213 protein-coding genes and 5 pseudogenes (1 of these 218 running past the window's edge) are annotated in these 226,652 nt (G+C 67.5%); 135 read left to right on the plus strand and 83 right to left on the minus strand.

The features are described from left to right. Positions 1–248, minus strand: a 248-nt coding sequence (locus CFB34_RS34065; RefSeq protein WP_242808814.1) for a hypothetical protein, incomplete at its 3' end; no start/stop codon positions are given. A 119-nt stretch (positions 249–367) separates the two neighbouring features. Beyond that, positions 368–1,257: pseudogene (locus tag CFB34_RS34070) on the minus strand (LysR family transcriptional regulator); the annotation flags it as partial. Positions 1,258–1,359: 102 nt separating this feature from the next. On the opposite strand from CFB34_RS34070, the gene CFB34_RS34075 reads away from it, so the two are divergent. Both CFB34_RS34075 and CFB34_RS34080 read left to right on the plus strand, forming a co-directional pair. Next, a complete protein-coding gene (locus tag CFB34_RS34075) occupies positions 1,360–1,785 on the plus strand; it encodes a hypothetical protein (protein WP_242808745.1) in 426 nt (141 codons plus the stop codon). A gap of 116 nt (positions 1,786–1,901) precedes the next feature. Beyond that, positions 1,902–2,279: an AraC family transcriptional regulator gene (locus CFB34_RS34080; protein ID WP_242808746.1), complete on the plus strand. Its 378-nt coding sequence runs from the start codon at positions 1,902–1,904 to the stop codon at positions 2,277–2,279. 119 nt (positions 2,280–2,398) lie between these two features. Here the strand turns inward: CFB34_RS34080 and CFB34_RS34085 are convergent, their stop codons facing one another. Further along, the gene (locus CFB34_RS34085; RefSeq protein WP_089444094.1) at positions 2,399–3,076 is read right to left on the minus strand and encodes a hypothetical protein; all 678 of its coding nucleotides are present in this window, start codon (positions 3,074–3,076) and stop codon (positions 2,399–2,401) included. Between the two features lie 106 nt (positions 3,077–3,182). Between CFB34_RS34085 and CFB34_RS34090 the strand changes: the two genes are divergently transcribed. Continuing rightward, on the plus strand, positions 3,183–4,346 hold the full coding sequence (locus CFB34_RS34090; RefSeq protein ID WP_089444095.1) for an aldose epimerase family protein: 1,164 nt from the start codon (positions 3,183–3,185) through the stop codon (positions 4,344–4,346). A 26-nt stretch (positions 4,347–4,372) separates the two neighbouring features. Here the strand turns inward: CFB34_RS34090 and CFB34_RS34095 are convergent, their stop codons facing one another. Continuing rightward, positions 4,373–5,230, minus strand: coding sequence for a PhzF family phenazine biosynthesis protein (locus CFB34_RS34095; protein ID WP_089444096.1), 858 nt, complete (start codon positions 5,228–5,230; stop codon positions 4,373–4,375). Between the two features lie 244 nt (positions 5,231–5,474). Here CFB34_RS34095 and CFB34_RS34100 point away from each other — a divergent pair, with 244 nt between their 5' ends. Further along, positions 5,475–6,131, plus strand: a complete 657-nt coding sequence (locus tag CFB34_RS34100) for a CoA pyrophosphatase (RefSeq protein WP_089444097.1) — start codon at positions 5,475–5,477, stop codon at positions 6,129–6,131. Positions 6,132–6,163: 32 nt separating this feature from the next. On the opposite strand, the gene CFB34_RS34105 is transcribed toward CFB34_RS34100, so the two are convergent. Next, on the minus strand, positions 6,164–7,135 hold the full coding sequence (locus CFB34_RS34105) for an AraC family transcriptional regulator (RefSeq protein WP_089444098.1): 972 nt from the start codon (positions 7,133–7,135) through the stop codon (positions 6,164–6,166). A 94-nt stretch (positions 7,136–7,229) separates the two neighbouring features. Between CFB34_RS34105 and CFB34_RS34110 the strand changes: the two genes are divergently transcribed. Together CFB34_RS34110 and CFB34_RS34115 are read left to right on the plus strand one after the other, a co-directional pair. Continuing rightward, positions 7,230–8,060 (plus strand): oxidoreductase, encoded by an 831-nt coding sequence (locus tag CFB34_RS34110; protein ID WP_089444099.1) that lies wholly within the window; start codon positions 7,230–7,232, stop codon positions 8,058–8,060. A 156-nt stretch (positions 8,061–8,216) separates the two neighbouring features. Continuing rightward, complete coding sequence (locus CFB34_RS34115) at positions 8,217–9,053, plus strand: alpha/beta hydrolase (RefSeq protein WP_089444100.1); 837 nt, start codon at positions 8,217–8,219, stop codon at positions 9,051–9,053. 95 nt (positions 9,054–9,148) lie between these two features. On the opposite strand, the gene CFB34_RS34120 is transcribed toward CFB34_RS34115, so the two are convergent. After that, positions 9,149–10,078, minus strand: coding sequence for a LysR substrate-binding domain-containing protein (locus CFB34_RS34120; protein ID WP_089444101.1), 930 nt, complete (start codon positions 10,076–10,078; stop codon positions 9,149–9,151). 165 nt (positions 10,079–10,243) lie between these two features. On the opposite strand from CFB34_RS34120, the gene CFB34_RS34125 reads away from it, so the two are divergent. Further along, positions 10,244–10,894 (plus strand): LysE family translocator, encoded by a 651-nt coding sequence (locus CFB34_RS34125; RefSeq protein WP_089444102.1) that lies wholly within the window; start codon positions 10,244–10,246, stop codon positions 10,892–10,894. 28 nt (positions 10,895–10,922) lie between these two features. Here CFB34_RS34125 and CFB34_RS34130 read toward each other — a convergent pair whose 3' ends face one another. From CFB34_RS34130 to CFB34_RS34145, 4 genes are all read right to left on the minus strand, one after another. Then, on the minus strand, positions 10,923–11,630 hold the full coding sequence (locus CFB34_RS34130; RefSeq protein WP_089444213.1) for a DUF3142 domain-containing protein: 708 nt from the start codon (positions 11,628–11,630) through the stop codon (positions 10,923–10,925). A 16-nt stretch (positions 11,631–11,646) separates the two neighbouring features. After that, positions 11,647–13,815 (minus strand): hypothetical protein, encoded by a 2,169-nt coding sequence (locus CFB34_RS34135; protein ID WP_089444103.1) that lies wholly within the window; start codon positions 13,813–13,815, stop codon positions 11,647–11,649. A gap of 186 nt (positions 13,816–14,001) precedes the next feature. Continuing rightward, complete coding sequence (locus tag CFB34_RS34140) at positions 14,002–15,414, minus strand: 3-deoxy-D-arabino-heptulosonate 7-phosphate synthase (protein ID WP_089444104.1); 1,413 nt, start codon at positions 15,412–15,414, stop codon at positions 14,002–14,004. Positions 15,415–15,577: 163 nt separating this feature from the next. Further along, on the minus strand, positions 15,578–16,339 hold the full coding sequence (locus CFB34_RS34145) for a fumarylacetoacetate hydrolase family protein (RefSeq protein WP_089444105.1): 762 nt from the start codon (positions 16,337–16,339) through the stop codon (positions 15,578–15,580). 295 nt (positions 16,340–16,634) lie between these two features. Here CFB34_RS34145 and CFB34_RS34150 point away from each other — a divergent pair, with 295 nt between their 5' ends. Both CFB34_RS34150 and CFB34_RS34155 read left to right on the plus strand, forming a co-directional pair. Beyond that, the gene (locus CFB34_RS34150; RefSeq protein ID WP_089444106.1) at positions 16,635–17,114 is read left to right on the plus strand and encodes a universal stress protein; all 480 of its coding nucleotides are present in this window, start codon (positions 16,635–16,637) and stop codon (positions 17,112–17,114) included. Between the two features lie 13 nt (positions 17,115–17,127). After that, positions 17,128–17,319: a DUF2964 family protein gene (locus CFB34_RS34155; RefSeq protein WP_071336349.1), complete on the plus strand. Its 192-nt coding sequence runs from the start codon at positions 17,128–17,130 to the stop codon at positions 17,317–17,319. A 126-nt stretch (positions 17,320–17,445) separates the two neighbouring features. On the opposite strand, the gene CFB34_RS34160 is transcribed toward CFB34_RS34155, so the two are convergent. Next, positions 17,446–18,933 carry a tetratricopeptide repeat protein gene (locus tag CFB34_RS34160; RefSeq protein WP_242808747.1) on the minus strand — a complete coding sequence of 496 codons (1,488 nt, stop codon included), beginning with the start codon at positions 18,931–18,933 and terminating at the stop codon, positions 17,446–17,448. Here CFB34_RS34160 and CFB34_RS34165 point away from each other — a divergent pair. Then, the gene (locus tag CFB34_RS34165; protein ID WP_089444108.1) at positions 18,932–20,665 is read left to right on the plus strand and encodes a site-specific integrase; all 1,734 of its coding nucleotides are present in this window, start codon (positions 18,932–18,934) and stop codon (positions 20,663–20,665) included. The two genes, CFB34_RS34160 and CFB34_RS34165, sit on opposite strands and share 2 nt — an antisense overlap. Before the next feature lie 39 nt (positions 20,666–20,704). On the opposite strand, the gene CFB34_RS34170 is transcribed toward CFB34_RS34165, so the two are convergent. Further along, positions 20,705–21,421 carry a DJ-1/PfpI family protein gene (locus tag CFB34_RS34170; RefSeq protein ID WP_089444109.1) on the minus strand — a complete coding sequence of 239 codons (717 nt, stop codon included), beginning with the start codon at positions 21,419–21,421 and terminating at the stop codon, positions 20,705–20,707. 84 nt (positions 21,422–21,505) lie between these two features. Here CFB34_RS34170 and CFB34_RS34175 point away from each other — a divergent pair, with 84 nt between their 5' ends. After that, positions 21,506–22,438: a GlxA family transcriptional regulator gene (locus CFB34_RS34175; RefSeq protein ID WP_089444110.1), complete on the plus strand. Its 933-nt coding sequence runs from the start codon at positions 21,506–21,508 to the stop codon at positions 22,436–22,438. A gap of 59 nt (positions 22,439–22,497) precedes the next feature. On the opposite strand, the gene CFB34_RS34180 is transcribed toward CFB34_RS34175, so the two are convergent. Beyond that, on the minus strand, positions 22,498–24,561 hold the full coding sequence (locus CFB34_RS34180) for an SMI1/KNR4 family protein (RefSeq protein ID WP_089444111.1): 2,064 nt from the start codon (positions 24,559–24,561) through the stop codon (positions 22,498–22,500). A gap of 287 nt (positions 24,562–24,848) precedes the next feature. Here CFB34_RS34180 and CFB34_RS34185 point away from each other — a divergent pair, with 287 nt between their 5' ends. Next, positions 24,849–25,172: a TfoX/Sxy family protein gene (locus CFB34_RS34185; RefSeq protein ID WP_089444112.1), complete on the plus strand. Its 324-nt coding sequence runs from the start codon at positions 24,849–24,851 to the stop codon at positions 25,170–25,172. A gap of 89 nt (positions 25,173–25,261) precedes the next feature. Continuing rightward, positions 25,262–26,173 (plus strand): hypothetical protein, encoded by a 912-nt coding sequence (locus CFB34_RS34190; RefSeq protein WP_089444113.1) that lies wholly within the window; start codon positions 25,262–25,264, stop codon positions 26,171–26,173. A 26-nt stretch (positions 26,174–26,199) separates the two neighbouring features. Here CFB34_RS34190 and CFB34_RS34195 read toward each other — a convergent pair whose 3' ends face one another. The 3 genes from CFB34_RS34195 to CFB34_RS34205 are packed head-to-tail and all read right to left on the minus strand — an operon-like array spanning position 26,200 to position 30,329. Continuing rightward, on the minus strand, positions 26,200–28,377 hold the full coding sequence (locus tag CFB34_RS34195) for a DUF4132 domain-containing protein (RefSeq protein ID WP_089444114.1): 2,178 nt from the start codon (positions 28,375–28,377) through the stop codon (positions 26,200–26,202). A 55-nt stretch (positions 28,378–28,432) separates the two neighbouring features. Further along, the gene (locus CFB34_RS34200; RefSeq protein WP_089444115.1) at positions 28,433–29,755 is read right to left on the minus strand and encodes a HipA domain-containing protein; all 1,323 of its coding nucleotides are present in this window, start codon (positions 29,753–29,755) and stop codon (positions 28,433–28,435) included. Further along, positions 29,748–30,329, minus strand: a complete 582-nt coding sequence (locus tag CFB34_RS34205; protein WP_089444116.1) for a helix-turn-helix domain-containing protein — start codon at positions 30,327–30,329, stop codon at positions 29,748–29,750. The genes CFB34_RS34200 and CFB34_RS34205 overlap by 8 nt, the downstream gene beginning before the upstream one ends. Before the next feature lie 609 nt (positions 30,330–30,938). Here CFB34_RS34205 and CFB34_RS34210 point away from each other — a divergent pair. Next, a complete protein-coding gene (locus tag CFB34_RS34210; RefSeq protein ID WP_089429568.1) occupies positions 30,939–32,363 on the plus strand; it encodes a PLP-dependent aminotransferase family protein in 1,425 nt (474 codons plus the stop codon). Positions 32,364–32,505: 142 nt separating this feature from the next. On the opposite strand, the gene moaD is transcribed toward CFB34_RS34210, so the two are convergent. The 5 genes from moaD to fdhD form a co-directional block, all read right to left on the minus strand. Further along, on the minus strand, positions 32,506–32,763 hold the full coding sequence (gene moaD, locus CFB34_RS34215) for a molybdopterin converting factor subunit 1 (RefSeq protein ID WP_039342384.1): 258 nt from the start codon (positions 32,761–32,763) through the stop codon (positions 32,506–32,508). A gap of 52 nt (positions 32,764–32,815) precedes the next feature. Continuing rightward, complete coding sequence (locus CFB34_RS34220; protein WP_089444117.1) at positions 32,816–33,385, minus strand: molybdenum cofactor biosynthesis protein MoaE; 570 nt, start codon at positions 33,383–33,385, stop codon at positions 32,816–32,818. Positions 33,386–33,431: 46 nt separating this feature from the next. Continuing rightward, positions 33,432–34,556 (minus strand): GTP 3',8-cyclase MoaA, encoded by a 1,125-nt coding sequence (gene moaA, locus CFB34_RS34225; RefSeq protein ID WP_089444118.1) that lies wholly within the window; start codon positions 34,554–34,556, stop codon positions 33,432–33,434. A 202-nt stretch (positions 34,557–34,758) separates the two neighbouring features. Then, on the minus strand, positions 34,759–35,973 hold the full coding sequence (glp, locus tag CFB34_RS34230) for a gephyrin-like molybdotransferase Glp (RefSeq protein ID WP_089444119.1): 1,215 nt from the start codon (positions 35,971–35,973) through the stop codon (positions 34,759–34,761). Beyond that, the gene (gene fdhD, locus CFB34_RS34235) at positions 35,973–36,851 is read right to left on the minus strand and encodes a formate dehydrogenase accessory sulfurtransferase FdhD (RefSeq protein ID WP_089444120.1); all 879 of its coding nucleotides are present in this window, start codon (positions 36,849–36,851) and stop codon (positions 35,973–35,975) included. The genes glp and fdhD overlap by 1 nt, the downstream gene beginning before the upstream one ends. A gap of 428 nt (positions 36,852–37,279) precedes the next feature. Between fdhD and CFB34_RS34240 the strand changes: the two genes are divergently transcribed. The 6 genes from CFB34_RS34240 (at position 37,280) to CFB34_RS34265 (ending at position 42,100) form a co-directional block, all read left to right on the plus strand. Continuing rightward, positions 37,280–38,680: a cytochrome ubiquinol oxidase subunit I gene (locus tag CFB34_RS34240; RefSeq protein WP_089444121.1), complete on the plus strand. Its 1,401-nt coding sequence runs from the start codon at positions 37,280–37,282 to the stop codon at positions 38,678–38,680. 3 nt (positions 38,681–38,683) lie between these two features. Further along, positions 38,684–39,691: a cytochrome d ubiquinol oxidase subunit II gene (gene cydB, locus CFB34_RS34245; RefSeq protein WP_089444122.1), complete on the plus strand. Its 1,008-nt coding sequence runs from the start codon at positions 38,684–38,686 to the stop codon at positions 39,689–39,691. 190 nt (positions 39,692–39,881) lie between these two features. Next, complete coding sequence (locus CFB34_RS34250; RefSeq protein WP_089444123.1) at positions 39,882–40,802, plus strand: bestrophin family ion channel; 921 nt, start codon at positions 39,882–39,884, stop codon at positions 40,800–40,802. Continuing rightward, positions 40,799–40,942, plus strand: coding sequence for a hypothetical protein (locus CFB34_RS34255; RefSeq protein ID WP_179243780.1), 144 nt, complete (start codon positions 40,799–40,801; stop codon positions 40,940–40,942). Before CFB34_RS34250 ends, CFB34_RS34255 begins: the two co-directional genes overlap by 4 nt. An 81-nt stretch (positions 40,943–41,023) precedes the next feature. Beyond that, entirely contained in the window at positions 41,024–41,410 is a 387-nt protein-coding gene (locus CFB34_RS34260; RefSeq protein ID WP_089444124.1) for a VOC family protein, read from the plus strand. A 279-nt stretch (positions 41,411–41,689) separates the two neighbouring features. Continuing rightward, a complete protein-coding gene (locus CFB34_RS34265) occupies positions 41,690–42,100 on the plus strand; it encodes a VOC family protein (protein ID WP_089444125.1) in 411 nt (136 codons plus the stop codon). 122 nt (positions 42,101–42,222) lie between these two features. Here CFB34_RS34265 and trpS read toward each other — a convergent pair whose 3' ends face one another. Next, entirely contained in the window at positions 42,223–43,236 is a 1,014-nt protein-coding gene (gene trpS / locus CFB34_RS34270) for a tryptophan--tRNA ligase (protein ID WP_089444126.1), read from the minus strand. Between the two features lie 212 nt (positions 43,237–43,448). After that, positions 43,449–43,604, minus strand: a complete 156-nt coding sequence (locus CFB34_RS34275; protein ID WP_179243781.1) for a hypothetical protein — start codon at positions 43,602–43,604, stop codon at positions 43,449–43,451. 695 nt (positions 43,605–44,299) lie between these two features. Between CFB34_RS34275 and CFB34_RS34280 the strand changes: the two genes are divergently transcribed. The 4 genes from CFB34_RS34280 to argE all read left to right on the plus strand — a co-directional run bounded on the left by CFB34_RS34280 (position 44,300) and on the right by argE (position 47,995). Further along, positions 44,300–45,640 (plus strand): NAD(P)/FAD-dependent oxidoreductase, encoded by a 1,341-nt coding sequence (locus CFB34_RS34280; protein WP_089444127.1) that lies wholly within the window; start codon positions 44,300–44,302, stop codon positions 45,638–45,640. A gap of 75 nt (positions 45,641–45,715) precedes the next feature. Further along, positions 45,716–46,153, plus strand: coding sequence for a RidA family protein (locus tag CFB34_RS34285; RefSeq protein WP_069249465.1), 438 nt, complete (start codon positions 45,716–45,718; stop codon positions 46,151–46,153). Between the two features lie 8 nt (positions 46,154–46,161). Next, positions 46,162–46,839 carry a DUF1028 domain-containing protein gene (locus CFB34_RS34290; RefSeq protein ID WP_089444128.1) on the plus strand — a complete coding sequence of 226 codons (678 nt, stop codon included), beginning with the start codon at positions 46,162–46,164 and terminating at the stop codon, positions 46,837–46,839. Next, positions 46,832–47,995, plus strand: coding sequence for an acetylornithine deacetylase (argE, locus tag CFB34_RS34295; protein ID WP_089444129.1), 1,164 nt, complete (start codon positions 46,832–46,834; stop codon positions 47,993–47,995). The genes CFB34_RS34290 and argE overlap by 8 nt, the downstream gene beginning before the upstream one ends. 83 nt (positions 47,996–48,078) lie before the next feature. Here the strand turns inward: argE and CFB34_RS34300 are convergent, their stop codons facing one another. Next, positions 48,079–49,002: a LysR substrate-binding domain-containing protein gene (locus tag CFB34_RS34300; RefSeq protein ID WP_089444130.1), complete on the minus strand. Its 924-nt coding sequence runs from the start codon at positions 49,000–49,002 to the stop codon at positions 48,079–48,081. Between the two features lie 393 nt (positions 49,003–49,395). Here CFB34_RS34300 and CFB34_RS34305 point away from each other — a divergent pair, with 393 nt between their 5' ends. Beyond that, on the plus strand, positions 49,396–50,817 hold the full coding sequence (locus CFB34_RS34305; protein ID WP_089444131.1) for a cytosine permease: 1,422 nt from the start codon (positions 49,396–49,398) through the stop codon (positions 50,815–50,817). Between the two features lie 108 nt (positions 50,818–50,925). On the opposite strand, the gene CFB34_RS34310 is transcribed toward CFB34_RS34305, so the two are convergent. From CFB34_RS34310 to CFB34_RS34330, 5 genes are all read right to left on the minus strand, one after another. Continuing rightward, the gene (locus CFB34_RS34310; RefSeq protein WP_089444132.1) at positions 50,926–53,205 is read right to left on the minus strand and encodes an FdhF/YdeP family oxidoreductase; all 2,280 of its coding nucleotides are present in this window, start codon (positions 53,203–53,205) and stop codon (positions 50,926–50,928) included. 126 nt (positions 53,206–53,331) lie between these two features. Further along, positions 53,332–56,181, minus strand: coding sequence for an AAA family ATPase (locus CFB34_RS34315; RefSeq protein WP_089444133.1), 2,850 nt, complete (start codon positions 56,179–56,181; stop codon positions 53,332–53,334). 620 nt (positions 56,182–56,801) lie between these two features. Beyond that, positions 56,802–57,071, minus strand: a complete 270-nt coding sequence (locus CFB34_RS34320; protein ID WP_089444134.1) for a hypothetical protein — start codon at positions 57,069–57,071, stop codon at positions 56,802–56,804. Positions 57,072–57,175: 104 nt separating this feature from the next. Beyond that, positions 57,176–57,991, minus strand: coding sequence for a family 1 encapsulin nanocompartment shell protein (locus CFB34_RS34325; protein WP_089444135.1), 816 nt, complete (start codon positions 57,989–57,991; stop codon positions 57,176–57,178). A 515-nt stretch (positions 57,992–58,506) separates the two neighbouring features. Then, positions 58,507–59,547 (minus strand): Dyp-type peroxidase, encoded by a 1,041-nt coding sequence (locus CFB34_RS34330; protein WP_089444136.1) that lies wholly within the window; start codon positions 59,545–59,547, stop codon positions 58,507–58,509. Between the two features lie 385 nt (positions 59,548–59,932). Here CFB34_RS34330 and CFB34_RS34335 point away from each other — a divergent pair, with 385 nt between their 5' ends. The 6 genes from CFB34_RS34335 to CFB34_RS34360 all read left to right on the plus strand — a co-directional run bounded on the left by CFB34_RS34335 (position 59,933) and on the right by CFB34_RS34360 (position 63,640). Beyond that, positions 59,933–60,322 carry a LysR family transcriptional regulator gene (locus tag CFB34_RS34335; RefSeq protein WP_089444137.1) on the plus strand — a complete coding sequence of 130 codons (390 nt, stop codon included), beginning with the start codon at positions 59,933–59,935 and terminating at the stop codon, positions 60,320–60,322. Next, complete coding sequence (locus CFB34_RS34340) at positions 60,319–60,768, plus strand: phosphate-starvation-inducible PsiE family protein (protein WP_089444138.1); 450 nt, start codon at positions 60,319–60,321, stop codon at positions 60,766–60,768. The genes CFB34_RS34335 and CFB34_RS34340 overlap by 4 nt, the downstream gene beginning before the upstream one ends. Before the next feature lie 12 nt (positions 60,769–60,780). Continuing rightward, entirely contained in the window at positions 60,781–61,008 is a 228-nt protein-coding gene (locus CFB34_RS34345; RefSeq protein ID WP_242808748.1) for a hypothetical protein, read from the plus strand. A 69-nt stretch (positions 61,009–61,077) separates the two neighbouring features. Then, positions 61,078–61,533, plus strand: coding sequence for a DUF1269 domain-containing protein (locus CFB34_RS34350; RefSeq protein WP_089444140.1), 456 nt, complete (start codon positions 61,078–61,080; stop codon positions 61,531–61,533). Between the two features lie 34 nt (positions 61,534–61,567). After that, positions 61,568–61,822 (plus strand): hypothetical protein, encoded by a 255-nt coding sequence (locus tag CFB34_RS34355; protein ID WP_089444141.1) that lies wholly within the window; start codon positions 61,568–61,570, stop codon positions 61,820–61,822. Positions 61,823–62,215: 393 nt separating this feature from the next. Further along, on the plus strand, positions 62,216–63,640 hold the full coding sequence (locus tag CFB34_RS34360; protein ID WP_069249479.1) for a PLP-dependent aminotransferase family protein: 1,425 nt from the start codon (positions 62,216–62,218) through the stop codon (positions 63,638–63,640). Positions 63,641–63,670: 30 nt separating this feature from the next. On the opposite strand, the gene CFB34_RS34365 is transcribed toward CFB34_RS34360, so the two are convergent. Further along, complete coding sequence (locus CFB34_RS34365; RefSeq protein WP_089444143.1) at positions 63,671–64,831, minus strand: NAD-dependent formate dehydrogenase; 1,161 nt, start codon at positions 64,829–64,831, stop codon at positions 63,671–63,673. 238 nt (positions 64,832–65,069) lie between these two features. Here CFB34_RS34365 and CFB34_RS34370 point away from each other — a divergent pair, with 238 nt between their 5' ends. Beyond that, positions 65,070–66,602 carry an FAD-dependent oxidoreductase gene (locus CFB34_RS34370; protein ID WP_089444144.1) on the plus strand — a complete coding sequence of 511 codons (1,533 nt, stop codon included), beginning with the start codon at positions 65,070–65,072 and terminating at the stop codon, positions 66,600–66,602. 38 nt (positions 66,603–66,640) lie between these two features. Beyond that, a complete protein-coding gene (locus CFB34_RS34375; RefSeq protein ID WP_089444145.1) occupies positions 66,641–67,018 on the plus strand; it encodes a DUF5594 family protein in 378 nt (125 codons plus the stop codon). A gap of 38 nt (positions 67,019–67,056) precedes the next feature. Here CFB34_RS34375 and CFB34_RS34380 read toward each other — a convergent pair whose 3' ends face one another. Both CFB34_RS34380 and CFB34_RS34385 read right to left on the minus strand, forming a co-directional pair. After that, positions 67,057–67,275, minus strand: coding sequence for a DUF6566 family protein (locus CFB34_RS34380; protein ID WP_089444146.1), 219 nt, complete (start codon positions 67,273–67,275; stop codon positions 67,057–67,059). A gap of 218 nt (positions 67,276–67,493) precedes the next feature. After that, positions 67,494–67,607 (minus strand): annotated as a pseudogene (locus CFB34_RS34385) (transposase); the annotation flags it as partial. Between the two features lie 180 nt (positions 67,608–67,787). Between CFB34_RS34385 and CFB34_RS34390 the strand changes: the two are divergent. From CFB34_RS34390 to CFB34_RS34405, 4 genes are all read left to right on the plus strand, one after another. Beyond that, positions 67,788–68,990 carry an RNA-guided endonuclease TnpB family protein gene (locus CFB34_RS34390; RefSeq protein WP_089444147.1) on the plus strand — a complete coding sequence of 401 codons (1,203 nt, stop codon included), beginning with the start codon at positions 67,788–67,790 and terminating at the stop codon, positions 68,988–68,990. 183 nt (positions 68,991–69,173) lie between these two features. After that, a complete protein-coding gene (locus CFB34_RS34395) occupies positions 69,174–69,638 on the plus strand; it encodes a DUF1269 domain-containing protein (RefSeq protein ID WP_089444148.1) in 465 nt (154 codons plus the stop codon). A gap of 461 nt (positions 69,639–70,099) precedes the next feature. Beyond that, positions 70,100–71,467, plus strand: a complete 1,368-nt coding sequence (locus tag CFB34_RS34400) for a sigma-54 dependent transcriptional regulator (protein WP_089444149.1) — start codon at positions 70,100–70,102, stop codon at positions 71,465–71,467. 37 nt (positions 71,468–71,504) lie between these two features. Continuing rightward, positions 71,505–73,808, plus strand: coding sequence for an ATP-binding protein (locus tag CFB34_RS34405; RefSeq protein ID WP_089444150.1), 2,304 nt, complete (start codon positions 71,505–71,507; stop codon positions 73,806–73,808). 109 nt (positions 73,809–73,917) lie between these two features. Here the strand turns inward: CFB34_RS34405 and CFB34_RS34410 are convergent. Continuing rightward, positions 73,918–74,103, minus strand: a pseudogene (locus CFB34_RS34410) (CBS domain-containing protein); the annotation flags it as partial. 153 nt (positions 74,104–74,256) lie between these two features. On the opposite strand from CFB34_RS34410, the gene CFB34_RS34415 reads away from it, so the two are divergent. The 6 genes from CFB34_RS34415 to CFB34_RS34440 all read left to right on the plus strand — a co-directional run bounded on the left by CFB34_RS34415 (position 74,257) and on the right by CFB34_RS34440 (position 77,571). Further along, positions 74,257–74,562, plus strand: coding sequence for a hypothetical protein (locus CFB34_RS34415; protein WP_089444151.1), 306 nt, complete (start codon positions 74,257–74,259; stop codon positions 74,560–74,562). A gap of 157 nt (positions 74,563–74,719) precedes the next feature. Continuing rightward, positions 74,720–75,037 (plus strand): hypothetical protein, encoded by a 318-nt coding sequence (locus tag CFB34_RS34420; protein WP_089444152.1) that lies wholly within the window; start codon positions 74,720–74,722, stop codon positions 75,035–75,037. 213 nt (positions 75,038–75,250) lie between these two features. Next, entirely contained in the window at positions 75,251–76,711 is a 1,461-nt protein-coding gene (locus CFB34_RS34425; RefSeq protein ID WP_089444153.1) for an RNA polymerase factor sigma-54, read from the plus strand. Next, entirely contained in the window at positions 76,708–76,980 is a 273-nt protein-coding gene (locus CFB34_RS34430) for a DUF3008 family protein (protein WP_242808749.1), read from the plus strand. The genes CFB34_RS34425 and CFB34_RS34430 overlap by 4 nt, the downstream gene beginning before the upstream one ends. A gap of 46 nt (positions 76,981–77,026) precedes the next feature. Continuing rightward, positions 77,027–77,188: a DUF1328 domain-containing protein gene (locus CFB34_RS34435; protein ID WP_011349711.1), complete on the plus strand. Its 162-nt coding sequence runs from the start codon at positions 77,027–77,029 to the stop codon at positions 77,186–77,188. Continuing rightward, a complete protein-coding gene (locus CFB34_RS34440; RefSeq protein WP_089444155.1) occupies positions 77,185–77,571 on the plus strand; it encodes a DUF3022 domain-containing protein in 387 nt (128 codons plus the stop codon). Before CFB34_RS34435 ends, CFB34_RS34440 begins: the two co-directional genes overlap by 4 nt. Before the next feature lie 155 nt (positions 77,572–77,726). Here the strand turns inward: CFB34_RS34440 and CFB34_RS34445 are convergent, their stop codons facing one another. Both CFB34_RS34445 and CFB34_RS34450 read right to left on the minus strand, forming a co-directional pair. Then, entirely contained in the window at positions 77,727–79,046 is a 1,320-nt protein-coding gene (locus tag CFB34_RS34445) for a cation:proton antiporter (RefSeq protein ID WP_089444156.1), read from the minus strand. Between the two features lie 36 nt (positions 79,047–79,082). Beyond that, positions 79,083–79,439 carry a DUF3175 domain-containing protein gene (locus tag CFB34_RS34450; RefSeq protein WP_089444157.1) on the minus strand — a complete coding sequence of 119 codons (357 nt, stop codon included), beginning with the start codon at positions 79,437–79,439 and terminating at the stop codon, positions 79,083–79,085. Between the two features lie 178 nt (positions 79,440–79,617). Here CFB34_RS34450 and CFB34_RS34455 point away from each other — a divergent pair, with 178 nt between their 5' ends. The 3 genes from CFB34_RS34455 (at position 79,618) to CFB34_RS34465 (ending at position 81,001) form a co-directional block, all read left to right on the plus strand. Further along, positions 79,618–79,989, plus strand: coding sequence for a DUF3022 domain-containing protein (locus CFB34_RS34455; RefSeq protein ID WP_089444158.1), 372 nt, complete (start codon positions 79,618–79,620; stop codon positions 79,987–79,989). A 207-nt stretch (positions 79,990–80,196) separates the two neighbouring features. Continuing rightward, a complete protein-coding gene (locus tag CFB34_RS34460; protein ID WP_089444159.1) occupies positions 80,197–80,544 on the plus strand; it encodes a DUF1488 domain-containing protein in 348 nt (115 codons plus the stop codon). A gap of 229 nt (positions 80,545–80,773) precedes the next feature. Then, positions 80,774–81,001, plus strand: a complete 228-nt coding sequence (locus tag CFB34_RS34465) for a hypothetical protein (RefSeq protein WP_089444160.1) — start codon at positions 80,774–80,776, stop codon at positions 80,999–81,001. 372 nt (positions 81,002–81,373) lie between these two features. On the opposite strand, the gene treY is transcribed toward CFB34_RS34465, so the two are convergent. The 9 genes from treY to CFB34_RS34510 form a co-directional block, all read right to left on the minus strand. Then, complete coding sequence (treY, locus tag CFB34_RS34470; RefSeq protein WP_089444161.1) at positions 81,374–84,145, minus strand: malto-oligosyltrehalose synthase; 2,772 nt, start codon at positions 84,143–84,145, stop codon at positions 81,374–81,376. After that, on the minus strand, positions 84,142–86,361 hold the full coding sequence (gene malQ, locus CFB34_RS34475) for a 4-alpha-glucanotransferase (RefSeq protein ID WP_089444162.1): 2,220 nt from the start codon (positions 86,359–86,361) through the stop codon (positions 84,142–84,144). The genes treY and malQ overlap by 4 nt, the downstream gene beginning before the upstream one ends. Beyond that, positions 86,358–88,229 (minus strand): malto-oligosyltrehalose trehalohydrolase, encoded by a 1,872-nt coding sequence (treZ, locus tag CFB34_RS34480; RefSeq protein ID WP_089444163.1) that lies wholly within the window; start codon positions 88,227–88,229, stop codon positions 86,358–86,360. The genes malQ and treZ overlap by 4 nt, the downstream gene beginning before the upstream one ends. After that, on the minus strand, positions 88,226–90,352 hold the full coding sequence (glgX, locus tag CFB34_RS34485) for a glycogen debranching protein GlgX (protein WP_089444164.1): 2,127 nt from the start codon (positions 90,350–90,352) through the stop codon (positions 88,226–88,228). Before glgX ends, treZ begins: the two co-directional genes overlap by 4 nt. Positions 90,353–90,384: 32 nt before the next feature. Beyond that, positions 90,385–92,592: a 1,4-alpha-glucan branching protein GlgB gene (gene glgB / locus CFB34_RS34490; protein WP_089444165.1), complete on the minus strand. Its 2,208-nt coding sequence runs from the start codon at positions 92,590–92,592 to the stop codon at positions 90,385–90,387. Beyond that, positions 92,589–96,002 carry a maltose alpha-D-glucosyltransferase gene (treS, locus tag CFB34_RS34495; RefSeq protein WP_089444166.1) on the minus strand — a complete coding sequence of 1,138 codons (3,414 nt, stop codon included), beginning with the start codon at positions 96,000–96,002 and terminating at the stop codon, positions 92,589–92,591. The genes glgB and treS overlap by 4 nt, the downstream gene beginning before the upstream one ends. Next, complete coding sequence (locus CFB34_RS34500; RefSeq protein WP_089444167.1) at positions 96,002–99,394, minus strand: maltotransferase domain-containing protein; 3,393 nt, start codon at positions 99,392–99,394, stop codon at positions 96,002–96,004. Before CFB34_RS34500 ends, treS begins: the two co-directional genes overlap by 1 nt. A gap of 147 nt (positions 99,395–99,541) precedes the next feature. Then, positions 99,542–100,030: a phage protein NinX family protein gene (locus CFB34_RS34505; RefSeq protein WP_089444168.1), complete on the minus strand. Its 489-nt coding sequence runs from the start codon at positions 100,028–100,030 to the stop codon at positions 99,542–99,544. Positions 100,031–100,107: 77 nt separating this feature from the next. Then, entirely contained in the window at positions 100,108–100,392 is a 285-nt protein-coding gene (locus tag CFB34_RS34510) for a hypothetical protein (protein ID WP_089444215.1), read from the minus strand. Between the two features lie 338 nt (positions 100,393–100,730). On the opposite strand from CFB34_RS34510, the gene CFB34_RS34515 reads away from it, so the two are divergent. Further along, positions 100,731–100,976 carry a DUF6566 family protein gene (locus CFB34_RS34515; protein ID WP_089444216.1) on the plus strand — a complete coding sequence of 82 codons (246 nt, stop codon included), beginning with the start codon at positions 100,731–100,733 and terminating at the stop codon, positions 100,974–100,976. Between the two features lie 109 nt (positions 100,977–101,085). Here the strand turns inward: CFB34_RS34515 and CFB34_RS34520 are convergent, their stop codons facing one another. Continuing rightward, positions 101,086–101,760 (minus strand): HAD family hydrolase, encoded by a 675-nt coding sequence (locus CFB34_RS34520; protein ID WP_089444169.1) that lies wholly within the window; start codon positions 101,758–101,760, stop codon positions 101,086–101,088. A gap of 225 nt (positions 101,761–101,985) precedes the next feature. Between CFB34_RS34520 and CFB34_RS34525 the strand changes: the two genes are divergently transcribed. Beyond that, on the plus strand, positions 101,986–103,170 hold the full coding sequence (locus CFB34_RS34525) for a sugar transporter (protein ID WP_089444170.1): 1,185 nt from the start codon (positions 101,986–101,988) through the stop codon (positions 103,168–103,170). A 74-nt stretch (positions 103,171–103,244) separates the two neighbouring features. Here the strand turns inward: CFB34_RS34525 and CFB34_RS34530 are convergent, their stop codons facing one another. Continuing rightward, complete coding sequence (locus CFB34_RS34530; protein ID WP_089444171.1) at positions 103,245–104,021, minus strand: glucose 1-dehydrogenase; 777 nt, start codon at positions 104,019–104,021, stop codon at positions 103,245–103,247. Positions 104,022–104,205: 184 nt separating this feature from the next. Here CFB34_RS34530 and CFB34_RS34535 point away from each other — a divergent pair, with 184 nt between their 5' ends. Both CFB34_RS34535 and CFB34_RS34540 read left to right on the plus strand, forming a co-directional pair. Then, positions 104,206–105,108, plus strand: a complete 903-nt coding sequence (locus tag CFB34_RS34535; RefSeq protein WP_089444172.1) for a LysR family transcriptional regulator — start codon at positions 104,206–104,208, stop codon at positions 105,106–105,108. Between the two features lie 234 nt (positions 105,109–105,342). Then, positions 105,343–105,780, plus strand: coding sequence for a hypothetical protein (locus CFB34_RS34540; protein WP_143329556.1), 438 nt, complete (start codon positions 105,343–105,345; stop codon positions 105,778–105,780). A 254-nt stretch (positions 105,781–106,034) separates the two neighbouring features. Here CFB34_RS34540 and CFB34_RS34545 read toward each other — a convergent pair whose 3' ends face one another. Continuing rightward, positions 106,035–106,298, minus strand: a complete 264-nt coding sequence (locus CFB34_RS34545) for a hypothetical protein (RefSeq protein ID WP_143329557.1) — start codon at positions 106,296–106,298, stop codon at positions 106,035–106,037. A 373-nt stretch (positions 106,299–106,671) separates the two neighbouring features. Between CFB34_RS34545 and CFB34_RS34550 the strand changes: the two genes are divergently transcribed. The 12 genes from CFB34_RS34550 to CFB34_RS34605 all read left to right on the plus strand — a co-directional run bounded on the left by CFB34_RS34550 (position 106,672) and on the right by CFB34_RS34605 (position 118,931). Further along, on the plus strand, positions 106,672–107,385 hold the full coding sequence (locus CFB34_RS34550; protein WP_089444217.1) for a helix-turn-helix transcriptional regulator: 714 nt from the start codon (positions 106,672–106,674) through the stop codon (positions 107,383–107,385). A gap of 103 nt (positions 107,386–107,488) precedes the next feature. After that, positions 107,489–108,967: an indoleacetamide hydrolase gene (iaaH, locus tag CFB34_RS34555; RefSeq protein ID WP_089444174.1), complete on the plus strand. Its 1,479-nt coding sequence runs from the start codon at positions 107,489–107,491 to the stop codon at positions 108,965–108,967. A gap of 542 nt (positions 108,968–109,509) precedes the next feature. Beyond that, the gene (locus tag CFB34_RS34560) at positions 109,510–110,646 is read left to right on the plus strand and encodes a muconate/chloromuconate family cycloisomerase (RefSeq protein WP_089444175.1); all 1,137 of its coding nucleotides are present in this window, start codon (positions 109,510–109,512) and stop codon (positions 110,644–110,646) included. Between the two features lie 56 nt (positions 110,647–110,702). After that, the gene (catA, locus tag CFB34_RS34565) at positions 110,703–111,647 is read left to right on the plus strand and encodes a catechol 1,2-dioxygenase (RefSeq protein ID WP_089444176.1); all 945 of its coding nucleotides are present in this window, start codon (positions 110,703–110,705) and stop codon (positions 111,645–111,647) included. 121 nt (positions 111,648–111,768) lie between these two features. Then, a complete protein-coding gene (locus CFB34_RS34570; protein WP_089444177.1) occupies positions 111,769–113,127 on the plus strand; it encodes a Rieske 2Fe-2S domain-containing protein in 1,359 nt (452 codons plus the stop codon). Further along, positions 113,124–113,612 carry a benzoate 1,2-dioxygenase small subunit gene (benB, locus tag CFB34_RS34575; protein WP_089444178.1) on the plus strand — a complete coding sequence of 163 codons (489 nt, stop codon included), beginning with the start codon at positions 113,124–113,126 and terminating at the stop codon, positions 113,610–113,612. The genes CFB34_RS34570 and benB overlap by 4 nt, the downstream gene beginning before the upstream one ends. 45 nt (positions 113,613–113,657) lie before the next feature. Then, the gene (gene benC / locus CFB34_RS34580) at positions 113,658–114,680 is read left to right on the plus strand and encodes a benzoate 1,2-dioxygenase electron transfer component BenC (RefSeq protein ID WP_089444179.1); all 1,023 of its coding nucleotides are present in this window, start codon (positions 113,658–113,660) and stop codon (positions 114,678–114,680) included. A gap of 2 nt (positions 114,681–114,682) precedes the next feature. Continuing rightward, positions 114,683–115,453, plus strand: coding sequence for a benzoate diol dehydrogenase BenD (gene benD / locus CFB34_RS34585; RefSeq protein ID WP_089444180.1), 771 nt, complete (start codon positions 114,683–114,685; stop codon positions 115,451–115,453). 95 nt (positions 115,454–115,548) lie between these two features. Next, entirely contained in the window at positions 115,549–115,947 is a 399-nt protein-coding gene (locus CFB34_RS34590) for a RidA family protein (protein WP_089444181.1), read from the plus strand. 231 nt (positions 115,948–116,178) lie between these two features. Continuing rightward, the gene (locus tag CFB34_RS34595; protein WP_179243782.1) at positions 116,179–116,991 is read left to right on the plus strand and encodes a creatininase family protein; all 813 of its coding nucleotides are present in this window, start codon (positions 116,179–116,181) and stop codon (positions 116,989–116,991) included. Between the two features lie 61 nt (positions 116,992–117,052). Beyond that, a complete protein-coding gene (locus tag CFB34_RS34600; RefSeq protein ID WP_089444183.1) occupies positions 117,053–118,228 on the plus strand; it encodes a YncE family protein in 1,176 nt (391 codons plus the stop codon). Positions 118,229–118,448: 220 nt separating this feature from the next. Beyond that, complete coding sequence (locus CFB34_RS34605; RefSeq protein ID WP_089444218.1) at positions 118,449–118,931, plus strand: DUF1641 domain-containing protein; 483 nt, start codon at positions 118,449–118,451, stop codon at positions 118,929–118,931. Positions 118,932–118,941: 10 nt separating this feature from the next. Here CFB34_RS34605 and CFB34_RS34610 read toward each other — a convergent pair whose 3' ends face one another. Then, entirely contained in the window at positions 118,942–119,652 is a 711-nt protein-coding gene (locus CFB34_RS34610) for a response regulator (protein WP_089444184.1), read from the minus strand. 633 nt (positions 119,653–120,285) lie between these two features. On the opposite strand from CFB34_RS34610, the gene CFB34_RS34615 reads away from it, so the two are divergent. After that, the gene (locus CFB34_RS34615; RefSeq protein ID WP_242808750.1) at positions 120,286–120,651 is read left to right on the plus strand and encodes a hypothetical protein; all 366 of its coding nucleotides are present in this window, start codon (positions 120,286–120,288) and stop codon (positions 120,649–120,651) included. 19 nt (positions 120,652–120,670) lie between these two features. Continuing rightward, the gene (locus tag CFB34_RS34620) at positions 120,671–120,925 is read left to right on the plus strand and encodes a hypothetical protein (RefSeq protein ID WP_242808801.1); all 255 of its coding nucleotides are present in this window, start codon (positions 120,671–120,673) and stop codon (positions 120,923–120,925) included. Positions 120,926–120,986: 61 nt separating this feature from the next. Here CFB34_RS34620 and CFB34_RS34625 read toward each other — a convergent pair whose 3' ends face one another. The 3 genes from CFB34_RS34625 to CFB34_RS34635 form a co-directional block, all read right to left on the minus strand. After that, on the minus strand, positions 120,987–121,526 hold the full coding sequence (locus CFB34_RS34625; protein WP_089444186.1) for a GNAT family N-acetyltransferase: 540 nt from the start codon (positions 121,524–121,526) through the stop codon (positions 120,987–120,989). A 408-nt stretch (positions 121,527–121,934) separates the two neighbouring features. Beyond that, the gene (locus CFB34_RS34630) at positions 121,935–122,156 is read right to left on the minus strand and encodes a hypothetical protein (RefSeq protein ID WP_089444187.1); all 222 of its coding nucleotides are present in this window, start codon (positions 122,154–122,156) and stop codon (positions 121,935–121,937) included. Between the two features lie 63 nt (positions 122,157–122,219). After that, positions 122,220–122,483: an HPr family phosphocarrier protein gene (locus CFB34_RS34635; protein ID WP_179243783.1), complete on the minus strand. Its 264-nt coding sequence runs from the start codon at positions 122,481–122,483 to the stop codon at positions 122,220–122,222. Between the two features lie 91 nt (positions 122,484–122,574). On the opposite strand from CFB34_RS34635, the gene CFB34_RS34640 reads away from it, so the two are divergent. Genes CFB34_RS34640 through CFB34_RS34650 form a run of 3 tightly spaced genes read left to right on the plus strand, consistent with a single transcriptional unit; the run spans position 122,575 to position 124,071 of the window. After that, positions 122,575–122,850, plus strand: a complete 276-nt coding sequence (locus tag CFB34_RS34640) for a hypothetical protein (RefSeq protein ID WP_143329558.1) — start codon at positions 122,575–122,577, stop codon at positions 122,848–122,850. Next, complete coding sequence (locus CFB34_RS34645; protein ID WP_021158207.1) at positions 122,847–123,191, plus strand: zinc ribbon domain-containing protein YjdM; 345 nt, start codon at positions 122,847–122,849, stop codon at positions 123,189–123,191. Before CFB34_RS34640 ends, CFB34_RS34645 begins: the two co-directional genes overlap by 4 nt. A 43-nt stretch (positions 123,192–123,234) precedes the next feature. After that, a complete protein-coding gene (locus CFB34_RS34650; protein WP_089444188.1) occupies positions 123,235–124,071 on the plus strand; it encodes a spermidine synthase in 837 nt (278 codons plus the stop codon). A gap of 33 nt (positions 124,072–124,104) precedes the next feature. Here CFB34_RS34650 and CFB34_RS34655 read toward each other — a convergent pair whose 3' ends face one another. Both CFB34_RS34655 and CFB34_RS34660 read right to left on the minus strand, forming a co-directional pair. Next, a complete protein-coding gene (locus CFB34_RS34655; protein ID WP_021158209.1) occupies positions 124,105–124,290 on the minus strand; it encodes a ribbon-helix-helix protein, CopG family in 186 nt (61 codons plus the stop codon). 87 nt (positions 124,291–124,377) lie between these two features. Further along, on the minus strand, positions 124,378–125,136 hold the full coding sequence (locus tag CFB34_RS34660; RefSeq protein ID WP_089444189.1) for a YoaK family protein: 759 nt from the start codon (positions 125,134–125,136) through the stop codon (positions 124,378–124,380). A gap of 270 nt (positions 125,137–125,406) precedes the next feature. Between CFB34_RS34660 and CFB34_RS34665 the strand changes: the two genes are divergently transcribed. The 3 genes from CFB34_RS34665 (at position 125,407) to CFB34_RS34675 (ending at position 127,901) form a co-directional block, all read left to right on the plus strand. Then, the gene (locus tag CFB34_RS34665) at positions 125,407–125,757 is read left to right on the plus strand and encodes a hypothetical protein (protein WP_089444220.1); all 351 of its coding nucleotides are present in this window, start codon (positions 125,407–125,409) and stop codon (positions 125,755–125,757) included. Then, a complete protein-coding gene (locus CFB34_RS34670) occupies positions 125,754–125,966 on the plus strand; it encodes a twin transmembrane helix small protein (RefSeq protein ID WP_006489184.1) in 213 nt (70 codons plus the stop codon). The genes CFB34_RS34665 and CFB34_RS34670 overlap by 4 nt, the downstream gene beginning before the upstream one ends. Before the next feature lie 492 nt (positions 125,967–126,458). Continuing rightward, positions 126,459–127,901: a sensor histidine kinase gene (locus tag CFB34_RS34675; protein WP_089444190.1), complete on the plus strand. Its 1,443-nt coding sequence runs from the start codon at positions 126,459–126,461 to the stop codon at positions 127,899–127,901. Positions 127,902–127,914: 13 nt separating this feature from the next. Here CFB34_RS34675 and CFB34_RS34680 read toward each other — a convergent pair whose 3' ends face one another. Then, positions 127,915–128,388 (minus strand): thioesterase family protein, encoded by a 474-nt coding sequence (locus tag CFB34_RS34680; RefSeq protein WP_089444191.1) that lies wholly within the window; start codon positions 128,386–128,388, stop codon positions 127,915–127,917. A gap of 232 nt (positions 128,389–128,620) precedes the next feature. Between CFB34_RS34680 and CFB34_RS34685 the strand changes: the two genes are divergently transcribed. The 8 genes from CFB34_RS34685 to CFB34_RS34720 all read left to right on the plus strand — a co-directional run bounded on the left by CFB34_RS34685 (position 128,621) and on the right by CFB34_RS34720 (position 137,132). After that, on the plus strand, positions 128,621–129,559 hold the full coding sequence (locus tag CFB34_RS34685; RefSeq protein ID WP_089444192.1) for a response regulator: 939 nt from the start codon (positions 128,621–128,623) through the stop codon (positions 129,557–129,559). A gap of 503 nt (positions 129,560–130,062) precedes the next feature. Then, positions 130,063–130,224 (plus strand): hypothetical protein, encoded by a 162-nt coding sequence (locus CFB34_RS34690; RefSeq protein WP_179243784.1) that lies wholly within the window; start codon positions 130,063–130,065, stop codon positions 130,222–130,224. Positions 130,225–130,396: 172 nt separating this feature from the next. After that, entirely contained in the window at positions 130,397–131,326 is a 930-nt protein-coding gene (locus tag CFB34_RS34695; protein ID WP_089444193.1) for a TauD/TfdA family dioxygenase, read from the plus strand. Between the two features lie 49 nt (positions 131,327–131,375). Beyond that, the gene (locus CFB34_RS34700; RefSeq protein ID WP_089444194.1) at positions 131,376–132,407 is read left to right on the plus strand and encodes an ABC transporter substrate-binding protein; all 1,032 of its coding nucleotides are present in this window, start codon (positions 131,376–131,378) and stop codon (positions 132,405–132,407) included. Positions 132,408–132,471: 64 nt separating this feature from the next. Continuing rightward, the gene (locus tag CFB34_RS34705) at positions 132,472–133,461 is read left to right on the plus strand and encodes an ABC transporter ATP-binding protein (RefSeq protein ID WP_089444221.1); all 990 of its coding nucleotides are present in this window, start codon (positions 132,472–132,474) and stop codon (positions 133,459–133,461) included. Then, a complete protein-coding gene (locus CFB34_RS34710) occupies positions 133,458–134,345 on the plus strand; it encodes an ABC transporter permease (protein ID WP_089429657.1) in 888 nt (295 codons plus the stop codon). Before CFB34_RS34705 ends, CFB34_RS34710 begins: the two co-directional genes overlap by 4 nt. Before the next feature lie 167 nt (positions 134,346–134,512). After that, positions 134,513–135,730 (plus strand): acyl-CoA dehydrogenase family protein, encoded by a 1,218-nt coding sequence (locus tag CFB34_RS34715; protein ID WP_089444195.1) that lies wholly within the window; start codon positions 134,513–134,515, stop codon positions 135,728–135,730. Positions 135,731–135,770: 40 nt separating this feature from the next. Next, on the plus strand, positions 135,771–137,132 hold the full coding sequence (locus CFB34_RS34720; protein WP_089444196.1) for an LLM class flavin-dependent oxidoreductase: 1,362 nt from the start codon (positions 135,771–135,773) through the stop codon (positions 137,130–137,132). A 2-nt stretch (positions 137,133–137,134) separates the two neighbouring features. Here CFB34_RS34720 and CFB34_RS34725 read toward each other — a convergent pair whose 3' ends face one another. The 4 genes from CFB34_RS34725 to CFB34_RS34740 form a co-directional block, all read right to left on the minus strand. After that, on the minus strand, positions 137,135–138,322 hold the full coding sequence (locus CFB34_RS34725) for an LLM class flavin-dependent oxidoreductase (RefSeq protein WP_089444197.1): 1,188 nt from the start codon (positions 138,320–138,322) through the stop codon (positions 137,135–137,137). A 109-nt stretch (positions 138,323–138,431) separates the two neighbouring features. Next, on the minus strand, positions 138,432–138,956 hold the full coding sequence (locus CFB34_RS34730) for a cytochrome c (RefSeq protein WP_089444198.1): 525 nt from the start codon (positions 138,954–138,956) through the stop codon (positions 138,432–138,434). Then, entirely contained in the window at positions 138,949–140,223 is a 1,275-nt protein-coding gene (soxC, locus tag CFB34_RS34735) for a sulfite dehydrogenase (RefSeq protein WP_089444199.1), read from the minus strand. The genes CFB34_RS34730 and soxC overlap by 8 nt, the downstream gene beginning before the upstream one ends. Before the next feature lie 149 nt (positions 140,224–140,372). Continuing rightward, positions 140,373–141,557 (minus strand): porin, encoded by a 1,185-nt coding sequence (locus CFB34_RS34740; protein WP_089444200.1) that lies wholly within the window; start codon positions 141,555–141,557, stop codon positions 140,373–140,375. A 483-nt stretch (positions 141,558–142,040) separates the two neighbouring features. Between CFB34_RS34740 and CFB34_RS34745 the strand changes: the two genes are divergently transcribed. Both CFB34_RS34745 and CFB34_RS34750 read left to right on the plus strand, forming a co-directional pair. Beyond that, positions 142,041–142,385, plus strand: a complete 345-nt coding sequence (locus tag CFB34_RS34745) for a DUF3088 domain-containing protein (protein ID WP_071336123.1) — start codon at positions 142,041–142,043, stop codon at positions 142,383–142,385. Between the two features lie 46 nt (positions 142,386–142,431). Beyond that, entirely contained in the window at positions 142,432–143,430 is a 999-nt protein-coding gene (locus CFB34_RS34750; RefSeq protein ID WP_089444202.1) for an ABC transporter substrate-binding protein, read from the plus strand. A gap of 133 nt (positions 143,431–143,563) precedes the next feature. Here the strand turns inward: CFB34_RS34750 and CFB34_RS34755 are convergent, their stop codons facing one another. Further along, on the minus strand, positions 143,564–143,884 hold the full coding sequence (locus tag CFB34_RS34755) for a hypothetical protein (protein WP_089444203.1): 321 nt from the start codon (positions 143,882–143,884) through the stop codon (positions 143,564–143,566). A 446-nt stretch (positions 143,885–144,330) separates the two neighbouring features. On the opposite strand from CFB34_RS34755, the gene CFB34_RS34760 reads away from it, so the two are divergent. Together CFB34_RS34760 and CFB34_RS34765 are read left to right on the plus strand one after the other, a co-directional pair. Continuing rightward, complete coding sequence (locus tag CFB34_RS34760; RefSeq protein ID WP_089444204.1) at positions 144,331–145,452, plus strand: DUF2827 domain-containing protein; 1,122 nt, start codon at positions 144,331–144,333, stop codon at positions 145,450–145,452. A gap of 480 nt (positions 145,453–145,932) precedes the next feature. After that, a complete protein-coding gene (locus CFB34_RS34765) occupies positions 145,933–147,348 on the plus strand; it encodes an ISNCY family transposase (RefSeq protein ID WP_242808751.1) in 1,416 nt (471 codons plus the stop codon). Positions 147,349–147,675: 327 nt separating this feature from the next. On the opposite strand, the gene CFB34_RS34770 is transcribed toward CFB34_RS34765, so the two are convergent. Continuing rightward, positions 147,676–147,864: a hypothetical protein gene (locus CFB34_RS34770; protein WP_089444222.1), complete on the minus strand. Its 189-nt coding sequence runs from the start codon at positions 147,862–147,864 to the stop codon at positions 147,676–147,678. A 70-nt stretch (positions 147,865–147,934) separates the two neighbouring features. Here CFB34_RS34770 and CFB34_RS34775 point away from each other — a divergent pair, with 70 nt between their 5' ends. Then, complete coding sequence (locus tag CFB34_RS34775) at positions 147,935–148,846, plus strand: DUF72 domain-containing protein (protein WP_089444223.1); 912 nt, start codon at positions 147,935–147,937, stop codon at positions 148,844–148,846. A gap of 60 nt (positions 148,847–148,906) precedes the next feature. Next, a complete protein-coding gene (locus CFB34_RS34780; protein ID WP_162999306.1) occupies positions 148,907–149,077 on the plus strand; it encodes a hypothetical protein in 171 nt (56 codons plus the stop codon). Between the two features lie 42 nt (positions 149,078–149,119). Here the strand turns inward: CFB34_RS34780 and CFB34_RS34785 are convergent, their stop codons facing one another. Then, positions 149,120–150,019, minus strand: a complete 900-nt coding sequence (locus tag CFB34_RS34785; protein WP_089444547.1) for a LysR family transcriptional regulator — start codon at positions 150,017–150,019, stop codon at positions 149,120–149,122. Positions 150,020–150,129: 110 nt separating this feature from the next. Between CFB34_RS34785 and CFB34_RS34790 the strand changes: the two genes are divergently transcribed. Both CFB34_RS34790 and CFB34_RS34795 read left to right on the plus strand, forming a co-directional pair. After that, a complete protein-coding gene (locus tag CFB34_RS34790) occupies positions 150,130–150,993 on the plus strand; it encodes an NmrA family NAD(P)-binding protein (RefSeq protein WP_089444224.1) in 864 nt (287 codons plus the stop codon). Positions 150,994–151,117: 124 nt separating this feature from the next. After that, positions 151,118–151,516 (plus strand): cupin domain-containing protein, encoded by a 399-nt coding sequence (locus tag CFB34_RS34795; protein ID WP_071336112.1) that lies wholly within the window; start codon positions 151,118–151,120, stop codon positions 151,514–151,516. A 214-nt stretch (positions 151,517–151,730) separates the two neighbouring features. On the opposite strand, the gene CFB34_RS34800 is transcribed toward CFB34_RS34795, so the two are convergent. Further along, entirely contained in the window at positions 151,731–152,606 is an 876-nt protein-coding gene (locus CFB34_RS34800) for an aldo/keto reductase family oxidoreductase (RefSeq protein WP_071336111.1), read from the minus strand. A 103-nt stretch (positions 152,607–152,709) separates the two neighbouring features. Here CFB34_RS34800 and CFB34_RS34805 point away from each other — a divergent pair, with 103 nt between their 5' ends. Both CFB34_RS34805 and CFB34_RS34810 read left to right on the plus strand, forming a co-directional pair. Beyond that, a complete protein-coding gene (locus CFB34_RS34805; RefSeq protein ID WP_089444225.1) occupies positions 152,710–153,615 on the plus strand; it encodes a LysR family transcriptional regulator in 906 nt (301 codons plus the stop codon). Between the two features lie 262 nt (positions 153,616–153,877). Beyond that, complete coding sequence (locus CFB34_RS34810) at positions 153,878–154,606, plus strand: hypothetical protein (protein ID WP_242808752.1); 729 nt, start codon at positions 153,878–153,880, stop codon at positions 154,604–154,606. Positions 154,607–154,918: 312 nt separating this feature from the next. On the opposite strand, the gene CFB34_RS34815 is transcribed toward CFB34_RS34810, so the two are convergent. Continuing rightward, on the minus strand, positions 154,919–155,617 hold the full coding sequence (locus CFB34_RS34815; RefSeq protein WP_089444226.1) for a TetR/AcrR family transcriptional regulator: 699 nt from the start codon (positions 155,615–155,617) through the stop codon (positions 154,919–154,921). 494 nt (positions 155,618–156,111) lie between these two features. Here CFB34_RS34815 and CFB34_RS34820 point away from each other — a divergent pair, with 494 nt between their 5' ends. From CFB34_RS34820 to CFB34_RS34890, 15 genes are all read left to right on the plus strand, one after another. Then, positions 156,112–157,278, plus strand: a complete 1,167-nt coding sequence (locus tag CFB34_RS34820) for an efflux RND transporter periplasmic adaptor subunit (RefSeq protein WP_089444228.1) — start codon at positions 156,112–156,114, stop codon at positions 157,276–157,278. Continuing rightward, entirely contained in the window at positions 157,275–160,445 is a 3,171-nt protein-coding gene (locus CFB34_RS34825) for an efflux RND transporter permease subunit (protein ID WP_089444229.1), read from the plus strand. Before CFB34_RS34820 ends, CFB34_RS34825 begins: the two co-directional genes overlap by 4 nt. Further along, positions 160,445–161,911 carry an efflux transporter outer membrane subunit gene (locus CFB34_RS34830; protein ID WP_089444548.1) on the plus strand — a complete coding sequence of 489 codons (1,467 nt, stop codon included), beginning with the start codon at positions 160,445–160,447 and terminating at the stop codon, positions 161,909–161,911. The genes CFB34_RS34825 and CFB34_RS34830 overlap by 1 nt, the downstream gene beginning before the upstream one ends. 124 nt (positions 161,912–162,035) lie before the next feature. After that, on the plus strand, positions 162,036–163,406 hold the full coding sequence (locus CFB34_RS34835; protein ID WP_089444230.1) for a paraquat-inducible protein A: 1,371 nt from the start codon (positions 162,036–162,038) through the stop codon (positions 163,404–163,406). 40 nt (positions 163,407–163,446) lie between these two features. After that, a complete protein-coding gene (locus tag CFB34_RS34840) occupies positions 163,447–165,042 on the plus strand; it encodes an MlaD family protein (RefSeq protein ID WP_089444231.1) in 1,596 nt (531 codons plus the stop codon). After that, on the plus strand, positions 165,039–165,740 hold the full coding sequence (locus CFB34_RS34845) for a PqiC family protein (RefSeq protein WP_089444232.1): 702 nt from the start codon (positions 165,039–165,041) through the stop codon (positions 165,738–165,740). Before CFB34_RS34840 ends, CFB34_RS34845 begins: the two co-directional genes overlap by 4 nt. A 164-nt stretch (positions 165,741–165,904) precedes the next feature. After that, positions 165,905–166,477 carry a TetR/AcrR family transcriptional regulator gene (locus CFB34_RS34850; RefSeq protein ID WP_242808753.1) on the plus strand — a complete coding sequence of 191 codons (573 nt, stop codon included), beginning with the start codon at positions 165,905–165,907 and terminating at the stop codon, positions 166,475–166,477. Between the two features lie 77 nt (positions 166,478–166,554). After that, the gene (locus CFB34_RS34855) at positions 166,555–167,316 is read left to right on the plus strand and encodes a response regulator (RefSeq protein ID WP_089444233.1); all 762 of its coding nucleotides are present in this window, start codon (positions 166,555–166,557) and stop codon (positions 167,314–167,316) included. A gap of 164 nt (positions 167,317–167,480) precedes the next feature. Next, on the plus strand, positions 167,481–169,175 hold the full coding sequence (locus CFB34_RS34860; protein ID WP_179243785.1) for an ATP-binding protein: 1,695 nt from the start codon (positions 167,481–167,483) through the stop codon (positions 169,173–169,175). A gap of 162 nt (positions 169,176–169,337) precedes the next feature. Continuing rightward, positions 169,338–170,753, plus strand: coding sequence for a cytochrome ubiquinol oxidase subunit I (locus tag CFB34_RS34865; protein ID WP_089444235.1), 1,416 nt, complete (start codon positions 169,338–169,340; stop codon positions 170,751–170,753). 11 nt (positions 170,754–170,764) lie between these two features. Further along, a complete protein-coding gene (cydB, locus tag CFB34_RS34870) occupies positions 170,765–171,745 on the plus strand; it encodes a cytochrome d ubiquinol oxidase subunit II (RefSeq protein WP_218828647.1) in 981 nt (326 codons plus the stop codon). Positions 171,746–171,784: 39 nt separating this feature from the next. Further along, positions 171,785–172,528: a (Fe-S)-binding protein gene (locus CFB34_RS34875; RefSeq protein WP_089444236.1), complete on the plus strand. Its 744-nt coding sequence runs from the start codon at positions 171,785–171,787 to the stop codon at positions 172,526–172,528. Beyond that, positions 172,525–173,898, plus strand: a complete 1,374-nt coding sequence (locus CFB34_RS34880; protein ID WP_089444237.1) for a lactate utilization protein B — start codon at positions 172,525–172,527, stop codon at positions 173,896–173,898. The genes CFB34_RS34875 and CFB34_RS34880 overlap by 4 nt, the downstream gene beginning before the upstream one ends. After that, positions 173,895–174,494: an LUD domain-containing protein gene (locus CFB34_RS34885; RefSeq protein ID WP_089444238.1), complete on the plus strand. Its 600-nt coding sequence runs from the start codon at positions 173,895–173,897 to the stop codon at positions 174,492–174,494. The genes CFB34_RS34880 and CFB34_RS34885 overlap by 4 nt, the downstream gene beginning before the upstream one ends. Positions 174,495–174,508: 14 nt before the next feature. Beyond that, complete coding sequence (locus tag CFB34_RS34890; protein ID WP_089444239.1) at positions 174,509–176,539, plus strand: FUSC family protein; 2,031 nt, start codon at positions 174,509–174,511, stop codon at positions 176,537–176,539. Between the two features lie 212 nt (positions 176,540–176,751). Here the strand turns inward: CFB34_RS34890 and CFB34_RS34895 are convergent, their stop codons facing one another. Then, on the minus strand, positions 176,752–177,528 hold the full coding sequence (locus CFB34_RS34895) for a TetR/AcrR family transcriptional regulator (RefSeq protein WP_089444240.1): 777 nt from the start codon (positions 177,526–177,528) through the stop codon (positions 176,752–176,754). A 208-nt stretch (positions 177,529–177,736) separates the two neighbouring features. On the opposite strand from CFB34_RS34895, the gene CFB34_RS34900 reads away from it, so the two are divergent. The 5 genes from CFB34_RS34900 to CFB34_RS34920 all read left to right on the plus strand — a co-directional run bounded on the left by CFB34_RS34900 (position 177,737) and on the right by CFB34_RS34920 (position 184,273). After that, on the plus strand, positions 177,737–179,356 hold the full coding sequence (locus CFB34_RS34900) for a bifunctional 3-(3-hydroxy-phenyl)propionate/3-hydroxycinnamic acid hydroxylase (RefSeq protein ID WP_242808802.1): 1,620 nt from the start codon (positions 177,737–177,739) through the stop codon (positions 179,354–179,356). Positions 179,357–179,368: 12 nt separating this feature from the next. After that, a complete protein-coding gene (locus CFB34_RS34905; protein WP_089444242.1) occupies positions 179,369–180,439 on the plus strand; it encodes a VOC family protein in 1,071 nt (356 codons plus the stop codon). A gap of 36 nt (positions 180,440–180,475) precedes the next feature. Continuing rightward, entirely contained in the window at positions 180,476–181,432 is a 957-nt protein-coding gene (locus CFB34_RS34910) for a fumarylacetoacetate hydrolase family protein (RefSeq protein ID WP_089444243.1), read from the plus strand. Then, a complete protein-coding gene (locus CFB34_RS34915) occupies positions 181,429–183,381 on the plus strand; it encodes an acyl-CoA synthetase (RefSeq protein ID WP_089444244.1) in 1,953 nt (650 codons plus the stop codon). The genes CFB34_RS34910 and CFB34_RS34915 overlap by 4 nt, the downstream gene beginning before the upstream one ends. A gap of 154 nt (positions 183,382–183,535) precedes the next feature. Next, a complete protein-coding gene (locus tag CFB34_RS34920) occupies positions 183,536–184,273 on the plus strand; it encodes an OmpW family outer membrane protein (RefSeq protein ID WP_089444245.1) in 738 nt (245 codons plus the stop codon). A gap of 28 nt (positions 184,274–184,301) precedes the next feature. Here CFB34_RS34920 and CFB34_RS34925 read toward each other — a convergent pair whose 3' ends face one another. From CFB34_RS34925 to CFB34_RS34935, 3 genes are read right to left on the minus strand one after another with little or no spacing between them, the layout of a single operon-like run. After that, entirely contained in the window at positions 184,302–185,456 is a 1,155-nt protein-coding gene (locus CFB34_RS34925) for a porin (protein ID WP_089444246.1), read from the minus strand. A 33-nt stretch (positions 185,457–185,489) separates the two neighbouring features. Beyond that, positions 185,490–186,461 carry a sulfonate ABC transporter substrate-binding protein gene (locus CFB34_RS34930; RefSeq protein WP_089444247.1) on the minus strand — a complete coding sequence of 324 codons (972 nt, stop codon included), beginning with the start codon at positions 186,459–186,461 and terminating at the stop codon, positions 185,490–185,492. 47 nt (positions 186,462–186,508) lie between these two features. Continuing rightward, entirely contained in the window at positions 186,509–187,831 is a 1,323-nt protein-coding gene (locus tag CFB34_RS34935) for an LLM class flavin-dependent oxidoreductase (protein ID WP_089444248.1), read from the minus strand. Positions 187,832–187,974: 143 nt separating this feature from the next. On the opposite strand from CFB34_RS34935, the gene CFB34_RS34940 reads away from it, so the two are divergent. Beyond that, positions 187,975–189,027, plus strand: a complete 1,053-nt coding sequence (locus CFB34_RS34940) for a LacI family DNA-binding transcriptional regulator (protein ID WP_089444249.1) — start codon at positions 187,975–187,977, stop codon at positions 189,025–189,027. Positions 189,028–189,188: 161 nt separating this feature from the next. Here CFB34_RS34940 and CFB34_RS34945 read toward each other — a convergent pair whose 3' ends face one another. Further along, positions 189,189–189,758 carry a lipocalin family protein gene (locus CFB34_RS34945; RefSeq protein ID WP_089444250.1) on the minus strand — a complete coding sequence of 190 codons (570 nt, stop codon included), beginning with the start codon at positions 189,756–189,758 and terminating at the stop codon, positions 189,189–189,191. Positions 189,759–190,008: 250 nt separating this feature from the next. Here CFB34_RS34945 and CFB34_RS34950 point away from each other — a divergent pair, with 250 nt between their 5' ends. The 13 genes from CFB34_RS34950 to CFB34_RS35010 all read left to right on the plus strand — a co-directional run bounded on the left by CFB34_RS34950 (position 190,009) and on the right by CFB34_RS35010 (position 201,393). Next, on the plus strand, positions 190,009–190,620 hold the full coding sequence (locus CFB34_RS34950; RefSeq protein ID WP_089444251.1) for a sigma-70 family RNA polymerase sigma factor: 612 nt from the start codon (positions 190,009–190,011) through the stop codon (positions 190,618–190,620). Beyond that, the gene (locus CFB34_RS34955) at positions 190,617–191,351 is read left to right on the plus strand and encodes an anti-sigma factor (RefSeq protein WP_089444252.1); all 735 of its coding nucleotides are present in this window, start codon (positions 190,617–190,619) and stop codon (positions 191,349–191,351) included. Before CFB34_RS34950 ends, CFB34_RS34955 begins: the two co-directional genes overlap by 4 nt. A 151-nt stretch (positions 191,352–191,502) precedes the next feature. Beyond that, positions 191,503–192,336, plus strand: a complete 834-nt coding sequence (locus tag CFB34_RS34960) for a DUF1295 domain-containing protein (RefSeq protein WP_089444253.1) — start codon at positions 191,503–191,505, stop codon at positions 192,334–192,336. Continuing rightward, entirely contained in the window at positions 192,333–193,433 is a 1,101-nt protein-coding gene (locus tag CFB34_RS34965; protein ID WP_089444254.1) for a cyclopropane-fatty-acyl-phospholipid synthase family protein, read from the plus strand. The genes CFB34_RS34960 and CFB34_RS34965 overlap by 4 nt, the downstream gene beginning before the upstream one ends. Then, positions 193,430–194,056 carry a lipocalin family protein gene (locus tag CFB34_RS34970; RefSeq protein ID WP_089444255.1) on the plus strand — a complete coding sequence of 209 codons (627 nt, stop codon included), beginning with the start codon at positions 193,430–193,432 and terminating at the stop codon, positions 194,054–194,056. The genes CFB34_RS34965 and CFB34_RS34970 overlap by 4 nt, the downstream gene beginning before the upstream one ends. A gap of 92 nt (positions 194,057–194,148) precedes the next feature. Continuing rightward, positions 194,149–195,453: an FAD-dependent oxidoreductase gene (locus CFB34_RS34975; RefSeq protein ID WP_089444256.1), complete on the plus strand. Its 1,305-nt coding sequence runs from the start codon at positions 194,149–194,151 to the stop codon at positions 195,451–195,453. Further along, positions 195,450–196,304 carry a DUF1365 domain-containing protein gene (locus tag CFB34_RS34980; RefSeq protein WP_089444257.1) on the plus strand — a complete coding sequence of 285 codons (855 nt, stop codon included), beginning with the start codon at positions 195,450–195,452 and terminating at the stop codon, positions 196,302–196,304. Before CFB34_RS34975 ends, CFB34_RS34980 begins: the two co-directional genes overlap by 4 nt. Beyond that, positions 196,301–197,518, plus strand: a complete 1,218-nt coding sequence (locus CFB34_RS34985) for a cyclopropane-fatty-acyl-phospholipid synthase family protein (protein WP_089444258.1) — start codon at positions 196,301–196,303, stop codon at positions 197,516–197,518. The genes CFB34_RS34980 and CFB34_RS34985 overlap by 4 nt, the downstream gene beginning before the upstream one ends. 1 nt (position 197,519) lies before the next feature. After that, positions 197,520–198,053, plus strand: coding sequence for a chalcone isomerase family protein (locus tag CFB34_RS34990; RefSeq protein ID WP_089444259.1), 534 nt, complete (start codon positions 197,520–197,522; stop codon positions 198,051–198,053). A 98-nt stretch (positions 198,054–198,151) separates the two neighbouring features. After that, a complete protein-coding gene (locus tag CFB34_RS34995) occupies positions 198,152–198,322 on the plus strand; it encodes a DUF2256 domain-containing protein (RefSeq protein WP_089444260.1) in 171 nt (56 codons plus the stop codon). Between the two features lie 519 nt (positions 198,323–198,841). Further along, on the plus strand, positions 198,842–199,708 hold the full coding sequence (locus CFB34_RS35000) for a hypothetical protein (protein ID WP_242808754.1): 867 nt from the start codon (positions 198,842–198,844) through the stop codon (positions 199,706–199,708). 133 nt (positions 199,709–199,841) lie between these two features. Beyond that, complete coding sequence (locus CFB34_RS35005; RefSeq protein WP_089444262.1) at positions 199,842–200,573, plus strand: GTP cyclohydrolase I; 732 nt, start codon at positions 199,842–199,844, stop codon at positions 200,571–200,573. A gap of 115 nt (positions 200,574–200,688) precedes the next feature. Beyond that, positions 200,689–201,393: a sigma-70 family RNA polymerase sigma factor gene (locus CFB34_RS35010; RefSeq protein ID WP_089444263.1), complete on the plus strand. Its 705-nt coding sequence runs from the start codon at positions 200,689–200,691 to the stop codon at positions 201,391–201,393. 82 nt (positions 201,394–201,475) lie between these two features. Here the strand turns inward: CFB34_RS35010 and CFB34_RS35015 are convergent. The 3 genes and pseudogenes from CFB34_RS35015 to CFB34_RS35025 all read right to left on the minus strand — a co-directional run. Next, positions 201,476–201,559, minus strand: a pseudogene (locus tag CFB34_RS35015) (succinate dehydrogenase, cytochrome b556 subunit); the annotation flags it as partial. Positions 201,560–201,614: 55 nt separating this feature from the next. Further along, positions 201,615–202,067: a DUF3429 domain-containing protein gene (locus tag CFB34_RS35020; RefSeq protein WP_089444264.1), complete on the minus strand. Its 453-nt coding sequence runs from the start codon at positions 202,065–202,067 to the stop codon at positions 201,615–201,617. A 1-nt stretch (position 202,068) separates the two neighbouring features. After that, the gene (locus CFB34_RS35025; RefSeq protein ID WP_089444265.1) at positions 202,069–202,821 is read right to left on the minus strand and encodes an SDR family oxidoreductase; all 753 of its coding nucleotides are present in this window, start codon (positions 202,819–202,821) and stop codon (positions 202,069–202,071) included. A gap of 273 nt (positions 202,822–203,094) precedes the next feature. Between CFB34_RS35025 and CFB34_RS35030 the strand changes: the two genes are divergently transcribed. Next, positions 203,095–204,108, plus strand: coding sequence for an FAD-dependent oxidoreductase (locus tag CFB34_RS35030; RefSeq protein ID WP_089444266.1), 1,014 nt, complete (start codon positions 203,095–203,097; stop codon positions 204,106–204,108). Here the strand turns inward: CFB34_RS35030 and CFB34_RS35035 are convergent. Continuing rightward, complete coding sequence (locus tag CFB34_RS35035) at positions 204,098–205,663, minus strand: cryptochrome/photolyase family protein (RefSeq protein ID WP_089444267.1); 1,566 nt, start codon at positions 205,661–205,663, stop codon at positions 204,098–204,100. The genes CFB34_RS35030 and CFB34_RS35035 overlap by 11 nt on opposite strands. A gap of 213 nt (positions 205,664–205,876) precedes the next feature. On the opposite strand from CFB34_RS35035, the gene CFB34_RS35040 reads away from it, so the two are divergent. Then, positions 205,877–206,848, plus strand: coding sequence for a MerR family transcriptional regulator (locus CFB34_RS35040; protein WP_089444268.1), 972 nt, complete (start codon positions 205,877–205,879; stop codon positions 206,846–206,848). An 85-nt stretch (positions 206,849–206,933) separates the two neighbouring features. On the opposite strand, the gene CFB34_RS35045 is transcribed toward CFB34_RS35040, so the two are convergent. Continuing rightward, positions 206,934–207,893 carry an alpha/beta hydrolase gene (locus CFB34_RS35045; RefSeq protein WP_089444551.1) on the minus strand — a complete coding sequence of 320 codons (960 nt, stop codon included), beginning with the start codon at positions 207,891–207,893 and terminating at the stop codon, positions 206,934–206,936. Positions 207,894–208,247: 354 nt separating this feature from the next. Here CFB34_RS35045 and CFB34_RS35050 point away from each other — a divergent pair, with 354 nt between their 5' ends. Next, a complete protein-coding gene (locus CFB34_RS35050; protein WP_089444269.1) occupies positions 208,248–208,865 on the plus strand; it encodes a DUF2878 domain-containing protein in 618 nt (205 codons plus the stop codon). A gap of 73 nt (positions 208,866–208,938) precedes the next feature. Further along, the gene (locus tag CFB34_RS35055) at positions 208,939–210,459 is read left to right on the plus strand and encodes a deoxyribodipyrimidine photo-lyase (RefSeq protein ID WP_089444270.1); all 1,521 of its coding nucleotides are present in this window, start codon (positions 208,939–208,941) and stop codon (positions 210,457–210,459) included. A 163-nt stretch (positions 210,460–210,622) separates the two neighbouring features. Here CFB34_RS35055 and CFB34_RS35060 read toward each other — a convergent pair whose 3' ends face one another. Then, the gene (locus CFB34_RS35060) at positions 210,623–211,144 is read right to left on the minus strand and encodes a fasciclin domain-containing protein (protein WP_242808803.1); all 522 of its coding nucleotides are present in this window, start codon (positions 211,142–211,144) and stop codon (positions 210,623–210,625) included. A 328-nt stretch (positions 211,145–211,472) separates the two neighbouring features. Here CFB34_RS35060 and CFB34_RS35065 point away from each other — a divergent pair, with 328 nt between their 5' ends. The 4 genes and pseudogenes from CFB34_RS35065 to CFB34_RS35080 form a co-directional block, all read left to right on the plus strand. Next, positions 211,473–212,162 carry a hypothetical protein gene (locus CFB34_RS35065; protein WP_089459408.1) on the plus strand — a complete coding sequence of 230 codons (690 nt, stop codon included), beginning with the start codon at positions 211,473–211,475 and terminating at the stop codon, positions 212,160–212,162. Next, positions 212,150–212,851 carry a hypothetical protein gene (locus CFB34_RS35070; RefSeq protein WP_089444273.1) on the plus strand — a complete coding sequence of 234 codons (702 nt, stop codon included), beginning with the start codon at positions 212,150–212,152 and terminating at the stop codon, positions 212,849–212,851. The genes CFB34_RS35065 and CFB34_RS35070 overlap by 13 nt, the downstream gene beginning before the upstream one ends. 180 nt (positions 212,852–213,031) lie before the next feature. Further along, entirely contained in the window at positions 213,032–213,346 is a 315-nt protein-coding gene (locus CFB34_RS35075) for a hypothetical protein (RefSeq protein WP_046546935.1), read from the plus strand. Between the two features lie 76 nt (positions 213,347–213,422). After that, positions 213,423–213,628: pseudogene (locus CFB34_RS35080) on the plus strand (MFS transporter); the annotation flags it as partial. Positions 213,629–213,702: 74 nt separating this feature from the next. On the opposite strand, the gene CFB34_RS35085 reads toward CFB34_RS35080, so the two are convergent. From CFB34_RS35085 to CFB34_RS35095, 3 genes are all read right to left on the minus strand, one after another. After that, on the minus strand, positions 213,703–214,128 hold the full coding sequence (locus CFB34_RS35085; protein WP_242808815.1) for a hypothetical protein: 426 nt from the start codon (positions 214,126–214,128) through the stop codon (positions 213,703–213,705). Positions 214,129–214,327: 199 nt separating this feature from the next. Continuing rightward, positions 214,328–215,620, minus strand: a complete 1,293-nt coding sequence (locus CFB34_RS35090; protein ID WP_089444275.1) for a divalent metal cation transporter — start codon at positions 215,618–215,620, stop codon at positions 214,328–214,330. 113 nt (positions 215,621–215,733) lie between these two features. After that, on the minus strand, positions 215,734–216,117 hold the full coding sequence (locus tag CFB34_RS35095) for a hypothetical protein (RefSeq protein ID WP_089444276.1): 384 nt from the start codon (positions 216,115–216,117) through the stop codon (positions 215,734–215,736). Positions 216,118–216,371: 254 nt separating this feature from the next. On the opposite strand from CFB34_RS35095, the gene CFB34_RS35100 reads away from it, so the two are divergent. The 3 genes from CFB34_RS35100 to CFB34_RS35110 all read left to right on the plus strand — a co-directional run bounded on the left by CFB34_RS35100 (position 216,372) and on the right by CFB34_RS35110 (position 217,989). Then, positions 216,372–216,812 carry an Hsp20/alpha crystallin family protein gene (locus tag CFB34_RS35100; protein ID WP_089444277.1) on the plus strand — a complete coding sequence of 147 codons (441 nt, stop codon included), beginning with the start codon at positions 216,372–216,374 and terminating at the stop codon, positions 216,810–216,812. 15 nt (positions 216,813–216,827) lie between these two features. Then, the gene (locus tag CFB34_RS35105) at positions 216,828–217,235 is read left to right on the plus strand and encodes an Hsp20/alpha crystallin family protein (RefSeq protein ID WP_089444278.1); all 408 of its coding nucleotides are present in this window, start codon (positions 216,828–216,830) and stop codon (positions 217,233–217,235) included. Positions 217,236–217,425: 190 nt separating this feature from the next. Continuing rightward, positions 217,426–217,989: an Hsp20/alpha crystallin family protein gene (locus CFB34_RS35110; RefSeq protein WP_089444279.1), complete on the plus strand. Its 564-nt coding sequence runs from the start codon at positions 217,426–217,428 to the stop codon at positions 217,987–217,989. Positions 217,990–218,151: 162 nt separating this feature from the next. On the opposite strand, the gene CFB34_RS35115 is transcribed toward CFB34_RS35110, so the two are convergent. The 4 genes from CFB34_RS35115 to CFB34_RS35130 all read right to left on the minus strand — a co-directional run bounded on the left by CFB34_RS35115 (position 218,152) and on the right by CFB34_RS35130 (position 222,139). After that, a complete protein-coding gene (locus CFB34_RS35115; protein WP_089430122.1) occupies positions 218,152–218,406 on the minus strand; it encodes a hypothetical protein in 255 nt (84 codons plus the stop codon). Between the two features lie 111 nt (positions 218,407–218,517). Next, a complete protein-coding gene (groL, locus tag CFB34_RS35120; RefSeq protein ID WP_089444280.1) occupies positions 218,518–220,140 on the minus strand; it encodes a chaperonin GroEL in 1,623 nt (540 codons plus the stop codon). A gap of 75 nt (positions 220,141–220,215) precedes the next feature. Further along, positions 220,216–220,533 carry a co-chaperone GroES gene (locus CFB34_RS35125; protein ID WP_089444281.1) on the minus strand — a complete coding sequence of 106 codons (318 nt, stop codon included), beginning with the start codon at positions 220,531–220,533 and terminating at the stop codon, positions 220,216–220,218. A gap of 400 nt (positions 220,534–220,933) precedes the next feature. Then, positions 220,934–222,139: a WG repeat-containing protein gene (locus CFB34_RS35130; protein WP_089444282.1), complete on the minus strand. Its 1,206-nt coding sequence runs from the start codon at positions 222,137–222,139 to the stop codon at positions 220,934–220,936. A gap of 160 nt (positions 222,140–222,299) precedes the next feature. Between CFB34_RS35130 and CFB34_RS35135 the strand changes: the two genes are divergently transcribed. Both CFB34_RS35135 and CFB34_RS35140 read left to right on the plus strand, forming a co-directional pair. Next, the gene (locus CFB34_RS35135; RefSeq protein ID WP_179243786.1) at positions 222,300–222,452 is read left to right on the plus strand and encodes a hypothetical protein; all 153 of its coding nucleotides are present in this window, start codon (positions 222,300–222,302) and stop codon (positions 222,450–222,452) included. A gap of 143 nt (positions 222,453–222,595) precedes the next feature. Further along, the gene (locus CFB34_RS35140) at positions 222,596–222,973 is read left to right on the plus strand and encodes a carboxymuconolactone decarboxylase family protein (RefSeq protein WP_089444283.1); all 378 of its coding nucleotides are present in this window, start codon (positions 222,596–222,598) and stop codon (positions 222,971–222,973) included. 114 nt (positions 222,974–223,087) lie between these two features. On the opposite strand, the gene CFB34_RS35145 is transcribed toward CFB34_RS35140, so the two are convergent. Further along, a complete protein-coding gene (locus tag CFB34_RS35145) occupies positions 223,088–225,418 on the minus strand; it encodes an EAL domain-containing protein (RefSeq protein ID WP_089444284.1) in 2,331 nt (776 codons plus the stop codon). Positions 225,419–225,471: 53 nt separating this feature from the next. After that, positions 225,472–226,652 carry the 3' portion of an EAL domain-containing protein gene (locus CFB34_RS35150; RefSeq protein ID WP_242808755.1) on the minus strand. Its footprint extends 919 nt past the window's final position, so the window shows 1,181 of its 2,100 coding nt (coding positions 920–2,100); the start codon falls outside the window, past its right edge; its stop codon occupies positions 225,472–225,474.

Below are 226,652 nucleotides of genomic sequence, written 5' to 3' on the forward strand. Positions count from 1 at the left end.
CGGGCGAGGTCGAGGTGCGGCGCATGGCGCCTGGAGACGCGATCGGGCAATCGGTCGTGCTGGCCGGCACGCGCCTGCATGCGACCGTGCATGCGGTGACCGCGATGGCCGTCCTGCAGCTGCGCAGCGACGACCTGTCGGCGCTGATCCGCAGGAAGCCGGAGCTCGGCAGGCTGATGTGCGAATCGGTGACCGAGCACATCGCGACCGAGGAAAGGATGATGATCCCGCCGGTCGAGAAGGCGCACGCGTCATTCAGCCTGATCGCGTGGCTCGAGAAGGAAATGAAACGCGTGCACGATTCGATCGTTCTGACGCGGGGCAGTGACGTTCGCCGGCGCCGAACGCGATCAGCGAGCTGCAAAAGGCGATCGACGAGGTCGGGGCGATCGAGTTGCTCGACCCACCAAAGGAGTGCACGGCCGCCTCGTCGCTACGCCACGCGAGATAGCAATGCGTGGTGTCGCGCATGCCGGTCACGCGGCGGGCGACGAGCTTGCCGTCGGCGATCGCGCGGGCGGCGAGGCATTCCGGCAGCGTGCCCACCGCCAGCCCTTCGCATTGCGCATCGAGCTTGGCCGCGAGCGTCGGCACGGCGAGGGTCGGCTGGCCCGCATCGATCGCAACCGATTGCGGCGGCAACTCGCGCGACGTATCGCTGATCACCGCGCCGCGATACTGGACGACCGTTGCCATCGACAGCGGCTCGGGAAGCGCGGCGAGCGGGTGGGTCGGTGAAACGGCGAACACGTGTTTCAGCGCGCCGATCGGGCGCGCGATGATGTTCGGCAGTTCGGGCGGCGCGCCGGCGGCGCCGACGACGAGATCCGCGCGGCGCGAGATCAGCGCATCCCACGCACCGCCGAGCACTTCGGTCGACAGCCGCAGCCGCGTGTCCATCTCGAGCGCATAGAACCGGTGCACGAACGGCCACATCGCATCGAACGGCAGGATCTCGTCGACACAGATGCGGACCTCGGTTTCCCAGCCTTCCTGCGCGCGCTGCGCTTTCATCTCCAGCTGTTCGGCCGCATGCAGCAGCCGCCGGCCTTCCTCGACGACGATGCGGCCCGCGTGCGTGAGCTTCGCGCGTCGTCCGCTGCGGTCGAACAGCATGACGCCGAGATCGCTCTCGAGTTTTTGAACCAGATAGGTCAGGGCGGACGGCACGCGATGCAGCAGTTCCGCGGCTTCGGCGAACGTGCCGGTACGGTCGATCGCATCCAGTGCTTCGAGCGCTTCGAATGACAGCTTCATCGCGAGTTCCGGTAGGGGCGGCTGGCGCATCATACCAGCGCGTGCCGCGCGAGGGCAGCGCGCCTCATCGTGCTTTGCTAGACTGACGCGCGTCGTCGTTCATTGCACGCCTCCATTCATGACTGCCCCCAGCCGGACAATGCTTCTTCCGATTTCATCCCGGCCGATGTCAGGCAAACCATCGTCGCGCAAGCGTTGCCGAAGGGGCAGGTCGGCATCGTCCGGCTGAAGACGCTGCGGCGCAACAGCGGACTCACCGCGCCTTATGAACTGGAGAATTCGGATCTCATCGTGCTGCAGTTGCGCCCGTTCGGCGAACAGGATCTGTGGCTCGACGGCCGCCGCGCGCCGTTCGTCCCGTACGGTGCGGGCACGGTCACGATTCACGATCTCGACCGCAACTGGGTGGCCGATCTGAAGGGCGCGTTCGACTGCCTGCATTTCCACATGCCGCGCCCGCTGCTCGAGGAAACGGTGGACGACATCGGCGGCCGGCAGCGGCCGCGGCTCTACCTGCCGCCCACCTGAGCGCGCACGATCCGGTCATCCATTCGCTCGGCCAGTCGCTGCTGCCCGCACTCGCACGGCCGGATCAGGCATCGCAGATCTTCATCGATCACGTCGGGCTCGCGTTCCAGGCGCACGTGGCCCACCGTTATGGCGGTGTCAGCGAGCGACGGGAAAAGACGTACGGGAAACTCACGCCGTCGCAGGCGCGCCGTGCGAAGGAGCTCCTGCTCGAGCATCTCGACGGCAACCTCGGGCTGGCCGACGTGGCGAGCGCATGCGGCCTGTCTCGCAGCCATTTCGTGAAGGCGTTTCATCAGACGACCGGGCTGCCGCCGCATCGCTGGCTCATCGTGCAGCGCGTCGAACGGGCGAAGGAGTGGATGCGCAATCCGAACCTGCCGTTGAGCATGATTGCCGACGCGTGCGGTTTTGCCGATCAGAGTCACTTCTCGCGGACCTTCACGCGCCTGACCGGCGTCAGCCCTCGCCGCTGGCGCGCGGACAATACCTGAGCGTCGCGATGCGGGGCGGGGCAGGTTTCCGTGATGGCGGGTGGGCCGTTGCCCCGGGCAATCGAACCTGCCAGGCGCGCGCCCATTCGAATGTGCAGCAGACGCTGAGCGCAGCGTGCTTATGCGTAAAAGCCGATCAGCATGTCGAGATTGCGTTGCGCGTGCGGCTCGAGCGGCGCGAATTCTGCCGATCGAAACAACGGGGCCTGCGCGCGCAGATGTTCGAGCGCCTGCCTGCGGCCGGCGCGGAAGGCTGCCGACGGCGCATCGGGATCCTGCGCCCACTCGCGCGCGATCGCGCGGTCGTATTCACGGAGCCGGTCGGGTGCGGCCGCGAGGATCGCGAGATCGGCGTCGAGAAAAATTTGCGCGGCGCGCTGCAATTCCGGATCGACGGCGAACCTGTCAGGCAGCCGGTGCGACTTCGTCGCCAGCACCAGGTCGCGGGCCACGGACACGTGCGATGCATGCGCATGCAACCACGCTGCGTCGCAATGCGCGTGCGTAAGCTGCGCGAGCCATTGCGCGCTGAGCGTTTCGTTGTCCGCATACGCCGGCAGCGTCGTCGCGTAGACGATGTCGTGCGCCCACACGGCGAGCTCGATGGCCGGCCACAGCGGGTCCTCACGATACGGCGCGAGGTGCGCGAACAGTTCCGCCAGATGGGCGAGCGTGTGATAGAAGCGCTGCGGCTCGCCGTACGCGCGTTCAATGAGCCGCCACACGGCCGTCGTGCCGAAGCAGGCGTCGCAGGCGGCACGCAGCGTGCGCGCGATATCGGGATCGAGGGCGTTCATGGCGGCGATCGGCTCGGGCAGGCGATGCGCGCAGCATAGCAAACGTGGCCGCGAGCAGGCATGCCGCTTGCTCACGCGCAGGGATTGCACCGTATCGGAGGTTGCCATGAAACGAATCTGGCGGCGCTACCCGCTGCTCGCGATCTGGGCGGTCGGGGCGCTCGCGCTGTCCGCGGACTTCGCCTCGGCGGCGCCCGACGTCTCGATCAGCCGCGCGGATGACGGAACGACCGCGACCGGGCAGCCGGTGAGCCAGTACACGCTGGCGAACCAGCGCGGCGTGACGCTGAAAGTCATCACGTACGGCGCTATCGTGACCTCGCTCGACGTGCCGGACCGTGCCGGCCACGTTGCCGACATCGTGCTCGGCTTCGATTCGCTGCACGACTACGAAGCGCACAACGGCAACATCCATTTCGGCGCACTGATCGGCCGGTATGCGAACCGCATTGCCGGCGGGCGGTTCCCGCTCGATGGCAGGACGTGGACGCTGCCGGTCAACGACGGGCCGAACACGCTGCACGGCGGCCCCGGCAGTTTCGACGCGAAGGTATGGACGGTCACCGGTACGCACAGCGACGCGAGCGGTTCGAGCGTCACGCTGCGCTACGTGAGCCCCGACGGCGAGAACGGCTTTCCCGGCACATTGACGACCGACGTGACCTACACGCTGACGCGTGACAACCAGATCCGCATCGACTATCGCGCCACGACCGACAAGGATACGGTCGTCAACCTCACCAACCACAGCTACTTCAATCTGGCCGGGCACGCCGGCGGCAGCGTCGAGCGGCAACTGATCGAGATCGCCGCCTCGCGCTTCACGCCGACCGACGATACGTCGATTCCGACCGGTCAACTGGCGAGCGTGGCGGGTACGCCGATGGATCTGCGCCAGCTGACGCCGATCGGTGCGCATTTGCGCGACGCGGATCCGCAGCTCGTCATGGCACATGGGTACGACCACAACTGGGTGCTCGACCAGGGCGGCCAGCCGGCGCCGGCGTTTGCCGCGCGCGCCTATGACCCGGCGTCGGGGCGTTTTCTCGAGTTGTACACGACGCAGCCGGGGCTGCAGTTCTATACGGCCAACGGATTGAACGGCAGCGTCGCGGGCAAGGGCGGGACGGTCTATCGGCAAACCGATGCGTTCGCGCTGGAGGCCGAGCATTTTCCCGATTCGCCGAATCATCCGGCATTCCCGACGACGGTGCTCAAGCCCGGCGAGACGCTGCACGAAGTGACGGTGTGGCGGGTGGGGGCGCGATGAGCGGGGCGAGGCCCGGATCGTCTCCGCTACAGGTTGACCACGCCGCGCCCGAGTTCGATCACGCGGCCACCCACGCCAATCTCGCCGCTCGCACTGACCGACAACCGCAACCGGCAAGGCCGGCCGATAGCGTCCCCCTGTTCGACCTGAAACGCGGCCGGCAGGTCACGCTGCATCGCAAGCAGCCACCCGCCCAGGTTTGCGCAGGCCGAGCCGGTGCCCGGGTCTTCCGAGACGCTGCCTTGCTTCACGAAGAAGTAGCGCGACACCACCGTCCCCGGGCGCTCGGCATCGAACGCGAAGACGTAGGCGGTCTTGCGGCCGAGGCTGCTGGTCGGCCAGATATCGAGGCAGACGCTGTCGGGCTGCGCGCGGCGCACGGCGGCGGGATCCTTGAGCGCGACCAGCAACTGGTCGGCGCCGGTGTCGACCCAGATCGGCGACGTGAGCAGATCGTCTTCCGCGAGCCCCAGCAAGGTCGCCATTCGGGCGTCGGACAATTCGCACGGCGCCGTCTTCGGCATGCCTGCGTGCGGCGCGGTGAACGTCCACACGTCGTCATGCGCGCTCACGTCGACCACGCCCGCCTTGAATTCGAGCGCGAGCGCGTGGCCCGCACCCTGCAGGTCGCGCACGACATGCGCGGTGCCGAGCGTCGGATGGCCGGCAAACGCCATTTCATGGCCCGGCGTGAAAATGCGAACCCGCGCATGGGCACGCTCCGACGGCAGCACGAAGGTCGTTTCGGACAGGTTGAACTGCACCGCGAGCGCCCGCATGGTCGCGTCGTCCATGCCGCGCGCATCGTCGAATACGCAAAGCGGGTTGCCGCCGAAAGTCGATTCGGCGAATACGTTCAGCAGGCGGAAGGCGTAGGAAGGCATTTGAATCTCGTGTGGGTTCGGCAGTCGACGGACCGAGGGGGCACGTTTATCGACGGCTCGCGGCAGAGCGGCGGCATGCCGTCGTGATGCAATGCGTCATTGTGCCCGCAAGATGCGATGAAGGGGCGGCATACGGGCTGTCCGCAATTCATGCATGATCGGGGTTCTCCGGTTGGCCGACGGAGATTCGATTTGATCGTTCAACTATCCGCAACGTGCAGGTTCAAGCGTGGAAGGGGAAGACATGGAATCTGACGAAAGCGCTTCGAATACTGGTGGCGCTCAGGTGAGTACCGGCTCGCCCCAACCGCTCCTGGACGCGATCGTCCGTGGCGTCGAAGGCCACGGCATCCCTGCCGATACCGATTGGCCGACCGCGAAGCAACGCCTCGCGGACAACGATGGCCAGTGGAAATTCTCGGCGGTGCTGGTCGCGATCGTCGCGCGGCGCGAGCCGACGATCCTGTTGACCCTGCGCGCGTCGGACCTCAGCGAATACTCGTCGCATGTGAGTTTTCCGGGCGGGCGCCCGGCCGAGTCCGACCGCGATATCGGCACGACCGCCTTGCGCGAGGCATTCGAGGAAATCCGCCTCGCGCCTGACGCGGTTCGCGTGGCCGGCAGCTTGCCGATCCACAAAACCAGAAAGCGCAATCACGCGATCTTTCCCGTGATCGGCATCGTGCCGGAAACAGCGAAATGGGAGGCGGCGCCCGCGGAGGTCGCGGAGATCTTCGAGTTTCCGTTCGCCGTGCTACTGAATCCGGATCTGCTGCGGCAATACACGGACGGCGAACGCGTAGGCGCATGGTACTGGGCGGAGCAGGCGCAGGACATCTGGGGCGTGACGGCGCTCATCCTGAGATCGCTCGCCGCTCTGGTACGCGATGCCATGCGTTGACGGCATGCGGGACGGTCGCACGCCGACGCACGTCAATGCGACGACACGAACGGCGCATCGTCGAAGGCTTCCGGAATCGCGAAGCTGTCGCGCATGCGCTGCGTTTCCTTGGCCGGCGTCAGGCCGAACAGGCGCTTGAATTCGCGGCTGAACTGCGACGGGCTCGCATAGCCGACCGCGTAGCCGGCTGCCTCCGCCGTCAGGTCCTCGCGCACCATCAGCAAGCGCGCCTGATGCAGCCGCGTCGACTTCAGGTACTGCATCGGCGACACCTGCGTGATCGCCTTGAAGTGACTGTGAAAGCTCGGCACGCTCATGCCGGCTGCGTCGGCCAGTTGCGGCACGTCGAGCGGCTGCGCGTAATCGGCATGGATCACGCGCAGTGACCGGCCGATCCTTCCGAACTGCCCGCGCATCGCCAGCGCGCTGCGCATCGCGCTGCCCTGCGCGCCGGTGAGCACGCGGAAATACAGCTCGCGCAGCAGGGCCGGGCCGAGCACCGCGGCGTCGAGCGGCCGGTGCAACGCGTCGACGAAACGCAGCACCGACGCGTGCATCGTTTCATCCATCGGCGTCGACATCATGCTCCTGGGCGCCTGCACGGGCTCCGCCGTCCCTTCGCGGTCGATCTGCGCCGCGAGTTCGGCGGCCATCGTGAAATCGAGGTGCAGATACAGCGCGAGCAGCGGGCGCTCGGGCGTGGCGTCGGTTTCCATGCTGAACGGCACGGGCACGGACACCGCCAGGTAGTGATGTTCGTCGTACAGGTAGCGCTCGCCGCCGAAGTAACCGCGCTTGCTGCCCTGGCACACGATCACGATGCCCGGGTCGTACAGCACCGGCGTGCGCGACAGCGCGCGGTTCGAACGCAGGACGCGCACGCTCGGCAGCGCCGTCAGGTTGTAGCCTTCGTCGGGTGCCAGCGTGCGCAGCAGCGCCACCAGGCGCTTCCGGTCGCGCGGCGGCAGCGACGGGGATCGGGCAGGAATGGGATCGGCGCTCATAGTTTTGTGCAAGAAAATCAGCGGAATCGGGCTTATTCGACGGGGTTCGTCAGACTAGTATGCATGCTCCAATCGACATTCGGGAGAAGCTCACATGGCATCCGGCAAGCTCATGCTCATTACCGGCGTCAGCAGCGGCTTTGGCCGCGCGCTCGCGCAGGAGGCCCTCGCGGCCGGTTACACGGTGGTCGGCACCGTGCGAAGCGCGCAGGCGGCGCAGGATTTCGAAGCGCTGTCCCCGCAGGCGTTCGCGCGGGTGCTCGACGTGACCGACTTCGACCGCATCGACGGCGTCGTGGCGGAAATCGAGGCGAACGTCGGGCCCGTCGACGTCCTGGTGAACAACGCCGGCTACGGGCACGAAGGGATCATGGAAGAGGCGCCGCTCGCGGAGATGCGCCGGCAGTTCGACGTGAACGTGTTCGGCGCGGTCGCGATGATGAAGGCGGTCATACCTTACATGCGCGAACGGCGGCGTGGCCACATCCTGAACATCACGTCGATGGGCGGCCACATCACGATGCCGGGCATCGCGTACTACTGCGGCAGCAAGTTCGCGCTGGAAGGTATTACCGAAACCGTCGGCAAGGAGCTGGCGCCGTTCGGCATCGCGGTGACGGCCGTGGCGCCGGGTTCGTTCCGCACCGACTGGGCCGGCCGCTCGATGGCGCGCACGCCGCGCTCGATCGCCGACTACGACGCGCTGTTCGACCCGATCCGCCAGGCGCGCGAAGAGAGGAGCGGCAAGCAGCCGGGCGATCCCGCGAAGGCCGCGCGGGCGATGCTCGCGGCGATCGCGGCGGACCATCCGCCCGCGCACCTGCTGCTCGGCAGCGATGCGCTGCGGCTGGTACGCGGCAAGCTGGCGGCGCTGGACGCGGAAATTCGCGCGTGGGAGGCCGTGACGGTGTCGACGGATGGTTGACGCGCGGCCCCGCACGATCGTTCGCCCGTAGCGGGTTCGGCCACGTCGTCGACATCGTCGACGGTCGTTCGCAACTTGGCATCCTCGTTTAACAAACCTGTCCGATAATGGCTGCCGGCCAGTGCGCCGTTCATCCACCTCACAGGAGTCATCGCGATGCCATACGTCACTACGAAGGATCACGTCGAGATCTTTTACAAGGACTGGGGCCCGAAGGACGCGCAGCCCATCGTCTTCCATCACGGCTGGCCGTTGTCCTCGGACGACTGGGACGCGCAGATGCTTTTCTTCGTCCAGAAGGGCTATCGCGTCGTGGCGCACGACCGGCGCGGCCACGGCCGGTCGGCGCAGGTGTCGGACGGCCACGACATGGATCATTACGCGGCGGACGCGTTCGCGGTCGTCGAAGCGCTCGACCTGCGCAATGCGGTGCACATCGGCCACTCGACCGGCGGCGGCGAAGTGGCGCGCTACGTCGCGAAGCACGGCGAGCCGGCCGGCCGCGTCGCGAAGGCGATGCTGGTCAGCGCGGTGCCGCCGCTGATGCTGAAAACCGAAGCGAACCCCGAAGGCTTGCCGATCGAGGTGTTCGACGGCTTCCGCAAAGCGCTCGCCGACAATCGCGCGCAGTTCTTCCTCGATGTGCCGAGCGGCCCGTTCTACGGGTTCAACCGCGAAGGTGCAACCGTGCATCAGGGCGTGATCCGCAACTGGTGGCGACAGGGGATGGAAGGCAGCGCGAAGGCGCATTACGAAGGCATCAAGGCGTTTTCGGAAACGGACCAGACGGAAGACCTGAAGTCGATCTCCGTCCCGACGCTCGTGCTGCATGGCGAAGACGACCAGATCGTGCCGATCGCGGATGCCGCGCTGAAGTCGATCAAGCTGCTGAAGAACGGCACGCTGAAGACGTACCCGGGCTACTCGCACGGGATGCTGACGGTCAACGCGGACGTGCTCAACGCCGACCTGCTGGCTTTCGTGCAGGCGTAACAGGGTTGGCGCGGGCCCGCTTCGGCGGGCTGCGCCGCCATTGCGGGCCGGCGGCGCGCGGTTGCGCCCGTCGCGCCGCCGGCCACGCGGCCGGATCACGGGCCCTGGCCCGGACCGTTGAAGCGGATGCCCGGGAACGTCAGGCGCGGCATCCGGCACTCCAGGAACGCGAGTAGGTCGCGCACCTGCGTGGCCTTGGCGGAGTCTTCCGGCCAGACGAGGTAGTACGCGTCCCCCGTATTGACGGCGGTCTTGAACGGCAGCACGAGCTGCTTCTCGTCGATGGCCGTCGCACACAGCGCGAGATCGCCGATCGAGATGCCGTGGCCGGCAATCGCCGCCGCGATCCCCTGTTCGAGCATGTCGAACACCTGCCCGCGCGTGATGTCCACGTCGAGATCATGCCCGCTGCCCTTGAGCCAGCGGCGCCAGTCGCGCCGGTCGGGTGACGGGTGGATCAGCTCGCACGCCGCCGGATTCGTGCGTGCGACCGTCGCGGTCGCCCGCGAGCACACCGGAATCAGCCATTCGTCGAACAGCTTCACGCACTGCGTGGCCTCGCCGAACTTGCCTGCGCCGAGCAGGATCGCGCAATCGTAGGATTCGCTGAAGAAATCGACGGTATCGACGTCCATCCACACGCTCGCGATCTGCACCTCGAACGCGGGCCGCGTGGCGCGAAACGCGGCCAGTGCGTCGAGCAGCCAGCGCATCGTGAGTGTGGACGGCGCCTTAAGCCGCAGCACGTCGCGCTGCGACCGGAACAGCACGCAGGCTTCCTCGATCTGCCGGAAGCCGCGCCGCAGGCCCGACGCGAGGATGTGCGCTTCCGCCGTCACGGTCATTTTCGGGCCATGCCGGACGAACAGCTTCCGGCCGAAGTACGCCTCGAGCGTCCTCACGTGCTTGCTCACCGCGCTTTGCGTGAGGCTCAGTTCCTCGGCAGCCAGCGTAAACGAGCCGGTGCGCGCGGCGCTTTCGAACGCGCGCAGCGCGTAGACAGGCGGGAGCGGTTTGGCCTTCATGGGTTTTGAGCAGGAATAAAACTCATGTCATCCGGCAGGATTTTCCGTTTTTCAACAGCGCGCAGGGTACGCAATACTTCGGAAAGCCGTGCACTCCCGTGCGCTGAAGCACGATGATGCCACCGCGGCGGGCACGCGCGTCCATTCACCCAACAACTTTTTGTCATGGCACTTCATTACCCGCTGCTGTTCGCCTATCTCGCCGCGATCGTGCTGCTCATCGCGACGCCCGGCCCGGTCGTCATGCTCGTGGTCGGCACCGTCGCGCGGCGCGGCTTCCGCCAGGGGATGCTGACCGCGGTGGGCGCGAATGCCGCGAGCCTCGTGATGATCGCGGGGGCGATGCTGATGGTGTTCGGCGTCGTGCTCGTCAGCGAGCGTCTGTTGACCGGGTTGCACGTGGCGGGGTGCGTGTTCATCGCGGTGCTGGCCATCCGGACGCTGCTCGGCGAATGGCGCGCCGGCCGCACGCGCGACGGCAATGACGCGCGGGAAGGAGAACCAGCGTCGCAGGCGCGCGGCTTGCCGGGCGTCGTGCGCGGCTTTCTCGTCGGCATCGCGAATCCGAAGGACCTGCTGTTCTTCGTCGCGTTCTTTCCGCAGTTCGTCGGCATCACGCCGGATTCACGCGTGAGCCTGGCGATCCTGGCCGCCCTGTGGATCGCAGTCGATTTCACGATCCTGACCAGCTACATGGCCGCGATCAACCATCCGCTGATTCATCGCAAGCAGCGATGGATCACGGCTTCGTCGGCAGGCGCGCTGCTCGTGATTGCGCTCGCCGGGCTCGGCAGCACGATCGCGGGTGTCGCGTAAGCGATCCCGATTGACAGCGGGAGTCCTGTCAGCCGTTGCGCAGGAACACGACGTAGCCGCGGAACCACGGGTTCGTCGCGAGGTACGGCGGCGCGTCCCATTCGCCGCCCTGGATGATGCCGATGCGAAACGGCAACTGCAGCCGCGCGACGCGCGGCAGGTAATCCACATAGTCGGGGATCGTGCGGCGGCCCTGGTAGGTCTGCACGACCACTTCGTCGACGATCCCCCTGAGCTGGTTGACCTGGTCGGTATCGATGCGGCTGCTCCAGTCGAGCAGCCCGGTGATGCTCAGCCGATAGTCGGCGGGCAGCGTGTCGCGCAGCGACCGCAGGAATGCGAGGTAATCCTGCAGGTGGCGCGTGCGCGCATCGAAGTCGATCTGGACGCCAGTGATCGTGCGGCCCGACGCGCGCCAGCGCGTGAGCTGCGCGAGCATGATCTGCGTGACGCGCGGCGTCCAGCGCAGCGTATGCGCGCGATAGACGAGCCACACGCGTGCCTGCGGCGCGGGCGGAAATGCCACGCCCTGCGCGATCACGCGGACCTGCGACTCGTCCCGCGGCGACGCCTCGATCTGCCCTTGCAGCACGTACACGGTGCGCGCGCCGTGCACGACCGCCTGCGGCTTCACGCCTGCCCACAACCAGAACGCGTCGTACCGCGCGGCGTCGACGGTGCCGGCCAGTGCGACGCGTCCGGCCAGCAGCAGTGCGATGCACGCGAGGCGCGCGATGCGCTTCACGCGGCGCTTACCAGTAGTAGCGAAGCTTCTGCGCCCACGGGCTGCCCGCGTAGCTCGCCTTCAGCGTATCGAACCAGCGCTTGCGCACGTTCTTCGGCACGTCCTTGCCGCCGCATTCGTTGGTGCCGCCCGGCGCATAGCACTTGATCGCACGGTAGTACGCGTAGGCGCGGTCGTTCGGGTTCGCCTGCGCGTCGGCCATCACCGTCACGTAGCTCGACATCCGCTCGTACGGTTTGCCGTCGAACTGCGACGGCCCCGCGCCGAGCGTCGACGGGATGCCCGTGGCGGCCTTCGTCGCTGCGTTGCGGATCCACATCGGCACCGGATCGCTTTCGACGCCGGGTGCGGGCGGGTGAAGGCGCACGAAATCGGCGAGGCAGTTCAGCCCTTTTGCATCGGCGGGGCTCTGCTGGAGCACCGTGGCGATGTCGTGCGCGGACGGGCACGCATAACCGTCTTCGTTTTTGGCGCCGGCCGCGATGAACGGCTTCAGCGGATCGGCCGGCTTGCCGGACACCAGCGCGGCATCCGCGATGAACTCGGCGTAGTGCGACCGCGTGAGTTCCTTGTACAGCAGCGTGTACAGCGCGGTGTCGCGCAGCGCGCCGCCGGCCGCCTGGCTTTGCGCCTGCGCGCGCAGCAGGTCCGCATTGGCCGAACGTTGCAGCAGCACGGCGCGGATCGCGATGTTCTGCACGGGCGAATCGTCGGCGAACGCGTCGTTGACGAGCCCGGCCTGCTCCAGGTTGATCGCGAGCGCGAGTTCGAGCGCCTCGCGCTGGAAGCGGAATTTCGCGAGCGGGATCAGGTCGCGCCACAGCTGGCGGGCCTTGTCGGACTGGCCGCTATCCTCCAGCGCGAACCCGCGCAACGCCTGCTGGCTCAGGCCGAAGTAGTCGAGCGGCTCCGCGGGCGTCTGCGGCAGCAGCGCGAGCGCGGCGTCCGGCTTGTGCCCGATCTGGACGTACCAGGTGGCGAGCAGGTAGTCGTAGAGCGCGGGCGCGTTCGCGAAGCGCGGCTTCTGCGCCTGCAGGTCGTCCAGCGTCAACGGCTTGCGGCTCGAATCGCTGCTGTCCGACGTGCGCATGCGCAGCAGGTCGACGGTCGCGAGCACGGTCGGCGACTGGATCTGGCTCGCGTCGAATTCCGACCCGAACAGCAGCTTGCTGTCGAGTTCGTTCGCCAGCTGGATCAGCGGCACGTTCGACGTCGCCGGCGACCAGCGCGCGAGCGCGTGGCCGTACAGGTCGGCCTGCTGCGTGACGTTCCCGCCGAGCCACGCGACCCGCCGCAGCAGCCCGTTTGCGGAAGTCGCATAGCGCCCCTGCGGGTACACCTTCAGGTAAGTGCGAAACACCGTATTCGCGGCGTCGAGCGACACCTTCGTCACGCGGCCGCGCGTCGGCGTGGGGCTGTCGTGGTCGAACACGTTGGCCTGCGCGGCGTTCAGCTGCGCGCGCCCGGCCATGTAGAGCCCGGTTTCCTTCAGCCACGGGTTCGCGCTGTGCGACGCGCTCGCGAACGCACGGGTCGCGGTGAGGAAGTCGGCGCGGTAGAACGCGTTCGTGCCGTCGAGGTATGCGGCGAACTGCTGGCCGAGCGGCGACTTGACCGGCGGTTTCGTCCACGCGGCGCTCGCGCCGCCGGCGGCGCAGGTCTTCTGCGCGATGTCGGCGCGTGCTGCGCGCAGGCGCGCGGCTTCATCGGCGGGGAGGCCGCCGGCACTGCCCAGTGCGTCGTTGAACGCGTCGGCGCCCGAGGCCATGCTGCGGCAGATGCTGCCTTCGCCGTCGGCGTACTGGTTCGACGGCGTTTCGGCATCCGTTGCGCCGCCGGTCTTGTCGGGCTCCTTCTGCCCGATGTAGATCCATCCGGAGAAGTCCATCGGGAACGGCACGATGATCTGGTGGATCCGGTCTTTCGCCGGGATCGTCTTCGGGTCGGGAAACGCCTGCGCGACCTTGGCGCTGTCGACCATCATCAGCATCGCGTTGATGCGTGTGTCGTTGGCCGGGCTCAGCATCGGCACGTTGGCGCACGAGTAGGTGGTCTGCCGGAGCGTGGTCGGTGAATAGCAGCCGTCGTCGCCGCTGGCATGGGCAACAGGAATCCAGAACAGGCTGGCCGCCAGCGCGGCGAACAGGTGGCGGTGCAGCATGGGGCTTTTAGGCATTTCTTTTTGTGCCGGGTAGGGGGCCGCAGCGGCCGGGTCTCTCAGGTGAGGCGTTTCGCCCCGGCGCGTATCGTACCGCACTGCATGCACGTATTTCGCGGGTGCGCGCTGCGGCCGGGTTCGGCGGCAACCGGTGCGCGCAGGCCGGCAAGTCGTGTCGATGGCCGGTGCGAGCCGGCACCTGCATCACGCGTATACGCTACTGGCGACGCCGTCGTCGGCCACATCGTCGATCGCGGCCCGCAAGTCGTCGATCGCGACCATCAGCTCGCGCACCTGCCGCAACGACGGGTACTGGTGCAGCACCGCATGCCATTGCGGCAGCATCAGCAGCGCGTGCCAGACCACACCCAGGCCGCCCGGATCGGCATCCGGCCGCTGCGCGAGCGCGCTCGCGTATTCGAGGCTCGCCTGTGCGGACAGCAACTGCATCCGGCTCGCGGCACCCAGCAGGCGTGGCGTTGCATCCGCGGACGCATCGCAGCAATAGAGCACTTCGCGCGGCAGCGTCGCTTCGTCGGTCGTCAGCGCGCGCAGCGACGCGCCGTGCACGCGCACCGTGCCCTGGTGCGTTTCGAACGCATAGAGCGTGTCCGGATCGGCCTGCGCGAGCAGGTTCAGGCCGCGCAGCAGCCGCGGCAGATCGGTCGTCGCGGCATCCGCGGATGCTTTCGCTTCGACGAGGAAGCGCACGTTCCACGCGGGCGCCGGGTCATCGCCGCGCGTGCGTTCGAGCAGGATCGCGTCCCATTCGGTTTTCGCGCGATCGTGGCGGCCCGGAATCGATGACGGCACGCGCATCGACGTCACCACCCGGTACGTGCGGCGGGCGTCGACGGCGTCGAGCCGGCGCGCCAGCGCGTCGAGCGCCTGCGCGGCCAGCGCTTCGACGGCCGCGCCGCGCTGCTGCGACGCGACGCCTTGCGCGACGGCGACGGTGCTGCCTTCGAGCGGGCCCTGGCGCACCCAGAGCGCCCGGTAGCGACGCACGTGCTCGTCCGATGCCAGTGCGTCGACGCGCAGCAGGCGTTCGAGCGCGGGGCTTTCTTTCAGCTTGACGATGTCCTGCTCGAACGCGGCGTCGGTCGCCATGTCGGGCAGCGCGAGCAGGTGCCGTAGCGTGTCGTGCAGGTCGCCCCACGACGCGGCGGTGGCGGCCGCATGCAGCCGCGCGAGCCCGTCGCGTTGCCAGGGGCGGGCGCTGCGCTCGAGCTTGGCCGGGTGCGCGATCGCGTTGACGGCCGAGTGCAGCGCGCGACGGTCCTGCTCGGCGTGCGCTGACAACGACGCGTATTCGCGCACGGTCGGCGCATCGTGCCGCAGCACCGCGGCCTGAAAGGCGGGATCGCCGGCGTGCGTGTCCATCGCATCGCGGATCATCCGCGCGAGGGCGTCGATGAAGCGCTGCTGCAGCGCCGCGTCGGGCATCTGTCCGTCGCTTCGCGTCCGACGCGCTTCCTCGATCACGATCGCGAGCGTGGCGGCCGGGCTCGCGGCGTCGGCCGGCGACAGCGCGCTGTCGAGCGGCGGCAGCCGGTAGCGGCGCGCGACGGTGCGCAGGGTTTCGTCGAGCAGGGCGGGAAGCGGTGTCAGCGACATGGTCGGTATCGGCTTGAAGGCGATGCGCGTGCCCGGGGTTGGAGTGTGGTGGTGTGGTGGACGCGATGATGTGCAACGTTATCACGCTGGGTCGGTCGGCACGACGGCGCAGGCGTAGCTGCGCGTCAGCGCTCAGCGCAACCGCTCCCACCCACCACACGCATCACGCCGTCAACGTCACCGACAGGCTGCCGAGTTCGCCGAAGCGCACCGTCAGCGCGTCGCCGAGCGGCACGTCGATCGCGCCCGCGTACGAACCGGTCGTCACGATCTGCCCGGCGCGCACGGCGTCGCTGCGTGACGCGAGGAAATTGACGAGCCACACCAGCGGCTTCAGCGGATCGCCATCCGGATGGCGGCCGTCGATCGTGCGGTTCAGTGCGCCTTCGAACGACAGCGCCAGCGTCTCGAGCGGCACGTTCAGCCCGTCGGGCACGACCGGGCCGACACACAGCCCCTGGTTGAATTGCCCGTCGGCCAGCAGCTCGAACTTCGACGCGCGCGTGGGCTCCGCATAGCGGCAGCCGAGCACTTCGAGCACGATGCGCACTTCGCGGATCGCGTCGCGCACGTCCTCATCGTCGTACGGCTGTTCGCGCGCGGGCAGGTCGCGATCGAGCACGAACGCGATTTCCGGCTCGATCCGCACGATCGGCCCGCCGACGACGCGGTACGGCGCATCGGCCTCGCGGATCGTCGACGCGAAGATCGGCGCGAGGATCACGCGGTCGGGCGGCGGCAGCGCGCATTTCCAGCCGCCGACGGGTTCGCCGAGCAGGTCGGCCACGCGCTGCTGGATCGCGAGGGCGGTCTCGACGTTCTCGGGGCGCAGCGCATCGGGCAGCAGCGGGCCGGGCGAGCCGGCATGGCGGGCGGCGACGAGATGCTGGGCGGCGCCGTCCACGCGTTCGGTAGTCGTTGTCATGTCGGTTGAGCGAGTTGAAAGTGGGCCGGCAAAAAAGGGCCGGACGAAAGTCGCACATTCGATGATAGCGCTTTCGGCACGATGACCGCTCGATACCGCTGCTTCGGCTTCCGTGTCGGGCAGGTTGGCGACCTTGCCGCAAGCGAGCGGTATCGGCATCACGTCGCGACGCTTTGCCGCACGGACGCCCGCCGGTGGGTCTTGATCGCCATCAACATTCGAACCCGCCATCCGCCGATGATGGTGACAAGGCCGCGCGACCAGACGCGTGGCAACTCACCCCAGCGAGGTTCGCATGTACAAGAAGATCATGGTGGCCGTCGACGGCAGCGCTTCGTCGAAACAGGCGCTTGCCGAGGCAGTGAAGGTCGCGCTGGCCGGCGACGCACACGTCAGCGTCGTGTATGTGGTGGACAAGTCGGTGCTGTTCACTTACGCGGGCCGTTTCGATCCGCACGCACTGGTCGAGGAGATCCGCGACGACGGGCGCAAGGTGCTGCGCGAAGCCGAGCAGATCATCGCGCTGGCCGGCGCGAAGGGCGAGGCCGAACTCGTCGAGACCGAAAGCATCGGCGAGGACATCGCGGAGCGCCTGCAGCGCTACGTGAAGGAAGGCGGGATCGATCTCGCGGTGGTCGGCACGCACGGGCGGCGCGGGATCCGGCGCGTGCTGCTCGGCAGCGTCGCGGAGCGCTTCGTGCGCGGCTCGAAGTGCCCGGTGCTGCTGATTCGCGGCGACGATCACGACGTAGCGGCCGCCGCCGCGGCGGCTTGACGCGGCGCGCGCGATGATTCGCCGCCAGTCCCGGATCGTCGTCGCGGCGATCGCGGTGTTCGTGTCGCTCGCGGGGATGATGGCCGTCGTGTCGGGGCTGCTGTTCGACAATACGATGGCGCTGCGCGGCGGCGCGATCGCGCTGGTGGTCGGCGTGGCCGGCTTCGTCGTGATGCTCAATCCGGGCGCGAAGGGCGAGGAGTGACGGAAGCGCGCGTGGCCGGCCTCGTCCGGTAAAGGTGCCGGGCACGGCCGGCCGCGGCGCTCCCCGCGCCCCGCGACAGCCGCTGCAGCGCTAGGCATCCGCTTGCGTGCCCGCTCGCATCGCCGGCTATTCGCTTGCCGTACCCGGCGCCTTCGCGCCATCCTGCCCGAGCGGTATCGCCAGGCGCTTCAACGTCTCCGCCAGGTCGGCGTTCTCCGGCTGAACCTGCCGCGCCTGCGCGAACGCCTCGCGCGCTTCATCCCGGCGCGCCAGCTTCCACAGCACTTCACCCTTGTGCGCCAGCCCGCTTGCATAGGCTTCGCGCGCATCCTTGTCGATGTCGCCGTCCTTCGCGAAGATCGCGATCGACCGGTCGAACCACGTCAGCGCGTCGTCGTTGCGACCAAGGCGATACAGTGCCCAGCCCTTGCTGTCGAGCGCATACGCGTCGTTCGGCGATTTCGCGAGGCGCGCATCGATCATCGCCACCGCACGATCGATCTTCAGGCCGGCATTGACGAGGTCGTAACCGACCGTGTTCAACATGCGATCCGTGAAATTGCCCACATCGAGCGCAGTGTCGATGCGGCCTTCGTCCCGTTCGGCAATCGCCAGCGCGACCATCTTGGCCGCGATCTGTTGCCGGAGTGCCCGGCCGAGATGCTGGCCGTCGGCGACCAGGCTGCCGAGGTACTGCGTGTAGAGGTCGGGCACGCCCGGATTGCCGGCACTGTTGGCGATGTTCGTGGCGGGCCCTGCGCACCAGTCGGTGTCCGTGGGGATGCGCAATACCGTGGGGTGCAACCAGAGCTTGCGGTCCTCGTGCGATTGCGCGAAGACGGTATAGCCGTTGGCGTCGATCTGCCCGCAGGCCAGGTAGGCGCCCGTCACGTCGAGTACGTACGAGTAATGGCCGTAGGGTCGCCCCGTATCGATGTCGACTACGCGGAACGTTCCGCCCATGTCGCCTTCGCCGACGATGGGCTGAAGCGCCCACTCATGCTCGGGATGACGGGCGGGCAGGCGGATCCGCACCGTGCGTCCGGTGGCATCGGTCGTGCCGAACACGACGCTTTCACCGCCTTTTTCATGAGGCGGCAGCCCCGCGATCGCCTGCCCGGGCAGCAGCAGCCGGTAGCGCGCATTCGGCAGCGGCCGGTGCGTGACGGCGTCGCGCAGCACGAACCGGTGAACGTAAGCCCCGGTTCCGAACGACGCGGTCGGCGCGACGTAGGTGCGTGCGTAGGCGGCGGGCAGCACGGTGCAGCTCAAGGCCGCGGCAACGAGCGCGGCGACAAGGCGGGATGTCATGGAATGGCGGTTCTTGTTGGTAAAGGCGTGATTGACCGACGGCCGGAAATGCATTGGACGACCCACGCAGCCTTTGATATCCGGCTGCGCATGCCGATACGGATGGCCGGATCGTCCAGCGCAATTCAACGCGGAACCCGCCCGTCGCAACGTGATGTGAAGAAGCGGCGGACGGATGACGCGGGAATGCAGCGCGCAGCATAGCAGGGCGCGTCGGGCGTCCTGCGTGTGAACGCGTATCTCGTCCGGAACCCTGCGCGCGACGTACCCGATCGCGCGCGCTTCTGTCAAACTCGCGGTCATGAAACCGCGCCTCGCCTTACCGCCTTCCTCCGATTCCACACCTGCGCCCGCAGGCTTTCCCGATGCCGACGAACTGGCCGCGCTGCGTGCGTGGTACGCGGGCATGACCGTGCGCCAGGCGGTCGAGCGTTACTTGCCAGATCGGCTCGGCGAAGGGCGGTCGGCACGCGGCGTGATTGGCGGCATTCGCCGCCGCCTCGTGCGCGTCGCGCGGCAGGCGGGCCGGCCCGATCTCGCGGAGCGGCTCGGTCATGCCGACGGTGAGCGTCTGCAGCAAGCGAAGGCGGCAGCCGAAGCGATCGGCCTGCTGCGTCATGCGCGTGCGCCGGTCCCGCAGATCAGCGACGACGTCGGCCTGTGGCTGCCCGCGCGTGCAGTCGGCGCGCTGCGTGCGCACGGGATCGCGACGCTCGCCGATCTCACGGTGCGGATTCCGCGCCGGCGCCAGTGGTGGCGTGCGATCGCGGGCCTCGGCGTGGCCAGTGCGCGGCACATCGAGGCGTTTTTCGCCGCGCATCCGGCGCTGACCGAACGGGCGCGCGCGCTGATCGCGGCGACGCCGCGCGGCGCCATCGTGCCGTGGGAGCAACTGAAGCTGCCGCACGAAGTCGACGGCTCGGCCGGCACGTTCCTCGCGCCGCGCGCGACCAGCACGCTCGATGCGGACAACGATTACGCGGCCGTGCATGCGTGGCTGTCGCTGCACGAATCGGCCGCGACGCGGCGGGCGTACCGGAAGGAAGCCGAGCGGCTGATCCTGTGGGCGATCGTCGAGCGCGGCCGCGCGCTGTCGTCGCTGACGACCGAGGATGCGGTCGCGTATCGCGCGTTCGTGCGGCGCCCGACACCGCACGAGCGCTGGGTCGGGCCCGTGCGGCCGCGCAGTGCGCCCGACTGGCGGCCGTTCTCGGGTGCGCTGTCCGCGCGCTCGGCCGCCTACACGCTGTCGGTGCTCGGCGCGCTGTTCCGCTGGCTGATCGAGCAGCGCTACCTGCTCGCGAATCCGTTCGCGGGCGTCAAGGTGCGCGACACGCGCGGCCCGAACGCACTCGACACGTCGCATGCGTTCACCGAAGGCGAGTGGCTGCTCGTGCGCACGATCGCCGACGGGCTCGAGTTCCGCAAGGGCACGCCGGCCGCGCCGCAGTCGGGCTGGACGCCGGCTGCCGCGCAACGCCTGCGCTTCATTCTCGATTTCGGCTATGCGACCGGGCTGCGCGCGAGCGAGCTGGTCGGCGCGACGCTCGGCGACATCGAGACCGATGCGCACGGCGACGCGTGGCTGAAGGTGATCGGCAAGGGCAGCAAGGCCGCGCGCGTCGCGCTGCCGCCGCTTGCGCGCACGGGGCTCGACCGTTTCCTGGTCGCCCGCCGGCTGCCGGTCACGCCGTCGCGCTGGCGGCCCGACACGCCGCTGATCCCAAGCCTCGCGGAAGACGGTGCGGCCGCGATCACGAGCGTGCGGCTGTGGAAGGTGATGCAGCGTTTCTTCGCGCAGACGGCCGATCAGGTCGAGGCCGACAACCCCGCGCTCGCGCAGAAGCTGCGGCAGGCCAGCCCGCACTGGATGCGTCATACGCATGCGACGCACGCGTTGGCGCGCGGCGCGGAGTTGACGACCGTGCGCGACAACCTGCGCCATGCGTCGATTTCGACGACGTCGATTTACCTGCATGGCGACGACGTGAAGCGGGCGCGGCAGATGTCGAGCGCGTTCGCGGCGGAGAAGTAACGGCGTCGTGCCGATCGGGCAGAAGCTGGCCGCGCGTCGTCACGACGCCTGTCGGTCAGCGTCCGGCTGCGCGAGTTTCTGCGCCACTCGCGCCACGACCGCATGACGGTCGGGCCGCACGCGCTCGAACAGCGCGGACACCGACGCGAGAACGTCCGGCGCGGCCCGCTCAGGACGTCCGCAGTCGAACGGCGGCTCAGGCGCGTATTCGATGCCGAGCTGTACCGCTTGTGCGTATTCCGGGCCGGCGATATCGGCCATCACCGACAGCGCCATGTCGATGCCGGCGGTGACGCCGCCGCCCGTGATGACCGGGTCGTCACGCACCACGCGGCCGTCGTCGACGATCGCGCCGAACGACGGCAGCAGGTCGCGCCACGCCCAGTGGCAGGCGGCCCGCCGGCCTTGCAGCAATCCGGCCGCGCCGAGCACCAGCGACCCGCTGCACACGGAGGTAACATAGCGGGCGCCGAGCGCGAGCCGGTGCACTTCGCGGACGAACGTATCGTCGGCGATCGCGTCGATCACGCCGAGCCCGCCCGGCACGCAGACGAGATCGGCGTGCGCGATGTCGGTGAGCCGTTCGACCTCCGCAAGGATCAGGCCGCTGTCCGCGCGAATCGATCCGCCGCGCACCGAGGCCCGGTGAATCCGGGCACCCGGCAGACGCCAGAACACTTCGTCCGGCCCGGTGAAATCGAGCTGCGTGACATGATCGAACAATGCGAATACGACGATGAACGGTGCGGTGGCCATCACGATCTCCCGAAGACATGAACGGCCTGTAGCATCGGGCCGCGCGCCGTCCGTCGCAATGTCATTTCTCCCGCACTTTCTGCCATGCCCCATCGCGTCGCCATGCTCGTGTATCCCGGCTTCCAGTTGCTCGATGCTGCCGGGCCCATTGCCGCGTTCGAGATGGCCGACTACGCGCGCACGCCGTATTACTCGGTTCACGTCGTCGCGGCGCAGCCCGGGCTAGTGCGCAGTTCGTCGGGCGTGAGCTGGCACGCCGAGCCGTTGCCGGACGCGGCGGACCTCGATACGTTGCTGGTCGCGGGCGGCGACGGCGTCGATGCCGCGATGGCCGACGAAGCGGCATGCGCGTTCGTCCGGCGCTGCGCGGCGCGCGGCATCCGCGTGGCGAGCGTCTGTTCGGGCAGCCTGCTGCTGGCCGCGGCCGGCGTGCTGGACGGCCGGCTCGCGACCACGCACTGGGGCTGCGGCGAGCGCTTCGCGCAGGCGTTTCCGCAGGTGCGGCTGGCGCTCGACCGCATCTACGTGAATGACGGGCCGTTCTGGACGAGCGCCGGCATCGCGGCCGGCATCGACCTGACGCTCGCGCTGATCGGCGAGGATCGCGGCGAGCGGCTCGCGCGCGCGGTCGCGAAACGGCTGGTCGTGTACTACCGGCGCCCCGGCGGGCAATCGCAGTTCTCGGCGCTGATCGAACTCGACAGCGCGCAAGGGCGCTTCCAGCCGTTGCTCGACTACATTCGCCGCAATCTCGGTGCGCGCTTGCGCGTGAGCGACCTGGCCGAGCAGGCGTGCATGAGCCCGCGTCAATTCGCGCGGGCGTTCCAGACGGAAACCGGCCTCACACCGGCCAAGGCCGTCGAGAAACTGCGCGTGGAAGCCGCCCGCGCCGCGCTGGAAAGCGGTGCGGCATCGCTGCAGCGCGTGGCGAACGAGTGCGGGTTCGGCGATACGGAGAACATGCGGCGCAGTTTCCAGCGCTGGCTGGGCGTCGCGCCGTCGGCGCTGCGTTCGTAGACGGGCGCAGTCGCGATCGGCGATGGGGCGCGACGTGTCGTGCCGCTTTCGCCGGCCGCTCAATCGCCGGCCGGATCGTCACGCTCCGCCGCCACGCGGGCGAGCCATTCCGCATAACTCGCTGCAACACGTTCCCGCCGATCGTCGTCATGCCAGACCCGGATCACTTGCCCGACCGTACCGCCTTCGGCGGGATCGAGGTCGACGCACAGATGATTGCCGCTGCCGTCGTGCGTGAACGGAATCCACTTGAGGTTGTACCAGGCGTCGCGGATGCCGGCGGCCGGGTCGGACGTCATGTCGTCGAAGTCGCCGCCCGACACGAGTTGCTTCCAGATCGACCATTGCGCGACGATTTCGTGCGCGCTCAGCAATGCGTCGCTTTCGGCGAAGACGGCCGCCGGATCGGCCTGGCCATCGTGAAGCCGAAGGCTTTCGAGCAGTTCATCCGGCAGCGTCGTGCCCAGCGTGGCGTGCAATGCGGCGATCGCGTGCGCCGAGGCCGGCCCGTTGAGTCCGCCCGGCAGGCGTGCCGGATCGGTCGCGATCAGGCCGTCGATGCGTTGCCATGACTCGCGAACGTCGGGGACGGTTGCGTCGGCAACCAATGCGCGGGTGTCGGTGGCGGTGTCGGTTCCGGCGTCGGTGTTGGCCGCTTGCGGTGTCGGCGGTGCATCCGTCGCCGTCGCCGTTGGCGTGACCGCGCCGGGACGCGGCGCTTCGTGGCCGGTGCCATCGAGCCGCACGAACAGGACGGGCGTACCGGCAGGCAGCACCGCTTCCCCGGCCGGGATCGCGACGAGCACCTCGGCGTCGGTCACGGCGCGAATCGGCCCGTCTCCCTGGCATGGCAGCAGGCTGACCCGCGATTCGCCGCGCTCGGTGCCTTGCCGAATGCCCCAGCGCATCCCGTTGAGTTCGGCGTCCGGTGCGATATCGTGCGCGGTCAGCGCGGTTTCCCAGTGCGGCCCTGGCGACGCGACATGCTCCAGCGAATCGACCACGTACCGGACGATCGCATGCATCAAGACCGCGACACCGCTCGTATGGCCCGGCAGGTTGACCAGTACCGCCTGATCGTAGCTGACCTTCGCTTCCGTCCGGTAGATGTAGCCGTTCGGCCTCGTATATTCCACCGTCCACTTCTTCGGCGGCGAGCGGTTCTCACTGCGTCCGACGTTGAATACTCCACCGGGCGTCTGCTTGATCCGGATCGTGTCCCGACTGTTCTGGTATGCCATCTGGCTGCTCAGGCCGCGAATCTGGAATGAATTGCCCGCCGGCAGCCCGGCACCGACGATCAGGTCGTAGCGCTCGGCCAGTTCGGCCAGCTGTCGCCCGAACGCCTGGTCGTCGCGCCACGCGTCGGCCGACCACGGAACCGCGGACGGCAGGGGAAGATACTCGACGGCAGGCACGTCATAACCCCATTGCCGCAGGATCGCGCGGACATACGGGCCGCACGAATCGTAGCGCTGCCACGGCTCGCGCGCATGGCCGGGCGGCACCACCTCGTAGCCGGCGATCACGATGCCGATGCGCGGCCGCTTCGTGACGGCCACGTCGCGTACGCCCGCCGCAATCAGCGCTGCCTGCCGCGCCGGCGTTATCCGCAGCCCCTTCGCGAGCAGGACGTCGCCTTTCCGGTATTCGCTGCCGGCGGCGATCACGTGCTGGCCGGGCGCATACGGCGCGCGAAACCGCAGGTACGCGCCGACGTCTGCGCTGGCCCAGCGATGGGTGGACGCCGGCGCAACGGTGTCGGCGTGCTCCGGCATCGTCACGTAGGCCGGGATGCTGGCCGCGTGGCCGGACGCGAGCGCGCGTGCGGCCGGGCTGGCCGTTCGCGACGCCAGATAGCCCAGCGAGAGTTCGCAGGCGAGATCGACGGGTTCGCGATGCGTCGCGCGAGCCGTATCGGATGCGCGCAGCGCATAGCCGTCGCACGCGGCAAGCGGAACGGATGGCACATCGTCCGGGGCGATGACGTCGGCCGCTGTGACGCGCGACACCGCATCGTCGGTCGCGACTGTCTCGCTCAGCATCGCGCCCGGGACGAGTTGGCGGCAATAGTACTCATAGACCTGCTTGAGCCACGCGGGGAAGGGGGCAGGTACGCTCATCGGGTTCCTTGTATTGACGCTTCGGGGCGCACGGCGATCCGGCCGGGTGGCCCGTGCCGCTCTCCCGGCACATCGGCGAAGTCGGGTTTTTGTGAAGCGTCATTGGACGATTCATCGAGACGTAATGTAACTGTCAGGGGTGTCAGGGCGTGGTGGGCGTCGAAGGCCCGCCCGTGCCTGAAGGCGCGTTTCTTCGACGCGGGGATGACGCGCCGCAGCGTATCTGCCCAACAAGCGGAACGGTCTGGTGCACATTGCGGTCCTAAACTTTTTGCAAGGAGCGGCAGATGGCATCGAGCCAACGCACAGTCGATTTCATCGTCGAGCAGATGGCGGCGGCCGGCACGGTATCGGCGCGCAAGATGTTCGGCGAATACGGCATCTATTGCGACGGCAAGGTGGTCGCGCTCGTCTGCGACGATCGGCTGTTCGTCAAGCCGACGCCCGAAGGCCGCGCGTTTCTTGGCATGTGCGAAGAAGGCGCGCCGTATCCGGGCGCGAAGCCGCACCTCGTCATCTCCGGTGAGCGCTGGGACGATCGCGAATGGCTGTCGGCGCTGATCCGGATCACCGCCGCGCAGTTGCCGGTGCCGGTGAAGCGGAGCCGATAACGGCCCGTTCGCATGCGATGTTGCGCTGCGGCCAGGCGTATTCTGTGACACATGTGCGCGACCATCGCGCATCCGGTGGGAGCACAAGAATGAAGACATCCGGACATTCGCGCGGCACGTGGCGTGCGCGCCGCGCCCGGCACGCGCTCGTCGCGGCCCTGTGCGCGGGCTGGAGCGCGCTGTCGTTCGGCGCGGACGATGCGGCGACACTGCTCGAGCGTTACCGCAGCCTCGGCCCGCAACTGAAGGACAACGCGTTTCACCGGCCGCTGGTCCTCGAATCGGCGGAAGCGTCGTCGTCGCTGAAGGGCGACATCTACGCGGTGGTCGACTATCCGTACGCGGTCGTGAGCAGCCAGCTCGACGATCCCGCTCAGGGCCCCGCGAACTGGTGCGCGGTGCTGATCCTGCACCTGAACACGAAGTATTGCCACGCGTCGACCGGCAGCAACGGCCCGGTGCTCGACGTGAACCTCGGCCGCAAGATCCAGCAGAAGCTGCCGGACACCTACCGCGTGCAGTTCCGCTATCGCGTGGCGGCCGCGACGCCCGACTATTTCCAGGTCGACCTGACCGCCGACAGCGGCCCGATGGGCACGAAGGATTACCGGATCGCGCTGGAGGCCGTGCCGGTCGGCGCGTCGCGCACGTTCCTGCACCTGACGTATTCGTATGGCTTCGGCACGGTGGGCCGCATGGCGATGAAGACCTACCTCGCGACCGTCGGCAGCGACAAGGTCGGCTTCACGACCGTCAGCGGCGGATCGGCCGCGCAGCCGCAGTATGTGGGCGGCGTGCGCGGGCTGCTGGAGCGCAACACGATGCGCTACTACCTCGCGATCGACACGTATCTCGCGACGCTCGACAAGCCGCTCGACCAGCGCCTCGCGCGCTGGTTCGACGCGACCGAGCAGTATCCGCAGCAATTGCACGAGGTCGAACGCGGCGCGTATCTGCAGATGAAAGCGCAGGAGGTGCAGCGGCAGCAGGCGGTGCGGTAGGCGGTGCCTGCCGCCGCATCGCCGCCTCAGTCGAGCAACCCCGCGACCACATCGACGATCCGCTGCAGCAGCGCTTCGTCATAAGGCAGCCACGGCACCGCGCGCAGCGGCGACGGCGGCGGTTCGATCGAAGGTTCGACGGGTTCGCCGTCGCGCGTCACGCGCCCGGTCGCGCAATGCACCGACCACGCGCCGACGCGCACATGGCGTTCGTCGATCGTCACCCGGCCTTGCGCGATCGGATCCGAGAACACGAGCGCGAGCACCTGCTTGCGATGCCGCGCCATCGCGCCGAGCGGCAAGTCGGACAGCCGGTGCAGGCGCTGCTCGCGCTCGTGTCGCGCGGCGCGCTGGCGCACCGGGTCCGCCGGCGTGTCGGCCGCGCGCGTCGCTTCATCGTCGAGCGCGAAGGCGGCGACGCTGACGAGCAGGTCGACCGCGCGCGCCACCTCCGAGAACACGACAGGATCGATCTCACCGATCGGCGCGGCCACCCAGCGCCGCTCGTGCCTGCGTTCGACTTGCAGCCGGCCCGACGTGCCCTGGCCGTCCGTGCCCGGAAAGAGCCGCGCGGCGACGCTGAAGGTCGCGCGCACGTCGCCGAACTCGCGTGCGAGGCCGTCGTCGTACGCGCGGATCGACCAGCCTTCGCGGCGTGCGACGCCGAGCAGCGGGCGGCTCGCGAGGACATGACCTTCGAACATCGCGGAATGACTGTTCGCGGTGTCTTCGTCGGCCGGCACGTAGAACTCGCGGAACGCCTGCCGAACGGGCTGCCGGATCGCACGGCCGACGATCGCGCGCTGCCACGCGAGCCGCTCGTCCGCATCGGCCAAGAGCGGATGCCAGAGCCGGATCTCGCTGTCGGCATCGAGTTCGCACACCGCGCCGGCGGCGTCGCGCAGAACGATCTTGCCTTTCGCGACATCGGGCATGAACGAGACCGTCGCGCCGTCCCGCGCGCGTGCGTGCCAGATCGTGCGGGTCGAGAACGCGGCGCCGGCCGGCGCATCGACGAGGCGCTCGCGCCATTCGGCATGGGCGAGCGTCATCGACTGCCAGAAACCCGCTTCCATGCAGGTGGCGAGCATCGTGAGCTGCTTCTTGTCGGGCTTCGCGTCGAGCGTCATGCGCAGCGCGGTGTGCGGCCGTTCGCCGAGCGCGCGTTCGGCGGGCTTCAGGTTACGCGCGAGCTTCTTCTGCACGCCCGCGTGACGCACGGTGGCCAGCGCATCGCGCAGCGCACGCACGCTCTCGGGTGTCGGGATCGTCTCGACCGCGTGGCCGAGCGCGATCGCGAGCGATTGCGACGGCGCGGTTTTCGCGGCGGTCGGCGCGACGCACACGCCCGTCAGCAGCGGCCCGATCAGCGGGGGGAGCCACGGCGCGTCGCGATAGGCCGCGACGCGCGCCGCGCGCGCGACGACCTGCGCGTCGTCGGTCGTGAACGCGCGATCGGCCTGATAGGGGACTTCGCCCGCGTGAATCGCGGCGACGTGCCGCGCGGCTTCGGTCAGCGTGTCGCGCGCGAAGTCGACGTAAGCGGGTTCTTCCGCGAGCGTGACGGCCGGATCGTCGGCGTTGAACCACAGCCGCTTCGGCGCGAAATAGCCGTCGTTCGTCACGGCCAGCGCGAGCAGCGCGGCCGGCCCGAGTTCGGGCAGCACGTCGAGTTCGCGCACGCGAAACGGGGAATCGGCATTCGACTGCGCATACGCATCGCGCAAGGCCGTGATGTCGCGCCGGCCGGCGAACGAATGGAGCGCATATTCGCCGTACACGGAGAGTCGTTGCAGGCCGTCGTTCTGCGGTTCGCCGAGAATGCGCGCGAGTTCGGCCTGCAGTGCGGGCGCGGGCAGCGCGTCGAGACACGACAGTTCCTGTAACGCGCGCTGCCACGCGCCGGCCGGAATGTCGTGGAACAGTTCGAGCGCGGCTTCGGCATCGACGAGCGGCGCGAGCCCGAGTGCGTCGATCTGGGTGCGAAGCCAGCGCGCGAATTCGGCGCGCGGATCGTCGTACGCGTAGTCGTGCTGCGCGACGTGTTCCTCGGTGCGGCGCAGCGCCGGCCACACCGCGCCGAGCGCGTGCGCGTCGAGCGTCGACAGGTCGAGCGGCGCGCCGGTGAAGCGCGGGTGGTCGGCGCTGCCGGTCAGTCGAGCGACGAGCAGGTCGACGATGGGCGGCTGGACAGATTGGGTCATGAGGTTCGGCGGCCCTCGCGTGGCGGCATCGGATCGGCTTGGGTGGTGTTTGGCGTCAGCGTGGGCGCAGCCGCTCGACCATCTCGTGGATGACGATATGGCGGATCGCGCGCAGCAGGTGCATCTCGCCGCCGAGCGTCGCCGTGAGTTCGGGGCGGGCAGTCTTCATCGCGTCGTTGTCGGCAGCGATCTCGAGCAGCAGCGCGTCGGCCTGCGCCGGAATGCGAGCGAGCACTTCGTCGATGTGGCGCTGCGCGGTCGCGCGCGTCAGCCCGAGCGTCGCGCCGGCCTGGTCGAGCACGTCGCGCGTGAAATCCGCATAACGCTGCACACCCGCGACTGGCCGCGTGAATTCCGTCAGGTCCGGCCAGCGGCTGCGCGCGCTGTAAGTCGCGGTTTCGTAGACACCGTCGCACAGCAGGTCGTAGTGCGGCGCCAGCGCGAGCCCGCTGTCGGTGACGAGGAAGCTCAGATTCTTCAGGTGTGAATCGCCGTTGCCGACGACGATGCAGAACACGAGCCAGCGGAACAGGCGCAGGCGAACCGGTGCGGGCGCGCGGCACGCGTTGGCGAGCGTTGCGAGCGCGTCGAGCGACCAGCCCGTGTATTTCATCGTCGCGGGCAGGTTGAGCGCCTGGCAACCATCGATCGCGTGGCGTCGTTCGACGCCGGTATCCGTCTGCGCGCGGTCGAAGCGGCGGATCACGTACACGGGCGCCGGCACGTAGCGGCGCTCGACCTCGGGCACGTCGAGGCCGACGCGGCGCGCGAGCGTCATCACGAACCACTCGTTGATGACCGAATGCGGATAGTCGTGCGCGTGCGGATGATTCGGCTTCAGGATGTGCGTCGACACCGCCTGGCCGCTCGGCTCGAACAGCGCGCCGTCGCGCAGCACGACCGGCAGCTTGTGCTGCGCGCCGGCGAGCGACATCTTCTTCGGCGCGTCGTGCGTCAGCGGCACGGCAGGCAGGTGGCGGATGCGCGCGTCGAGTTCGGTATCGTCGAGCGGGCGCAGGCGCGTGTCCTCGTCGGCCGTGTCCGCCGGCAGGCGCAACGTCACCGAGCCGGCCGATTCGCGTCCGTAGTGCTCGAGCAGCGCGAACGCGTCGCCGATGTCGGGCAGGCCCGCGTCACGCGCCAGCAGCGCCCGCACCGATTCTTCCGGCAGCAGGTTGTCGAAATACCACTGGACGGGGCGGGTGGTCGCGCCGTCGCGCAGCACGCCTGCCTGCAGCGGGAGATGCGGGCTCAGCGCGAAGCGGGACGCCTGCGCGAGCCACGACGGCGCGTATTCGAACGCCCACAGATTGCGGTTTTCATGCAGCGTGCCGATCGATTGGCCGTCGATGGCGGCGACGAGGGTGCGCTCAGTCATGCGACGCGTCCTCGCCGGCGGGGCGCGCGTGGTCGGGCACGGTTTCACCGGCGTCTGTCAGCACGCGGCGCGCGATCTCGATTGCACGGGCCGAGGCCTGACGGCCAGCGTCGGTCGTCCTGATCCGCGGGCGGCGCGTGTCGTCCGTCCCCACGCCGGACGCTTCGGCTGGCGACAGCACGAGACGTGCGGCCGAGAGCACGCGTGCGGCCACGCGGGCGGGCGACGCGGATTCGGCGGCCGGGGCCGGGTGCGCGGCGTCCGCGCGCAGCAGCAGGCGCTCGGCCGCGCGCCGTGCACGCACGCCGGCCCGATGGCTCGCGCGCGCCGACTGGCGTTCGAGCAGTTCGTCGCTGGCGTCGGGAATGTCGACGACGACCCGAACGCCGAGCCCCTGCAGGATCTGGAACACCTTGGCCCACTGGATGGTGTCCGCGCCGCGCTCGGCCTTGACCATGAACGACTCGCTGACGCCGACGCTGCCGGCCGCGTCGTCCTGGCGCAGTTGCTGCACTTTCCGCGCGGCGCGGATCACGCCGCCGATGTCGGATGCCTGTTCGATCGTGTATCGCATGGTTGGGCCCTGCTACCGTTGCCGGCTCGGCAGGATGAAAACTGTGAGATCAAACAGTATTGCATCTCGATGGAAGAATTCAAGGGAAAACTGTGCGATCGACGAGTTTTGGCTAGTTGGCGATGGTATCGAACGAAAAACTGTTAGATCGAACAGTTTTTCATCTCCGAATGGCCGGCAACGTGTACCGGCTGCTCCGCGACCGCATGGTGCATTCGCGGTTCGTTGTCGTGCCTTCCCCGAAAGCCCCGCGCACCGTCCGGCGTCGCGGCGTGTGATTTGCCGGCATCGCGGCCCATTTCATAAGACGTACAGTTCCCCCGCAATGCGCGATGCGCGCCGAACTGTACTCTTGTTCGCGCGAACGATGTGTGTACTCGTCGCCAACTGTTCTGCTCTTAAGATTCCATCATCAAGTGCACAGTGCCGCGGATCCAGTCGCACCGGAACCCTGTCGGCGCATCTTCAAGAGAGAGCCAGTGCGATGGAAAAGGCAAAACCGGAGGGAAGGATCAGGAATCACGACGGCCCGGTCGGCGGGCGCAACACGCGCGTATCGGACGCAAACGGCAGGGCAGCCCAGCTGCGCCGCCCGGCGGGAGGTACGCGATGAAACTCTATGAAAAACTCGCGGACGACATCGAGCGCCTGATCCGCCAGGGCGTGTACCGGCACGGCGACCGGATTCCGTCGGTGCGGCAGGCGAGCCAGCAGCATCGGATCAGCATCACGACCGTGCTGCATGCGTATCTGTTGCTGGAAAGCCGCGGGCTGCTCGAAAGCCGGCCGCAGTCGGGCTATTTCGTGAACCTGCGACGCGACGACAGCCATGCGCCGGTGCGCGAGCTGCGCCCGTCGAAGCCGATCGCGATCTCGTCGTCGGTGGACGTGAGCCGGCTCGTGCTGTCGACGCTGCGCTCGATCGGCACGGACGACGCGGTGCCGCTCGGCTCGCCATACCCGGACCCGAGCCTGTTTCCGTTCGAGAAGCTGAACCGCTACGCGTATGCAGCCGGCCGCGACAAGTCGCTGTGGGGCGTGACGGACGGGCTGCCGCCCGGCCATCCGCGACTGATCCGGCAGATCGCACGGCGCTACCTCGAAAACGGGATGTCGGTGGATCCGAACGAGATCATCGTGACGGTCGGCGCGACGGAGGCGATCAACCTGTGCCTGCAGGCGGTCGCGAAACCGGGCGATACGATCGCGGTGGAATCGCCGACGTTCTACGCGATGCTGCACGCGATCGAACGGATGGGGATGAAGGCGATCGAGGTGGCCACGCACCCGGAATACGGAATCGATATCGCGGCGCTGGCCGCGATCGCGAAGTCGCAGCCGATCGCAGCGTGCATGGTGATGCCGAACTTCCAGAACCCGCTCGGCTTCCAGATGCCGGACGAGCGCAAGCGCGAGCTGGTCGAGTTCGCGACGAAGACCGGGATGCCGCTGATCGAGAATGGCGTGTACAACGAACTGTATTTCGGCGATGCGCATCCGAGTTCGTTGAAGTCGTATGACCGCAGCGGGATCGTGCTGCACTGCTCGTCGTTCTCGAAGAGCCTGACGGCCGCGTACCGGATCGGCTGGGCGCTGCCGGGCCGCTATCGTGACCAGGTCGAGAAGCTGAAATTCCTGAACACGCTCGCAACGCCGTCGCTGCCGCAGCTCGCGATCGCGGAGTTTCTCGAACGCGACGGCTACGAGCATCACCTGCGGCGCCTGCGCAAGGCGTATGCGCAGCAGGCGAACCTGATGCGCGCGATGGTGTCGCGGTTCTTCCCGGAAGGCACGCGCATCTCGAGCCCGGCGGGCGGGTACGTGCTGTGGGTCGAACTGCCTGCGCAGATCGACGCGATGCGGCTTTACCAGCTCGCGCTGGAGCAGGGGATCACGATCGGGCCCGGCTACATGTTCTCGATCACGGACAGCTACCGGAACTTCATCCGGCTGAACTACAGCAGCCCGTGGTCGCCGGAGATCGAGCAAGCCGTGATCACGGTCGGGAAGCTGGCGGCGGCGTGCATGCGGTGAGCGCGCGGTGTCTTGTACTTCAACGACGAAGCCGGCCGGGTGCCGGTTTCGTCATTTCGACGGCATGCCGCGGTGGCCGCGCGGAAGCCATCGCCGGCGGGGCGCTCGTAATCGCGTGCCCCGGAGGCTGGCCTGACCGAGGTTACCCGCCCGTCACCGGCGGGAAAAACGCCACCTCGCTGTCCTCCCGCACGACGAATCCCCCCGTCACCATTTCGAGATTCACGGCGGCCCGCACGGGCCGGTCCGTTCGCAGCGCTTCCGCGCTGCGCGCGTCGCGTGCGGCCAGCGTGTCGCGCAGCGCGTCGACGGTGAGTTCGCGCGCATCGATCTCGACGATTTCCTCGTCGCGCTCGAGTTGTTCGCGAATGCTTGCAAAGTATTTGATCGTCAGTTTCATTGCGTTGTCTTGAGAAGGAGCGGCGGAATCGGAAAGGGCGCCGTGCGCCCGCTCAGCCCCAGCGCCGCATCGCCTGGTCGTCGTGCGCTTTCGCCTCGACCCAGCCGGATACGCCGTCGTGGCGGATCTCCTTCTTCCAGAACGGTGCGTGGGTCTTCAGGAAATCCATCAGGAATTCGCACGCATCGAACGCGGCGCCGCGATGCGCGGCAGCCACCACGACCAGCACGACCGCCTGGCCGAGCGGAATGCGCCCGACGCGATGCACGATCCTGATCGTTTCGAGCTGCCAGCGCGCGCTGGCTTCCTCGACGATGCTCCACAGCGCCTGTTCGGTCATCGTCGGATAGTGCTCGACCTCGAGCGCGATCACGTCATCGACGTCGCCTTCGTTGCGCACGACGCCGAGGAAGTTCACGACCGCACCGACATTCGGATTGCGAACGATCGGCGCGAGCTCGGCGCCGGCATCGATCGACGCGTACTGCACGCGCACTTCGAAGCCGGCGGCAATCGACGGTGGCGGTTCGGGATGTGGGTCGGTCGCGTGGTCGGGCGCGGGGCTGCCCGCGTGCATCGGATCGTCCGGCAGCCCGGCACGGGATTCGGTGAAGCTCGTCATGACGATTCTCCTGTTGGCGGTGCGTCCTGGGTCGCGCGGCGGCCCCTCAGCCGCCGACGAGCGACATGCGCACGGTCGGATAGGTCTTGCCCGGCGCGCGGGCAGGCCGTGCGGCCCGGCGCTCGGAGTAGCGGTCGTCGCGGTGCGTCCAGCGCTCGCGCACGGCGGCGGCGAGGTCGGCGCTCGACGCGGCGTCGTCGAGCCACGGCCGCAGATCGGTGCCTTGCGTCGCGAACAGGCACGTGTAGAGCTGCCCGTCGGCCGACACGCGGGCGCGAGAGCAGGTGCCGCAGAACGGATGCGACACGCTCGCGATGAAGCCGACTTCGCCCGCGCCATCGATGTGCGCGCAACGGATCGCGGTTGCATCGTGCGCCGGTTCGCCGACGAGCACGAGCGGATAGTGTGCGTCGATCAGTTCGCGCATCTGCGCGGCCGGCATGACCTTGTCGCCGGACCAGAAGCTCGCGCCGCCGACGTCCATGTATTCGATGAAGCGCACGGCCACGCCGGTGTGCCGGAAGTGCCGCACGAGCGGCAGGATCTGGTCGTCGTTCACGCCGCGCTCGATCACCGCGTTGACCTTGACCGGCGCAAGCCCGGCCGCCTGCGCGGCCTCGATGCCGGCCAGCACGCGCGACACGGGCACGTCGGTGTCGCTCATCCGGCGGAACACCGCGTCGTCGAGCGCGTCGAGGCTGACCGTCACGCGCGACAGGCCCGCGTCGCGCAGCGTGCGCGCCTTCGCGGCCAGCAATGAGCCGTTGGTCGTCAGCGCGATCTCGACGGGCTTGCCGTCGACGGTCGTCAGCGCGGCGAGACGTTCGATCAACGCTTCGAGGTTGCGGCGCAGCAGCGGCTCGCCGCCGGTGATGCGGATCTTCTCGACGCCGAGCGACGTGAACGCACGGGCGATCTTTTCGAGTTGCGCGAACGACAGCCGCTCGGACGACGGCATGAACGCATAGTCGGCGCCGAAGCTTTCGCGCGGCATGCAGTAGCCGCAGCGGAAATTGCATTGATCGATCACGGACAGGCGCAGGTCGCGCAGCGGGCGGCCGAGCGTGTCGGACGTGCGGGGGAAAGCGCCGGGCGATGCGCCGCGGGACAGTGCGGCAGCGGCCGGCGCGGCGGAAACGATGGCATTCACGATCGGTTCGTCTGCCTGCAAGAAGTAAGCGGTGGGGCGTCGCCGGTCGGCCGTGCGTGTGCGGGTGGGCAGGCGCACGGCGCGTGACGAGCCTCATCGTGAGGATAGTCCGCGGGGTTTTCGCGGCAGGGACACAATCGCGCCCGAATTGCAGGGATACAGTTCGTCGTACGACCGGTGCGACGGCGAAGGCCGTGAATCGGGCGCGTGAGCGTCGTCGCGCTCATACGAGCCAGTGCGCGAATTCGTAATACGGTACCGCGTCGCCGCACACGATGCGCTGTCCGGCCGGCAGTCGGGCCAGCCCGCTCGCCTGCACGAGCGACTGCAGCGTGCCGGCGCCTTGCTGGCGCAGCGTGTCGAGCGCGGGCGTGCCGTCGAGGCCGACGGTGCAGTGCACGCGCACGAAGCGTTCGCGGTGCGGATCCGGTTCGAAGTCGGCGTCGATCGGCAGCGACGGCACGATCGGCACGCGTGCGTGGCGCCCTTGCAGGCGGCGGATCAGCGGCGCGACGAACAGCGTGAACGCGGTCATCGCGGCCCCCGGATTGCCGGGCAGCAACACCACCGGCCGCGCGTCGAGCCGGACGAGCGCCACCGGCTTGCCCGGCTTCATGCGCACGCCGGCCACGATGAACGACGCGCCGAGCGCGTCCAGCGCGGGGCGCAGCAGATCCTTGTCGCCGACCGACGCGCCGCCGACGCAGATCACCAGGTCGCAACCCGCGTGCAGATCGCGCAGCGCGCGATCGACGGCGGCCGCGGTGTCGGCCGCATGCAGGCGCATCGCGACCTCGGCACCGGTTCCCGCGACCAGCGCGGCGAGCATCGGCGCATTGCTGTTGTAAATCTGCTGCGGCGCACGCGGCTGCCCGCACGCGACGAGCTCGTCGCCGGTCGTCAGGATGCCGACGCGCAGCGCGGGGCGCACGTCGACGCGCGCGAACCCCTGCGCGGCCGCCACGCCGACGTGCATCGGGCCCATGCGCACGCCGGCCGGCACGAGCGGGTCGCCGGCGCGCACTTCCTCGCCCTGGCGGCGGATGTGCGAGCCGCTGCGCTGCGGCGCGTCGAACGCGACCCAGCCGTCCTGCTCGCGTGCGTGTTCCTGCATCACGACGGTGTCCGCGCCGGGCGGAATCACGCTGCCGGTGAAGATGCGTGCGGCCGTGCGCGGGGCCAGCGGTGCCGGCGTGTCGCCCGCATAGCAACGTTGCGCGACGTGCAGCGGCTCGCCGTGCGCAAGATCCGCGTAACGCACGGCGTAGCCGTCCATCGCACTCTGGTCGGCCGGCGGCTGGTCGAGTACGGCGATGAGCGGCGCGGCCAGCACGTGGCCGGCGGCTTCCTCGATCGGGACGGACGTGGTGGCGCCGAGCGGCGCGAACGCACTGGCGAAATGCTGCTGCGCGGTGTCGAAATCGGTCAGGGGTTTCATCAGGAAAGCGCCGGATGCGCTTGAGCGAGCGCGGGTTGATCGGGTTGAGAGGGCCGAGCGACGTCGGGCGACACGTACTCGACGAAGCCGTCGTTGCGGCAGAAGCCGACCAGCCTGACGCCGGCTTCGCGGGCGACGTCGATCGCGAGCGAGGTCGGTGCCGAGATCGTCGCGATCATCGGGATGCCGACCCGCGCGGCCTTGCGCACGAGTTCGTAGCTTGCGCGGCTCGACAGGAACACGAAGCCGTCGTGCAGGTTCGCGCGGCGCCGCGCGAGCCGGCCGATCAGCTTGTCGAGCGCGTTGTGGCGGCCGACGTCCTCGAACACGTCGAGCACGTCGCCGTTGCGGTTGCACCACGCGGCCGCGTGGATGCCGCCCGTCTCGCGCATCAGCGTCTGATGGGCCGGCAACGCGCGCGCGGCACGTTCGATCGCAGGTGCGCCGATACCGGCGGCCGTGCCGGCGGCGGCGATGCGCGGCGGGTGCAGGTCGAGCTGCGCGATGCTTTCGATCCCGCAGACGCCGCAGCCGGTGCGGCCGGCCAGCGCGCGCCGGTGCGCCTTCATCGCCATGAATGCCTGCTGCGACACGGTCAGGCGCACTTCGGCGCTGCCGGCACGGCATTCGCTTTCGATGTCGAAGACGTCCGATGCGCGCTCGACGATGCCTTCGCTCAGCGCGAAGCCGAGGCCGAACACGTCGAGGTCGATCGGCGTCGCCATCATGACCGTGTGCGCAATGTCGTTGAACACGAGTGCAACCGGCGTTTCCTCGACGACGCTGTCGACGGTGTCGCGCGCTTCGCCGGCACGGTGACGCGTCACCTGACACGCGGTGCTGCCGGTTGGAGCGTCGCGGCGGATGCAGGACTCCATGCGGTTTTCTCCAGGCGGATCGGCCGGCGGGCCGGCCGGGTCGGGCGCGTACGCCGGACCAGGGGAATCGAGAGGCTGCCGGGCAGCGCGGCCGAGGGGGGCGCGCCGTCGCTTCGGGCAGGCATTTCATGGGATGTTAAGGGGGATGACAGGCGCGCCGGATGTACAGCGCTGCAATGCGGAAAGCAGTACAGCTGACCATCCCGCAGGCACGAAATGTGTTTTCCGTGCACACATCTTCGGCGGCGTAAGCAGCACAGTTTCAACGCACGTTCGAACGATTGCGAGTATCGTTGCAAACGCGATATCGTCATTCACGCTTCGATGCCATGCGAGTGACCGTTTGTGTTCGCATGTGTTGTCGCCAAGCCGTCGCGCGATTTCCTGCTTCGAGCGTACGTCCTCACAACCACGAGCAAATTACGGTCATGGAAATCTTCGATGCGTTCCATCTCGCCCGCTTGCAATTCGCGTTCACGGTGTCGTTCCACATCGTGTTTCCCGCGATCAGCATCGGTATGGCGAGCTTCCTGGCAGTGCTGGAATGGCGCTACCTCGTCACCGGCGATGCCGCCTACAAATCCATGTTCCAGTTCTGGTCGAAGATCTTCGCGATCGGCTTCGGGATGGGCGTGGTCTCCGGCGTCGTGATGGCGTACGAGTTCGGCACCAACTGGGCCGGCTTCTCGCGCGTCGCGGGCAACATCACCGGCCCGCTCCTCACGTATGAAGTGCTGACGGCGTTCTTCCTCGAAGCCGGCTTCCTCGGCGTGATGCTGTTCGGCTGGCAGCGCGTGAGCCCCCGCGCACACTTCTTCGCGACGCTGATGGTCGCGGTCGGCACGCTGATCTCGACGTTCTGGATCCTCGCGTCGAACAGCTTCATGCAGACGCCGCAGGGCTACAAGATCGAGAACGGGCTCGTCGTGCCGGTCGACTGGTTCAAGATCGTCTTCAACCCGTCGTTCCCGTACCGACTCGTGCACATGACGATCGCGGCGTTCATCGTCGCGGGCTTCATCGTCGCCGCGTGCGGCGCGTGGCACCTGCTCAAGGGGCGCCGCGACGAGCCGGTGAAGCGCAGCTTCTCGATGGCGCTGTGGATGCTGCTGGTGCTTGCGCCGATCCAGATCGTCGTCGGCGATGCGCACGGGCTGAACACGCGCGAATACCAGCCGGCGAAGATCGCGGCGATCGAGGGGCTGTGGGAAACCGAGAAGGGCGGCACCGCGCTGAACCTCGTCGGGTTGCCCGACATGCAGGCCGAAACCACGCGCTATGCGATCCAGGTGCCGCACCTCGGCAGCCTGATCCTCACGCACAGCTGGGACGGCGAGATTCGCGGGCTGAAGGAATTCCCGCCGCAGGACCGCCCGTATTCGCCGATCCTGTTCTGGACGTTCCGGATCATGGCGGGCCTCGGGATGCTGATGCTGCTCACCGCGCTGCTCGGGCTGCTGCTGAGAAAGGGCGGGCGCCTGTATGAAACGCGCTGGTTCCAGTGGTTCGTGGTGGCGATGGGGCCGTCGGGCATCGTCGCGCTGCTGGCCGGCTGGATCACCACGGAGGTCGGGCGGCAGCCCTGGACCGTGTACGGCGTGCTGCGCACCGTCGATTCGGTCTCCCCGCTCACCGCGCAGCAGGTCGGCGTGTCGCTGCTGGTCTTCGTGGTCGTGTATTTCCTGGTGTTCGGAACGGGTATCTATTACATGATGAAACTGATGAAGCGCGGGCCGGCTGCCCAGGCCGGGTATATCGAGCTGCACCGGCATCCGGGGCTGCGCAAGAGCGCGCTGTCCACGCCGCTGAACGTCACCGAAGCGGAGTAAGCCATGCACATCGATCTTCCTGTCATTTGGGCCGCGATCATCGGCCTCGGCGTATTCATCTACGTGATGCTGGACGGCTTCGATCTCGGCATCGGCCTGCTGTTTCCGTTCTTCGATGCGAAGGCCGAGCGCCAGGTGATGCTCGACACCGTCGCACCGGTGTGGGACGGCAACGAGACGTTCCTGGTGCTCGGCGGTGCGGGGCTCTATGGCGCGTTCCCGGTCGTGTATTCGACGCTGCTGCCGGCGAACTACCTGCCGCTGGTGCTGATGCTGGTCGGCCTGATCTTCCGCGGGGCGGCGTTCGAGCTGCGCGCGAAGGCCACCCGCACGCAACACATGTGGGATCTCGCGTTCATCGGCGGCTCGGCGCTGGCCGCGTTCTGCCAGGGGATCGTGCTCGGTTCGCTGCTGCAGGGCATCAAGATCGAGAACAACCAGTTCGCGGGCGGGCCGTTCGACTGGCTGTCGCCGTTCAGCCTGCTGTGCGGGATCGGCGTGCTCGTCACGTATGCGACGCTCGGCTGCGGCTGGCTGATCCTGAAGGTCGACGGTGAACTGCAGCGCAAGATGCGGTTGCTGATGAAGCCGCTCGCGGGCGTGCTGCTCGCCGTGATGGGCGTGGTCAGCCTGTGGACCGTGATCGGGCTGCCGGCCGTCGCGCATCGCTGGTTCGGCAGCGGCAACCTCGGCTGGTTCCTGCCGGTGCCGGTGCTCGTCGTCGCCTGCGTGTGGGGCATCTTCCACACGGTGAAGCGCGCGCACGAGGCCACGCCGTTCCTGCTGACGCTCGCGCTCGTGTTCCTCGGCTACACGGGGCTCGTGATCAGCATCTGGCCGAACATCGTGCCGCCGTCGCTGTCGATCTGGGACGCGTCGTCGAGCCATTCGAGCCAGCTGTTCGCGCTCGTCGGCACCGTGATCGTGCTGCCGATCATCCTCGTGTACAACGCGATGCAGTACCGCGTGTTCCGCGGCAAGGTGCGCGAGGGCGACATCGGTTATCACTGAGCGGCTATCACTGAGCGGCCATCACTGAACGCCGCATGAGGTGACGGGCAGGGCGGGCGCGGGCGTATCATCACGCGCAGCGCGTTGCCCGCCCCGGCCTTCACCCGGCAGCGGCCCGCCACGCGCGGGCCGTTGCGCATCGGGCACCGGCGCGCCGCTTGATGCATTCCCTGGCAGTCGAGAAAACACCATGATCGTCCGACCACAACAAAACTGGCTCAGGATGCTGTTCGTCTGGAACGGCTCCGTGCTGCAATCGATCATTCCGCAGCTCGTGTTCATGGCGGTCGTCAGCACGCTGGCGGTCTTCACGAACGGGCGCATCTTCGGCGAGAAGATCCCGCTCAACACCGCGCCGTTCACGCTGTTCGGGCTCGCGCTCGCGATCTTTCTCGGGTTTCGCAACAGCGCGAGCTTCGAGCGCTTCAAGGAGGCGCGGCATCTGTGGGGCAACCTGCTGATCGCGGCGCGGACGCTGACGTCGCAGTTCAATCGCTACCTGCCCGACAGCGTGAGCGACGCCGAGCGCAACCGGCTCGCCGACCTGCTGATCGCGCTCACCTATGCGCTCAAGCACCAGCTTCGTCATACCGATCCGACCGCGGACCTGCAGCGCATTCTCGGGGCGGAACGCACGGCCGAGCTGGGCGGCAAATGCTTCAAGCCGGTCGCGATCCTCGACGAGTTGCGCGGCGACATCGTCCGCGCGCTGGGCCGTGCGCCCGGTAGCGATGCGACCTGCTGGATGTTCGAGACGCAGCTCGACGAGGTCGGCAAATCGGTCGGTGGTTGCGAACGCATCCTGTCGACGCCGATCCCGTTCTCGTACAGCGTGCTGCTGCATCGCACCGTGTATGCGTATTGCGTGCTGCTGCCGTTCGGTCTCGTCGACTCGACGGAGTTCTTCACGCCGCTGATCTGCGTGTTCATCTCGTACACGCTGATCGCGCTCGAAGCGATCGCGAGCGAGGTGGCCGAGCCGTTCGGCCTCGCGCCGAATGCGCTGGCGCTCGATGCGATATCGCGCACGATCGAGCGGTCGGTGCTCGAACTGGGCGACCGCCCGCTGCCGGAGGAGTTCGTGCCGGCGTCGACGTACCAGATCACGTGAGCGACGGCACGTCGCGGCGCTGCGTCGATTTCGGGCCGGCGTCGGGCGGCAGGGTCGGGCGAGTCGTGCGTATCCTGCACGATCCCGACCGCGATCCGGTGATCGCCGACGACTTCGACTGGGCTACCTGCGTACGCTGATCGACGGCGGTGATGTGTTTGTCATCGATTTCGGCGAAGAATAGCGGCAGGGCGGTAGCTGCCGCGACAGGAGCGATTGAAATGCGAATCTACGTGACGAGTATCTTTGTCGACGACCAGGACACGGCGTTGACGTTCTATACCGACAAGCTCGGATTCAAGCTGAAGAACAACGTGCCGGTGGGCGAGACCCGCTGGCTGACGGTCGTGTCGAAGGACCAGCCGGACGGCACCGAGCTGCTGCTCGAGCCGAGCCACCATCGCGCGGTCGGGCCTTACAAGCAGGCGCTGTACGAGGACGGCATTCCGGCGGCATCGTTCCAGGTCGACGATCTCGATGCGGAGTTCGCGCGGCTCACGGATCTCGGTGTCCACTTCACGCTGGAACCGATGGACGCGGGGCCCGTGCGCGTCGCGATCATCGACGATACGTGCGGGAACCTGATTCAGCTGATGCAAATGAAGTGACGTAACACGCCGCGCGCCGGGCGCTCAGCGCACCGCGCACCGCGACCGGCGGCGCATCGTGCATCCCGCTGCGCTCGTGCGTGCGGCGCGGGATGCGCCATCCGCGTTCGTTTTGTACCGGCAGGTCGCGAGTGGACCAGCGGCCGCTCCGCCGTCGGCTCGGATAGTCGCTCGAGCGACGGTGGCGGAGGCGCAGAATCGCCCACGAGCAGCAGGGTGACTCCGGTGCGAAATGCCCCGCTCAGGTAGACTCGTGTGCCCTTCAACGGAGTGGATGCGATGCAATTGCTCGATCACGTGTCAATCAGCGTGCCGGATATCGACCTGGCACGCCCGTTCTACGATGCCATCATGGCCGCGCTCGGCGCAGCCAAGGTTTATGACCGGCCGACCGCGCTCGGCTATGGCGAACGTTGCAACGCGAACGACACCGCATCGACTTTCCTGGCGGTCTATCTGGATCCTGCTGAAATCGGCGCGAGCAAGCGGCACTGGTGTTTCAAGGCGGCGAGCCGCGCGCAGGTGGATGCGTTTTTCGAAGCCGGCCTGGCGACGGGCGGGCGGTCCGACGGTGAACCCGGCTTGCGGCCGCATTACCACGGCGACTACTACGGCGCGTTTCTCGTCGACCCGGCCGGCAATCGGGTCGAGGCGGTGTGCAATGCGTCCGTGCCGGCGCAGGCATCGTGATGAAGGTGCGGTTCACTCGACACTCGCTCGATCGCTCGCGCACGTGACGCGGTGAACGCCACGCGCCGGCTCGATACCGACCGGCGCGCAAAGCGGGTTCGCGTGCTCGCAGCCGGTGCCGTTCAATCGAAGTAATTCAACCCCATCGCGCCCTTCACCTCGGCGAGCGTCGCGCCGGCCACGTCGCGTGCGTGCATCGTGCCGCGCTTCAGGATCGCCATCACTTCGGCCTTGTCGGCCTCGAATTCGCGGCGGCGCGCGCGGATCGGCTCGATCAGCGCCTGCAGCCGCTCGTTCAGCACGGGCTTGACGACGCTGTCGCCGAGCCCGCCGCGACGGTAGTGCGCCTTCAGCTCGTCGACCTTCTGCACGTCGGGTTCGAACGCATCGAGGAACGTGAACACGACGTTGCCCTCGACCTGGCCGGGATCGCTCACGCGCAGGTGGTTCGGGTCGGTGTACATGTCCTTCACCGCTTGCGCGATCTCGTCCGGCGTCGAGCCGAGCGTGATCGCGTTGCCGAGCGACTTGCTCATCTTCGCCTTGCCGTCGATCCCCGGCAGCCGCGTGACCGCCGACAGCACGGCCTCGCATTCGACCAGCACCGGCTGCTCGACGGTCGCGTTGAAGCGGCGCACCAGTTCGTTGGTCTGCTCGATCATCGGCAACTGGTCGTCGCCGACCGGCACGTGCGTTGCCTTGAACGCGGTGATGTCGGCCGCCTGGCTCACCGGGTACGTCAGGAAGCCGGCCGGGATGTCACGCTCGAAACCGCGCAGGCGGATCTCTTCCTTGATCGTCGGATTGCGTTCGAGGCGCGCGACCGTGACGAGGTTCAGCAGGTATTGCGACAGCTCGGCGAGCTCGGGCACCTGCGACTGCACGACGATCGTCGAGATCGCGGGATCGATGCCGACCGCGAGATAGTCGAGCGCGACCTCGATCACGTTCTCGGTGACGCGCTGGCGGCGGCCCATGTTGTCGGTCAGCGCCTGCGTGTCGGCGAGCAGCAGGAACTGTTTCGCTTCGTGCTGCATCTGCACGCGCGCGCGCAGCGAGCCGATGTAGTGGCCGAGATGCAGCGGGCCGGTCGTGCGGTCGCCGGTGAGGATGGTCGGTCGGGTCGGGTGGGTCATGTTGGTCGTGGCTCCAGGTTATCGAAGCCGCCAGCCATGGTGTCTGCGCAGAAACGCAAATGCCGCCATCGCTGGCGGCATCACGTTTGGGACATGCAAAAGGAAACGGGCCGCCTGGGTCAGGCGCGCCACCAGCAATGTACGTTCGGCGAGGCGGGTCGGGTTTCCATCGCGTGAGTATAGCGTAGTGCGGGGTTGGATGGCCGGGCGCGTCAGCGGATCACCGACTCCATCGCGAGGTACGCGGTTTCGGCCGACGGCCACAGCAGGTACAGCAGGCCGGCCATCAGCAGCAGCGCGCCGGCGCGCGCCAGCGGCGTGCGGTCTTTGTGGTGCGGGGTGCGGGGGGGCTGCTTCGGTTTCTTCATGCTTGCAGGCGCGGGGAGCGCCACTCCAACGGTTGCTGCAACGGGTCGCGCGGGGCGATGCCGTGGTGTTGCGGGGTTCGACGGGGCTGTGGGGTACCGTGTTGCCCGGGCTGGGCGGCAGGGATTGCGGGGCGATCCATTAAAAGGGATCGATCGGGTATCCTGTGCCTGCCTTTCATGCCGAGGCGACCGGCATCCTACCAGTTTGGCGATGTGTGCATAGTCAAGAATTGTCGGGGGGCGTGCGGCCGGCGGCGGCACCTCCGACTCGCTGTGGTTCACAACGCTTGCGGTGCGTAGCGCGGAGCCGTCGCCGATGATCGCGACGACGGGCTTCCGGCCTGCCGTCTTGGCCCCGGCGATAGGCCGACCGTCGTTCCCTGACCCGATCCGAGGACGTGCGACCACGGTAATTGTGCAACGGCCTGTTGCACAAACTTCGGCTGCGGAAAGGCTTGTTCGAGGGCGCGCATGTACTTGATTCGCACCGCAGCCAGACATGAACATCGTCTCTCGTGTGCGCACCAGAAAGCCACCCGCACCGCTCGCCACGCCCACCACCCCCAGCTTTTTGTTCGTCAACACCAACAAAAATCATCATTTCGCGCCTGCCTGCGCATCAGCAGAATGTCTCCATTCCAACTCACGCGACCGTCCGAACGTCGCGCCGAGCCGCACTTCAGAAGGAGACAGCCGTGGCAGTCGAAACAACTTCAATCGATACGCTCGTCGTGGGCGCCGGTCAGGCCGGCGTGGCCATGAGCGAGCACCTGGGCAAGCTGGGCGTACCGCATCTCGTGCTGGAGCGCAGCCGCATCGCCGAGCGCTGGCGCACGGGGCGCTGGGATTCGCTGGTCGCGAACGGCCCCGCGTGGCACGACCGCTTCCCCGGCCTCGAATTCGACGGCCTCGATCCCGATGCGTTCGCAACGAAAGACCAGGTCGCCGACTACTTCGAAGCGTACGCGCGCAAGTTCAACGCGCCGATCCGTACCGGCGTCGAGGTGAAGCAGGTCGTGCGCAATGCCGGCAAGCCGGGTTTCATCGTCGAGACGTCCGACGGCACGATCGAGGCGAACCGCGTGGTCGTCGCGACCGGGCCGTTCCAGCGCCCGGTGATTCCGCCGATCGCGCCGGACGACGCGCGCCTCGTGCAGATTCATTCCGCCGACTACCGCAACCCGGCGCAGCTTCCGGACGGCGCGGTGCTGGTGGTCGGCGCGGGGTCGTCGGGCGTGCAGATCGCCGACGAGCTGCAGCGCGCGGGCCGGCAGGTGTACCTGTCGGTCGGCCCGCACGATCGGCCCCCGCGTGCGTATCGCGGCCGCGATTTCTGCTGGTGGCTCGGCGTGCTCGGCGAATGGGACAAGGAAGTCGCGACGCCCGGCCGCGAACACGTGACGATCGCGGTGAGCGGCGCGCGCGGCGGCCATACGGTGGATTTCCGCAAGCTCGCGAACCAGGGCGTGACGCTCGTCGGGCTGACGAAGTCGTTCGACGGCGGCGTGGTCACGTTCGAGCGCGATCTGGCGATCAACCTCGCACGCGGCGACGAGAACTACCTGTCGCTGCTCGACGCGGCCGACGCCTATGCGGCGCGCAACGGCCTCGACCTGCCGGAAGAACCGGAAGCCCGCCGCATCCTGCCGAATCCCGATTGCGTCGCGCATCCGATCCTCGCGCTCGACCTTGCCGGCGCGGGCGTCACGTCGATCGTCTGGGCGACCGGCTACGCGGTCGACTACGGCTGGCTGAAGGTCGACGCGTTCGCCGACAACGGCAAGCCGCAGCACCAGCGCGGCGTGTCGAAGGAGCCGGGCATCTATTTCCTCGGGCTGCCGTGGCTGTCGCGGCGCGGCTCCAGCTTCATCTGGGGCGTGTGGCACGACGCGCGGCACATCGCCGATCACATCGCGATCCAGCGCACCTACCTCGAGTACCACGACGCGTCGCAGCGCCGCTCGACCGCGCAAGCGGAGCAGGACGTTGCCGTGCCTCATGCCGACACGCAGCCGCTCGCCGACGCGGTGAACTGACCGAACCCCCGCCGCCCGCCGCACCGCGTCTGCTTCCGGTGCGGCGGCGTGACCCCTGACGACTGAAGGATTCCGATGAGCCAACCCACCCATACCCGTATCCGCATGTTCAACACGAAGGATACCTATCCGAACCAGACGCTCGACAACGACCTGTGCCAGGCCGTGCGGGCGGGCAATACCGTCTACGTGCGCGGCCAGGTCGGCACCGATTTCGACGGCAGGCTGATCGGCCTCGGCGATCCGCGAGCGCAGGCCGAGCAGGCGATGAAGAACGTCAAGCAGCTGCTGGAGGAAGCCGGCAGCGACCTCACGCACATCGTGAAGACGACGACCTACCTGATCGATCCGCGCTATCGCGAGCCGGTGTATCAGGAAGTCGGCAAGTGGCTGAAGGGCGTGTATCCGATCTCGACGGGGCTCGTCGTATCCGCGCTCGGCCAGCCGCAGTGGCTGATGGAAATCGACGTGATCGCCGTGATCCCGGACAACTGGCAGCCGAACCGCGCATAGGGGGCGACATGACTTTCTCCATCGTCGGGCGTTGCCCGGAGACGGGCCAGCTCGGCATCGCGATCAGCTCGTCGAGCATCGCGGTGGGCGCGCGCTGTCCGTGGGTGCGCGCGGGCGTCGGCGCCGTCGCGACGCAGAACATCACGCTGCCGGCGCTTGGGCCCCAGATCCTCGACCTGATCGAGCACGAGCAGCTCGCGCCCGCCGCGGCGCTCGACCGCGCGCTCAGCGCGAACGGCTGGAGCCAGTACCGGCAGGTCACGGTGATCGACGGGCAGGGGCAGACGGCCTGCTTCACCGGCAAGGAAGCGCTCGGCACGCATCACGCGGTGCAGGGCGAGCAATGCGTGGCGGCGGGCAACCTGCTGGCCGCGCCGGCCGTGATCGACGCGATGGCGCGCGCCTTCGAACAGGCGCCCGGCCTGCTCGCCGATCGCCTGCTGGCCGCGATGCGCGCGGCGATGGCAGCCGGCGGCGAGGCAGGGCCGGTGCATTCGGCCGCGCTGAAGGTGGCCGGTGACGTGACCTGGCCGATCGTCGACCTGCGCGTCGACTGGGCCGAGGCCGATCCGATCGGGCAGCTCGATGCGCTGTGGCACGCGTATCGGCCGCAGATGCAGGACTACCAGACGCGCGCGCTGAACCCCACGGCCGCGCCGAGCTACGGAGTGCCGGGCGATGAATGACACGTCGAGCCGCGCGCTGCTGGAACGGCTGATCGGTTTCGCGACGGTCAGCCGCGAGTCGAACCTGGAGATGATCGGCTTCATCCGCGACTATCTCGCGGGCTTCGGCGTCGAAAGCGAACTGTTCTACAACGCGGAACGCACGAAAGCGAGCCTGTACGCGACGATCGGGCCGCGTGATCGCGGCGGCATCGCGCTGTCGGGCCATACCGACGTGGTGCCGGTCGACGGGCAGGCGTGGACGGTCGAGCCGTTCCGGCTGACCGAGCGCGACGGCCGTCTGTACGGCCGCGGCACGGCCGACATGAAGGGCTTCATCGCGTCGGTGCTCGCGGCCGTGCCGGCGTTCGTGGCCCGGCCGCTGAGCATGCCCGTGCATCTCGCGTTCTCGTACGACGAGGAAGTCGGCTGCCTCGGCGTGCGGCCGATGCTCGATGCACTGGCCGCGCGCGAGCACCGGCCGCGCCTGTGCCTGATCGGCGAGCCGACCGAACTGAAGCCGGTGCTCGGTCACAAGGGCAAGCTCGCGATGCGCTGCCATGTAAAGGGTGCCGCTTGCCACTCGGCGTACGCGCCGTCGGGCGTCAACGCGATCGACTATGCGGCGAAGCTGATCGGCCGGCTCGGCGAGATCGGCGCGGCGCTCGCGCGACCGGAACGGCACGACGCGCGATTCGATCCGCCGTTCTCGACGGTGCAGACCGGGCTGATCAAGGGCGGCCGCGCGCTGAACATCGTGCCGGCCGAATGCGAGTTCGATTTCGAGGTGCGCGCGCTGCCGGATTTCGATGCGCACGACGTGCCGAGGAAGTTGCAGGACTATGCGGAATCCGAACTGTTGCCGAGGATGCATGCGGTGCAGCCCGATACCGACATTCAACTGCAGCCGCTGGGCGCGTATCCGGGGCTGGCGACCGCGCCGGACAGCGAGGCCGCGCGCCTGCTCGCGATGCTGAGCGGCTCCGATGCGTTCGGCACGGTGGCGTTCGGCACCGAGGGCGGGCTATATGGCGAGGCCGGCATTCCGACCGTGGTGTGCGGGCCCGGCAGCATGGACCAGGGGCACAAGCCCGACGAGTTCGTCACGCTCGACCAGCTGCACGGCTGCGACGCGATGCTGGAGCGGCTGGCCGCCTATCTCTCCGCAGCCATCTGACGCGGCACGCCTGACCGACACGCACGCACCGCCTCCCGCGGCGCGTGCGTTTTCGTGTTCCTTCCGGTTCCTTGTCGCACCGTTTATCGCGCCGTCTCCGCGACGATCTGCGCAAGCCGCTCGCGGCAGAAATCGACGAACGACTGCGCCTGCTTCGTGAGTTGCCCGCGCTTCAGCCGCGCGCTCACGAGCCCCGACGGGCTCACCGTTTCGCTCAAGCCGATCGTCACGACGCGCTGGCCGTCGTACGTGTATTCGGAGTGCGGGCGCGTGACGAGCAGCGAGAAGCCGAACCCCTGGCCGACCATCCCGCGCACCATCTCGATCGACGGCGAGCCGAACACGATGTTCGGCGTGAGCCCGAGTTCGTGAAAGAGGCTGACGAAATACGTGCGGCTCGGCTGCACGTCGAGCAGGATCATCGGCTCGACACAGAGGTCGCGCAACGACACGTGCGTCTGGCCCGCGAACCGGTGGTTCTCCGGCAACAGCACGTACGGCTGCTGCGGCGGCATCAGCGGCTCGGTCTCGATCGTGCCGTCGAGATCGTGGTCGTACATCAGCGCGAGATCGAATGTGCCCGACGTCAGGCCCTGCACGAGTTCCTGCTGGTCGCCGTCGCGCAGCCGGATGTTCACGCCCGGGTAGCGCTCGCGAAAGCCCGCGATCAGTTGCGGCAGATAGAGCGGCGCGACCGTCTCGAAGCAGCCGATGTCGATCTGCCCGGTGATCACGTCGTTGTCGGCGAGCGCGTTCTGTTCGAATTCGTGCGCGATGCGCAGCAGCTCCTGCGCCTTCCGGTAGAAGCGTGTGCCGCTCGGCGTGAGCGACACGCCCTGCGCGTGATGGCGGATGAACAGCTTCACGCCGAAGCTTTCCTCCAGACCCTTGATCGCGCTGGAGATCGACGGCTGCGCGATGAAGAGCTGGCGCGACGCCTCGGCGACGCTGCCGGATTCCACGGTCGTCACGAAGTATTTCAGTTGCCGCAAAGTGTAGTGAGCCACAAGCACCTCTGATGCACGGCCCCGGCGTGCCGCCGCGGGCGCAATCTGTCCATGGTTTGCGTAGCACCTTACCTGAAAGCCCGCCGGCGCCGAAATGTCCGCTGCAGAGCTTTTTCGTATGTCGCGGAAATATTTTTAGTATTTTCCGGTCGCGCAGGTCGTGGCGCACCATCGTCTCCAACCTGGATCAAGAAGCAAACGACGCGGCCGCGCACGCACCGGCGGGATCGGTTATCCGTCCCCGCATGCGCATCGTCCGCTTCGCTCGACCCGCCGCCCGTGCACGCGGCGCGTCGTCGCTCGCGTATCCGGACCCGATTGCAGGCGCGCACCCCAACGCGCGTCGGCTGACACGGCAAGCGCGCATCGCCGCGCAGGACAGGAGACATCACCATGACGAACGTGGACCGCAACGCGTCCCCGATGATAGAGAAGCACACGATCGGCTACGTGCCGCCCGCGGAGCGCCACGGCAAGGTGCGCGACCTGTTCACGCTCTGGTTCGGCGGCAACATCGCGCCGCTGCCGATCGTGACCGGCGCGCTCGGCGTGCAGCTCTTCCACCTGAACCTGATGTGGGGCATCGTCGCGATCGTCGTCGGCCAGGCGGTCGGCGGCGTGCTGATGGCGCTGCATTCGGCGCAGGGGCCGCAGATGGGCATCCCGCAGATGATCCAGAGCCGCGCGCAGTTCGGCTCGTGGGGCGCGCTGCTCGTGACCGTGATCGCGGCCGTGATGTACGTCGGCTTCTTCGCGTCGAACATCGTGCTGGCCGGCAAGTCGGTGCACGGTATCGCGTCGTCGGTGCCGGTGCCCGTCGGCATCGTGATCGGCGCGGTGGGCTCGGGGCTGATCGGGATCGTCGGCTACCGGTTCATCCACATCCTGAACCGGATCGGCACGTGGGTGCTCGGCATCGGCATCCTGGTCGGCTTCTGGATGATCCTCACGCACGTGACGACCGACGATTTCCTGACGCGCGGCGGCTTCAACTTCGCCGGCTGGCTCGCGACGGTATCGCTGTCGGCGTTGTGGCAGATCGCGTTCGCGCCGTACGTGTCGGACTATTCGCGCTATCTGCCGGAAAACGTCGGCGTGGCGTCGACGTTCTGGGCGACCTATCTCGGCTGCACGATCGGCTCGACGCTCGCGTTCATCTTCGGCGCGGTCGCGGTGCTCGCGGTGCCGGCCGGCGCGGATGCGATGGATGCGGTCAAGCAGGCGACGGGCCCGCTCGGCCCGCTGATGCTCGTGCTGTTCCTGCTGAGCGTGATCAGCCACAACGCGCTGAACCTGTACGGCGCGGTGCTCGCGGTGATCACGTCGGTGCAGACGTTCGCGTACAAGTGGATTCCGACCGCGAAGGCGCGCGCGGTGGTGTCGGTCGTGATCTTCGTCGCCTGCTGCTACGCGGCGATCGGCGCGTCGACGAACTTCGTCGGCAACCTCGTCGATCTCGTGCTCGCGCTGCTCGTCGTGCTGGTGCCGTGGACGGCGATCAACCTGATCGACTTCTACGTGATCCACAAGGGCAAGTACGACATCAAGTCGATCTTCATGGTCGATGGCGGGATCTACGGCCGCTTCAACCCGCAGGCGCTGCTCGCGTATGCGATCGGCATCCTCGTGCAGATTCCGTTCATGAACACGCCGATGTATGCGGGCCCGATTCCGGCGCATCTCGGCGGCGCGGACCTGTCGTGGCTGGTCGGGCTCGCGCTGACGTCGCCGCTGTACTACTGGCTTGCGTCGCGTGACAGCGCGTACCGGCGCCGGCAGACGGGCGCGACGATGCCGCCGACGGCGGCGCGGTAATAGCGGGGAAGGAAGGGGGCCATCGCACCCGTCGAGACACGGTGGCCCGTGGGGAAGGTCGGGCCGGCTCGCGGTAGCCTGTACGCCGCGAGCCGGCCCGTCAGTCGGTCAGACCACCGCCGAGCGCGCGACGCGCACCGGCACCGACTTGTACGACGGCGTGCCGCTTTCCTTGTCGATGTAGTCGAGCGGCACGAGCACGTTCGCTTCCGGGTAGTACGCGCCGACCGACCCCGGCGCGATGTCGTACTCGATCGCGGTGATCTTCTCGAGGCGCAGCGCGCGACCCGATGCGGTGACCGTCTCGATGTCGACGAGATCGCCGTGTTCGAGCCCGTACTTCGCGAGATCGGCGGGGTTCATGAACAGCACGTCGCGCCGGCCGAACACGCCGCGATAACGGTCGTCGAGCCCGTAGATCGTCGTGTTGTACTGGTCGTGGCTGCGCAGCGTGATCAGCCGCAGCACCTGTTCGGCGCCGAGCACGTCGGCGTCTTCCTTCACGCCCTTGTAGACCGAGAACATCGCCTTGCCGGTCGGTGTCGGCCACACGCGCTCGGTGGGCGGCAGCGGCAGGCGGAAGCCGCCCGGCGTGCGGATCCGCTCGTTGAACGCCTCGAAGCCGGGCACCGTGCGGTCGATCAGGTCGCGGATGCGGTCGTAGTCGTCGATCAGGTCGAGCCACGCGACCTTGCTGGCCGGCAGCGTCGCATGCGCGATGCCCGCGACGATCGCCGGCTCGGAGCGCAACTGGTCGGACGCCGGCTTGAGCTTGCCGGCCGACGCGTGAACCATCGACATCGAATCCTCGACGGTGATCGACTGCCGGCCGGTGGCCTGCATGTCGAGCTCGGTGCGGCCGAGCACCGGCAGCACGAAGGTTTCCTTCGCGACCAGCAGGTGCGAGCGGTTCAGCTTGGTGCCGAGATGCACGCTCAGGTCGAGCTTCGCCATCGCCGGGAACGACTGCTCCGGATCGGGCAGCGCGACCGCGAAGTTGCCGCCGAGGCACAGCAGCGCCTTCGCGGTGCCGTCGATCATCGCCTGCATCGCCTGCACGGCGTCATGCCCGTGATGGGCGGGCGGCGTGAAGCCGCACACGTCCTCGATCTTCTTCAGGAACTCGGCCGACGGCTTCTCGGTGATGCCGACCGTGCGGTTGCCCTGCACGTTCGAGTGGCCGCGCAGCGGGCACACGCCGGCGCCGGGCTTGCCGATGTTGCCGCGCATCAGCAGCAGGTCGGCGATCAGGCGCACGGTTGCGGTGCCCTTGTTGTGCTGCGTGACGCCCATCCCGTACGTGACGATCGTCGCGTTCGACTTCGCGTACGCGAGCGCGACCTGTTCGAGCTGCGCCTGGCTGAGCCCGCTCGCGCGCTCGATGTCGTCCCACGACGTGGCTTCGAGGTCGGCCGAGAACGCGTCGAAGCCGTTGGTGTGCTGCGCGATGAAGTCGCGGTCGAGCACGTTGCCGCGCTCGGCTTCGAGCTGCAGCAGCGCCTTCATGATGCCCTTCAGCGCGGCCGCGTCGCCGCCGGCGTCGACCTGGTAATACGTCGATGCGATGCGGGTCGAGCCGAACGACGCCATCTCGATCATGTCCTGCGGATCGGCGAAGCGTTCGAGCGCGCGTTCGCGCAGCGGGTTGAACACGATGATCGGCACGTTGCGGCGCGCGCACTCGTGCAGTGTGCCCATCATCCGCGGGTGGTTCGTACCGGGGTTGTGGCCGATCGAGATGATCAGCTCGCAGTGGTCGAAATCCTCCAGCGACACGGTGCCCTTGCCGATGCCGATCGACTGCGGCAGGCCGACGCTGGTCGGCTCGTGGCACATGTTCGAGCAGTCGGGGAAATTGTTGGTGCCGAGTTCACGCGCGAACAGCTGGTACAGGTACGCGGCTTCGTTCGACGCGCGGCCCGACGTATAGAACTCGACCTGGTCGGGCGGCAGCGCGCGCAGCACTTCGCCGATGCGCGCGAACGCGTCGTCCCATTCGATCGCGCGGAACGTGTCGGTCGCGCGGTCGTAGACGAGCGGATGCGTGAGCCGGCCCATGTTCTCCAGCTCGTAGTCCGACATGCGCAGCAGCGACGACACGGTGTTCGCCGCGAAGAACTCGGGCGTCACGCGCTTGGTCGTCGCTTCCCACGTGACGGCCTTCGCGCCGTTCTCGCAGAACTGGAACGTCGACTTGTGTTCCTTGTCGGGCCACGCGCAGCCGGGGCAGTCGAAGCCGTCGGGCTGGTTGGTCCGCATCAGCACGATCGGCGCCTCGATGGTTTCCATTTGCGTGCGCACCGCATCGGCTGTCGCGCGAAGCGCGCCCCAACCACCGGCGGGCCCGTCGTACTTCCTGATGCCTGGCACTTCGCGTCGATTTGTCATGTTGAATCTCCATCAGCCTTACCCGGTGCGGGCGGCTCGGTTTGCGCCGTGTCGCGGCGTGGGGCGGCTCCGTCCGGTGGACGGAGCCGGTCATGCGTGCCCCGGGCGTGCGGGGCATGCTGTTTTTCAGTGCGCGTCCTTCTTCGCGCCGGACGACTTCTTGCCGGACGCTTTCGCGGCCGGCGCGGGCGGCGGGGCGTCGGCGGGCGTGTCGCCGGCCTTCGCATCGTCGGTGGCCTTGGCCGCCTTGCCGTTCGGTTTCGCCTTGCCGTCGGCGTCCTTCTTCGCGTCCTGGGTCGCCTTCGCTTCAGGCGCCGCGAGCTTGGTGAACTTCACTTCGTCGCTGGCCTTGTCGTAGTCGACCTCGCACCGGTCGCCCGACTTCAGCCGGTCGGCGAGGATCTCCTTCGCGAGCCGGGTCTCGATGGTCTGGCGGATCTGGCGCTTCAGCTCGCGTGCGCCGAACTCCGGCTGGTAGCCGGCTTCGGTCAGGTGCTCGACGAGCGCATCGCCCATCACGAGCGTGATGTCCTGCGCGGCGGCGGTGCGCACCACGCGGTCGAGCTGGATCTGCACGATCGCGCGGATGTTCTCCTTCGACAGCGCGTGGAAGACGATCACCTCGTCGATCCGGTTCAGGAACTCGGGGCGGAAATGGCCCTTCAGCACCTGCATCAGTTCCTCGCGGATCGCCTTGTCGGTCTTGCGCGCGGCTTCCGGCTGCGTGAGGTTGTCCATGATGATCGCGGCGCCGAGGTTGCTCGTCGCGATGATGATCGTGTTGCTGAAGTCGACCACGCGGCCCTTGCCGTCGGTCAGGCGGCCGTCGTCGAACACCTGCAGCAGCACGTTGTAGACGTCCGGATGCGCCTTCTCGATCTCGTCGAGCAGGATCACGCTGTACGGGCGGCGCCGCACGCGCTCGGTGAGCTGGCCGCCTTCGTCGTAGCCGACGTAGCCGGGCGGCGCGCCGATCAGCCGCGCGACCGCGTGCCGCTCCATGTACTCGGACATGTCGATGCGGATGATCGCCTGTTCGTCGCCGAACACGGTCTCGGCCAGCGCCTTCGCGAGCTCGGTCTTGCCGACGCCCGTCGGCCCGAGGAACAGGAACGTCGCGATCGGCCGGTGCGTCTGGCCGAGCCCCGCGCGCGACAGCCGCACGGCATCGCTGACGGCCACCACCGCGTCACTCTGGCCGACCACGCGCTCGCGCAGCTGCTCTTCCATCTTCAGCAGCTTCTGGCGTTCTTCCTGCGTGAGTTCGGAAACCGGGATGCCGGTGAGCCGCGACACGACTTCGGCCACCGATTCGACGGTGACCTCGAGCGTCTCGGAGCCGGTCTTGCGCTGCCACGCCTCCATCATCTCGTCGACGGATTTCTGCTTCGCGTTGATCTGCTCCTCGAACTGCTTCGCTTCGTCGAAGCGCTTGCGCGACGTCGCGTAGTCCTGCTCGCGCTTCAGTTGCGCGATCTGCGCTTCGCCTTCCTGGATGTCGACCGGGCGCGAGGTCGCGCCGATCCGCACGCGCGCGGCGGCCTGGTCGATCAGGTCGATCGCCTTGTCGGGGAGGAAGCGCGACGTGATGTAGCGATCGGCGAATTCCGCGGCCGCGACGAACGCGTCGTCGGCGAACGTCACCTGGTGATGCGCCTCGAGGCTGTCGCGCAGCCCGCGCAGGATCACGATCGTCTGCTCGACGCTCGGCTCCGGCACGAACACCGGCTGGAAGCGCCGTTCGAGCGCGGCGTCCTTCTCGATGTACTTCTGGTATTCGTTGAGCGTCGTCGCGCCGATCAGGCTCAGCTCGCCGCGCGCGAGCGCGGGCTTCAGCACGTTCGCGATGTCGAGGCCGCCTTCGCCGCCGCCCTGGCCGGCACCGACGATCGTGTGCAGCTCGTCGATGAACAGGATCAGTTCGTCCTGCTTCGCCGTGACTTCGTCGATCAGCTGCTTCGCGCGCTCCTCGAACTCGCCGCGATATTTCGCGCCGGCCACCATCGAGTTGATGTTGACTTCGACGAGCCGCTTGTCGCGCAGCACCTCGGGCACGTCGCCGTTGACGATCCGCTGCGCAAGCCCTTCGACGATCGCCGTCTTGCCGACGCCCGGCTCGCCGATCAGCACCGGATTGTTCTTCTTGCGGCGCGCGAGCACCTCGATCGTGCTCTCGATTTCCTGCGCGCGGCCGAGCACCGGGTCGAGCTTGCCCTGGCGCGCGATCGCGGTGAGGTCGCGGCCGAACTTGTCGAGGTTCGGCGTGCCGGTCGGCGCATCGACGCGGCCGTCCTCGGCGCCTTTGCCGACCACCTTCACGACTTTCTGGCGCAGCGCCTCGGGCGTCACGCCGTATTTCTTCAGCAGCGTGCCGGCGACGCTGTCCGGCACCGATGCGAGCCCGATCAGCAGGTGCTCGGGGCCGATGTACGAGTGGCCGAGATCGCGCGACGCCTGGAACGCGTATTGCACGGCCTTCTTCACGCGCGGCGAGATCGACAGCTTGTCGAGCGGCGCATCGGGGTCGGCCGTGCCGGTGTGCGCATGCGCATCGATGTACGACTTGATGTCCTCCGGCGACAGCTTCAGTTCCTTCAGCAGCGCGGCGCACACGTCGGTGTCCGCGAGCGCGTACAGCAGGTGTTCGGAATCGAGCTCGCTGCGGCGCAGCTCGTGCGCCTTCTCGGCCGCGCGCTGCAGCAACTCCAGCGTCTGCTCGCTGAACGCGTCGGTCGGGTCGACCGATTCGCGCGGAATCTCGGCAGCGAGCGGCGATTCGTCGTCGAGCCCGCCGAACAGCGACGACGAGCCGCCACCGCCGAGCAGCGAATCGAACGGGTTCAGCATGCTCTGATGCCGCATCAGCTGACGGAAGTGGTAATCGCAGATCGAGATCGTCTTGCGCTCGCCGTCCTGCATCACGGTTGCGCGCGCGACGGCCGGCCGCGCGTGGCAGATATCGCAAAGTGCGGGCATGGTGGTCTGGCTCCTGTCGGTGAAAGTGGGTCGAAGGGTGAAGTCCCGATGCGGTGCGGCGCTTGGCGCTTCCCACCGCGAACGCACGACACGCGGCACGGCGGCGCGCGGGCGGCACCCGTGCTGTCATGCAGTGCGCGCCGGCGTCGTGCACGGTCGCGGTCAGGGCGGCAAGCGTGCGTGCCGGGAGGAGCCCACGGCATCGCTTCGACTGCGTTCAAAATAGCGAATCGGCGCAGGCTCTCCAAGGCACAGTTCCGCACCGGCCCGGCCGTGAATTGCACCCTCGCATGCGCGCGCGCACTGTTGGCAAGGAGTACAGACGGGCGGGCGCACGGCGCCACGGGCGTGCGCGGCGGGCGCAGCGTGGGAGGACAGGAAGCGGAAGCGGGCGGCGCGCGAACGGATCGCGGTGCGACATCGGCGCGCAGGGCGCCGGTTGCCGGGGGATGAAAGGCAGCGCGGGTGGAGAGGCGCGACGGAAGCGCCGCAGGGGGCGCGTGCCGCGAGCGGCCAAGCGCGACCGCGCACGCACCGCGGACGATGCGTGTGGGGCGGCCGAAGGCGAAGGCGGGTTGCACGGTCCGGGCCGGACGCGGCGCAACCGCGGCGTGCCGCGGTCAGTCCGAGAGGGTCATCGCAAGCCGCTGCCGGGCAATCTGCTTCACGTCCTGTGACAGTGCCTCATTCGGCAGGCCATTGGCCCAGACGGAAAACGAATCCTCGATCAGGTTGCGCGTGTCGGGCGGCAACTCCGCCAGGACCAGCGACAAGACGGTGAACAGCACGGCGGTGTCGCCGGCCTGGCTGCTCGCGTTCGCGTCGACCGCCTGCTTCAGGTGGTCGACCGACGCCTGCAGCGCCTGCAATGCCTCATTCGACTCGCTCATCACACACTCCATGCAAGATGGGTTTGATCGGCGACGAACCTGCGGCCGGCAGTGCGGCCGCTCGCGCGCGACGCCCGGCGGGCATCGCGCGCAGGCAACCGCGGTCAGGCGGCCGTGTTGCCCTGCGGCGCCACGGCCACCGATGCTTCGCTCGTGAGCATCAGGAACGTGAACGTTTCGCGCAGGTACAGGCGGACGACCTTGTCGGTATGACTCGTGTAGCCGATCGATACGTCTTCCCCGAGGTGCAGCTCGTAATCGCCGCCGCGCGTGGACAGCACGCAGCCGCCGCTGATCGCCGGCGCCCAGATGATCTCGCCGCTGACGATCCGCTTGATATGGCCGAGGACCGGATAGCCCTGGTCGCGCGCTTCGCTGAGCGCCGTGTATGCATCCGAGCCGAGCACGACCGAGTACGGGCCGTCGACGCCGGCAAGCCGCAATGCCTCGAGCGCGTCGCTGATCGCGTCGGGATACGCGGCGACGTCCGCCGGCAGCGTGAGCTTGCGGTTCGACGTGCCTTCGCGGATGCCGAGAATGCCGGCGGCCCGGTAGCCGTCGAAAATCGCGTCGTCTTCGGCGAACGCGAGCCGCTGCGCGGCGTCCTTCGCCGGTTGCCAGTCGGCGTCGCGCGCGCCGCGCTCGACGCTGTCGATCGCATCGCGGCTCAACTCGAACGGCACCGTCAGCTCGACGATGGTGCGGACTTCGCGCAGCCGCGCATTCACCAGCTCGCGCGGGGCGGCGACGTCGACGAGGTGCCCGGTGCCGACGGCCGACAGTTCGGGGCCTTCGGGGCCGTCGACGTCGACGACGCGGCGGCCGGCCACCGAGCGTTTGAACGTGCGTGCCACTTCCTCCTCGATTTGCTCCCAGGCGGCGGACGAGATCGGGGCGAGTTCGCGGTGCAGGTTATTCATGGGTTTGGGTTGCCTCACGTCAGCGAAAACACTTCAGGGTGGGCCGATCGGCTGACGGACTGCGTCTGAGCCCGGCAGGCCGATCGCGGACGAAAATGCATATTAGCAGGCTCTATTGACACTGCTGCAGCACAAATCGAAACGACACGCTGCGGTGGCGCAACTGTTCTGCAATTCACGTGAGGGGAGGGGCGGTGCGCTTGTGCTGCACGCCGCGACGTATGGCGATGCCCGGGTGCGCACCGGCGCCCGCGTCGCTCGGGCCGCGCTCGACGGCGTGCCGAACCCTTGGCGGTCGAGGGCCGATCGCGTGTCGCGCATTCTTACGAACATTCATCCGGCCGCGTTTCCGGACGCCGGGGCTCGGGCGCGTTCAGTCGGCGGGGCCGAGCCCGGATGAACCATAGGCGCAGCCTATTGAAGCTTTACCGCGAGTGGACGGCGTTCATGGCGCGACCGCTCGCTTCGCCCGGCGCGGGATTGGCGCGCCGGACTGCCCCTGGTGATGACCTGCGTTACGACGGCACGCCTTTCAGCGAGCCGATCTTCAGCGAGCCGTCGCGATGCGGCGCCGAGGATGCCGGTTCCGCTTCCACGGCCTCGGCCGCCGGCGCCGCGCGATCGGCGAGCGCTTCGAGCAGGTCGGCGGACGGCACGAAGAACAACGAGCCGGTGACCGCGCGGCTGTAGTCGAGCAGGCGGTCGTAGTTGCCGGGCGGGCGGCCGACGAACATGTTCTCGAGCATCTGCTCGATCGGCGCCGGCGAGCGCGCATAGCCGATGAAATAGGTGCCGAATTCGCCCGCGCCCGGGCGCCCGAACGGCATGTTGTCGCGCAGGATCTTCACTTCCTGGCCGCCCTCGTCGAGCGTGGTCAGCGAGCTGTGCGAGCACGACGGCTTCACGTCCGGCGCGAGCTCGATGTCGGCGAGCTTGGTGCGGCCGATGATGCGCTCCTGCGTCTCGACCGCGAGCGCGTTCCAGCCGGCCATGTCGTGCAGGTACTTCTGCACGATCACGTAGCTGCCGCCGGCGAATTCCGCGTCCTCGTCGCCGATCACCGTGAAGTCGACCGCCTCGCGGCCTTCCGGGTTCTCGGTGCCGTCGACGAAGCCGATCATCGCGCGCTGGTCGAAATTGCGGAAGCCGTGCACCTCGTCGACGACCGTGACGGCATCGCCGAGCGCGCCGAGCAGCTGCGTCGCGAGTTCGAAGCACAGGTCCATCGCTTCCGCGCGAATGTGCAGCAGGATGTCGCCCGGCGTCGCGACCGCGACGCGCTGGCCCGCGCCGAATTCGCGGAACGGATGCAGCGCGGCGGGGCGCGGTTGGCCGAACAGCGCATCCCACGCGTCGGCGCCGAAGCCGCACACGCAGGTGAGGTTGCCGCCCGGCACGCGCTTGCCGACCGAGCGCACGAGCGCGGCGATATCGCCGCACCATGAGCGGATCGTGTCGGCGTGATCGGCGCCGGGATTGATTGTCGCGACGAGGAAGATCGCGCTGCGCGTGATCGGGCTGTGAACGTTTTGGGGAAGCGGGGGAGGTGTCTGCATCGTGGGCTGCCGGTCAGTCAGGTCGGGACGGAAGTGCCGTGGCGCGGGAGGGCGAACGGTTGAACTGTGTCATGCGACTGTTCTCTTTGTGTCACGCGGATGAAGGACGCTGTGCGGGCATCCCGCAACGGGCCGCAGCGGTGGCGGCCGCACCGGGCGCGCGACCTGCCCGCACCGCGTGACGTCGTCGAGCAAACAATCTAGCAGCTTCGGCCGGTCTTTGGAACACGAAACACCAAACTGTCATGCGAATGCGTCAAACAGGGCCGGATTTTGGCCGTCACCCGCGCAGCTGTACTCCTGGCGCATGCGGCGCTGTGCTCTTGAGCGTGCGTGCCGCGTGCAGTAGATTAGGTCCCGCTGCGCCGCCACGAGGAGCGTCATCATGAACCTGCTGGAAGCGATGCGTGTGTATGTCGCGGTGGTCGAGCATGGCGGCCTGTCCGGTGCGGCGTCCGAGTTGCACCTTGACGAAGCGCAGGTGAGCGAACGGATCGACGGCCTCGAACGGTATCTCGGCTGCCGCCTGCTGCTGTGCCGCGACCACGACGACGTCGCCTGCACCGATGCGGGTGACGCGTTCCACGTGTGCTGCCGCCGGACGCTGTCCGCGGTCGAGCAGGCGACCGGCGCGGCCGGCCCGCATGCGCCCGACATGTCGGACAGGCCGGATCGACCCGACGCGCACGATGCCGTGCATGCCGCCGCGCGCGACGTGACGTTCCCGCCGCCGCCCGGCGCCGTTCAAGCCTCAACCCAGCGACTGTCACCTTGAATACGACCACCATTGCCTGCTCGCCCGCCGAGCGCATCCGCCGCCGCTTCGGCCATTTCCTTCACGCGGCCGAACTGGCCGGGCTGATCGTGATCGGGCTCGCGACCGCGTTCGCGATGGCGCAGGAAGCGTGGAAGGTCGTGCTCGCGGGCGAGGTGTCGCTGACCGACCTGCTGCTGATGTTCCTGTATCTCGAAGTGCTCGCGATGGACGTGCGCTACCTGCGGCTCGGCCGCTTGCCCGTGCGGTTTCCGCTGTTCATTGCGATGACGTCGCTCGCGCGCGACCTGATACTGCGCGGCGCAACCGACAGCCCCGAACGGATGCTGATGACGACGGTCGGGATCGTGCTGCTCGCCGTCGGCGTGCTGATCCTGAGTTTCGGTCAGCACCGCTTCCCGGCCGACGTCGCCGATGTCGAGGACGATGCGCACGCGCACCGGTAAGGCGCCGCATGCATGATCGATGTCCCTGAAGGAGGGTGCCGGATGATGACGAATTCCGTCGAAACGAAACGGGCGATCGAGCTGCAGCACGCGGCGTCGGACGCCTACCGGCTGGCGCGCGACACGCGCGATGCCGATCCTGCGCTCGCCCGCGCACCCACCGTCGCCGGGTTGCAGCGAGAAGCAGCCTACGCCTATGCCGACGCGGCGCGTGCACGCGAGGCGGCCATCGGCATCTGAATCGAAACCTTGGCGTGCCGCATCCGGTGCGGCCGCTGCCACTGGCCATCCAACCGAGCGAGGTATCGCATGACCAAGCAACTGATCGTCGCCGTGTTCGGCAACGTCGACACGGCCCGCCAGGCCGCGAACGATTTCGAGGCGCTGTCGGAGAAGGACGAGGGATTCCACATCGAGAACGGCGTCGTCGTCGAGAAGGACGCGACCGGCAAGCTCGCGGTCCTCCATGCCGAATCGCGGCCGTTCAAGGGCGGCGTGATCGGCGCGATCGCAGGCGGCTTGCTCGGCCTGCTCGCCGGGCCGCTCGGCGTGGTCACCGGCATGGCGGCCGGCGCGGGCGCCGGCATTCTCGCGGAAGCGGCCGGCAACGCGCTGCTCGACGGCACGTTCGTCGAGACGGTGGCGGCGCGGCTCGTGCCCGGCAGCGTCGCGATCATCCTGGAAGCGAAGGAAGACACGCCGTTCTCGGTCGACAACGTCGTGACCGGATTCGGCGGCAAGGTGTTTCGCCAGTCGCTCGATTGAGCGTGTCGTCGTCGAACCGGAAAGGGAGAACCGCATGCGCATCGAACAATCGTACCGGCGCTTCGACATCGCGGCGACGCTGTCGCCGCTGCCCGGCCACGGCAGCCGCGCGATCGCGAGCGTCGACGTGACGACCGACGATCCGGGCCGCCTCGCCGATCTCGGCACCGCGCAGTTCCTGCAGATCCGCAAGTGGGTCGAGTCGAACGACATTGCCTTGCTGACGGTGGTGTTCGACGAGTGCAAGGTCGCGATCGATCACTACGCGGACAACGTCGACGACGCTTGAGCGTACGCGAGGCCCGCGCATCAGCCGGCTTCGCATAACTTGCCGCCCGACGGCCGCCGGCAAACCGCGACGACGCACGCCGGCACCGCGCCCGGCAAATGCTTGCCACGCGATCGCGCGGGGCCGTTTGCCGTCGCGTTCGAATCTGTTCACCACGCCGGCCGGATTTCACGTTTCGTCGCCAAACTGTCACTTACATTCGTCGAAATGACGCAGTAGGATGCCGAACCTTGTCTAGATGAGATTCGCATTGCTATCCGCCTTCAATTTCGATAACGGACGAGGTTCGCACCGGGACGCCCGCGCCCGGGCACGGCTATCCGGCTTCGTGCACCGGCGCGGCCATGCCGCCCGTGCATCGCACGCCGGTTCACCGCTGGCGGGGCGAGGCGGATGAAGCTCTACGAGAAATTTGCAAACGACATAGAGAGACTCATCCGGCAGGGCGTATATCGACACGGCGATCGTGTCCCTTCGGTGCGGCAGGCGAGCCAGCAGCACCGGATCAGCATCACGACCGTGCTGCATGCGTATCTGTTGCTGGAAAGCCGCGGGCTGCTGGAGAGCCGGCCGCAGTCGGGTTATTTCGTGAACCTGCGGCGCGACGACAGCCATGCGCCGGTGCGCGAGCTGCGCCCGTCGAAGCCGATCGCGATCTCGTCGTCGGTGGACGTGAGCCGGCTCGTGCTGTCGACGCTGCGCTCGATCGGCACGGACGACGCTGTGCCGCTCGGCTCGCCGTACCCGGACCCGAGCCTGTTTCCGTTCGAGAAGCTGAACCGCTATGCGTATGCGGCCGGCCGCGACAAGTCGCTGTGGGGCGTGACGGACGGGCTGCCGCCCGGCCATCCGCGACTGATCCGCCAGATCGCGCGCCGCTACCTGGAAAACGGGATGTCGGTGGATCCGAACGAGATCATCGTGACGGTCGGCGCGACGGAGGCGATCAACCTGTGCCTGCAGGCCGTTGCGAAACCGGGCGACACGATCGCGGTGGAATCGCCGACGTTCTACGCGATGCTGCACGCAATCGAACGGATGGGGATGAAGGCGATCGAGGTCGCCACGCACCCGGAATACGGAATCGACATCGCGGCGCTGGCCGCGATCGCGAAGTCGCAGCCGATCGCCGCATGCATGGTGATGCCGAACTTCCAGAACCCGCTCGGCTTCCAGATGCCGGACGAGCGCAAGCGCGAGCTGGTCGAGTTCGCCGCGAAAGCCGACCTGCCGATCATCGAGAACGGCGTGTACAACGAACTGTATTTCGGCAACATGCATCCGAGCACGCTGAAGTCGTTCGACCGGCACGACATCGTGCTGCACTGCTCGTCGTTCTCGAAGAGCCTGACGGCCGCGTACCGGATCGGCTGGGCACTCCCGGGCCGCTATCGCGAGCAGGTCGAGAAGCTGAAATTCCTGAACACGCTTGCAACGCCGTCGCTGCCGCAGCTCGCGATCGCGGAGTTTCTCGAACGCGACGGCTACGAGCATCACCTGCGGCGGATTCGCAAGGCGTATGCGCAGCAGGCGAACCTGATGCGTACGATGGTGTCGCGGTTCTTTCCGGAAGGCACGCGCATCTCGAGCCCGGCGGGCGGATACGTGCTGTGGATCGAACTGCCTGCGCAGATCGACGCGATGCGGCTGTACCAGCTCGCGCTGGAGCAGGGAATCACGATCGGGCCGGGCTACATGTTCTCGATCACGGACAGCTACCGGAATTTCATCCGGCTGAACTACAGCAGCCCGTGGTCGCCGGAGATCGAGCAGGCGGTGATCGCGGTCGGCAAGCTCGCCGCCTACTGTCTCGACTGAACGTGCCGCCGCGCGTCGCGCGTGGCGTCGTCACGTCAGCCGGTACGACTGCGCGCCCGTTCCCGCGAGCGTGCCGCCGTCGACGATCAGGTATTCGTTGCGGATCGGCTTGCCGTCGAACCAGCATTGCAGGATCTCCAGCGTGCCGGCCGCGTAGCGGGCCTGCGCGGACAGCGACGTGCCGGAGATGTGCGGCGTCATCCCGTTGAACGGCATCGTGCGCCACGGGTGATCGGCCGGCGCCGGCTGCGGAAACCACACGTCGCCGCCGTAGCCCGCGAGATGCCCGGACGTGACGGCATTCACGACCGCGTCGCGGTCGACCAGCTTGGCCCGCGCGGTGTTGATCAGGTACGCGCCGCGTTTCATGCGCGCGATCATCGCCGCGTCGAACAGGTGCTCGGTCGACGGGTACAGCGGAATCTGCAGGTTGACGATATCGACGGCGCTCGCGAGTGACGCGGCATCGGCGTGATACGTGAGCCCGAGTGCCTGCTCGATCGCTGCATCGAGCCGGTGTCGCTGCGTGTAGTGCAGTGGCAGCCCGAACGGCTGCAGCCGGCGCAACACGGCGAGCCCGATGCGCCCCGCGCCGACCGTGCCGAAGTGCATGCCTTCGACGTCGTAGCTGCGCGACACGCAATCGGCGATGTTCCAGCCGCCTTGCTGTGCGATCGCATGCGACGGCAAGTAGTTGCGCACCAGCGCGAGCGTCGTCATCACCACGTGCTCGGCCACGCTGATGCTGTTCGAGCCGGTGACTTCGGCGACGGTGATGTGGGCGCGCGCGGCGGCGTCGAGATCGACGTGATCGGAGCCGATGCCCGCCGTCAGCGCGAGCTTCAGCTTCGGCGCGCGGGCGATCCGTTCGGCCGTCAGGTACGCGGGCCAGAACGGCTGCGAGATCACGACGTCCGCTTCAGGCAGCCGGCGCTCGAATTCGGAGTCGGGGCCGTCCTTGTCGCTCGTGACGATCAGCGTGTGGCCGTGCGCTTCCATATAAGCGCGCAAGCCGAGCGCGCCGGACACCGAGCCGACGAGTTCGCCGGGACGAAAGCCGGGCGGGCCGGCCGGCGTCGGCGCGGTCTGCCCGTCCGCGTAGTGCGTGATGACCGGAATCGTATCGCGCACGTAGCGCGGCGGGTAGCCGTCCACGGGATCGGGGTAGAGCACGCACAGGACGGTGGCCATCGGGTAGTACTCCTGGTGACAGGGGAAGGCGCGCGGCACGCAGATTGCGCAGGATGCCCGACGTGCGCGGCGATCAGCAGCCGTGTTGCGCCGCAACGTTGATGACGTTCTACGCCCGTCATGGATCTCGTACAAGCTACAGTACGTGTTTGCGTGCGCTGCGGGGACGTCTGTACCTGTTCTTTTCAGGAGGGATGTCGATAATGGGATCGTTACCTGACTTTTCGGGAGCCACGTCATGACTGGAAGCGACGATTCGTCGTCACGCCCCGATCTCACGCAAGGCATCGCGCTCGACGATCTCGCCGACGGCGCCATGATCGAGGGCCATGTCGGCGATGCAGCGGTGCTGCTCGTGCGCCGCGCCGATGAACTGTTTGCCGTGGGCGCGCAGTGCCCGCACTACGGCGCGCCGCTGGCCGACGGCCTGCTGGAAGGCGACACGATCCACTGCCCGTGGCATCACGCGGCGTTCTGCCTGCGCACCGGCGCGCTGCTGCGCGCGCCGGCGCTCGACGGGCTGCCGTGCTGGCGCGTCGAACGCCGCGACGGCCGCGCCGTCGTGCTCGATGAGCGGCCGGCCGCCGCGCCGCCTGGGTTGAAGGCAACCGGACTGCCCGCGTCGGTGGTGATCGTCGGCGGCGGGGCGGCTGCCATCGCGGCGGCGGTGACGCTGCGGCAGGAAGGCTATCCGCATCCGGTCACGCTGCTCACGGCCGATGCCGATCCGCCGTACGACCGGCCGAACCTGTCGAAAGACTATCTCGCCGGCACGGCCGATGCCGACTGGCTGCCGCTGCGTGCACCATCGTTCTACGCGGACCATCACATCGACGTGCGATGCGGCACACGCGTCGTACGCATCGACCCCGCGCAGCAGGCGGTCGAACTGGCCGACGGGAGCCGCGTCGGCTACGGTGCGCTGCTGCTTGCAACCGGCGCCGAGCCGAACCGGCTGACCGTACCGGGCGCGGATCTGCCGCACGTGTGTGTGCTGCGCTCGCGCGCCGATTGCGACGCGCTGATCGGCAAGCTGAAAACCGCACGCCGCTGCGTCGTGGTCGGCGCAAGCTTCATCGGGCTCGAAGCGGCTGCCGCACTGCGCACGCGCGGGCTCGACGTGCAGGTCGTCGCGCCCGATGCGCATCCGATGGCGCGCGTGCTCGGCGAAGCGCTCGGCAGCACGATCCAGGCACTGCACGAGTCGCACGGCGTCGTGTTCCATCTCGGCGCGACACCCGCGCGGATCACGCCCGACAGCGTGACGCTGTCGACCGGCGACATGCTGCCGGCCGATCTCGTGGTGGTCGGCATCGGCGTGCATCCAAACGTGGCGCTCGCGCAGGACGCGGGGCTGGCCGTCGACCGCGGCGTGACGGTCGACCGCTTCCTTCAGACGAGCGCGCCCGGCATCTACGCGGCCGGCGACATCGCGCGCTGGCCCGATCCGCTGACGGGCGAGCGGATTCGCGTCGAGCACTGGGTCGTCGCCGAGCGGCAGGGCATCGCCGCCGCGCACAACATGCTCGGGCAGCAGCGGCCGTTCGACGCGGTGCCGTTCTTCTGGAGCCAGCATTACGATCTGACGGTCAACTATGTCGGGCATGCGGAGCAATTCGACCGGGTCGAGATCGACGGCGACCTCGGCGCGCACGATTGCTCGATCGCATACTGGCGCGGCAACACGCGGCTCGCAGTCGCGACGGTGGGCCGCGATCTCGACAGCCTGAAGGCGGAAGCGGCATTCGAGCGGCAGATTGCAGCCGCGTGACAGCGGTGTGACGACATGATTCGAACCCTGGAGGCGAGATGAATTCCGATGTGCGTGCCCGTTTCGAAACCGAGTTTGCGCCGCGCATCGCGGCGCGTGTGCTCGGCCTGTATCAGCCTGGCGAAGTGAGGGTGGAGGTCGTGCCGCACGACGGGCAGGGCGGCCCGACCCGTGTCGACGTGATCGGCCTCACGTCGACGGTCGGATTGCCGAACCGGCTGAACGCGCGGCTCGCGTGGCGTGACGATGCGATCGATGCATTGCTGGCCGAGCCCGACCGCAGTCGCTTCGACCGCTATCTCGCGGCGTTGCCGGTCACGATCGAACGCTGGCAGATGGAATTGCCGGTCGACTTCAGCACGCGGACCCAGCGCGATCGCGAGATCCTGATCGGCGATCTGGATTTCGATGCGTGAAACGCGCCGTGCGATGCGTGCGGATGAGCCGGTTGCCGCTAGCGGTCGCGTGTCTTGATGATCACGCGGCCCTGGTCGATGCCGCCGCGCAGGGCTTCGTCGCACGTGAGCCATTCGGGTGTGACGAGTTCGGGCGCGGGCAGGTCGACCGGCGCGCCGTCGCGGAAGATCCGCACCTGCGCGACCCACGCGCCGTTCGCGTTGCGCGTCGCGTCGACGCGAATCTCGTGATCCATGAAGGTGTCGGTGGCGTGCATCGGTCGGGGCCCTCCGTCGTGCGTGAACGCGGTGCGTCGATCGTAGCAGCATGGCGTGCGCCGTGCATCCGGAATGAAGCGGAACCTGCGCGCGATCCGACGCACGTGTCGCCGCGCGAGACGGGAGCGAACCTGTGGCCTTCGACCTGACCTTTTTCAGTAAGACGGAGACCACATCGCACCGCCTCACCACCTTTTTGCGAATGCTGGGGGTAGCGCTTCTGCCGGATCATGCGGCTTGAGACGCCCTTGAGGCTGCTCGCCAACGACGACACAGAAACCTCGGGCGGGTAGCTCATCAGCAGGCGGACATGCTCGTCCTCGCCATCGAACCCCATCAGTTCGGATTCGACGCCGCGGAAATGCCGCGCAATCGTTCGGAATTTCCGTGGGGAACACGTCGCGTCGGTATTTGGTCGCGAAGTCCATGTTGCATATGCATCAGAACGACGCAATGGCGACCGCGTCGAATGGCTTGACTCTCACTTGTAGGCCAAGCATAGAATGGCCCGATGCAACGACTCCAGGCTTTCAAGTTCGAACTGATGCCAAACGGCGAGCAGCAGCGCAAGATGCGCCGCTTCGCCGGGGCGTGCCGATTCGTTTTCAACAAGGCGCTGGCGTGGCAGCAGGAGAACTGCGAGGCGGGCGGAAAGTTCATCGGGTACGTTGAGATGGCAAAGCGCCTGACGGCATGGCGCAACGGTACCGAAACGCCTTGGCTCAAGGATTCCCCGGTGCATCCGCTCCAACACGCACTCAAGGATCTGGAGCGAGCCTACAAGAACTTCTTCGCCAAGCGCACCGCCTTTCCGCGCTTCAAGAAGAAAGGCCGCAGCGACAGCTTCCGCTACCCCGACTCGAAGCAGATCAAACTCGATCAGGTCAACAACCGCATCTTTCTGCCTAAGCTTGGCTGGCTCCGTTATCGCAACAGCCGGGACGTGTTGGGCGAAGTGCGCAATGCCACCGTGTCTAGAAACGCAGGAAAATGGTTTGTCTCCATCCAGACTGCGCGTGAAGTCACGCAGCCGGTGTTGCGGGCAACCAGCGCGATCGGCATCGACATGGGCATCGCACGGTTTGCCACAATGAGCGACGGTAGCTTTCTTGTGCCGCTCAACAGCTTCAAGCGGCACGAGGCTAAGCTGCGTCGTGTGCAGCAGGGAATAAGCCGAAAGGTCAAGTTCAGCAACAACTGGAAGAAGGCAAAGGCTCGCATCCAGCGTATCCATGCCCGCATCGGCAATGCCCGCCGCGACTACCTGCACAAAGCCACGACCACGATCAGCCAAAACCACGCGATGGTGTGTATCGAAGACTTGCGGGTACGAAACATGTCGAGGTCGGCGGCTGGAAACTCCGATGCCCCGGGCCGAAGCGTTCGGGTCAAGTCACGCCTCAACAAAGCCATCCTCGATCAGGGGTGGTTCGAATTTCGTCGTCTGCTGGACTATAAGCTGGCGTGGAATGGGAGCTGGCTCATCGCCGTGCCGCCGGCGAATACGAGTCGAACATGCCCGGTCTGCAAATACGTGAGCGCCGAAAACCGGCAGACACAGGCGGCATTCCGCTGTGTCGACTGCGGTCATGAGGACCATGCCGATGTGGTCGGTGCGATCAACATACTGGCGCGGGGACACCGCGTTGCAGCCTGTGGAGAGCCGGTGCAGTCGGGCCGCTCCGTGAAGCAGGAACCCGCCGAGGCGATCTGAAACGAGCATCATCGCTTCAGACGCGGTAGGACCCCCCGCCTTTAGGCGGGGGAGGATGTCAAGGGGATGATTCTCGCGGCGATCGCGATGCAGATGATCGTCGCGAGCCTGAAGGCCGCGTTCGGGCTGCCGCATTGAGCGCGGCGTATCCGGAGGCGGCCGCCTGATTTCACGGAGTCGTTGATGAATACGTTGATCGTGTTGTCCTATCCCGACCTCGCGGCCGCCCATCGCGCGCTCGCCGAAATCGATACGTTGCGCGACCGGCACGTCGTCGCGCTGGCGGGGGTGGCGATCGTTGAGTGCACAACCGACGGACAGTTGCGCGCGCATGCGGTCGACCCCGCTCGCACGCCGCCCGGATCGCTGCTCGGCAGCGTGGTCGAACACATCGAATCGTCGCTCGATGCATGGCGCGAGAAGCCGGTGGACGACGCGCTGATCGATCGCGTCGCACGCAAGGCGCGCCCCGGCACCGTGTCGCTCGGCCTCGCCGCGACGCAACTCGATATCTACGCGTTGAGCACGGCGCTCGCACCGTTCGGCGGAGACGTGATCGACACGACGCTGTCGATCGACGACGAACTGAAGCTCGTCGAAGCGATTTCGAACGCGCGCGACGGCGGCAGTCAGGCCTCAACCGACTGAAGGATCGACGAAGCGCACAAAACGTTCGATGCGCGACGAGTGACGCAGCAGGGTCCGAATCGAACGCACGCCATCGAGCGGTCATGATCGTGATCAGATGATTTCGACATGCGAAAAATCAGACCGGCAAGTTTGACCGCATGGCGCGTCAATGTGCGCAAAAGACGCGATCTGCACGATTTCACGCCACATGATTCCCATGAAACGATGGCGTTCTTACCGATTGCCGCGCATTGAATCTGGCAATGCAGATGACGTGGGCGGATAGATTTATTCGATGACCGGCGAAGGCGCGACATGCCTCTCCTATACTCATAGGGACTGCTTTTCACGGGAGGACAGCCCATCCGCACGAGTGCATCGATCAAGCCCTATCGTCGTGCGACCGGTGGCCGGACCTCGCTGATACCTGCCGCGGTCCCGGCGGCTAAGTGCGCCGGGCTGCTTCACAAGGAGCCACGATGCCCTATGTTCTGATCGTCGAAGACGACGCCGATACGCGCGCCATGCTCGCGGCGGTCGCGCATACGCAGCAACTTGCGTGCGACACGGCCGCGACGCTCGAGGAAGCGCGCACGCTCGTCACGACGCACCCCCCCGATCTCGTGCTATGCGATCTCGTGCTGCCCGACGGCAACGGGATGGATCTGTTCGATGCGTTGCCGAAGCATTCGCACTGCGAAATGGTGCTGACCACCGGCCACGCGAGCCTGGAAACCGCGATCGACGCGCTGCGGCGCGGCGCGACCGACTACCTGGTGAAGCCGCTGAACATGCAGCGGCTGAACAGTATCTTCGCGCGCGTGCCGCGCACCACCGCACTGCACGAGGAAATCGCCGAACTGCGCTCGGAACTGCAGCGCCTCGGCCGTTTCGGCCGCATGCTCGGCAGCTCGCCCGCGATGCAGGCCGTCTACGACGCGATCGGCCGGGTCGCGCGCACCGAGGCATCGGTGCTGCTGACGGGCGAATCGGGCACTGGCAAGGAGCTGGCCGCGCAGACCGTGCACGACCTGAGCCTACGCCGCCGCGGCCCGTTCCTCGCGGTGAACTGCGGCGCGATCGCCGCGAACCTCGTCGAGAGCGAGATGTTCGGCCACGACCGCGGCAGCTTCACGGGCGCGGAGCGCCAGCACAAGGGCTTCTTCGAACGCGCGGACGGCGGCACGCTGTTTCTCGACGAGATCACCGAGATGCCGCTCGAGTCGCAGGTCAAGCTGCTGCGCGTGCTCGAGACGGGGCGCCTCACGCGGCTCGGCTCGACGCGCGAGATCGACGTCGACGTGCGCATCGTCGCGGCGACCAACCGCGATCCGGAGGCCGCGATGGCCGACGGCAAGCTGCGGCCCGACCTGTTCCACCGGATCAACGTGTTCCCGATCCCGCTGCCGTCGCTGCGCGAGCGCGGCGACGACATCCCGATGCTCGCCGATGCATTCCTGCAGCAGTTCAACGCCGACAGCGGCCGGAACCTGCGCTTCGCGCCGGCCGCGCGCGATGCGCTGAAGACCTACGCGTGGCCCGGCAACGTACGCGAGCTGCGCAACTTCGTGCAGCGCGCGAGCATCTTCTGCGACGCCGACGTGATCGATACGCTGCCGCCGCCGATCATGGACGAACTGTCGAACCTGGCCGATTCGCACGAGGATCGTGTGACCGTGCCGTTCGGCACGTCGCTCGAGGAAGCCGACCGGCGGCTGATCCTCGGCACGATCGCGCAATGCGGGGGCGTGAAGGCGCAGGCGGCCGAGGTGCTCGACGTCAGCCTGAAGACGATCTACAACCGGCTCGCGCAGCTCGAAAGCGAAGTGGACAAGCCGGAATCCTGATGCCGCCGCGACCGACCCGTCAGCAGGAGCGTGATCGATGATCGATATTTCGCGGACCCGCGCCGGCAACTACGTCACGGCCGTCATGCTGGTTGCGATCGCCACCGTGCTGCAGGCGCTCGCGATCCGCTTCGGCGGCGTGAACCTGCCGCTGGTCCTCTACTATCCGCTGCTCGCGGGCGCCGCGTGGGCGACGTCGTTCCTGTTCGGGATGGCCTCGACGGTCGTCAGCGGCCTGCTCGTGTGGACGCTGTTCCTCTCGGATCCCGCGGCCTATACGCAGCCGCTGCCCGACCGGCTCGTGCGGCTCGGCACCTTCGTGCTGATCTGCGCGCTCGTCTGCGCGGTCGCGTCGATGCTGCGCCACGCGCGCTTCACGAGCGATGCGGCGCTACGACGTGAAGCGGCCGCGCGCCGGCGGCTCGACACCGTGCTGCAGGCGTTGCCGCATGGCGTGATCGCCACCGATACGAACGGGCGGCTCACCTACCTCAACGCCGCCGCGGCCGCGCTCGTCGGCTGCCGGCCGGACGATGCGATCGGCCGCGCCGCGCGCGACGTGCTGCGGATCGTCGATCGCGACGGCCGACGCGTTCAATCGACCCCGCTCGATCTCGCGCTCGGCGGCGAGGGCGTCGCGTCGGATCGCCACTGGCTGCACGCGGACGGGAGCGAGCCGGTGCCGATCGTCGAGGTGGCCGCGCCGCTCGGCGATGCGGACGGTAACGTCGACGGCGCCGTGCTGCTGCTGCGCGACGCGGGCGCGGACCGTTCGCGGGTCGATGCGTCGCGGTTGCAGCGGGCCGTCGTCGATGCATCGCCCGACGCGATCGTCGGCATCGATGGCGACGGCCGCATCGTCAGCTGGAACTCGGCCGCGCAACGCATGTTCGGCTACGACGAAAGCGATGCGCATGGGCGCACGTTCGAATCGCTGGTGGCGATGCGCTGGCTGAAGCGCAAGCCGCTCGTCCAGTCGTTCGAGGACATGCACGGGGCGGTCGGGCCGATCGACCTGCTGTGCGTGCGGCGCGACGGCCGGCGCTTCCGTGCGACCGTGTCGGCGGGCCCCGTACGCGGCGACGTGCGTGCGTGCGTCGCGTTGTCGCTGACGCTGCGCGAGGCCGGCGCGCAGCGCCGCCGCGACCTGCGCGCGCAGCGGTCGCTGCAGGGCGCACGCGATGCGCGTGACCAGGCCGATACGTCGAACCGGCTGAAGGACGAGCTGCTCGCGACGGTGTCGCACGAGCTGCGCACGCCGCTGAACGTGATCTACGGCTGGGTCGAGGTGCTGCGCAATTCGGGCGACAGCGCGCTGCAGCAGCAGGCGGTCGACGCGATCGACCGCAGCGCGCGCTCGCTCACGCGGATGGTTGGCGACATCCTCGACGCGTCGTCGCTCGCGACCGGCAAGCTGCAGCTTGACGCGATGCCGGTGGACGTCGTGCGGCTGTTCTCCGATTCGGTCGGCGCGTTCCAGACGGCCGCATCGTCGGCCGGCATCGTGCTCGAATTCGACTGTGCGGCGTCGACCTGCGTGGTGTCGGGCGATGCCGAGCGCTTGCGGCAGATGCTGTCGAACCTCGTGTCGAACGCGCTGAAGTTCACGCCGTCCGGCGGCAGCGTGACGGTCGGGCTCGCCCGCGTCGACGCGCGCGTGGTGCTGACCGTGAGCGACACGGGGCAGGGCATCGTGCCGGCGTTCCTGCCGTACGTGTTCGACATGTTCCGCCGCGCGGAGGATTCGCCGGCATCGTCGCGGCGCGGGCTGGGCCTCGGCCTGTCGATCGTGCGGCATATCGCCGAACTGCACGGCGGCGGCGTGACGGTCGAGAGCGCGGGCCGCAATCGCGGCGCGACATTTACGGTGACGCTGCCGGCCGGCTGGCAGCCGGCCGGCGCGGTGGCGTGGGGGAGTGCGCCCGTGGATGTCCATCGCGCCCCGTTGACGCTCGATGCGCAGCGCATCCTGATCGTCGACGACGATCCGACGACGCGCGAGAGCCTGACCGCCGCGCTGACGACGTTCGGCGCGGCCGTCGCGATCGCGTCGACGGGGCGCGAAGCGCTCGCGGTGGCCGCCGACCTGCGGCCGACCGTCGTGCTGTCCGATCTCGCGATGCCCGACGGCGACGGCTTCTGGCTGCTCGACGCATTGCGGCGCGCCGGCATGAACGACGGCGGGCCGCCCGGCATGCGGGTGCTCGCCGTGACCGCGCATGCGGGCCTGGCCGACGAACGCCGCGCGCTCGAGGCCGGGTTCGACGGCTATCTGTGCAAGCCGGTCGACGTGCGCGAACTGGCGGACAAGATCGTGCGCGTGACGAAGCAGGACGGCTGACGCGGCGGCTGTCCGTCGCTGCCTGATTGCGACGACCCGTGTGGGTGACGCGGGGCCGGCCTTGGCCGCAGGCCGGCAGGCTGCATCGCGCACGGCCTGCGACGCACCATCACGTCCGCTTCGGCTGCGACACGCCTTCGAGTGTGTTCGCGACGTCGTCGCGCGCCGGGCCGGCCGAGCGCGCCGCGATGTCCGCGAGCGACAGCATGCCGACCCGCCGCTTGTCGTCGACCGGCAGGCGCCGCAGCTGCGCATCGGCCATGTCATGCTGGATCTCGTCCAGCGAATCGTCCTCGATGATGCGAACGTTTCCGCAACGACCATGCCCGGGGTTGGCACGCGGCACGCGGCACGCGACTTGCCGCATCGACGGGGAAGACGACGAAGATGACGACGACCACGCGCGGCGCGACCCGTGCCGGCCGCGCGCCCATCACACGGAGGCACGATGACGATTCCAAAACGGCGAGAGGGCGTGCGCTACGAACTCAACGTTTGCGGCGGCGGGTTCGATTCGGTGAAAAGCCATTTCAAGGAATGGAAGCGCGAACCGCTGATCTACCGGCCCGATCGCCGGATGTTCGAGGGCAAGGCCGACGTGCGGCCGCTCGGAGACGAGACGTTCGCCGCGACCGAGCCGGCGAGATTCGCGCTGCAGCGTGCGTGCGAGCCCGTCGACCCGTATGCGCTCGCGGCACGCGTGCGCGACGACGGCCGCGAGCTGTGGCTCGTGATGGCCGCGTACGACGCATAGCGACGCGCAGGCAGCGCAGCGAACGACGGCGGGTTCGAACGCCCGGCGCACCGCGGGATGGCGTGCTTGACGCGTGAACGGACGGCACGTGGATTGCGGACTGCCCGGGGCCTGCCCAACCGATTCCGCGGCTGCCGCGGATGTCAGGAGGTGTTCGATGAAACCGATCCGCACGATCCGCACCGGCGCATGCCTGCTGGCCGCCGCGTGCGCGCTGGCTGCCTGCACGCAACCTGCTCCCTCCGGCGCGCGAGGCGCGCCGCCCGCGCCGCCCGCGCCGCCCGGCGCCCACCCGCCGTCGCCGGGCACGACGATGCCCGATGCCAATACGCGCTACGAGCCGCGGCCGTCGCCGGGCAACACGTTGCCGCCGGGCGCGACCGGCGGCGACCCGGCCGACGTGCCGCCACCGGGCCCGAACGGCACGCCGGGCGACCCGCCGCTGCCGGGCACGCCGCCGCCGACGCAGTACTGATACTTGCTGCAGCCGGCGCGTGGCGGGACGGTGCGCGAAACGCGTGCCCAAAACTTGCCGACAGCTTGTAAAAAAGCGGCCCCGACGGCCTGCAAGACGGGGTACGAACCCGCGTGACCCGCGACGCGGTGCGACCGGGCCGTCTGGCATGGAAGCTGCGTTATTCCTGACCGAATACGAAACGAAACCCGTGAAACGTCAGGAGAACCTTCGATGTCCGTCTCGCTTGCGCTGCAGATGCGACAGCATCTGGCACTTACGCCGAGGCTTCAGCAGTCGCTGCGGTTGCTGCAGTTGTCCTCGCTCGAATTTCAACAGGAGTTGCGGCAGGCGCTCGATCAGAATCCGTTCCTCGAGGATGGCCAGGCAGACGAGGAGGCTGCCGCCGACGCAACCGGGCAGCCGGCCGAAGCCGCCGCGCCCGAAGCGGCACCCGAGCCCGACGACGCTCGCCGGCAGGACGACGACGCGCCCGAAGTGCCCGAGGCGTCCGAAGTGTCGTTGACGGCCGCGCCCGCACCGCGCGGTACGAGCCACCATGGCGACGATGCGGGTGGCCAGTCGCCCGGCGAATGGCTGGCCGCGGAGCCGTCGCTGAATCAGCAGTTGCACGATGCGTTGCGGCTCTATCCGTTGAACCGGCGTGACCGCGAAGCCGCGCGCCTCGTGATCGACGCGCTCGACGACGACGGCTACCTGCGCCAGGAACTGGGCGAACTGCTGGTCGCGGCCGACCCCGCGCTGCTGCTCTCCGAGCAGGATCTCGCGGTCGCACTGCGGCTCGTGCAGATGCTCGACCGCCCGGGCCTGGCCGCGCGCTCGTTGTCCGAGTGTCTCGTGCTGCAACTCGACGCGATTCCGGCCGGCACGCCGGCGCTCGCGGAAGCGAAAGCGATCGCGCGCGAGCATCTCGAACGTCTGGCACGCCGCGAGACGGCCGAGATCCAGCGGCGGCTCGGCTGCGACGCGCCGACGCTGCAGGCGGCCTGCGCGCTGGTGCGCGGGCTCGACCCGCGCCCCGGCAATCATTACGGCAGCACGCGCGGCGACTACGTGGTGCCCGACGTGATCGTGCGCCAGGTGCGCGACGAGTGGATCGTGACGATCAACCCGGCCGTGCTGCCGCGTGCGCGGCTGCATGAACGCTATGCGACGCTGTTCGCGCAGTCGAGCGGCGAACGCGATTCACCGCTCGGCCAGCAATTGCAGGAAGCGCGCTGGCTGATCCGCAACGTGCAGAAGCGCTTCGAGACGATCCAGCGCGTCGGCGAATGCATCGTCGCGCGGCAGCGCGATTTCTTCCGCTACGGCGAGATCGCGATGAAGCCGCTCGTGCTGCGCGACATCGCCGAGGAACTCGACCTGCACGAATCGACCGTGTCGCGCGCGACGGGTAACAAGTACATGGCCACGCCGCACGGCACGTTCGAGTTCAAGCATTTCTTCCCGCGCAAGCTCGAGGCGGCCGGCAAGGGCGTGTGCTCGGCGGCGGCCGCGAAGGTGCTGATCCGCGACATGATCGCGGCCGAGCGGCACACCGAGCCGCTGTCCGACGTCACGCTCGCGCAGAACCTCGCGGGCCGCGGCATCCTGCTCGCGCGTCGCACGGTGACGAAGTATCGCCAGGCGATGAAGATTCCGCCGGCCGACCTGCGCCGCCGCGACGCGGCATGACGATGGACCGGGCGAGCCCGTCGCGTGCGCGTGCTGCCGACCGTCGCGTCGACGCGCGCGCCCACGACCGGCGCGCCATCACGCCGGCAACGTCCCGGGCGTGGAAGAGCGCGGCGCGCGCCGTGTTGTCGGCCCGATGCCGCAACACGAAAATGCGGGATCTCATGCCGCCGGCGAAGCCGATCGCCTGGTCGATGAGCGAAAGGGAACGTGAAAAAATGGCGTCCAAGCCGACGCGCGGCAACCCGGAGCACAAGCACGATGCGTGACCGGCGACGACGTGTATTGACCACTGCTGCCATCCAGGAGGTATCCATGCTGCGATACGCCGTCATCTTCTTCATCATCGCGATCGTCGCGGCCGTGTTCGGCTTCGGCGGTATTGCCGCCGGTGCGGCCGAGATCGCGAAGATCCTGTTCTACATCTTCGTCGTGATCTTCCTCGTCACGCTGCTGCTGGGCGTCGTGCGACGATGAGCGCCACACCGGGCCGGTCGCAGCGCATCGCGGAACTCGAGCATGCGCTCGCGAACGGTTTTCCGTCGGAATCGACCGTCGTCGTGCAGTCGGACGACGCGTCGGGGCGGCTGACGATCCAGGTGTCTTGGGTGCGCGTGCCGTCCGACGAGGACGCGCGCGAATGGCGCTGCACGGTCGACCTGCGATTCGAGCCGGACGTGATCACGCGCTATGCGTCGCTCGGTGCGGACGACCGGCTGCGCGTGCGGACGGTTCTGTGCGACCGCGCGCGACGCGCGGTGGATGAGCGCAAACCGCGCGTCGAGGAGGCGGCGATCGAATGCAACGTCGCGCTCGACGTGACGCGCGCCGAACTCGACGCTGCGCTGCGCGCACCCTGACGCCGCTGCCGCTCGCGGGGTGACGACGCGGCGATCCGCGTGGCCGCCGCATCCCGCGCGCGGCGAGCGCATGTCGATGCTTCCCTCACACCCCTGCGGCGCCACCACCCGCGTGGCAGCCCGATGGCGCGGCCGCGCGCATCGTCATGCACGCGTCAGCGCCGATGCTGCAGCCGGTGGTACCAGTTCATCAGCGGCGTCGCGGTGATCCCGTGCGCGATCACCGATGCCGACACGACGGCCAGCACGGGGGCCGCGAGCGGACGCACCGCGGCGGCGGGCCCGTGTTCGAGCGCGAACAGCAGGTAGTAGAACGAGCCGATTCCGCGGATGCCGAACCACGCCATCAGCCGTCGCTGCGCGTGCGTCGCATGTGAGCCGGTGAGCGTGACCAGCACCGCGAGCGGGCGCACGGCGACGAACAGCACGACGGCCAGCGAGGCCGCGCCCCACGTCAGCAGCGGGCCCGGCAGCGTCATGAGCACGCTGCCGATCATCGTCATCACGAGGGCTTCGGCGATCCGTTCGAGTTCGATCGTGAAGCCGAGCACCGATTCGGCCATGAACGCGTGCGCTTTTTCCGGATGCTTCTCGGTGGCGACGACGTCGGCCGAATCGATCTGGCCGATCACGTCGCGCGGCGCGCGGTCGCCGCTCGCACGGTGCTCGACCCGGCGCATCGCGACCCCGGCCGCGAACGTCGCGATGAACCCGAATGCATGCGCGAACTGCGCGGCGCCGAACGACAGCACGATCAGCGCGAGCGCGAAGAAGCCTTCGAGGCCGAGCGCCTGGGCGTGGCGCGTGCGCAGCCAGCCGATCGTCTTCGTCGTGATCCAGCCGAGGCCGCCGCCGATCGCGGCCGCACCGGCGATGCCCCACAGCGCGGTGAGCGCGAACGCGCCCGACAGCGGCGGCAGCCCGTGCGTCGTGCCCGGCGCGCCGCACAGCGCGAGCCCGGCCAGCGCGAACGGCAGCGCGATCCCGTCGTTCAGGCCGCCTTCGCCCGACAGCGCGAAGCGCACGAGATCGCGATCGCCCGGGTCGTGCACCTGCACGTCGTGTGCGAGCACCGGGTCGGTCGGCGAGAGGATCGCCGCGAGCAGCAGCGCGGGGCCCCAGTCGAGCCCGAGTGCGAGCATCGCGCACGCGGCCAGCAGCGGCACGGTGAGGCCCATCGCGAGCAGGCCGAGGCGGCACGGCACGCGCCACAGCGGGTCGTCGAGCGGCACGCGCAGCCGCAGCCCGATCGCGAACAGCGAGACGAGCAGCGCGATCTCGACGATTTCACGCAGCAGCCGAGCGTCGCGTTCGAGGTCGAGATCGAGCAGGCTGGCGCCGGCCGGGCCGAGCGCGACGCCGAGCACGAGATAGATCATCGCGGTGCTGACGGGCAGGTGGCGCAACGCGGACGTCACGACGCCCATGCCCATCAGCACCGCGCCGACGATTACGTACCAGAGCGTCTCGTGCATGTGTGCGGTAGCAGGCCGATAACGGGTCGCGCGCCGTCAGGGCTTGCGGCCGAACGCTTCGCGCAGCTTCCGTTTCGCGCGTTCGAGCGTGGCGCGGCGCGTTTTCGGCAGATTGCGGCCCGCGCGGTTCACGTAGAAGTTCAGCATCGACATCGCCGACTGGAACGGCGACGCCTTGCGGCGGCGGCTGTGTTCTGCCGAATGCTTCAGCGACGCGGCGATCGCGGCCGGGTCGTCGGACTTGAAGATGTCCGGCTCGAGGTCGAGCGCATCGCTTTTTTGCATGACGTCGGCGGACCAGCGCTTGCGGTGGTGCGGGTCGGTGCCGCGGGCGCGGCCCGGGCGTCGTGTGAGGTGCTTGCCATGCGCGCGGGTAGCGGTAGCGGAAGGCATTCGATGGGCTCCATTGAAGGTGACAGGGGCGTCGTGACGGAATGGGGTACGCAAACCGCGTGCCGCGCCGCGCGCGTGATCCGTCCGACGAACCCATGCCGGCCGCGGCACGGCGGTTGCTGCACACGACAGACAGGACATGCCATCCCGCCATCACGCCATCACGCAGGAGGACATCATGCAATCGCATTCCCGGATCTGGCTGGAAAACGACGAGATCGACGCCGATGCCGATGGCGACACGATCGACGCCGACGATCTCGATACGACGGTCCATGTCGACGTCGCGACGGGCAGGATCACGTTTCAGGCGGCGTGGGCGGAGGAGGCCGACCCGCCGCCCGAGACCGCGCGGCACTCGGTCATGCTCGTGCTCGACTGCGACACGATGGAGCGCTATGCGGATCTCGACGAAAGCACACGGATGCGCGTGCACGCGATCCTGCACGCCACGGTGGATGACCTGCTCGAGCGCCTGCCCGACGAACACGCGACGCTGACGGTCGAGCTCACCGATGCGATGCTCGACGCCGCGCGCCGTCTGCAGTAGCCGTGCCGATCGGCTTTCCGATACTCGACTCGCACGCGCGAACGGGGCGGCAGGCACGTAGCTTGCTGCGGGACTGGCATGGCACGACACGTGCCGCCACGTGGACGGAGGGGCTCATGAGCGGAAGGTTGGGGCATTGCAAGGTAGCCATTCTCGCGGTCGGAGTCGCACCGATCGATCGCGTTTCGGCGCGGGGCGCCTGACACCATGGCCGCCGATTCCGCCCGCCGCGTGACGCTGGTCGACGAGCCGCCCGTATTCGACGGTGCGGCGCTGCAGTTGCGTTTCGTCGTCGATGTCGATGGCGAACTGCAAACCTGCGCGATCACGGTCGAAGCGCTGGAAGATCATTTCGGCGCACGCTCCGCCCTGGAGGCCGACTTGCGGGATGCGTTCGAACAGGGCCGAGCGCGGATCGAAGCCGCCTGCGCCGACGTGCTGGGCGACAGCAACAGCGACGGCAACGGCAACGGCGGCGTGGTGCTGCACAGCGGCTATTTCCGTGCGCCGGCCGGTCGTGCGCGAGCGGGCCTGTTCCGGTCCCGGCGATCCTGACCCGGTTGACGTTCCCGGCGTGTCCTGCGCCGGTTTCCCTCCTGCCGGTTTTCCTCCCGCATTACACGCCGTTGAAAACTTTGCACCGCGCACGGGCCGCCGTGTGGTGCCACATCGCGCCGCGCGCAGGCGGCACGGATGACGGGGGCGACACGCCACCCGGCACGGTCCCTGCATGCATGGCTGAACGCCGGCGCGCATCTCGCGCAGCCGCCAACGGGGAACGAGCATGCTGACCGCACATGAATTCGCCACGCTGCTCCTGGTGCATCGCGCACCGGAGCAGATCCAGATCGACCGCGAGGATGTCCTTGCGCTGGTCGAACAGCAACTGATCGTGATGCAGCACGACGACGCGTCCGGCGAGCGCCGGCCCGCGTTGACCGCCGACGGGCTGTCGGTCGTGCAGTGCGTGCAACGCAACGACGCGCGCGAGCCCGACGTCACCGACGCGTGACGGGCGGGTGTGGGGTTTCCTGTGTAGCGGAAAGCTGCGCGTTGCCGGCGGCCGTGTTGTCGTGAGGCTTGCTTTACTGTCCGGCCGGTCGTTCAGGGCGGTATCGATCAACGATCGCGGGCTAGATACAGGGCTGCTGCAAGACGGGCATCTCCTTCGCCCCAGCCAATGCGCAAAACCGATTATGGAAGCTCGTTTCTGGCGTAAATCGATTTTGGATGTACAAAAACGATTACACGCAGGCTGTCTTGCACAAATTTGATTTTCCCCCTGGCAACTTGGGTACGAGCAAATACGCGATGCTCGTGACTAAAGGCAAACGCCACGACTTCCCGGAATTTCATCCGCCGGAAACGCGCGTGCGCTGGACGATCACGATTCGCTCGTTGGACGCGCAGCCACCAGCACGGCAACCGGTTGCGCGGCCAGCCAGTCACCGAGCTTGATCAACCCTCCCGGCACGTCGATCGCATCTCCCGCATTCAGCCCATCCACCCACGGCCCGTCGATATCGCGCGGCAGCACGACCGCCGTATCGCCCCATTGCGCGGGTTCCACGCGCGGCAATTCCGGTGCTTCACCGAGCAATCGGCCCGCAAGCCGTGTCGCGACCACCACCACGGTGGCCTCGTCGCTGCACCGCGCGAACGCGACCGCATGACGCCCGAGCGGGCCGCGTACGCGCAGCGGCACATATGCGCCATCCGCGAACGTCGCCGGCCATCGCGCGCGCAGCGCCAGCATGCGCTCGACCAGCGCACGCTTCACGCGCGCATCGGGCCACGTCGCCAGATACGACGCGACCGGCGCGTCGACCCGCTCGGCCGCGAGCGCCGCGAACGGCACGTCGCGGCGGTTGTCCGGATCGACGAGCGAGTGGTCCCATGATTCGGATCCTTGATACAGGTCGGGCACGCCGGGCGAAGCCATCCGCAGCACGGCCTGCGTCAGGCTGTTGACGACGCCGGCCGGCGCGATCCGCGCGACGAACGCATGCAGCCGATGGGCGAAGTCGCCCGGGCCGCGCGGCTTCAGGATCGCGCGGACGAACGCTTCGCATTCGCGCTCGTAGCGTAGATCGGGCGCGAGCCAGTCGGTGTGAAGCTTCGCCTCGCGCAGCGCTTTCGTCTGCCACTGCACGACGCGTTCGGTGAGCGCCGCGCGCCCCGCCGCATCGTCGGGCGAGAGTTCGGGCGGCCAGCAGCCGACGAGCGTCTGGTACAGCATCGCCTCGGCGGCCGGCCCCGGCGCCCATGCGAGGTCGCGATGCGCGCCGCCGCGATGCGGCCGGTTGAGCGCGGACCAGTCGAGCGACACCGCGCGCCACGCGTCGGGCATTTCGCTGAGCACGGCCAGCCGCGCACGCGCATCCTCGCCGCGCTTGTGGTCGTGCGTGGCGGTGGCGACGAGCCCGTGCGGCACGGTGCGCGCGCGGCGCCGGTTGCGCGCATGGAACGCGCCGCGCGACAGGCTGAAGTCGCCCGCGTCGGCGCCGACTTCGTTGCGCGACAGAAGCCGGCCGTAACGGTAGTGGGCCGTATCCTCGACACCCTTCGCGGCCAGCGGCGCGGTGAGCTGCGCGAACGCGACGCGCGCTGCGTGCAGCGCGGCGGCGTCCGCGCGCGGCACGCGTACGACCGGCCACCCGAGCCAGGTGGCGACGTGATCGAGTGCGAACCGGTCGGCAGGATCGACGGCATCGACCGCCCGTTCGTACGCCTGCGCGAGCACGCGACGGTCGGCGTCGGCGGGTTCTTCGTCCTGCACGGGATACATCCGGTACACGGGCAACTGCACCGCGAGTTCCCCCAGTACGCGCCGAATCGCGATCCGGCTGACGTCGCGCGTCGCGGGCGCCGCCCGCGCCACGCGGTGCAACGCCCGCGCGGCGCGCGCATGCTCGACGGCGAGCTGGCGCATCAGCACGCGCCGCTTGCCGTCGAGCGCTTCCTGCGCAAAGGTGCGCGACGAACCCGACACGTCGGCCCAGTGCGCGGCGAGCGGCGCGGCGCCGGCCGGATCGTGCAGCAGCGCGCCGACGTCGTTCATGAAGTCGTAGCCGGTCGTGCCGGCGACGGCCCAGTCGTCGCGCAGCGTTTCGCCGGGCGCGAGGATCTTCTCGACGACGATGTACGGCCGCGCGTCGCGTTGCGCGGCAAGCCGCTGATGCAGCCGCCGGCCATACGCGCGCGGATCGGCGAGGCCGTCGACGTGATCGGCGCGCAGGCCGTCGATGTAGCCGGCCGCATGCAGCCGCAGCGGCAGCGCATGGACGGCATCGAACACCGCATCGTCGTCGACGCGGACGGCCGCGAGCGTCGCGATGTCGAAGAAGCGCCGCCAGTTCAGCTCGTCGGCGGCCGTGCGCCACCACGCGAGCCGGTAGTGCTGGCGTTCGAGCAGCCGGTGCAGGCAGGCACGGGAGCGCGCGCGGCGCGGATCGGCGCCGCGCAGCACCGCGTCGAGCGCATGCGGGCCGTGCGCGGCCGCGTGATCGCGCAGTGCCGCATGCGCGGCGGCCAGCCGCGTGCTGTCGCGCGGCGGCGCCGCGTCGAAGCGCTCGGCGAGCGCGTTCAGGTCCGCACGGTTCGCGATGCGCAGGAGCTCCGCGTAGGTGGCGGCGGCCACCGGCAGGCGTCGCCCGGGGCACGACACGAAGAAGCGCCCGGTGGCCGGATCGGCGTCGAGCGTGATGTCGCCGGCGGCGAGCGCTTCCCCGTACGGCGTGCCGAGGCAGGGCAGCAGCACCTTGCCGTCGAGCGTCGCGTCGGGCGGATGCCAGTCGATGTCGAAATGGTGCGCGTACGGGCTAGCGGGGCCCCATTCGAGCACGTCGTTCCACCAGCCGTTCGACGAGCCGCCCACGCCCATGTGGTTCGGCACGATGTCGACGATCACGCCCAGGCCGTGCGCGCGCAGCGCATCGACGAGCCGGACGAAACCGGCTTCGCCGCCGAGCTCGGGGTTGAGCGTGCCGTAATCGACGGTGTCGTAGCCGTGCCGCGAACCGGGTTCGGCCGTCGCGATCGGCGACAGGTACAGGTGGCTCACGCCGAGCCGCGCGAAATAGCCGGCGTGCGCGGCCGCGTCGTCGAACGTGAAGCCCGCATGCAGCTGAAGTCGCAGCGTCGCGCGCGGCGTCATGGGCCGGGCTCCCGCGAACCGCGTGCGCGCACCACGGCCGCGATGCGCTCGCGCACGTCGGCGTCGAACAGCGTGTCGATCGCGCGCGGCAGGCGCTGCCGCCAGTTCGGGTGCCCGCAGGGCGGCCCCGGCAGGTTCGGCTGCGTGTCCAGCCCGAGCAGGTCCTCGAGCGGCAGGATCGCGAGCGGCGACGGGCTGCGCGCGACGTACGCGAGTATCTCGGCGACCGGCGGCGCGTCGGCCTGCGGGGCAGCGGTGCCGGCCGGCGCGCAGCCTGCTTCCTGCAACGCGCGCCACAGCGCCGCGCGTTCGGTGGCGCGCGCGGCATGTTCGGCGACGACGTCGGGAGCGACGGCGGGCGGCGGGGTGGCGGGGCCGGCTTCCGGGGGCGGCGTGGTGTTGGCCGAGGTGGCCGCGCGTGGCTCGGTGTCGTCCTGCTCGCGCTCGCTCGTCTCGTCCGCCCGCGCACGCGGCGCCGCGTTGCGCGCCTCCCCGTCGTCGGACTGCTGCGCCGCCTCGGCCGCGATCCGCCGCCAGGCCAGATCGACCCCGCGCCACCAGCCGGCCACGGTCGGCAGATCGTGCGTCGACGTCATCGCGATCGCGTCGCGATCCCATGCCGACGGCGGCCGGAAGGCGCCGCCGGCGTCGCGCTCGAACCACAGCACGCGCATCCCGGCGATGCCCTGCGCGCCGAGCCGTTCGCGGAAGCCGGCCGGCACCGTGCCGAGATCCTCGCCGATCGCGAGCGCGCGATGACGGGCCGCCTCGAGCGCGACGAGCCGCACGAGATCGTCGACCGGATAGCGCAGGTAGGCGCCGTCGCGCGGCGAGCCGCCGTCCGGCACGATCCACATCCGCGCGAAGCCGAGCACGTGATCGATGCGGATGCCGCCCGCATGCGCGAACGCCGCGCGCAACAGCTCGACGAACGGCACGAAGCCTTGCGCACGCAGCGCGGCGGGCGTCCAGGTCGTCACGCCCCACGCCTGGCCGGCCGCATTGAACAGGTCGGGCGGCGCCCCGAGCGACACGCCGCGCAGCAGCGTCGCGCCGTGCGCCCACGCGTCGCTGCCGGCGCGATCGGAGCCGACCGCGAGATCGGCGATCAGCCCGGTGGCCATGCCCGCGCCGCGTGCCGCGTGCTGCGCGTCGCCGAGCGCGCGCGACGCGCACCATTGCAGGTACGTGTGGAACGCGACCGTGTCGGCATGGGCGTGCGCGAACGCGTCGACTTCCGCCGAGCCCGGTTCGCGCCACGGCGCCGGCCATTTCCGCCAGTCGACGCCCGCCCCGTGCTCGAAGCAGAATGCCTGCAACGCGTCGAAACGCGCATGCGCATCGAGCGCAGCCCCGCCCGCGGCGCGAAACCGCTGGAATGCGTCACGCGACGGGTCGTCGCCGGCGCGCCACGCGTCGAAGCACGCCCGCAGTCGCCGCAGTTTCAGCGGCAGCACGTGCGGCCAGTCGATCAGCGGCGCGTCGGCCGCGGCGCCGGTTGCGTGCTGCACGGCCGCGGCGCCCGGCACCGCGTCGCAGTCGAGATAGGCGACGTTGTGCCAGCGCCGCGAAGACGGCGAATACGGGCTGTCGTGCGCGGGCAGCGCCGGAAAGCCGGCGTGCGTCGGGCTGATCGCCACCGCCTGCGCGCCGTGCCGTGCCGCATGCGCGGCCAGCCGCGCCAGCGCGGTGTAGTCGCCCGCGCCGTCGTCGCCGTCGCGGCGCAGGCTGTAGAGCTGCGCCGCGATGCCCCAGCGGCCGCCCGCGTCCGCCGCGCGCGGGTCGACCGGTTGCGGGCGCGGCGGCGCGATCGTGAGCCCGATGCGCTGGTCGCCGACGTCGAGCGCGTGATAGCCGGGGACCGCGAGCGGCGGCAGCGTGCCGTGTTCGCCTTCGCCGCCCACGCGGCCGTCGACGTGCCCGCCTGCTTCGAGCGTGATCCGGAAGCGCGCGCCGGGCGGGGCGATCGCGGCCGGCAGGGTCAGCGGCACGCCGGCGTCGCCGGTGACGATGCGCGGGGGCGCCGCGTTCGCGTCGGCGAGCGCGGCGGCGCTTTCCACTCGCTGGGTCGCCGTGCCGCACGGCCAGCCGAGCGCGTCGACGAGCGCGACGAGGGCGTCATCGTCCACCCGCCGCGCGATGCCGCCCGCATCGGTCCAGTCGGATTCCAGGCCGGCCGCGCGCGCGAGTTCGGTGATCGACACGTCGGAAGTCATGATCGTCCCTGCCCATTCAGGCGGTGCTGCCGCGCATCGTGGTTGACCTCGCCGTCGCGCCACGCGATGCACGCGCGGGGCGGCAGCCGCAGGTCGCGCAGCCGGTCGCGTGCACGTGGCGGCGTCTCGAACACGATCTTGCCGACCGGCAGCGCGGGCAGCACTGCGTCGTGCGCGCCGAGGTTCAACGCGATCGTCAGCGTGCTGCCGTCGCCGAGGCGCCAGCGCGCGGCAAGCGCCTGCGGGTCGCCGTCGCCCGCGAGCAGGTCGACGCCGAGCGCGCGGGCGCCGGGCAGGTTCGGCGTCACGAGTGCCGCACGCACGGTCAGTGCGCTGCGGTAGAAGCGCCGCCAAGCGTCGGTGTCGGGCGTGGTTGCGTCGCTGCTGCCGTGCAGCGTCGAACGCACGAACGTCGCGATGTCGTTCGGATCGGGAATCGCGTCGCGATGCGCGGCATCGGTGAACGCCGGAAAAGCCGCGAATTCGCGGCGCCGGCCCTCGCGCACCGCGTCGGCGAGCGCGCCGCGATAGTCGGTGAAGAACTGGAACGGCTGCGTGCTGCCGTCTTCCTCGCCCATGAACAGCAGCGGAATCGACGGCGCAAGCAGCAGCAGCGCGGTCGCCGCGCGCACCGCGTCTTCGTTCGCGAGCGTGCGCAGCCGTTCGCCGAACGCGCGGTTGCCGACCTGGTCGTGGTTTTGCAGGAACGCGACGAACGCGGTCGGCGGCAGGTGCGCGCTCGGTTCGCCGCGCGGGGCGCCGTCGTGCAGCGGCGACGGCTCGCCCTGGTACGCGAAGCCTTCGCCTAGCGTGCGCGCGAGACGGTGCAGCGGCGCGTCGGCGTACGCGCGGTAGTAGCCGTCGCGCTCGCCGGTCAGCAGCACGTGCGCGCTGTTGTGGAAATCGTCGTTCCATTGCGCGTCGAAACCGCCGGGCCCGAGCAGGCTCGCCGCGTTGCGCTCGTTCTCGAGCACGAGATGCACATGGCGCGTGTCGCCCGCGGTCGCGCGCACGCGGCGCGCGAGTTCGCGCAGCCACGCGTCGTCGTCGATCGCGTGCGCGGCATCGATGCGCAGCCCGTCGAAACGGAATTCGTCGAGCCAGTACAGCGCGTTCTCGATGAAGAACGCGCTCGTCTGTTCGCGCGAAAAGTCGATTGCCGGCCCCCACGCCGTCTGCCGGTCCGCGCGGAAGAACGCAGGCGCGTAGCGCGGCAGCAGGTTGCCTTCCGGGCCGAAGTGGTTGTAGACGACGTCGAGCAACACCTGCAGCCCGAGCCCGTGCGCGGCATCGATCAGCGCCTTCAGTTCCTCGGGCCGTCCGTACGACGGATCGGGCGCGAACGGCAGCACGCCGTCGTAACCCCAGTTGCGCGCGCCGGGAAACGTGTTGACGGGCATCAGCTCGATCGCGGTCACGCCGAGCGCGGCGATCTCCGGCAGCCGCCGCTCGACGCTCGCGTGGCCGCCGCATGCGCCGATGTGCAGCTCGTACAGCACCGTCTCGTGCCACGGGCGGCCGCGCCACGTGTCGTGGCGCCAGCGGTACGCAGCCGGATCGACGACCTGGCTCGGGCCGTCCACGCCGCCGGGCTGGAAGCGCGACGCGGGATCGGGCACCGCGAGATCGCCGTCGAGCCGGTAGCGATACAGCGTCCCGGGGCCGCACGGCACGACGGCCTCGAACCAGCCGTCGCCCATCGCGGTCATCGGGATGGCGGGCCGGTTTTCGCCTTCGATTTCGACGGCGGCCGTGCGGCTCGCGGGCGCCCACAGCCGGAAGCGCGTGCGGTCGGGCTCGAAGCAGGTCGCGCCGAACGACGTGTCGAACGCATGCGAACCCGATGGACGGGCGGGGCGTGATCTCATGTCGGGTCTCCCGGAGACAGGTCGGGCGGCACGGCGGCCACCGCGATCGCGGCCGCGTGCGCGGCGACGTCGAGGCCGTCGGCCGGCCACGAGCGCGGGCCGGCGTCGGGCGTGGCCGTGTCGACCAGCACGCGATAGTCGAGCGCCGGCGCGGGCGGCGCGAACACGACCGTCTCGGACGACGCGTTCAGCATCACGAGCAGCGCCTCGGTGCGCCCGGTGCGGCCCGTGCCGACGCGCCGCATCGTCAGCGCACGGCGCTCGTGGTCCTGCCACGCGGGCACGGTCATCGGGTCGCCGTGCTCGTCGAACCAGCCGATCTCCGCCATGCCCGGCGCCGCTTCGCGGTCGCCCGACGGATAGCGCGGCGTGGACATCACCGGGTACATACGCCGCAGCGCGGCAAGCCGCGACACGAAGCGCATCAGCGTCACCGCTTCGTCGCCGCGCGCCTGATCCCAGTCGAGCCACGACAGCTCGTTGTCCTGGCAGTACGCGTTGTTGTTGCCGTGCTGCGTGCGGCCGAACTCGTCGCCGGCCACCAGCATCGGCGTGCCGAGCGCGGTGAACAGCGTCGCGAGCATCGAGCGCGCGACGCGGGCGCGCACGTCACGGATCGCCGCGTCGTCGGTCGGCCCTTCGACGCCCCAGTTCGCGCTGCAGTTGTCGTCGCGGCCGTCGCGGTTGTCCTCGCCGTTGGCTTCGTTGTGTTTCGCCGAATACGACGCGAGATCGGCAAGCGTGAAGCCGTCGTGAGCGGTGATGAAATTGACCGACGCCCACGTATGGCGCCGCTGGTGGTTGAACAGGTCGGCCGAGCCCGCGAGGCGCGCGGCGAGCTCCGGCCGCTGGCCCGGGTCGCCGCGCCAGTAGCGCCGCACGGTGTCGCGGAAGCGGTCGTTCCACTCGGCGAAGCCGGGCGGGTGGCGGCCGAGCTGGTAGCCGCCGGGCCCGAGATCCCACGGCTCGGTGATCAGCTTGCGCTGCGCGAGCACCGGATCCTGCCGCAGCGCGTCGAAGAACCCCGCGCCGGGATCGAAGCCGTGTTCCTCGCGGCCGAGCGTCACGCCGAGGTCGAAGCGGAAGCCGTCGATGTTGAACGCGGTGGCCCAGTAGCGCAGCGAATCCATCACCATCTGCACGACACGCGGATGCGACAGGTTCAGCGTGTTGCCGCAACCGGTCTCGTCGACATGATAGCGGCGGTTGTCCGGCATCAGCCGGTAGTAGCTCGCGTTGTCGAGGCCGCGCCACGACAGCGTCGGGCCGAGCTCGTTACCCTCGCACGTATGGTTGTAGACGACGTCGAGCACGACCTCGATGCCGGCCGCATGCAGCTGGCGGATCGCGATGCGCATCTCGTCGAGCCGGCGCGTCGCGAGATACGCGGGCTCCGGCGCGAAGAATGCGGCTGTGTCGTAGCCCCAGTAGTTGCGCAGCCCGCGGTTCACGAGCGCGCGCTGCTGCAGGAACGCGTGGACGGGCAGCAGCTCGACCGTCGTCACGCCGATCGACAGCAGGTGATCGATGAACGCCGGATGCGCGAACGCCGAGAACGTGCCGCGCTCGGGCGGGCGCAATCCGGCACGCCGCATCGACGCGCCGCGCACGTGGGTCTCGTAGATCACCGTGTTGCGCCACGACACGCGCGGGCGCCGGTCGGTGCTCCAGTCGAACGCCTCGTCGACCACCACGCACTTCGGCATCGCGGGCGCCGAGTCGCGCCGGTCCATCGACAGGTCCGCGCGGTTCGAATGCAGGCGATAGCCGAACAGCGCGTCCGACCAGCGGAACTGGCCGACCAGCTTGCGCGCGTACGGGTCGAGCAGCAGCTTGGTCGGGTTGAAGCGATGGCCGTGCTGCGGCTGGTACGGGCCGTCCGCGCGAAACCCGTACACGGTGCCCGGATGCGCGTTGGGCAGGTAGCCGTGCCAGATCTCGTCAGTGCATTCGGGCAGGTCGAGGCGCGCCAGCTCCTTGCGGCCGGTCGGATCGAACACGCACAGCTGGATGCGGTGTGCGTGCGCGGAAAACACCGCGAAGTTGGTTCCGAGGCCGTCCCAGGTCGCGCCGAGCGGGTAGCTGCGGCCGGATTCGAGACGGGTGGGCAGGGCAGTCGGCATGCGGGGGATCTCCGTGTCGAGGGCGCAAGCATTCAGATGGGGCGCAGCCACAGCGTCGCGAGCGGCGGCAGGCGCAGGGTGGCCGACCACGCTTCGCCGTGCGAGGGCACGGCTTCGGCCCACACGGCGCCGTCGTTGCCGGCGTTGGTGCCGCCGTACGGCGCGGCATCGGTGTTCATCAGTTCGCGCCAGTGGCCGGGCGCGGGCAGCCCGATGCGATAACCGGCGCGCGGCACGGGCGTGAAGTTGCAGACCGCGACGACGAGATGCCCCGCGTCGTCGCGCCGCGCGAACGCGAACACGCTGTTGTCGCGGTCGTCGCCGATCAGCCAGGAGAAGCCGGCCGCGTGGCAGTCGAGCGCATGCAGCGCCGGCTCGGCCGCATAGGTGCGGTTCAGGTCGCGCACGAGCCGCTGCACGCCTCGATGCGCGGGCGCATCGAGCAGGTCCCAGTGCGGCGTCGCGTCGTGCGCGAACTCGGCCCATTGCGCGAATTCGCTGCCCATGAACAGCAGCTTCTTGCCGGGATGCGCCCACATGAAGCCGAAGTACGCACGCAGCGTCGCGAGCCGCTGCCACGCGTCGCCCGGCATCTTCGCGACGAGCGAGCCCTTGCCGTGCACGACCTCGTCGTGCGACAGCGGCAGCACGAAGCGCTCGGAGAACGCGTACACGAGCCCGAACGTCATCCGGTCGTGGTGATAGCGGCGATGTACCGGATCCTCGCGCAGATACGCGAGCGTGTCGTGCATCCAGCCCATGTTCCACTTGAAGTCGAAGCCGAGCCCGCCGTCGCCGGTCGGCGCGGTGACGCCCGGCCAGGCGGTCGATTCCTCCGCGATGGTGACGACCCCGGCCGGCGCGGCCGCACCGTGCAGCGTGTCGTTCAGCATGCGCAGGAACGCGACCGATTCGAGGTTCTCGCGGCCGCCGTGCACGTTCGGCACCCATTCGCCTTCCGCGCGCGAATAGTCGCGGTACAGCATCGACGCGACCGCGTCGACGCGGATGCCGTCGACGTGATACCGGCGCGCCCACGCGAGCGCCGAGGCGACGAGGAAGGCGCCGACTTCGCTGCGCCCGACGTTGAACACGCAGGTGTGCCAGTCGGGATGCAGCCCTTCGCGCGGGTCGGCGTGCTCGTACAGCGCGGTGCCGTCGAACTGCGCGAGGCCGTGCGGATCGTCGGGGAAGTGCGCGGGCACCCAGTCGACCAGCACGCCGATGCCGGCCGCATGTGCGCGGTCGACGAAGCGCGCGAAGCCGTCGACCGGCCCGAAGCGCGCGGACGGCGCGAACTGCGCGAGCGGCTGGTAGCCCCACGAGCCGCCGAACGGGTATTCGGCGATCGGCATGAACTCGACGTGCGTGAAGCCCATTCCCTTCACGTACGGAATCAGCCGCTCGGCGAGTTCGTCCCAGGTCGCGCTGCGGTTCATCTCCTCGGGCACCCGTAGCCACGATTCCGCATGCACCTCGTAGATCGACCACGGCACGCGGTAGCGGTCGGTGTGCGGCCGCGCGTGCATCCAGCCGTCGTCGTGCCATGCGAACGCGTCGAGCGCCGCGACGTCGGCGACGACCGACGCCGTGCGCGGCGGCGCCTCGGTCGCGCGCGCGCAGGGATCGGCCTTGTGCGGCAGCACGCGCCCGTCGGCCGCGCGCACCTCGTACTTGTAGCATTCGCCCGCGCCGATGCCCGGCACGAACAGCTCCCACACGCCCGACGGCCGCCGCAGCCGCATCGGATGGCGGCGGCCGTCCCAGCCGTTGAAGTCGCCCACCACCGACACGCGCTGCGCGTTCGGCGCCCAGACCGCGAAGCGCACGCCGTCGGTGTCGTCGATGCGCGCGGGCACGGCGCCGAGGCAGTCGAGCACGGCGGCCGGGTCGCCGGCGGAGAAGCGGGCGAGCACGGCGTCGTCGAGCAGCGTGCCGAACGCATACGCATCGTCGATCACCTGCCGCGCGTTGGGCCAGTCGATCGCGAGCAGGTAGTGCGGCGCGCCGCCGTTGCGCGGGATCGTTCCCGCGAAGCAGCCGGCGCGATCGACGCATTCGAGCGTGCCGAGTTCGGCGCCTTCCGGCGACAGCGCATGCACGCTTGTCGCGCCGGGCAGCAGCGCGCGCACGACGACCTCGCCGGCCTGCCCGTGCGGGCCGAGGCACGCGAACGGATCGGGATGACGGCCGGCGAGCAGCGCCTCGATGTCGGATCGTTCGAACAGCGTGTCAGTCATCGTGGGCCTCCGTCGTCGGATGCGCCGCCGTCATCGAGCAGCCGTTCGACCAGCGCGGCGAGCCCGCCGACCGGCACGCTCAGCCAGTCGGGCCGGTTCGCGGCTTCGTAGCACAGCTCGTACGACGCCTTGTCGATCAGGAACAGCGCGAGCAGGCGATCGGCGTAGCGCGGGTCGACGAAACGCGCGGGCGCCTGCTCGGCGGCCGTGCGATAGCAATCGACGAAGCGGTCGGCGGCGGCCTGCCCGAAGCGGTCGAACAGTGCGCGCTTGCGGCCGGCCGCCTGCGGCGGCGCCTTCTCGATCGCGAATTGCGCGGTCGCGCTCACGTACGACAGCGAACGCAGCAGGCCGGCCACGTCGCGCAGCGGATGCGATTTCGCGCGGCGGTGTTCGAGCGGGCGCGCCGGCTCGCCCTCGAAGTCGATCAGCAGCGCGTCGCCCTGCACGTCGAGCACCTGGCCCAGATGGAAATCGCCGTGGATCCGTATGCACTGCGCTTCGAGCGTGCGCGGCACGAGTTCGCCGAGCGCGCGCACGGCCGCGTCGCGCGACGCGAGCAGCGTGTCGGCCGCCGTGCGCATCGCAGGATCGAGCGCCTCGAGCCGCGTCTGCAGCACGTCGAGCGCGTGCTCGAACGACGCGATCGCGTCCGCGCACCAGCCGTCGACATGGCCGGGCGTCGCGGGCTCCGGCGCGAACGCGGGATCGTCGGACGGCTGCGCGAGCGCGACGTGCAGTTGGCCGAGCCGCGTGCCGATGATCCCCGCGAACGCCGCATAGCCGAGCAGCGCGTCGGGTTCCTCGTTCGTGTCGTCGTGTTCCTCTTCGTCGGCGGCCGGCAGCGCGAGTTCGTCCACCGCGCGCCGCAGGAAGTCGAACGAGCGCGTCCATGCGTCGCCCTGGTTGTCGACGTAGCGCTGCAGGATCGCGACCGTGTGCGGCGTGCCGTCCGGGTCGACGTGCACGACTTCGCCCGCGAGCGTCGCGGTGTTCGGGTAGCCGATCCGCGTGAGGTGCCGGCTCATTTCCGCTTCCGGATGCACGCCGTGCGCGACCTTGCGCACCAGCTTCAGCACGATCGCGTCGCCGATCACGAGCGAGCTGTTGCTCTGCTCGGCCGCGAGCCAGCGCACTTCGGCGTCGTCGCCGGGATCGAGTGCGGCGAGCGCGTCTTCCGGCAGGAACGCGAGCCGGCCGCCGTCGGTGGTCGGCACCGTCGCGCCGTCGCGCAGCTTGCGCAGCATCCCGTGCGCGAACGCCGGCAGCGCGAACGCGTCGGTCAGGTAGCCGACCGAATGGCCGCGCCGCACGCGCGCCAGCGCCAGCTGCGTGAACAGCGGCTGCGAGGTTTCACCGCCCCACGCGGCCGCGAGCGGCACGACGTAGCGTTCGACGTTGCCCGTCTCGCCGGATTCGACCCAGGCCTCCGCATACTGGAACGGTTCGCCCGGCACCGGCGTGACGACGTTCAGCCGGGCCGCGCCGATCGCGCGGTCCTTCGACGCGAACCATCGCCGCCGCGCGAGCCACGACGGCAGGGCATCGTGGGCGAGCACGTGCAGCTGCTCGACGTCCGGCCGCTCATCGCCGCGCCGCATCACGAGCGTCACGTATTCGGGCAGCGGCTCCGCGTGCGGCTGCCGCCACGACGGTTCGCGGCCGTGCTCGGCGAGCACGAACCACAGGAACCCGTACGGCGGAAAGGTCAGCAGGTACGTGAGCTGCCCGATCGGCGGAAACGGCGAATCGGACGTCATCTCGATCGGCACGCGGCCCGCGAATTCGGACAGGTCGAGCTCGACCGCCTGCGACGCCCGCGACAGGTTCGCGACGCACAGCACCGGATCGTGGCCGTCCAGCTCGCGCAGGTACGCGAGTACCTTGCGGTTCTCCGGGCGCAGGAAGCGGATCGTGCCGCGCCCGAACGCCTGCGACGCGCGGCGCGTCGACAGGATGCGGCGCGTCCAGTTCAGCAGCGAATGCGGGTCGCGCGTCTGCGCCTCCACGTTGACCGCGTCGTAGCCGTACAGCGCGCCCATCACCGGCGGCAGCACGAGCTGTTCGGGGTCGGCGCGCGAGAAGCCGCCGTTGCGGTCCGACGACCACTGCATCGGCGTGCGCACGCCGTCGCGGTCGCCGAGGTGGATGTTGTCGCCCATCCCGAGCTCGTCGCCGTAGTAGATCACCGGCGTGCCCGGCATCGACAGCAGCAGCGAGTTGATCAGCTCGATGCGGCGCCGGTCGCGCTCCATCAGCGGCGCGAGCCGGCGCCGGATGCCGAGGTTCAGCCGCGCGCGCCGGTCGCTCGCATAGGTCTGCCACAGCAGGTCGCGCTCGGAGTCGGTCACCATCTCGAGCGTCAGCTCGTCGTGGTTGCGCAGGAACACGGCCCACTGGTTGCTCGGCGCGAGTTCCGGTGTCTGCCGCATGATGTCGACGATCGGGAAGCGGTCCTCGCTCGCGATCGACATGTAGATGCGCGGCATCAGCGGGAAATGGAACGCCATGTGGCATTCGTCCTCGTTGCCGAAATATTCCTGCACGTCTTCCGGCCACTGGTTCGCCTCCGCGAGCAGCATCCGGTTCGGATACTCGGCGTCGATCGTCGCGCGGATCCGCTTCAGGATCGCGTGCGTCTCGGGCAGGTTCTCGTTGCTGGTGCCTTCCCGCGCGACGAGATACGGCACCGCGTCGAGCCGCAGCCCGTCGATGCCGAGGTCGAGCCAGAAGCGCATCACCTGTATCACTTCGCGCACGACGGCCGGGTTGTCGAAGTTCAGGTCCGGCTGGTGCGAATAGAAGCGGTGCCAGTAGTACTGGCCGGCGATCGGGTCGTGCGCCCAGTTCGACGTTTCCGTATCGAGGAAGATGATCCGCGTGCCCGCGTATTTCGTGTCGGTGTCCGACCACATGTAGTAGTCGCGATGGGTGGAACCGGGCTTCGCGCGGCGCGCGCGCTGGAACCACGGATGCTGGTCCGACGTGTGGTTGATCACCAGCTCGGTGATCACGCGAATGCCGCGCGCATGCGCTTCGCGGATGAAGCGCCGCACGTCGGCCAGCGTGCCGTAGTCGGGATGCACGCCACGGTAGTCGGCGATGTCGTAGCCGTCGTCGCGGCGCGGCGACGGGTAGAACGGCAGCAGCCAGATCGTGTCGACGCCGAGTTCGGCGATGTAGTCGAGCTTCGCGATCAGGCCGGGGAAGTCGCCGATGCCGTCGTTGTTCGAGTCGTAGAACGACTTCACGTGCACCTGGTAGATGATCGCGTCCTTGTACCACAGCGGATCGTCCGCGCAGAGCGCCGGCGCGCGGCGGCGTGCGCGGCGCCGGCGCGGGGTGCCGGCCGGCGCGAGCGACGGGAATTGCGCGCGGCGCACGTCGTCGAGGGAATCTTCGCGTTTCATCATCCATGGGCTCCCGAGGAGGGCCGGGCGTCGCCCGGTTCGTGCGCCGCCGCCCGCGCGGCGCCTGGAGACGGCGTGAGCCGCCAGATTGCATACGGGCGCACATGCGGATCGAGCGAGACGTACTGGCGATGCCCGCGCCAGGTTTCCGCATGCGTGGCGTCCTGTTCGAGCGCGTCGAGCGGTTCGCCGTCGACGAGCCCCAGGCCGCGCCACAGCGACGCATCGAGCGTGAAGTTCGCGACCTGCGGATGCCACGGATCGGTGCTGATCGCGACGACCACCACGCTGTCGAACGCCGGCGTCGCCTTCATGAACACGAGCACTGAGTCGTTGTCCGCGTCGAGGAACGTGAGGCCGAGATGCGTCTGCAGCGCCGGGTGGGCGCGCCGCGCGCGGTTCAGCCGCGCGACCTCGGCGCCGATATGCGCGGCCTTGCTCCAGTCGCGCGCACGCAGCTCGTACTTCTCCGCGTCCGCGTATTCCTCGCTGTCGGGCAGCGGTGCCGATTCGCCGAGCTCGAAGCCCGAGTACATGCCCCACGCGCCGGCCAGCGTCGCCGCGAGCGCCGCGCGGATCACGAACTGCGTGCGCGGCGCGTTCTGCAGGTGGCGCGGGTTGATGTCGGGCGTGTTGACGAAGAAGTTCGGCCGGAAGAACTCGCGCACCGGGCCGGTCGTCAGCTCGGTCAGGTAGTCGATGAATTCGCGCTTCGACTCGCGCCACGTGAAGTACGTGTACGACTGCGAGAAGCCGACTTTCGCGAGCCGGACCATCATGCCCGGCCGCGTGAACGCTTCGGACAGGAATACGACGTCCGGGTGCCGGCCGCGCACGTCGTCGATCATCCACGCCCAGAACGGCAGCGGCTTCGTGTGCGGATTGTCGACGCGGAAGATCCGCACGCCCGCGTCGACCCAGAACAGCACCGCGTCGCGCAGCGCGAGCCACAGGTCGGGCAGCGCATCCGGCGCGTAGAAATCGGGGTTCACGATGTCCTGGTAACGCTTCGGCGGATTTTCCGCGAAGCGCAGCGAGCCGTCGGGCCGCCACGCGAACCAGCCCGGATGCGCGGCGAGCCACGGATGGTCGGGCGAGCACTGGATCGCGAAATCGAGCGCGATTTCGAGCCCATGGTCGCGCGCGGCATCGATCAGCGCGCGGAACGAGTCGAGCGTGCCGAGCTGCGGATGAACGGCCGTGTGGCCGCCGTCCGGCGAGCCGATCGCGTACGGGCTGCCGACGTCGTCGGGGCCGGCCGTCAGGCTGTTGTTGCGGCCCTTGCGCGCGGTCGTGCCGATCGGGTGGATCGGCGGGAAATACAGCACGTCGAAACCCATGTCGCGGATGCGCGGCAGGTGCGCGATCACGTCGTCGAACGTGCCGTGCCGGTGCGGATCGTCGCTCGCCGAGCGCGGAAACATCTCGTACCAGCTGGAGAAGCGTGCCGCGCGGCGCTCGACGTCGACCGGGAAGGTCGTCGTGTCGTGCGTGACGAACGGGCGGTAGCGCAGCGCCGCGAACGCGTCGGCGAGCGGCGCCGCGCCGAGCTGCGCGAGCCGCACGTCGGCCGATGCGTCCTTGAACTCGGCGACGAGTCGTTTCATCTGCGTGCGCGCGCGTGCATCGAGCGGATCGGCGAGCTTGAGCGCGGTCGCGAGCAGCAGCTGCGCTTCGCGCAGTTCGAGCGTCACGTCCTGGCCGGCCGCGTGCTTCTTCGCGACATCGTGGACGAGCGACGCCCAGTCGTCACGCCAGGCAATCACGCGAAATTCATGGCGGCCGAGCCGGTCGAGCACGACGCGGGCGTGCCAGCGGTCGTTCGGTTCGGCTTCGAACGGGATTTCGCGCCAGTCGTCGTCGCCGGCGGCACGCCACTGCAGCGCGGCCGCGAGATGCGCGTGTCCGTCGGTGAAGATCGACGCGTGGACGACGAGCGTCTCGCCGATCACGCGCTTGACCGCGAAGCGGCCGCCGTCGACCGACGGCTCGACGCGCTCGATCGCGATCCGGTCGGCCGCGATCGCCGCGGACAGTGCGCCGCGCTCGCGTGTGGCGTCGCGGCGCGTCGTGACGGGCGGCGCCTGCCACGCGTGCAGCAGCGCGTACGCGCCCGGGTCGAGCGTGAACGGTTCGAGCGCGGCCGGCGGGTGGGTGTGCGTGCCGTCTTGCGTGGCGACGCGCGTGAATCCGCCCGGCACGCCGGGCAGGATCGTCGCGGGGTCGACCGTCACCGCTGCGTCGAGATCGGGATTCAACGCGATCAGCAGTGCCGCTTCGTCGTGCTCGAGCGACGGCCCGGTGCCGCGCAGCAACGCGGTCGCCGGTGCGCCGGGTGCGCTCAACTGCACGATTTCGCCGCGCGCGGCCGCCACGGGCGTGGCGCGGCGCCATGCGTTCGCGTCGGCGATCGCGCCCGACAGGTCGAAGCGTGCGCGCTCGAACGCGGCGCGGTAGCGCGCCGTATCGGCGTCGCGCGCCATCAGTGGCACCGTGACGCCGCGCTCGAAGCCCATCGGCACGAGCCAGCCGGTGCCGACGGCGGCAGCGGTCCACAACGCGCGGCGATAGGCGCGGACGACGAGTTCATCCGACGCGTCGGGCCAGTCGTCGGCGAGGCGCGGGCCGTCGAACGCGTCGGGAAACGCGATCGGCGAGCCGATCCGCCGCAGCAGCCGGTGTTCGTCGACGAACCACGGCGCGCGCAGATCCCACCAGCGCACCGATGAAAACACCGCGTCGAACCCGGCGCCTTCGAGCTGCGCCAGCGCGTCGCGCGCATGGCCGGGCACGCCGGCAAGCACCGCGGCGTCCGGGCGCGTACGGCGCAGCGCCGCGCGCCAGCCGGGCCACCAGCCGGCCGGCAGATGATGCGGCGCGTCGATCAGGAAGCCGGCCGCGCCCGCATCGGCGAACGCGGCGAGGTGCTTGCACCACCACGCGGACAGCGCGTCGCGCGCGGCTTCATCGCCGAGGTTCGCGTGGGCGACATCCAGCGCGTGCGCGGTGCCGCGCGGATCGATCAGCGCGTCGTCGTGCGTGCGCTCGACGTACCAGTCCGGATGCTCGGCACGCAGCGGGTTCTCGCGCGCGACCCGATCCGGCACGACTTCGAGCAGCACGCGCAGCCCGTGGTCGTGTGCGAGCTGGGCGAGCCGCGAGAAGGTTTCGAGCGCGCTCGCGCGGGTCGCGAACGCTTGCGACGGACGCCGGAAATCGGCCACGTGGCGCGGAAAGCCGGCGACGCTCGCGGCCCAGAACGCGCCGACGAGCACGTGATCGAAGCCCATGCCGGCGATGTGCGCGAACGTCTGCGGCCATGCGTCGAGCGGTCCGACGAGACGGGCATCGCAGAAGTAGAGGTGCGGAGAAAAGGGCGGCGTGGAGTCCATGGCGCGGGCGTAGGGGCGGCAGTCAATGACGCCGGTTCGCCGCAACGCGCGTGCCTGCCGGATGGTTTCCCGTGGGACAAGGGCGGGTGGGGGCTCGCGGCGGCGGGGGCTGTCGTTTTTACATGAACGCTGGGTACCTGCATGCACTTACATGCGCGGCACCGAGCGGATATCCGTGCTGTCGCCCGTGGCGCGATCGTCATCGGCGTCGGGAAGCGGCACGCCGGGATCGCACCGCACCACCGCACCATGTTCGATCCGGTGCGGGAACGGCGGCGGTGCATCGATTTCATCGCCGAAACGTGCGCGCACGAACGCCCGCAGCAGCGCCACGCGCGCATTGCGCCCGTGTGCGCCGCAGGTGGACGGGACGTCGACGAAGGTCGCGTCGCATTCGACGTCGTCGCCGTGCCGTGCGATTCGCAGATCGTCGACACGGTCGAACACCGCGCCCGCATCGGACCACAACGCCGACGGCATGAAACACGTGTCGAGCCGCCTGAGTGCGTCGCACGCGGCTGTCACGACCAGGTGCGGCGTGACGGCGGTGAAACGCAGCGTGTCTTCGTCGTCGGCGCACAGCGCGCGTGCACACCAGTAGTCGAGATCGTTTCCGTCGAGTGCGTCGGTTCGCATGGGCCGGCTCCGTCGGATCAAAACGGGCTCACCGCGCAAGCGGCGTGCCCGTCACGGGCGCCGCGCGGCCCGCACGATCACCATGCGTCGACGTCCCGGCTGCCGTCGATCCGTTGCAGCAGCGCGTCGCACCGTTCGCGCAGCGCGTTCAGTTCCGGCGAATCGGCGTCGAGCCGCACCCGTTCGCCGCTGTCGGGATCGCGGTTCGCGATCGCGATGTCGTAGATCCCTTGCGCGATCGTCACGGACGCGTCCGCGATCCTGATCCGCGCAAGCCATCCGCACTCGGCGCGATGGCACGCGAGCCACATCCGCTGCACGTCGACGAGCTGACCGGTCGTGAGCCAGGCACCGGACCGCATGCGCGCGGCCAGTTGGCTCGTCACGAGATAGGAGAGCAGATCGGTCGTTTGATTCACACGAGGCTCCTTCGCGAAGGGTCGGGACGTTCGATCCGCGAGCCGGGTCGCGGGAGCGAGGGAAGGCGTCGGTGCGCGGATCGTCGTCCGGTTGCTTGAGGAACCGCTTCGCGGGCTCGCGCGGCATGCCGCGGCGGTTCGGTGCGCGACCGGCGCGCAAACCGCGTGCCAGCGGGCGGGTGTCGGGCACGGCGCGTGCGTATGGGGCCGACGGGGCGCGCGGCGCGCATGCGGCGCGTATTATTTGCATCGCCATCGCAGATAGGTACAAGGAGGCCACCGTGCAAAATCAACAGGACGCACAGATTCGGGACCCGTATCGCGGGCACGAGATCCGCGTGTGGGCGCGGCGCAACGACAGCGGCGCGTGGCGTGACGAGGTGCAGGTGTATGTGGGCGGCGAGCGCATCGAGCTGGGCGCGTCGGCGGCGGCCGATGGCCCCACCTGGACGACCGAGAACGAAGCGCTGCTCGCGGGCGTCGAGCGGGGCCGTTATCTGATCGACAAGCGCGTTGACGACGATTGAACCGCGCGGCGGCCGCGGGCCGGTTCCGCGCAGGGGTGGCCGGTGGTCGTTCTCGACCTGACCAAACCGACGGCGCGCCGGTGCAGGCGCCGTCGGCGAAGCACGCGTTTCAGGGCCGGGCCGCTATCTCGTCGAGATGCCACAGCAGATCGGCCGGATCGTCGTACACGCGCAGCGCGCCCGCGCGTTCGAGTTCGTCGCTGCCGTAGCCACCCGACAGCAGCCCGACGCCGAGCGAACGGCAGCGGGCGGCGGCGAGCATGTCCCAGATGCTGTCGCCCACCACGACCGTGTGTTCGATCGGCACGTTCAGTTGCGCGGAGGCCGTCAGGAACAGGTCGGGATCGGGCTTCGCGTACTTGACCTGGTCGCGCGTCACCACCACCTGCTTCGCCGGATCGACGCCGAGCGCCTCCAGGTTGATGGCGGCCGTCTCCATCCGCCCGCTGGTCGCGATCGCCCAGCGGATGCCCGCCGACGACAGCGCGGCCAGCAGCTCGCGCGCCCCCGGCAGCGGCCGGACCTGCGCGCGCAGCCGCTGGTACGCGGCCGCATGGAGGCGCGCCAGCCGCTCGACGCGCTCGGCGTCGAGGTCGCCCGACGTCTCGCGCAGCAGCTGATTCAGGAACAGGCCGCCGCTCATGCCGATCTTGCGATGGATGCGCCACACCGACAATTCGATGCCTTCCGCATCGAGCGCTTCCTTCCACGCGAGGACGTGCTGGTAGACGCTGTCGACGAGCGTGCCGTCGAGATCGAACAGAAAAGACGTTTCAATGCGCATGTGTACCTCCTGGATCGAAAGGGGCGCGTGCAAACGGGTCGTGAGAAGCGTATCGGCACATTATCGGCGCACGGCCGTGTCGTGACCATGTCCCGCGGCCCACCGACGCGACGCCACGCCACCCCGCGCCGTGTCGTGTCATGTGCCGCTGGTACAATCGCGGCGATCGCCGGGCCGGGCTCTCCGCACCGCGCGCCCCCAACCCTCGTCTCGCCGATTCCAGGTATGGCTACACCGGACGCCGTCAGTTCCAAGCATTCGTGGTGGGGTGTCCTGACCCTGGCACTCACCGCCTTCATCTTCAATACCACCGAATTCGTGCCTGTCGCGCTGCTCAGCGCGATCGGCGACAGCCTGCACATGCCGCCGACCGACGTCGGCCTGATGCTGACGATCTACGCGTGGGCCGTGGCCGTCGTGTCGTTGCCGCTGACACTGGCCACGCGCCATGTCGAGCGTCGCAAGCTGCTCACGTGGGCGTTGCTGGGGTTCATCGCGAGCCACGTCGTGACCGGTGTCGCATGGAATTTCGCGGTGCTGATGGTCGGCCGGCTGGGCATCGCGTGCGCGCATGCGGTGTTCTGGTCGATTTCCGTGCCGCTGGCCGTGCGGCTCGCGCCGAGCGACCGGAAAAGCCGCGCGCTCAGCCTGCTGGCGATGGGCACGGCGATCGCGATGGTGGCCGGCATTCCGCTCGGGCGCGTGGTCGGCGAGACGTTCGGCTGGCGCGTCACGTTCCTGATCATCGCCGGCGCGGCGGCCGTCGCGCTGGTGCTGCTGCGTGCGACGTTGCCGGTATCGCCGAGCCAGGGCGCCGGGTCGCTCAGCAGCATCGGCGTGTTCCTGCGCAAGCCCGCGCTGGTGGCGCTGTACGCGATTACCGTGCTCGTCGTGTCCGCGCATTTCACGTCTTACACGTACATCGAGCCGTTCGTCCAGAGCGTGAACCACGCGAGCAGCAGCCGGATTACCTATGTGCTGATCCTGTTCGGCGTCGCCGGCATACCGGCCGCGATCTGCTTCAACCGCCTCTATCCGCATCGGCCGGACGATTTCCTGCTCGGGTCGATCGTCGCGCTGGCGGGGTGCCTGCTGATCCTGTTCCCGTGCGCGCTGAACATCGTCACGCTGTCCGTGCATACGCTGGTCTGGGGCGGGGCGATCGTCTGCTTCGGGCTGGCGATGCAGGCATGGGTGCTGAAGCTGGCGCCGGAGGGAACCGACCTCGCGGTGTCGATCTTCTCCGGGCTGTACAACGTCGGCATTGGCGCGGGCGCGCTGATCGGCAACCATATCGCCGGCGACTTCGGGCTGCCGTGGATCGGCACGTTCGGCGGCGTGGTCGGCGCGGTGGCGGTCGGGATCGCGTGGCTGGCACTGCGGCTGCACGCGAGGCAGGCGGTGGCCTAGCCGACGCCCGGTGGCAGCGTGCGGCATGCGGCATGTGACGCACGCCGCCACGGCCCGGCCTCGCGCGTTGCCCGTCATGCCACCGAATAACCGCCGTCGGCCACGAGCGCATGCCCTGACACGTAGCTGGAGTCGTCCGACGCGAGGAACGCGACGATCGTCGCCATCTCCTCGGCCGAGCCCCAGCGTCCTGCCGGCGTCGATGCGGCGAACGCCTGTTGCGCGTCGTCCGACGGCCAGATGCCGCGATGATGGAACGGCGTTTCGATCAACCCCGGGCACAGCGCGTTCACGCGCACGCCGCGTTTGAACCATTCGATCGACGCCGTCTTCGTCATCCCGATCACCGCGTGCTTGCTCGCGATATAGACCGACGCATTCTCGAAGCCGATCAGCCCGCCCATCGACGCATTGTTGATGATGCTGCCCGACCCTTGACGCAGCATGATTTCAGCGGCGTACTTCATCGAATTGAATACCCCGCGCACGTTCGGTTCGAACACCTTGTCGAACCGCTCGGCATCCTGCTCGAGCAGCGGCGCGAACACGCCTTCCGTGCCGGCGTTGTTGAACGCGATGTCGAGGCGTCCGTAGGTCGCTACCGTGAAATCGAACAGCTTGCGCAGATCGTCTTCGTTCGCGACGTCCGCGACGAAGGCTTTGGCGTCGCCGCCGGCGGTCACGATTTCGTCGACCAGTCGATCGAGTTCGGGCTTGCGCCGCGCGGAGACGACGACCTTGGCGCCGCGACGCGCGAGTTCGATCGCGGACGCGCGGCCGATGCCGGAGCTGGCGCCCGTTACCACGGCGATGCGGCCGTCGAGTTGGCCCGGTTTCGTGCTTGCGTTCATGATGAGATTCTCCAGAGTGAGGGATGAAAGCGGCGCATGGGGCTGAGTTGAATCGGTTGCGATGCACGCTTGATGAGCATTGTGGTCGCTCGCCGGTCGTAAAAAAATGGAACAATGGCGCATTCAGAATTCCCCTTTCGGGAATGAAAGGCGCTGCCGCATGTGCGTGCCACGAGGGTTCTCCATGCTCAACCGACTCGACATCCTGAAGATCTTTGCCGCGGCCGCCGCGGCGCCCACGTTCCGCGAGGCGGCGGCGCGCCTGGGCGTGTCGCCGCAGGTCGTGACGCGCGCGGTGCGCGAACTGGAGGAGATGCTCGGCGAAACGCTGTTTCACCGGACGACCCGGAGCATCCGGATCACCGCGTTCGGGCAGGCGTTCGCGCGTGACGCGCAGACGGCGCTGGCTGCCGTCGACGGGCTGTTCGGCCCCGCGAACGGCCAGCCCGACGAGCCGGTGGGCGTCGTGCGGATCACGGCGCCGTCGGGCATGGGGCGTCGTTACGTGCAACCGATCCTGAGCGATCTCATGCAGCGGTATCCGGGGCTCGTGCCCGACTTGCGGCTATCGGACGTGCCGTCGCCGGTGGTCGACGAGCAGATCGACATCGGCGTGCGCGTCGGGGCGATCGGCGACAACCGCTTCGTCGCGCGGATGGTCGGGCCGTTGCCGATGTGGATCGTCGGCGCGCCGTCGCTGATCCGGCGGCTGGGCGAGCCCAAAAATCGCAAGGAACTCGAATCGATGCCGGTCACGTGCCTGATCGATCGCGCGAGCGGCCGCGCGTGGCCGTGGATGTTTCGGGGAGAGCAGCAGTTCGTCCCGTCGTCGCCCGCGTATCTGACCGACGATACCGAGGTGGAGATCGAGGCCATCTGTGCGGGGGTGGGGCTGGGGCAGTGCTCCGAGTACCTCGTCCGGCCGTACGTCGACAAGGGGCGCCTCGTGCGGCTGCTGCCCGGCCTCGAGCCCGAGCCGTGGAAGCTGCACGTCTATCGGCCGCGACGCGGACCGATGCCCCGGCGCATTCGGGTCGTGTACGACGAGTTGGTGGCGAAGCTCGCGGACGCGACGTGGCGAGGGTAGGCGGGGCTGCTGGGCTGCGGGTCGCGTTGGCGTGAAGCGGTTTCAACCGCCGCTCGACGACGTCGGCGCACCGGGGAAACCGTAACGTGCCAGTAACGTGCTCGGCGCGCCTCCATCGGGCCTGGCGTGGTCGCGTCATTCGCCGCCATGCACGCGGCAAGCCGACATATTGCGGCATCATCATGGATGCCGACGCACCGGCACCGGTGCCCGCTATTCGACTGGAGACTCTGCATGCCGATACCCCGGATTGAAACCCGCGACGCGATGGGCGACCCCGATGTGGTCTATCTCAACCCGGATCACGTGCTGTGGATGTCGCAGCCGACCGCTGCGCAGCGGCGGCCGGGCGGCACGGCCATTCGCGTCGACGACCGCGTGAAGGGCGGTTCGTTGCTGATGGCCGACAATCCGCCGGCCGCTCGACTGCTGCAGGATCTCGGGCCGTTCGTGACGGTGACGCTCGCGAACCCGTCGTCCGACTATCCGGACGGTCTCGTCCATGTGCGTGCGCAGGCGATCGTCAAGATCGCGACGGACGACCACGACAAGCCGCTCGCCGAGCGCACGCTCGGCTGGGTCCACGTCAAGGACGGCTCCGCGTTCAAGGTCCGGGATTACGCCGGCGTGGCCGCGCAATGGCAGGCAGTGGGGGCGGGTGCCGGCCGCTGAGCGGGGCTTCACTTGGCGCCATGACGCAGCGGCCCGGTGCGCCGTAGTGGGCCGACCGTCGTTCCCTCGGAAGTTTTGCCAGCCTGTTTCTTCGTTCCAAATTACAGCCCGGTTTCACAATGATCGTTTCGCTCACTGGAGGTAAGCCTGCAGATGAGCGGCCAGTCGAGATTGAGGAGCGCGTCGCGATACTCAATCTCGACGCGTCAAGCGGGTACGAAGGCGAGGAAAATCTGCCGCGGAGATAAAGTCAATTATTTTGCAAATAATTTCGACATCACTCCCCACCCCAAAACCACCGCCATAATAAGAGCGATAAATCCATTGAATTTAACCATCTTAAAAATCGTTTCATCCTTTACTTTCGCCATATTTATTCCGAAAACGATTCTAAGATACGCGCCCCACATTTTACTGGCTCGAACAAAATCCACCACTCGCTCAGTCAATATCAGCATTAAATATGCCATAACACCAACAAGGGCAAACGAGGAAAAAAGAAGTGGATAATTTGTCATGCCCTACCAACCAAAAAAAGATTGATATACCGGATGCTATATCCCAGCGAGCCACCCGGGGCAGAAAATCCGAATCCGACTCTTCCCTCGGGATCTCCGGGCGTGCCCGGTGAAGATAGTGCTGCCCAGGAGCCATACTAGCAGTGGCGTTAAACCCGCCTGTATGAATAACCGAGGCAAAGGACTGGCGGGCGGACGTGCCGCCCGTCGGTAGAAAAGGTGGGCTATGTACGTCGATACGCAATGCGTCGATCCGCCGGGTAACATGGCGCATCGCGACAAACCGGCGCCCGTTCGGGCCTTCGCCGCGAAAGCGCCCATCGCAGCGCTCGATGCAGGTGTTCTCCACCGGCTTGCCGAGGAACCGTCCGTCATGAACCTTTCCGCGTCCGATATCACCCCGGAGGAACTCCGGCTGTTCGGCGACATCGTCGCCCGCCTGGAAGAACTGGGGCCGGTCGTCGACGTAAGGACGGTCGTGCTGCCCGCGATCACGCAGCTGCTCCGCGCCGATTTCGCCGCGTCGTTCGATTGCGACGAACACACCGGCCTGTGGCGCAACGGCTTCGCGTACAACGTCGATCCGTCGCAGATCGCCCGCTACGAAGCGTGGTTCCAGCATATCGATCCGGTCACGCCGCCACTGCGCGCGCGCCGCGTGGCGACCTGCGTCGACGAGGTGGTCAGCCGGCGCGAACTGGAGCAGACCGAGTTCTACAACGATTTCCTGTGCCGCGACGGCATGCACCACGGCATCAACGTCTATGCGTTCGACGGCGCGACCCATGTGGGCGACCTGCGCATCTGGCGGGCGCAAGGGCGGCCCGATTTCACCGAACGCGACAAGCTGCTGCTGAACGGCATCGAGCCGTTTTTCCGGCGCGCGCTGCTGCGGCGGCGCCATGCGTGCGCGGGGCTGACCGGGCGAGAGAGCGACGTCGCGCGGCTGGTTGCCGCCGGTTACACCGACAAGGACGTCGCGCGCACGCTCGGCATCGGGGTGCCGACGGTCCGCACGCACCTGCGGCGCGTGATGGCGAAGAAGGGCGTCCCCAACCGCGCGAGCCTCGCGGCCGCGCTGGCGTAACGGGTCGCACGGCCGACGACCGAGGGTCATCCATTGTGATGATGGGCGTCAAAATCGGCGCGCCCTACCTTGTGACGATCCCCCGTTACGAGGAACGACGACGATGCCCACCCTGGGAACCCTGACGCTCACCGAAGCCCGGCACGCGATCCTGCGCCGTGAGTTCTCCTGCGTCGAATACGCGTACGCCATGATCGAGCGGCACGCCCGCTGGCGCTACCTGAACGGCTTTACGTGCGTCGACGAAGCACGGCTGCTCGCCGAAGCGGCCCGCTGCGACCGCGACCTCGCGACGTCGGCCACCCCGCACGCGCTGCTGGGCCTGCCGATCGCGATCAAGGACAACATTGACACCGCGTGCCTGCCGACCGGCAACGGCACGTTGGCGCTGCACAACCGCGTGCCGCCGCAGCATGCGCCGGTCGTCGCGCGGCTGCTCGCGCAAGGGGCGCTGATCGCGGGCAAGGCCAACCTGCACGAGCTGGCGTTCGGCGTGTCGGGCAACAACCGCGTGACCGGCGCGGTACGCAACCCGTACGACTTCAACCGGATTCCGGGCGGCAGCAGCAGCGGCTCGGGCGCGCTGGTCGGCGCGGGCGTGGTGCCCGCCGCGCTCGGGACGGACACCGGCGGCTCGGTGCGGATTCCGGCGGCGCTGTGCGGTGCCGTCGGCCTTCGCCCGACGGTGGGGCGCTACCCGTCGGGCGGCGTCGCGCCGATTTCGCGCACGCGCGACACCGTCGGCCCGATCGCGCGGTCGGTCGAGGACATCGCGCTGCTCGACGCGATCCTGTCCGGCACCGGCACCCATGCGAGCGCGTCGCTGCCGATCCGCAGTGCGACGCGCCCGGTGCGCCTGGCGGTTCCGCGCACGACGTTCTGGCGCGGCCTCGCTCAAGATGTCGAAAGGGCGGCGAATGCCGCGGTGGCGAAACTGGCGCAGGCGGGCTTCGAGTGCGTCGATATCGACCTGAACGACTATCCGGGGTTCTTCGACGACGAGCCGGCCGTCATTGCCCTGTACGAATTCCGGTCGTCGATGCACGCGTATCTGGTCGAGAACGGCTACGACCTGTCGGTCGACGACATCGTCGCGAACGTGGGAAGCCCGGACGTCGCGAAGATCGCCCGCCATATCACCGGCCCCGACGGGATCGGCGAAGCGGCGTACCGCACCGCGCTCGACCGGCGTACGCGCTCGCGTGCCGCGTATCGGCAGTGCCTCGCCGACAGCGGCGCCGACGCGCTGGTGTTTCCGACCACGATCGCGACCGCGTGCCCGATTCCGGCGGGCGACGCGATGATGCTCAACGGCGAGCCTGCGTCGGTGTTCGCGACTTACATCCGGAATACCGAGCCGGGCAGCAATGCCGGCGTACCGGGCATGACCGTCCCGGCCGGCCTGACGGCGGCGGGGCTGCCGGTCGGCCTCGCGCTGGACGGGGCGGCCGGCACCGATCGCGAACTTATCGCGGTCGCGCTGGAGGTCGAGCGGGTGCTCGGGCGGCTGCCGTTGCCTGACGATGGATTCGGAGTCGAGGGTAGGTTGGGTGGATACGCGGGTGTCGATGGGGAGTCGTGATGCGGTGCCGCCGCGCCTGGGGGCGGTGCGGCGGTTGAAGTGCCGGAGCCGGCCGGCATGCGCGCGAGGTGGGCCACGCTGACGCCGAGCCCTTCGCGCGCCCGACCCGATGCGCAACCACCGCTGACGTGAATCTCGCCGGCGCCGCAGCGTCTTGACCCGACAACCGCTCGAACCCACGCCCGCGAAGCCGGCCGCCAACCGCGCATATCGAGAAACTCGCCCCGAGCCCCCGAGCGAGGCATCAGGAAAACCCTGACAGCGGCCCGCCGAGGCCGCCTTTTTGCGTCGCCGCGCGCGTGGCGGCCGATGCCTTTCCCGTCTCCGGTCGTCCGCCTCCAGGGTGGCCGCTCCCCTCGATCCAGCGCGGCTTCCCGGTCATCTTGCCTGTCATTGAGGGTATGGTAACCAGCTAAATCGACTGAATATCCCCGAATTTCAATACCTGTCAGGTATTGAAATGACCGCCTAAAAGTATTGGACGCTCGATCTGGCCGAGACGTATAAATCGCCTCAAGAACTTCACCTCCACGGCGTGCCCCATGTCCACCGTCACCATCGAACGCATCGAAACCCGCCTTGTCGACCTGCCGACGATCCGCCCGCACAAGCTGTCGGTGGCCACGATGCATGGCCAGACGCTGATGCTCGTCAAGGTGTGCTGCAGCGACGGCGTGACGGGCCTCGGCGAAGGCACGACGATCGCCGGCATGGCCTACGGCCCGGAAAGCCCCGAGGCGATGAAGCTGGCGATCGACACGTATCTCGCCCCGGCGATCATCGGCCGGGACGCGACGCGCATCCAGACGCTGATGGCGTTCCTCGGCGCGCTCGCGAAGGTCAACCACTTCGCGAAGAGCGCACTCGAAACCGCGCTGCTTGACGCGCATGGCAAGCGGCTCGGCGTGCCGGTGAGCGAGCTGCTCGGCGGCCGCCGCCGCGATCGCCTGCCGGTCGCCTGGACGCTCGCATCGGGCGACACGGCCACCGACATCGCCGAAGCCGAGCGGATGCTCGACCTGCGCCGCCACAACGTGTTCAAGCTGAAGATCGGCGCGAAAGCGCCGGAGACGGATATCCGCCATGTGGCCGAGATCAAGCGGGCCGTCGGCGATCGCGCGTCGGTGCGGGTCGACGTGAACATGGCGTGGAGCGAAACGCAAGCCGCGCGCGCGATTCCGGCGCTGGCCGATGCCGGTTGCGAACTGGTCGAGCAGCCGGTGGCCTCGGCCGCGGCGCTGGCGCGCCTGATGCGCCGCTTCCCGGTCGCGCTGATGGCCGATGAAATCTTGCAAGGCCCCGACAGCGCATTCGAGATCGCGAAGCATCACGGCGCCGACGTGTTCGCGATCAAGATCGAGCAAAGCGGCGGCCTGTTCGCCGCGCAGCGCGTCGCCGCGATCGCGGATGCGGCCGGCATCGAGCTGTACGGCGGCACGATGCTCGAAGGCGCGTTCAGCACCGTGGCGTCGGCGCACCTGTTCGCGAGTGTCGCGAACCTGCAGTGGGGCACCGAACTGTTCGGGCCGCTGCTGATCACCGAAGAGATCCTCACGCAGCCGCTCGATTACAGCGACTTCGAACTGACCGTGCCGGACGGCCCCGGCCTCGGCATCGAACTCGACGAGGACAAGGTCAGGCGTTTCACCCGCGACGGGCTGACGAAAGTCGCGCGATAGATAACCCGAGCCAGGCAACGGCCGTCATTCCCCCCAATACACGTGGAGACACCATCATGAGCGTCAAAGTTTTCGAGTCCCGGGAAGTGCAGGATCTGCTGAAGGCCGCGTCGAACGCGGGCGCGAACGGCACGAACGGCGGCAACGCGCGCACGCAGCAGGTCGTGCTGCGGCTGCTCGGCGACCTGTTCAAGGCGATCGACGATCTCGACATCACGCCCGACGAGGTGTGGGCCGGCGTCAACTACCTGAACAAGCTCGGCCAGGACGGCGAAGCGGCGCTGCTCGCGGCCGGCCTCGGCCTCGAGAAGTATCTCGACATCCGGATGGACGCCGCGGACCAGGCGGCCGGCCTCGACGGCGGCACGCCGCGCACGATCGAAGGGCCGCTGTATGTGGCGGGCGCACCGGTGCGCGACGGCGTGTCGAAGATCGACCTCGACGAAGACGACGGCGCGGGCCCGCTCGTGATCCACGGCACGGTCACCGGCCTCGACGGCAAGCCGGTCGCGGGCGCGCTGGTCGAATGCTGGCACGCGAACTCGCACGGCTTCTATTCGCACTTCGACCCGACCGGCAAGCAGAGCGAGTTCAACCTGCGCGGCGCGGTAAGAACGGGCGCTGACGGCAAGTACGAATTCCGCACGCTGATGCCGGTCGGCTACGGTTGCCCGCCGCAGGGCGCGACGCAGCAACTGCTGAACAGCCTCGGCCGCCACGGCAACCGCCCGGCGCACGTGCACTTCTTCGTCGACAGCCCCGACCACCGCAAGCTGACGACGCAGTTCAACATCGAAGGCGATCCGCTGATCTGGGATGACTTCGCGTATGCGACGCGCGAGGAGCTGATCCCGCCCGTGGTCGACAAGACCGGCGGCACGGCGCTCGGCATGAAGGCCGATGCGTACCAGGACATCGAGTTCAACTTCGTGCTGACGCCACGGGTGCAGGGCAAGGACAACCAGATCGTCCACCGCCCGCGCGCAGCCGCGACGGCGTAACTGCCCACCGCCCGCCGGCGCGGCGCCGATACGCCGCCGCCGGCCGGGTTTCCGCGAGATTCAACCGATTACCGATGCGAGCGTGCTTGCAGGACGCGGCACGCGCATGGGAGGAGCCAACATGTCCGCCACGATCGACCAAGCCACCGACCTGGATCACCTGCTCGCCACCGCCGTGCAGGACGACAAGGAAGCCGGCGTATTCCGCTGCCGCCGCGACATCTTCACGAACGCCGAGCTGTACGAGCTCGAGATGAAGTACATCTTCGAGCGCAACTGGGTGTACCTGGCGCACGAAAGCCAGATCCCGGCCAACAACGACTACTACACGACGTGGATCGGCCGCCAGCCGATCGTGATCACGCGCGACAAGACCGGCGAGCTGCACGCGGTGATCAACGCCTGCGCACACAAGGGCGCGATGCTGTGCCGCCGCAAGCACGGCAACAAGGGCAGCTTCACGTGCCCGTTCCACGGCTGGACCTTCTCGAACACCGGCAAGCTGCTGAAGGTGAAGGACGAGAAGACGACCGAGTATCCGGTGCAGTTCAACACGAACGGCTCGCACGACCTGAAGAAGGTCGCACGCTTCGCGAACTATCGCGGTTTCCTGTTCGGCAGCCTCAGCGCCGACGTGCTGCCGCTGGAGGACTACCTCGGCGAAGCGCGCGTGATCATCGACCAGATCGTCGACCAGGCGCCGAACGGGCTCGAAGTGCTGCGCGGCAACTCGTCCTACATCTACGAAGGCAACTGGAAGATGCAGATGGAGAACGGCTGCGACGGCTACCACGTCAGCACCGTGCACTGGAACTACGCGGCGACGATGGGCCGCCGCAAGGAGGACGGCACCAAGGCCGTCGATGCGAACAGCTGGAGCAAGTCGGTCGCGGGCGTGTACGGCTTCGACAACGGCCACATCCTGCTGTGGACGCAGACGATGAACCCGGAAGTGCGGCCGGTGTACCAGCACCGTGACGAGATCAAGGCGCGCGTCGGCGACGTGCAGGCCGACTTCATCGTCAACCAGACCCGCAACCTGTGCGTGTACCCGAACGTGTTCCTGATGGACCAGTTCAGCACGCAGATCCGCGTGGTGCGGCCGCTCGGCGTCGACAGGACCGAGGTCACGATCTTCTGCTTCGCGCCGAAGGGCGAGAGCGAGACCGATCGCACGGTGCGGATCCGCCAGTACGAGGATTTCTTCAACGTGACGGGCATGGGCACCGCCGACGATCTCGAGGAATTCCGCGCATGCCAGGCCGGTTACGCGGGTATCACGGCGATGTGGAACGACCTGTCGCGCGGTGCGCCGCTGTGGGTCGACGGCCCGGACGAGAACGCGAAGAAGATGGGGCTGAACCCGCGCATTTCCGGCGAGCGCAGCGAGGACGAAGGGCTGTTCGTGTGCCAGCACGAACACTGGGTGCACGTGATGCGCGATGCGCTGAAGAAGGAACGCGGGGAGGTGGCAGCATGAGCTTCGATTACCGGATCATTTGCGCGGCGCTGTATCGCGAAGCGCGCCTGCTGGACGATCGCCAGTGGGACGAATGGCTGACCTGCTACACGGAGGACGTCACGTACTGGATGCCCGCGTGGGACGACGACGATCGGCCGACCGACGATCACCAGAGCCAGATCTCGCTGATGTACTACCCGGACCGCGGCGGCCTCGAGGATCGCGTGTTCCGGATCAAGACCGAGCGCAGCGGCGCATCGACGCCCGAGCCGCGCACCAGCCACAACGTGACGAACGTCGAGGTGCTGGCCGAACGCGACGGCGAGGTGGACGTGCGTTACAACTTTCACACGCTGAACCACCGCTACCGCGTGACCGATCACTTCTTCGGCACGATGTTCGTCACGTTGCGCCAGGTGGGCGATGAACTGCTGATCTCGTACAAGAAGATCGTGCTGAAGAACGACTACATCCGGCAGGTGCTCGACGTCTATCACGTCTGACGCCCGTTGTTTCGTCATCAAAGACAAGGAAGTGGAGGCGACGCCATGTCCAGCTACAAGATTGCACTGAACTTCGAGGACGGGGTAACCCGCTTCATCGACTGCAAGGCCGGCGAGAAGGTACTCGACGCGGCCTTCCGCGCGAAGATCAACCTGCCGATGGATTGCTCCGACGGCGTGTGCGGCACCTGCAAGTGCCGCGCCGAAAGCGGCAGCTACGACCTCGGCGACGACTACATCGACGACGCGCTCACCGAAGACGAAAAGGACGGCGGCCTCGTGCTGACGTGCCAGATGGTGCCGCAGAGCGATTGCGTGATCGCGGTGCCGACGTCGTCGGTCGCATGCAAGACCGGCCAGAGCAGCTTCGCGGCCACGGTGACGAAGGTCGAGCAGCACAACGACGCGGCCGTCGTGCTCGAACTCGACGTCGGCACGGCCGCGCCGGTGTTCCTGCCGGGCCAGTACGTGAACATCGACGTGCCCGCGAGCGGGCAGCACCGGTCGTACTCGTTCTCGTCGGCGCCGGCCGACGCGAAGGTCAGCTTCCTGATCAAGAAGATCCCCGGCGGCGTGATGAGCACGTGGCTCGAATCGGCGCAGCCCGGCGACACGCTGCAACTGCACGGGCCGCTCGGCAGCTTCTACCTGCGCGACGTGCAGCGCCCGCTGCTGTTCCTCGCGGGCGGCACGGGGCTCGCGCCGTTCCTGTCGATGCTCGAGGTGCTCGCGCGTACCGGGTCGCAGCAGAAGGTGCACCTGATCTACGGCGTGACGCGCGATCTCGACCTCGTGCTGGTCGACGCGATCGAAGCCTACGCGGCGAAACTGCCGAACTTCAGCTTCGCGACGGTCGTCGCGGAGGCGGCGTCGAGCCATCCGCGCAAGGGCTGGGTCACGCAGCACATCCCCGCCGAGGCGCTGAACGACGGCGACGTCGACGTGTATCTGTGCGGGCCGCCGCCGATGGTCGACGCGGTGCGCCAGTACTTCGACGACGAAGGCGTGAAGCCGAACAGCTTCCACTACGAGAAATTTACCCCCAACGTTACGGCAAAGGCGGCGTGATCATGCAACGATTCTCTGGCAAGGTCATCGTCGTCACGGGCGCCGCGCAGGGCATCGGCCGCGGCGTCGCGCTGCGCGCGGCGGCCGAAGGCGGCAGGGTGCTGTTCGTCGATCGCGCGGATTTCGTCGCCGACGTCGCGGCCGAAGCAACCGGTGGCGAGACGGCCGGCTTCGTCGCCGATCTCGAAACCTACGACGGTGCGCACGCGGCGATCGCGCACGCCGCGCAGACGTTCGGCGGCATCGACATCCTGATCAACGGCGTCGGCGGCGCGATTCGCATGCGCCCGTTCGCCGAATTCGAGCCCGCGCAGATCGACGCGGAAATCCGCCGTTCGCTGATGCCGACGCTCTATACGTGCCACGCGGTGCTGCCGCACCTGCTCGCGCGCGGCGGCGGCACGATCGTCAACATCTCGTCGAACGCGACGCGCGGCATCCGCCGCGTGCCGTACTCGGCGGCGAAAGGCGGCGTCAATGCGCTGACGGCGGCGCTCGCGATGGAGTACGCCGAGCACAACATTCGGGTCGTGGCAACCGCACCGGGCGGCACCAGCGCGCCGCCGCGCCGCGTGCCGCGCAATGCCGCCGGCGACAGCGAGCAGGAACAGGCATGGATGGGCGAGGCCGTGCGCCAGGTCACGGAATCGACGTTCTTCAAGCGCTACGGCAGCCTCGACGAGCAGATCGCGCCGATCCTGTTCCTTGCGTCCGACGAGGCGAGCTACATCACCGGCACGGTGCTGCCGGTCGCGGGCGGCGATACGGGTTGAGCGGCGTGTCGTGACGCCGCTTGCACGTGCTCAACGTGTGTTCATTGACAACATATTCACCGGCCGGCGCGACGGCGTCGGCCAAGGAGACTCCCATGCATGATCGCAAAGCCATCGTTCCGGCGGGAATGGAAGCGGTGTACGAGAAAATCGGCTATGCGCCGGGCTTGATGGTCGGCGATACGCTGTACGTGTCCGGCCAGATCGGCCGCGATGCGGCGATGCAGCTCGTCGAAGGCCGTGAAGCGCAGATCGTGCAGGCGTTCGAGAACCTGAAGCAGGTGCTGGAGGCGGCCGGCGCTTCGTTCAACGACGTGGTCGACCTGACGACCTTCCATACCGACATGCGCGACCTGCCGTTGTTCATGCAGGTGCGCGACCGTTACCTTGCCGCGCACCCGAAGCCGGCGTGGACGGCGGTCGGTGCGCACATGCTGGGCGGCGCGCCCGGCTATATCGTCGAGATCAAGGCGGTGGCCGTGTTGCCGGCGTGATGGGCGCAGATGAGGCGCGGGGGCGAGGTGCCGGGATCCGCGCAGCGAATCGGCTCGTCGCGGGCTGACCGGGAGTGACAGGCGTCACGACGCAAGACGGCATCCTGACGAAAGCCTTTCTCTCGACCTGCGGCGTGAAGCGTCATGCGTCGGTCAGCGACAAGTCATGCGAGTTCGTTTATGGTGCGAGGGAACGCCGCGTCGTCTCTTTCCTTCCGCCGGAAATCCGCGATGAAATGCCTGCCACGCGCCATCCTCGCCGCCCTCGCTGTCACCGTCGCGCAACCCGTGCTCGCCCAGGCGCCGGGCACGGTGCAACTCGAAGACATGACCTGGACCGAGCTGCGCGACAGCATCCGGGCCGGCAAGACCACGATCCTGATTCCGATCGGCGGGACCGAGCAAAGCGGCCCTTACGTCGCGCTCGGCAAGCACAATGCGCGGGTCAGGGTGCTGTCCGAGCGGATCGCGGAAGGCCTCGGCAACGCGATCGTCGCGCCCGTCATCGCCTACGTGCCCGAGGGCGGCTATGCGCCGCCGACGTCGCACATGCGCTTCCCGGGCACGATCACCGTGCCCGACGGCGTCTTCGAAAAGACCCTCGAATCCGCGGCCAACAGCTTCCGCGTCCATGGCTTCACGAACATCGTGTTCCTCGGCGACCACGGCGGCTACCAGAACGACATCAAGCAATCCGTCGCGCGGCTCAACAAGTCGTGGGCCGGCACGGGGGCGCGCGCGTTCGTGCCGGCCGCGTACTACGGCACCAGTTCCGACGGCTATGACCAGATCCTGCGCGAGCACGGCGTGCCGGCCGCGGATATCGGCACGCATGCGGGGCTGGCCGATACGGCGCTGCTGCTGGCGGTCGAGCCACGCATGGTCAGGGTCGACAAGCTGCGCAACGCCGCGAAGCCGGGCGCCGTCGACGGCGTCTACGGCGGCGATCCGCGTCACGCGAGTGTCGAACTCGGCCGGCTGGGCACCGACGCCATCGTGTCGCGCACCGTCGACGCGATCAGAAAGGACATCGCCGGCCGCTGACGCAGCCGCCCCATCGCGCCACCTTGGTCGTCGTTCCCTTCAATCGAACCGGGACACCGTCATGCAACCGCGCTTTCGCCGTCATCTTCGCTTCTCCCGTCCCGCGGCCGTCATCGTGGCGGCGCTGGCCGTCGGTGCCCGCGGGGCGATCGCGGCGGCCGCCGTCGCGACCGTACCCGGCATGCCGCCCGTCGTCCATCCCGACAACCTGTACAGCGAGGCGCAGGCCGGCCGCATGAGCGCCGCGGTAGCGGGCGCGTTGCCGCGCATCTACGTGCCGAACCTGAGATCGAACGACGTCTACGTGATCGACCCGGCCACGTACCAGGTCGTCGACCGGTTCGCGGTCGGCCGTAGCCCACAGCACGTCGTGCCGGCCTGGGACCTGCAGACGCTGTGGGTCGCAAACAATGCGGAAGGGCGAACCGACGGCAGCCTGACGCCGATCGACCCGAAGACGGGCAAGCCCGGCCAGCCAGTGAACATCGACGATCCGTACAACATGTATTTCACGCCCGACGGCCACGACGCAATCGTGGTGGCCGAGGCACATGCGCGGCTCGACTTCCGCGACCCGAAGACGATGGCGCTGAAATCGAGCCTCGATGTGCCGCAATGCAAGGGAATCAACCATGCCGATTTTTCGATCGACGGCCGGTATGCGCTCTTCACGTGCGAGTTCGGCGGCAAGCTGGCCAAGATCGATTTCGTGAACCGCAAGGTGGTCGGCTATCTCGAGCTCGACCGGAAAGGAATGCCGCAGGACATTCGCGTGTCGCCCGACGGCAAGGTGTTCTACGTCGCCGACATGATGGCGGACGGGGTGTACGTCGTCGATGGCGACGCCTTCACGAAGATCGGCTTCATCCCGACCGGCGTCGGGACACACGGCCTGTACCCGAGCCGCGACGGCACGAAGCTCTATATCGCGAATCGCGGCTCCAATCGCGTCCATGGGCCGCGCCACGGCAAGGGCAGCGTATCGGTGCTCGATTTCGCGACCCGCCAGGTGGTCGCGACCTGGCCGATTCCCGGCGGCGGCAGCCCCGACATGGGCAACGTCAGCGCGGACGGCACCACGCTGTGGCTGTCGGGCCGTTTCGATGACGTCGTCTACGCGATCGACACCACGAGCGGCGCGGTCCGGCAGATTCCCGTCGGCATGGAGCCGCACGGCCTGACGGTGTGGCCGCAGCCGGGCCGCTATTCGCTGGGCCATACGGGAAACATGCGGTAGGGCGGCGGCCGGTCGGCGCGTACCGGCCCGGCCGTTCGACACGCGGGCCGCATGGCTCGCCGATGAAACCCGCGCATGCAATCGCCGCGGCTCAAGCGGCACGCGGTGTGCGCACCTGCCCGGCCTGCCGCCGGGCGGGCGGTGTCAGACGAACGAGATGCAACCGGCGCGCGTGGCCGCCGTCGCGGCGGCCACGTGGCGTCCCAACCGGAGCAAGCCGATGACCGAACGCCAGTCCCCCGATACGACACCGCCGCAACCGGCGCCCAGCGCGCACGATGCGCTCGAGCATTTGCTCGGCAGCCTGCACCAGCACGGATTCCTGCATTTGGCGACCGAGGTCGTCAGCGCGAACGCGCGGCTGGCCGACACGTTCGTCGACGCGCTCGACAAGCCGGGCATGCAGAGCGGCATGCAGAATCTCGCGGCGCTGTTGACGGCGCTGTCGCGCATTCCGCCCGAACAGTTCGGCAAGGCCGTGTTCGCGGCCGCCGACGCGCTGCATCACGTCGGCGCGTGGCAGCCGGCGCAGCACGAGCATGTCGCACCCGGCGTGCGCGGCGCGTACCGGCTGCTGCACGACGAAGCGCTGTGGGACGCGCTGACGCCGTTGCTCGAAGGGTTGAAGGTGTTCGCGCAGGGGCTCGCGCGCGCCCCCGAGACGCCCGTCACCGCGCGCGGCGAGAAGACGACGGGCACCTGAGTGCAGCGTGTCAGTCCCACGCGTGCTTGCTGAACTGATAGCCCTTGCTGCGAATCGTCTTGATTCGCTTCGGTTCCGTCAGGTCGTCACGCAGCTTGCGGCGCAGCTTCGAAATGCGGCCGTCGATCGACCGGTCGAAGCCGTCGAACTCGATGCCGCGCAGCAGCAGCGTCAGGTCCTTTCGGCTGACCACCTCGCCGGCGCGGCAGACGAGCGCCCACAGCAGGTCGAACTCGGTCGACGTCAGGCGGGGTGCGCTACCGTCGGGAAGACGAACCTTGCGATCGGCCCGGTCGATCGAAAACTTGCCGAACTCGAAACGATGCGGCGATGCCGGCTCGACGTCGTCCGGGCGCATGCGCACCCGTCGCAGGTGGGCCTTGATCCGCGCGAGCAGGATGCGCGGCTCGACCGGCTTGCGGAGGAAGTCGTCCGCGCCGAATTCTAGGCCGAGCAATTCGTCGAACTGTTCGTCACGGGCCGTCATCATGATGACGATGCCGTCGTACTGCATGCGTGCCTCGCGACAAATTTCGAAGCCGTCCTTGCCCGGCAGGTTGATGTCGAGCAGCACCAGGTCGGGGTGACGCGCGACGATCGTGGCGACGGCGTCGGTGCCGTCGAACAGGCGGTCCACCTCGTACTGGTGCATGCGCAGATAGTCTGCGATCAGTGAGGACAATTGAACGTCGTCTTCGACGAGCAGGATTCGGATGGGCATCGCTAAACGAGGGGATGAAACGGGAAAGTGGCGAGCGTTCAAGCCCAGTCCGACCATGGGGTGGCTGAAGAGACGCGCATGATACGTCCGAACAATCCGGTGGAATGTGGCGAAATCTGCATCGCTCGGCCGCCCGGTCCGCACGCGCATCACCCCGGCCATGCAGCCACGCAAAGGGGCGAAGGGGTGGAAGCGTGTCGTCGCGGAACCGGGCGATGGTTGGGCGATAAGGTCAGGCGCGGGATCCGGTTCATGGCCGGCAAGGGCAGCAGGCGCGGTGTCGTTCGCGCGAAAACGTTTGCGGAAAAATGGCGCGTGGAAAGCACATCCGCGCGGGCCGCCAGCCGGTAAAGATTGCTCCACATATCATTACAAAATATTACGAAACGGGCAACGGACAGGTCCTTACAATCGTGGCGACGCGGTGGCGAGCATCACGCACACCGGCTTCCGGCCGGCCGTCGAAGGGAATGCCAACGCGGTGGTGGTGACCGGCAGCGTGCCATTGCTCGCCCGGTGCGTCCGTTCGGTACGGCACTGCCGGTGCTCGACGCGCGCGAATCAATGTCGACGTCACCCCGCCTTCCCGGCGGCAAACGTATGGCCGGAACGATGTTCTGACAGGAATGCGAAATGACACCGCTTCAAATCATCCGGAGCCTCGATTCACTCACGAACGCGATCGAAGTCGCGGTCGCCGACGCCGACTGGAGCGAGGCCGTCCGGGCCGCAGAAACACGTTCGGCGTTCTTGCTGGCGCTGTCACCCGATCAACCCGACGAGGTTCACGCGGCGATCGGGAGAATGCGGGAGATCGATATCCGGATCTCGATCACCGCACGGGAAACGCTGGAGGCACGCGTCGCGGCGGGCCGCGAGGCGTTGCACGACACCCGGCTGGCGTCGCGGCCGCCGTCGCCCGGGTCGGATGTCATGGCCGCCCGATCCCATTCGTGGCGCTCATCCATTTCACGGCGCTTCGCGCCGTACACGCATTGACACGGACAGGTCCTTGAACGTGCCGGTCAGGTCTCAACATTTCGGTGGCGGTATGCGATTTCGAAAACGCGTCAGTTATGTCGATGCAACACGGTGGTTCGCTGATGGCGACCATGATCGGGTGGAAACCCGTGAAGGCGGGCGTGCGATCGCCACACCGGAAGGCTGGCGTTCGGTGAAGTCGGGTGACTGGATCTTGCGCGATGATCGCGGCAACTGCTGGCCGATGGACCACGGGCTCTTCACGACCCTGTACGAACCGGTCGTGGAGTGAGCGGCGAGGGCGCGCCGGTGCCGTCCATACGGCCCGCCCGCGTCACCCGTACGCCGGCAGCCTAGCGGCGCGCGCGCGAAAACAGCAATGAGTCGGTGTCGTTGAACCGGATCGGCACCGGCTCCCCATAACCCGCCTTTTCCGCCACGCGGATCGACGCGACGTTGGTCGGCGCGATCAGGCACACGCTGCGCTCGAACCGGTGCTGCCCGTCGAGCCACGCCAGCGCGGCCGAGAGCGCCTCGGTCGCGTAACCCTTGCCGTGCGCCCACGTCGCCAGGGCCCAGCCGGCTTCCGGCACGTCGCGAATCGACGGCTCGATGACCCGGTGGAAATCGGCGAAGCCGAGATCGCCGACATAGCGGCCCGACGCCTTCTCGCGAATCGCCCAGTACCCATAGCCGAGCAGCGGCCACAGCCCGCGATACGCGAGCATGCGCATCCACGAATCGCGCGGCGCGGACGGCGTGCCGTTGAAGATGTGCTCGACGACCTTCGGCTCGGCCCACATCGTGGCGAGCGCTTCGAAGTCGCCGAGCGGATGGCCTTCGAGGATGAGACGCGGCGTGTCGAGAACGGGCGGGGAGGAGACGGGCGGCATCGTGGCTTCCGGAGAGGAGGGGCATGGGACGGGCAGGCCGTCGGCATGTCGATGCCGCGCTGGTTGGGTCCCGTTCACGCACCGGCAGGCAGATCGGCCGGCGATGTTCCTCGGCGAGCGACGACGTGCGATTGACGGCAGGCGACGGCGGCCCGCTGCGAGCGGGCATGTCCAATTCGGCAAGACAGGGAGCCGGAATGATAGCAAAACCCTTGCACGGACGGGCTGCGGTGCGGGCGGCCGGAGGTGATGCCGCCGCATCGACGACGCCGTACGGGAAGCGGGTGCCATTCCATCGGCTTCCCGCGCGATAACCGGACTTTCAAGCGGTGCGCCGCCCGTCCGATGTGCATCCGGCACTCGACATGATGCCCGGAGGGATCAAGCTGATTCGCGGCCGCCGGCGGTCTACTTCCGGTTCTTCAGGAAGGTCCGACCTTCGGCCGTGATCGACGCGCCCGAGCGGCCGTGTGCGGGATGGCTGACGAAGCCCGCGCTGACGAGTTCGCTCGCGATCGACCAGCCGAGCGCCGGTGCGTCGCGCCCGTAGCGGACGTCGGCGAGGCGCTCGAGCGCCCAGATGGCGGAGGCCGACAGGTTCGGGGTGTTGGGCGTGAAGTTGTCGCTCATCGCTTCCTCGTGAAAAGGGGATTCGGGGTGGGCGGAGTGCCGTGACATCGGGCGGCGCGCCGCTCAGCTCGCCTGCAGCACGGGCAGCAGCGCCTGCAGCGCCGCCTCCTCGTCGGGGCCGGTGGCCAGCACCTGGGCGGACGTGCCGCCGTGCACCTGCAGCGCCGCGACGGCGGCGCTGTCCTTCGCGTCGCTGCTGATCCCGTTCGCGATCAGCAGGATGTTGCTTTCGAAGCCGCGCGCCGCGTCGACGGCTGCTGCTCGTGCGGCGTAGCCGCGGTTGCGGTTCCACGCGGGGCCGATTTCAACGTACACAACGGTTGCCACGATGTCGGAGAGCCTCTGGACGGAACGTCGGGATCGGTGTGCGGCGCCGGGCCGGCGGTGCGCCAGGCACGGGAGAAACGCGTTTTTCCGCATGACGTCGGTAAGCCGGCAGCGCCGCCGGGGCATGTGCATCCTGCATTCATGTGCCGGCATTCTCGGTGAAACTGGCGGCAAGTCCGGCGAACGGCGCGAAAACGCTGATTATAATACAGATGCCAAGCTATGTGTATTGCATTATAATGTCGTGTGCGCCGGAGTCGGCTCGCCGACCCGTCGGCGCGTGCCTTCAGGCGGGCCGGGCGACGCTGCCAGCGTGTCCGGCCTTTTTATCGACGACTCAACTCCCCCTGAATGGAAGCTGCAATGAACGCCGCCCCCGCCTGCCCGCAATGCGCGATGGAAAACACTTACCCGGACGGCACGCTGACCGTATGCGCGGACTGCGGCCATGAATGGTCGGCCGGCGCCGGCGCCGAAACGGGCGACGAACCGGCGGGCGACGTCGTCAAGGACGCCAACGGCAACGTGCTGTCGGATGGCGACTCGGTCGTGCTGATCAAGGATTTGCGCGTGAAGGGCTCGTCGATCACGCTTAAGATGGGTACCAAGGTCAAGAGCATCCGGCTCGTCGGCGGCGATCACGAGGTCGACTGCAAGACCGACATGGGTGGCTTCATGCTGAAGGCCTGCTACCTGAAGAAAGTCTGAGCGCGCACGCTCGCATCGACCGTCAGCAATCGACAGCCCGTTCATGGCCGAGGATCGAATTTCCTACGACGCGTTCGTCAGGTTCCTGGCGACGCCGCTGAACGACGGCCGGCCGTTCGTGCTGGAGACGCAGCACGCGCTTTCACTGCACTTCGACCATTTCGGCACGCAGAGCTTCATGTCGCTCCGGGATCCGGGCCGGCTCGAGCTCGGCTATACGCGCGTGATGATGGGCTTTCTGCTGCTGCAGCCCGAGCCTGCGCACATCTGCATGCTCGGGCTCGGCGGCGGTTCGCTGGCGAAGTACTGCTACCGGCACCTGCCCGGCGCGACGATCGACGCGGTCGAGATCAACCCGGACGTGATCGCGCTGCGTGACGTATTCAGGATTCCCGCTGATGACGGCCGGTTCACGGTGGTGTGCGCCGACGGCGCGGATCATCTGGCAAGGGCGGATGTCCGGACGGACGTGATCCTGCACGACGCGTTCGTCGCCGACGGCATGCGGGGCCGCTGTACGGGCGCCGCATTCCTCGCCGCCTGTCACGCGCGCCTGAGCGAAAACGGCGTGCTGGCAATCAACTTCATGGACGACGATCCCGCGCTGCCCGAGCATCTCGAGCAGTTGCGCGCCGTATTCGGCGCGTCGTACACGCTGGCGCCGTGCGGCGACGACAACAACTTCATCGCGTTCGCATGGAAGGGGGGCAGCCGGCTGCCGTCGCTGCGGATCCTGCTCGAACGCGCCCTTGCGTGTGCGCGCGCCGGCGAGCTCAAGCTGGCGGCCACGGCGAGGCGGATGAAGGCCGGGGAGAGCGTCGACCCGCAGCGGCTGGTGATGCGTGCGCAGCCGCACGGGCGATGGGAGATCGGCGCGTAGCCTGCAGGCAGGCGCGGCCTGTCCGGCCGGCCGTTACTTCACGCGCTTGCCGAGCGCGCTCTTGGTCTTGTACGTCACGCCGTGGCGGTCGAGATACTCGCGGATCAGTTGCCGCACGACTTGCGACGGCGTGAGATCCTGCTCCGCGCAGAGCATCTCGAAGGCTTCCTTTTTCGCGGGGTCGATCAGGACGGTCAGGCGGGCGGTTTTCGTTTCCATTGCGAGGCGAGGGTGGTCGGTATGTTAATCAAATTATAATCGATCCGCCTTCGGCGCCGCCGCCGAAAGCGCGCTCCCGGTGCGCGATCAGCGCCTGCTCCGGAGCAACACGAGCAGGTCGTCGATCACCGGCACGATCGCGAGCGTGACGAGCACCGCGGCAAGCGGCACGGTCGACACATAGCCGACATGCTTGAAGCCGATCGCGCCGGCCAGGCCGCCGATGAAGAACGACGCGAGCATCGTCGCGTGAATCCGCAGTTTCGAGCGGTTGGCGATGACCGCATGCGCGTCGACGTCGACCGCCGACCGGTTCCAGTAGAACAGCTTCCCGAGCTCGATGCCGAGGTCGGTCACGATGCCGGTCATGTGCGTGGTGCGGATCTCCGCGCCCGACAGTTTCGTGATCGTCGCGTTCTGCAACCCCATGATGAAGCACAGCAGCGTCACGGTCACCGGCACGAAGAAGGTTTCCCACAGCGCGAGGTGGCTGCCGAGCAGCCCGAACAGGAGCAGCAGCGCGGCCTCGACCAGCAGCGGCAGCATGTACTGGCTGTGCAGGCCGCGACGGCGGCCCCAGTTGACGAGGATCGCCGAGCAACTGGCGCCGATCAGGAATGACCCCAGCGAGCTGATGCCCGCCAGCGCGAGCCGCACGTCGCCGAGCGCCGCCTGGTCGGCGATCGCCGACACGATGCCGCTCATGTGCGACGTGTATTGCTTGACCGCGAGGAAGCCGCCGGCATTGGCCGCGCCGGCGACGAACGCCAGCGAGAACCCGAGCTGACGGTTCGCGGTCGCGCTGCGGTGTTTTCCCGTCAGGTTTCGAAAGTACTGCGCTGGCATAGGGGCTCAGGGGCTTCGCTCAATCGCCGCGGGTCGCGGGCATGGACATGACGACCGGCACCGGACGGCAGGGCGGGCACGCCGCCTGCGCACAGGTGCCAGGTCTCTCGAATCATGTGACGAACATGATAATGCCATTATCATACTCTGTTAGTCGAATAGGGCTTTCAGTACAATGTCGTCCGGCGCGGCCTGACTGCGGCCCGATTGCGGTTTCGCTACCGTATGGGCGCGCCGCGCGCATTCGCGATCACTTCTGCCCACCGTTTCATGACCCCGATCAAGTTCATTCTTCGCTATACGGCGATCCCGTTCACGGCCATCGTGGCTGTGGTGATCTGGACTGTCATACCATCGTCGAAAGAGATCGATGCGAGACAATATGCGGCGCTGTCGCGCGCGTACGCGAGTTTCCCGCTGCCGTTCCGGCGCGAGATCTCGGAGACGATGGACCACGGCCGGATCAACGACCGGCGCTACCAGGCGCTCGTGCGCGACTCGCTGGGCAACGGCGTCGCGCTGGACTGGCCTGCGTCGGGCGTCGGCGCGCTCGCCGACGAGCGGCACAAACTGGCCGAACTGATTCAGGCCGATTCCGATCTTCAAGGGCATCACCAATGAAAACTCTGCTGGTTTCCGTGGCATTCGCGATGATCATCGCGAGCCTGATCTTCGCGCTGTATTTCATGAATCACGATCGCGGCAAGTCCAAGCGGATGGCATGGTCGCTGGCGGCGCGCGTCGGGCTGTCGGTCACGCTGTTCCTGTCGCTGCTGATCGCTTACAAGCTGGGCTGGATCGAGCCGACCGGGTTGCCGATCGGGCGCTGAAACGCGAACGCCCCGTTGCATGCGGGGCGTTTGCGCAAATGCGAGTTCCGATCTTCAATAGCACTATTGTGATAAGAAAACTTATCGTGACCACGGGGATGCGTGACCAAAAATCAGCGTTCGCACGACGCGCGACAGAGACTGCCCACGCGGCAACGGCAGCGCAGGGGAGTCGATACGGGGCTTCGCGAGACCACGGCCAGTGACAACGTGCATTCGCGACGTGCAGCCGCATGAATTCACGAGGCCTTCGCACCTTCCGGCCAACGTTGAACGCCGAAGTGATAACCATGCTTCGCAAACCGCGACAATTTCATTCTGGTCAACGCTACCCGGTACTCGGCACCGCGCGCGCAACAGTCGTGATGCGCGGCAGCCCCGTGGACAAACCCGCCGCGCTCGCACGCCTGGCTCGGCGTGCTACTCTCGCGAACGGCACCGGCCAGGACAGTTCAGTGGTGCGCGACCCGTCAACATGCTGGATTCACGCATATGTACTCGATCTTGCCTGCGTTCGTATCCGCGTTGTTTCTCGGGTTTGGCCTCTACGTGCTGGCCACCAAGGGGCTCACGCGGGTCTCCGTCCCGTTCGTCCTGATGTGCGCGACGACCTTCGTCTGGCAGGGAACGTGGGCCTTCCTGTTCCAGACGACCGACGCGGACGTCGCCAACGTGTTGGTCAAGGCCGGCTATCTGTTCATCCTGTTTCTGCCGACGACCTTCTATCATTTCGTGACGGAAGTCGTATCGCGTCGGGACGAGCGGCCGTTCATATTCGCGTCCTACGGACTCTGCGTCCTGCTGGCCGTGCTGCTGGTCACCAGCAATGCGGTCGTCGATGGATTCCGCCCGCATTTCTTTGGCCCGTATCCCAACGCGGGCCCGCTGCATCCGTTGCACGTCGCGCAGACGGTACTCCTGGTCTGCCGCAGCGGTTGGCTCCTGATCGAGGCAAGACGTCAGGGGCGGGCGCGAGACGTCCGGCAGTTGCTCACGCAATGCCTCGTCAGCCTGGGCCTCTACTCGCTCGCGGCGACCGACTATGCGGTGAACTACGGCGTCGACTTCTATCCGGTCGGCGTGCTGTTTATCGCGATCAGTCTCGGGATACTCGCGACGTCGATCGTCCGCTACGGGCTGATGGGCCCCTATCTGCTGGCCGCGACGGTCGCGCACGAAGTGGCCACGCCGCTGGCGGCGATCGGCCTGCACGCGGACGAGCTGCGCTCGGTCCTGCCGGTGCTGGTGCGCGGGTATCGGCTGGCGGTGGAGCACCGGTTGTGCGCCGACGGTTTGCATCCCGGGCAACTGGAGCGGCTGCCGACGCTCGCGTCGTCGATCCGGCGCCAGGTCGACACCACGAGCACGGTGGTCGAGATGTCGCTGGCGTCCTTTACGCTGGACCGACTCGATCGCCACAGCTTCGCGGCCTATCCGATACGGGCCTGTGTCGACGCCGCCGTCGATCGCTTTCCGTTCCGTCCGGGTGAGCGGGACCGCGTATCGGTCGACGCGATCGATACGGACATCCGGTTTTTCGGCTCCGACTCGCTCGTGATCTTCGTCATCTTCAATCTGCTGAAAAACGCGCTGTACGCGATCCATGCAAACGGCCGCGGGCAGATCGAGATCGACGCGCATCGCAGCAACGGTTACTGCGTCGTGCGTTTCAGCGATACGGGCCCGGGCATCGCCCCCGATGTGCTCCCTCAAATCTTCGACGCCTTTTTCTCGACCAAGTCGCACGGTCGCGGCGCCGGCATGGGCCTGAGTTTTTGCCGCCGCGCGTGTGAAGCGCTCGGTGGCACCATCACGTGCGAATCCGTCCCCGGCGTGCGGACCACGTTCACGATTCGGCTGCCGGAACCCGGCGCGCCGGCGGACCCGACATTGAACGGTCCGCCGGCGCTCCCCCCGCGCTATCGCGTCGGGTAGGGCGGTCTCACATTCAGTTCGCGCTGGACGGCAGGATCAGCTCATACGCCTTGACCCGCTCGATGATGCCCGGCGGAAACCGGCGGATCCGCTTGTCCGAACCGGCAAACACGATCTGCTGATACCCCAGCGACACCTGCCGCCCGTCCACGCAGAAGCGGAACAGCAGATAGGCCGAGCATTGCCGAACCTCGAACGTATTGAGAAAGCAATCGACGCGCTGGAACGGAAACGTCTCGTGGACGTATTCCTGATGCGCACGCTTCGTCACGAATGCCCCGCCGGCCCCCATCAGGTTGTCGTGGATGCATTCGTGAAACCAGCGTTCACGGCACACGCCCTGCCATTCGAAATAGCGTGCGAAATAGGTATTCATGAAGGCATTGGAATCCTTGAGATAAATGTCCATCACATGGTGGAAGGTTTTTTCGGAAAGATGGGCCGTTTCGTTGGAAAGGACGTGAAGAATCGCGTCTCGCGTCAACATGAATAACTCCTTGAATCGCTACTGGCGGTAGCGGCGCATTCCTTCAACGAGAAGGAATGGCCCGATTCTCCCCGTGCAATTCTGCCGAGCGGCGCGCTCGTAATATGACGAATGAGCGGGTAAGGAGCAGTTGATGTGCGTCCTACTTTCGCCGGATAATTGCCGCAATAATCATTCGCGGTAAATCACCCCCCGATACCGCCTCTTTTTCTGCTGATTTATCGAGACTCTTATGCAACCTTTCGTCAGGCAGCCGGTGCTTTACCCCGTGTCCGTGGTATTTGTCGACGACAATCCTGATTTCCTGCAGGCGCTGCGGGGCGCATTTCCGGACGAACGCCTGAACCACTTTTTTACGCACCCGCGGGCGGCGCTCGACTTCGTGTCGTCGCGTGACGCGGAGATGCCACCCACGGCTGCGGACTATTTCGGCGCGGAGAAAACCGGCGGGAATGCGATCGGCGAGGATGCGCTTGCCGATCCTGCCCGATTCGAGGCGGTGGGCGCGGTGGTCGTCGACTATTCGATGCCGGAGGTCGACGGCATCCAGTTCCTGACCTCCATCCGCAACGCGAACTGCACGAAAATCCTGCTCACCGGCATCGCCGACGAGCGCGCGGCGGTGGCCGCGTTCAACGCGCGACTGATCGATTGCTATCTGAAGAAAACCGACGCCGAGATGGCGCGCAAGCTGGCAACCGCGCTGGACGACGCGAAACGCAAGTGCTGCGCGGCCCGCGGGCACATCAGCCTGCATGAAGCCGGGGCGACCTACCGGGATCCACGGATCGTCCAACTGATCGATGAGGTGGCCGCGCGGGAAGGCATCGTCGAATACTACTGGCGCCCCAATCAGGACGCGGTGCTGATGTTCGATGCCGCCGGCGCGCCCAGTGTATTTCTCGCCTGGAGCGAAGAGGACTGGGCGTTCCACTGCGATATCGTGTCCGACGCGGGCGGACCGGCCGAATTGCGCCAGGACATGGAAGCGCGCCGCATCATGCCGCTATTCTGGCCATTTCATGCCTATCGGCCGGGCCTCGCGGACATTCGCTGCACGGCCCCGCTACCCGTTCCGGGATGGCACGGCACGTTTTATAGCTGGATCCGGCTGGATGATCCGGTCACCGAGCGCGAACTGCCTACGTTGGCAAAATGGCGTCACGCGTAAAGGATCATTCGCTGATTTCCAGATGGGCGGTGCTGTCGTCGGCTCGGTAGTCACTCGAATTGGAACAATCCCTGTCAATGTTGTCAGTTATCAGCGGCGCGGGATTTTGTTTTAATAGCAGCTTGTTCCGAGGGCCGCCCAATATTCCAATAGACGGCACATCCGTTCAGTGCAGACCGTTGACCAACGGTCTGCACGCGCTTCCAATATCGATCGGTTCTCGATCTGATTTTGTCATCACGCTTCACAAAAGCTGAAGCGGCAAGCGATCCCGAAAATTTCCGATTGGCTCGTTAAAGATCGTTTTCACGGCACGTCGATTTAGATCGTTCGCCGCATTGCGTCTGCCGGGTACGTCATGTATTGAAATGGATGCTCTCAGACACCCAGCGCCATTAATACGTGCCGGAATGCGGCAATCGAACTGAGATCGAAATCTGCCGGGAATCGACCCCAGAAGCCCGCGCTTCCTGAACTGGGCCTTCGCGGTTGACGACCAGCGCGTGTACTACCGGACCAACACGAACCTGGCCGTGTGCGAAGGCATCGACCGCGCGAGCGTGGAAGCCGTGCCGCCGCTACGCATCCGCGACAAGAACGGGCTGATCGACATCCGGTATCCGGAAGGGGCCGTGCGCGTACTGGCCCCGTCGACGGAATCGTGACGGCCGCGGCGGCCGGCCGTTTCCGCACGAGAGACCGCCGCCCGCTGCCGCCCCGTATGCGGGAGCAGCGATCTTTATCAGCGCAGCAGATAAACGTATCGGAATCGCTTCGTTGACGCGGTGCGGCACGCACTCGTAGATTCGCGTTTTGACCGAATCAGGGGGCCGTGCCGTGACGACTACCGCCATCCGCGACGACGCATCGCTTTCCGCCGGGCATCCGCCCGCGTCGCGGCCGCGCGTTGCGGCTCAGCATTTCGACATCGTGCCGTTCGATGCGCCGCTCGGTGCCGAAGTGGTCGGCCTCGACCTGTCGCAACCGCTCGACGCCGGCGACTTCGCGCGCATTCATCGCGCGCATCTCGACCATCACGTGCTGGTGTTTCGCGACCAGCGCATCACGCCGGACGAGCACATCGCGTTCAGCCGCCGCTTCGGCCCGCTGCAGATCCACGTGCTGCACCAGTTCGCGCTCGCCGGCCATCCGGAGGTGCTGATCGTGTCGAACGTCGTCGAGAACGGCAAGCCGATCGGGCTCGGCGACGCGGGCCATTTCTGGCACTCCGACCTGTCGTACAAGGAGAAGCCGAGCCTCGGCTCGCTGCTGCATGCGCAGGAGTTGCCGGCAGAAGGCGGCGATACGCTGTTCGCGAACATGCATCTCGCGTGGGACACGCTGCCGGCCCATCTGCGCCGCGCGGTGGAAGGGCGGCGCGCCGAGCATACGTATCTCGCACGCTATGCGGAGCTGCAGGCGCGCAGTCCATGGCGGCCGAACCTGTCGCCCGAGCAGATCGCGCAGGTTGCCGCGGTCGTGCATCCGGTCGTGCGCACGCATCCGGAAACGGGCCGCAAGGCGCTGTTCGTCAGCGAGCATTTCACGACGCGCATCGTCGGGCTGCCCGACGACGAAAGCCGCGCGCTGCTCGACGAGCTGTTCGCACACAGCGTGCGTGCCGAGCATGTGTACCGGCACCAATGGCGCGAGCACGATCTCGTGTTCTGGGACAACCGTTCGCTGATGCATCTCGCCGCCGGCACGCCCGACCATCTGCGCCGCAAGCTGTACCGCACGACGATCGAAGGCGACGCGCCTTTCTGAGCCGCGTTCCGCCGCGTCAATCATCCGCCCCATCCTGACTGGAGTTCCGATGCCGTTTTCGTTTTTGCCGGCGCGCCGCGCGCTGGCGGCCGCACTGACCGCAGCGCTCGCGTTCGCCGGCGCACTCGCCCCGCAAGCCGCGCACGCGGAAGGCCGCATCCGCATCGCCGAGCAGTTCGGCGTCGTCTACCTGATGCTGAACGTCGCGCGCGACCAGCAGTTGATCGAAAAGGAAGGGCGCAAGGCCGGCCTCGACATCAAGGTCGACTGGGTCCGGCTGTCGGGCGGCGCGGCCGTGAACGACGCGCTGCTGTCCGGCGCGGTCGACATCGCGGGCGCGGGCGTCGGGCCGCTGCTGACCGTGTGGGACCGCACGCGCGGCCGGCTGAACGTGAAGGGCGTCGCGTCGCTCGGCAATTTCCCGTACTACCTCGTCAGCAGCAACCCGAACGTGAAGACGATCGCCGACCTGAGCACGAAGGACCGCATCGCGGTGCCGGCGGTCGGTGTGTCGGTGCAGTCGCGCGTGCTGCAGTACGCGGCCGCGAAGCAGTGGGGCGACAAGCAGTTCGACAAGCTCGACGCGCTCACGCAGGCGATTCCGCATCCGGACGCGACGGCGGCCATTCTGGCGAACAGCAGCGTGATTACCGGCCACTTCGGCAATCCGCCGTTTCAGGAGCAGGAACTCGCCGGCAACCCGAATGCGCACATCGTACTGAATTCCTATGACGTGCTCGGCGGCCCGAGCTCCGCGACGGTGCTGTATGCCACCGAGAAATTCCGCGACGACAACCCGAAGACCTATCGCGCATTCGTTGCCGCGCTGGCCGAAGCCGCGCGCCAGATCGCGGCCGATCCCGAGCGCGCGGCCGATACCTATATCCGCGTGAACGCATCGAAGATCGATCGCGCGCTGCTGCTGAAGATCCTGCGCAATCCGCAGGTGCAGTTCAAGACCGCGCCGCAGAACACGCTCGCGCTCGCGCAGTTCATGCACCGCACCGGTGCGATCCGCAACGAACCGAAGTCGTGGCGCGACTATTTCTTCGATGATCCGGCGACGGCCGGCGGCAGTTGAGCGGAGCCGCTTCGACGCCGCGATCGACGCTTATGCGTCGGTGCGGTTTCGATATGGGCAATCGATGGTTGGCCCGCGAAAGGGCTGGCCGCATGCTGATGCTTTACCCGCAAGAGATTCGATCGTGAACGCCACTTCTCCCCGAACCTGGCTGCCGCCGTATGCAGCACGCGGCGGCGCGGCGCCTGCCGGCCACCCCGAGCCCGACGCGCAGGCCGCCGGCCGGCCCGCACCGGATGCCGCGCAGGCCGGCGCGCACAGTGAACGCCTGCTCGCCATCGACCGCGTGAACCTCGAATACCGCAGCGGCGCGCGGATCGTGCGCGCGACCCACCAGGTCAGCTTCGACGTGTACGGCAGCGACCGCTTCGTGCTGCTCGGCCCGTCGGGGTGCGGAAAGTCGACGCTGCTGAAAGCGATCGCCGGCTTCATCGAGCCCGTATCGGGTTCGATCGCGCTCGACGGTCGGCCGGTGCGCGGGCCGGGGCCTGACCGCGTCGTGGTGTTCCAGGAGTTCGACCAGTTGCCGCCGTGGAAGACGGTCGTCGAAAACGTCGCGTTTCCGTTGCGCGCCGCCGCAAGGTTGTCGCGTGCCGAAGCGCGGGCGCGCGCGCTGCATTATCTCGACAAGGTCGGGTTGAGCGGGTTCGCCGACGCCTATCCGCACACGCTGTCGGGCGGCATGAAGCAGCGCGTCGCGATCGCGCGCGCACTGGCGATGCAGCCGCGCGTGCTGCTGATGGACGAGCCGTTCGCCGCGCTCGACGCGTTGACGCGCCGCAAGATGCAGGAGGAACTGCTGCGCCTGTGGGACGAATTCCGTTTCACGCTGCTGTTCGTCACGCATTCGATCGAGGAAGCGCTCGTCGTCGGCAACCGGATCCTGCTGCTGTCGCCGCATCCGGGCCGCGTGCGTGCGGAGCTCAACAGCCACGAGCATTCGCTCGACAACGTCGACACCGGCGACTTCCGCGACAACGTCGCGCGGATCCATCGCCTGCTGTTCGATACCGACTCGACCCACGCCCCGACGACGGAGGAAGCCGCATCATGAGCACGATCGATCCGGCCCTGCCGCCGCTACCGCCCGTGCGCGCCGAATACGAACGCACGCTCGACACGCTGCCCGACGCCGAACGTGCCGTGCCGGCGCCGCTGTGGCGTCGCGTCGCCGGGGCGGGATGGTTTCGGCGCAGCGTCATCGCACTCGTGCTGATTGCCGCATGGGAGATCGTCGCGCGCATCGTCGCGAACGATCTGCTCGTGCCGACCTTCGGCGCAACGCTGGCCGCGTTCGTGCAGGGCATCGAGTCGGGCGAACTGCTGGTGAAGACGGGTATCTCGCTGTCCGTGTTGCTGCGCGGCTACGCGCTGGGCGTGTTCTTTGCATTTGCGCTGACATCGCTCGCGGTATCGACGCGCATCGGCCGCGACCTGCTGGCGATGCTGACGTCGATGTTCAATCCGCTGCCGTCGATCGCGTTGCTGCCGATCGCGCTGCTGTGGTTCGGGCTCGGCACCGGCAGCCTGCTGTTCGTGCTCGTGCACGCGGTGCTGTGGCCGCTCGCGCTCAGCATGTATACGGGCTTCGCGGGCGTGCCGGCCACGCTGAAGATGGCGGGGCGCAACTACGGCCTCACGGGCCTGCGCCAGATCGCGCTGATCCTCGTGCCGGCCGCGCTGCCGTCGATCCTGTCGGGCCTGCGCGTCGGCTGGGCATTTGCGTGGCGAACGCTGATCGCGGCCGAGCTGGTATTCGGCGCGAGCGCGGGCCAGGGCGGGCTCGGCTGGTACATCTTCCAGAACCGCAACGAGCTGTATACGGATCGCGTGTTCGCCGGCCTCGCGGCCGTCATCGTGATCGGCCTGCTCGTCGAGAACCTCGTGTTCGACACGCTCGAACGCGTGACCGTGCGGCGCTGGGGCATCCAGCACTGATGTCACCGCACGCGGCAATTCCCGGCGCGGGCATAACGTAAGCTGAAATCGGCTTTTCACGCGCGCCGGGTGCGTCCCTATACTTTGCGATGCTGCGCATGCGGCGGTTCGCGCATGCCGCGATCGCGTTGCGCAGCGCCCGATCTTCCCGAACAAGGACCTGCCGAATGACTGCCCGTGATGCCGTCGATCCGCGCGACGCGTTGCGCGACGCGCTTGCCGCGCTACCCGATCTCGCGAACGCGATCGGGCAGGATGCCGCGCAACGCGAGGCGCGTCGCGAACTGCCGTTCGAGGGGTTTGCGGTCTTCCGCCGCTCGGCGCTGGGCGTCCTGCGGATTCCGGTGGCGCGCGGCGGCCTCGGCGGCACGCTGGTCGACCTGTTCGACACGATCGCGACGCTGGCCGCCGCCGATTCGAATCTCGCGCACGCGCTGCGGATCCACTACGACCAGATCGAGACGCTGCGGCTGTCGCCGCGCACGCCGTTCAACGACGTGCAGCTCGAGCGCGCGTTGGCCGGCGCGATCTTCGGCGGCGCGTCGACCGAGCGCGGCACGTCGCGGCCCGGCGAAAACTCGACGGTACTGCGCCGGGACGGCGATCACTATCGCGTGACGGGCCGCAAATACTATTCGACCGGCACCGCGTTTGCCGATTTCGCGCGCATCAACGTGGAGAACGAGCAGGGTGACGCGGTCGCCGTGATCATTCCGGTCGCGCGGGACGGCGTGCAGGTGCTCGACGACTGGGACGGCATGGGCCAGCGCATGACCGCGAGCGGCAGCCTGCTGCTGAACGACGTGCAGGTGTTCGCGGATGAGGTGGCCGCACGCGACGGCTCGACGCTCGTCGGCCGCCATTGCGGCGCGCTGCGGCAGCTGCATCTCGTCGCGACGGGGGCGGGCATCGTGCGCAACGTGGTTGCCGATGCGCGCCGCTACGTGCTCGGGCACGGCCGCCCGGTGCTGCACAGCCCGGCGCCGACCGCGCGCGACGATCATTTCATCCAGCAGGTCGTCGGCGAGCTGTCCGCCCACAGTCATGCAATCGATGCGCTCGTCCGTGAAAACGCGCGGGCGCTCGACCGTTCCGCCGACGCGATCGAAGCCGGTGACGCCGATGCGCATGCGCTGGTGCTCGACAGCGCGCTCGCCACGGCACGCACGCAGCTCATCGTCAGCAAGCTGGCGCTGCATGCGGCGGAGCGGCTGTTCGAAGTCGGCGGCGCATCGGCGACGGCGCGCGAACACAACCTCGACCGGCACTGGCGCAACCTGCGCACGATCTTCAGCCACAACCCGCTGTTGCACAAGGCGCGCGTGATCGGCGACTACGAGCTGAACGGCGTGACGACACACCTGACCGAAGGCCGCGTGTTCTGACGAGACCGCGTGCGGCCCTCTTTTTTGGAAATCCGTCCCGATGACGACCCGCCCCGGACACCTGCATCTCGGCGCATTCCTGTACCCGACCGGCCATCACATCGCCGCATGGCGGCACCCCGGTTCGCAGGCCGACGCGGGCGTCGATTTTCGCCACTACGTGCGGCTTGCCCAGGCGGCCGAGGCCGCGAAGTTCGATCTCGTGTTCCTTGCCGACGGCGTGGGCACGCGCGGCGACGACGTCGAGTTCCTGAGCCGCACCGCGCACAGCTACATCGCACAATTCGAGCCGCTGACGCTGCTGTCGGCGCTCGCGGCCGTCACCGAGCGGATCGGCCTCGTCGGCACCGCGTCGACGAGTTTCAACGAGCCGTTCCACATCGCACGCAAGTTCGCCTCGCTCGACCACATCAGCGGCGGTCGAGCGGGCTGGAACCTCGTCACGTCGTCGAGTGAGCACGAGGCGCGCAATTTCAATCGCGACGCGCATTTCGATCACGCCGAACGCTATGCGCGTGCGGAGGAGTTCGCGGATGTCGTGCGTGGCCTCTGGGATAGCTGGGACGACGATGCGTTCGTGCGCGATCGCGCAGCGGGCCGCTTCTTCGATCCCAGCAAGCGCCACGTGCTCGACCATCGCGGCCGCTTCTTCCAGGTGCGCGGGCCCTTGAATGTCGCGCGACCGCCGCAGGGGCACCCGGTCGTCGTGCAGGCCGGTTCGTCGCCAGCCGGTACGCGGCTGGCCGCGCGCACGGCCGAGGTGATCTTCACCGCGCAGCAGACGCTCGACGACGCGGTCGCGTTTTATGCGGACGTGAAGGGCCAGCTCGCGGCGTTCGGCCGCGATCCCGATACGCTGAAGATCATGCCGGGCGTGTTCCCGGTGGTGGGCCGTACCGAAAGCGAAGCGCGGGAGAAATTCGACGCGTTGCAGTCGTTGATCGACCCGACGGTCGGGCTCGCACTCGTCTCCGGCCTCACCGGCGGGTTCGACCTGTCCGCGTATCCGCTCGACGGTCCGATTCCGCCGTTGCCGGAGACGAACGCCAGCAAGAGCCGGCAGGCACTGACGATCGAGCTCGCGCGCCGCGAAAACCTGACGATCCGCGAACTCTATTTGCGTGTCGCCGGCGCGCGCGGCCACTGGCAGCTCGTCGGCACGCCGGAACAGATCGTCGACCAGCTCGAAGAGCGCTTCGTGCGTTACGGCGCGGACGGCTACAACGTGATGGCGCCGACGTTGCCCGGCGGCCTCGACGATTTCATCGCGCTGGTGCTGCCCGAGTTGCGCCGCCGCGGGCTGTTTCGCCGCGACTATGCGGGCCATACGCTGCGCGAGCATCTGGGGCTGCGGCGGCCCGTACGCCACGACACCACCGCCCGTACCGAAACGGCTGCCTGACGTCAGCGCCGCAAGCCAGCGTCGCGCAGCAGCGGAAGCACGCGCTCGCCGAAGAAGTCGAGATCGGGCTTGAAGTCGTAGAAGCTCAGCTGGATGCCGTCGATGCCCGCGCGATGCAGCCGCACGATCGTCTCGGCGACTTCCTCGGGCGAGCCCGTGATCGAGATATTGCCGCCGATCGCACGCGCGGCCGCCTGCGAGCGCTGGTCGAAGCCGCCGCGCCACGCATGCGCATCGCTGTCGAAGCGATGAAAGCTGCCTTCATCCGCATGCGCGACGATTGCGTCGCGGTACGCGCGCGCTTCGGCCGCCGTTTCGCGGCAGATCACGAGCGGGTTGAGCAGCGTGCGGATCGCCCGGCCGCGGGCCGCGGCGGCCGCCTTCACACGTGCGGTATGGGCGGGCAGTGCGTCGATTGCGCGTTCGGCGTCGGGGCCGGCCGGGCTCGTGACGAATACGATGTCCGAATAGCGTGCCGCGAAGTCGATGCCCGCGTCGGAGCCCGTCGCGTTGATCAGCAGCGGGCGGCCGTAGCGCGGCTTCGGCGTCACGAATGCGCCGCCCAGCCGCCAGCTCGACAGCGCCGGCGTGTAGCTGAAGTTATCCGGTTGCGCCCACAACTGCTGGACCGCCTCGAGAAATTCGGCCGCCATTTCATAGCGCCGGTCGTGTTCGATCCGGTTCCAGCCGAACATCTCGTGCTCGATTGCGCGGTGGCCGGTCACGACGTTGATGCCCCAGCGCCCGCGCGAGATGTGATCGAGCGTCGCGGTGAATTTCGCGAAATGTAGCGGATGCCATGGCCCGTAGAGCACGTGGCTCGTCGCGACGAGGATGATCCGTTCGGTACGCGCGGTCAGCGCGGCCAGCGTCATGAACGAGTCGAGCGCCTGGCCGTCGAACACGCCGCCGTAACCGCCTTTCGGCAGCCACTGCGACAGCGCGAACACGAGATCGAAGCCGAGTGCCTCCGCGCGCGCGACCAGGTCGGCGTTGTAGTCGAAGGTCCAGTCGGTCGTGCGCGGCAGCGTCGACGCGCTCCAGCCGCCGGCCTGGATCGGCAGGAACAGCCCGAGCATCAGCGGCTGCGCGAGGACGCGCGACACCGGGCTGTCGGGGAAATCCGCCGGCGAGCGGACGTCGACGAACGGCGACGGCGCGACCGGAGCGGCGAGGGACGTGTCGCTCATGAAAGCTTCCTTGCGGGTTGGACAGGGTCCGGACGACCACGCGCGGCACGTGCGGCGGCGAATCGCCCCGGTGTCATGCGCGATGTGCGTGCGCGCGGTTCGAGCCGCGTCATAGCGTGCCGGGCCTCGGATCGGGCACGAACCCGTCGCGGTTCGGCATCCGCACGCGTGGCAGCGTGCGCGCGTCGAGCCGTGCATCGCCGGGCACGATGCCGTTCAGATGGAGGACATACGCGGTGACCGCATAGACTTCGTCCGCGCTCAGCGATTGCGGCGCGTTGTACGGCATCGCGCGGCGGATGTAGTCGAACAGCGTCGTCGCGTACGGCCAGTAGCTGCCGACCGTCTTTTTCGGCTTGGCGCTCGCGAGCGAGCCGATGCCGCCGACGAGCGGATCGCCGACGCCGCCTTCGCCGCCGGCACCGTGGCACATCGCGCATTTGTCCGCGAACACGTGAGCGCCGCGCGCGACCGTGCCCGAGCCGGGCGGCAAGCCGCTGCCGTCGGGCGCGACGTCGATGTCCCACGCCGCGAGCGCCGCGCGGTCGACCGGCTGGCCGAGACCGTAGCCCGCGCCGAATACGCTCGGAACCAGCAGGGATGCGGCGAGCAGGCAGGCAAGCGGCTTACGCATTACGCACCTCGCCGTCCGCGCCGACGCGCCAGTTCTGGATGCCGTTGTAGTGGTACTGCGAATTGACGCCGCGCACGGCGGCGAGCGCCTCGCGGGTCGGCTGCACGTAGCCGGTGTCGTCGGTGGCGCGGCTTTGCAGGTCGGCGGGCTCGCCGTTCCAGATCCAGTCGGCTTCGAAGCGCGTCAGTGCGCGATCGCGCACGTCGCCCGCGAGCCGCGCGGGCCGCCAGGTGCGGCCGCCGTCGGTCGAGACGTCGACCGCGCGAATCCGGCCGCGTCCCGACCACGCGTAGCCGCCGATCGGGTAATAGCCGTGCGCGGCGAGCCGATGGCCGGCCGACGGCCACGTGATGACCGACTTCGCATCCATCTCGAACACGAACTGGCGCGCGCAGCCGCCGGGCAGCAGGTTCGTGTATTTCGACGTTTCCTCGCGCGTCATCTCCGGCGCGCGCACCAGCTTCAGCCGCCGCAGCCACTTGATGTTCGTGTTGCCTTCGAATCCCGGCACGATCAGCCGTACCGGATAGCCGTTCTCGGGGCGCAGCCGTTCGCCGTTCTGCGCATAGACGACGAGCGCGCGCTCGAGGATCCGGTCGAGCGGCAGGCTGCGTGTCATCGCCGCGCCGTCGGCGCCTTCGGCGAGCAGCCAGCGTGCGTCCGGATCGATGCCGGTTTCGTCGAGCAGCGTCGAGAGCCGGACGCCCGTCCATTCGCAGCACGACAGCAGCCCGTGCGTGAACTGAACGGGCAGCCCGCTCGGGCCGTTCCATTCGCTGCCGGTGTTGCCCGAGCATTCGAGGAAATGGATCCGCGACTCCGACGGAAAGCGCAGCAGGTCGTCGATCGTGAACACGCGCGGCTCGCGCACGAGGCCGTGCACGACGATGCGATGACGCTGCGCATCGATCTCCGGCACGCCCGCATGATGCCGCTCGTAGACGAGGCCGTTCGGCGTGATGTCGCCGAACAGGTCGGCGAGCGGCGTCATCGACGAGCCCGAGCCGGGCAATGCCGGCGTGCGGGCACTGCGGCGGATCACGTCGCGTTCGTGCGGCCCCGGCATGCCGTAGGGCGGTGACAGTAGCGGCGCACCCGGGCCGCGGGTCCAGGGCGGCACGTCGAGCGGAGAGAGTGGTGCGGGCGGCTGGCTCGCCAGCGCGCCGCCGGCAGGCAGCATCGCTGCCGCCCAGCCGCCGGCCAGCCGGCGCAGTGCTGCGCGCCGGCCGCTGCGCGGTGGATGGGGCGGGAAACGGGAGTCGGTCATGGTCGAACGCGTATCGTGCGCCGGGGCAGCGCGCGGGGAAACGCCCATTCTCGGCAACCGAAACCGGTGCGACAAACAACGATTCCCGCTTTGCTTATCGCACCACGCTGCACCGCGCCCGATGCGCCCGAAGCGCCCGATGCGCGCCGTCAGAACTTCACGCGCAGCCCGCTGACGAACGCGACCTGGCGGTTCGTCGACGAAGCGGTACCGATGTTCGAGATCGCCGCGATCTTGCGATAGCCGCCCGACGTTGCCGTGCTCGCATCGCCGGCCGCGAGCTGGTAGATGCCGGACAGGTAGATGTCCGTGCGCTTCGACAACGCGTAGTCGAACCCGAGCGTGAACTGGTGCCAGCGCGGCTTCAGCGTCTGGCCGCCGGTGCCCGGCAGGCCGCTCGCGCGCCCGTCGGTGAACGTGTAGACACCGATCAGCGTGGCGGCCGGCGTGATCTGGTAACGCGCGTTCGCGTCGTAGTTGTTGAACTTGCGCGACGAGCCGTCGAGATAGTCGAGCTGCGTGTGGCTCCACGCGAAGCCCAGCGTCGCCGCGCCAAGCGCGTAGTTCGCGCCGACCACGCCGATCTGCTGCTTGAGCACGCCGCCGTTCAGCCCGTAGAAGAATCCGCCGCTGTAGTCGTTGCCGGTGGTGGAGGTCGCACCGCCCACCGCGCCGCTCGTATTCGACGTCGAATTCGGATGATTGATGCGGACATAGCCGGCGCCCACCGACAACGGGCCGTTCACGTAGTTCGCCGACGCGCCCCACGCGTTGTTGTTCGAGAACCCGGTGCCCGCGCCACCGTTGGCCTGGTTGCTGAACGCATAGAGCAGGTCGGCCGTGAAGCCGGCGATCGTGTCGCTGCGGAACTTCACTGCGTTGTTCAGCCGGAAGCTCTGGTTCATGTTGTCGTTGTCGCCCACGTGCGTGGCCGGCGACCAGAAGCCGGACCCCGAGTACTGCGCAACGAGGTCGGTGATCGGCTCGTACTGGCGGCCGAAGGTCAGCGTGCCGAGCCCCTTGCTGGCGAGGCCCACGTATGCGGAGCGGCCGAACAGGCGGCCGCCCTGGCCGAGCCCGCCGTCGCTCGGCCGGAACCCGCTTTCGAGCGTGAAGACCGCCTGCACGCCGCCACCGAGATCTTCCACGCCTTTCAGGCCCCAGCGGCTGCCGCTCAGCTTGCCGCTCGTCTGCTGGATGTTGCTCGCGCCGCCCTGATTGTTCGTATAAGCGAACCCGGCGTCGACGACGCCGTACAACGTGACCGAACTCTGCGCATGCGCGCTGACCGAACCGATCGAAACCAAACCCAGGACTACCGTTTTTTTGATCATGACTATCCTCTTTTTTATGGGTACATCTGCGAGGATCACGATCCTATTGATGACGGCGGTGCCGGCGAACGGTCGATCCGTGGTTTGCAAATCGCTGCGCGGCCGATTTGCAATATGCGTTGCCGCAAGCCCTGCATGTGCGCCGCGATCGCGTCCGGCACCCATGCTGCGGCGAACGTATCGCGCGAACGGCGAACGTCGGGCACCCGATACACGCGGGCACCGTCATATCGATCGCTGAAATCGTTCGATGTGCGCACTACCTGCGGCCCGGTGCGCGATGTTTTTACGCAACGCCCGCTGGGCGGCGGGCGCCCGATGCGCTACACGCGGCCGCATATCGATTCCGCAAAACGTTGGTAGGGCCGTGCGACGCGTGACGGTAGAGTCGGGCATCCGGCCTCGGGCCGGCATGCTCCGGGAACAGAAGGGCGCCCAAGCGCATTCATCCCGGCTGAACAACGAACACGGGAGCCGTCTGTCATGAGTCGCGATGTGCTGTTTCTGCTGGAACCGGGCTTTGCCGATCCGAAGCATCCGGGCCAGCGCTTCGTCTGCCCGCATGGACTGTCGATCGAGGGGTTGCTGGCGAGCGCGCCCGATCGCGCGAGTCGAATCGACGTGAAACGTGTCGGCTTCGAGCGGCCGCGGCACGCGGTGATCGATGCGCTCGACGATGCGCACCAGGGGCTGCCGGTCCTCGTGCTCGGCCGTGACCAGCCGGCGCCTGACGACGCACAGACGCTCGGCGACGTGCGCTTCGTCACCGACGCGCGCCGCATCCTCGAACTGCTGGCCGAGCGCCACGGATTTCCGGTGCTGCATTGACGCAGCGCTTTTCACTTCCCGTTTGATCGACCGACAGGAGCATCCGATGTCGTCAATTTCGGCGGCACGTCGCCGTTTGCTGCTTGCCGGTGCTGCGGTGGCGGCGGCGCCATGGGCCGCGACGGCCGCGTTCGCCACGCCCGCGGTCGACACCGATCTCGCCGGCACCACGCTGCGCGTCGCAACCTACAAGGGCGGCTGGCGCGCGCTGTTGCAGGCGGCCGGACTAGCCGACACACCGTACCGGATCGACTGGCGCGAGCTGAACAACGGCGTGCTGCACATCGAGGCGCTCAACGCGGATGCGCTCGACATCGGTTCGGGAAGCGAAATTCCGGCCGTGTTCGCCGCGCGACAGAAGGCCAACGTGCGGCTCATCACCCGCGTGCGCGAAGACCTGAACAACCAGGTCACGCTCGCGCGCAAGGACACGCCGATCCGCAGCATTGCGGACCTGAAGGGCAAGCGTGTCGGGTACGTGCGTGCGACGACGTCGCACTACTTCCTGTATCGCCAGCTCGCGGAGGCCGGCCTGAGCTTCGACGATATCCAGCCGATCAACCTGTCGCCAGCCGATGGCTTGTCCGCATACGATCGCGGCGACATCGACGCATGGGCGATCTACGGCTACAACGGCCAGCTCGCGCGCAATCGCTACGGTGCGCGCGTGCTGAAGACGGGGAAGGGCTATCTGTCGGGCAACTTTCCGGTCTATGCGAACCCGCGCACGCTCGACGATGCGCGCCGGCGCGCGGCGACGGGCGATCTGCTGCTGCGGTTTCGACGCGCGTATGCATGGGCGAACGCGCATTTCGGCGACTATGCGCTCGTGCAGAACCGCGAGACGCGCGTGCCGGTTGCCGATCTCGTCGCGATGTTCGACCAGCGCAGCGAAGACTACGCACTGCTGCCGGTGACGCCCGACGTGGTGGCGCAGCATCAGCAGGTCGCAGATGTATTCGCGCGGATCGGTGTGCTGGATGGGCCGGCCAATGTCGCGCCGCTGTGGGATACGTCGTTCAACGCGCTGGTCGCGGCGACGTGATTGGGGGCAATGAGAAGGCGGCCGTGTGAGTGGGGGATGCGGGTGAACACGTGCTTTCGAAGGCGTTGTTTACCGCGCGCGAACCCGGCATCACGCCTGCAGTGAGGCTCGTCTCGAGATCCGGTCGACCGGGTCAGGCGAACGTCGTCGCGACCATGATGCCGAACACGACGCCGATCGCAATCCCGCACAGCCGGCCGTAAATCGATGCGCGTAAATTGTCGTCGAGCACGAACGGCGAGCGCTTGTGCTTCCATACCGTGCTGAATGCGACGGGGCGCGTCAGCAGGGTGATGCACGCGACCAGCACCGGCGTGGCGATGAGCATCGCGATGCGCGGCCCGTTCCAGTCCACGCCGTGCATCGCCAGCGACACGATCGCGGCAAGCGGAACCTCGACGCACAAGCCCAGCAACGAACCGTTGACGAATGAATCTCCGGGGGACTGGAACATGATCGGTCGTGGCGTTCAAATGAAATCGGCGCCCGGCTCGAGCTCCCGAAGTTAAAAAACCGTGGCCGTTGCCCAAGGTCGGTCGACCGCATTCGACATCAGCCAGGATGACGGGCGGATAGTACGGCAAATCATTCGTACGTTGGCGGTCGCTCAAACTATTTAACAAACGTCCCGGGTAGGCGCGCATTTTCGCGTTCAGGCCCCCGGACATCGTCGACTGGATCCGAGGCGATTTCAATCGACAGCGCATACACGTCAACTGACGACCTCACTTCCTCGAATACGAAACCCTGCGCGCCGCTGTATGGCATGCCGTACGTGAAAACGAGGCAGGGTCAACCGTGCCGAGCCGCATGCCGGATTTTGACAGTTCTTGACAGCTCGAGACGAGTGCAGCGCTATGATCTAACTCTTTATCGGATGGGCACCCTGGAGAACCTCCCATGAGTTTGGCACGCTCACTCAGTATCGGTATCACAATTGGCCTTCACCACGCGGCAGAGAGTCTCTGGGTCAACGGCATCAAGCAGAACGCCTTGTATCTGATGAAGCTCTTTCAACACTCGCCGCTTGGCCATCAGGTCACCCTCGTCAATACCACGAACATCAAAATCACGCCGGAACTTCCGTGGGATACCACGCAGTATCCGATCCGTTCGTTCGACGATGCGAAAGACTCGCTCGATGTGCTGATCGAACTCGGGGGGCAAATCGACCAGCAGCAAACCGCGTATCTGCAGGCACGCGGTACAAAAGTCGTAAGCTACTGCTGCGGGCCGGAATACGTGCACATGATGCAGGCGATGATTTTTGGCCGACGGCATGCGGAAACGGTATTCATCAACCAACGTTATGATCAAGTGTGGATCATCCCGCAAGTTGTCGATACCAGCGCGAGCTACTTCAGCGTGTTACGGCGCCAGCCGGTTCGTGAAGTCCCGTTCGTTTGGGACCCGATGTGCGTCGAAGAGCGGTCGGCAGCGCTCCCGCATCGCGGGGAGTATCGTCCCACCGGGCAGTCGAAGCGACTCTCCATCATGGAGCCGAATATCGACGTGACGAAGTTCTGCCTCTATCCGCTGCTGATTGCAGAACTGGGTTATCGGAAATTTGGCGAAAAGATAGCTTATGTGCACGCGACGAACACGGAGCATCTTGCCAAAAACAGCCCCGAATTTATTGGCATCGCGCACCACCTCGACCTGGTGAGAGACTCAAAAATCAGCTTTGTCGGATATTACAACACTCCGCAGTTTCTTTCGGAATTCACCGACATCGTAATATCCCATCAATCAGGGCTCGCACTGAATTACTTCTATTTTGATGTGTGCTGGAATGGGTATGCATTGATTCATAATGCACACCTCTGTCGTGAACTTGGTTATTTTTATAGCGCACAGGACGTCGAGGAGGGCGCCCTGCAACTCGGGCAGGCAATAGATTCGCACGATGAGAAATGGGTTGAGTATAAGAACCGGCAGCGCGAATTTATTGGCAAATTCTTGTCGACAAATTCGACGCAAATCGAATCATATGACAGGCTGTTGATCGGTCTTTTTGATTAACTTCATGGGGTTTCTCCGAGAAAATCAGTAGATCGCTGACTGAGGCGAGTACTTGTCGAATCGAAGCAGCTTGTTGACGATTCGCCCGGACTCGTTGATGTGGGTTGGATAGATATTTGAAACTGTATTGACTCGCACCGATGCGTCGCGCGATCGCCGATTACGCGCGTGGACTTCTTGAATGCGGCCTCGGGCGTATTGCGAGAATGCGATGCCGGCATGCAACGAGTCGATGGTCCGATCGAACCGGTTGTCCCCGAGATTTTGATCGAGTGATCTCGATTGTGCCGAAGGTCGTGGACAGAAGCCGTGTTTCGGGTGGGAGTGGCGACCTCGCATCCTTTATTTGACATAATGATTATGATCAATTTTTTGTGTTGTAGCAGCCATATCCTAATGTCGTGTTCTGGCTATTTACAGATGTCGTGTTTTTGACTGCTGGCATGCTGGACGGCTCGTTGAGCGAGCGCGGAGCCGACCATGCAGCCAGCCGGATTGGTGACACTGACGATGCGAGAGCTTGATCGACTCAAGGTAATCCAGGCCGTGGTGGACACGGGCCTGAAGCCCGGACGTGCGGCCGAACGGCTGGGACTGAGCGTGCGACAGGTGGAAAGGCTGGTCATCCGATATCGAGAGCATGGACCTAGCGGCGTCGCTTCGGGCCGTCGTGGCCGGCCAGGCAACCGCAAGCTCGACGAAGGACTAGCGTTACGCGCCTTGACCACTATTCGAGAGCGTTACGCCGATTTCGGGCCGACGTTGGCCTGCGAGAAGCTGTGGGAATGCCATGGCATTCGGCTGGCCAAGGAGACGGTCAGGAAGCTGATGACGGACGCTGGCTTGTGGATTCCACGTCGGCAGCGTCCGCCGAAGGTTTATCAGCCGCGAGCGCGCCGGGCGTGTCTGGGTGAACTGATCCAGATCGATGGTTGCGATCATCGGTGGTTCGAGGAACGGGCGCCGGCCTGCACGCTGCTGGTGTACGTGGACGACGCGACGAGCCGGCTGATGATGCTGCACTTCACGCAGACCGAGTCGACGTTCAGCTACTTCGAGGCCACGCGAGCGTATCTGGAGCGCCATGGCAAGCCGGTGGCGTTTTACAGCGACAAGTACAGCGTGTTCCGCAATACGAGCGCCAGCAAGACAGGCCAAAGCGTGACGCACTTCGGTCGGGCGATGTACGAGCTGAACATTGACACGTTCTGCGCGAACAGCAGCTCGGCCAAGGGACGTGTCGAGCGAGCGCACTTGACGCTGCAGGATCGGCTCGTCAAGGAGTTGAGACTGCGCGGCATCAGCACGGTCGCCGACGCGAACGCTTACGCGCCCTCCTTCATGGCCATGTATAACGAGCGCTTCGCGAAGCCACCGAAGAGCGGCTTTGATGCGCATCGACCGCTGCGGTCCGACGAGGATCTGGATCTGCTGCTGACCTGGCGCGAGACACGCCGGGTCACGAAGGCGCTGACGGTGCAGTACGACCGGGTGCTCTATCTGCTGGACGATACGCCGGGGAATCGGGCGTGGATACATCGTGACATCGAGGTGTGGGAGTACCCGGACGGACGCATCGAGCTTCGGGCGGCTGGCCGGCTACTGTCGGCACAATCCTACGATCGGCTGGCCGAGGTGGATCAAGGCGCGATCGTGGATCACAAGCGCCTGAGCCATGCGTTGCAGGTGGCACAAGCGTTTCAGGCGCAGCGCGACAGCCGGCGGATCGGCACTGCGCCGTCGCGAACGCATCGGGGGCTGCCGGTGCGGGCAAATGAAGCGCAACCCGGCACGAAGAAACCTCGCCGGTTCACGGTGACTGACATGGAAGCCGCGATTCTGGAAGTTGCGTCAAAAGCAGAAACTGAGCGGCGGTCTGCCAAGGCCCGCGGGTGAGCGTCAGCGCCCTGCCGCCTCAGGCTCGGCACTTCAACACTGAAGGATGGAAAGCCGATGAAACATGCGACATCTGTATTTAGCTGGCGCTACGACATCTGAATCCGGGTATGACATGTGTTGTAGTAGCTAAGTTCAAATGTCCGCTTCGGGGGTGCGCCAAGCGTCAATGCGGACAGTATCGCAGTAAATCCTGCGGAAACGCTGACGCGAAAAGCTTACCGCTCAATTGATGTTTGCCGGGCTACGGGTCAACGCTAGCATCAGTAAAGAACGGCAACACCCTCGATTCGAGGCCGGTGCATGCTTGCCTCGTCCGCATACGGGTCACGCGCCACTCGCCCCTCCGGACGAACCATGTCGCGTATAAACCGCCAAGCCCCACGTCAACAGCGCGGCCAGCGCGAGCGACACCGACGTCGCGAGCATGCCCGGTGCATACGAATGTGTCGCGTCCTTGAGCACGCCGACCATCCACGGGCCGTCGTAGCCGCCGAGGCCGCCCGCCGGAAGCAAAACGCGTCCCGCGCGCAGGCACGGGCATTGCTCCCCCCGTCACGGTTCGATCGACCCGGCGAGGAGCGACGTGACGAGCACTTCAGGCGGCATCCACATCGGCATATCGGGCTGGCGCTACGAGGGCTGGCGCGGCACGTTCTATCCGAAGGGATTGACGCAGGCCGACGAGCTTCAATACGCGTCCAATCGGATGCAGACGATTGAAATCAACGGCACGCATTACAGCCTGCAATCGCTGGGCAGCTGGCAGCACTGGTACGACGAAACGCCGCCCGGTTTTACATTCAGCGTGAAAGGGGCGCGCTATCTGACGCACATGCTGCGCTTTCGCGATGACTCGGCCACCGTCGCCTGTGCAAATTTCTTCGCTCAAGGACTGCTCGCGCTGAAGGACAAACTCGGGCCCATCCTGTGGCAATTTCCGCCGTCGCTGCGCTTCGACCCCGGGCACATCGCCCACTTTCTGAGCCTGCTGCCGCACGATACCGAAGCCGCGCGCGCACTCGCGAAGCAGCACGATCGCCGGGTCAGGACACCCTATGTGCATGCCGATGAAACGCGCGCGTTGCGTCACGCGATCGAAGTGCGCCACGCCAGCTTCATCGATCCCGCATTCGTGAAGCTGCTGCGCCGCCACAAGGTCGCGCTCGTCGTTTCTGATTCGACCGAACCGTGGCCGCAGCTGGAAGATCTCAGCGCCGACTTCGTCTATATGCGCCTGCACGGCACGAAAACGAAGTACTCCGGCGAATATTCGGACGCCGCGCTCGAGCAGTGGGCGCGCAGAATCGAATCGTGGAGCCGCGGCGAACAGCCCCGCGATGCGCATCTCGCGGCGCCGGACCTGTCGCCGCCGCGCACGCGAACGCGCGACGTGTACTGCTACTTCGACAACGACGCGAAAACGAAGGCGCCGTTCGACGCGCAGCGTCTGATGGAACGCCTCGGTCTGCATGCGCGTGCGGCAGCGGCCGGATGAAACGGCCTGCCGCGCGGCGGCAGCTTGCACGATGAACCCCGAACCACAAGGAGAACAGCGATGACCCTGCTCATCTACCTGCTCGGCTGGATCATTTTCATCGCCGGCGTCGCGTGGGGATTGATGACGCTGCACGTATCGCAGCACATCATCGAGATCGTCGCCGTCATTCTGTTCGGCATCGCGGTGATCACCGGCGCGACCCGCGCACGCAATCGCGACCGGACGTAGCGCCCGCATCGTCGCGGCAATCGGATCGCGAGCGGCGCCGGTTCAGCGCGCCGGTTCGATGTACGCGGCGAGGTCCTCCGGCGTGCCGGCCGGAAACGCGTCCTTCAGATGATCGAGAAACGCGGAGACGCGTGCGCTCAACAGTCGCCTCGACGGATAGAGCGCCCACAACGCGATTTCCGGCCCCGGCACGTCGCCCCAGCTGACGAGCGTGCCGGCGACTAGATCGCGGCTCACGAGCGACACCGGCAGGCATGCGGCGCCGAGGCCGAGCCTGACCGTATCGCGCACGATGGGCAGCGACGACAGCCGTGCGACGGGCTCGAACGCGATGCGCGAGCTGCCGCCCGGGCCGGTGACGTCCCAGGCCGCGCGCCCGTCGTCCACGCCTCGGACGACGGCCGGTACGGCCGCGTTGCCGGCCGGCCGCGCCAGCGCGGGCGCCGCCACGACGACCAGCCGGTCGCGCAGCAGCACGCGCCCGATCAGCCGTTCGTCCGGGTCCGGGTTCACGCGGATCACGAGGTCGTAACCTTCGTCGATCATGTCGACGGGGCGGTCTTCCGTCGTCACGTCCGGGCGCACGTCCGGATACTTCGCCACGAACGTCGCCACGAGCTTGCCGATCGCGAGCTGGGAAAACAGCATCGGCGCGCTGATGCGCAGCCGCCCGCGTGGGCGTTCGCTGCCCGACGCGATCGCCGACGCGCTGTCGGCCAGCTCCGCGAGCAGCGCGCCCGTGCGCTCGTACAGCGCGCGCCCTTCCTGCGTGAGCGTCACGCCGCGCGCGCCGCGTTCGAACAGACGCAGTGCGAGGCTGTTCTCCAGTTCGGTCACGCGGCGCGACAGTGTCGCCTTCGGGCGGCCGGCCGCGCGCGCGGCCTCGCCAAAGCTGCCGTGACGGGCGACGAGATTGAAATCGGCGAGAGCGAGCAGGTCCATGTGTTCCACCATTGAGACACCGAGTCTATTTATCACATCTTCCGGATCATATGTGGATCACTTAACTTACCTGGGCAGTCAACTCAACCGTTACCCCAGGAGTGAACATCATGACCATTCTCGTTACCGGTGCGACCGGCCGTGTCGGCCGCCACGTCGTCCATCAGCTTGTCGAGCGCGGCGCCGACGTGCGCGTGCTCGTGCGCGATCCGTCGAAGGCCGATTTCCCGGCCGCGGTGAGCGTCGTCCAGGGTGACATGCTCGATCTCGACGCGCTGCGCACCGCCTTCGCCGGCGTGCGCACGCTGTTCCTGCTCAACGGCGTCGCGGGCGACGAGTTCACGCAGGCGCTGATCGCGCTGAATCTGGCGCGCGAGGCGGGAATCGAGCGCCTCGTCTATCTGTCGGTCATGCACGCCGACCGCTTCGTGAACGTGCCGCACTTCGCGGTGAAGTCCGGCGCCGAGCGGATGATCGAGCAGATGGGTTTCGGCGCGACGATCCTGCGGCCTGCGTATTTCATGGAAAACGAATGGATGGTCAAGGACGTGATCGTCGGTCACGGCGTGTATCCGATGCCGATCGGCAGCAAGGGCGTCGCGATGGTCGACGTGCGCGACATCGCGGAAGTTGCCGCGATCGAACTGATCCGCCGCAACGACGCGCCGGGCAAGTTGCCGGTCGAGACGCTCAACCTGGTCGGCCCCGACACGCTGACGGGCCCGCAGCTGGCGTCGATCTGGTCGGAGATTCTGGGCCGGCCGGTCGCGTACGGCGGCGACGATCCGGCCGCGTTCGAGAACAACCTGGCCGGCTTCATCCCGAAATGGATGGCATACGAGATGCGGCTGATGGCCGAACGCTACGTGAGCGACGGCATGGTGCCCCAGGCCGGCGACGTCGAGCGGCTGACCGCGATCCTCGGCCGCCCGCTGCGCACGTACCGCGACTTCGCGGTCGCGCTGGCCCATTGAGGGCGGCGCGGCGCCGTCGTGCAGCGTCGCGGCGGCGTCCCTATAATCGGCTTTCCCTACCTGTCGACGACCGGCCTCGCGCCGGTCTCGATACCGCATGCGTACCCCTGGATCTGGAGACGAGATGCCCCTCCCCGCCGTTCCGTTTGCCGAATCGTTCGACCTCGAAGCTGCGTTCGCCGATGTATCCGACTACTGGTCGCCGAAGGTCGTCGCGCAGATCAACGATCAGTACGTGAAGGTCGCGAAGGTACGCGGCCAGCTCGTGTGGCACGACCATGCGCATGAAGACGAGTTGTTCTTCGTCGTGCGCGGGCATCTGAAGATTGAGTACGAAGGCGGCCGCGTCGTCGACTTGCCGGCCGGCTCAATGCACGTGGTGACGCGCGGCACGCTGCACAATCCGGTCGCTGACGAAGAATGCTGGATCGTGCTGATCGAACCCGTGCAGACGAAGCACACCGGCGACGTGCAGTCGCCGCTCACGCGGTCGATCGACGAGCAGCTCGGGCAGGCTCGCTGAAGCGGTCATCCGCCGGTCGATGGAGTCGCCCGACCGCGCACCGCCTCCAGGCTCGCGCTGGACACACGTTCGGACAGCCGGGCGGCACCGCCACCGATCTCTTTCTCACGAATACGCGCTCTCCGAGAGCCGGCGCGCATGCGCTTCGGTCTCGCGATTCCCGGTGGCAACGGCGCGAACCTCATCGCGTCGGAAAAACCGCCGACACGCCCCCTCAACCGCCGGCCGCCGCGACCCCATCGAGCTGTCGCATCGCGTCCTCCGGCAACGTTAGCGCACCGGCCGCCAGATTCTCGCGCAGATGCGCGACCGACGACGTACCCGGAATCAGCAGGATGTTCGGCGCGCGGCGCAGCAGCCACGCGAGCGCGGTCTGCATCGGCGTCGCGCCGATCCGCGCGGCGACCGCATCGAGCGTCGACGACTGCAACGGATTGAACCCGCCGAGCGGAAAGTACGGGACGTACGCGATGCCGTCGCGTCCGAGCGCATCGATCAGGTCATCATCGTCGCGGTGCGCGAGGTTGTAATGATTCTGCACGCAGACGATGTCGCAGATCCGCCGGCCTTCGGCGATCTGGGCGGCCGTCACGTTGCTGAGCCCGACATGCCGCACGAGACCCTGGCGCTGCAGCTCGGCCAGTGCCGTCAATGGCGCCTCGATCGAGCCCTCGGCCGGCCCGTGCACGTCGTACATGATCCGCAGGTTGACGACGTCGAGCACGTCGAGGCCAAGGTTGCGCAGATTGTCGTGCACGGCGGCCGCGAGCGCGTCGGCAGAAAATGCCGGCAGCCACGAACCGTCGTCGCCGCGCTTCGCGCCGATCTTGGTCACGATCAGCAGATTGTCGCGATACGGATGCAGCGCTTCGCGAATCAGTCGGTTCGTCACGTGCGGGCCGTAGAAATCGCTGGTGTCGATGTGATCGACGCCCGCTTCGACGGCTTCGCGCAGCACGGCGAGCGCCGCGTCGCGGTCCTTCGGCGGGCCGAACACGCCCGGCCCGGCCAGTTGCATCGCGCCATAGCCGAGGCGGTGAACGCGGCGGCCCGCGACGGAAAACGTACCGGATTGAACGATGGGTGACATGGCGTTGCTCCTGCATCGAATGAAGAATGAACCGCAGGTTACGCCGCGTCGCACTGCGCGATAACCGGTCATAATACGCACGACCTGTACGAAAAGGCGAACAATGCAAGTCGATCTCGGCGATCTGAATGCGTTCGTCGCGGTGGCCCGCGCAAAGGGCTTCCGCGAGGGCGCACGCGTGGCCGGTGCAAGCGCGTCGGGCCTCAGCGAAGCAGTGCGCAGGCTCGAGGCGCAACTCGGCGTGCGGCTGCTGCATCGCACGACGCGCAGCGTGTCGCCGACCGAAGCCGGGGAGCGCCTGCTCGCCCGGCTCACGCCGGCGCTGAGCGAGGTGGAGGCCGCGCTGGACGTGGTCAACACGTTCCGCGAGAAACCGGTCGGCACGCTCAAGCTCAACGTTCCGATGAGTGCGGCGCGGCTCGTGCTGCCGTCGATCGTCCCGCGCTTTCTCGATGCGTATCCGGAGATCCGGCTGGAGGTCGTGGCCGACGAGCGCTTCGTCGATATCCTCGCGGCCGGTTGCGACGCGGGCATTCGCTACGACGAGCGCCTCGAACAGGACATGATCGCCGTGCCGATCGGCCCGCGCTCGCAACGCTTCGCGACTGCCGCGGCGCCCGCCTATCTCGACCGTCGCGGCCGACCGGCCCATCCGCGCGACCTGCTCGGTCACGCGTGCCTGCGCGGCCGCTTCGCGAGCGGCGCGATGCCAGCGTGGGAGTACGAGCGCGACGGCGAAGTCGTGCGCGTGGAGCCGTCGGGGCCGCTGGTCGTGCAAATCGGCGGCGCCGTCGATCTTGTCGTGGATGCCGCGTGCGCGGGACTCGGCATCGTGCATCTGTACGAAGACTGGCTGCGCCCGCATCTCGCGAGCGGCGCGCTCGAGCCCGTGCTCGACGGCTGGTGGCGGCCGTTCTCGGGCCCGTATCTGTACTATCCCGGGCGACGCTTCGTGCCGGCGCCGCTGCGCGCGTTCGTCGATTTCATCAAGGCGGATGCCGGGTATTGAACGACCGGCGGCAGGTATCCAGGCAGCAGACTGCAACCATCGCTCGCGGAGACCCGCCGGGTGAGATTCCCGCGGTTGCAGGTAGCCTCCTACCCACAATCCTGCCCAGGTTTGGCTCCCCGGCATTCCGATATCGGCGGCAACGGCCTGGCGCGTTTGCGACTACGCTGATCGTCACGAATGGTATGCAGTCTCCCCGCGCGAACTGACATCGAGCCCCTCGCGTTCACCCTCGCACACCGGCGAGCACAGTGCGCTGCTCGTGCGCTGCGGCGATCACTGGCAAGGCGACGCATTCGCGCACCATGGGCCGGCGCGGCTCGACTACCGGCTGCTCGGCCAGTCCGGGTGGGAATACGTGGCCGCGTACGATCACGAGGGTCTGCTCTGGGAGCGCAACCTGCATGCGGAACTCGGCTACGCGGAGCGCCTCGTCCGGGTGCGCTGGGGCGGCGCCCGCATTCGCGATCGCTACCGCTGGGCCGCGTGGCGCGGCCGGATCCGGATCGTCAACGGCACGATCCACCGTTTCGGGTCCAACGGGTTCGAGCATGTCGAGGAATCGGCATGGCGCACCGGCGCGACCGACGTCGAATTCCGCAGCGACACTTACGGCGACGCCGACAGCATCGAGCTCGACATCGGCAATCTCGCCGCCGCGACGATCGTGGTCGAAGGCACGATCGACAGCTTCGCGAAGGTCGGCGATCCGCTGCAGCGCAATCCATTCGTCCATGCGCCTGAATTCCGTCTCGAGATCAGCGGTGCGGAACTGCTTGCGAGTGGGACGGCAACGCATGCGCTTGGCGGAACGGAGCTGTTCGTCGCGGTCGAGCGGCTGACCGACCAGCCGCTGCCGGTCGATCTCTCCGGCAGCATCGAGTTGGCGCCCGGCCATGCGAAATTCGGCTACCGCCCTGTCTATTTCTTTGGACGGCAACGCAACGACGGCAAGGTGTGGTCGTCGGCGCAGTTCATCACGTTCGGCTAAGTTTTCAGCACCACCCTGCCGTGCTCGTTACCGCCGTGCAGCTGGACCACGTTCTTTGCCGGATAGATGCCAATAACCGTAGCCATCACGACGGGAGCGCCTATTCGTTGACGTGGTGCACGCACAATCCCACTTTTGCACGACTGCGACGTTTCCGGTTGGGGCGTCCATCCCATTGCTTTCAGGCCGCATAAGCTAACCGGCCACCGGGTGCCCGGCGCCGGAGGCTGCGATCGCTGCAACGGCGCAGATCACGATGACGATGCGGGAACCGGGGACGCAGCCGCCCTGGCAACGGCATGCCGCGAACAGTCACGCGGTGTCCGCCGTGGCAAAATCGCCCGGCGGCAGCGGTCGGGTCGCGACATCGTGTGCCTCGGCGCGCGTGAGGCCGAGCGTCTGCAGCACCAGGGCCGCCACCCGCTCCGGCATGCCGCTCGCCGACGCAGCCGTCGCGTGACACTCCGCGGCGATCGCCGCGAGAATCGTTCCGGTCATCGCCAGCACGCTCATCAGCGGATCGTCGACGACGAAGCGGCGTGCGGCGATGCCGCGTTCGCTATCCCGCCGCAGCCGCCGGCCGAGCCCGTGGTCGAGCGCGCGCACCGAGAAGCCCTCCCGCATCAGGAACCGGGCCCACAGCCGCTCGCGGCGCGCACGCATCAGCGTGTGGCGTACGCAGACGGACACGACCTCGGCCGGATCGGACAAGCCGTTCGCGAGACGCTCGAGCCCGTCCGCAAAATCGTCGAACACCCACTCCGTCAGCGCGGCGAAGATGCCGTCCTTCGATTCGAAGTGGTAGTAGAACGAACCGAACCCCACATCCGCCGCCTCGGTGATCTCGCTGATCGCCACGTTGTCCGGCCCCTTTTCCGCCATCAACCTGAACGCCGCGTGCAGCAGCCGCATGCGCGTGGCCTCCTTGCGCCGGGCGCCGCGCGGCAGGCGCGGCGCCGCTACACCGGCGCTGCCGGCCGGCCGAAGGGGCCCGACTGTCCGATCGTCCATGAGCCCGCCTCCTCTTCCTCTATTCGATAGAACTTTCTGCATGGCGCAATTTTAGATTACTCACTCATACTTGACAACTTTATCAGTTATGAGTCTAATCTCGAAAATCACAGCATCCGGCTCCTGTCGAGGGGCTGTGCCCGACGCGCGGCAGCAAGCGAAATCGGCGTCAAAAGCGCCGAGCACGCCGTAACCGCCGCTTCGTCACCCATCGTGTCGCGCGCGGCTTCGGCCGCAACGACGAGCGGTGCCGCTCGGCTTTGCGCGGCCGTCGGGCCGCCGAAGCGTTGTGTGCGCATCCGCACGTTCGCGTCTGCCCCGCACAGGAAATCGGCATGCCGGCAGCCGGAGCAAGCCGTAATGAAAATATCGCAGTACTGATTGATATGCAGAATCGACAGCGCCGAACGCGCCGCGCCGCATCTGCATGAATCCGGGCGCCCCCGTGGTCGCCCAACCCTGTTCAGTTGACCCTCACTTGTCTTGGAAACATCGTGAAATCACCCGGTCTTGACGCGCGAACCTTCACGCGCCCGCTTCTGACACGCATCGTCCCGCCGGCCCGGCGGGCGCCCGTCGCCATCGCGTGCTGCGCGATTCTGCTGACGGCCTGCCATTCCCACGAGACGCCCGCGCCCGAACTGCAGCCGGTGGTCGCACTGGCGGTGCACGAGGACAACGGCACGGCGCAGCGTGAGCTGCCGGCGCAGGTTCAGGCACGCTATTCGACGCCGCTGTCGTTTCGCGTGGGCGGCAAGATCGTCGAGCGGCGCGTGCGAATCGGCGACACGGTGAAGGCCGGCCAGGCCCTCGCGACGCTCGACCCGGCCGATCTGCGCAACACGTTGCTGAATGCGCGTGCGCAGCTCGATGCGGCCGAGCACCGTGTTGCGTACACCAAACAGCAACTGGATCGCGATCGTGCGCAGGCGCAGGCCAACCTGATCGCACCGGCGCAACTCGAGACGACGCAGGACGCCTATGCGTCGGCGGTCGCACAGCGCGATTCCGCGCTCGCGCAGATGGCGCTCGCCGGCGATCACCTGCGCTACGCGACGCTGACGGCCGATCACGACGGCGTGATCACGTCCGAAGATGCCGATACCGGGCAAAACGTCGAGCCCGGCCAGGCCGTGTTCCATCTCGACTGGAGCGGCGATCTCGACATCGTGTGCGACGTGTCGGAGCGCGACCTGCCGGATCTCGCGGTCGGTCGCCCCGCCCGTGTCGGCCTGACGGCCCTTCCGGGCAAGGTGCTCGATGCGCGCGTGCGCGAAGTCGCGGCCGCCGCCGATCCGCAGAGCCGTACCTGGCGCGTGAAGCTGACGCTGCTCTCGCCGGGCCCGGACGTGCGCTCCGGCATGACGGCGAACGTGACGCTCGATGCTGCCGCCGGGCCCGCCGCGGACCGCGCGATCACGCTGCCGGCCACCGCGCTCTTTCACCGCGGCGAAGCCCCGGCCGTGTGGGTCGTCCGCAAGGGCAGCGACACGCTCGAACTGCGCGCGGTGACGATCGGCCGCTACGACGAACGCACGGTCACCGTCACGTCCGGCCTCGCGAACGACGAGCGCGTCGTGATGCAGGGCGTCCATACGGTCAGTGCCGGCGAGCGCGTGCGCATCGTGCCGCCGCTGCATGCGGAGGATCTCGCATCATGAACGCTCCGCACACTCCGCACGGCACCGGCGACGGAAATCGCGCCCAAGCCGGAGCCGCGTCGCGCGACGCTGACCGCTTCAACCTGTCCGCATGGGCGTTGAAGCACCAGCAACTGGTGATCTTCCTGATCGGCCTCGCGACGATCTTCGGCGTGATCGGCTATACGCGACTCGCGCAATCGGAGGATCCGCCGTTCACGTTCCGCACGATGGTGATCCAGACCTACTGGCCCGGCGCGACGGCGCGCGACGTGCAGGAACAGGTCACGGACCGGATCGGCCGCCAGCTGCAGGCGGCGCCGTACGTCGACAACATCAAGAGCTATTCGCGCCCCGGCGAGTCGATGATCTTCTTCTCGATGAAGGATTCCGCGCCGGTCGACCAGGTGCCGGAGACCTGGTACCAGGTGCGCAAGAAGGTCGGCGACATCCGCGCGACACTGCCCAAAGGCACCGTCGGCCCGTTCTTCAACGATGAATTCGGCGACGTGTACACCAATATCTACGCGCTGGAAGGCGATGGCTATTCGCCCGCGCAACTGCACGACTACGCGGACCGGCTGCGCGCCGCGCTGTTGCGTGTGCCGGGCGTCGCGAAGGTCGACTACTTCGGCGATCCCGCCCAGCACGTGTTCGTCGAGATCTCGAACGCGCAGTTGACGCGCCTCGCGATCACGCCGCAGCAGCTCGCGCAGGCGATCGACGCACAGAATGCCGTCGCGCCGGCCGGCACCATCACGACCGCGGACGACCGCGTGTTCGTGCGGCCGAGCGGCGCGTTCAAGGACACGCAGGCGCTCGCCGACATGCTCGTCACCGTGAATGGCCGGACGTTCCGGCTGGGCGACGTCGCGACCATCACGCGCGGCTACGACGATCCGCCCGTCACGCAGATGCGGGCGAACGGCCACGCGGTGCTCGGCATCGGCGTCACGATGCAGAAAGGCGGCGACGTGATCGACCTCGGCAAGGCGCTGGACGCGAAAGCGGCCGAGCTGCAGGCGGGCCTGCCGGCCGGCCTGAAGCTGACGGCGGTGGCGAGCATGCCGCATGCGGTCAAGCACTCGGTGGACGACTTCGTCGAAGCGGTCGGCGAAGCCGTCGCGATCGTGCTGGTCGTGAGCCTCGTGTCGCTCGGCCTGCGCACCGGCATGGTCGTCGTCATCACGATTCCGATCGTGCTGGCCGTGACGGCGCTCTGCATGCACGTATTCGGCATCGGCCTGGACAAGGTGTCGCTCGGCACGCTGGTGCTCGCGCTCGGGCTGCTGGTGGACGACGCGATCATCGCCGTCGAAATGATGGCCGTGAAGCTCGAACAGGGCTGGAGCCGTACGCGCGCCGCGGCATTCGCGTACACGAGCACGGCGTTCCCGATGCTCACGGGCACGCTCGTCACCGTGTCGGGCTTCCTGCCGATCGCGCTCGCGAAATCGAGCACCGGCGAATACACGCGCTCGATCTTCGAGGTATCGGCGATCGCGCTGATCGTGTCGTGGTTCGCGGCCGTCGTGCTGGTGCCGCTGCTCGGCTACCACATGCTGCCCGAGCGCGCGCATCACGACGGTCACGCGCATGGCGATGCGGTGTACGACACGGGCTTCTACCGGCGCCTGTCCGGATGGATCTCGGCCTGCATCGAGCGCCGCTGGGTCGTGCTCGGCGTGACGGCCGTGCTGTTCGCGATCGCGATGGCCGCGTTCACGCGCGTGCCGCAGCAGTTTTTCCCGAATTCGGAACGGCCGGAACTGCTGGTGGACATGCGCCTGCCGGAAGGCGCATCGTTCGACGCGACGCTGCGCGAGGCCAGGCGGCTCGAGAAGGTGCTCGACGGCCGGCCTGAAATCGCGCACGTCGTCGATTTCGTGGGCACCGGCGCGCCGCGCTTCTACCTGCCGCTCGACCAGCAGCTGCAGCAGCCGAATTTCGCGCAGTTCGTGATCACGGCGAAGGACATCGAATCGCGCGATCGCCTGTCGCACTGGCTCGAGTCGACGCTCGCGAGCAGCTTCCCGACCGTGCGCACGCGTGTCGCGCGGCTCGAGAACGGCCCGCCCGTCGGCTTCCCGATCAAGTTCCGCGTCAGCGGCGACGACATCGCGACCGTACGCGGCATCGCCGAGACAGTCGCGGACAAGGTGCGCGCCGATGCCCGCACGCGCAACGTGCAGTTCGACTGGGACGAGCCGGCCGAGCGATCGGTGTCGTTCGACATCGACCAGATCAAGGCACGCGAGCTCGGCGTGACGTCGGAAGACGTGTCGGGCTTCCTCGCGATGACACTGTCGGGCTACACGGTCACGCAGTATCGCGAGCGCGACAAGCTGGTCGACGTCGACCTGCGCGCGCCGAAGCGCGAACGCATCGACCCGTCGAAGCTCGCGGGCCTGGCGATCCCGACGCCGCACGGCCCGGTGCCGCTCGGCACGATCGGCCACGTGCGCGACACGCTCGAATACGGCGTGATCTGGGAACGCGACCGCCAGCCGACCGTCACCGTGCAGGCCGACGTGCGCGGCGAAGCGCCGAGCATCGGCGTGACGCGCGACATCGACGCGGCGCTCGCGACGGTGCGCGCCACGCTGCCGGCCGGATACCGGATCGAGATCGGCGGCGCCGCCGAGGAAAGCATGAAGGGCCAGACGTCGATCAACGCGCAGATGCCGCTGATGATCATCGCGGTGCTGACGCTGCTGATGATCCAGCTCAAGCGCTTCTCGCGCACCTTCATCGTCGTGCTGACGGCACCGCTCGGCCTGATCGGCGTGGTCACCGCGCTGCTGCTGTTCGGCAAGCCGTTCGGCTTCGTCGCGCTGCTCGGCGTGATCGCGATGTTCGGGATCATCATGCGCAACTCGGTGATTCTCGTCGACCAGATCGACCAGGACATCGCCGCCGGGCAGCCGCGCTTCACCGCGATCGTCGGCGCGACCGTGCGCCGCTTCCGGCCGATCATGCTGACGGCCGCCGCCGCGGTGCTGGCGCTGATTCCGCTGCTGCGCTCCGGCTTCTTCGGCCCGATGGCCACCGCGCTGATGGGCGGGATCACGATCGCGACGGTGCTGACCATCTTCTTCCTGCCGGCCCTCTATGCGACGTGCTTCAAGGTACGCAGCGACGAACGCGAGTCGCGCGCAATGGACGTCGCCTCCTCGGAGACATGCTGATGAAATTCCCTCGTATCACCTCGGTGCTCGCCGCGAGCGCCGCGCTCGGCCTGGGCGGCTGCGCGATGGCCCCGAGCAGCACGCCGCCCGCGATGCCGTCGCCGGCGAACTACGGCGCGACGCCGCAGGCACCGCGCACCGCCGAAGCGGCGGGCGTCGCGCAGCAATTCGACGTCGGCGCCGCGCCCGTTCCGCAGTGGTGGCGGCTCTATCGCTCCGGCGCGCTCGACGCGCTGGTCGACGAAGGGCTGCGCGCGAATCCGACGCTTGCCGCGACGGAAAAGACGCTCGCCGCCGCGCAGGAGGAGCTGCGCGCGCAGGTCGGCGCGTCGACGCTGCCGTCGCTCGATGCGAACGCGCAGGCGGCCCGCACGCGCACGCCGGACATTTCCGGCGCGGGCGCGCAAAACCTGCGCTACAACGTATTCGTCGGACAACTGCAGGCGCATTACACGTTCGACCTGTTCGGCGCCACGCGCTATGCGAACGCGGCGAGCGCCGCGCGTGTCGACGTGCGCGGCTGCGAACTCGAAGCGGCGCGGCGCGCGCTGGCGGCCAACATCGTCGGCACCGTCATCGGCGCGGCGGCGCTCGACCGCCAGATCCTGTTGACCGAGCGCCTGGTCGCCGTGGCCGACGCGGCCGCGCGCGAAGACCAGCAGCGCTACGCGCTCGGCGCGATGTCGCACGTGCAGGCGCTGGCCTCGGCGCAGGATGCCGCGTCGCTTGCCGCGACGCTGCCGCCGTTGCGCCAGCAACGCGCACGCGCGGTTCACGCGCTGGCGATCCTGCTGGGCCGTACGCCTGACGCGGCACCGCCGATTCCGGCGTTCAGCGGGTTGTCGCTGCCGGCCCACGTGCCCGTGGCCGTGCCGTCCGACCTGCTGAAGGCGCGCCCGGACATTCGCGCGGCCGCGGCCGCCGTGAAGGCCGCATCGGCCGACGTCGGCGAAGCGACCGCGCAGTTGTTCCCGAGCCTGTCGCTCACCGCGACGATGGGGCGCGGCGGCTTCAGCTGGCCGGCGCTGCTGTCGGGTGCGGGCGGGCTGTGGGCGGTCGGCGCCGGGCTGTCGCAGCCGCTGTTCCACGGCGGCGCGCTGCTGGCTCACCGCCGCGCGACACGCGACGCGTACGACGCGGCCGTGCTGCAGTACAAGGCGACGGTGCTGTCCGCGTTCGGCGACGTCGCCGATTCGCTCGCCGCGCTGGAAAACGACGCCGAGGCGCTGGCCGCGAACGAACTCGCGGCGCGCGCGGCCGGCGAAGGCTTCGACGAAACGGTGCAGCGCCGCGCGCTCGGTGCGGTGCCGATGACCGCGCAACGGGCGAGCGAGCGGCAGTACCTGAATGCGGAGCTCGATTCGGTGCGTGCCGGGAGCCGTCGGATGACCGATACGGCCGCGCTGCTGCAGGCGATGGGCGAGTTGCCGCCCGACGCCCGCACGGCAGTCGCGGCCCGGCAATGACGGCTGCTTGCGTCGACGAATCGGCCGCGTGCCGTTCGACCGGCGCCGGCCCGGACCTCGACGCCCGGCGCACCGCGAGTACCGCGGCGCCGGGCACTCCTTGACCCCGCATGATCGATTCCCGATGAAACCCGAAAACCTCGTCGCCTGCCACGAATGCGACCTGCTGTTTTGGCGGCCGCCGCGCCTGCGCGCGCTGGCTGCGCACTGCCCGAGGTGCCGTGCCCGCGTGGGCGGCAGCGCGCACGGCCGTCCGGCGCTCGACCGGCGATGCGCGATCGCGCTCGCCGCGCTGTTCACGCTCGTCATCGCGCAGGCCTTTCCCATCGTCGCGCTCGACGCCGCCGGCATCGCATCGCACGCGACGCTGGCCGACGCGGTGGCCGCGTTGCGCTTGCACGGGCAACCGGCGGTGGCGGCGATCGTGTTCTGCACGACGATGTTGTTCCCGCTGCTGGAACTCGCCGCGTGGCTGTACGTGCTCGTACCGTTGCGCGCGGGCCGCATACCGCCCCGCTTCGAGCCGGTCCTGCGCAACATGCAGCGGCTGCGCCCGTGGAGCATGGTCGAGGTGTTCCTGCTCGGCATCCTGGTCACGATCGTCAAGATGACGAGCGTCGCGCACGTGATACCGGGCCCCGCGCTGTTCGCGTTCGGCGCCCTCACCGTGATGCTCGGCTTTCTCGCGTCATTCGACCCGGGCGGCCTGTGGGAAGCGCGCGACGAAATCATCGCGCTGCGCGGCGACGGCACGTCCGCCGCGGTATCGCGCCGGCGGCACACGCCGCGACGCGCTGCGCCGGTGACGCCCGACACAGCCGACGCACCGAACGCGACCCGCGCGACCCGGCGCCACCGCCCGGCAAGCGTCACGACCCGCGCCGCGGGGCTGGTCGCATGTCATACCTGCGGACGCGTGCAACCGCATACCGAAGCCGCCGACGCGCGCTGCACGCGCTGCGGTTCGACGCTGCACGAACGCCGCCCGCGCAGCGCCGCACGCACGGGCGCGCTCGTCATCGCGGCCGCGCTTCTCTACATTCCGGCGAACCTGCTGCCCATCATGCATGCGACCTCGCTCGGCCGCGCCGAGGACGACACCATTCTCGCCGGCGTCGCGTACTTCTGGACGTCCGGCGACTGGCCGCTCGCCGTCGTCGTGTTCGTCGCGAGCGTGCTCGTGCCGATGCTCAAGCTCGCGATTCTCGCGTTGCAGGCCATCGCCGCGCATCGCGGCACGCCATGGCGCCCGCTGGAACGCGCGCGGCTCCATCGACTGGTGGAGCGCGTGGGCCGCTGGTCGATGCTCGACGTGTTCGTCGTCGCGCTGACGATCGCGCTCGTGCATTTCGGTTCGTTCGCCGAGATCACGCCCGGCCCCGGCGCGCTGGCATTCGGCGCAGTGGTCGTGCTCACCATGTGCGCGTCGATGCAGTTCGATCCGCGACTCATCTGGGACGGCGCGCACCGCGCCGCCGCCAGCCCTCGATCCTGAACGAGCGCAAGCCCGTCGCAACGCTACCCCCCTTCACAAGATGCTTCCCCTCGATTTGCCTGAACTCGAGATCCGGCCGCGCAGCCGCTGGATCCCGTCCCTCGTCTGGATCGTGCCGCTCGTGTGCGCGCTGATCGGGCTGGCGCTCGTGTACCGCGGCATTGCCGCGACCGGCCCGACGATCACCGTCACGTTCGCGAACGCAGAAGGCCTCGAAGCCGGAAAGACCAAGGTCCGTTACAAGGACGTCGATATCGGCTCGGTGCAGGCCATCACGCTCACGCCCGACTTCAAGCGCGTGGTCGTGCGCATCCAGCTCACCAAGGACGCCGCGCGGTTCGCGAACCGCGAGACGCGATTCTGGGTCGTTCGGCCGCGTATCGGCGCCACCGGCATCTCCGGGCTCGGCACGCTGCTCTCCGGCGCGTACATCGGCGCAGATCTCGGCCGCTCGCCGCATGAACAGACCGACTTCGCCGGGCTCGAGACACCGCCCGCCGTCACCGCGGACCAGCAGGGCCGCCGCTACCTGCTGCACGGCGATTCGCTCGGCTCGATCGACATCGGCTCGCCGGTGTTCTATCGGCACCTGCAGGTCGGCCAGGTGGTCGGCTTCTCGCTCGACAAGGATGGCGCGGGCGTCGACGTGCAAGCGTTCGTGAAGGCGCCGTACGACAGATACGTCGGCACTCAGACGCGCTGGTGGCACGCAAGCGGCGTGGACCTGCGGCTCGATTCGAACGGCCTGAAGCTGAACACGCAGTCGCTCGCGACGGTGGTCGTCGGCGGCCTCGCGTTTCAGTCGCCGCCCGGGCAAGCCGATGCACCGCCGGCAGCCGACAACGCGTCGTTCCGGCTCGCGCAGGACGAAGCCGATGCGATGCGCGACCCCGACGGCACGCCGCTGATGGTCGTCATGCGCTTCGACCAGTCGCTGCGCGGGCTGTCCGTCGGCGCGCCGGTCGATTTGCGCGGCATCGCGCTCGGTCAGGTCACGAACATCGGGATCGAGTACAACGAGCACTCGCGCACGTTCAGCATGAAGGTCACGATGGCGCTGTATCCGTCGAGACTGAGCCGGCACAGCGACACCGCGCTGCCGGCCCCCGATACGGCCGGCGGCCACGACCTCCTCGAGCACCTGGTGCTGCAGGGCCTGCGCGGGCAGTTGCGCACCGGCAGCCTGCTCACGGGCCAGTTGTACGTGGCGCTCGACATGTTCCCGAAAGCGCCGCGCGCGAGCGTGGACGTACGCCGCACGCCGATCGAGCTGCCGACCGTTCCGAACACGCTCGACGAACTGCAGGTGCAGCTCGCCGACATCGCACGAAAGCTCGACAAGGTTCCATTCGACCAGATCGGCAACAGCCTGAACGGTGCGCTCGAGCATGCGAACCAGTTGTTCGGACACCTCGACGAGCAGGTCGTGCCGCAGGCGCGCGACACGCTGGCGGCCGCGCAACGCACGTTCGACGCCGCGCAGGCGACGCTGCGGCAGGATTCGCCGATGCAATCGGACGTTCATGACGCGATGCAATCGCTCACGCATACGCTCCAGTCGCTCAATACGCTGGCCGACTATCTCGAGCGGCATCCGGAAGCGCTGCTCTTCGGCAAGAAAGGAGAACCGAAATGACGCCGCATTCGTTTCGCACGTACCGGATGCCGATCCGCATCGCGACGTGCATCGCGCTGGCCGTGCTCGGCGCCTGTGCGTCGCCGCCCGTACGGTTCCATACGCTCGGGGTGGCGGATGGCGCGGGCGGCGAAACCGACGCCCCGCGTCCCGCATGGCTGATCGACATGCAGCGCGTGCACGTGGCGGCGCCCGCGGACGGCAACCGGCTCGCGGTGCAGCGCGGCCCCGAACGGGTCGACATTCTGGAACAGGAGCGCTGGGTTGCGCCGCTCGGCGACGAGATGCGCGACGGACTGTCGACGCGCGTCACGTCCCGGCTGAACACGTTCGACGTGCACCGCGTCGCCCATCCGGATGGCACGCCGGTCTATCGGGTCGCCGTGGACGTCCAGCGTGTCGAGTCGTGGCCGGCGTCTCACGTGCTGCTCGATGCGACGTGGACGGTGGACGCCGGCTCCGGACAGCCGGCACTGACGTGCCGCAGCATCGTTCGGGCCGGTGCGTCGGCGGGCTACGACGCGCTCGTGGACGCGCATCGCCATGCGCTCGACACGCTCGCGCTCGGCATCGCCGCCGGCATTCGCGCGGCGGCCACGCACGCGCCGCCGCCCGCCGGATGCCGCGCGGGAACACCCGACCGACGGATCGCGCCAGCCACCGCCGAGCGCGGCGCGCCGGATCCGCTCGGCGATTGAATCGGGCCGGGAAAACGCGCGCGGTCGGGTCGGGTTGGGTTGGGCGATCGGCCTCGCGCCGGTGCCCTGCCCGACCAAGCGACATCGTCAGGCGAAACCATCCCGACGAACGACGAATCGGCGCTGCGGCGTTCCCGCGTCGATCCGGCGTTTCGCGCAGCGCGGTGGTGCGCCGCTTCGATCATTTCCACCTGCATGGACAAACCAAGATGAAACCCGCCCGACTCACGCGCGAGCAACGCAGGCTCGACACCCGCGAACGGCTCATCGCCGCCGCTCGCGCGCTATTCATCGCGAAAGGCTTTGCCGATACGAGCGTCGAACATATCGCCGAGGGCGCCGGGTACACGCGCGGCGCGTTCTATGCGCACTTCGAACACAAGCGCGAGCTGCTGATCGAGATCCTTCGCCGCGACCATGATCGAATGCTCACGAAAGGTCGGCTGGCGGCACCGGAGAGCGGCAGCGCCTGCACCACGGCCGACTACGCGGCGATTGCCGCCGGCTGGGAATGTTTCCCGCTGTGGGTCGAGGTTCATCTGTACGCGCTGCGCGATGCCGGGTTTCGACACATCGTCGACTGCCTGCACACCGAACCCGCCGCGCTACCGGAGGCGGCACGCGGCACGGCGGGCGCCGCCGATCGGATGCCGTCCACGACCGGCTGGGCGGCCGCGCTCGGCGTCGCACTGCTGAGCACCGGCGCGCGGGATGCCCGGCGCGACGATCCAGCGTAGCCAGCAGCCACGCGAGCGCCCGTTCGAACCGTCGCCCCGGCTATAATTTCAGCCATTCCCCGACAAGTATCCGCACCATGACGGACGCCAACCTTCCTCACGTGCTGGTAGTCGACGACGATCCGGCGATCCGCGAACTGCTGTCCGGCTATCTGTCCGACAACGACATCCGCGTGACGGTGGCCGCTTCCGGCCAGGAAATGGCGGGTGCGCTGAACACGTTTGCGATCGATCTCGTGATTCTCGACCTGCGCATGCCGGGAGAAGACGGCGTGCAGATCGCCCGCGAGCTGCGCGCGCGCTCGAACCTGCCGATCATCATCGTGTCCGGCAAACGGGACGAAGCCGACCGCGTGATGGCGCTCGAGCTCGGCGCCGACGACTACCTGACCAAGCCGTTCAGCAACCGCGAGCTGCTCGCACGCATCCGCGCGTTGCTCCGGCGGGCCGGTGCGACCGCCCCGGCGACCGGGCGCAACAACGACGCCCGCGCGTATCGATTCGGCGGCTGGGAGTTGAACCTCGGCACCCGGCGGCTGACGGATCCGGACGGCGCCCCGGTCGAGCTCACCAACGGAGAATTCTGTCTGCTCAATGCGTTTCTCGCCGCACCCGGGTGCGTGCTGTCCCGCGACCGGTTGCTCGAGTCCAGCCGGCTGTACGACGACGTGTACGACCGCTCGATCGACGTCCAGATCCTGCGCCTGCGCCGCAAGATCGAACCCGATCCGTCGCATCCGGTTTTCATCCGTACCGTGCGCGGCGCCGGTTACGTGATGGACGCGCCGGTTACCCGATTGAGCGCGGCGGCGGGCTGGACGAGCGCGAGCGCCGAATGAGCGGGCCGGCCGCGCGCCCCGGGCGGCCTGTCCTTCCCTGCGCCGTTTCAAGCAGCGGCGCCGCGCGTGACAGCCGAAACCCGCCGTCGATGCAGGACTGAACGCCAATGCAACATACGTCGCCCTATCACCGTACGCTTTGGCGAGCCAGGCGCCACCGGGCCATGATGCTGGCCGGCTGCCTCGCCCTCCTGCTCGTACTCGCCGGGTTCGTTCACGACACGGCGTTTCGCGTCGGCGCCATCGTCGTGTGCGTGATTCTGCTGATGTATGTGCTGACCGCGTACATGCGCCGGCTGGAACACGCGAGCCGGGCGATGCACGCAAGCGAGCAGCGCTGGCGCACCGTATTCGAGAATGCCCCCGTCGGGATCCTGGTGCTGCGCGCGCACGACCGCTACCTGATGGCCAACCCCGCCTTTCAGCAGATGGTCGGCTACAGCGACCGCGAGCTGGCCGAGCGGCGTGCATCGGACATCACGCATCCCGACGATCGGGCACTCACGCAGAATCATATCGACCAGTTGGTGCGCGGTCAGGATCGCGTCAGGTTTCAAAAGCGTTACGTGCACCGGGACGGCCGCGTCGTGTGGGCCGACATGAGCGTGGCGCGCGTGTTTTCCGCTCATCAGCCGGCCGACGCGGACGCGGAAGACCTGATCATCGCGACGATCGAGGACATTACGCAACGCCGGGCCGACGAAGAGGCGCGCCATGGCCTCGAGCGCCAGTTGCGGCAGTCGCAGAAGCTCGAAGCGCTCGGCACCTTTGCCGGCGGCGTCGCGCACGACTTCAACAATATCCTTGCCGCAATTCTCGGTTTCGGCGATCGGGCGCTCGCCAGCGTCGCGCCCGACGCACCGGCGCACCGCTACGTCGAACAGGTGCTGAGGGCCGGTGAACGCGCGCGGCTGCTGGTCGAGCGCATCCTGACGTTCAGCCGCAGCGGCCGGACGGCCAGGGTGCCCGTCGATGTCGGCGCGGTGGTCGACGAGGCGATCGAGCTCGTGCGCGAGACGCTGCCGGCGCATGTCGCACTCGACGTGCGCATGCCTGCGCACGCTGCGTGCATTCTGGGCGACGCCACGCATCTGCATCAGGTCGTGATGAACCTGTGCAGCAACGCGATCCATGCCATGCCCTCAGGCGGCACGCTGCGCGTCGAACTCGACCTGGTCTGCGTCGAGACACCGCGCTCGCTGTCGCATGGCGCGGTGAGCGCCGGCCGTTTCGTGCGTCTCTCGGTTGCGGACGGCGGCAACGGCATTCCGGCCGAGATCCTCGAGCGAATCTTCAATCCGTTCTTCACGACGCGCGCCGCCGGCGAGGGAACCGGTCTCGGCCTGTCACTCGTCGACGGCATCGTCCGCGAACACGGCGGGGCCGTCGACGTCCACTCCACACCCGGCGAAGGTGCGCGTTTCGACGTTTATCTGCCCGCCGCGGACGCGCGCCCGGCCCGGCAAGCCGAGACGATCCCGGTGCCTCACGGCGGCGGGCAGGTGGTCCTGCTGGTCGACGACGAGGACGCGCTCGTCCGGCTCGGGGAAGAGGTGCTGGCCGATCTCGGCTACGAACCGGTCGGATTTTCATCGAGCGAGGCCGCCTGGGCTGCCCTGGATGCCGATCCAGCCCGCTTCGACGTCGTCGTGACCGACCATGCGATGCCGCATCTGACGGGCTTGCAGCTCGCGGCGCGCGTCGCGCGGCGGCGCAACGACCTTCCGGTCATCCTGTGCAGCGGTTTCAGCACACCGGCGCTCGAACGAGAGGCCGACGCGCTCGGCGTCAGGATGGTGCTGCGCAAACCGCTGAAGACGCCCGATCTCGCGCGCGCGCTCGCCGCCGTGCTGCGCTGACGGATCGCCGGACCGGCCGCGCATGACGCGCATGCGCCGTCGCCGTCTCCGTCGACGGCACGTTCGATTTCAGATGTAACACGGCAGCCGCAATCTGCAACGCACGAGAAATGCCGGACGCCGACACTCCATTGCAACGCAATCTCGCAATGGAGCGTACGCATGGAAGCAACGGCACTCCTGCTGTCCCGAATCCAGTTCGCGGCCACGGTCTCGTTTCACATCATCTTCCCGTCATTCACCATCGGGCTCGCGGCATGGCTCGCGGTGCTCGAGGCCATGTCCGTTGCGACCGGCAATCGCGTATACCGCCGCGTGTTCGCGTTCTGGCTGAAGATTTTCGGCGTCGCGTTCGGGATGGGCGTGGTCTCGGGCATCGTGATGGCGTTCCAGTTCGGCACGAACTGGAGCGAGCTGTCCCGCGCGAGCGGCCCGATCCAGGGGCCGCTGCTCACTTACGAATCGTTTACCGCGTTCGCGCTCGAGGCCACGTTTTTCGGCGTGATGATGTTCGGCCGCGCCCGGGTGCGGCCGTGGTTCTATCTGACGTCGTGCATCCTCGTCGCCGCCGGCACGACGATGTCGGCGTTCTGGATTCTCGTCAACAACTCGTGGATGCAGCATCCGGTCGGATACGTCGTACAAAACGGCGTATTCGTGCCGACCGACTGGGCGGCGATCATCTTCAACCACGTCGTATGGGTCCGCTTCCCGCACATGCTGCTGGGTGCCTATCTGACGACCGCATTTTGCGTGGCTGCCGTCGGCGCCGCCTATCTGCTGAAGGATCGTTACCGGATCGAGGCCACCGTCATGGTACGGATGTCCGTGACCCTCGCCGCCGTGCTCGTCCCGCTGCAGATCCTGTTCGGCCACCTCACCGGCGACTACCTGCACGACGATCAGCCGGCCAAATTCGCCGCGGTCGAAGGCCGCTGGACCGACGAGCAGCCGGCCGCCGAAGTGATCTTCGCGATTCCCGATGCCGCGCATGAGCGCAATCGCCTCGAATGGAAAGTGCCCGTTCTCGGCAGCCTCGTCGCGTCAGGCACCGTCGACTCGCGTGAAGTCGGGCTGACCGATTTCGCCGCGGCCGACCGGCCGCCCGTGCTGATTCCGTTCCTCGCGTTCCGCGTCATGGCCGGGTGCGGGCTCGTCATGCTGGCGCTTGCGTGGGCAGGCACCGCCGTTGCCCGGCGCGGAAAGCTGGAGCAACGACGCTGGCTGCTCTGGCCGCTCGCGCTCAGCTTCCCGCTCGGCTTCATCGCGATCCTGGCCGGCTGGTTCACGGCCGAAGTCGGGCGGCAGCCCTGGACCGTGTGGGGCGTGCTGCGCACCGCCGACGCGCTCACGCCCGGGCTCACCGCGCACTTCGCCGCCGCGACGCTCGCACTGTTCGTCGCCATCTACGCGTTCATTTTCTGCTTCGGCGTGTACTACATCGTGCGAATCGTGCAGCGCGGCCTCGCCGACGGCAACGTGCTGACGGTCTGGAACGGCCATGTCATTCAACGGACGTATGCACTCGCGGCGCGGCAGGAGCGCGCACCGACGCCGAACATCCACACGATTCGATAAGGAGAACTTCGATGATGAACTGGTTCTGGTTCGTCGAACTCGCGTTCGCGCTCGTCGCTTACCTGATGCTCGACGGGTTCGATCTCGGCGTCGGCATGCTGACGGCCTTCGCAGGCGATGCGCGCGACGAGATGATCGCGTCGATCGCGCCGGTGTGGGACGGCAACGGCACGTGGCTCGTCATTGCCGGCACGATCCTGTTCGGCGCATTTCCGTCGGTGTATTCGATCGTGCTGCCGGCGCTGTACGCGCCGCTCGGCATGATGCTGGCAGGCCTGATCATGCGCGGCGTCGCGATCGAGTTCCGCCACAAGGCGGTTCGATCGCGCCGAATCTGGGACGTGCTGCTGTTCGCGGGTTCGCTGCTCGCAAGCGTCATGCAGGGTGTGTGCGTCGGCACCTACGCACAGGGGTTGCCGGTCGACCACCTTCGCTACGCCGGCAACGGGTTCGAATGGTGCTCGCCGTTCGCGCTGTGGTGCGGCGCGAGCCTCGCGCTCGGCTATGCGCTGCTCGGCTCGGGGTGGCTGGTATTGAAGGGGCGCGACGCATTGCAGCGCCTCGGTCGCGATGCGATCAACCGGCTCGCGCCGATCACCGCGCTGTTCGCCCTGTCGATCCTCGCATCGACCGTGCTGACCGAAGCGGCCGTCGAAACGCGCTGGCTCCTGCATCCGCTGCTGTTCGCGCTGCCGATCGTCGCGTGCCTGACTTTCCTTTACGTGCCCACCGCGGCGCGACGCGAGGGGGCGTCGGCCTATCTGTTCGCCGCGGCCGGATGCCTCGCGATGGTGCTGATGCTCGCCGCGTCGTATCTGCCGTTCATCGTGCCGTTCGACGTCACGCTCGACGCAGCTGCCGCGCCGCGTTCGAGCCAGACGTTCATGTTCTGGGGAGCCGGGCTGTTCGTCTTGCCGTTCATCGTGTTCTACACGTACGTCGCGTATTCGGTGTTCCGCGGCAAGGCGTCCAGCGTGCACGCGTACCACTGACGCATTCGCTTCCAGCATTCGACTCAACCGAGGAATCCCATGAAAGTCGCCCTTTTCATTCCATGTTTCATCGACGCGTTCTACCCGGAGGTCGGCATCGCCACGCTGCAGTTGCTCGAGCGCCTGGGCTGCGATGTCGACTATCCGCTCGACCAGACCTGCTGCGGCCAGCCGATGGGCAACAGCGGTTGCGAAAAGCAGGCCGCAGCGACCGAGAACCTGTTCGTGAAGAACTTCACCGGCTATGACTACATCGTCGCGCCGAGCGGCAGCTGCGTGCACCACGTGCGCGACCACCTCACGGCCGCCGACCAGACGCGCGACGCGGTCGCCGTGCGCAAGAACACGTACGAGCTCGTCGAATTTCTCCACGACGTGCTGCGCGTGCGCGAATTCCCGTGGGCCGAGTTCCCGCACAAGGTCGGGCTGCACAACAGTTGCGGCACGCTGCGCGCGCTGCGTACCGCGAAGATGTCGGAGATCGACGAGCCGTTCTTCTCGAAGCCGCTGACGCTGCTCAAGGGCGTGCGAGGCATCGAATTCATCCAGCCCGACCGCCCCGACGAATGCTGCGGCTTCGGCGGCACCTTCTGCGTATCGGAGGCGCCCGTGTCGGCACGCATGGGCGCGGACAAGGTTCGCGACCACCAGCGCAACGGCGCCGAGTACATCGTATCGGCCGATTCGTCGTGTCTGATGCACCAGAAAGGCTGCTCGGACCGCCTCGGGCTCGGCCTGAAATTCATCCATATCGCGCAGATCCTGAACGGAGCACGAGCATGAAACGCGTAGACCACGTCGGAGCGTCCGAGAAATTCATCGCGGACGAGAAACACATCCAGTTCCACGACAAGCGCTTGTGGGAGCTGCGCACGTCGCGCGACGCCGAAGTGCACGGCATCCCCGAATGGGAGGAGCTGCGTACGCTCGCGTCCGGGATCAAGGAACACACGCTCACGCACCTGCCCGAGTATCTCGAGGAATTCGAGCGCAATGCGACGGCCAACGGCGTCGTCGTCCACTGGGCGAAAGACGCCGAGGAACACAACCGGATCGTGTACGAGATCCTGGAGCGGCGCAACGCGAAGCTGCTCGTCAAGAGCAAGTCGATGCTGACCGAGGAATGCGAGATGCGCCCGTATCTGGAAGAGCGCGGCATCACGGTCGTCGAGACCGATCTCGGCGAGCAGATTCAGCAGCTCGACGATGAGCTGCCCTCGCACATCGTCGTGCCGGCCGTGCACAAGCTCGCGACCGACGTCGCCAGGATCTTCTCCGAGAAGATCGGCACCGATCCGAACGAAAGCAGCATTCCCAAACTGGCCGAAGCGCAGCGCAACGCCACGCGCCCGCTGATCCTGAACGCCGACGCGGGCATGACCGGATGCAACTTCGCGGTCGCGGAAACGGGCGGCATCACCGTGTGCACGAACGAAGGCAACGCGGACCTCAGCGCCAACGTGCCGCCGCTGCACATCGCGTCGATCGGCATCGAAAAACTGATTCCGAAGCTCGAACATCTCGGCGTGTTCATCCGCATGCTGTCGCGCAACGCGATCGGTTCGCCGATCACGCAGTACACGTCGCACTTCCGCGGGCCCAGAAAAGGCGGCGAGATGCATTTCGTGCTGGTCGACAACGGCCGCTCGGAGCGACTCGGCATGGACGATTTCTGGTACTCGCTGAAGTGCATCCGCTGCGGCGCGTGCATGAACACGTGCCCGGTCTATCGTCGCAGCAGCGGCCTCAGCTATGGCGGCGTGTACTCGGGGCCGATCGGCGCGATCATCAACCCGACCTTCAACCTGCACAAGTACAGCTCGCTGCCGTTCGCGTCCACGATGAACGGCAGTTGCACCAGCGTGTGCCCGGTGAGGATCAACATTCACGAGCAAATCTACAAGTGGCGGCAGATCGTGGCCGAACAGCACGAGTTGCCGTTCGTCAAGCAGGAGGCGATGAAAGTCGCCGGCCAGGTGCTGTCGCGGCCCGCGCTGTACCGCGCGGCCGTCAAGACGGCGGGCACCGCGGTATCGGTGCTGCCGCGCGCCGTGCTCTACAACCCGCTCAATGTGTGGGGCAAGCAACGCGAAGTGCCCGACGCGCCCGAGCAGACTTTCCGTGACTGGTATCTGAAGAGGAACAAGAAATGAGCAGCCGAGACCTGATGCTTTCCCGTTTGCGCGAAGTGCGCCCCGCCCGCCGGCCGCTGCCGCAGGTGCCGATGTTCGACGCGAACCTGCCGCCTGCCGTCGACACGTTTCGCGCGTCGCTCGCGCGGCTCGGCGGCACGTGGTGCGCATTGCCGGAGCGCACGTCGCTCGACGCATTCATCCGCTCCCGGTTTCCCGGCGCATCCGTGTTCTGCTCGGCGACCCCCGAATTCGACGGCAACCGCGACCTCGCGGCGATCGACGATCCGCGCGCGCTGAACGATGTCGACGTCGGGATCGTGCGCCCCGCGTTCGCCGTCGCGGAGACTGGCTCGATATGGCTCAGCGAGACCCAGTACAACGTCAACGCGCTCGGTTACCTGTCGCAGCACCTGGTCGCGCTGCTCGACCCCGCGGACATCGTCGGCAACCTGCATCACGCGTATCACCGCAGCGAGTTCTTCGCGGCCAACTATGCGGTGCTGATGAGCGGACCGTCGGCAACCGCCGACATCGAGGGCGTACTGGTTCGCGGCGCGCAAGGCATTCGGTCGCTCACCGTCATCCCGGTGCCGAGGCCCGTTACCACGCGATAACGCAGGAGCATGCGATGAGTGTCATCAAGCGCATCCGCGACACGATCGCCCGTGCCATGCGCGACGGGCGGCACCACCTGCCGCTCTCGGCAGCGCTCAAGGCCGGGCTGATCTGCGCGGCGCCCGCGCTGCTCGCCGCCATGCTGCACGCGCCGTTGCTGTGCTGGGCCGCGATCGCCACGTTCTGGACGTGTCTTGCAGACGATCCGTCCGAATCGATCCGCGCGCGGATCGCCGCGGGGTTGTGGTTCGGTGCGATCGGTGCGCTCGCGTCCGCGTGCGCGACGACTGTCGCGGAGGTCGGGTGGCTCGCCGTCGCGCTGACGGGCGTCGCGGTCTACATCGGCGGCCTCGCACGGCTCGGCGGCACCGTGATGGGCACGCGCGGGTTGCTGCTCGCCACCGCATGCGCGGTGTCGGCCGCGTTTCCCGCGCATCCGTGGCCGGCGCCCGCCCAGTATGCCGCGAGCTTTGCCGGCGGAAGCCTGTGGGCCGTCGTCTGTCTCGTGGGCTTCTGGCGGGAAAGCCATGCAGCCCGCGCACGCAGGGCGGCCTTCGCCTACCTGTATGCGGCGAGTTCGTTCGTGCGCGCGCTGGTGCCGGTCGCACAGGATCCGCGGCGCGCGAGCGGCCCGAATCGCGCCGCATTGCGAACGCGACTCGACGCGATGACGCGCACGGCCCAAGCCGAGCCGACCGGCGCCGGCACGGCCACCGTGGCGTGGCAACTCGGCGGCGAAAGGTCGATCGCGTTGCTGGCGGGCCTCGAAAGCCTGCTGGGCAACCGTCCCGCGGACTGCGCCACCGCGGCCGCCCTGCTCGTTCCGTTGCTGCACCGGCTCGTCGCGTTGATCGATGCGCATGCCGATGCGGTGCTCGAACGGCCGGGCTGCGACGCCGCGCTCGCAAGGCTGCGAAACCGGCTGGCGGCCGACGTGCGCGGCGCGACGCTGCGCGCGGACGGTTCGGCACTCGACGACCACGCGCGCGCATGGCTGCAATCGTGCATGACGCTCGTGACGGCGTTCACCGATATCGGCGATATCCGCGCCGGCGATCGAAACCAGGCGCCGCCCGCCGCGCGCGAACGGCCGCGCCCATTCCAGGCGATCGGCTTCGCCATGGCGGTAGCGCGGACGGAAATTCGCGCAAACGGACGCATCGCGCGATACGCGCTGCGGCTGGCGGTGGCGGCCATGCTCTCCGCCGTCCTTGCCCGCGCGCTTGGCGTTCAGCAAGGTTACTGGATCGTGCTGACCACGTTGTTCGTCATGCAGCCGACCGTGCCGCACACTGTCAGAATTTCCGGCCTGCGGGTATTCGGAACGATCCTGGGCGCGATCGTCGCATCGAGCGTCGCGCTCGCGTCCCACAACATGGCGCTTCTCGCGCTGGCGATCGTCCCGCTCGCAACCGGGACCTTTTCCACGCGGCCGGTCAGCTATGTGTCATACATCCTGTTCCTCACGCCGCATTTCATTCTCGTTGCGTATCTCGGCATGCCCGTCGCATCGCCCTGGCTGCTCGCCGGCATACGGGTCGCGAACAGCGTCGCGGGCGCGCTCGTTGCGCTCGGCGTGAGCGTGCTCGCATGGCCGGAGTGGGAGCGGGGCAAGCTCGACGCCGTATCGAACCGGGCGATCGCCGCGGTGGCCGAATACATCGAGCTCGTCCGTGCATTCGTGTCGAAGCGCGGCGTCGAAGCAGACGACCTGATTGCCGCGAGGCGGCGGGCGTGCTGCGCGACCGACGAACTCGACGCGCTGTCGGCGGCCATGCGCCTGGAAACGGGCACGGAGCGATCGCGTATCGACGACGCTTGCGAGCTGGTCCGTCAGTTGCGCAATGCGGTCGGCGGCGCCGCGCCGCTCGAATGCCTCGCCGTGAGCATGAGCGACGCGCGCCGCGAACGGCTCGCCACGGTGGATCTATCGGGCGTCGAGATGCCGGCCGATGCGACCGTGCGCGCCGTGACCGCTCGCGATTCGCGCGCGTGCCGTTTTATCCCGTTCAGAACCGATCACCCACCGACACGAACGGGGTGATCGGATCGATCTTGATCCGCGTCGCGCTGATCGAGGTCGCGACCGGCGCCGCATCGACGCCGTCACCGGCCATCCGGCCGTTCAGCGACGCGTAAGAAAGGGCCACCCGGCCGGAATTCGCCAAACATCCGCCACATTCCGGCCCAAGCCGCCGTGTTGCCGCTCATCCGCTATTGACCCACCGGGCCCTGGCAGCGGGCGACGGCGCTGCGTCACTGCTCCGTCTCGGCCGCTTCCACGACCGGCAGCGGCCGGCTCGCGATCTTCTCGGCTTCCGCGCGCTTGAGCCCGAGCGTCTGCAGCAGCGTGGCCGCCGTGCGTTCCGGGAAATGCTCGCCGCTGAAGCCGAGTTCCTGCAGCACACCGGCCGCCGGCGCGCCCGGGGCGACGAAGTTGAGCTCAGCCGCAATTGCGGTCAGCACCGTACCGCCAACCGAAAGGAAGCCGATGAACGGGTCGGCGACCACGAAGCGTTTCTCGGCGATGCCGCGCCCGATGTCCCGCAGCAGGCGCTGGCCCAGGCCGAGCGTCAGCACCCGCGCGGAAAAGCCTTCGCGTATCAGGAAATGGCCCCACACGGGCTCCCGCCGTGCCCGCATCAGCGTGTGCCGGACCGCCACCGCAATGATCTCCGCGGGATCGGACAGGCCGCTCGCCAGGCGATCCAGCGAATCGGCGAACTCCTCGAATACCGTCTCCACGAGCGTCGTGTAGATCGCTTCCTTCGATTCGAAGTGGTTGTAGAACGACCCGAAGCCGACGTCGGCGGCTTCGGTGATCTCGTTGATGGCCACGCCTTCCATGCCTTTTTCAGCCATCAGCTTCAACGCCGCCTCGAGCAGACGGCCACGGGTTTCGCGCTTGCGCCGCGCCCCGCGCGGCTCGCGCTCTTCGGCAACCGGCGCGGCGACGTCGGCGGCGACGGCGACGGCGACGGCAGGCTCGGCGGCGGCACGTTTGGGTGCCCGGCGTTTCGGAGTGTTCGACATGACGGATCCGGTTCTGATATGGGTCGAGTATAGATTCAAATGTCTACATTGACAAAGTCATCATCTATGATTTTAATGTCATCAAACACATCCGATCGCACGCGGCAGCCGAGATCGACAGACGAATGGAGACACGGTGGAGACATTTGAAGCAAGGGGCGCGCATTCGCGCGTCGCGGGCAGCGCGGCGCAGTCCGACGCGCGCGGGCTGCCGTCGGCGGCCGACGTCCTGATCGTCGGGTGCGGGCCGGTCGGCGCGGCGCTCGCGAACCTGCTGGCGCGTTACGGCGTGAAGGTCGTGGTGATCGACAAGGCGACCGGGATCTTCATGGCGCCGCGCGCCATCGCGCTCGACAACGAAGCGCTGCGCATCCTGCAGATGGCGGGCGTCGACGAACGCGATTTCGACACGGTGCCGATCCCGTACGTCCGGATGCGCTCGCCCGCGCTCGGTGAATTCGCGCGGATCGATACGCTCGGCACGCTCGACGGCCATCCGAAACTCGTCACGTTCTACCAGCCCGATCTGGAACGCTGCCTGCGCGCGCGGCTGCGCGAGCGCGCCAACGTGCACGTCGCGCTCGGCATGACGTTCGAAGGTTTCGTCGACGAACGCGACGGCGTCGTTGCGTCGCTGACCGACGAGCATGGCCATGCGCACACGGTCCGCGCCCGCTACCTGGTCGGTGCGGACGGTGCAAGCTCGCAGGTGCGCCAGTTGATCGGCCAGCAGTTCAACGGCAAGACCTATGCCGAGGACTGGCTCATCGTCGATGCGCGTCACGTGCCGCGGCCGATCGATCATGTCGAGTTCATTTGCGACCATCGGCGCCCGACGCCGCACATGGTCGCGCCCGGCGCGCGCGAGCGCTGGGAGTTCATGCTGCACCCGGGCGAGCGCCGCGACGAGATGGAGTCGGATGCCCGCATTCGCGAACTGCTCGCGCCGTGGGGCAATGTCGACGAGCTCACCATCGAGCGCAAGGCGGTCTATCGCTTCCACGCGCGCACCGTGGACGCATTCTGCAACGGCCGGGTCTTTCTCGCGGGCGACGCCGCGCACATCACGCCGCCGTTCGTCGGCCAGGGGCTCGTCGCCGGGCTGCGCGACGCGGCCAACCTCGGCTGGAAGCTCGCCTGGGTGGTGCTCGGCCGCGCCGATCCGCACATTCTCGATACGTACGACGCGGAACGCCGGCCGCACGCGCGCGCGATGATCCGGCTCGCGAAACTCATGGGGCGCCTGGTGATGCCGCGCAACGCGGCCCTGGCGTTCGCCACGCACGGGCTGATGCGCGCGCTGCGCTGCGTGCCGGTGCTGCGCGCGCAACTCGAGGAATTGCGCATCAAGCCGAAGAACGCGTTCCGCACCGGGCTCTTCGTGCGCGGCCGCTCGGGCGCGAAGCTCACGCGCGGCGCAACGCTCGCACAGGGATGGCTGAGGGGCGCCGACGGCACCGCGCGCCTGAGCGACGACGTGCTCGGCAACGGCTACACGCTGGTCGGCTTCGGCTGCGACCCGCGCGTCGGGCTCACCGCGGACGCCGCAGCCGCGCTGGCGGGCGCCGGCGGCACCATCGTGCGGATCGCGCAACGCGGCCAGCGCCCGGATCGCGGCGGCCGCGATTGCTGGGAAGACCTGGACGGGACCTTCCTTCCCGGCATGGCGCGGGTCGGCTGGGTGGCCGTCGTGCGCCCCGACAAGACCGTCGTCCACGACGGGCCGGCCGCCGACGTCGAGCGCATCGTGCTCGACAGCCTGTCGCTGCTCGGCGCGGCGCCGCACGCCATGCCCGTTCCCGTTTCATCCGTCGTCCGTCCCTCCTGAGCCTCCATCGCCATGAAACTCACCACCGCCCAGCCTGCCCGCCATCCGCGGCCCACGACGAGAGCCGCCGCCCTCGCCTACCTGGTCTTCGAGCGCCCGGATCTCGACGAAGCCGAACGTTTCCTGAATGACTTCGGATTGCGAACCACGTCGCGCGATGCCGACCTGCTGCTGTTGCGCGCCACCGGCGCGTCCGGCTTCTGCTACGTGGTGCGCCGCGCGCCCAAGCCGGCGTTTGCCGGGTTCGGGCTCGAGGTCGACAGCCGCGCGGACCTCCATGCGCTGACCGCCGTGCCCGGTGCGTCGGGCATCGAGCCGTCGGCGTGGCCGGGTGGCGGCGAGCGCGTGCGGCTCGTCGATCCGGCCGGTTTCCGCGTCGATGCGGTGGCCGGCATGACGCGACTGCCGGCGCTGGCGCACCGCGCGCCGCTCGCGTTCAACTCCGTGGATGCGCGCGTTCGCATCAACGACACGCAGCGCCCGCCCGCCGCGCCGCCGGAGATCGTCAGGATCGGCCACGTGGTGCTCGAGATCGCCGATTTCCAGGAAACGTGCGCGTGGTACACGCGGCATTTCGGTTTCATCCCGAGCGATGTCCAGGTGCTGCCGGACGGTTCGCCGGCGGTCGCGTTCATGCGGCTCGACCGCGGCGACACGCCGGCCGACCATCACACGCTCGCACTCGCGCAGGGCTTCGTGTCGACCTACAGCCACAGCGCGTTCGAGGTCGTCGACACCGACGCGCTCGGCATGGGCCAGCGCATGCTGCGCGACGCCGGCTGGACCCACGCGTGGGGCATCGGACGGCACATTCTCGGCAGCCAGGTATTCGATTACTGGCAAGACCCGTGGGGCGCCAAGCACGAGCACTACTGCGACGGCGACCTGTTTACCGCCGACGAACCCACCGGTATCCATCCGGTCAGCCGCGAAGCGATGTCGCAGTGGGGCCCGACGATGCCGCGCAGCTTCACGAAGCCGCGCTTCACGCCGTCGAGCATCGCCGCGCTGCTTCGCAACCTGCGCCGCAGCCCCGATCTGACGCTCGGCAAGCTGCTGACCCTCGCAAAACTGTTCGCCTGACTCCGACCGCCTGTTCGACTCACGAGAGATCCACTCATGTCACTGCTCGTCCTGCACTTCCGGCACAACGGCCGCGCCCAGTGGGGCGTCGTCGCCGATGGCGCCGTCACGCCGATTCCCGGCGACTTCGATACGACCGCACGCTTTCTCGCGGCGAACCCGGTCGAACGGCTCGTCACGCTCGACGGACCCACGATTCCGGAGGCGGACGTGGAATGGCTGCCGCCCGTCACCGCCAACCAGCAGTTCGTCTGCCAGGGCGCGAACTATCGCCAGCACATGATCGAATCCGGCATGGATCCGGACGCGAAGAAGTTCAACATGATCTTCACGAAGGCGACGAGTTGCATCGTCGCCGCGAATTCGCCGGTCGTGAAGCCGCGGCACGTGCGGTTTCTCGACTACGAGATCGAGCTCGGCCTCATCCTCAAGCGCGACATCACGAGCCGCCAGCGGATCACGGACGAGAACCTGCACGACTACGTCGCCGCCACCGTGATCGTCAACGACTACTCCGCGCGCGACGTCCAGATCCCACAGATGCAGTTCTACAAGGGCAAGAGCTTCCGGACGTTCGGCCCGGTCGGCCCTTATCTGTGCCTGCTCGAGCGGCGCGACTTCCCGAAGCTGAAGGCGCTCGACCTGACGTTGACGGTCAACGGCGCGGTGCGCCAGCAGGATTCGACGTCGAACCTCGTCTATGGTCCGGCCGAGACGTTGACGGAATTGTCGGGCGTGCACGACCTTCACGCCGGCGACCTGCTCGCGACCGGTACGCCGGCCGGGTGCGCCCTCAGCATTCCGTCGCCGCTCAAGCAGCGGGCCGTCGCGCTCTTTCCCGAATCGGTCAAGTGGAAGATGTTCATGAAGGTGCAGGCGGGACGCACGCAGTACCTGAAGGCCGGCGACATCGTCGAAGCCCGGATCGCGAGCCGCGACGGCACGATCGATCTCGGTGTGCAACGCAACGAAATCATGGACGAAGCGGCATGAACGGCATCGCGACCCACGACGACGTGCTGGCGATCGAAGCGCAGGGCCTTCCGCCGGCGCTGCCTGCCAGCACGTACGAGATGATTTGCGCCGGTGCGGCGATCGACCCGTCCGCGCCCGCGCTGTCCTTCTTTCCGACCGCCGACGCCCACCGCGACGCCGAGCGCTGGACCTATCGCGAGCTGCTGCGCGACATCACGCGGACGGCGAACATGTTCACCCGCATCGGCGTGCGCGCGAATTCGGTGATCGCCTATGTGCTGCCCAATCTTCCGGAAACGCATTTCGTGATCTGGGGCGGGCAGGCGGCCGGCATCGTCTGCGCGATCAATCCGCTGCTGGAAGGCGAAGCGATCGCGAGGCTGCTCGAGGCGTCCGGCGCGAGCGTGCTCGTCACGCTCGCGCCGTTCCCCGGCATCGATCTCTGGACGAAAGTGGCCACGATCGTCGATCGGGTCGAGTCGCTGCGGCACCTCGTGCTGGTCGATCCGGCGGATCGTGTGCGCGGCCGCACGGTGCCGCCCGCCACGGGAACGGGCGAGCGCGACGATGGCGGCTTGCGCGCCGCGGTGCCTGCCCGCATCGAGATCCACGATTTCGGTACGGCGATCGCGCGGGAATCCGGCGACGCGCTCGATCATCCGCGCCGCGCCCGCCCCGACGACATGTCCTCGTTCTTCTGTACCGGTGGCACCACGGGCCTGCCCAAAATCGCGATGCGCAGCCACGGTAACGAAGTCGCGAACGCATGGAGCGCGAGCCGGTTCCTCGGCGACAGCATCGGCCCCGGCAAGACGACGTTCTGCGGATTGCCGCTCTTTCACGTCAATGCCGCGATGGTGACCGGCCTGCTGCCGTTTTCGCGCGGCGCCCATGTCGTGCTCGGGACGCCGCAGGGCTACCGGGGGGACGGTGTCGTCAAACGTTTCTGGGAAATCGTCGAACACCATCGCATCAATTTCTTCAGCGGTGTCCCGACGCTCTATGCGTCGCTGCTCGACGTTCCCGTCGACGGTCATGCGATCGATTCGCTCGAATACGGCCTGTGCGGCGCGGCGCCGATGCCCGTCGGCGTGTTCAAGGCATTCCAGGAAAAAACGGGGATCCGGATCCTCGAAGGCTACGGCCTGACCGAAGGAACGTGCGTGAGCAGCGTCAATCCGCCGACCGGCGAGCGCCGGCTGGGCTCGATCGGGCTGCGCATCCCGTTCCAGGCGATGAAGACGGTCGTCGTGGACGATGCGGGACGGTATGTGCGCGATTGCGCGGCAAACGAGGTGGGGCTGCTCGTCATCGCGGGGCCGAACGTATTCAGCGGCTACCTGCGTGCCGACCAGAACAACGGGCTGTGGCTCGATCTCGGCGACGGCCACCGCTGGCTGAACACCGGCGACCTCGGCCGCTGCGACGCCGACGGGTACTTCTGGCTGACCGGCCGCAAGAAGGAACTGATCATTCGCGGCGGCCACAATATCGATCCCGCGGCGATCGAGGAACCGCTCCATCGGCATCCGGCCGTGCAGGTTGCCGCGGCCATCGGGCGTCCCGATGCGCATGCCGGCGAGCTGCCCGTCGCGTACGTTCAGCTCAAGCCCGGCATGCACGCGACCGAGGACGATCTGGCCGCGTTCATGCAACAGGAAATCGCGGAACGCGCTGCGGTGCCCAAGCACGTGCGGATCGTGGAGGCCATCCCGCTCACGGGCGTCGGCAAGATCTTCAAGCCCGAGCTCAAGCGCCGTGAGACACGCGATGCGCTGCACGCCGCGTTGGCTCAGGCAGGCGCGCCGTGCACGTCGCTCGACGTCAACACCGACGACGCGGGCAGGATGTCGGTCGTGGTCGCGTTGAGCGACCCGGCGCTCGAGGCCGCCGCGCGCTCGGTGCTCGGGCGTTTCCCGTTTGCATTCTCGATCTCGATCGCCGCGCAACCGATGCGGCCAGCCTGACCGACAACGACGGATTCCGGGCGACGGAAGATTTCCAGTCGCCCGGATGACTATCGCGCTTCGAGGTAGTTCGCGCCATTTAATCAGCAATCCGTATGAACTTTAAAAACTGAATCGCCATTCGCAAAACGGATCGAGACGGAGGAGACACGAGATGAATTTCAACAGGACGATGAGCGCAGCAAACGTGGCAGCTTGTATCTGCCTGGCCTCGCTGGCGGGCCGCGCGGATGCGCAGACGGCCGGCAGCATCACGACGTCGGTGGGATGGCTGCACATTGCGCCGCAGGGCGATGCGACGCCGCTGACCGTGCAAAGTATCGGCGGCGTCGCGGTGAACCGGCAAGTGGCCGGCACCGGCGCACACGCGAGTTCGACCGACACGATGGGCATCACGACCGAGTATTACGTCACGGACAATCTGGGTGTCGCGATACTTCTGGGCATGCCGCTGAAAGTGAACCTGATCGGCGACGGCACCTTGCAGAAGTACGGCACGCTCGGCACGACACGGCCGATGCCGCCCGCGATCGAGCTTCGCTACCACCTCTTTGCAGCCGCATCGACATTCCGTCCGTACCTCGGCATCGGCGTGAACTATACGTGGTTCACGCAGGTTCGCGCGACCAATAGCCAGTTTATTTCCGACAGCTTCGGGCCCGGCGGCTCGGCACGCGCGACCCTCAGCGCATCGTGGAACCCGGTGTTCGAAATCGGCGCGAATTACGCGCTGACGAAGCACTGGTCGGTCGGCACCTCGGTCAACTACATGCCGGTGAAGACCCACCTGACGCTGTACGGACAAACCGCGACCGGCACGCCGGTGGTGTCCACCTCGACGCTCCGGCTCAATCCGCTGAGCGTGTTCCTGAACGTCGCGTATACGTTCTAGCAGAGCGGGCCGGATGGCGATTGCTTGATCAGAACGACGTTCGAATGCCGGCCGTCACCGCCCATGGGTCGAACCCCGGCGTCACCGTCGCCGCCGAGTTGTTCAGAAGCGCGAATCCTTGTGTCGAATGACTGTTGTTCAGGATCGTCGTCGCGAAGCCATACAGCTGCGTGCGCTTCGACAGGTAGTACACGTAGCCGACATCGCAAGCGATCGCGCGGGCATCGCCATTCTCGATACGCCGCGACACGCCGACGTTGATGTCGCCGAACCCGACGCGCACGCGCGCGTTGAGCAACGCGGCGGACGCGAACCATCCCGTGCCGTCGGTACGCTTCGAATACACGTAATTCCCGCCCACCACCATGCGACCGAAATCGTATGCGGCGGTCAGTACATGCGTGAGCTGCGACGACGCGTCGGATGCCGTCGCGCTCGCGTAGTACTGGTAGCGGTTGAACCCATAGCCGACCAGCACGCCGTTCTTCGCGTACTGGAGGTTCGCGCCGACGTTGCGCGCGTTCAGCGTCTGCCCGGCAGGATCCTGCGCACCGAACGAATAGCCGATCTCGCTCGACCAGCCGCCGAGCGTTTCCGGCGTCCGGTAGCGCACCGCGTTCCGGTAGAACCCGCCGGTGCCGCTCGAACCGAGCGTCGTCGTGTGTTCGAGCGACATGATCGCGGCTGGATTCGCGAGCCCGTACGTGCCGACGTCGGACGCGAGAAACACCCAGTAGATCGGCAGGTACAGATAGCCGGCGTCGACGCTGCCGAACGGCCCCGACAACCCGACCGATGCGCCGCGGTTGAACTCCGTCGCGCCGCCGCCCATCCCCGTGTAGATATTGAAGCCCGTCTCGAGACGGAAATTCGCGCGATAGCCGCCGCCGAGATCTTCCTTGCCGAGCAGCCCGAAGCGCGATGCCTGCAGGTTGCCGCTGGCCGCCGACGCGGTCGTTCCGGTCGTGCTGTTGAAGCGGCCGTACTGCACGGCTGCATCGACGATGCCGTACATGACCAGCGTCGACTGCGCGTGCCCGGTGTGGCTGGCGCAGGCGAGCGCGACGGCACCCGCCGTGCGCAGCCCGGTTTTCAGCCGGGGCGTGAAGCGGAAGCGCCAGCGCAATGCGGCGGCGCGGCGAACGGGACGGATGGCGGCGGTACGGGAAGCGAGTCGGTTCATGACAGCGGCTCTGCGAGCGAGTGGAGTATCAAGTCAGCGGGTGAAGGAAACCGGGTGTGCAATGTCAGCGACCTGGATCGCACGCGGAATGACGTTCGCTCGACGGAACGTATCCGCAACGCGTTGCTGCGCGCCGAGCACGGTCGAATCGACGGGCAGCAGCCCGAATGCGGATCGTGCGAGATAGCGCTCGACGACGGGCTGCGGCACGCCGATCTCGCGAGCAATCAACTGTGCGGCGTCGCTGCGATGAGCGGCCGTCCACGCGTCGCCGCGCGCGACCGCCGACAGCACGTCCGACAACACCTCGGGGTGGGCCTTCGCGAAATCCGGCGCACCGAGAAAGAAGCTGTACGGCTGCACGATGCCCGACGCATAGTCGGCGATCGTGCGCACGCCGAGCGTCTGCTGGACGACCGCGAGATACGGATCCCAGATGACCCACGCGTCGACCTTGCCGCCTTCGAAGGCCGCGCGTGCGTCGGCGGGCGACAAAAAGGCGGGCTTGATGTCCGCATAGGTCAGGCCGGCTTTTTCGAGCGCGGCGACGATCAGGTAGTTCGAACTCGACCCGCGGGCGAACGCCACCGTCCGCCCTTTCAGGTCGGCGACCGATTTGAGCGGCGAGCCGTCGAGCACGATGATGGCCTCGTTGTGCGGGCCGGCGGGCTCGGCCGCCAGGTAGACGATCCGGCTGCCCGCCGCCTGCGCGAAGATCGGCGGCGGCGAGCCCGTATAGCCGAGATCGATCGAGCCGGCATTCATCGCCTCGAGCAGCGGCGGCCCCGCCGGGAATTCGGTCCATGCGACGTCGAAGCCGCGTGCGGCGAGCGGCTTGTCGAGCGAGCGCTGCGCCTTCAGCAGCGTGAGCGGCGTGCCCTTCTGGTAGCCGATGCGCAGCGTGCGGCCGGGGTCGGCACGCGCGTCGCCGGCGAATGGCGCAGCGAACGCGGCCACGGCTGCAGCCTGGGCGGTACGGAGAAACGAACGTCGGGAAAATTTCATGATCGGAGGTTCCTTATCGGATGGATTCGACGGGACGCATGGGTGCGCTACGCCCGCACCGGTCGCCGCAGCCCAAGATGCTCGCGCAACGTGCGGCCGGTGTAGGCCGTGCGGAACAGCCCGCGCCGCTGCAACTCGGGCACGACGAGCGAACAGAACGCATCGAGGCCGCCCGGCAGTTCGGCCGGCATCACGTTGAAGCCGTCGGCCGCGTCGCCCTCGAACCACGCCTGCATCAGGTCGGCCACGGTTGTCGCACTGCCGACCACCGTCACGTGCCCGCGTCCGGCCGCGATACGCAGCACCAGTTCGCGAATCGTCAGGCGCTCGTCGCCGGCCAGCGCGCTCAGGAGCGCCTGGCGGCTGCGCTGGCCGGTGTCCGTGAGCGGCAAGTCGGGCAACGGACCGTCGAGCGGATAGCCGGACAGGTCGAAGTTGCCGAGCATCCGCGCCAGCATCGCGACGCCCGCGACCGGATCGACGAGCGCCTGCAGCGCATCGAAGCGCTCGCGCGCCTCGTCGTCGGTACGCGCGACGACGACCGACAGGCCCGGCATGATCTTCACGTCATCGGGCGCGCGGCCCGCGGCAACCGCACGCGCCTTCATGTCGCGGTAGAACGCCTGCGCGGCATCCAGCCGTGCGTGCGCGGTGAACACGACGTCGGCCGTCCGCGCGGCGAGGTCGCGCCCCGCCTCCGACGAGCCCGCCTGCACGACGACGGGCCATCCCTGCACCGGACGCGGCACGTTGAGCGGGCCCGCCACGGAGAAATGCGGGCCGCGATGATCGAGCACGCGCAGCGTGGACGCGTCGTAGTACACGCCGCTCGCCTTGTCGCGCACGAAGCTGTCGTCGGCCCAGCTGTCCCACAGGCCCGTCACGACGCGATGGAATTCCCTGGCGCGCGCATAGCGCTCGTCGTGACCGACGTGTTCGGCGCGGCCGAAGTTGCGCGCCTCCGCCGCGTTGTCGGACGTCACGAGATTCCAGCCGGCGCGCCCGCCGCTGATGTGGTCGAGCGACGCAAACTTGCGCGCGATGTGATACGGCTCGTTGTAGGTCGTCGTCGCCGTGGCGATCAGGCCGATGCGCTCCGTGACAGCCGCGAGCGCAGGCAGCAGCGTCAGCGGATCGAGCCGGTCGGAGCGGGCCGATCGCGCGGCGCCGTCGCCCACGTTCGCGGCGACACTGTCCGCGACGAAGATCGCGTCGAAGCACGCGCGTTCCGCCGTGCTCGCCAGCGCCGCATACGCACGAAAATCCGTGCCGCCATCGGCCTGCACGTCCGGATGCCGCCACGCGGCCGCATGATGTCCGGTCTCCATCAGAAAGGCCCCAAGATGCATGAGGCGGGAAGCTGTCGTCATCCGATATCCTGTCGCGAAAGCAGCGCCTCACCACCGGGCCGCGCATCGTTTCGTGCTGGCGACCGCGCTTGGTTAGCGCTAACATTGGCAGGCAGTTTCCCGTGGCGAATGAGCCGCGTCAAATAACGAAATCAGCGGAACATATGTCCGATTCGACTAAAAGCGATGCGCGTCCCCGCCGCACGTCGGGACGCCTGACCCTGCGCGACGTGGCCGAGCACGTCGGCGTGTCGCAGATCAGCGTGTCGCGCTATTTCCAGGATCCGGCGCGGCTGTCCGCACCGCTGCGCGAGCGGATCGCCGATGCGGTCGCCGAACTCGGCTACGTGCCGAATCTCGTCGCCGGCGGGCTCGCTTCGGCGCGCAGCCGTGTCATCGGCATGGTCATTCCGAACATCTCGGGGCCCATCTTTGCGAACACGATCCAGAGCTTCAGCGACGAGGTCACCGCACACGGTTACCAGTTGCTGCTCGCATCGAGCTATTTCTCGACGGATCTCGAGGAGGACGCGGTACGCGGATTGCTCGGGTGGTCGCCGGCGGCGCTCGTGCTCACGTCGCACTTCCATTCCCCGGGAACCGAGGAACTGATCGAACAGACCCAGGTGCCCGTGCTGGAAACGTGGGACTTCCAGCCGCGGCGCAAGCCGCTGCAGATCGGCTTCGTGCACCAGGAAGCCGGACGCATCGCGGCGCGTCATCTGGTCGAACGCGGCTATCGACGCATCGCGTTCGTGCTGAACAGCGCGGCGGGCGACGCAAGCGCGCGCGAGCGTTGCGAGGGTTATACCGGGATCATGCGCGAGCATGGGCGTCAGCCGATCGTGTTCGCACCGACCGAAGCGCAGCCGATGCACGCGGGACGCGAGGCGCTGCTCGCGCTGTGTTCCGCCCGCCGCACGGCCGACGCGATCATCTTCGCGAACGACAACCTCGCGTTCGGTGCGCTGCTGGCGGCGCCCGGCGCGGGCATTCGCGTGCCGGAGCAATGCGCGATCGTCGGCTTCGGCGACTATCCGATGGCGGAAATGCTGACGCCGGGCCTGACGACCGTGCGGCCACCCGCGCGTGAAATCGGCATCACGGCGGCCGCGCGGATCTTCCAGCTTCTGCAGGAGGATCCGCCGGCATTCGACACGCTTCGCAAAGGCCAGCGACCGATGTCGTGCGAACTGATTATCCGGGCGAGCAGTTAGCGGCCGGAGGCAACCCACCGGCTTTCGCGTTCGGCGACCGGAGACCAAAGGGCGTCATCCCGCCTTTCGCCGCCGCCATCGGCCACGGCCGCGCGCAACCGCGGCGCTCGGCGTTGCTCCCGGCCCGACGGCGCCGTGCACGCGTGCTGCGTGCGGTCGCCCTAATGCGCAGTGCGCCGCAACATCGTCGTGTCGTAACCGAGTGCCTGCACCCGTTCGACGAGCGCCGCGGCCTGTTCAGCGGAAGGCTTCGCATCGCGCGTCAGGATCCACAGGAACCGCCCCGACGGTTCACCGACGATCGACCATGCGTAGTCGTCGGCGCGATCGAGCACCCAGTAATCGCCGAAGAAGAACGGCCCGAAGAACGATACCTTCAGCTTCGCGCCACCGCTGTCGGCCACGATCTTCGCGCGCCCGTCGGCGCTTCGCGCGCGGCCGTCCGGCCCGCCTTCGCGGCAGGTATTGCGCACGCCGACAAGACCATCTTCCCGCTTCGCATACTCGGCCGTCACGCCGTCGCATCCGCGCTCAAAGCGGTTTTCATACCGCGCGAACTCGTACCATCTGCCGACGTAGCGATCGAGATCGACGGATTTCGCGGGTTGCGGAACGTGTGCATTCCCGCTGGGCCCGCCGGCAAGGCCTGCACATCCCGCCAGCACCAGGGCGGCGCCCGCCGCGATCACGCTCGCCGCCCACAGCGGTCGGCCCACGATACTTCGCTTCATTGAATCACTCTCCGGACACGAAACCCGGTCATTGTGCACTCAACCGACGGTAGTCGGCCGCATTCGCCGCACGTTGCGGCTGCCTGCATCCGCGCGGACGCGTCGCTCGTATCTGGTTGAGGAGATCACAGCGGGCGCCGCGCTGCCCAACGTGCAGCGGGCGCGCCGCCGATCGTTCGATCACATGCATCCGAGAGTGCTATATTTCGCTCGACATTCACAGCATGGCGGTCCGCGCCATCCACTTCGCATGAGCGACACGCCAGGCGGTGCCAGCGGCTTCGATCAGTCAGCCCCTTCGCGCGACGCCGATGCGGATCTCGCGCGCCGCGAACATCTGAACCGGGTGATGCTTCAGGCAGCAACCGGCGACCAGGCGGCTTTCGCGGAGCTGTATCAGCTGAGCGCATCGCGGGTATTCGGGACAATCGTGCGCATGCTTCACGATCACGGCGAAGCCGAGGATCTGCTCCAGGAGGTCTACACCACCGCATGGCGGCGCATCGACACGTTCGACCCGACGCGCGGCGGCGCGATGACGTGGTTGATCACGCTGGCACGCAACAAGACGATCGACCGCTTGCGGCAGCATCGCGACGCGCAACTCGACGACGAACAGGCGCTGGCGCTGCCCGCCGAAGATCCGACGCCCGCCGCGCTGGCGGAGGCCTCGCAGGAGCGCCAGCGCCTCGAGCGCTGCCTCGCGCAACTCGATCCGCAGCAGGGCCGCGCGGTGCGCGAGGCTTTCTTCAGCGGCGCGACCTACAGTGAGCTGGCAGCGCGACTGCGTGTGCCGCTCGGAACCATGAAGAGCTGGATCCGGCGCAGCCTGATGCAGCTGAAGGTGTGTCTGGAGCAATGAATACGCCGGCCGATCACGATCCCGAATTGCGCTGCGCCGAATACGCCCTCGGCGTGCTCGATGCAGACGCGCGCCGCGAGCTGGAGCAGTCCGCCGCTCGCGACCCGGCGTTGCAAGCCACGCTCGAGCGCTGGCAGCGCCGCCTCGCCCCGCTCGCGGACGACATCACGCCCGTCGACCCGCCCGCGCGAACCTGGACGAGGATCCAGCACCAACTGGGCTTCGTCCCGCCGCCGCGTCCACGCAGCGCGGCGCCGTCCGCCGGATGGTGGAACAGCCTGCGACTGTGGCGCTGGGTCGGCATGGGCGCGAGCGTGGCGGCGCTCGGGCTGCTCACGGTCAACGTGATCCGGGTGGGCGAAGCGCCGCCGCGCCCCGCTGCCGAGGACAGCCACTACATGGCAGCCACGCTGGCACAAACGGATGGCGTCGCACGGTGGACCGCCACGGTCGACTTGCGGCGTGCCCGGATGGTCGTGGTGCCCGCGAACACGCCAGCCGTCGCCGCGGACCGCTCGACGGAGCTCTGGCTGATTCCGCCGAATGCGAAGCCGATCTCGCTCGGCGTATTCGCATCGAACGCACCGGCGTCGATGACGCTGCCGCCGGCGATCGTCGCGCAACTCGATGCACGCGCGGTGCTCGCCGTCTCGCTCGAGCCCCACGGCGGCTCGCCGAGCGGCCAACCCACCGGGCCGGTGCTCGCTACCGGCGCGATGCACACCACTTGACGCGCGCAACGCGCGCTCGACCCGTCAAGCGCGGCGGCGTGCCGCGCGCTGCCGCCTCGCTCGACGGGATCACGCCGCCTCTCGTCGCATCCGTCTGCATCCGTTCGGTCGCCTGCTCCGTATATAGGGATATCGCGCCCTCGGAGCCCGTATGCCCGCCGTCGTCGTTGCCCTCCTCGCCTTCGTCGGACTGATCCTGTCCTTCACGGCGGTGTGGATTATCCAATTGCAATCCCGGAACGCCGGGATGATCGATCCGGTCTGGGCCGCGACGCTCGGCGGCGTCGCCGTGTTCGTCGCCGCGCTGGCGACCGGCCCGGATTTGAATCGTGCGCTCGTCGCCGCGGGCGGCGGCATCTGGGGGCTGCGACTCGCGCGGCACCTGTGGCGGCGCAACCGCGGGCAGCCGGAGGACCCGCGCTATCGACAGTTCCGCCTGCAGTGGGGCGACGCCGCGCCGCGCAACATGTTCTGGCTGTTCCAGTTGCAGGCGCTGATCTCGATGCTGCTGTCGATCGCGTTCTTCATCCCCGCCTACAGCGCGGCACCCCCGTCCCGGTTCGCGATTGCCGCGGCAGTCGCGATCTGGATCGCCGCCGTCGCCGGAGAGACGGCCTCCGACCGGCAACTCAAGCGGTTTCTCGCAGATCCCGGCCACGGCGGCCAGGTCTGTCGGGCCGGCTGGTGGCGCTATTCGCGGCACCCCAACTATTTTTTCGAGTGCGTGCACTGGCTCGCCTACACGGCCCTGTCGATCGGCATGCCGTGGGGCTGGCTGACGCTGTTCCCGCCCGTGCTGATGGCATGGCTGCTGCTCAAGGTTTCCGGCTTGCCGCTGCTCGAAGCGCGTCTGGTGCAAAGCCGGCCGGGCTACCGCGAGTACATGCGCACGACCAGCGCCATCGTTCCGTGGCCTCCGAGGCCGGCGCCCGGCCCTTCCCCCACTCGATCCGATCACCCTGAAGACCGGAGCACGCGATCATGACCGCTACCACCTCGCAACCGTCGCCGGCCTCGGCGGCGGCACCTCACGACACCTGGCTGATCCGCTGCTGCGAGCGCGGCTGGCTGCCGGACCGGCTGATCCGGGCCGGCATGCGCTCGCTCATGCGGCAACGTCTGCGCGACGAACACGCACATGACGGCGAACGGCGCGCGGCGGCCTACGACACACTGGTGCGTGAACTCAGCGCGAGCCCGATCGCAATCGAGACGCTCGCGGCGAACACGCAGCATTACGAAGTGCCCGGCAGCTTCTTCGAGGCCCATCTCGGCCCGCGGCTCAAATATTCGTGCGGCTATTACCCGCGTGGCGACGAAACGCTGTCGCAGGCGGAGGAAGCCATGCTGGCGTTGTACGCGCAGCGCGCGAGGCTGGCGGACGGCCAGCGCATGCTCGACCTCGGATGCGGGTGGGGTTCGCTGTCGCTCTGGCTCGCCGAGCGGTATCCGGCGGCGCAGATCGTCGGCCTGTCGAATTCGCATGGCCAACGCCACTTCATCGAGCGATGCGCGGCGCAGCGCGGGCTGACGAATCTGCGCATCGTGACCGGCAACGTGGTGGAGTTCGACTTCGATCCCGCGGACGCCGGCTTCGACCGCGTGCTCTCGATCGAGATGTTCGAGCACATGAAGAACTACGGGCAACTGCTCGCCAAAATCGCGCGCTGGATGCACGACGACGGCAAGCTCTTCGTGCACATCTTCGCGCACAAGCTGCTCGCCTATCACTTCGCGGTGCGCGACGACACCGACTGGATGTCGCGCCACTTCTTCACGGGCGGGACGATGCCGTCGGCCGACCTGCTGCTGCGGTTCCAGGACGACGTGCGCATCGCCCGCCAATGGTGGCTCGACGGGACGCACTACGCCCGCACGGCCAATCAGTGGCTCGCGTCGCTCGATGCGGCGCGCGACCGGATCATGCCGATTTTCGAGACGGTCTACGGCGCCGACGCCCGCCGCTGGTTCCAGCGCTGGCGGATGTTCTACATGGCGGTCGCCGAGCTGTTCGGCTACGCCGACGGGCAGGAATGGGGCGTCGCCCACTATCTGTTCGACAAGCGCCGGGTGCTCGCATGAGGGCCGCGATCCCGTACCGGGTTCTCCGCCGCGTCGCCGTCGCCGCCACGGTCGTGACGGCGCTCGCGATCGGGGCCGCCGGGTGCTCGGGCAGCCCGCCGAACCCGAATCCGCGCGCCGCCGTTCCGTTGTCGACCGTACCCGTCGACTTGCCGCGCTACATGGGCCGCTGGTACGTGATCGCGAACATCCCGTATTTCGCGGAACGCGACTACGTCGGCAGCCGGGCCGAGTGGCGCCTGCGCGACGACGGCCGGATCGACGACGCATTCGTCGGCCGCAAAGGCGGCTTCGACCAGCCCGAGAAGCGCTATCGGTTCGTCGACGCCGTGAAGCCCGGCAGCGGCGGCGGCGAATGGCGCGTGCGGCTGTTCTGGCCGGTGTATGTCACGCAACTGACGCTCTACGTCGACCCCGACTACCGGTACACGATCCTCGGCTACCCGGGCAAGACGCTCGGCTGGATCTTCTCGCGCGAGCCGACGATGGACGACGCCACCTATCGCGCGCTGCTCGCCCGGCTCGATGCGATGGGTTACGACACGTCGCGCTTCAGGCGGGTGCCGCAAACCCCGGACCAGCTCGGCAAGCCGGGCTTCGCGTCGCCCGGCGATCGCGAATGACCACCGCGCCTGCATCCGCCGCGCGCGGTGCGTCGTATATGAGCACATGTGATTCCAGAACCTGCACTTGTGACTGACGGAGACCCTTCGCGATGCACCCGGAACTTTCAATGTCGCGGCCCGGCCGGCGGATCGCCGTCGTCGGCGCCGGCATCGCGGGCCTGGCCAGCGCGTACTTGCTGGCCCGCCGTCACCGCGTGACGCTGTTCGAGGCCGCAGACTATCTCGGCGGTCACACGCACACGGTCGACGTCGATCTCGACGGCGCACGCCACCCCGTCGACACGGGCTTCCTGGTGTTCAACGACCGGACCTATCCGAACCTGATCGCGCTGTTCGACGAACTGGGCGTGGCCGCCCATTCGACCGACATGTCGTTTTCGGTTTCGGTCGACGGCGGCCGGCTCGAATGGGCCGGCAGCAACCTGAACACGGTGTTCGCGCAACGCCGCAACCTGTTCTCGCCGACCTTTCTCGGGATGTTGCGCGACATCCTGCGCTTCAACGCGTCCGCGCACGATCACCTCGAATCGGCGAACCGGCAGCGCCTTTCGGTCGGGGAACTGCTCACGGCCGGCGGCTACGGCGCATCGTTCCAGCATCACTACCTGCTGCCGATGGCGGCCGCGATCTGGTCGAGCGCGGCCAACGACATCCTGCGGTTTCCGGCGGCGACGTTCCTGCGCTTCTGCCTGAATCACGCGTTGTTGCAGGTCAACAACCGGCCGACCTGGCGCACCGTCGCGGGCGGCGCGCGGCAGTACGTCGAGCGCATCGCCGCGACGCTCGACGACGTGCGCGTGAATACGCCGGTGCGCGCGATACGGCGCGACGACGCGGGCGTGACGGTGGCGACCGATACAGCCGGTCACGAGCGTTTCGACGCGGTCGTGCTCGCGTGCCATGCGCCGACCAGCCTGGGGCTGCTCGCGGATGCCAGCAAGGCCGAGCGCGACGTGCTCGGCGCCGTGCGCTACCAGCACAACGTCGCGGTGCTTCACACCGATACGGCGTTGCTGCCGCGCCGGCGGCGCGTGTGGTCGGCGTGGAACTACCTGGGCGGCCGGGCGAGGCGCACGGGCGGCGAATCGCCCGTGTGCGTGAGCTACCTGCTCAACCAGTTGCAGCCGCTGCCGTTCCGCTCGCCGGTGGTCGTCACGTTGAATCCGGTCGACGAGCCCGCGCCCGACACCCTGCTCGGCCGCTACGATTACGCGCACCCGCTGCTCGACCTCGCGGCCGTGGATGCGCAGCATCGCCTGCCGATGCTGCAGGGGCGGCGCAATACGTGGTTTGCGGGAGCGTGGACAGGCTACGGGTTCCATGAGGATGGACTGAAATCGGCGTTGCGCGTCGCCCGCAGCTTCGGCATCGCGCCGTCCTGGGCGCGCCCATGAACGCGCCCTTTGCCCGCGACGGCATGGCCGCCCGGCTGCTCGTCGGCACCGTGATGCATGAACGGCTGCGGCCGGTGCGCCATGCGTTCGCGTACCCGATGTTCCAGGTCTGCTGCGACGTCGAGCGGCTGGACGAGATCGACGCGGGCTGGTTCGGCATCGATCGCCGGGCCCCGCTCGCGCTCGCTTCCCGCGACTACGGCCCGCGCGACGGCCGCGCGCTCGGCCCGTGGATGCGCGAGGTCCTCGCGCACGCCGGCATTCCCGCCGACGGCCCGATCTGGCTGCAGACGATCCCGCGCATCTTCGGCTACGCATTCAATCCGGTGAGCTTCTGGTACTGCTACGACCGCGCGGGCCGGCTGCGCGCGCTGTACGCCGACGTGCGCAACACGTTCGGTGCGCACCACGGCTACCTGCTGAGTGCGATGCGTCATGCGCCGATCGACGCCGACACCGTGCTCGTCTGCCGCAAGACGTTTCATGTCTCGCCGTTTTGCGACATCGTCGGCGATTACGCGTTTCGCGTGCGTCAGTGCGGCGACCATCTGAGCGTGGCGATCGACTATCGCGACGACGACGGTCTGCTGCTGCGCACGGCAATCGGCATGCGGTCCGCACCGCTGACGGCGGCACGCGCGTGGCGCGCGCTGGCCCGGCAGCCGCTGAACGCGATCAACGTCGTCATTCGCATTCATTGGCAAGCGCTGCGGCTGTGGCTCGCGCGCGTGCCGTTCCACGGCAAGACGCCCCCCGGCCGTTCCGCCGCTGCCGATTCACCATTGTCCCGTTCGCCGGGCGCGTCGCCGCGCGGCCGCTCGGCGATGTCCGATCACGAGGCTCGACCATGACCTTGCTGCGCCTGCTGTCTTCCGCCTCGCAACCGGCGATGCCGCTCTCGGCCCGGTTGTTCATCGCGCTGCTCCGGCAAATCCACGACGGTCACCTGACGCTCGTGACGCCCGAAGGCGCGCAGCATGTGTTCGGCGATCCGCACCGCCAGCCGGCCGCGACGCTGCAGGTGCGCGACTGGCGGGCATGCCGTGCGATCCTGCGCGCGGGCGACATCGGATTCGCGGAAGCGTATCGCGCCGGCTGGATCGACACGCCCGAGCTCGTCGCGCTGCTGCGCCTCGCGATCCGCAATCAGCCGGTGATCGCGAAGACGGTGACCGGCGGCCGCCTGGCACGCCTCTGGTACGCGCTGCGTCACCGACTGAGGATGAATACGCGGGCCGGCAGCCGCCGCAACATCCACGCGCACTACGATCTCGGCAACGACTTTTACGGATTGTGGCTCGACGACACGTGGACGTATTCGAGCGCCTGCTTCGACGGCGACGCGCAGCGTTCGCTCGCCGACGCGCAAACGGCCAAGTATCAGCGCATCGTCGATTCGCTCGGCCTGCGCGCCGGCATGCACGTGCTCGAGATCGGCTGCGGCTGGGGCGGGTTCGCCGCGCACGCCGCTCGGCAAGGTATCCGCGTGCATGGCGTCACCGTCTCGCAGGCGCAATACGCGCTGGCCCGCGAGCGCATGGCGCGCGACGGGCTGTCCGATCGCGTCACGCTCGAATTGCGCGACTATCGCGACGTCGACGGCCAATACGACGCGATCGTGTCGATCGAGATGTTCGAGGCCGTGGGCGAAACGTTCTGGCCGGTGTACTTCGACACGCTCCGGCAACGCCTGAAGCCCGGTGCGCGCGCGCTGATTCAGTCGATCACGATCATCGAGTCGCTATTCGACGCGTATCGCACGTCGAGCGACTTCATTCGCGAGTTCATCTTTCCCGGCGGGATGCTGCCGAGCCCGGAGCGTTTCGTCGATGCCGCGCGGCGGGCCGGCCTGGCCGCCGAACCGGTGTTCGCGTTCGGTGACGACTACGCGCGCACGCTGCGCACCTGGCGGGCCGCGTTCGAGGCGCGCATCGACTCGGTGCGCGCGCAACGGTTCGACGAGACGTTCATTCGCACCTGGCGCCTCTATCTCGCCTATTGCGAAGCGGGATTTGCCGAGCGGCGGACCGACGTGATGCATTTCATCGTGTCGTCGGGCGGCTGACATGAGGCGCCGGCTTGCGATGCTCGCTGCGGCCGTGGCTGCCGCGCTGGCTGCCCCATTGTCCGCCGGCGCGAGCTGCGTCGACGACATCGCATCGGCCCGCCTGATCGGATCCGGCCGGTTCTGCATCCTGGGCATCTGCCTGTACGACGCCCAGCTGTGGGCGCCCCGGCCGCCGGGCGCGTTCGACACGCCGTTTGCGTTGTCGCTGGCCTACCGTCATGACGTTAAAGGCGAGCGGCTCGTCTCGACGGGCATGGACGAGATCGAGCGCCTCGCACCCGCGCCATTGCCGGCCGCGACGCTCGATGCATGGCGCCGCGATATCGAACGGGCGTTCACCGACGTATCGCGCGGCGACGTGCTGTGCGGCGTGTATGTGCCCGAGCGCGGCGCACGTTTCTACACCAATGGCCGCCTCACGGCCGACGTGACCGACCCGGCGTTCGCACGCGCCTTCTTCTCGATCTGGCTCGACCCGCGCACGCGGGCAAAGTCGTTGCGCCGTCAGTTGCTGGGCGACGAGGCGCGCTGAGTCGACGGTGAGTGATGGCGACGGGCCCGGTGTGTCGACGCGGCAACGCCGCTCGGACGGGCAGTTCGTCAGAGATCCGTCTCGATACGTGATTCGCCATGGTCGACAAGATGCACTTGCCTGAGAAGATCTGCGAGACCTGCGGCTTGCCTTTCAGCTGGAGAAAGAAATGGAAAGCCGCTTGGGACGAAGTGCGATATTGCTCGGAGCGTTGCCGTCGGAACCGGCGGCCGCGTGCCCGCATGAAGACAGACGCTGCGCGTCGTTGACGTCGCATTGGTGAGCCGGTCGCGAGCGGCGCGCGGGCCTGGATAGCGCTTCGCTTGAGCCGAGAACGGAATGCTCGCCCCTGTTTCGGGCAACCGGGATCGATCGGCACCGGTGCGCGCAGGCGCGCTCGCGAGAGAGCGCCCCCTTCCTCGCGGCCGTCTGGATTGCTGCATGCCCGATTGCCTTCAGACGGCTCACTCCGCCCTGTCCAGTTGCCCGACGCCTGCGTGAACGCCCGGCCATGTTGGTTGGCGCGAGCGGCCGCAGGCCGGATCCCGTAGCATCGACTCACAAATGCGAGACACGATCGATTCATGCATCGAAATCGCACGCCTTCCGGCGTACTTCCCGGCCCATCTTGACCCATCCTGATCACCATCCCATTGACCCTGAAAGTCGTTTCGCATGCACCAAAGACACGCAAGACGCTTATAAAAATGAGCGTTTCCGTGCTGAAAACGCAATCTCCCGATACCGAAGCGGTAGTTGACGCATAAACTTCCGGTACAAATTATTTCATGAATCACTTTTCCGCTTCACTTTCCGGAAAATTTGCATACAATCCAGCTGTGCCGCATGAATCGACCGAGGGAGGCCCCGTGCCAACACGCAATCACGACATCAAGCCGCGCCGGTTTCCGGCGTGTCCGGCTTCATTGGTGGTGCCCGTGTCCGCCGCCCCGGCACGCAGCCCGTCACACCACGCCGGTGCGGCGCCCGACCGGCCGATTGCAGCGCGCTTGCGGGTCGCTGCGCAACAGCGCGGCCAACGGTGCCGGCACCGCTCGCCACAGCCGACCGACCGGTGCGCAGGCGCCAGCCCGAATGGCGCACTGCCCGAACGGCAATCGAACCCCGTCGCGGCTCGTGCATGTCCGACGCTGCTCGTCACCGGCGGCCTGACCGCCTCCGACGAAACGATCGAGCAAGCCGGCCTGCACGTCAGCGAGCGCGTCGAATCGGTGTCGCGGGCGCTACGACAGCCGGGCCAGGCCGTCGACGCGCTGATTGCCGAGGTTTCGTCGTTGCAGATGAATCTGGCGATTCAATTCGTGTCGCTGGCCCAGGCGCGCCGTGTCCGCGCGGCCGCGATCATCTATGAGTACGGCAGCGTGCAGGCCCTCGCGTTGATCCGCCTGGCAGGGTTCCACCTGTTTCGCTCGGTGGGCGGGCGCATCGACCACCCATTCGTCCTGACCACGTTGCAACAATCCGCCGCCGTCATGCTCGCAGCCACGCCGACGGCGAACGACCCCGTGGCGCGGTTCCGCCGGGACGTCGACGGCTGGGCCCCGGCAACGCCAGTGGGTCCGCCGTGCGGGATCCGGGCCGGATCTCCGGTGACGTTGCCGGACCGCCATGCACGCCCGCGGGCGCGCAGGTGAGCGGCACCCGGTCGACGCGTCGCCGAAATAGCGGCGGCGCTCGCCCGATTTTTACGCAACGAATACAGGCAAACCATCGCATCGCCTCAGTCGCGATCCATCGCATCCCCCTAACCTCGAGAAACGAACCGAAATGGGCAATCTGATCGACGCTCCCGAGCACACCTTGACTGCGATCGACGAGGGCATTCCTCTGTCGCACATCATCCGTCGTCGGCTCGAGAACGCGGGCGCGCGCTTCCATGCAAACGACAACATCGCCGCGCACCTGCGCGACGGAGAACTGGATGCTCTGCAGAACGAAGTGGCGCAGGGAATGGAAGCCGTGCTGCGCTCGCTCGTGATCGATGTCGACAACGACCACAACACGCGGGAAACCGCGCGGCGCGTCGCGAAGATGTTCATCCGCGAAGTGTTCGCGGGCCGCTACGACGCGGCGCCGGCCGTCACCGAATTCCCGAACGTCGAGCGGCTGGACGAGCTGCTGATCGTCGGGCCGCTGCGCGTGCGCAGTGCCTGCTCGCATCATCTTTGCCCGATCATGGGCCGCATCTGGATCGGCGTGCTGCCCAGCGCCGCGTCGAACCTGATCGGCCTGTCGAAGTACGGAAGGCTGGTGAACTGGGTCATGACGCGCCCGCAGATCCAGGAAGAAGCGGTCAAGCAGATTGCCGACCTCCTCGAATCGCGCATCTCGCCCGATGGGCTTGCCGTCGTACTCGAGGCCGAGCACTTCTGCATGCATTGGCGCGGCACCAAGGACGACCAGGCAAAAATGACCAACAGCGTGATGCGCGGGAAATTTCTCGCGGACGCATCGCTTCGCCGGGAGTTTCTCGCGTTGTTGTCCGGAAAGCATGCGTAAAGCGCGCGACAGGCATTCGCGACGCATGGGCCGGCACCGTGCCCGGCCATGCGCCGCGCCGCTCGTCAGCGCGTGCGCGTAACAGCAGGAAGCGCAACGCCATACGGAGTTCCCGATGAACTGTTCGCACGACTCACTCCGCCCGTCTTCCGGCCAGGGTCGATCGACGACGCCGCATTCAGGCAGGCAGCCGCGCCGGGGCGCGTCCCGCGCGCGGTCGCGCCCCGGCGGCAGAACCGAACTCACCGCCGATGCGGTCGTTCAGCCCGACGAAGCACCCGACGCGCACGCGGAGCTCAACCAATTGCTGGTGCGCGTCGCCGCCGGCGACGAGCACGCGTTCGCGCAGCTGTATCGATTGACGGCGGCGCGGCTGTACGGCGCGATCGTCCGCATGATCCGCGACCGCCACGAAGCGGAGGACCTGCTTCAGGACGTGTTCACGACGGCGTGGCGTCGCGCCGATTCATTCGACGCCGGACGCGGCACGGCGATGACATGGCTGATGACGCTCGCACGCAATCGGACCATCGACCGGATGCGGCAGCACCGCGAGGTTCCGATCGACGACGAACTGGCGCTGTCGATCCCCGACGAAAGCCCGACGCCCGATCTCGGTGCGCAGGCGAGCCAGGAGCGCCTGCGTCTGGAGCGCGGGCTCGCGCATCTGGGCGAGCGGCAGGCGTATGTGCTGCGGGAAGCGTTTCATGGCGGCGCGTCGTACGCGGAGCTGGCCGAACGCATGCAGGTGCCGCTCGGCACGATGAAGAGCTGGATTCGCCGCAGCCTGATGCGACTCAAGGTGTATCTCGAGCAATGAGCACGCGAATCGCTTCGCGGCTCGATCGCGCTGCGCGGGTTAGTCCGCGCGGCCGTTGAATCGGCATGAGCTGCGGTGGCGGCAGCGCGCCGCCGGCTCGATGGAGAAGCGGCAGCATCACGACCGCAGGCCCGCGATATTTCATCGTGATGTCGCCCAATCCGATGTTCCGGCACTCGGGTCGGCGAGCTGCTCGAAACGTCGTGACGGCAGGATCCGGCTCACCCGTTCATCGAAGGCGTGGCGGCGAGCAGCGAGAGACCTGCCACAGTCGTCAACAGGCACCGCAACGCGAAATACCAGGCCGGAATGAAATCCTTGCGCCACAGGACGCCGTCGACGGCCGCGCAGGCGACGAGCACGATCGCCATTCCCGTGAGCCGCGCGCCGACGCCCGGCATCATGAGCACGGCCCACGCCAACAATGCGGGAATCACGCTCCACCCGTAGAGAATTCGCTGGCGGGGCGGCGATTCGGATGCGCGCAGCGCGACACCCCAATGCACGGCGCCGACGAACGACGCGATACACGCGGCGTAGTTCAGCAGCGCGCGCACGTAATCGTCATGGGCAGCCGACGCGTGGACACTCAGCCACGACAGCGCGACGAACGGCGCCAGCCCGGCCAGTGCCAACGCTGCGGGAACGCGGTAACGATGCAGCGCCGCACGCATGTCATGACCTCGGCGGAACGATCAGCGCGCCCTGGCCGCCATCGACGCCGAATTGCTGGCCGGTCACCCATGACGCATCGGCGCTCAACAGGAACGCCGCAAGCGCGGCGGGATCGTCGCCGACGCCGAGTCGTCCGAGCGGATTGGCGTCCGCGAAGCGCTTCGCAACCTGCGGCGCACTCGTCAGACGCGCGGACATCGCCGAGACGATCAGGCCGGGATGAATGCAGTTGACGCGAATCCCGCGCGCCGCGTAGGTGGCGGCCGCCACCAGCGCGAGCGCGCCAACCGCGGCTTTCGCGCTGGCGATGGCTTCATGGTTCGGAAACCCGGTTCTCGACGCGACACTGCCGAACAGCACCGCACTGCCCCCGGCCTGAGCGGCGAGCAACACGCGCACGAACGCGCGCAATGCGTTCCACGCCGAGAAGTAATTCGCCGCGAACGCGTCATACAGTTCGGAATCCGAAGTCGAATGCATCGGCTTGACGACGATGGAGCCGACGCAATGCGCGAGCCCGTCCGGCACGCCGAATCGCTCGATGCCAGCCTCGAGCGCCCGATCGAGCGCCACCGCGTCAGTCGCGTCGGCGGGCGCAACGACCACGCGCTCGCGCGACATCGTGTCGGCAAGGGCGCTGAGACTGTCGGCGTGTCGGGCGGTGAGCACCATTGAAACGCCCTTGGCGTCCAGCCGCCGCGCAAGTGCGCTGCCGACGGCCCCCGTTGCCCCGCAGATCCAGACAAAAGCCATGGTGACTCCTGTGTGCAAGCGCCCTGCGCGCACCGCGCTTGACGACCGCCGCACGATGCGCGGCGCGGGCCGCGCCGTGCCATTCGTTTACGAGTTCTATTCTATGCCATCCCTCACCATGATGAAGCGATATTTCGACTCATGCTTATAAAATGAGTCACGATATACGTGTCTCTCGGCTCAAATAGAGTCCTCATATGCCTAACATGACGTAGAATCCGATATAAGCGCGAGGAATTTGCGCAATATTCTGCATTTTTTAAGACGAATCAGATGACCTCATTTTCCGATTCACGCGCCCGCATCGCGATCGTCGGCGCGGGAATCGCCGGGCTGGCCTGCGCGCGCGTCCTTACCGATGCGGGCCACCGAGTGACGGTGTACGAGAAAAGCCGTGGCGTCGGCGGGCGAATGAGTACGCGCCGCGCGGACGGCTGGCAAGCCGATCACGGCGCGCAGTATTTCACCGCGCAACATCCGGCCTTCGTCGCCGAAATATCGCGATGGGTCGCCGGCGGCGCAGCCGCCCCGTGGGCCGCGCGCGTCGCATCGATCGGCTCGGCCTGGCCACGGGCACTGCTCGCGCCAGCTCAACGATATGTCGGCATGCCGGGCATGACTGCACCAGCTCGGCACCTGTCGGCCGGAATCGAAACGGTGCTCGAGACGACGATCACGGCGTTGATGCGAGACGAACATGGCTGGCGACTGATCTCGGCCGAGCATGGTGCGCTGGACGCGCATCACGACGTCGTCATCGTGGCGGTGCCGGCGCCGCAGGCCGTCCCGCTCCTGCGGCGCGCCGAGCCGGGTCTCGCGGTGATTGCCCAGCGTACCGGGATGCGCCCGGCCTGGGCCGTGATCGCGCAGTGCGGCCATGTGCCGGACCCGGGATTCGACGCCGCATTCGTCAATTCCGGCCCGCTTGGCTGGATCGCCCACGACACGTCCAAGCCCGGGCGCACCGGTGCGAGCACGTGGGTGCTGCACGCGACTCCGGACTGGAGCCAGGCCCATCTGGAGGCGCCGCCCGAGCAGATAACGCGCACGCTGCTGGACGCCTTTCGAGACATCGTGGGCGCCACCGCCGACACGGCAATCGCCCATCGCTGGCGCTATGCCGAGCCGGCGCCGTCGTCGGTCGCGACGCCCGGCCGCTTTGCGTGGCGGGCAGGCCCGCGCATCGGACTGTGCGGCGACTGGCTGGGCGGCGGCAAGATCGAAGGCGCGTGGCTCAGCGGCACCGGCCTCGGCGGCGCGGTGGCCGACACCCTGATCACGCACTGAACGGCGGCGGCCGACGCGGAACGGCCTGCAGCGAGTCGATATTCCGCACCACGCTGTCCGCCTGCATGCGAATCGCTTCGAGCGCCTCGTCATCAAAGCGCGCGAGCTGCCGATAGACCATCCCAAGCCGGTGGTTGTGCTGCAGCGCGCCGCGGTGCCGGTCGAAAAAGTCCCAATACAGCGCGTTGAACGGGCATGCGCGCGCGCCGGTTCGGGCATGGCGGTCGTACGCGCAACCCTTGCAGTAATTGCTCATCCGATGGATGTACGCGGCGCTGGAAACGTAGGGCTTGGTCGCCATTGCGCCGCCGTCGGCGTATTGACTCATGCCGAGCGTGTTCGGCATCTCGACCCATTCGAACGCATCGATATAGACACCGAGATACCATTCATGCACCTCGTGCGGATCCAGCCCGGCCAGCAGCGCAAAGTTGCCGATCACCATCAGCCGCTGGATATGGTGCGCATGCGCGTCTTCGAGCGACTGCCGCAGCGCATGCGACATGCAGGCCATGCGCGTGCAGCCATCCCAGAACCAATGCGGCAACGGGCGGCGATGACCGAACGCATTGCTGTTTTCATAGCCCGGCATGCGCGCCCAGTACACGCCGCGCACGAACTCGCGCCAGCCCAGTATCTGCCGGATGAACCCTTCGACCGCGGCAAGCGGCGCCGCACCGCTGCGATACGCGTGCTCGGCTCGCGCGACGACCTCGCGCGGATTCAACATTTTCACATTGAGCGCGAACGACAGCATCGAGTGGAACAGGCGCCGCGCGCTCCCGTGCATCGCGTCCTGGAACTGCCCGAAAAACGGTAGCGCATCCCGGATGAAGGCGTCGAGGCAGGCGAGCGCTTCGGCTCGATCGACGGGCCAGCGGAAGTCGCCGGCCGACGGCTCCCCGAAGCTGCGCACGCCCGCCGCAACGATCTGTTGCCACAGCGCGCGATGATCGTGATGCGGACGCCAGTCGGCCGGTTCCGCGGGCGAGCCGGACCACGCCTGGCGGTTCTCGGCATCGTAGTTCCACTGCCCGCCTGCCGGCCGCCCTTCCCCGTCGAGCAAGACACGATGCCGCACGCGCATGCTCCGGTAGAAGCGATCCATGATCCATGATCGGCCGGCTCCGAGCACTTGCGCGACCTCGTCGCGCGTCGTATGGAAATGACCGGTATCGACCGCGCGAACCGGCACGCTCGCCGCTGCCGCATAGGCGCTCAGCTGCTGGTCGACCCGCCATTCGTCCGGCAGCAGATACTCGATGCACGCGGCGCCATGAAGCTCGGCGACACTGTCGAGGTTGGCGGGAATGGCCTGACGATTGAGCGGGTCGTCGATCTCGATGTAGTGCACGCGATGGCCCGCATCGCGCAACAGCGTCGCGAAGCGGCGCATCGCCGCAAAGATGGCAATCAGCTTCTGCGCGTGATGGAGCGTGTAGTCGGTTTCCTGCCGAACTTCCATCAGCACGTAGATCGTTTCGGCCCGGACATCGGAAAACCAATGATGATTCGGGTCCAGCTGATCGCCGAGGACAAGCCTTAAAGTCTTCATGGGACACTTCGCGATTGATGATCGCCGCCTGGGTTGTCGAGACACCTGCATCGCCACTTCGCGGCACCGCTGCGAAGCATTCTAGCCGGCTCGCGCTTCACGAACCATCTTTTCGGACGAAAATCCGCAAGATGAATCACTTTCCTGCTTCGTATTTCCCGCAAACTGCGTACAATCCTGAGACAACGGTACGTCAACTTCAGGAGAGCAACGATGCCCCCTCGCAAGGATCGCGATACGCCCCATCGCTATCGCAGCGGCGAGGCCGCGCGCCTGGCTCGCATGCCGGCAGCCACGCTGAGAATCTGGGAACGGCGCTATGGGGTAGTTGCTCCGCCCAAAACGCCGTCCGGCCAACGGATGTACTCGGACGACGACGTCCAGCGAATTCGTTTGCTGAAGACGCTCGTCAATCAGGGCCACGCGATCGGCTCGATCGCCAGCCTGAGCCACGAGGAACTCGAAGCGCTGTCGTTGACGAATACGCGTGACCCGGCGTTTCACGAGGCAAGCGTGAGCCTCGCGGTCGTCGGTGCGCTGTCGATTCCGGAATCCGCGATAGAGCGAATGGGAATCCGGATCGCCGCGCGAATCGACTCGCTCGACGGCGCGAGCGCGCACGCGGATACGCCAGTCGACGCCCTCATCGCGATGACCACGTCGCTCCACGAGGATGTCGTTTCGCAACTCGCTGCCCTGGCGCAACAGCTCAACGCGCACGCCGTGGCCGTCGTATACGGGTTCGGCACGGCAGAGGCGGTCGAGCTGGCGCGTCTGTCGGGGTTCGAGCTGTTCCGGTCGACGGAAGGCCAGACCAACCCGATCGCCATCATGTCGAAACTGGCACAAGCCGTCGTCAAGTCGCGCCAAGCGAATGACGCGGATCGCGGGCTCTGGCTGCGCACCCGGCGACGCTTCGACGATGCGACGCTCGCGTCGCTCAGCGGCCTGTCCACCACCGTCAAATGCGAGTGTCCGCGGCATCTGTCCGAATTGATCATGCAGCTCGGCGCGTTCGAGCGATACAGCGACGAATGCGTGTCGCGATCGCCGGCCGATGCGCTGCTGCATCGCCACCTTGGCGACGCCGCGAATCGGGCCGCCGAATTGCTCGAGACGGCGCTGGCCGTCATTCTTCGCGAAGAAGGATTGGGGGGAACGACGCCGGAACTGAAGGCGCTGTAGCACGGCAAGCGTCGCCGGCCGTTCCGGCCAGCCCACGACGACAGGCGGCGATGCGCTTTCGCGTGCAATGCGGGGCTTGCCCCGATCACCGAGCCGAAATCGAGGAGCGAGCCACTGCGGCAGGCGATGCCGGCGGCGTGCTCGTGGTGCCGGCATTCGACGCATTCGCGACGCGATCCACGAACGCGGAGAGATCGTCGAGCACGGGCGCCACGCGTCGCAACGGCGCGCCCAGCACACCGACGATCGACGCATGGCTCACGTTCCTGTAACGCATGACCACGACGGTATCGCCCTTGTCTTGCAGCGCGCGCGCGAAGCGGGTCGTGTTGCCGGGCTCGACCACCGTGTCGTTCTCCGCGACGGCCAGCCACATCGGCGGCTCCGTACCCTCGATGAATCGAATGGGCTGGCTCGCGGCGCGCGCTTCCTCCGGGAAGATCCTTTCGAGCGTCGCGTCACGCAGCGGGAGGAAATCGTAAGCGCCGGCCAGGCCGATCACGCCGGCGATATCGCTCTTGCGCATCTCCCGTGCCGCCAGATAGCGGCCGTCGGTCGCCAGCAACGCGGCAATCTGTGCGCCGGCAGAGTGCCCCATCAGAAACAGGCGACGTGGATCGCCGCCGAACGCAACCGCGTGCTCGCGTGCCCACGCCACCGCCTGCGCCGCATCGTCGATGAAACCGGGAAAGGTGGTCGCCGGATACGTCCTGTAGTCGGGTAAGACGGCAACAAAGCCCCGCGACGCGAGCGCCTCGCCCACGAACAGATAGTCGTTGCGTTCGCCGGACTGCCAGCTTCCGCCGTAAAAGAACACGACCACCGGCGCGCCCGCGCTCGCATCGGCCGGCCAGTGACGCAAGACGCGCGTGGGCAAGTAGACGTCCAGCACGTGGCGTTCGCCAGATCCGTACGGGATACCGGCGAACAGGCTGAACGTGTAGCTCGGCGTCAGCGCATTCAGGAGCCGCACCGGGCTACACGCGGCGAGGAGACCGGCCGCGAGCAGCACCGACAGGACGACAAGTCCGGCTTTCATGTTCATGAAGGTTCCCATCCCCGACGATTCCGGCCGCATCCGCCGCCTTGTCTGTCGTTTACGGGGCCTACGCGCAAACGGATGCATGCATCGCACGGCATCCGCCCCCTTAACGACGGCCCGATCTTCCCTGCGCAAGTGCATCCGTCCGCAATGGAGAGCCGTATGTGGAATGGATAAGTGAATCAACGCGGAACGCCGACTATCGCTCCCTGCGTAGCAATCGTGCGGTGGTGGATCCGCTCGTCGACGATAGTGAGAGCCGCCTGCCATGAACGTTCTACCTGCCGCTTTCCCCGCGATGCAACCTCGACCGGGCGGCATGGCGAGCATGCCGTTGCCGATCCCGAACGAACGGTCATGAGAAGCACTCCCAATCAACTGACGTCCAAAACGCAGAATTCTAATGCCGCTCGCCTGTCCGTCTATCTCGCGACGACCCAAACAGGATGGCTGGTGTGCGTGATGACGGCCGCAGCGCATCACGCCGCGTGGGGCGTCACGTATGCGCTGATCGCGACAGCCGGCCATCTTCTCTTCGCGCGTCGACCCACATCCGAAGCGCGGATCGTGATCACGGTCACGGTGTTCGGGTGGTTATGGGACAGCGCCGTTGCCCATTCCGGCCTGCTCGTGTACCCGAACGGCGTTTTTCTCGAAGGGACAGCGCCGTACTGGCTCGCAGGGCTGTGGGCGCTGTTCGCGATTCAACTCAATACCGTGCTGCGCTGGCTTCGAGCGCGACCGCTCATCTCGGCGCTCGTCGGCGCAATCGCGGGCCCGGCGTCCTTTCGCGCCGGTGCGGCGCTGGGCGCCGTTCATTTCAAGGATCCGGCTGCAGCGCTCGTCGTCATCGCAACCGGCTGGGCGTTCATCTTGCCGGCCGCGCTGGCGATTGCAAGCCATTGGGATGGCGTAACGAACCATTCTCCTGCGCCAATCGGCGCAGACGACATGAACGACGCCCGTGCCGGATAGAGGCGGGAGCCCCGCAAGCCGCTTTACCGCCGATCCCGTTCAAATCGCCCACGCACCTTCTCAGGCTACGCACATGACCCGCTCCGAATTGCCGTATGAATCCCGCCCCGTCATCGTTTGGTTTCGGGATGACCAACGACTCGGCGACAATCCCGCACTCTCTCATGCGGTCAGTACCGGCCATCCTGTTGTTTGCGTCTACGTCTACGACCCGGCCCCGAAGCACGGGCGTCCCATGGGGGGCGCGCAACAGTGGTGGCTGCACGAGTCCCTGAGAACACTCGATGACTCGCTTGCCGCTCTCGGCGGCTCGCTGCTCGTGCTTCGCGGTAACGAACACGAAGCCATCAGAAGCCTCGCCGTCGAGACCCAGGCGGTAATGGTTCTCTGGAATCGCCGCTACGCGAAAGCGCAAACGGAAATGGATGCATCGATCAAGCAAGACTTGATCGGGCGCGGTATCGACGTGTCGACATTCAATGGCCATCTTTTGCGGGAACCCTGGACAGTCGTCACGCGCGAAGGCTTGCCGTTCCAGGTATTCACCGCGTACTGGAGAGCCGCCCGCCGCGATAATTTTTTTCCGCCGTGCCCGCTGCCGGCGCCCGCCCGGGTCACGTTCTTTCCCGTCTCCAGAAACGTCAGCGCACACGTCTGCACGCTCCCCGAACTTGCGCTGCAGCCCTCGACGCCGGACTGGGCGGAGGGTCTGCGTGCGACCTGGCGATGCGGCGAGGAAGCGGCCGGGCGTCAACTCGAGGCCTTCATTGAAAACTCGTTTTCCGACTATGCCGGCGCTCGAGATTTTCCGGCCGCTCAGGCGACGAGCCGGCTTTCTCCGTATCTTCGCTTCGGAAATATCTCGCCCCGGCAGGTGTGGTACGCGACGTTATCAGCGGTAGACACCCTGCGAAGCAGGCGAGTTGTGCGCATCGACGATGCCAGGAATGAGTCGTTGAACAAGTTCTTCAGTGAACTCGGATGGAGAGAATTCTCGTATTACCTTCTCTATCACTGCAAACCCCTTCATCAGTTCAATTTTCGGCGTCAGTTCGACGCCATGCCGTGGCGCACCGACGCCAACGCGCTTCGCGCGTGGCAAACGGGGAAAACAGGATACCCGCTGGTCGACGCCGGCATGCGCGAGCTTTGGCGCACGGGCTGGATGCACAACCGCGTGCGCATGGTGACAGCGTCATTTCTCACCAAGCACTTGCTGATCGATTGGCGCGAGGGCGAAGCATGGTTCTGGGATACGCTGGTTGACGCGGACGAGGCAAGCAATCCTGCCGGGTGGCAATGGGTGTCAGGAAGCGGCGCCGACGCAGCCCCGTATTTTCGAATCTTCAATCCTGTTTTGCAGGGGAAGAAGTTCGACCCGAAAGGCGAATACACGCGGCGATGGGTGCCCGAACTATCTGCACTCCCCGCCGAAGCGGTCCACAGCCCATGGGTCGCTTCCACTGAAGCGCTGCAACAAGCATCCATCGCGCTTGGCGCAAATTATCCCTTTCCGATCGTGGATCACCAGGATGCACGTGCGCGCGCCCTCGGTGCGGTAGAGATCCTGAATACACAGAGCCAAATGACGTGACGCTCGATTGCCAGCCGGAATCGAATCACGAATGGCCGATTGAAACGTTCGGGCTCGACCGTGTGACGGGGGCGCCCCGACGACAAGCCGGGGGGCGACGTGATGTGCAAGCGCCCGGCCTGCCTCCGCACATCACGCCTTCTTCCCGGTACAAGCTGAAGTATCAGGGCATCAGCACGGAGTCGACCACGTGAATCACGCCATTGGACTGAATGACATCGCCGATCGTGACGTGCGCGACATTGCCCTTGTCATCGGTCACGGCCAGCCCGTTCGCGCCATGGCTGACGACCAGGGAATCGCCTTCGACCGTCTTCAGCGTCGCCTTGCCGCCACCTTGCTCGACCGCCCTGGCAAGGTCGAATGCCGTGAGTCGTCCGGGTACGACGTGATACGTCAACACCTTGACGAGCACAGCCTTGTTCTCCGGCTTCAATAATGTCTGCACCGTGCCGGCCGGCAACGCGGCGAATGCTTCGTTGGTCGGTGCAAATACCGTGAAGGGCCCCTTGCTCGACAATGTGTCGACCAGCCCACCCGCCTTGACCGCTGCGACCAGCGTCGTGTGGTCATGAGAATTCATCGCGTTTTCGACGATGTTCCTCGACGGGTACATCGCCGCGCCACCCACCTCGACCGTCTGCTCCATCGACATGGATCCTGCCTCGGTGGCCTGCGCGTACATGCACGTTGCGAATGCAAGGGCGAGCGCCACGCCACCCAGTTTTGCTTTGCTGAAGGATTTCATTTTCGTACTCCGTAAAATTGCCGCCGTTGGCTGGAAGCAATCGGAGATACGAATCGAGCCGCGCAGCGGATGCACGGTTGCCCCCTTCATCGCAAACAGATCCGCGATCCAGGAAACGGCAAGCGTGTCGCAAATCCTGCCCGTCTTCACCCTCCCCTGCATCCGCTCTCGCTCCGCCACCGTATCTGCGTATGTCATCCAGCCAAGGTGCTCGGTGTCCCACCTCGGGAAATGGCGTCGCGATGGCATCCAGAGGAGACAACTCATGAAGCTTTTCATCGGTATCGTCGTTGCCGCAGCGGCGCCGTTCGCGCTCAGCGCTTGCGGAGGCGGAGACGACATTGCGCCCGTGGCAGCCCAACATCCGGAGAATCTGGCCATCTGGACCGCGCTCGGCGGTGATTCGGCGGCCCCCGGCGTGGTGGCCGGCGTGGTCAATGCAGCCGTCGCAGGCCTGTTGGCGGACCCGGTCGAAGCGCCCTATTTCGCGGCGGTATCCGGTAATGCGAGCCACAGCAGTGCCGCCCATGACACCCCTGCGCGGCTTGAAGCCTGTCTCACGCTGCAGTTTGAAGCGCTCCTCGGCGGTCCGTACACCTACCCTGGCCCCGTCAAGGTGGCCGGAGACATCGACGCCCAGCCGGAGATGTGTCAGGACATGACGACGGCCCATAACGACGTCGGCGTTCCAGGCTGCGTGTTCGACCAGTTCATGGTGGATCTCGTCGCGACGCTGCAAAGCAAGCTCCCGGCCGCGGACTTTGCCGCACTGACATCGACGACCAATGGAACGTACACGCTCACCGAGAAAAACTCGGCCGGCATCCCGGTCGGCACAAAATTCCAGTTCAGTGCGGTACCCACCCTCTTCAACCTGCGTAATACCATCATCAGCGCCACACCCGGCGGCCCCGTGTATCTTCCCCCGACGGTTGCAACATCATGTACGGGCTGACGGCGTTGCGAAGCACCCACGTGATCGCGTGGGTCGCTGCGGCACTCTCCGTGAGTGTTGCCGGGATCGGCGGGTTGCACACGACGCAAGGGCGACGGCTCCTCACCGAGCTGGGCGTGAAGTGTCCGGTGGATTCCGTCGATTCCCGAACGGTGCTGTCGATTCGCAACAAGGCGATTTTGCAGGAGAAAGGGGTATCGGCGGCCGCCCACCGTCCTGCGTTCGGCCTGCAGCTCGATCGCAGTACGGAGGCGGAAGTGTCGGAAAGAATGTCACGATACAACGCGCAGTGCGTCGAATTGACCCGAGGCTTGCGCTACCTGCGCTGTCGAGGCGTGCCAGCCGAATCGCTCGGCTCGAACGGCCCACCCGTGAGCGAAATATGGTTCAGTTTCGCGCCGGATCATACGTTGATGGCCATCAATGTGTACCGTCGTGACATGTCCGTCGATGAAACGCGACAGAGCTGGCAGATCGCCGTGCGGAATCTGCACGATGTGCTCGGCGCACCCACATCCGTGTCGGGAGATACGACGCTGGAAACGCTGATAGGCAAACCCGTGGCGGTTGCACGGGTGAGCTACGCCTATTCGGATTACGTAGCAACGATCACCGCGTCCCACCTGCCATACGGAGGGCTGGCCGTCCGCGAACAGTACATGTCTACCGCGGTCAGGCAAGCGGGATAAACCGGGCTCGTGAACGGGAGGCTCGATGTCACGCAGGTACAACGAGAAAAGGATCAAGATCTCGCGTGGGGCACCCGCCTCGGGCTGACGACACAAACCAGTCCAGGAATTCCGCCGCGCGACGCTCGGTGCATCCTCGCGCGGCGTTAGAATAGCGCCCCTTCTCACAGGAGACGAAAAATGTCCTGGTTCGTTTACGAAGTGCCCGAATACCACGAAGACGCTGCGCGCATCGAGCCCTTCAGTGACCTGCGTAGCCGAGTGCTGCAAATCAGTGGCCCGGCCATGGCCGACGAACTGGAAAGCGTTCGCGAGAACGCCGCGGCGACGGTCGACAGCCCCGAGCGCCCGCTGCGTACGCCGGAAAATCCGCATGTCTTTCCGATCCCTTACGCCGACTCCATGATCCTGGTCGGGTTCATCTTCGATCTGAAACGCGAATTCCGGCAACTGGTCGTGTCACCCGTGGAAATGCCCTGGTTGAAAGACGCATAAAGGGTGAGCAGGCCCGGTCGGTCCACCGTCGACCACCTCGGTCGCATGGCCGCTGACCGCTGTGTTCCGACTTGCCGCTGCGATCGGCATCCGGGGCGCCGTTATCCCCACCGTATTGCGTTTCATCCAGGGCGTTGGCGTGGGCGGTGAATGGGGCGGCTCGGCCCCGATGTCGATGGAGCGGGCGGCACGGATGCGCATCGCGGTTTCGTTGCGTCGTGGCCGCGGTCCGGCTGGCCGGCGGGCTTGTTTATCGCCAACCTTGCCGCGCCGGCCATGAGCCGGTCTGACATTGAAAAAGCCGCCGGACGGCGAGATCGCCGCTATCGCGCGGCGGCTCGTCCGGCGTCACCGGATTATCGTTCGCTGACCTTCACGCGCGGCAGCCATTCGGCCTCGGCGCCCGGCGTGCCTTTCAGACGAGCAGGCGTCGCATCCTGCGTGTGCGCGTCGAAGCGGCGTGCCGCCTCGGTGTCGAGATGCCGGCCATCGAACGTCGACTGGCGACGAGTAATCATGTTGATGCGAAGGCGTTTTGCCGCCATGGTCGGTATTCCTTGAGAAAAACGGTACTTCGCCGACTGGCGAAATGCCATAGATTTACGCGAGAAAGATGTCGCTGCGATGACGCGGCGCGCGAGGCGAATCCGCCGCCATCGCATGGCTTGCCGCCTGCACCGCAGCGGCCGGTGCCGGGGCCGCCCGCTCCATCGCCTCAAGGTAGCGATGGACGCAAGCCACTCGTGATGGACAAGCAGCAGCGCGTCGAGTTCAGTTTCCACGGCGCTCGCCAAGGTCACGCGTCACCGCTCTGCGCCCCTTCGTCCTTTTGCCGCTCCAGGCGAGGACCGGTGCCGAATGAATCGGCTATGTCGAATACCGAAACCAACCGGCACCGGCCACGCATCGGAGGCCGCCATGCTGGAATAGGACGCCGAGCCAATCGAGCTTTTTGGCGACTCCCGGGGCGCCTGCCGGACTTCAGCCCGGCACAAAAATCCCCGCGGCTGCAATTCCCATTGCAAGTGTTGCAAGCCACCCTCCCCACGCAAGCGGTCCCGCAACGGCGAACTCCCCCATGACCCGCTTGCTCCGCGCCATCAGCATCATGACGACCATGATGGGGACCGCCGTTACCCCGTTGATCACCGCGCTCCAATACAACGCCCGGATCGGATCGAAATGCATGAACGTGATGGCAACGCCACCCACGGTTGCCAGTGCGATGACCGCATAGAATTCCCGCGCGAGCGTCAACTTCAGGGCGAGGCTATTGCGCCAGCGGAATGTGCCGGCGGCCGCGTAGGCGGTCGAGCCGGCGAGCACCGGCAGCGCCAGCAGGCCGGTGCCGACGATCCCGAGCGCGAACAGCATATAAGCGAAGTGACCGGCGATCGGGGCAAGGGCCCGCGCGGCGTCAGCCGACGTCTTGACCTCGATGTGGTGCGTATGCAGCGTCGCCGCCGCGGTGAGCACGATGAAGAAGGCAATGACATTCGATACGCCCATCCCCAGCCAGGTGTCGAAACTGATTCGGCGCAGTTGCGCCGGGGCCTGGTGGGGAACGCGGCGAAGCGGCCCCTCACGCGGCGCGGACTCCAGCTCCTCGACTTCCTGCGAGGCCTGCCAGAAGAACAGATACGGGCTGATGGTCGTGCCGAGGACAGCGACGACCGTCGTGAGGTAGTCCGACGTCAGCGCGATATGCGGCCATACGATCGCACGGCCCACCTCGCTCCACCGGATCGGGACGATCAACGCCACCGCCACATAAGCGAGCAGGATCAGCGCCGTCCACTTGAGCAGGCGTGCGTACCGTTCATAGGGAACGAACACCTGAAGCACGACCGACAGGCCGCCCAGCCCAACCACGTAGAGCTGGTGCGGCCCGGGGAACAGCAAGCCGGCCGCGGCGCCCATCGCCGACAGGTCGGCGGCGATGTTGATGACGTTGGCGATCATCAGCAGCAGGACCGCGCTGTAGAGCATCCACATCGGGTAGTGAGCCCGCATGTTCGACGCCAGCCCCTTGCCGGTCACTCGCCCGATCCGCGCGCTCACCAGCTGGATGGCCGTCATGAGCGGGTAGGTCAGGAGGAGGGTCCACAGCAATTCGAATCCGAACTGCGCGCCGGCTTGCGAATACGTACCAATGCCCGACGGATCGTCGTCGGCCGCGCCGGTGATCAAGCCGGGGCCAAGCCGACGTACCCAGTTCGGGCCGGTGGGCGCACGCACAGTTTTCTCGAATTCGAGCGGTTCAGGGTCGTTCATGATGGCGGCCTCCTGATACGGCCTCAGCAATTCATGTACCCGTCCCGTGCGCTCGCCATCCGATACGCGCTAGGGGTGCGCCGCCCCGTGCCGCCCCGTGCCGCCCCGGCCGATCACTGGATCGGCGACGTCGCACCCAGCTTCTCCGACAGCATCCGCTCATACACGCCGAAGTGCAGATCGACTTCCTTTTGCGTGACGGGCGTGACCGTGATGTTGATCTGGTCAGGCAACAGGCCCAGCACCACCGCGACGGCCGCTTCGAGTTGCGGCGCACAAAACTTGTCCTCCGCCATCGTGGTGCCGACGACGACGTCGTAAGTCTTTTCCTGCCGGCAGACGACCTCGACGAGCCGCGCCCGCGCACTCATGTTGTTGTCGATCGCAAGTCGGACGACCTCCGCCACGGTGCGCATCGACTCGGTCGGAAACCCCCTCGTCGAACGCAGCCGAATACGGTGTCTGCCGAGCGTCACCCAGTCCGTGTCGAATTCCATGGTGTCCTCCGCAACGCAGTACCGATTCGCCGCGATGATAGGGTTCCGCGCGACAATTTCAAGGGCAAAAAATGGCGGTTTCCCCCCTTGAAATTCTCCGCAGACTTCCTATCTTAAGTTTCGCTCAGGCAGACGCGGGTCGCTTCATTCCGCGTGCTGCGTGTTTCGATTTGTTTGCCACGCAGTCCGGCAGGCGAACTGGAGCGCGTAGGCCCGTTCGCCTCCATGCTGCGACAAGCCAGGAGGATAAGATCATGAGCGATCTCTATTTCGGAACCGACCTCTTCAGCGAGTTCGACCGCCTGCAGCAACAGATGGCGCAACGCTTCGGCGGTTTCCCGTCCAGCATTCGCGCGAGCCGTTTCGGCACGTTCCCTCAGATCAATATCGGTGCGACAGACGATTCCATCGAGATCGTCGCGTTCGCGCCCGGCGTCGACCCCGCCGCGCTCGATGTGTCGATCGACAAGGGGCTGCTGACCATTGGCGGCGAACGCAAACCGGCACAACCCGACGCCGGGGGTGAGCGGCGCACCTATGCGCAAGAGCGCTTTGCCGGAACGTTCCGGCGGGTCATCGAGCTGCCCGAGGCCGCCGATCCCGACAAGGTCCAGGCGCACTACGAAAACGGATGTCTATCCATCAGCATTGGCAAGCGCGAATCGTCCCGGCCGCGCGCCATCGCTATCCAGTAAGAGAAGGAGCCGATCATGAACGACACGACCCAATTGGCAGAACGCGACTCGTCTACCGTGGCGCGTCGCGAAACCGGACAGCCCGCGCGCCGGATGACACTCGTGCCGGCCGTCGACGTCTACGAGGACAGTCAAGGCGTCACGCTGTGGGCCGATTTGCCCGGCGTGACGAAGGACAAGCTGGACGTGAAGGTTCACGACAGCAGCCTCCTGATCGAAGCCGAGGCCATGGTGCCGACGCCGGCCAATCTGCGGCTTCAGCATGCCGAGGTTCGGGAGCCGCATTTCGCCCGCACGTTTACGCTGTCGGCGGATCTCGACTCGTCCAGGATCGAGGCGAGCCTTCAGGACGGGGTGCTGAAGCTGACCATCCCGCGCCGCGACGAAGCGCGTCCACGACGCATCGAAATCAAGACCCGCTGACGCGTCATGAGCCACGGCGCAGCGCGCGCCCCTGCGTCGACGCAAAACAGGATCAGCGACGCTTCGCTGCCTGAGTCGACGCAGGCTTAGCGGTGAGGACACGCGATCCCGTGACACGAATCACGGCGCGTGTCCGCACCGGACGGCGACGCCAGGCTCGAAAGCGACTGGAGATCAACCGGAGGACACCATGAATGCCGATCCGAAAAAGTGGAACCCGTTCAAGTTCCTTCGCGGGGCTACCCGCAAGTCCGACGCGGAAGGCCCGGACAGTCCGCCGACAGGCGAGCCGGGGCGTGCGTCGTGGCCCGACATTTCACGACTGTTTTCACGCGAACCATGGCGCGCCATGGAGGAATTCCTTCATGACCCGTTCGCAGGCCACGGCGCGCTCGAACGGTGGTTCGGCGACTTCAGTTCATCGCGCTTCCAGCCGCGCATCGACGTCGTCGATGAAGGCCCGGTGCTGCGCGTGACCGCCGAACTGCCCGGAATGGAGCGCGAGGATCTGAAGGTGAGCGTCGAGGACGGGGCGATCGTGCTGCGCGGAGAGAAAAGGCAGGACGTGCGCAGCGAAGAAAACGGCTGCTACCGGCTGGAGCGCGCCCATGGACGCTTCGTGCGCACGATCCCGATGCCGGACGATGCCGACCCTGAGCACACCTTGGCAAAGTTCGACAACGGTGTCCTCACGTTGACCGTGCCGAAATCGGAGCCGGTCAGGTCCACCAGTCGCACGATCGATATCGGCTGACGTAGCCCAGACCGGGCACCCCGGCGGGATTCCTTTGCGGCGAACCGGCGAGCGAGCGGCGATTGCCTGGCATCCACGCGGCCAAATCAGGATCGGGAGGAGAACTGATGGATGCCAGCGCGCGTCATCCGCCGCGTGCCGGTTGGAACCGGCCAGGCCGATTCAGTCTTCCTCCATCAGATAGCGAATCACGAGTGCCGGATCGGCGATATCGAGGATCAGTCGGCGAAGAATCCGTCGGCGCATGTGGTCCGCGTCGAGGCTCCAGGGCGCCCCCTTCTCGTTGAGATAACGGGTGATGGCGTCCCGGTGATCGGCGTTTGCCGGCAAGTCGAGCCGAACGGCCAGCAGTCCTGCCACGACGTCGTCCAGCTCGATGTCGAGCGGTTTCGAGTCAATGCAAAGTTCGAGTTTCATGTCGATCATCGGCAAAAAAGGGCGCCGCATGAAGTGAGGCAGCCTGCGGCGCCAAACGACTCGCACCGGCCGCGACTGTTGGCCGGTGCGTACACGACCCGCTGCCGGAGGTCAGTGCTCGAACTCGGGTGCGACCGACTGCGCCGGTTTCGGATCCTTCGGCGCTTCGGCCACCGTCGCGTCCGTCGTCAGGATGAGCCCGGCAATCGATGCGGCGTTCTGCAATGCCGTGCGCGTGACCTTGGTCGGATCGACCACGCCTGCCTCGACAAGATCGCCATATTCACCGGTGGCCGCGTTGTAGCCGAAGTTGCCCTTGCCTTCCAGCACTTTCGCCACGACGACCGACGGTTCATCCCCGGCATTCGCGGCGATCACGCGCAGCGGCGCTTCGAGCGCGCGCAGCACGATTTGAATGCCCGCGTCCTGATCGACGTTGGCGCCTTTCAGGCTCGTCGCCGTGGAACGCGCGCGCAGGAGCGCCACGCCGCCACCCGGCACGATGCCCTCCTCGACCGCCGCGCGCGTGGCATGCAGCGCATCGTCGACGCGATCCTTTTTCTCCTTCATTTCGACTTCGGTGGCTGCCCCGACCTTGATGACGGCCACCCCGCCGGCCAGCTTCGCCACGCGTTCCTGAAGCTTCTCGCGATCGTAGTCGCTCGTGGCTTCCTCGATCTGCGCACGGATGGACTTCACGCGCGCCTCGATGTGCTGCGCGTCGCCCGCGCCGTCGATGATGATCGTGTCGTCCTTGCGCACCTCGACGCGCTTCGCGCCGCCGAGATCATCGAGCGTGGCCTTTTGCAGTTGCTTGCCGGTTTCTTCCGAGATGACGGTGGCGCCGGTGAGGATGGCGATGTCTTCGAGCATGGCCTTGCGCCGGTCACCGAAGCCGGGCGCCTTGACGGCCACGACCTTGAGGATGCCCCGCATCGCGTTGACCACGAGCGTGGCCAGCGCTTCGCCATCGACGTCTTCGGCCACGATCAGCAGCGGCTTGCCTGCCTTGGAGGCCGCCTCGAGGATCGGCAGCAGATCCCGGACGTTCGAGATCTTCTTGTCGTGCAACAGGATCAGCGCGTCGTCCAGATACGCCGCCTGCTTTTCCGGATCGTTGATGAAGTACGGGCTGACGTAGCCGCGATCGAACTGCATCCCTTCGACGACATCCAGCTCGTTCTCGAGGGACTTGCCATCCTCGACCGTGATGACCCCTTCCTTGCCGACCTTCTCCATGGCGTCCGCGATGATCTTGCCGATCGCCTCGTCGGAGTTGGCCGAGATCGCACCCACCTGCGCGATTGCCCGGTTCGTGGAAATCGGCTTGGACAGTTTGCGCAGTTCATCCAGCACGGCGGCCACGGCCTTGTCGATGCCACGCTTGAGGTCCATCGGATTCATGCCGGCGGCCACGTGCTTCATGCCTTCCTGCACGATCGCCTGCGCAAGCACGGTGGCCGTGGTGGTGCCGTCGCCGGCCACGTCGGCGGTCTTCGATGCGACCTGCTTGACGATCTGCGCGCCCATGTTTTCGAAGCGGTCCTTCAGCTCGATTTCCTTCGCGACGGACACGCCGTCCTTCGTGATGGTGGGCGCGCCGAAGCTGCGCTCGATCACCACGTTGCGACCTTTCGGCCCGAGCGTGACCTTCACGGCATCGGCCAGCACGTTCACGCCGTCGACGATGCGAGCGCGGGCGCTGTCGTGGAATTTGACGTCTTTTGCACTCATCTTGTTGCTCTGGATAGAAGTCGTTGATTCGATGTGTCGCGAACACCCGGTGGGGGTCGCGATCTGCCCGGGATCTCAGGCGGCCTTGCGGGACGCGCCGGTATCGGCTTCGAGGACGCCCATGACGTCTTCCTCGCGCATGACGAGGAGTTCCTCGCCATCGACCTTGACGGTCTGGCCCGCGTATTTGCCGAAGAGAACCTGGTCACCGGCCTTCAACTGGAGCGCGCGAAGCGTTCCATCCTGCAGCAGCCGGCCACTGCCGACCGCGACGACTTCACCCTGCTCGGGCTTTTCCGCGGCCGAATCGGGAATCACGATGCCCGAGGCCGTCGTCCGCTGCGTTTCGATTCGCTTGACGATAACCCGGTCGTAGAGGGGACGAATCTGCATTCTCATCTCCTGAGCGATTAAAGGTTCGAAAAAGGAATCCGCCTGCCGGGCATGCGACGCAAGCGTCGCTACCGGGCAGCCGTGCCACTGTCTGGCGGAAAGCGAAATAGAGGTGCTCCCCGCTCACTTCAAGGGGGGCGAAATCGGCTCTTTGTAACAAATTGTTTCATCACAACGCGAGGGTGCGTTGAGCCATGCCGAGGCGATAAACCGTGCACCCGTGTCCATGCCGGCGCGGGGCTCAAGGCTCACCGGACGGGGAGGCTGGCGTCCGCCGCCGGCCTCAAGCGCGTGGTCCGGCCGCAGACCTCGTATTCGACGAGTGATTGCGGACGTACGGTCCTGATCTGCGGCGCAACCCGTCTAACCCGCGCCATCCTCGAATTCGCGTACTTCGGCGTCAGTCGATGCGAACCTGCACGCCGTCTTCATCGAACACGGTGATCGCACCGGTATCCGCACGCGTCACTTCATAGTGATACACGTTGCTGCCCTCACCCTGTTCGACCTCGTATGCCCGGATTTGCTCGTCCGGCAATGTTCCGAGCCGCGCGAAGCGGCAGGTGAAGATGTCCGGCACGACGCTGCCTGGGCGGATCGCAACGATCCGGCCGATCGAATCCTCGATCGAATCGTACTCGGCCGGCAGACGCCATTGCCCTGAAGCATCGAGCACTCCCCAGTGTTCGTCTTCGCAGGCGGCCCAACACTCGCTGCCGGAGTGTTGCAGCACGGTCAACGCCGCATAACGGCACGGGATGACCTGGACCCCGTTGCGATCCACCACCCCGAACTTGCCGTCGTGCCGCACCCGCGCATATTCCCCGCGCCAGAACGCCCAGACGTGCTCGTACTGCACCGGCGTAATCTCTTTCCCTTGGCTATCGATATGCCCATAACGGTCGCCTTGCCGGACGACGGCAACTTCCATCCATGAATCGAAACCGATCTCGTCGTAGTGCGGCGGCACCAGCACCTCGCCCGTGATCGCCATGATGCCCATTTTTTCGTCCTGCTCGAACACTTCGATCTGCTCGTAGTAGATCGACGTCAACGGTTCCCACCCGTAGTCGTAGTGATCCTGGTTGATCAGTTCGCGAAAGCTGGCGACCTCTTCTGCGGCCAGGCCTTCGCATTGGTCGAGCATGGCGGGATCGTCGGCCTCGATCGCGTGCTCGATCCTCGCGTTGTCGCGCTCGATGCGCGCCAGCAGCGCTTGGGCCTGTTCAACGTGCGGCTTCACGGACAGGTTGAACACATCCCATCCGTTCAGGTGAAAGTAGCGGTGGACCGCGCGATTCCCGAGGAACGCCAATATCTTGCGCTTCGCTTCCCGGAATGCGTCGAGATCCTCGATCAGGCGGTCGGCGTGACGTTCCAGGAACGCGTACAACCGGGCCATCCGTGCCTTGCCGCCTTCCGCTTCGGCATAAATTCCGTCATCGTCGCCGGTATCGTTGCAACGATTGCGCGCAAGGAATGGCGCAGCCGCGAGCAGCGGACTCAACACCGTCGGGAAGTCATAGTTCCACTCCACCATGTTCAGGCATGGCGTGTCGGCCGGACCGATGTCCTGGAGGTTGAACATGTACATACGATGCGCCATCGGAGTTCCTTGTCATGAGTGATGCGTTGGCATTCAGCGGCCCGGGTGCTCATGATAGCGGCTCGCCGGTCCACTGATCGAACCGGCCGGCCGGTTCTAAAAAGACAGCATGCCGTCCCCTTCGCGATGTCATTCAACGAAAACCGAACACATCCTTGTCTTGGATATCGACGGCACGCTGACGGATTCGGTCGCGATGCATCAGTCTGCATTCCTGGCTGCGCTGCTCGCGTTGAACCTGCCTGCCGTCGACACTGACTGGGGTTCGCCTGCCCGCCGCGGGTGCCCGGCAACCGCAGAGGCGGTGAAGTGAACGCAAGTGGACACGGTGGCCGATCACCGGCGAGGTGTACGCGGAACGGCGCTCGCACGCCGCTCCGCCATCCCGTGCGAACGATGTGCGAACGATGACGGCAGGTTTGCAAAGGCGCGCTTGCGTCAACCAGGGAGTCGAAGATGAACGAAGATGATGCGCTGTTTCAGAAGGGATTGCCGATTCGCCGGGAAGTGCTTGGCGCGGAATATGTCGATGCGTCGATGGAAAAGGCCGACGCGTTCATGATGTCTTTCCAGCGCGCGACGACCGCATGGGCCTGGGGCGACGACACGCTCGATCGCAAGACACGCAGCCTGCTCAATCTCGCGATGTTGACGGCCGCCGGTCACACCAACGAACTCAAGCTGCACGTCAAGGGTGCGCTCAACACCGGCGTGAGCGTGGATGAAATCAGGGCGACACTCCTGCACGCGACCGCCTACTCGGGCATCCCGCACGGCCTGAGCGCATTCAAGGCCGCACACGAAGTGCTGGTGGCCGAAGGCGCGTTGAAGTGAACGCCGACGGCTGAAAGACGCAGCGGCGCCAGTGCCGACGACACGGCGTCCGTTCCGCGCTGACGCCCGCCGATCCATATCGTGTATTCGCCAGTCCGGCCGCCCCACCGCCGCTCACGCCTGCCTGGCCGTGGCCTGCGCCGCCAGCGCGGCCCGCTCGATCCAGCGGATGGCCGGCGCATCCTGCTCGCCCGGCGCGGGCTTGCCGATCAGGAAGCCCTGCACCTCGCGGCAGCCGGCATCGGTGATGCACGCCAGCTGCTCCTCCGTCTCGACGCCTTCCGCGACGGTCGTCACGCCGAGGCGCTTGCCGAGATCGGCCACCGTGCGCACGACCGCCGCGCAGTCCGGGCGCGTGACGGCATCGCGCACGAAGCTGCCGTCGATCTTGATCTTGTCGAACGGGAACGCGCGCAGATGCGCGAGCGACGAGAAGCCGGTGCCGAAGTCGTCGAGGGCGACGCGCACGCCCATCGAACGCAGTGCGCGCAGGTCCGCGATGGCCTTGCCCTCGTCGTGCAGCAGCGCGGTTTCCGTCACCTCGATTTCCAGCCGGTCGGGCGCGAGGCCCGCGCCGGCCAGCGCCGCCGCGAAGATCGGCGCGATCGTGCCGTGGCCGAGCTGCCCCGCCGACACGTTGACGGCAACGCGCGCACCGTCGGGCCAGCGCGCCGCCTCCCGGCACGCTTGCTCGAGCACGAAGCGGCCGAGCCGGTCGATCAGGCCGCCGCGCTCGGCCACCGGAATGAAGCAGCCCGGCGAAATCCAGCCGGTGCGCGGATGATGCCAGCGCAGCAGCGCCTCGCGCGCCGTGATCCGGCGGGTGAGGACATCGACGATCGGCTGGTAGAACACGTACAGCCCCTGGTTCTCGTCCAGCGCGACGCGCAGCTTCGATTCGAGCGCGACCCGCTCCTGCGCGCTCGTTTCCATGTCCGGCGAGAACATCCGGTAGGTGCCCTTCCCGGCTTTCTTGGCCGCATAGAGCGCCATGTCCGCGCGGGACAGCAGCGCGCCGGCGTCGTTGCCGTGATGCGGCGCCAGCACGCAGCCGATCGATGCACCGATGCGGAACGGCCGGTCGGGCGACGGCGCATAGGGGGCGACGAGCGTGTCGACGAGCCGCGCGGCCGCGCCCATCGCGCGATCCGCGTCGGTGTCGCGCAGCAGCACCGCGAATTCGTCGCCGCCGATGCGCCCCAGCATCATCCCCGGCTCGGGGCACTGCCCGCGCAGGCGCTCCGCGACCTGGCGCAGCACCGCGTCGCCCGCCGAATGCCCGCACGCGTCGTTGATCAGCTTGAAACCGTCGAGGTCGATGAAGAGCAGCGCGAGCACCTTGTCCGAGCGGCGCAGGCTCGCGTCGAATTCGGCCAGGAAGGTCGCGCGGTTCGGCAGGCCGGTGAGCGAATCGTGATGCGCGAGCTGGTGGATGCGCGCCTCCGCCTCGGCCTGCTGCGTGACGATCGACCACGACAGCATCGGGCCGATGTAGCGCCCCTGGGCGTCGCGCACGGCCGAGACCTGGATGTCGAGCACTTCCGGCCCGAGCGGAATGCGGGCGCGATGCGGCAGGTTCGCCGGATCGGCGAGCAGGCGGCGCTGGTGCTGCGGGTGCGGATGGAAGAAGTCGATCGACGCGCCGAGCGCGTCGTCCGCGCGGATCGGCAGCAGGTGCTCGATCGAGCGCAGCAGGTTGCGCGACGTCGCGTTCAGGTAGTTGATGCGGAACGTCTCCGGGTCGGCCGTCATCACGGCCACCGGCATGTCGTCGATCATCCGCATCAGCCGCGTCTGCGCCTGCTCGCGCAGACGCGATTCGTCCTGCGCGTCGACGGTGCGCAGGACGCTCCGGTAGTTGACGGAGATGACGGCGATCAGCGACGCCGACACGAAGGCCATGTTGACCGCGGTGGCGACGAGCGTCGGCTGGCCGGTCGAGATGAAGAACACGATGAACGCGACGTTGACGATCAAGGCCACGCTCAGCGCGGCCGTCCGCAGGTACATCAGGCTGAAGACGCACCCGATCATCGTGATCGCCATGTAGAACGCCACCTGGGCCTTTTGCCACGCATCGCCGTACGGGAACAGCAGCAGCGCCCAGGTGGTGAACGTCACCGCGACGGGGATCACCAGCCAGTTCGTAACCGTGAGCGCGCGCATCACGGTGTCCGGCGTCGGCGCCAGCAGCCGGGTGCGGTACCAGTGCAGCAGCCGCGCGAGCGCGGCGAGCGTCATCGCGGCCGGCATCGCGACCGACAGCCACCACGGCGTGCTGCCCAGGTGCGTGACGGCGAGGCTCCAGGTGCTCGAGATGAGGATCAGGTACGACACCGGGATCTGGCCGGCGAATACCCGGTATTGCGCCGCGAGCAGGTCCGGGTTCCGGTCCGGCGCCGCGAGGCTTGCCAGTCTTGCCATCCGTGCGTAGAGGATTTTCATGTGAGCCTGCCGGCGGCAACCCGGGAGCGGGCGGCCGTCTCCGGCGTCGAGGGTTACCCGCGCTGGTCCGGGTCGAAATCGGCCGCGACGGCCGATTCGGACGCAGGAACCGCCGTGCGGACGCGGTCGCCGCCGGTCAGCGCAATCTGCCCGCTGCCGACGATCTCGTTGAGGGGGGCGGGCCTGCCGAGCAGGAAGCCCTGTGCTTCGTCACAGCCTTCGTCGGCCAGCAGCGCCAGCTGGTCGTGCGTCTCGATGCCTTCGGCCAGGATCGGAATGCCCAGGCTCTTGCCGAGCGCGAGCACGGCGCGGATGATCGCGCGATCCTGCGGTTTCGCTTCCGCGTCCGCGACGAACGACTGGTCGAGCTTGATGCGGTCGAACGGGAACGAGCGCAGCGTGTCGAGCGACGAATAGCCGGTGCCGAAATCGTCGAGCGCGATGCTCACGCCCAGTGCCTTGATCTGCCGCAGCGTGTCCAGCGCGCGCTCGCGGCTGGCGAAGATCGTCGATTCGGTCAGCTCCAGCTGCAGGCGCGACGCCGGCAGGCGGGTGGCTTCGAGCACGTCCGCCACGAGCGCCGTCAGGTCCGCGTGCATGAACTGCACGGCCGATACGTTCACCGCGACCGCATAGGGCGGCTCCCACGTGGCCGCCCGCGCGCAGGCCTCGCGCAGCACCCAGGCGCCGATGTCCAGGATCACGCCGTTTTCCTCGGCGAGCGGAATGAACTCGGCGGGCGGGATCGTGCCGAGCGTCGCGTGCTGCCAGCGCAGCAGCGCCTCGTAGCCGCGGATCTCGCCGGTCGCGAGCGACGTCTGCACCTGGTAGTGGATACTCAGCTGGTTGTCGGCCACCGCGCGGCGCAGGTCGGCCGCGAGGCTGCGGCGCGCGCGGACGATCAGGTCCATCGCCGGCTCGTAGAAGCAGATCGATTGCCCGATGCCGCCCTTCGCGCGGTACATCGCGAGGTCCGCGTTGTTGATCAGGATGGCCTTGGTGGCAGCGTCGTCCGGGTAGATGGCGACGCCGAAGCTCGCGCCCGGCACGACCTCGTAGTCGTCCAGCCTGACCGGCTTGTAGAGCGCCGGCTCGAGCCGTTCGAGCAGATCCATCAGGCGCGTGTCGTCGTCCATCCGGCAGAGCGCCGCGAATTCGTCGCCGCCGATGCGGGCGACGAATTCGCCTTCGCGCAGCAGGTTCGCCATGCGGCGCGCCAGGATGCGCAGCACCT

It is taken from the genome of Burkholderia sp. HI4860 (assembly GCF_002223045.2).
Taxonomy (GTDB): domain Bacteria; phylum Pseudomonadota; class Gammaproteobacteria; order Burkholderiales; family Burkholderiaceae; genus Burkholderia.

Coding starts and splice junctions, on each gene's coding strand:
- CFB34_RS34395 (WP_089444148.1), top strand. CDS start 69,174: ATGAATACGTTGATCGTGTTGTCCTATCCCGACCTCGCGGCCGCCCAT.
- CFB34_RS34825 (WP_089444229.1), top strand. CDS start 157,275: ATGAACGCTCCGCACACTCCGCACGGCACCGGCGACGGAAATCGCGCC.
- CFB34_RS35035 (WP_089444267.1), bottom strand. CDS start 205,663: ATGAAGACTTTAAGGCTTGTCCTCGGCGATCAGCTGGACCCGAATCAT.
- CFB34_RS34415 (WP_089444151.1), top strand. CDS start 74,257: ATGACGATTCCAAAACGGCGAGAGGGCGTGCGCTACGAACTCAACGTT.
- CFB34_RS34205 (WP_089444116.1), bottom strand. CDS start 30,329: ATGCGATACACGATCGAACAGGCATCCGACATCGGCGGCGTGATCCGC.
- CFB34_RS34975 (WP_089444256.1), top strand. CDS start 194,149: ATGCACCCGGAACTTTCAATGTCGCGGCCCGGCCGGCGGATCGCCGTC.
- glp (WP_089444119.1), bottom strand. CDS start 35,973: ATGAAACCCCTGACCGATTTCGACACCGCGCAGCAGCATTTCGCCAGT.
- CFB34_RS35125 (WP_089444281.1), bottom strand. CDS start 220,533: ATGCAGATTCGTCCCCTCTACGACCGGGTTATCGTCAAGCGAATCGAA.
- catA (WP_089444176.1), top strand. CDS start 110,703: ATGAGCGTCAAAGTTTTCGAGTCCCGGGAAGTGCAGGATCTGCTGAAG.
- CFB34_RS34940 (WP_089444249.1), top strand. CDS start 187,975: ATGTCCGATTCGACTAAAAGCGATGCGCGTCCCCGCCGCACGTCGGGA.
- CFB34_RS34740 (WP_089444200.1), bottom strand. CDS start 141,557: ATGATCAAAAAAACGGTAGTCCTGGGTTTGGTTTCGATCGGTTCGGTC.
- CFB34_RS34350 (WP_089444140.1), top strand. CDS start 61,078: ATGACCAAGCAACTGATCGTCGCCGTGTTCGGCAACGTCGACACGGCC.
- CFB34_RS34430 (WP_242808749.1), top strand. CDS start 76,708: ATGACGATGGACCGGGCGAGCCCGTCGCGTGCGCGTGCTGCCGACCGT.
- CFB34_RS34425 (WP_089444153.1), top strand. CDS start 75,251: ATGTCCGTCTCGCTTGCGCTGCAGATGCGACAGCATCTGGCACTTACG.
- CFB34_RS34325 (WP_089444135.1), bottom strand. CDS start 57,991: ATGAATAACCTGCACCGCGAACTCGCCCCGATCTCGTCCGCCGCCTGG.
- CFB34_RS34160 (WP_242808747.1), bottom strand. CDS start 18,933: ATGACCGCGAGTTTGACAGAAGCGCGCGCGATCGGGTACGTCGCGCGC.
- CFB34_RS34100 (WP_089444097.1), top strand. CDS start 5,475: ATGGAATCTGACGAAAGCGCTTCGAATACTGGTGGCGCTCAGGTGAGT.
- CFB34_RS34180 (WP_089444111.1), bottom strand. CDS start 24,561: ATGAGCGTACCTGCCCCCTTCCCCGCGTGGCTCAAGCAGGTCTATGAG.
- CFB34_RS34925 (WP_089444246.1), bottom strand. CDS start 185,456: ATGAACCGACTCGCTTCCCGTACCGCCGCCATCCGTCCCGTTCGCCGC.
- CFB34_RS34890 (WP_089444239.1), top strand. CDS start 174,509: ATGAGTGTCATCAAGCGCATCCGCGACACGATCGCCCGTGCCATGCGC.
- CFB34_RS34265 (WP_089444125.1), top strand. CDS start 41,690: ATGCAATTGCTCGATCACGTGTCAATCAGCGTGCCGGATATCGACCTG.
- CFB34_RS34455 (WP_089444158.1), top strand. CDS start 79,618: ATGCAATCGCATTCCCGGATCTGGCTGGAAAACGACGAGATCGACGCC.
- CFB34_RS35140 (WP_089444283.1), top strand. CDS start 222,596: ATGAACGAAGATGATGCGCTGTTTCAGAAGGGATTGCCGATTCGCCGG.
- CFB34_RS34745 (WP_071336123.1), top strand. CDS start 142,041: ATGAGTCGCGATGTGCTGTTTCTGCTGGAACCGGGCTTTGCCGATCCG.
- CFB34_RS34105 (WP_089444098.1), bottom strand. CDS start 7,135: ATGAGCGCCGATCCCATTCCTGCCCGATCCCCGTCGCTGCCGCCGCGC.
- CFB34_RS34185 (WP_089444112.1), top strand. CDS start 24,849: ATGGCATCGAGCCAACGCACAGTCGATTTCATCGTCGAGCAGATGGCG.
- CFB34_RS34715 (WP_089444195.1), top strand. CDS start 134,513: ATGACTGCCCGTGATGCCGTCGATCCGCGCGACGCGTTGCGCGACGCG.
- CFB34_RS34240 (WP_089444121.1), top strand. CDS start 37,280: ATGGAAATCTTCGATGCGTTCCATCTCGCCCGCTTGCAATTCGCGTTC.
- CFB34_RS34895 (WP_089444240.1), bottom strand. CDS start 177,528: ATGTCGAACACTCCGAAACGCCGGGCACCCAAACGTGCCGCCGCCGAG.
- CFB34_RS34510 (WP_089444215.1), bottom strand. CDS start 100,392: ATGCGGTCCGGTGCCTGGCTCACGACCGGTCAGCTCGTCGACGTGCAG.
- CFB34_RS34680 (WP_089444191.1), bottom strand. CDS start 128,388: ATGTTGACGCGAGACGCGATTCTTCACGTCCTTTCCAACGAAACGGCC.
- CFB34_RS34915 (WP_089444244.1), top strand. CDS start 181,429: ATGAACGGCATCGCGACCCACGACGACGTGCTGGCGATCGAAGCGCAG.
- CFB34_RS34780 (WP_162999306.1), top strand. CDS start 148,907: ATGACCCTGCTCATCTACCTGCTCGGCTGGATCATTTTCATCGCCGGC.
- CFB34_RS34390 (WP_089444147.1), top strand. CDS start 67,788: ATGCAACGACTCCAGGCTTTCAAGTTCGAACTGATGCCAAACGGCGAG.
- CFB34_RS35040 (WP_089444268.1), top strand. CDS start 205,877: ATGCCCCCTCGCAAGGATCGCGATACGCCCCATCGCTATCGCAGCGGC.
- CFB34_RS35130 (WP_089444282.1), bottom strand. CDS start 222,139: ATGGCGCATCGTATGTACATGTTCAACCTCCAGGACATCGGTCCGGCC.
- CFB34_RS34140 (WP_089444104.1), bottom strand. CDS start 15,414: ATGTCGCTGACACCGCTTCCCGCCCTGCTCGACGAAACCCTGCGCACC.
- CFB34_RS35005 (WP_089444262.1), top strand. CDS start 199,842: ATGGGCAATCTGATCGACGCTCCCGAGCACACCTTGACTGCGATCGAC.
- CFB34_RS35060 (WP_242808803.1), bottom strand. CDS start 211,144: ATGTACGCGCAGGCCACCGAGGCAGGATCCATGTCGATGGAGCAGACG.
- CFB34_RS34440 (WP_089444155.1), top strand. CDS start 77,185: ATGAGCGCCACACCGGGCCGGTCGCAGCGCATCGCGGAACTCGAGCAT.
- CFB34_RS34505 (WP_089444168.1), bottom strand. CDS start 100,030: ATGCGAACCGACGCACTCGACGGAAACGATCTCGACTACTGGTGTGCA.
- CFB34_RS34355 (WP_089444141.1), top strand. CDS start 61,568: ATGCGCATCGAACAATCGTACCGGCGCTTCGACATCGCGGCGACGCTG.
- argE (WP_089444129.1), top strand. CDS start 46,832: ATGAATGACACGTCGAGCCGCGCGCTGCTGGAACGGCTGATCGGTTTC.
- CFB34_RS35100 (WP_089444277.1), top strand. CDS start 216,372: ATGAGCGATCTCTATTTCGGAACCGACCTCTTCAGCGAGTTCGACCGC.
- treZ (WP_089444163.1), bottom strand. CDS start 88,229: ATGAGATCACGCCCCGCCCGTCCATCGGGTTCGCATGCGTTCGACACG.
- groL (WP_089444280.1), bottom strand. CDS start 220,140: ATGAGTGCAAAAGACGTCAAATTCCACGACAGCGCCCGCGCTCGCATC.
- CFB34_RS34640 (WP_143329558.1), top strand. CDS start 122,575: ATGACGTCGGTAAGCCGGCAGCGCCGCCGGGGCATGTGCATCCTGCAT.
- CFB34_RS34615 (WP_242808750.1), top strand. CDS start 120,286: ATGACACCGCTTCAAATCATCCGGAGCCTCGATTCACTCACGAACGCG.
- CFB34_RS34755 (WP_089444203.1), bottom strand. CDS start 143,884: ATGTTCCAGTCCCCCGGAGATTCATTCGTCAACGGTTCGTTGCTGGGC.
- CFB34_RS35105 (WP_089444278.1), top strand. CDS start 216,828: ATGAACGACACGACCCAATTGGCAGAACGCGACTCGTCTACCGTGGCG.
- CFB34_RS34995 (WP_089444260.1), top strand. CDS start 198,152: ATGGTCGACAAGATGCACTTGCCTGAGAAGATCTGCGAGACCTGCGGC.
- CFB34_RS34660 (WP_089444189.1), bottom strand. CDS start 125,136: ATGCCAGCGCAGTACTTTCGAAACCTGACGGGAAAACACCGCAGCGCG.
- CFB34_RS34155 (WP_071336349.1), top strand. CDS start 17,128: ATGATTCGCCGCCAGTCCCGGATCGTCGTCGCGGCGATCGCGGTGTTC.
- CFB34_RS34210 (WP_089429568.1), top strand. CDS start 30,939: ATGAAACTCTATGAAAAACTCGCGGACGACATCGAGCGCCTGATCCGC.
- CFB34_RS35145 (WP_089444284.1), bottom strand. CDS start 225,418: ATGAAAATCCTCTACGCACGGATGGCAAGACTGGCAAGCCTCGCGGCG.
- CFB34_RS34250 (WP_089444123.1), top strand. CDS start 39,882: ATGATCGTCCGACCACAACAAAACTGGCTCAGGATGCTGTTCGTCTGG.
- CFB34_RS34930 (WP_089444247.1), bottom strand. CDS start 186,461: ATGAAATTTTCCCGACGTTCGTTTCTCCGTACCGCCCAGGCTGCAGCC.
- CFB34_RS34525 (WP_089444170.1), top strand. CDS start 101,986: ATGGCTACACCGGACGCCGTCAGTTCCAAGCATTCGTGGTGGGGTGTC.
- CFB34_RS34835 (WP_089444230.1), top strand. CDS start 162,036: ATGAAACCCGAAAACCTCGTCGCCTGCCACGAATGCGACCTGCTGTTT.
- CFB34_RS34530 (WP_089444171.1), bottom strand. CDS start 104,021: ATGAACGCAAGCACGAAACCGGGCCAACTCGACGGCCGCATCGCCGTG.
- CFB34_RS34095 (WP_089444096.1), bottom strand. CDS start 5,230: ATGCCTTCCTACGCCTTCCGCCTGCTGAACGTATTCGCCGAATCGACT.
- CFB34_RS34550 (WP_089444217.1), top strand. CDS start 106,672: ATGAACCTTTCCGCGTCCGATATCACCCCGGAGGAACTCCGGCTGTTC.
- CFB34_RS34540 (WP_143329556.1), top strand. CDS start 105,343: ATGCCGATACCCCGGATTGAAACCCGCGACGCGATGGGCGACCCCGAT.
- iaaH (WP_089444174.1), top strand. CDS start 107,489: ATGCCCACCCTGGGAACCCTGACGCTCACCGAAGCCCGGCACGCGATC.
- CFB34_RS34920 (WP_089444245.1), top strand. CDS start 183,536: ATGAATTTCAACAGGACGATGAGCGCAGCAAACGTGGCAGCTTGTATC.
- CFB34_RS35045 (WP_089444551.1), bottom strand. CDS start 207,893: ATGAACATGAAAGCCGGACTTGTCGTCCTGTCGGTGCTGCTCGCGGCC.
- CFB34_RS34115 (WP_089444100.1), top strand. CDS start 8,217: ATGCCATACGTCACTACGAAGGATCACGTCGAGATCTTTTACAAGGAC.
- CFB34_RS34855 (WP_089444233.1), top strand. CDS start 166,555: ATGACGGACGCCAACCTTCCTCACGTGCTGGTAGTCGACGACGATCCG.
- CFB34_RS34910 (WP_089444243.1), top strand. CDS start 180,476: ATGTCACTGCTCGTCCTGCACTTCCGGCACAACGGCCGCGCCCAGTGG.
- CFB34_RS35055 (WP_089444270.1), top strand. CDS start 208,939: ATGACCCGCTCCGAATTGCCGTATGAATCCCGCCCCGTCATCGTTTGG.
- malQ (WP_089444162.1), bottom strand. CDS start 86,361: ATGACTTCCGACGTGTCGATCACCGAACTCGCGCGCGCGGCCGGCCTG.
- CFB34_RS34790 (WP_089444224.1), top strand. CDS start 150,130: ATGACCATTCTCGTTACCGGTGCGACCGGCCGTGTCGGCCGCCACGTC.
- CFB34_RS34560 (WP_089444175.1), top strand. CDS start 109,510: ATGTCCACCGTCACCATCGAACGCATCGAAACCCGCCTTGTCGACCTG.
- CFB34_RS34710 (WP_089429657.1), top strand. CDS start 133,458: ATGAGCACGATCGATCCGGCCCTGCCGCCGCTACCGCCCGTGCGCGCC.
- CFB34_RS34320 (WP_089444134.1), bottom strand. CDS start 57,071: ATGAGCGAGTCGAATGAGGCATTGCAGGCGCTGCAGGCGTCGGTCGAC.
- CFB34_RS34365 (WP_089444143.1), bottom strand. CDS start 64,831: ATGGCCACCGTCCTGTGCGTGCTCTACCCCGATCCCGTGGACGGCTAC.
- CFB34_RS34535 (WP_089444172.1), top strand. CDS start 104,206: ATGCTCAACCGACTCGACATCCTGAAGATCTTTGCCGCGGCCGCCGCG.
- CFB34_RS34725 (WP_089444197.1), bottom strand. CDS start 138,322: ATGAGCGACACGTCCCTCGCCGCTCCGGTCGCGCCGTCGCCGTTCGTC.
- CFB34_RS34905 (WP_089444242.1), top strand. CDS start 179,369: ATGAAACTCACCACCGCCCAGCCTGCCCGCCATCCGCGGCCCACGACG.
- glgX (WP_089444164.1), bottom strand. CDS start 90,352: ATGCCGACTGCCCTGCCCACCCGTCTCGAATCCGGCCGCAGCTACCCG.
- CFB34_RS34685 (WP_089444192.1), top strand. CDS start 128,621: ATGCAACCTTTCGTCAGGCAGCCGGTGCTTTACCCCGTGTCCGTGGTA.
- CFB34_RS34595 (WP_179243782.1), top strand. CDS start 116,179: ATGAAATGCCTGCCACGCGCCATCCTCGCCGCCCTCGCTGTCACCGTC.
- CFB34_RS34420 (WP_089444152.1), top strand. CDS start 74,720: ATGAAACCGATCCGCACGATCCGCACCGGCGCATGCCTGCTGGCCGCC.
- CFB34_RS34110 (WP_089444099.1), top strand. CDS start 7,230: ATGGCATCCGGCAAGCTCATGCTCATTACCGGCGTCAGCAGCGGCTTT.
- CFB34_RS34345 (WP_242808748.1), top strand. CDS start 60,781: ATGATCGATGTCCCTGAAGGAGGGTGCCGGATGATGACGAATTCCGTC.
- CFB34_RS34785 (WP_089444547.1), bottom strand. CDS start 150,019: ATGGACCTGCTCGCTCTCGCCGATTTCAATCTCGTCGCCCGTCACGGC.
- CFB34_RS34360 (WP_069249479.1), top strand. CDS start 62,216: ATGAAGCTCTACGAGAAATTTGCAAACGACATAGAGAGACTCATCCGG.
- CFB34_RS34750 (WP_089444202.1), top strand. CDS start 142,432: ATGTCGTCAATTTCGGCGGCACGTCGCCGTTTGCTGCTTGCCGGTGCT.
- CFB34_RS34935 (WP_089444248.1), bottom strand. CDS start 187,831: ATGACGACAGCTTCCCGCCTCATGCATCTTGGGGCCTTTCTGATGGAG.
- CFB34_RS34165 (WP_089444108.1), top strand. CDS start 18,932: ATGAAACCGCGCCTCGCCTTACCGCCTTCCTCCGATTCCACACCTGCG.
- CFB34_RS34965 (WP_089444254.1), top strand. CDS start 192,333: ATGACCGCTACCACCTCGCAACCGTCGCCGGCCTCGGCGGCGGCACCT.
- CFB34_RS34760 (WP_089444204.1), top strand. CDS start 144,331: ATGAGTTTGGCACGCTCACTCAGTATCGGTATCACAATTGGCCTTCAC.
- CFB34_RS34860 (WP_179243785.1), top strand. CDS start 167,481: ATGATGCTGGCCGGCTGCCTCGCCCTCCTGCTCGTACTCGCCGGGTTC.
- CFB34_RS34645 (WP_021158207.1), top strand. CDS start 122,847: ATGAACGCCGCCCCCGCCTGCCCGCAATGCGCGATGGAAAACACTTAC.
- CFB34_RS34145 (WP_089444105.1), bottom strand. CDS start 16,339: ATGACAACGACTACCGAACGCGTGGACGGCGCCGCCCAGCATCTCGTC.
- CFB34_RS34370 (WP_089444144.1), top strand. CDS start 65,070: ATGACTGGAAGCGACGATTCGTCGTCACGCCCCGATCTCACGCAAGGC.
- benD (WP_089444180.1), top strand. CDS start 114,683: ATGCAACGATTCTCTGGCAAGGTCATCGTCGTCACGGGCGCCGCGCAG.
- CFB34_RS34985 (WP_089444258.1), top strand. CDS start 196,301: ATGACCTTGCTGCGCCTGCTGTCTTCCGCCTCGCAACCGGCGATGCCG.
- CFB34_RS35095 (WP_089444276.1), bottom strand. CDS start 216,117: ATGGAATTCGACACGGACTGGGTGACGCTCGGCAGACACCGTATTCGG.
- CFB34_RS34665 (WP_089444220.1), top strand. CDS start 125,407: ATGACCCCGATCAAGTTCATTCTTCGCTATACGGCGATCCCGTTCACG.
- CFB34_RS34720 (WP_089444196.1), top strand. CDS start 135,771: ATGACGACCCGCCCCGGACACCTGCATCTCGGCGCATTCCTGTACCCG.
- CFB34_RS34260 (WP_089444124.1), top strand. CDS start 41,024: ATGCGAATCTACGTGACGAGTATCTTTGTCGACGACCAGGACACGGCG.
- CFB34_RS34290 (WP_089444128.1), top strand. CDS start 46,162: ATGACTTTCTCCATCGTCGGGCGTTGCCCGGAGACGGGCCAGCTCGGC.
- benB (WP_089444178.1), top strand. CDS start 113,124: ATGAGCTTCGATTACCGGATCATTTGCGCGGCGCTGTATCGCGAAGCG.
- CFB34_RS34120 (WP_089444101.1), bottom strand. CDS start 10,078: ATGAAGGCCAAACCGCTCCCGCCTGTCTACGCGCTGCGCGCGTTCGAA.
- CFB34_RS34310 (WP_089444132.1), bottom strand. CDS start 53,205: ATGACAAATCGACGCGAAGTGCCAGGCATCAGGAAGTACGACGGGCCC.
- CFB34_RS34150 (WP_089444106.1), top strand. CDS start 16,635: ATGTACAAGAAGATCATGGTGGCCGTCGACGGCAGCGCTTCGTCGAAA.
- CFB34_RS34880 (WP_089444237.1), top strand. CDS start 172,525: ATGAAACGCGTAGACCACGTCGGAGCGTCCGAGAAATTCATCGCGGAC.
- CFB34_RS34085 (WP_089444094.1), bottom strand. CDS start 3,076: ATGAACGCCCTCGATCCCGATATCGCGCGCACGCTGCGTGCCGCCTGC.
- CFB34_RS34885 (WP_089444238.1), top strand. CDS start 173,895: ATGAGCAGCCGAGACCTGATGCTTTCCCGTTTGCGCGAAGTGCGCCCC.
- soxC (WP_089444199.1), bottom strand. CDS start 140,223: ATGACCGACTCCCGTTTCCCGCCCCATCCACCGCGCAGCGGCCGGCGC.
- CFB34_RS34945 (WP_089444250.1), bottom strand. CDS start 189,758: ATGAAGCGAAGTATCGTGGGCCGACCGCTGTGGGCGGCGAGCGTGATC.
- CFB34_RS34845 (WP_089444232.1), top strand. CDS start 165,039: ATGACGCCGCATTCGTTTCGCACGTACCGGATGCCGATCCGCATCGCG.
- treY (WP_089444161.1), bottom strand. CDS start 84,145: ATGACGCCGCGCGCGACGCTGCGACTTCAGCTGCATGCGGGCTTCACG.
- CFB34_RS34650 (WP_089444188.1), top strand. CDS start 123,235: ATGGCCGAGGATCGAATTTCCTACGACGCGTTCGTCAGGTTCCTGGCG.
- cydB (WP_218828647.1), top strand. CDS start 170,765: ATGATGAACTGGTTCTGGTTCGTCGAACTCGCGTTCGCGCTCGTCGCT.
- CFB34_RS34285 (WP_069249465.1), top strand. CDS start 45,716: ATGAGCCAACCCACCCATACCCGTATCCGCATGTTCAACACGAAGGAT.
- CFB34_RS34200 (WP_089444115.1), bottom strand. CDS start 29,755: ATGACTGAGCGCACCCTCGTCGCCGCCATCGACGGCCAATCGATCGGC.
- CFB34_RS34970 (WP_089444255.1), top strand. CDS start 193,430: ATGAGGGCCGCGATCCCGTACCGGGTTCTCCGCCGCGTCGCCGTCGCC.
- CFB34_RS35050 (WP_089444269.1), top strand. CDS start 208,248: ATGAGAAGCACTCCCAATCAACTGACGTCCAAAACGCAGAATTCTAAT.
- CFB34_RS34090 (WP_089444095.1), top strand. CDS start 3,183: ATGAAACGAATCTGGCGGCGCTACCCGCTGCTCGCGATCTGGGCGGTC.
- trpS (WP_089444126.1), bottom strand. CDS start 43,236: ATGACCCACCCGACCCGACCGACCATCCTCACCGGCGACCGCACGACC.
- CFB34_RS34830 (WP_089444548.1), top strand. CDS start 160,445: ATGAAATTCCCTCGTATCACCTCGGTGCTCGCCGCGAGCGCCGCGCTC.
- CFB34_RS34700 (WP_089444194.1), top strand. CDS start 131,376: ATGCCGTTTTCGTTTTTGCCGGCGCGCCGCGCGCTGGCGGCCGCACTG.
- CFB34_RS34465 (WP_089444160.1), top strand. CDS start 80,774: ATGCTGACCGCACATGAATTCGCCACGCTGCTCCTGGTGCATCGCGCA.
- CFB34_RS34675 (WP_089444190.1), top strand. CDS start 126,459: ATGTACTCGATCTTGCCTGCGTTCGTATCCGCGTTGTTTCTCGGGTTT.
- CFB34_RS34460 (WP_089444159.1), top strand. CDS start 80,197: ATGGCCGCCGATTCCGCCCGCCGCGTGACGCTGGTCGACGAGCCGCCC.
- CFB34_RS34630 (WP_089444187.1), bottom strand. CDS start 122,156: ATGAGCGACAACTTCACGCCCAACACCCCGAACCTGTCGGCCTCCGCC.
- CFB34_RS35010 (WP_089444263.1), top strand. CDS start 200,689: ATGAACTGTTCGCACGACTCACTCCGCCCGTCTTCCGGCCAGGGTCGA.
- CFB34_RS34990 (WP_089444259.1), top strand. CDS start 197,520: ATGAGGCGCCGGCTTGCGATGCTCGCTGCGGCCGTGGCTGCCGCGCTG.
- CFB34_RS34815 (WP_089444226.1), bottom strand. CDS start 155,617: ATGGACGATCGGACAGTCGGGCCCCTTCGGCCGGCCGGCAGCGCCGGT.
- CFB34_RS35020 (WP_089444264.1), bottom strand. CDS start 202,067: ATGCGTGCGGCGCTGCATCGTTACCGCGTTCCCGCAGCGTTGGCACTG.
- CFB34_RS34655 (WP_021158209.1), bottom strand. CDS start 124,290: ATGGAAACGAAAACCGCCCGCCTGACCGTCCTGATCGACCCCGCGAAA.
- CFB34_RS34955 (WP_089444252.1), top strand. CDS start 190,617: ATGAATACGCCGGCCGATCACGATCCCGAATTGCGCTGCGCCGAATAC.
- CFB34_RS34795 (WP_071336112.1), top strand. CDS start 151,118: ATGCCCCTCCCCGCCGTTCCGTTTGCCGAATCGTTCGACCTCGAAGCT.
- CFB34_RS35030 (WP_089444266.1), top strand. CDS start 203,095: ATGACCTCATTTTCCGATTCACGCGCCCGCATCGCGATCGTCGGCGCG.
- CFB34_RS34610 (WP_089444184.1), bottom strand. CDS start 119,652: ATGCCCATCCGAATCCTGCTCGTCGAAGACGACGTTCAATTGTCCTCA.
- CFB34_RS34545 (WP_143329557.1), bottom strand. CDS start 106,298: ATGACAAATTATCCACTTCTTTTTTCCTCGTTTGCCCTTGTTGGTGTT.
- CFB34_RS34670 (WP_006489184.1), top strand. CDS start 125,754: ATGAAAACTCTGCTGGTTTCCGTGGCATTCGCGATGATCATCGCGAGC.
- CFB34_RS34135 (WP_089444103.1), bottom strand. CDS start 13,815: ATGCCTAAAAGCCCCATGCTGCACCGCCACCTGTTCGCCGCGCTGGCG.
- CFB34_RS34960 (WP_089444253.1), top strand. CDS start 191,503: ATGCCCGCCGTCGTCGTTGCCCTCCTCGCCTTCGTCGGACTGATCCTG.
- CFB34_RS34170 (WP_089444109.1), bottom strand. CDS start 21,421: ATGGCCACCGCACCGTTCATCGTCGTATTCGCATTGTTCGATCATGTC.
- CFB34_RS34380 (WP_089444146.1), bottom strand. CDS start 67,275: ATGCACGCCACCGACACCTTCATGGATCACGAGATTCGCGTCGACGCG.
- CFB34_RS34625 (WP_089444186.1), bottom strand. CDS start 121,526: ATGCCGCCCGTCTCCTCCCCGCCCGTTCTCGACACGCCGCGTCTCATC.
- CFB34_RS34805 (WP_089444225.1), top strand. CDS start 152,710: ATGCAAGTCGATCTCGGCGATCTGAATGCGTTCGTCGCGGTGGCCCGC.
- CFB34_RS34220 (WP_089444117.1), bottom strand. CDS start 33,385: ATGACGAGCTTCACCGAATCCCGTGCCGGGCTGCCGGACGATCCGATG.
- CFB34_RS34275 (WP_179243781.1), bottom strand. CDS start 43,604: ATGAAGAAACCGAAGCAGCCCCCCCGCACCCCGCACCACAAAGACCGC.
- treS (WP_089444166.1), bottom strand. CDS start 96,002: ATGAAACGCGAAGATTCCCTCGACGACGTGCGCCGCGCGCAATTCCCG.
- CFB34_RS35025 (WP_089444265.1), bottom strand. CDS start 202,821: ATGGCTTTTGTCTGGATCTGCGGGGCAACGGGGGCCGTCGGCAGCGCA.
- cydB (WP_089444122.1), top strand. CDS start 38,684: ATGCACATCGATCTTCCTGTCATTTGGGCCGCGATCATCGGCCTCGGC.
- CFB34_RS34445 (WP_089444156.1), bottom strand. CDS start 79,046: ATGCACGAGACGCTCTGGTACGTAATCGTCGGCGCGGTGCTGATGGGC.
- CFB34_RS34335 (WP_089444137.1), top strand. CDS start 59,933: ATGAACCTGCTGGAAGCGATGCGTGTGTATGTCGCGGTGGTCGAGCAT.
- CFB34_RS35115 (WP_089430122.1), bottom strand. CDS start 218,406: ATGAAACTCGAACTTTGCATTGACTCGAAACCGCTCGACATCGAGCTG.
- CFB34_RS34520 (WP_089444169.1), bottom strand. CDS start 101,760: ATGCGCATTGAAACGTCTTTTCTGTTCGATCTCGACGGCACGCTCGTC.
- CFB34_RS35110 (WP_089444279.1), top strand. CDS start 217,426: ATGAATGCCGATCCGAAAAAGTGGAACCCGTTCAAGTTCCTTCGCGGG.
- CFB34_RS34175 (WP_089444110.1), top strand. CDS start 21,506: ATGCCCCATCGCGTCGCCATGCTCGTGTATCCCGGCTTCCAGTTGCTC.
- CFB34_RS34840 (WP_089444231.1), top strand. CDS start 163,447: ATGCTTCCCCTCGATTTGCCTGAACTCGAGATCCGGCCGCGCAGCCGC.
- glgB (WP_089444165.1), bottom strand. CDS start 92,592: ATGACTGACACGCTGTTCGAACGATCCGACATCGAGGCGCTGCTCGCC.
- CFB34_RS34980 (WP_089444257.1), top strand. CDS start 195,450: ATGAACGCGCCCTTTGCCCGCGACGGCATGGCCGCCCGGCTGCTCGTC.
- CFB34_RS34500 (WP_089444167.1), bottom strand. CDS start 99,394: ATGGACTCCACGCCGCCCTTTTCTCCGCACCTCTACTTCTGCGATGCC.
- CFB34_RS35000 (WP_242808754.1), top strand. CDS start 198,842: ATGAATCACTTTTCCGCTTCACTTTCCGGAAAATTTGCATACAATCCA.
- CFB34_RS34950 (WP_089444251.1), top strand. CDS start 190,009: ATGAGCGACACGCCAGGCGGTGCCAGCGGCTTCGATCAGTCAGCCCCT.
- CFB34_RS34330 (WP_089444136.1), bottom strand. CDS start 59,547: ATGCAGACACCTCCCCCGCTTCCCCAAAACGTTCACAGCCCGATCACG.
- CFB34_RS35070 (WP_089444273.1), top strand. CDS start 212,150: ATGTACGGGCTGACGGCGTTGCGAAGCACCCACGTGATCGCGTGGGTC.
- CFB34_RS35065 (WP_089459408.1), top strand. CDS start 211,473: ATGAAGCTTTTCATCGGTATCGTCGTTGCCGCAGCGGCGCCGTTCGCG.
- CFB34_RS34375 (WP_089444145.1), top strand. CDS start 66,641: ATGAATTCCGATGTGCGTGCCCGTTTCGAAACCGAGTTTGCGCCGCGC.
- CFB34_RS34875 (WP_089444236.1), top strand. CDS start 171,785: ATGAAAGTCGCCCTTTTCATTCCATGTTTCATCGACGCGTTCTACCCG.
- CFB34_RS34405 (WP_089444150.1), top strand. CDS start 71,505: ATGATCGATATTTCGCGGACCCGCGCCGGCAACTACGTCACGGCCGTC.
- CFB34_RS34195 (WP_089444114.1), bottom strand. CDS start 28,377: ATGACCCAATCTGTCCAGCCGCCCATCGTCGACCTGCTCGTCGCTCGA.
- CFB34_RS34865 (WP_089444235.1), top strand. CDS start 169,338: ATGGAAGCAACGGCACTCCTGCTGTCCCGAATCCAGTTCGCGGCCACG.
- moaD (WP_039342384.1), bottom strand. CDS start 32,763: ATGAAACTGACGATCAAATACTTTGCAAGCATTCGCGAACAACTCGAG.
- CFB34_RS34605 (WP_089444218.1), top strand. CDS start 118,449: ATGACCGAACGCCAGTCCCCCGATACGACACCGCCGCAACCGGCGCCC.
- CFB34_RS34730 (WP_089444198.1), bottom strand. CDS start 138,956: ATGCGTAAGCCGCTTGCCTGCCTGCTCGCCGCATCCCTGCTGGTTCCG.
- CFB34_RS34600 (WP_089444183.1), top strand. CDS start 117,053: ATGCAACCGCGCTTTCGCCGTCATCTTCGCTTCTCCCGTCCCGCGGCC.
- CFB34_RS34450 (WP_089444157.1), bottom strand. CDS start 79,439: ATGCCTTCCGCTACCGCTACCCGCGCGCATGGCAAGCACCTCACACGA.
- CFB34_RS34570 (WP_089444177.1), top strand. CDS start 111,769: ATGTCCGCCACGATCGACCAAGCCACCGACCTGGATCACCTGCTCGCC.
- CFB34_RS35075 (WP_046546935.1), top strand. CDS start 213,032: ATGTCCTGGTTCGTTTACGAAGTGCCCGAATACCACGAAGACGCTGCG.
- CFB34_RS34315 (WP_089444133.1), bottom strand. CDS start 56,181: ATGCCCGCACTTTGCGATATCTGCCACGCGCGGCCGGCCGTCGCGCGC.
- CFB34_RS35090 (WP_089444275.1), bottom strand. CDS start 215,620: ATGAACGACCCTGAACCGCTCGAATTCGAGAAAACTGTGCGTGCGCCC.
- CFB34_RS34590 (WP_089444181.1), top strand. CDS start 115,549: ATGCATGATCGCAAAGCCATCGTTCCGGCGGGAATGGAAGCGGTGTAC.
- CFB34_RS34435 (WP_011349711.1), top strand. CDS start 77,027: ATGCTGCGATACGCCGTCATCTTCTTCATCATCGCGATCGTCGCGGCC.
- CFB34_RS34800 (WP_071336111.1), bottom strand. CDS start 152,606: ATGTCACCCATCGTTCAATCCGGTACGTTTTCCGTCGCGGGCCGCCGC.
- CFB34_RS34400 (WP_089444149.1), top strand. CDS start 70,100: ATGCCCTATGTTCTGATCGTCGAAGACGACGCCGATACGCGCGCCATG.
- CFB34_RS34305 (WP_089444131.1), top strand. CDS start 49,396: ATGACGAACGTGGACCGCAACGCGTCCCCGATGATAGAGAAGCACACG.
- CFB34_RS34765 (WP_242808751.1), top strand. CDS start 145,933: ATGCAGCCAGCCGGATTGGTGACACTGACGATGCGAGAGCTTGATCGA.
- CFB34_RS34705 (WP_089444221.1), top strand. CDS start 132,472: ATGGTTGGCCCGCGAAAGGGCTGGCCGCATGCTGATGCTTTACCCGCA.
- benC (WP_089444179.1), top strand. CDS start 113,658: ATGTCCAGCTACAAGATTGCACTGAACTTCGAGGACGGGGTAACCCGC.
- CFB34_RS34125 (WP_089444102.1), top strand. CDS start 10,244: ATGGCACTTCATTACCCGCTGCTGTTCGCCTATCTCGCCGCGATCGTG.
- fdhD (WP_089444120.1), bottom strand. CDS start 36,851: ATGGAGTCCTGCATCCGCCGCGACGCTCCAACCGGCAGCACCGCGTGT.
- CFB34_RS34190 (WP_089444113.1), top strand. CDS start 25,262: ATGAAGACATCCGGACATTCGCGCGGCACGTGGCGTGCGCGCCGCGCC.